Source organism: Hymenobacter cellulosilyticus, from assembly GCF_022919215.1.
Taxonomy (GTDB): domain Bacteria; phylum Bacteroidota; class Bacteroidia; order Cytophagales; family Hymenobacteraceae; genus Hymenobacter; species Hymenobacter cellulosilyticus.
In genome coordinates this window covers 2919382-3141925 of record NZ_CP095046.1, presented here as the reverse complement: position 1 = coordinate 3141925, position 222544 = coordinate 2919382, and the positions used below count along the sequence as shown (strand labels likewise).

The 222544-nt window shown below is 61.1% G+C and carries 238 protein-coding genes, 1 tRNA gene and 20 pseudogenes (2 of these 259 running past the window's edge); 123 read left to right on the top strand and 136 right to left on the bottom strand.

Annotated features, from left to right (window positions below):
• The 4 genes from MUN79_RS15510 to MUN79_RS15495 all read right to left on the bottom strand — a co-directional run.
• Nucleotides 1–1986: the 5' portion of a SusC/RagA family TonB-linked outer membrane protein gene (locus MUN79_RS15510; protein WP_244678343.1), read on the bottom strand. 30 nt of this gene lie to the left of the window's left edge; the window shows 1986 of its 2016 coding nt (coding positions 1–1986); it begins with the start codon at nt 1984–1986; its stop codon lies off the left edge, out of view.
• A gap of 29 nt (nt 1987–2015) precedes the next feature.
• The gene (locus MUN79_RS15505) at nt 2016–2549 is read right to left on the bottom strand and encodes a TonB-dependent receptor plug domain-containing protein (RefSeq protein WP_244673592.1); all 534 of its coding nucleotides are present in this window, start codon (nt 2547–2549) and stop codon (nt 2016–2018) included.
• A gap of 14 nt (nt 2550–2563) precedes the next feature.
• Nucleotides 2564–3076: a carboxypeptidase-like regulatory domain-containing protein gene (locus tag MUN79_RS15500; protein ID WP_244673591.1), complete on the bottom strand. Its 513-nt coding sequence runs from the start codon at nt 3074–3076 to the stop codon at nt 2564–2566.
• A gap of 595 nt (nt 3077–3671) precedes the next feature.
• Entirely contained in the window at nt 3672–3923 is a 252-nt protein-coding gene (locus tag MUN79_RS15495; protein WP_244673590.1) for a hypothetical protein, read from the bottom strand.
• Between the two features lie 260 nt (nt 3924–4183).
• Here MUN79_RS15495 and MUN79_RS15490 point away from each other — a divergent pair, with 260 nt between their 5' ends.
• The 4 genes from MUN79_RS15490 to MUN79_RS31850 all read left to right on the top strand — a co-directional run bounded on the left by MUN79_RS15490 (nt 4184) and on the right by MUN79_RS31850 (nt 6574).
• Nucleotides 4184–4420, top strand: coding sequence for a hypothetical protein (locus MUN79_RS15490; protein ID WP_244673589.1), 237 nt, complete (start codon nt 4184–4186; stop codon nt 4418–4420).
• A gap of 280 nt (nt 4421–4700) precedes the next feature.
• Entirely contained in the window at nt 4701–4868 is a 168-nt protein-coding gene (locus tag MUN79_RS32370; RefSeq protein WP_511177043.1) for a methyltransferase family protein, read from the top strand.
• 21 nt (nt 4869–4889) lie between these two features.
• Nucleotides 4890–6410 (top strand): SBBP repeat-containing protein, encoded by a 1521-nt coding sequence (locus MUN79_RS15485; RefSeq protein WP_244673588.1) that lies wholly within the window; start codon nt 4890–4892, stop codon nt 6408–6410.
• Between the two features lie 8 nt (nt 6411–6418).
• Nucleotides 6419–6574, top strand: coding sequence for a T9SS type A sorting domain-containing protein (locus tag MUN79_RS31850; RefSeq protein ID WP_511177042.1), 156 nt, complete (start codon nt 6419–6421; stop codon nt 6572–6574).
• Between the two features lie 1358 nt (nt 6575–7932).
• Here MUN79_RS31850 and MUN79_RS15480 read toward each other — a convergent pair.
• The 11 genes and pseudogenes from MUN79_RS15480 to MUN79_RS15435 all read right to left on the bottom strand — a co-directional run bounded on the left by MUN79_RS15480 (nt 7933) and on the right by MUN79_RS15435 (nt 15372).
• Complete coding sequence (locus tag MUN79_RS15480) at nt 7933–8208, bottom strand: hypothetical protein (protein ID WP_244673587.1); 276 nt, start codon at nt 8206–8208, stop codon at nt 7933–7935.
• A 613-nt stretch (nt 8209–8821) separates the two neighbouring features.
• Nucleotides 8822–8909, bottom strand: a tRNA-Ser gene (locus MUN79_RS15475).
• A gap of 65 nt (nt 8910–8974) precedes the next feature.
• Nucleotides 8975–9925 carry an asparaginase gene (locus MUN79_RS15470; RefSeq protein WP_244673586.1) on the bottom strand — a complete coding sequence of 317 codons (951 nt, stop codon included), beginning with the start codon at nt 9923–9925 and terminating at the stop codon, nt 8975–8977.
• Nucleotides 9922–10062 carry an asparaginase gene (locus tag MUN79_RS15465; protein WP_244673585.1) on the bottom strand — a complete coding sequence of 47 codons (141 nt, stop codon included), beginning with the start codon at nt 10060–10062 and terminating at the stop codon, nt 9922–9924. The genes MUN79_RS15470 and MUN79_RS15465 overlap by 4 nt, the downstream gene beginning before the upstream one ends.
• A gap of 75 nt (nt 10063–10137) precedes the next feature.
• Entirely contained in the window at nt 10138–10905 is a 768-nt protein-coding gene (locus MUN79_RS15460) for a TatD family hydrolase (RefSeq protein ID WP_244673584.1), read from the bottom strand.
• A 78-nt stretch (nt 10906–10983) separates the two neighbouring features.
• The gene (locus MUN79_RS15455) at nt 10984–11739 is read right to left on the bottom strand and encodes a glycosyltransferase family 2 protein (protein WP_262922870.1); all 756 of its coding nucleotides are present in this window, start codon (nt 11737–11739) and stop codon (nt 10984–10986) included.
• 17 nt (nt 11740–11756) lie between these two features.
• A pseudogene (locus tag MUN79_RS30110) lies at nt 11757–12083 on the bottom strand (glycosyltransferase); the annotation flags it as partial.
• A gap of 11 nt (nt 12084–12094) precedes the next feature.
• Entirely contained in the window at nt 12095–12733 is a 639-nt protein-coding gene (locus MUN79_RS15450; protein ID WP_244673583.1) for a polysaccharide deacetylase family protein, read from the bottom strand.
• Nucleotides 12734–12768: 35 nt separating this feature from the next.
• A complete protein-coding gene (locus MUN79_RS15445) occupies nt 12769–13911 on the bottom strand; it encodes a glycosyltransferase family 4 protein (RefSeq protein WP_244673582.1) in 1143 nt (380 codons plus the stop codon).
• A gap of 67 nt (nt 13912–13978) precedes the next feature.
• On the bottom strand, nt 13979–14425 hold the full coding sequence (locus MUN79_RS15440) for a polysaccharide biosynthesis C-terminal domain-containing protein (RefSeq protein ID WP_244673581.1): 447 nt from the start codon (nt 14423–14425) through the stop codon (nt 13979–13981).
• Nucleotides 14422–15372, bottom strand: a complete 951-nt coding sequence (locus tag MUN79_RS15435; protein WP_262923064.1) for an oligosaccharide flippase family protein — start codon at nt 15370–15372, stop codon at nt 14422–14424. Before MUN79_RS15435 ends, MUN79_RS15440 begins: the two co-directional genes overlap by 4 nt.
• Nucleotides 15373–15658: 286 nt before the next feature.
• On the opposite strand from MUN79_RS15435, the gene MUN79_RS15430 reads away from it, so the two are divergent.
• From MUN79_RS15430 to MUN79_RS15410, 5 genes are all read left to right on the top strand, one after another.
• Nucleotides 15659–15979 (top strand): Wzz/FepE/Etk N-terminal domain-containing protein, encoded by a 321-nt coding sequence (locus MUN79_RS15430; RefSeq protein ID WP_244673580.1) that lies wholly within the window; start codon nt 15659–15661, stop codon nt 15977–15979.
• 65 nt (nt 15980–16044) lie between these two features.
• Nucleotides 16045–16746: a GumC domain-containing protein gene (locus MUN79_RS15425; protein WP_244673579.1), complete on the top strand. Its 702-nt coding sequence runs from the start codon at nt 16045–16047 to the stop codon at nt 16744–16746.
• A 12-nt stretch (nt 16747–16758) separates the two neighbouring features.
• Entirely contained in the window at nt 16759–17007 is a 249-nt protein-coding gene (locus tag MUN79_RS15420) for a hypothetical protein (protein WP_244673578.1), read from the top strand.
• 2 nt (nt 17008–17009) lie between these two features.
• On the top strand, nt 17010–17738 hold the full coding sequence (locus MUN79_RS15415) for a hypothetical protein (RefSeq protein WP_244673577.1): 729 nt from the start codon (nt 17010–17012) through the stop codon (nt 17736–17738).
• Nucleotides 17675–18223 carry an O-antigen ligase family protein gene (locus MUN79_RS15410; protein WP_244673576.1) on the top strand — a complete coding sequence of 183 codons (549 nt, stop codon included), beginning with the start codon at nt 17675–17677 and terminating at the stop codon, nt 18221–18223. Before MUN79_RS15415 ends, MUN79_RS15410 begins: the two co-directional genes overlap by 64 nt.
• A gap of 203 nt (nt 18224–18426) precedes the next feature.
• On the opposite strand, the gene MUN79_RS15405 is transcribed toward MUN79_RS15410, so the two are convergent.
• From MUN79_RS15405 to MUN79_RS15390, 4 genes are all read right to left on the bottom strand, one after another.
• Complete coding sequence (locus MUN79_RS15405; protein ID WP_244673575.1) at nt 18427–19680, bottom strand: PP2C family protein-serine/threonine phosphatase; 1254 nt, start codon at nt 19678–19680, stop codon at nt 18427–18429.
• 65 nt (nt 19681–19745) lie between these two features.
• Entirely contained in the window at nt 19746–20930 is a 1185-nt protein-coding gene (locus MUN79_RS15400) for an ABC transporter permease (protein WP_244673574.1), read from the bottom strand.
• Nucleotides 20931–21095, bottom strand: coding sequence for a hypothetical protein (locus tag MUN79_RS15395; RefSeq protein WP_244673573.1), 165 nt, complete (start codon nt 21093–21095; stop codon nt 20931–20933).
• A gap of 209 nt (nt 21096–21304) precedes the next feature.
• Complete coding sequence (locus tag MUN79_RS15390) at nt 21305–21808, bottom strand: c-type cytochrome (RefSeq protein WP_244673572.1); 504 nt, start codon at nt 21806–21808, stop codon at nt 21305–21307.
• A gap of 397 nt (nt 21809–22205) precedes the next feature.
• Between MUN79_RS15390 and MUN79_RS15385 the strand changes: the two genes are divergently transcribed.
• Both MUN79_RS15385 and MUN79_RS15380 read left to right on the top strand, forming a co-directional pair.
• A complete protein-coding gene (locus tag MUN79_RS15385) occupies nt 22206–23168 on the top strand; it encodes a GlxA family transcriptional regulator (protein ID WP_244673571.1) in 963 nt (320 codons plus the stop codon).
• Between the two features lie 109 nt (nt 23169–23277).
• A complete protein-coding gene (locus MUN79_RS15380) occupies nt 23278–24303 on the top strand; it encodes a DJ-1/PfpI family protein (protein WP_244673570.1) in 1026 nt (341 codons plus the stop codon).
• On the opposite strand, the gene MUN79_RS15375 is transcribed toward MUN79_RS15380, so the two are convergent.
• The 5 genes from MUN79_RS15375 to MUN79_RS15355 form a co-directional block, all read right to left on the bottom strand.
• The gene (locus MUN79_RS15375; RefSeq protein ID WP_244673569.1) at nt 24288–26066 is read right to left on the bottom strand and encodes a tetratricopeptide repeat protein; all 1779 of its coding nucleotides are present in this window, start codon (nt 26064–26066) and stop codon (nt 24288–24290) included. The genes MUN79_RS15380 and MUN79_RS15375 overlap by 16 nt on opposite strands.
• Before the next feature lie 104 nt (nt 26067–26170).
• A complete protein-coding gene (locus MUN79_RS15370) occupies nt 26171–26404 on the bottom strand; it encodes a hypothetical protein (RefSeq protein WP_244673568.1) in 234 nt (77 codons plus the stop codon).
• Nucleotides 26401–27048, bottom strand: coding sequence for a glycosyltransferase (locus MUN79_RS15365; RefSeq protein ID WP_375378175.1), 648 nt, complete (start codon nt 27046–27048; stop codon nt 26401–26403). The genes MUN79_RS15370 and MUN79_RS15365 overlap by 4 nt, the downstream gene beginning before the upstream one ends.
• Nucleotides 27042–27329: a hypothetical protein gene (locus tag MUN79_RS15360; RefSeq protein WP_244673567.1), complete on the bottom strand. Its 288-nt coding sequence runs from the start codon at nt 27327–27329 to the stop codon at nt 27042–27044. Before MUN79_RS15360 ends, MUN79_RS15365 begins: the two co-directional genes overlap by 7 nt.
• Nucleotides 27326–28372 carry a lysylphosphatidylglycerol synthase transmembrane domain-containing protein gene (locus MUN79_RS15355; protein WP_244673566.1) on the bottom strand — a complete coding sequence of 349 codons (1047 nt, stop codon included), beginning with the start codon at nt 28370–28372 and terminating at the stop codon, nt 27326–27328. Before MUN79_RS15355 ends, MUN79_RS15360 begins: the two co-directional genes overlap by 4 nt.
• A 91-nt stretch (nt 28373–28463) precedes the next feature.
• Between MUN79_RS15355 and ruvC the strand changes: the two genes are divergently transcribed.
• Nucleotides 28464–29096 carry a crossover junction endodeoxyribonuclease RuvC gene (gene ruvC, locus MUN79_RS15350; RefSeq protein WP_244673565.1) on the top strand — a complete coding sequence of 211 codons (633 nt, stop codon included), beginning with the start codon at nt 28464–28466 and terminating at the stop codon, nt 29094–29096.
• Between the two features lie 250 nt (nt 29097–29346).
• On the opposite strand, the gene MUN79_RS15345 is transcribed toward ruvC, so the two are convergent.
• The 7 genes from MUN79_RS15345 to MUN79_RS31110 are packed head-to-tail and all read right to left on the bottom strand — an operon-like array spanning nt 29347 to nt 33528.
• Complete coding sequence (locus MUN79_RS15345; protein WP_244673564.1) at nt 29347–30417, bottom strand: tetratricopeptide repeat protein; 1071 nt, start codon at nt 30415–30417, stop codon at nt 29347–29349.
• Between the two features lie 58 nt (nt 30418–30475).
• Entirely contained in the window at nt 30476–30823 is a 348-nt protein-coding gene (locus MUN79_RS15340; RefSeq protein ID WP_244673563.1) for a hypothetical protein, read from the bottom strand.
• Nucleotides 30824–30848: 25 nt separating this feature from the next.
• Nucleotides 30849–31601 (bottom strand): class I SAM-dependent methyltransferase, encoded by a 753-nt coding sequence (locus MUN79_RS15335; protein WP_244673562.1) that lies wholly within the window; start codon nt 31599–31601, stop codon nt 30849–30851.
• On the bottom strand, nt 31598–32338 hold the full coding sequence (locus MUN79_RS15330) for a DUF2071 domain-containing protein (protein WP_244673561.1): 741 nt from the start codon (nt 32336–32338) through the stop codon (nt 31598–31600). Before MUN79_RS15330 ends, MUN79_RS15335 begins: the two co-directional genes overlap by 4 nt.
• 1 nt (nt 32339) lies before the next feature.
• Entirely contained in the window at nt 32340–32732 is a 393-nt protein-coding gene (locus MUN79_RS15325) for a DoxX-like family protein (RefSeq protein WP_244673560.1), read from the bottom strand.
• Nucleotides 32732–33103 (bottom strand): PhzF family protein, encoded by a 372-nt coding sequence (locus MUN79_RS31115; RefSeq protein WP_311136493.1) that lies wholly within the window; start codon nt 33101–33103, stop codon nt 32732–32734. The genes MUN79_RS15325 and MUN79_RS31115 overlap by 1 nt, the downstream gene beginning before the upstream one ends.
• Nucleotides 33079–33528, bottom strand: coding sequence for a PhzF family protein (locus tag MUN79_RS31110; RefSeq protein ID WP_311136492.1), 450 nt, complete (start codon nt 33526–33528; stop codon nt 33079–33081). The genes MUN79_RS31115 and MUN79_RS31110 overlap by 25 nt, the downstream gene beginning before the upstream one ends.
• Nucleotides 33529–33743: 215 nt before the next feature.
• Between MUN79_RS31110 and MUN79_RS15315 the strand changes: the two genes are divergently transcribed.
• From MUN79_RS15315 to MUN79_RS15305, 3 genes are read left to right on the top strand one after another with little or no spacing between them, the layout of a single operon-like run.
• Nucleotides 33744–34298, top strand: a complete 555-nt coding sequence (locus MUN79_RS15315) for an RNA polymerase sigma factor (RefSeq protein ID WP_244673559.1) — start codon at nt 33744–33746, stop codon at nt 34296–34298.
• Nucleotides 34291–35391, top strand: a complete 1101-nt coding sequence (locus MUN79_RS15310) for a hypothetical protein (protein ID WP_244673558.1) — start codon at nt 34291–34293, stop codon at nt 35389–35391. The genes MUN79_RS15315 and MUN79_RS15310 overlap by 8 nt, the downstream gene beginning before the upstream one ends.
• Nucleotides 35370–37019 (top strand): outer membrane beta-barrel protein, encoded by a 1650-nt coding sequence (locus MUN79_RS15305; RefSeq protein ID WP_244673557.1) that lies wholly within the window; start codon nt 35370–35372, stop codon nt 37017–37019. Before MUN79_RS15310 ends, MUN79_RS15305 begins: the two co-directional genes overlap by 22 nt.
• Nucleotides 37020–37130: 111 nt before the next feature.
• On the opposite strand, the gene MUN79_RS15300 is transcribed toward MUN79_RS15305, so the two are convergent.
• From MUN79_RS15300 to MUN79_RS15285, 4 genes are read right to left on the bottom strand one after another with little or no spacing between them, the layout of a single operon-like run.
• Nucleotides 37131–37736 carry an amidohydrolase family protein gene (locus MUN79_RS15300; RefSeq protein ID WP_244673556.1) on the bottom strand — a complete coding sequence of 202 codons (606 nt, stop codon included), beginning with the start codon at nt 37734–37736 and terminating at the stop codon, nt 37131–37133.
• Between the two features lie 4 nt (nt 37737–37740).
• Entirely contained in the window at nt 37741–38037 is a 297-nt protein-coding gene (locus MUN79_RS15295) for a hypothetical protein (RefSeq protein ID WP_244673555.1), read from the bottom strand.
• A 5-nt stretch (nt 38038–38042) separates the two neighbouring features.
• Nucleotides 38043–38393 carry a hypothetical protein gene (locus MUN79_RS15290; RefSeq protein WP_244673554.1) on the bottom strand — a complete coding sequence of 117 codons (351 nt, stop codon included), beginning with the start codon at nt 38391–38393 and terminating at the stop codon, nt 38043–38045.
• Nucleotides 38318–39685 carry an SPL family radical SAM protein gene (locus tag MUN79_RS15285; RefSeq protein WP_244673553.1) on the bottom strand — a complete coding sequence of 456 codons (1368 nt, stop codon included), beginning with the start codon at nt 39683–39685 and terminating at the stop codon, nt 38318–38320. The genes MUN79_RS15290 and MUN79_RS15285 overlap by 76 nt, the downstream gene beginning before the upstream one ends.
• A 423-nt stretch (nt 39686–40108) precedes the next feature.
• On the opposite strand from MUN79_RS15285, the gene pncA reads away from it, so the two are divergent.
• The 3 genes from pncA (at nt 40109) to MUN79_RS15270 (ending at nt 44249) form a co-directional block, all read left to right on the top strand.
• Nucleotides 40109–40726 carry a bifunctional nicotinamidase/pyrazinamidase gene (pncA, locus tag MUN79_RS15280; RefSeq protein ID WP_244673552.1) on the top strand — a complete coding sequence of 206 codons (618 nt, stop codon included), beginning with the start codon at nt 40109–40111 and terminating at the stop codon, nt 40724–40726.
• A gap of 4 nt (nt 40727–40730) precedes the next feature.
• Nucleotides 40731–41249, top strand: a complete 519-nt coding sequence (locus MUN79_RS15275; RefSeq protein WP_244673551.1) for a 2'-5' RNA ligase family protein — start codon at nt 40731–40733, stop codon at nt 41247–41249.
• Between the two features lie 363 nt (nt 41250–41612).
• On the top strand, nt 41613–44249 hold the full coding sequence (locus MUN79_RS15270) for a TonB-dependent receptor (RefSeq protein WP_244673550.1): 2637 nt from the start codon (nt 41613–41615) through the stop codon (nt 44247–44249).
• A gap of 220 nt (nt 44250–44469) precedes the next feature.
• On the opposite strand, the gene MUN79_RS15265 is transcribed toward MUN79_RS15270, so the two are convergent.
• Entirely contained in the window at nt 44470–45207 is a 738-nt protein-coding gene (locus tag MUN79_RS15265) for an SDR family oxidoreductase (RefSeq protein ID WP_244673549.1), read from the bottom strand.
• A 472-nt stretch (nt 45208–45679) separates the two neighbouring features.
• Here MUN79_RS15265 and MUN79_RS15260 point away from each other — a divergent pair.
• Nucleotides 45680–47202, top strand: a pseudogene (locus MUN79_RS15260) (malate:quinone oxidoreductase).
• A gap of 64 nt (nt 47203–47266) precedes the next feature.
• Here the strand turns inward: MUN79_RS15260 and MUN79_RS15255 are convergent.
• From MUN79_RS15255 to MUN79_RS15215, 10 genes are all read right to left on the bottom strand, one after another.
• The gene (locus tag MUN79_RS15255; RefSeq protein ID WP_244673548.1) at nt 47267–48076 is read right to left on the bottom strand and encodes a class I SAM-dependent methyltransferase; all 810 of its coding nucleotides are present in this window, start codon (nt 48074–48076) and stop codon (nt 47267–47269) included.
• 285 nt (nt 48077–48361) lie between these two features.
• Complete coding sequence (gene ctlX / locus MUN79_RS15250; RefSeq protein WP_244673547.1) at nt 48362–49528, bottom strand: citrulline utilization hydrolase CtlX; 1167 nt, start codon at nt 49526–49528, stop codon at nt 48362–48364.
• Between the two features lie 96 nt (nt 49529–49624).
• Entirely contained in the window at nt 49625–50500 is an 876-nt protein-coding gene (locus tag MUN79_RS15245; RefSeq protein ID WP_244673546.1) for an acetyltransferase domain-containing protein, read from the bottom strand.
• Between the two features lie 16 nt (nt 50501–50516).
• Nucleotides 50517–50816, bottom strand: coding sequence for a hypothetical protein (locus tag MUN79_RS15240; protein ID WP_244673545.1), 300 nt, complete (start codon nt 50814–50816; stop codon nt 50517–50519).
• A gap of 86 nt (nt 50817–50902) precedes the next feature.
• Nucleotides 50903–51574, bottom strand: coding sequence for a phosphatase PAP2 family protein (locus tag MUN79_RS15235; RefSeq protein WP_244673544.1), 672 nt, complete (start codon nt 51572–51574; stop codon nt 50903–50905).
• A complete protein-coding gene (locus tag MUN79_RS15230; protein WP_244673543.1) occupies nt 51553–51738 on the bottom strand; it encodes a hypothetical protein in 186 nt (61 codons plus the stop codon). The genes MUN79_RS15235 and MUN79_RS15230 overlap by 22 nt, the downstream gene beginning before the upstream one ends.
• A 128-nt stretch (nt 51739–51866) precedes the next feature.
• Nucleotides 51867–52001, bottom strand: a complete 135-nt coding sequence (locus tag MUN79_RS30105) for a hypothetical protein (RefSeq protein ID WP_262922869.1) — start codon at nt 51999–52001, stop codon at nt 51867–51869.
• Nucleotides 52002–52015: 14 nt separating this feature from the next.
• Complete coding sequence (locus MUN79_RS15225) at nt 52016–52282, bottom strand: hypothetical protein (RefSeq protein ID WP_244673542.1); 267 nt, start codon at nt 52280–52282, stop codon at nt 52016–52018.
• Between the two features lie 70 nt (nt 52283–52352).
• Nucleotides 52353–53012 carry an alpha/beta fold hydrolase gene (locus MUN79_RS15220; RefSeq protein WP_244673541.1) on the bottom strand — a complete coding sequence of 220 codons (660 nt, stop codon included), beginning with the start codon at nt 53010–53012 and terminating at the stop codon, nt 52353–52355.
• Between the two features lie 223 nt (nt 53013–53235).
• On the bottom strand, nt 53236–53799 hold the full coding sequence (locus MUN79_RS15215; protein ID WP_244673540.1) for a family 16 glycosylhydrolase: 564 nt from the start codon (nt 53797–53799) through the stop codon (nt 53236–53238).
• An 830-nt stretch (nt 53800–54629) separates the two neighbouring features.
• Between MUN79_RS15215 and MUN79_RS15210 the strand changes: the two genes are divergently transcribed.
• From MUN79_RS15210 to MUN79_RS15200, 3 genes and pseudogenes are all read left to right on the top strand, one after another.
• Nucleotides 54630–54944: a hypothetical protein gene (locus tag MUN79_RS15210; protein ID WP_244673539.1), complete on the top strand. Its 315-nt coding sequence runs from the start codon at nt 54630–54632 to the stop codon at nt 54942–54944.
• 155 nt (nt 54945–55099) lie between these two features.
• A pseudogene (locus MUN79_RS15205) lies at nt 55100–55330 on the top strand (mechanosensitive ion channel family protein); the annotation flags it as partial.
• A gap of 83 nt (nt 55331–55413) precedes the next feature.
• A complete protein-coding gene (locus MUN79_RS15200) occupies nt 55414–55722 on the top strand; it encodes a hypothetical protein (RefSeq protein ID WP_244678414.1) in 309 nt (102 codons plus the stop codon).
• A 46-nt stretch (nt 55723–55768) separates the two neighbouring features.
• Here the strand turns inward: MUN79_RS15200 and MUN79_RS15195 are convergent, their stop codons facing one another.
• Together MUN79_RS15195 and MUN79_RS15190 are read right to left on the bottom strand one after the other, a co-directional pair.
• Complete coding sequence (locus tag MUN79_RS15195) at nt 55769–56497, bottom strand: hypothetical protein (RefSeq protein WP_244673538.1); 729 nt, start codon at nt 56495–56497, stop codon at nt 55769–55771.
• 186 nt (nt 56498–56683) lie between these two features.
• The gene (locus MUN79_RS15190) at nt 56684–57289 is read right to left on the bottom strand and encodes a GrpB family protein (protein WP_244673537.1); all 606 of its coding nucleotides are present in this window, start codon (nt 57287–57289) and stop codon (nt 56684–56686) included.
• Between the two features lie 366 nt (nt 57290–57655).
• On the opposite strand from MUN79_RS15190, the gene MUN79_RS15185 reads away from it, so the two are divergent.
• The 3 genes from MUN79_RS15185 to MUN79_RS15175 all read left to right on the top strand — a co-directional run bounded on the left by MUN79_RS15185 (nt 57656) and on the right by MUN79_RS15175 (nt 61183).
• A complete protein-coding gene (locus MUN79_RS15185) occupies nt 57656–58540 on the top strand; it encodes an NmrA family NAD(P)-binding protein (RefSeq protein ID WP_311136491.1) in 885 nt (294 codons plus the stop codon).
• Between the two features lie 342 nt (nt 58541–58882).
• A complete protein-coding gene (locus tag MUN79_RS15180; RefSeq protein WP_244673536.1) occupies nt 58883–59890 on the top strand; it encodes a hypothetical protein in 1008 nt (335 codons plus the stop codon).
• A gap of 87 nt (nt 59891–59977) precedes the next feature.
• On the top strand, nt 59978–61183 hold the full coding sequence (locus MUN79_RS15175; RefSeq protein ID WP_244673535.1) for an acyltransferase family protein: 1206 nt from the start codon (nt 59978–59980) through the stop codon (nt 61181–61183).
• 110 nt (nt 61184–61293) lie between these two features.
• Here MUN79_RS15175 and MUN79_RS15170 read toward each other — a convergent pair whose 3' ends face one another.
• From MUN79_RS15170 to MUN79_RS15160, 3 genes are all read right to left on the bottom strand, one after another.
• Nucleotides 61294–61773, bottom strand: a complete 480-nt coding sequence (locus MUN79_RS15170) for a hypothetical protein (protein WP_244673534.1) — start codon at nt 61771–61773, stop codon at nt 61294–61296.
• Nucleotides 61774–61983: 210 nt separating this feature from the next.
• On the bottom strand, nt 61984–62532 hold the full coding sequence (locus MUN79_RS15165; RefSeq protein WP_244673533.1) for a hypothetical protein: 549 nt from the start codon (nt 62530–62532) through the stop codon (nt 61984–61986).
• Between the two features lie 107 nt (nt 62533–62639).
• Nucleotides 62640–63080 (bottom strand): hypothetical protein, encoded by a 441-nt coding sequence (locus MUN79_RS15160; RefSeq protein WP_244673532.1) that lies wholly within the window; start codon nt 63078–63080, stop codon nt 62640–62642.
• A 236-nt stretch (nt 63081–63316) separates the two neighbouring features.
• On the opposite strand from MUN79_RS15160, the gene MUN79_RS15155 reads away from it, so the two are divergent.
• Nucleotides 63317–63877, top strand: a complete 561-nt coding sequence (locus tag MUN79_RS15155; RefSeq protein ID WP_244673531.1) for a hypothetical protein — start codon at nt 63317–63319, stop codon at nt 63875–63877.
• A gap of 137 nt (nt 63878–64014) precedes the next feature.
• Nucleotides 64015–65009 (top strand): annotated as a pseudogene (locus tag MUN79_RS15150) (glycoside hydrolase family 43 protein).
• Between the two features lie 74 nt (nt 65010–65083).
• On the opposite strand, the gene MUN79_RS15145 reads toward MUN79_RS15150, so the two are convergent.
• The 5 genes from MUN79_RS15145 to MUN79_RS15125 form a co-directional block, all read right to left on the bottom strand.
• Nucleotides 65084–65707, bottom strand: a complete 624-nt coding sequence (locus MUN79_RS15145; protein ID WP_244673530.1) for a succinate dehydrogenase/fumarate reductase transmembrane subunit — start codon at nt 65705–65707, stop codon at nt 65084–65086.
• 116 nt (nt 65708–65823) lie between these two features.
• Nucleotides 65824–66060: an SRPBCC family protein gene (locus MUN79_RS15140; protein ID WP_244673529.1), complete on the bottom strand. Its 237-nt coding sequence runs from the start codon at nt 66058–66060 to the stop codon at nt 65824–65826.
• A 147-nt stretch (nt 66061–66207) separates the two neighbouring features.
• The gene (locus MUN79_RS15135; RefSeq protein WP_244673528.1) at nt 66208–66804 is read right to left on the bottom strand and encodes a hypothetical protein; all 597 of its coding nucleotides are present in this window, start codon (nt 66802–66804) and stop codon (nt 66208–66210) included.
• A 166-nt stretch (nt 66805–66970) separates the two neighbouring features.
• Complete coding sequence (locus MUN79_RS15130) at nt 66971–67297, bottom strand: GNAT family N-acetyltransferase (RefSeq protein WP_244673527.1); 327 nt, start codon at nt 67295–67297, stop codon at nt 66971–66973.
• A gap of 151 nt (nt 67298–67448) precedes the next feature.
• Complete coding sequence (locus MUN79_RS15125; protein ID WP_262922868.1) at nt 67449–68195, bottom strand: NADPH-dependent F420 reductase; 747 nt, start codon at nt 68193–68195, stop codon at nt 67449–67451.
• A 323-nt stretch (nt 68196–68518) separates the two neighbouring features.
• On the opposite strand from MUN79_RS15125, the gene MUN79_RS15120 reads away from it, so the two are divergent.
• The gene (locus MUN79_RS15120) at nt 68519–69289 is read left to right on the top strand and encodes a YgaP-like transmembrane domain (protein WP_244673525.1); all 771 of its coding nucleotides are present in this window, start codon (nt 68519–68521) and stop codon (nt 69287–69289) included.
• Nucleotides 69290–69335: 46 nt separating this feature from the next.
• Nucleotides 69336–70505 carry a zinc-dependent alcohol dehydrogenase gene (locus tag MUN79_RS15115; RefSeq protein ID WP_244673524.1) on the top strand — a complete coding sequence of 390 codons (1170 nt, stop codon included), beginning with the start codon at nt 69336–69338 and terminating at the stop codon, nt 70503–70505.
• Nucleotides 70506–70812: 307 nt separating this feature from the next.
• On the opposite strand, the gene MUN79_RS15110 is transcribed toward MUN79_RS15115, so the two are convergent.
• The 4 genes and pseudogenes from MUN79_RS15110 to hutU all read right to left on the bottom strand — a co-directional run bounded on the left by MUN79_RS15110 (nt 70813) and on the right by hutU (nt 75926).
• Nucleotides 70813–71541, bottom strand: a complete 729-nt coding sequence (locus MUN79_RS15110) for an NADPH-dependent F420 reductase (protein ID WP_244673523.1) — start codon at nt 71539–71541, stop codon at nt 70813–70815.
• A 210-nt stretch (nt 71542–71751) separates the two neighbouring features.
• On the bottom strand, nt 71752–72465 hold the full coding sequence (locus tag MUN79_RS15105; protein WP_244673522.1) for a hypothetical protein: 714 nt from the start codon (nt 72463–72465) through the stop codon (nt 71752–71754).
• A gap of 463 nt (nt 72466–72928) precedes the next feature.
• A complete protein-coding gene (locus MUN79_RS15100; protein ID WP_244673521.1) occupies nt 72929–73957 on the bottom strand; it encodes a hypothetical protein in 1029 nt (342 codons plus the stop codon).
• Between the two features lie 293 nt (nt 73958–74250).
• Nucleotides 74251–75926, bottom strand: a pseudogene (hutU, locus tag MUN79_RS15095) (urocanate hydratase).
• Nucleotides 75927–76402: 476 nt separating this feature from the next.
• On the opposite strand from hutU, the gene MUN79_RS15090 reads away from it, so the two are divergent.
• From MUN79_RS15090 to MUN79_RS15080, 4 genes are all read left to right on the top strand, one after another.
• Complete coding sequence (locus tag MUN79_RS15090) at nt 76403–76879, top strand: hypothetical protein (RefSeq protein WP_244673520.1); 477 nt, start codon at nt 76403–76405, stop codon at nt 76877–76879.
• Nucleotides 76880–77080: 201 nt separating this feature from the next.
• Nucleotides 77081–77365, top strand: coding sequence for an MBL fold metallo-hydrolase (locus MUN79_RS30100; RefSeq protein ID WP_262922867.1), 285 nt, complete (start codon nt 77081–77083; stop codon nt 77363–77365).
• Nucleotides 77366–77376: 11 nt separating this feature from the next.
• Nucleotides 77377–77907, top strand: coding sequence for an MBL fold metallo-hydrolase (locus tag MUN79_RS30095; RefSeq protein WP_262922866.1), 531 nt, complete (start codon nt 77377–77379; stop codon nt 77905–77907).
• Nucleotides 77908–77972: 65 nt separating this feature from the next.
• Nucleotides 77973–78167 carry a hypothetical protein gene (locus tag MUN79_RS15080; RefSeq protein WP_244673519.1) on the top strand — a complete coding sequence of 65 codons (195 nt, stop codon included), beginning with the start codon at nt 77973–77975 and terminating at the stop codon, nt 78165–78167.
• A 115-nt stretch (nt 78168–78282) separates the two neighbouring features.
• Here the strand turns inward: MUN79_RS15080 and MUN79_RS15075 are convergent, their stop codons facing one another.
• The 6 genes from MUN79_RS15075 to MUN79_RS15050 form a co-directional block, all read right to left on the bottom strand.
• The gene (locus tag MUN79_RS15075) at nt 78283–78879 is read right to left on the bottom strand and encodes a DUF4097 family beta strand repeat-containing protein (protein WP_244673518.1); all 597 of its coding nucleotides are present in this window, start codon (nt 78877–78879) and stop codon (nt 78283–78285) included.
• A complete protein-coding gene (locus tag MUN79_RS15070; protein WP_244673517.1) occupies nt 78876–79082 on the bottom strand; it encodes a hypothetical protein in 207 nt (68 codons plus the stop codon). Before MUN79_RS15070 ends, MUN79_RS15075 begins: the two co-directional genes overlap by 4 nt.
• A 160-nt stretch (nt 79083–79242) precedes the next feature.
• Complete coding sequence (locus MUN79_RS15065) at nt 79243–79383, bottom strand: hypothetical protein (protein WP_244673516.1); 141 nt, start codon at nt 79381–79383, stop codon at nt 79243–79245.
• A gap of 166 nt (nt 79384–79549) precedes the next feature.
• Nucleotides 79550–80050 carry a hypothetical protein gene (locus MUN79_RS15060; protein ID WP_244673515.1) on the bottom strand — a complete coding sequence of 167 codons (501 nt, stop codon included), beginning with the start codon at nt 80048–80050 and terminating at the stop codon, nt 79550–79552.
• 118 nt (nt 80051–80168) lie between these two features.
• Nucleotides 80169–80975 carry a DUF4097 family beta strand repeat-containing protein gene (locus tag MUN79_RS15055; protein WP_244673514.1) on the bottom strand — a complete coding sequence of 269 codons (807 nt, stop codon included), beginning with the start codon at nt 80973–80975 and terminating at the stop codon, nt 80169–80171.
• A 158-nt stretch (nt 80976–81133) separates the two neighbouring features.
• Nucleotides 81134–82045: an arginase family protein gene (locus MUN79_RS15050; RefSeq protein ID WP_244673513.1), complete on the bottom strand. Its 912-nt coding sequence runs from the start codon at nt 82043–82045 to the stop codon at nt 81134–81136.
• 191 nt (nt 82046–82236) lie between these two features.
• Here MUN79_RS15050 and MUN79_RS15045 point away from each other — a divergent pair, with 191 nt between their 5' ends.
• From MUN79_RS15045 to MUN79_RS14955, 20 genes and pseudogenes are all read left to right on the top strand, one after another.
• Nucleotides 82237–82635, top strand: a complete 399-nt coding sequence (locus MUN79_RS15045) for a hypothetical protein (protein ID WP_244673512.1) — start codon at nt 82237–82239, stop codon at nt 82633–82635.
• Between the two features lie 11 nt (nt 82636–82646).
• Nucleotides 82647–83348, top strand: coding sequence for a hypothetical protein (locus MUN79_RS15040; protein ID WP_244673511.1), 702 nt, complete (start codon nt 82647–82649; stop codon nt 83346–83348).
• On the top strand, nt 83315–84100 hold the full coding sequence (locus tag MUN79_RS15035; RefSeq protein ID WP_244673510.1) for a T9SS type B sorting domain-containing protein: 786 nt from the start codon (nt 83315–83317) through the stop codon (nt 84098–84100). Before MUN79_RS15040 ends, MUN79_RS15035 begins: the two co-directional genes overlap by 34 nt.
• Nucleotides 84101–84161: 61 nt before the next feature.
• Entirely contained in the window at nt 84162–84620 is a 459-nt protein-coding gene (locus tag MUN79_RS15030) for a copper resistance protein NlpE (RefSeq protein WP_244673509.1), read from the top strand.
• A 164-nt stretch (nt 84621–84784) separates the two neighbouring features.
• Nucleotides 84785–85518: pseudogene (locus MUN79_RS15025) on the top strand (YebC/PmpR family DNA-binding transcriptional regulator).
• Between the two features lie 129 nt (nt 85519–85647).
• Nucleotides 85648–86217 carry a DinB family protein gene (locus MUN79_RS15020; RefSeq protein WP_244673508.1) on the top strand — a complete coding sequence of 190 codons (570 nt, stop codon included), beginning with the start codon at nt 85648–85650 and terminating at the stop codon, nt 86215–86217.
• A 64-nt stretch (nt 86218–86281) separates the two neighbouring features.
• A complete protein-coding gene (locus MUN79_RS15015; RefSeq protein ID WP_244673507.1) occupies nt 86282–86821 on the top strand; it encodes a DUF998 domain-containing protein in 540 nt (179 codons plus the stop codon).
• A gap of 46 nt (nt 86822–86867) precedes the next feature.
• On the top strand, nt 86868–87845 hold the full coding sequence (locus MUN79_RS15010; RefSeq protein WP_244673506.1) for a serine hydrolase domain-containing protein: 978 nt from the start codon (nt 86868–86870) through the stop codon (nt 87843–87845).
• Nucleotides 87793–87933, top strand: coding sequence for a hypothetical protein (locus MUN79_RS15005; RefSeq protein ID WP_244673505.1), 141 nt, complete (start codon nt 87793–87795; stop codon nt 87931–87933). Before MUN79_RS15010 ends, MUN79_RS15005 begins: the two co-directional genes overlap by 53 nt.
• A 133-nt stretch (nt 87934–88066) precedes the next feature.
• Nucleotides 88067–88696 (top strand): pseudouridine synthase, encoded by a 630-nt coding sequence (locus MUN79_RS15000; RefSeq protein WP_244673504.1) that lies wholly within the window; start codon nt 88067–88069, stop codon nt 88694–88696.
• 122 nt (nt 88697–88818) lie between these two features.
• Nucleotides 88819–90327, top strand: coding sequence for a proline iminopeptidase-family hydrolase (locus MUN79_RS31105; RefSeq protein WP_311136490.1), 1509 nt, complete (start codon nt 88819–88821; stop codon nt 90325–90327).
• Nucleotides 90297–90653: an alpha/beta hydrolase family protein gene (locus MUN79_RS31100; RefSeq protein ID WP_311136489.1), complete on the top strand. Its 357-nt coding sequence runs from the start codon at nt 90297–90299 to the stop codon at nt 90651–90653. The genes MUN79_RS31105 and MUN79_RS31100 overlap by 31 nt, the downstream gene beginning before the upstream one ends.
• An 11-nt stretch (nt 90654–90664) precedes the next feature.
• A complete protein-coding gene (locus tag MUN79_RS14985) occupies nt 90665–91204 on the top strand; it encodes a hypothetical protein (RefSeq protein WP_244673503.1) in 540 nt (179 codons plus the stop codon).
• 443 nt (nt 91205–91647) lie between these two features.
• On the top strand, nt 91648–92055 hold the full coding sequence (locus MUN79_RS14980) for a DUF805 domain-containing protein (protein WP_244673502.1): 408 nt from the start codon (nt 91648–91650) through the stop codon (nt 92053–92055).
• 69 nt (nt 92056–92124) lie between these two features.
• Nucleotides 92125–92292, top strand: coding sequence for a hypothetical protein (locus tag MUN79_RS14975; RefSeq protein WP_244673501.1), 168 nt, complete (start codon nt 92125–92127; stop codon nt 92290–92292).
• Complete coding sequence (locus MUN79_RS14970; protein WP_244673500.1) at nt 92223–92471, top strand: hypothetical protein; 249 nt, start codon at nt 92223–92225, stop codon at nt 92469–92471. The genes MUN79_RS14975 and MUN79_RS14970 overlap by 70 nt, the downstream gene beginning before the upstream one ends.
• 340 nt (nt 92472–92811) lie before the next feature.
• Nucleotides 92812–93150 carry a S4 domain-containing protein gene (locus MUN79_RS31095; RefSeq protein WP_311136488.1) on the top strand — a complete coding sequence of 113 codons (339 nt, stop codon included), beginning with the start codon at nt 92812–92814 and terminating at the stop codon, nt 93148–93150.
• Nucleotides 93042–93824 (top strand): pseudouridine synthase, encoded by a 783-nt coding sequence (locus tag MUN79_RS31090; protein WP_311136784.1) that lies wholly within the window; start codon nt 93042–93044, stop codon nt 93822–93824. Before MUN79_RS31095 ends, MUN79_RS31090 begins: the two co-directional genes overlap by 109 nt.
• A gap of 390 nt (nt 93825–94214) precedes the next feature.
• Nucleotides 94215–94649 (top strand): inner membrane protein YiaA, encoded by a 435-nt coding sequence (gene yiaA / locus MUN79_RS14960; RefSeq protein ID WP_244673499.1) that lies wholly within the window; start codon nt 94215–94217, stop codon nt 94647–94649.
• A 116-nt stretch (nt 94650–94765) separates the two neighbouring features.
• The gene (locus tag MUN79_RS14955; protein ID WP_244673498.1) at nt 94766–95014 is read left to right on the top strand and encodes a Kazal-type serine protease inhibitor family protein; all 249 of its coding nucleotides are present in this window, start codon (nt 94766–94768) and stop codon (nt 95012–95014) included.
• Between the two features lie 92 nt (nt 95015–95106).
• Here the strand turns inward: MUN79_RS14955 and MUN79_RS14950 are convergent, their stop codons facing one another.
• Nucleotides 95107–96159, bottom strand: a complete 1053-nt coding sequence (locus MUN79_RS14950) for a TonB-dependent receptor domain-containing protein (RefSeq protein WP_375378257.1) — start codon at nt 96157–96159, stop codon at nt 95107–95109.
• Nucleotides 96069–97931, bottom strand: coding sequence for a carboxypeptidase-like regulatory domain-containing protein (locus tag MUN79_RS14945; protein ID WP_244673496.1), 1863 nt, complete (start codon nt 97929–97931; stop codon nt 96069–96071). The genes MUN79_RS14950 and MUN79_RS14945 overlap by 91 nt, the downstream gene beginning before the upstream one ends.
• A gap of 286 nt (nt 97932–98217) precedes the next feature.
• Between MUN79_RS14945 and bioB the strand changes: the two genes are divergently transcribed.
• From bioB to MUN79_RS14900, 9 genes are all read left to right on the top strand, one after another.
• On the top strand, nt 98218–99213 hold the full coding sequence (gene bioB, locus MUN79_RS14940; RefSeq protein WP_244673495.1) for a biotin synthase BioB: 996 nt from the start codon (nt 98218–98220) through the stop codon (nt 99211–99213).
• Nucleotides 99214–99441: 228 nt separating this feature from the next.
• The gene (locus MUN79_RS14935; protein ID WP_244673494.1) at nt 99442–99705 is read left to right on the top strand and encodes a hypothetical protein; all 264 of its coding nucleotides are present in this window, start codon (nt 99442–99444) and stop codon (nt 99703–99705) included.
• An 18-nt stretch (nt 99706–99723) separates the two neighbouring features.
• The gene (locus MUN79_RS14930; RefSeq protein WP_244673493.1) at nt 99724–100872 is read left to right on the top strand and encodes an aminotransferase class I/II-fold pyridoxal phosphate-dependent enzyme; all 1149 of its coding nucleotides are present in this window, start codon (nt 99724–99726) and stop codon (nt 100870–100872) included.
• Between the two features lie 61 nt (nt 100873–100933).
• A complete protein-coding gene (gene bioD / locus MUN79_RS14925) occupies nt 100934–101575 on the top strand; it encodes a dethiobiotin synthase (protein ID WP_244673492.1) in 642 nt (213 codons plus the stop codon).
• Between the two features lie 209 nt (nt 101576–101784).
• Nucleotides 101785–104514: an adenosylmethionine--8-amino-7-oxononanoate transaminase gene (bioA, locus tag MUN79_RS31085; RefSeq protein ID WP_311136487.1), complete on the top strand. Its 2730-nt coding sequence runs from the start codon at nt 101785–101787 to the stop codon at nt 104512–104514.
• A gap of 105 nt (nt 104515–104619) precedes the next feature.
• Nucleotides 104620–105825 carry a M28 family peptidase gene (locus MUN79_RS14910; RefSeq protein WP_311136486.1) on the top strand — a complete coding sequence of 402 codons (1206 nt, stop codon included), beginning with the start codon at nt 104620–104622 and terminating at the stop codon, nt 105823–105825.
• Nucleotides 105825–105983, top strand: a complete 159-nt coding sequence (locus MUN79_RS31080; protein ID WP_311136485.1) for a hypothetical protein — start codon at nt 105825–105827, stop codon at nt 105981–105983. The genes MUN79_RS14910 and MUN79_RS31080 overlap by 1 nt, the downstream gene beginning before the upstream one ends.
• Before the next feature lie 24 nt (nt 105984–106007).
• Nucleotides 106008–106628 carry a hypothetical protein gene (locus MUN79_RS14905; protein ID WP_244673491.1) on the top strand — a complete coding sequence of 207 codons (621 nt, stop codon included), beginning with the start codon at nt 106008–106010 and terminating at the stop codon, nt 106626–106628.
• 97 nt (nt 106629–106725) lie between these two features.
• Nucleotides 106726–107427, top strand: coding sequence for a carboxypeptidase-like regulatory domain-containing protein (locus MUN79_RS14900; protein WP_244673490.1), 702 nt, complete (start codon nt 106726–106728; stop codon nt 107425–107427).
• Between the two features lie 64 nt (nt 107428–107491).
• Here the strand turns inward: MUN79_RS14900 and MUN79_RS14895 are convergent.
• Nucleotides 107492–107964, bottom strand: a pseudogene (locus MUN79_RS14895) (DUF4269 domain-containing protein).
• 335 nt (nt 107965–108299) lie between these two features.
• Entirely contained in the window at nt 108300–108434 is a 135-nt protein-coding gene (locus tag MUN79_RS30090) for a hypothetical protein (RefSeq protein ID WP_262922865.1), read from the bottom strand.
• A gap of 117 nt (nt 108435–108551) precedes the next feature.
• Between MUN79_RS30090 and MUN79_RS14890 the strand changes: the two genes are divergently transcribed.
• Genes MUN79_RS14890 through MUN79_RS14880 form a run of 3 tightly spaced genes read left to right on the top strand, consistent with a single transcriptional unit; the run spans nt 108552 to nt 111078 of the window.
• Nucleotides 108552–109886 (top strand): aspartate kinase, encoded by a 1335-nt coding sequence (locus MUN79_RS14890; RefSeq protein WP_244673489.1) that lies wholly within the window; start codon nt 108552–108554, stop codon nt 109884–109886.
• Nucleotides 109887–109933: 47 nt separating this feature from the next.
• Nucleotides 109934–110764: a type III PLP-dependent enzyme domain-containing protein gene (locus MUN79_RS14885; RefSeq protein ID WP_244673488.1), complete on the top strand. Its 831-nt coding sequence runs from the start codon at nt 109934–109936 to the stop codon at nt 110762–110764.
• Nucleotides 110674–111078 carry a type III PLP-dependent enzyme domain-containing protein gene (locus tag MUN79_RS14880; protein ID WP_244673487.1) on the top strand — a complete coding sequence of 135 codons (405 nt, stop codon included), beginning with the start codon at nt 110674–110676 and terminating at the stop codon, nt 111076–111078. Before MUN79_RS14885 ends, MUN79_RS14880 begins: the two co-directional genes overlap by 91 nt.
• A gap of 143 nt (nt 111079–111221) precedes the next feature.
• Here MUN79_RS14880 and MUN79_RS14875 read toward each other — a convergent pair whose 3' ends face one another.
• The 3 genes from MUN79_RS14875 to MUN79_RS14865 are packed head-to-tail and all read right to left on the bottom strand — an operon-like array spanning nt 111222 to nt 112884.
• Nucleotides 111222–112340, bottom strand: a complete 1119-nt coding sequence (locus MUN79_RS14875) for a glycosyltransferase family protein (RefSeq protein ID WP_244673486.1) — start codon at nt 112338–112340, stop codon at nt 111222–111224.
• Entirely contained in the window at nt 112319–112684 is a 366-nt protein-coding gene (locus MUN79_RS14870; RefSeq protein ID WP_244673485.1) for an ArnT family glycosyltransferase, read from the bottom strand. The genes MUN79_RS14875 and MUN79_RS14870 overlap by 22 nt, the downstream gene beginning before the upstream one ends.
• On the bottom strand, nt 112681–112884 hold the full coding sequence (locus MUN79_RS14865; RefSeq protein ID WP_244673484.1) for a hypothetical protein: 204 nt from the start codon (nt 112882–112884) through the stop codon (nt 112681–112683). Before MUN79_RS14865 ends, MUN79_RS14870 begins: the two co-directional genes overlap by 4 nt.
• Before the next feature lie 123 nt (nt 112885–113007).
• Here MUN79_RS14865 and MUN79_RS31075 point away from each other — a divergent pair.
• The 6 genes and pseudogenes from MUN79_RS31075 to MUN79_RS14840 all read left to right on the top strand — a co-directional run.
• Nucleotides 113008–113571: pseudogene (locus tag MUN79_RS31075) on the top strand (NAD(P)H-binding protein); the annotation flags it as partial.
• A 170-nt stretch (nt 113572–113741) separates the two neighbouring features.
• Nucleotides 113742–114488 carry a DUF2867 domain-containing protein gene (locus MUN79_RS31070; RefSeq protein WP_311136783.1) on the top strand — a complete coding sequence of 249 codons (747 nt, stop codon included), beginning with the start codon at nt 113742–113744 and terminating at the stop codon, nt 114486–114488.
• Between the two features lie 280 nt (nt 114489–114768).
• A complete protein-coding gene (locus MUN79_RS14855; protein ID WP_244673483.1) occupies nt 114769–116247 on the top strand; it encodes a prolipoprotein diacylglyceryl transferase family protein in 1479 nt (492 codons plus the stop codon).
• A gap of 44 nt (nt 116248–116291) precedes the next feature.
• The gene (locus MUN79_RS14850; RefSeq protein WP_244673482.1) at nt 116292–116657 is read left to right on the top strand and encodes a hypothetical protein; all 366 of its coding nucleotides are present in this window, start codon (nt 116292–116294) and stop codon (nt 116655–116657) included.
• A gap of 612 nt (nt 116658–117269) precedes the next feature.
• Complete coding sequence (locus MUN79_RS14845; RefSeq protein WP_244673481.1) at nt 117270–117758, top strand: hypothetical protein; 489 nt, start codon at nt 117270–117272, stop codon at nt 117756–117758.
• Nucleotides 117759–117791: 33 nt separating this feature from the next.
• A complete protein-coding gene (locus tag MUN79_RS14840; protein WP_244673480.1) occupies nt 117792–119666 on the top strand; it encodes a prolipoprotein diacylglyceryl transferase family protein in 1875 nt (624 codons plus the stop codon).
• Here the strand turns inward: MUN79_RS14840 and MUN79_RS14835 are convergent.
• From MUN79_RS14835 to MUN79_RS14800, 7 genes and pseudogenes are all read right to left on the bottom strand, one after another.
• The gene (locus MUN79_RS14835) at nt 119663–119773 is read right to left on the bottom strand and encodes a DUF2905 family protein (RefSeq protein WP_244678338.1); all 111 of its coding nucleotides are present in this window, start codon (nt 119771–119773) and stop codon (nt 119663–119665) included. The two genes, MUN79_RS14840 and MUN79_RS14835, sit on opposite strands and share 4 nt — an antisense overlap.
• A gap of 251 nt (nt 119774–120024) precedes the next feature.
• The gene (locus MUN79_RS14830) at nt 120025–120654 is read right to left on the bottom strand and encodes a hypothetical protein (RefSeq protein ID WP_244673479.1); all 630 of its coding nucleotides are present in this window, start codon (nt 120652–120654) and stop codon (nt 120025–120027) included.
• A 76-nt stretch (nt 120655–120730) separates the two neighbouring features.
• Nucleotides 120731–121435 (bottom strand): glycoside hydrolase 5 family protein, encoded by a 705-nt coding sequence (locus MUN79_RS14825; RefSeq protein WP_244673478.1) that lies wholly within the window; start codon nt 121433–121435, stop codon nt 120731–120733.
• A gap of 56 nt (nt 121436–121491) precedes the next feature.
• Nucleotides 121492–121815, bottom strand: coding sequence for a hypothetical protein (locus MUN79_RS14820; RefSeq protein ID WP_244673477.1), 324 nt, complete (start codon nt 121813–121815; stop codon nt 121492–121494).
• A gap of 25 nt (nt 121816–121840) precedes the next feature.
• Nucleotides 121841–124365, bottom strand: a pseudogene (locus MUN79_RS14810) (type IA DNA topoisomerase).
• A gap of 215 nt (nt 124366–124580) precedes the next feature.
• Nucleotides 124581–124916: a hypothetical protein gene (locus tag MUN79_RS14805; protein WP_244673476.1), complete on the bottom strand. Its 336-nt coding sequence runs from the start codon at nt 124914–124916 to the stop codon at nt 124581–124583.
• 405 nt (nt 124917–125321) lie between these two features.
• On the bottom strand, nt 125322–126023 hold the full coding sequence (locus MUN79_RS14800; RefSeq protein WP_244673475.1) for a hypothetical protein: 702 nt from the start codon (nt 126021–126023) through the stop codon (nt 125322–125324).
• A gap of 159 nt (nt 126024–126182) precedes the next feature.
• On the opposite strand from MUN79_RS14800, the gene MUN79_RS14795 reads away from it, so the two are divergent.
• Entirely contained in the window at nt 126183–126614 is a 432-nt protein-coding gene (locus tag MUN79_RS14795) for an EamA family transporter (protein ID WP_244673474.1), read from the top strand.
• 246 nt (nt 126615–126860) lie between these two features.
• Here the strand turns inward: MUN79_RS14795 and MUN79_RS14790 are convergent, their stop codons facing one another.
• Complete coding sequence (locus MUN79_RS14790; RefSeq protein ID WP_244673473.1) at nt 126861–127703, bottom strand: NAD(P)/FAD-dependent oxidoreductase; 843 nt, start codon at nt 127701–127703, stop codon at nt 126861–126863.
• Between the two features lie 335 nt (nt 127704–128038).
• Between MUN79_RS14790 and MUN79_RS14785 the strand changes: the two are divergent.
• The 5 genes and pseudogenes from MUN79_RS14785 to MUN79_RS14770 form a co-directional block, all read left to right on the top strand.
• Nucleotides 128039–128560, top strand: a pseudogene (locus tag MUN79_RS14785) (DUF1206 domain-containing protein); the annotation flags it as partial.
• A 122-nt stretch (nt 128561–128682) separates the two neighbouring features.
• On the top strand, nt 128683–128877 hold the full coding sequence (locus MUN79_RS31845) for a DUF1206 domain-containing protein (protein ID WP_375378174.1): 195 nt from the start codon (nt 128683–128685) through the stop codon (nt 128875–128877).
• A 190-nt stretch (nt 128878–129067) separates the two neighbouring features.
• Nucleotides 129068–129358, top strand: a complete 291-nt coding sequence (locus MUN79_RS14780) for a hypothetical protein (RefSeq protein ID WP_244673471.1) — start codon at nt 129068–129070, stop codon at nt 129356–129358.
• A 178-nt stretch (nt 129359–129536) separates the two neighbouring features.
• The gene (locus MUN79_RS14775) at nt 129537–129974 is read left to right on the top strand and encodes a hypothetical protein (protein ID WP_244673470.1); all 438 of its coding nucleotides are present in this window, start codon (nt 129537–129539) and stop codon (nt 129972–129974) included.
• Complete coding sequence (locus MUN79_RS14770) at nt 129971–130195, top strand: hypothetical protein (protein WP_244673469.1); 225 nt, start codon at nt 129971–129973, stop codon at nt 130193–130195. The genes MUN79_RS14775 and MUN79_RS14770 overlap by 4 nt, the downstream gene beginning before the upstream one ends.
• A 164-nt stretch (nt 130196–130359) precedes the next feature.
• Here MUN79_RS14770 and MUN79_RS14765 read toward each other — a convergent pair whose 3' ends face one another.
• The 5 genes from MUN79_RS14765 to MUN79_RS14755 form a co-directional block, all read right to left on the bottom strand.
• Entirely contained in the window at nt 130360–131067 is a 708-nt protein-coding gene (locus tag MUN79_RS14765; RefSeq protein WP_244673468.1) for a carbonic anhydrase, read from the bottom strand.
• 56 nt (nt 131068–131123) lie between these two features.
• On the bottom strand, nt 131124–132146 hold the full coding sequence (locus MUN79_RS14760; protein ID WP_311136484.1) for a SulP family inorganic anion transporter: 1023 nt from the start codon (nt 132144–132146) through the stop codon (nt 131124–131126).
• Nucleotides 132147–132154: 8 nt separating this feature from the next.
• Nucleotides 132155–132526 carry a SulP family inorganic anion transporter gene (locus tag MUN79_RS31065; RefSeq protein WP_311136483.1) on the bottom strand — a complete coding sequence of 124 codons (372 nt, stop codon included), beginning with the start codon at nt 132524–132526 and terminating at the stop codon, nt 132155–132157.
• Nucleotides 132496–132741 (bottom strand): hypothetical protein, encoded by a 246-nt coding sequence (locus MUN79_RS31060; RefSeq protein ID WP_311136482.1) that lies wholly within the window; start codon nt 132739–132741, stop codon nt 132496–132498. The genes MUN79_RS31065 and MUN79_RS31060 overlap by 31 nt, the downstream gene beginning before the upstream one ends.
• A gap of 126 nt (nt 132742–132867) precedes the next feature.
• On the bottom strand, nt 132868–133698 hold the full coding sequence (locus MUN79_RS14755; RefSeq protein ID WP_244673467.1) for a sensor histidine kinase: 831 nt from the start codon (nt 133696–133698) through the stop codon (nt 132868–132870).
• 829 nt (nt 133699–134527) lie between these two features.
• Between MUN79_RS14755 and MUN79_RS14750 the strand changes: the two genes are divergently transcribed.
• Complete coding sequence (locus MUN79_RS14750; protein WP_244673466.1) at nt 134528–135196, top strand: sce7726 family protein; 669 nt, start codon at nt 134528–134530, stop codon at nt 135194–135196.
• On the opposite strand, the gene dinB is transcribed toward MUN79_RS14750, so the two are convergent.
• Both dinB and MUN79_RS14740 read right to left on the bottom strand, forming a co-directional pair.
• Nucleotides 135186–136265 carry a DNA polymerase IV gene (gene dinB, locus MUN79_RS14745; protein ID WP_262922864.1) on the bottom strand — a complete coding sequence of 360 codons (1080 nt, stop codon included), beginning with the start codon at nt 136263–136265 and terminating at the stop codon, nt 135186–135188. The genes MUN79_RS14750 and dinB overlap by 11 nt on opposite strands.
• Before the next feature lie 344 nt (nt 136266–136609).
• Nucleotides 136610–137287 carry a response regulator gene (locus tag MUN79_RS14740; protein ID WP_244673465.1) on the bottom strand — a complete coding sequence of 226 codons (678 nt, stop codon included), beginning with the start codon at nt 137285–137287 and terminating at the stop codon, nt 136610–136612.
• A 284-nt stretch (nt 137288–137571) separates the two neighbouring features.
• On the opposite strand from MUN79_RS14740, the gene MUN79_RS14735 reads away from it, so the two are divergent.
• Genes MUN79_RS14735 through MUN79_RS14680 form a run of 12 tightly spaced genes read left to right on the top strand, consistent with a single transcriptional unit; the run spans nt 137572 to nt 150165 of the window.
• On the top strand, nt 137572–138360 hold the full coding sequence (locus MUN79_RS14735) for a polysaccharide biosynthesis/export family protein (RefSeq protein ID WP_244673464.1): 789 nt from the start codon (nt 137572–137574) through the stop codon (nt 138358–138360).
• Between the two features lie 46 nt (nt 138361–138406).
• Nucleotides 138407–139135 carry a Wzz/FepE/Etk N-terminal domain-containing protein gene (locus tag MUN79_RS14730; RefSeq protein WP_244673463.1) on the top strand — a complete coding sequence of 243 codons (729 nt, stop codon included), beginning with the start codon at nt 138407–138409 and terminating at the stop codon, nt 139133–139135.
• Nucleotides 139051–140793 (top strand): GumC family protein, encoded by a 1743-nt coding sequence (locus MUN79_RS14725; RefSeq protein ID WP_244673462.1) that lies wholly within the window; start codon nt 139051–139053, stop codon nt 140791–140793. Before MUN79_RS14730 ends, MUN79_RS14725 begins: the two co-directional genes overlap by 85 nt.
• 41 nt (nt 140794–140834) lie before the next feature.
• Nucleotides 140835–141848 carry a lipopolysaccharide biosynthesis protein gene (locus MUN79_RS14720; protein WP_244673461.1) on the top strand — a complete coding sequence of 338 codons (1014 nt, stop codon included), beginning with the start codon at nt 140835–140837 and terminating at the stop codon, nt 141846–141848.
• Nucleotides 141848–142423, top strand: a complete 576-nt coding sequence (locus tag MUN79_RS14715) for a hypothetical protein (protein ID WP_244673460.1) — start codon at nt 141848–141850, stop codon at nt 142421–142423. The genes MUN79_RS14720 and MUN79_RS14715 overlap by 1 nt, the downstream gene beginning before the upstream one ends.
• Nucleotides 142420–143637 (top strand): glycosyltransferase family 4 protein, encoded by a 1218-nt coding sequence (locus MUN79_RS14710; protein WP_244673459.1) that lies wholly within the window; start codon nt 142420–142422, stop codon nt 143635–143637. The genes MUN79_RS14715 and MUN79_RS14710 overlap by 4 nt, the downstream gene beginning before the upstream one ends.
• Nucleotides 143634–144746: a glycosyltransferase family 4 protein gene (locus MUN79_RS14705; RefSeq protein ID WP_244673458.1), complete on the top strand. Its 1113-nt coding sequence runs from the start codon at nt 143634–143636 to the stop codon at nt 144744–144746. Before MUN79_RS14710 ends, MUN79_RS14705 begins: the two co-directional genes overlap by 4 nt.
• Before the next feature lie 23 nt (nt 144747–144769).
• Nucleotides 144770–146110, top strand: a complete 1341-nt coding sequence (locus MUN79_RS14700) for an O-antigen ligase family protein (protein ID WP_244673457.1) — start codon at nt 144770–144772, stop codon at nt 146108–146110.
• Entirely contained in the window at nt 146097–147149 is a 1053-nt protein-coding gene (locus MUN79_RS14695) for a nucleotide-diphospho-sugar transferase (RefSeq protein WP_244673456.1), read from the top strand. Before MUN79_RS14700 ends, MUN79_RS14695 begins: the two co-directional genes overlap by 14 nt.
• A gap of 32 nt (nt 147150–147181) precedes the next feature.
• On the top strand, nt 147182–148024 hold the full coding sequence (locus MUN79_RS14690; protein ID WP_244673455.1) for a glycosyltransferase family 2 protein: 843 nt from the start codon (nt 147182–147184) through the stop codon (nt 148022–148024).
• 48 nt (nt 148025–148072) lie between these two features.
• Complete coding sequence (locus tag MUN79_RS14685) at nt 148073–148948, top strand: alpha-1,2-fucosyltransferase (protein WP_244673454.1); 876 nt, start codon at nt 148073–148075, stop codon at nt 148946–148948.
• Between the two features lie 14 nt (nt 148949–148962).
• Nucleotides 148963–150165, top strand: a complete 1203-nt coding sequence (locus MUN79_RS14680) for a hypothetical protein (RefSeq protein ID WP_244673453.1) — start codon at nt 148963–148965, stop codon at nt 150163–150165.
• 433 nt (nt 150166–150598) lie between these two features.
• Here the strand turns inward: MUN79_RS14680 and MUN79_RS14675 are convergent, their stop codons facing one another.
• Entirely contained in the window at nt 150599–150760 is a 162-nt protein-coding gene (locus MUN79_RS14675) for a hypothetical protein (protein WP_244673452.1), read from the bottom strand.
• A 165-nt stretch (nt 150761–150925) separates the two neighbouring features.
• Between MUN79_RS14675 and MUN79_RS14670 the strand changes: the two genes are divergently transcribed.
• The 6 genes and pseudogenes from MUN79_RS14670 (at nt 150926) to MUN79_RS14645 (ending at nt 160151) form a co-directional block, all read left to right on the top strand.
• Nucleotides 150926–153877 carry an Ig-like domain-containing protein gene (locus MUN79_RS14670; protein ID WP_244673451.1) on the top strand — a complete coding sequence of 984 codons (2952 nt, stop codon included), beginning with the start codon at nt 150926–150928 and terminating at the stop codon, nt 153875–153877.
• A 291-nt stretch (nt 153878–154168) separates the two neighbouring features.
• Nucleotides 154169–155280: pseudogene (gene gmd, locus MUN79_RS14665) on the top strand (GDP-mannose 4,6-dehydratase).
• 132 nt (nt 155281–155412) lie between these two features.
• Entirely contained in the window at nt 155413–156372 is a 960-nt protein-coding gene (locus tag MUN79_RS14660) for a GDP-L-fucose synthase family protein (protein ID WP_244673450.1), read from the top strand.
• A 34-nt stretch (nt 156373–156406) separates the two neighbouring features.
• Nucleotides 156407–157651: a glycosyltransferase family 61 protein gene (locus MUN79_RS14655; RefSeq protein WP_244673449.1), complete on the top strand. Its 1245-nt coding sequence runs from the start codon at nt 156407–156409 to the stop codon at nt 157649–157651.
• Nucleotides 157652–158137: 486 nt separating this feature from the next.
• Entirely contained in the window at nt 158138–159097 is a 960-nt protein-coding gene (locus MUN79_RS14650; RefSeq protein ID WP_244673448.1) for a glycosyltransferase family 61 protein, read from the top strand.
• A gap of 37 nt (nt 159098–159134) precedes the next feature.
• Entirely contained in the window at nt 159135–160151 is a 1017-nt protein-coding gene (locus MUN79_RS14645) for a glycosyltransferase family 2 protein (protein WP_244673447.1), read from the top strand.
• Nucleotides 160152–160276: 125 nt separating this feature from the next.
• Here the strand turns inward: MUN79_RS14645 and MUN79_RS14640 are convergent, their stop codons facing one another.
• The 16 genes and pseudogenes from MUN79_RS14640 to MUN79_RS14570 form a co-directional block, all read right to left on the bottom strand.
• Nucleotides 160277–161632 (bottom strand): NAD(P)H-dependent oxidoreductase, encoded by a 1356-nt coding sequence (locus MUN79_RS14640; protein WP_244673446.1) that lies wholly within the window; start codon nt 161630–161632, stop codon nt 160277–160279.
• A gap of 97 nt (nt 161633–161729) precedes the next feature.
• Nucleotides 161730–162235 (bottom strand): annotated as a pseudogene (gene rfbC / locus MUN79_RS14635) (dTDP-4-dehydrorhamnose 3,5-epimerase).
• Between the two features lie 114 nt (nt 162236–162349).
• Nucleotides 162350–163425, bottom strand: a pseudogene (locus MUN79_RS14630) (NAD-dependent epimerase/dehydratase family protein).
• Nucleotides 163426–163540: 115 nt separating this feature from the next.
• Nucleotides 163541–164431, bottom strand: coding sequence for a glucose-1-phosphate cytidylyltransferase (gene rfbF / locus MUN79_RS14625; RefSeq protein WP_311136481.1), 891 nt, complete (start codon nt 164429–164431; stop codon nt 163541–163543).
• Between the two features lie 203 nt (nt 164432–164634).
• The gene (locus tag MUN79_RS14620; protein WP_244673445.1) at nt 164635–165414 is read right to left on the bottom strand and encodes a WecB/TagA/CpsF family glycosyltransferase; all 780 of its coding nucleotides are present in this window, start codon (nt 165412–165414) and stop codon (nt 164635–164637) included.
• 136 nt (nt 165415–165550) lie between these two features.
• Nucleotides 165551–165670 (bottom strand): sugar transferase, encoded by a 120-nt coding sequence (locus MUN79_RS30085; RefSeq protein WP_262922863.1) that lies wholly within the window; start codon nt 165668–165670, stop codon nt 165551–165553.
• Nucleotides 165643–166704: an exopolysaccharide biosynthesis polyprenyl glycosylphosphotransferase gene (locus MUN79_RS14615; RefSeq protein WP_262922862.1), complete on the bottom strand. Its 1062-nt coding sequence runs from the start codon at nt 166702–166704 to the stop codon at nt 165643–165645. The genes MUN79_RS30085 and MUN79_RS14615 overlap by 28 nt, the downstream gene beginning before the upstream one ends.
• Entirely contained in the window at nt 166704–166946 is a 243-nt protein-coding gene (locus MUN79_RS14610; RefSeq protein WP_244673444.1) for a hypothetical protein, read from the bottom strand. Before MUN79_RS14610 ends, MUN79_RS14615 begins: the two co-directional genes overlap by 1 nt.
• Before the next feature lie 306 nt (nt 166947–167252).
• The gene (preA, locus tag MUN79_RS14605; RefSeq protein WP_244673443.1) at nt 167253–168659 is read right to left on the bottom strand and encodes an NAD-dependent dihydropyrimidine dehydrogenase subunit PreA; all 1407 of its coding nucleotides are present in this window, start codon (nt 168657–168659) and stop codon (nt 167253–167255) included.
• Nucleotides 168660–168721: 62 nt separating this feature from the next.
• On the bottom strand, nt 168722–170053 hold the full coding sequence (locus MUN79_RS14600) for an FAD-dependent oxidoreductase (protein WP_244673442.1): 1332 nt from the start codon (nt 170051–170053) through the stop codon (nt 168722–168724).
• A gap of 157 nt (nt 170054–170210) precedes the next feature.
• Nucleotides 170211–171044, bottom strand: a complete 834-nt coding sequence (locus MUN79_RS14595; protein WP_244673441.1) for a nitrilase-related carbon-nitrogen hydrolase — start codon at nt 171042–171044, stop codon at nt 170211–170213.
• A gap of 254 nt (nt 171045–171298) precedes the next feature.
• A complete protein-coding gene (gene hydA / locus MUN79_RS14590; RefSeq protein WP_244673440.1) occupies nt 171299–172675 on the bottom strand; it encodes a dihydropyrimidinase in 1377 nt (458 codons plus the stop codon).
• A gap of 414 nt (nt 172676–173089) precedes the next feature.
• Nucleotides 173090–173266, bottom strand: coding sequence for a hypothetical protein (locus tag MUN79_RS14585; RefSeq protein WP_244673439.1), 177 nt, complete (start codon nt 173264–173266; stop codon nt 173090–173092).
• Nucleotides 173254–174444, bottom strand: a complete 1191-nt coding sequence (locus tag MUN79_RS14580; RefSeq protein ID WP_244673438.1) for an aminotransferase class III-fold pyridoxal phosphate-dependent enzyme — start codon at nt 174442–174444, stop codon at nt 173254–173256. Before MUN79_RS14580 ends, MUN79_RS14585 begins: the two co-directional genes overlap by 13 nt.
• A gap of 330 nt (nt 174445–174774) precedes the next feature.
• Nucleotides 174775–176231 (bottom strand): annotated as a pseudogene (locus MUN79_RS14575) (CoA-acylating methylmalonate-semialdehyde dehydrogenase).
• A gap of 309 nt (nt 176232–176540) precedes the next feature.
• The gene (locus tag MUN79_RS14570; RefSeq protein ID WP_244673437.1) at nt 176541–176780 is read right to left on the bottom strand and encodes a heavy metal-binding domain-containing protein; all 240 of its coding nucleotides are present in this window, start codon (nt 176778–176780) and stop codon (nt 176541–176543) included.
• A gap of 302 nt (nt 176781–177082) precedes the next feature.
• On the opposite strand from MUN79_RS14570, the gene MUN79_RS14565 reads away from it, so the two are divergent.
• The 6 genes and pseudogenes from MUN79_RS14565 to MUN79_RS14540 all read left to right on the top strand — a co-directional run bounded on the left by MUN79_RS14565 (nt 177083) and on the right by MUN79_RS14540 (nt 180848).
• The gene (locus MUN79_RS14565) at nt 177083–177718 is read left to right on the top strand and encodes a bifunctional 4-hydroxy-2-oxoglutarate aldolase/2-dehydro-3-deoxy-phosphogluconate aldolase (protein ID WP_244673436.1); all 636 of its coding nucleotides are present in this window, start codon (nt 177083–177085) and stop codon (nt 177716–177718) included.
• 31 nt (nt 177719–177749) lie between these two features.
• Nucleotides 177750–178184: a hypothetical protein gene (locus MUN79_RS32280; protein ID WP_244673435.1), complete on the top strand. Its 435-nt coding sequence runs from the start codon at nt 177750–177752 to the stop codon at nt 178182–178184.
• On the top strand, nt 178130–178894 hold the full coding sequence (dgoD, locus tag MUN79_RS14555) for a galactonate dehydratase (RefSeq protein ID WP_244673434.1): 765 nt from the start codon (nt 178130–178132) through the stop codon (nt 178892–178894). Before MUN79_RS32280 ends, dgoD begins: the two co-directional genes overlap by 55 nt.
• 47 nt (nt 178895–178941) lie before the next feature.
• Complete coding sequence (locus MUN79_RS14550; protein WP_244673433.1) at nt 178942–179196, top strand: hypothetical protein; 255 nt, start codon at nt 178942–178944, stop codon at nt 179194–179196.
• 8 nt (nt 179197–179204) lie between these two features.
• Nucleotides 179205–179950, top strand: a pseudogene (locus MUN79_RS14545) (2-dehydro-3-deoxygalactonokinase).
• Nucleotides 179951–179952: 2 nt separating this feature from the next.
• A pseudogene (locus tag MUN79_RS14540) lies at nt 179953–180848 on the top strand (SMP-30/gluconolactonase/LRE family protein).
• Between the two features lie 8 nt (nt 180849–180856).
• On the opposite strand, the gene MUN79_RS14530 reads toward MUN79_RS14540, so the two are convergent.
• Nucleotides 180857–181393, bottom strand: a complete 537-nt coding sequence (locus MUN79_RS14530) for a YfiT family bacillithiol transferase (RefSeq protein WP_244673430.1) — start codon at nt 181391–181393, stop codon at nt 180857–180859.
• 200 nt (nt 181394–181593) lie between these two features.
• Between MUN79_RS14530 and MUN79_RS14525 the strand changes: the two genes are divergently transcribed.
• From MUN79_RS14525 to MUN79_RS14510, 4 genes are all read left to right on the top strand, one after another.
• Complete coding sequence (locus MUN79_RS14525; RefSeq protein WP_244673429.1) at nt 181594–182415, top strand: SBBP repeat-containing protein; 822 nt, start codon at nt 181594–181596, stop codon at nt 182413–182415.
• A gap of 194 nt (nt 182416–182609) precedes the next feature.
• Complete coding sequence (locus MUN79_RS14520) at nt 182610–183050, top strand: SBBP repeat-containing protein (protein WP_244673428.1); 441 nt, start codon at nt 182610–182612, stop codon at nt 183048–183050.
• On the top strand, nt 183047–184180 hold the full coding sequence (locus MUN79_RS14515; protein WP_244673427.1) for a hypothetical protein: 1134 nt from the start codon (nt 183047–183049) through the stop codon (nt 184178–184180). Before MUN79_RS14520 ends, MUN79_RS14515 begins: the two co-directional genes overlap by 4 nt.
• A gap of 45 nt (nt 184181–184225) precedes the next feature.
• Nucleotides 184226–184354 carry a T9SS type B sorting domain-containing protein gene (locus MUN79_RS14510; protein WP_244673426.1) on the top strand — a complete coding sequence of 43 codons (129 nt, stop codon included), beginning with the start codon at nt 184226–184228 and terminating at the stop codon, nt 184352–184354.
• Between the two features lies 1 nt (nt 184355).
• Here the strand turns inward: MUN79_RS14510 and MUN79_RS14505 are convergent, their stop codons facing one another.
• The 3 genes from MUN79_RS14505 to MUN79_RS14495 are packed head-to-tail and all read right to left on the bottom strand — an operon-like array spanning nt 184356 to nt 186248.
• Nucleotides 184356–184910, bottom strand: coding sequence for a sensor histidine kinase (locus tag MUN79_RS14505; protein WP_244673425.1), 555 nt, complete (start codon nt 184908–184910; stop codon nt 184356–184358).
• Entirely contained in the window at nt 184871–185533 is a 663-nt protein-coding gene (locus MUN79_RS14500) for a PAS domain-containing protein (protein WP_244673424.1), read from the bottom strand. The genes MUN79_RS14505 and MUN79_RS14500 overlap by 40 nt, the downstream gene beginning before the upstream one ends.
• A complete protein-coding gene (locus MUN79_RS14495) occupies nt 185520–186248 on the bottom strand; it encodes an alpha/beta fold hydrolase (protein ID WP_311136480.1) in 729 nt (242 codons plus the stop codon). The genes MUN79_RS14500 and MUN79_RS14495 overlap by 14 nt, the downstream gene beginning before the upstream one ends.
• A gap of 476 nt (nt 186249–186724) precedes the next feature.
• Between MUN79_RS14495 and purU the strand changes: the two are divergent.
• The 3 genes and pseudogenes from purU (at nt 186725) to MUN79_RS14480 (ending at nt 189015) form a co-directional block, all read left to right on the top strand.
• A pseudogene (gene purU, locus MUN79_RS14490) lies at nt 186725–187602 on the top strand (formyltetrahydrofolate deformylase).
• Nucleotides 187603–187786: 184 nt separating this feature from the next.
• Nucleotides 187787–188254 (top strand): hypothetical protein, encoded by a 468-nt coding sequence (locus MUN79_RS14485; RefSeq protein ID WP_244673423.1) that lies wholly within the window; start codon nt 187787–187789, stop codon nt 188252–188254.
• Nucleotides 188254–189015 carry a T9SS type A sorting domain-containing protein gene (locus MUN79_RS14480; RefSeq protein ID WP_244673422.1) on the top strand — a complete coding sequence of 254 codons (762 nt, stop codon included), beginning with the start codon at nt 188254–188256 and terminating at the stop codon, nt 189013–189015. Before MUN79_RS14485 ends, MUN79_RS14480 begins: the two co-directional genes overlap by 1 nt.
• Nucleotides 189016–189183: 168 nt before the next feature.
• Here the strand turns inward: MUN79_RS14480 and MUN79_RS14475 are convergent, their stop codons facing one another.
• From MUN79_RS14475 to MUN79_RS14460, 4 genes are all read right to left on the bottom strand, one after another.
• Nucleotides 189184–189759 carry a class I SAM-dependent methyltransferase gene (locus MUN79_RS14475; RefSeq protein ID WP_244673421.1) on the bottom strand — a complete coding sequence of 192 codons (576 nt, stop codon included), beginning with the start codon at nt 189757–189759 and terminating at the stop codon, nt 189184–189186.
• Between the two features lie 169 nt (nt 189760–189928).
• A complete protein-coding gene (gene uvrA / locus MUN79_RS14470) occupies nt 189929–192466 on the bottom strand; it encodes an excinuclease ABC subunit UvrA (RefSeq protein ID WP_244673420.1) in 2538 nt (845 codons plus the stop codon).
• 797 nt (nt 192467–193263) lie between these two features.
• Entirely contained in the window at nt 193264–193725 is a 462-nt protein-coding gene (gene msrB / locus MUN79_RS14465; protein WP_244673419.1) for a peptide-methionine (R)-S-oxide reductase MsrB, read from the bottom strand.
• Between the two features lie 25 nt (nt 193726–193750).
• Nucleotides 193751–194083 (bottom strand): hypothetical protein, encoded by a 333-nt coding sequence (locus MUN79_RS14460; protein ID WP_244673418.1) that lies wholly within the window; start codon nt 194081–194083, stop codon nt 193751–193753.
• A 137-nt stretch (nt 194084–194220) separates the two neighbouring features.
• Here MUN79_RS14460 and MUN79_RS14455 point away from each other — a divergent pair, with 137 nt between their 5' ends.
• A complete protein-coding gene (locus MUN79_RS14455; protein WP_244673417.1) occupies nt 194221–195924 on the top strand; it encodes an acetate--CoA ligase in 1704 nt (567 codons plus the stop codon).
• Nucleotides 195925–195948: 24 nt separating this feature from the next.
• Here MUN79_RS14455 and MUN79_RS31050 read toward each other — a convergent pair whose 3' ends face one another.
• From MUN79_RS31050 to MUN79_RS14430, 8 genes are all read right to left on the bottom strand, one after another.
• Nucleotides 195949–196233 (bottom strand): hypothetical protein, encoded by a 285-nt coding sequence (locus MUN79_RS31050; RefSeq protein ID WP_311136477.1) that lies wholly within the window; start codon nt 196231–196233, stop codon nt 195949–195951.
• A 17-nt stretch (nt 196234–196250) separates the two neighbouring features.
• The gene (locus MUN79_RS31045) at nt 196251–196439 is read right to left on the bottom strand and encodes a hypothetical protein (protein WP_311136476.1); all 189 of its coding nucleotides are present in this window, start codon (nt 196437–196439) and stop codon (nt 196251–196253) included.
• A complete protein-coding gene (locus tag MUN79_RS31040) occupies nt 196414–197133 on the bottom strand; it encodes an MFS transporter (RefSeq protein ID WP_311136475.1) in 720 nt (239 codons plus the stop codon). Before MUN79_RS31040 ends, MUN79_RS31045 begins: the two co-directional genes overlap by 26 nt.
• Nucleotides 197134–197380: 247 nt before the next feature.
• The gene (locus tag MUN79_RS30080) at nt 197381–197515 is read right to left on the bottom strand and encodes a hypothetical protein (RefSeq protein WP_262922861.1); all 135 of its coding nucleotides are present in this window, start codon (nt 197513–197515) and stop codon (nt 197381–197383) included.
• A 113-nt stretch (nt 197516–197628) separates the two neighbouring features.
• On the bottom strand, nt 197629–197922 hold the full coding sequence (locus tag MUN79_RS14445) for a hypothetical protein (protein ID WP_244673416.1): 294 nt from the start codon (nt 197920–197922) through the stop codon (nt 197629–197631).
• Nucleotides 197923–198003: 81 nt separating this feature from the next.
• Nucleotides 198004–198471 carry a protein kinase domain-containing protein gene (locus MUN79_RS14440; RefSeq protein WP_244673415.1) on the bottom strand — a complete coding sequence of 156 codons (468 nt, stop codon included), beginning with the start codon at nt 198469–198471 and terminating at the stop codon, nt 198004–198006.
• The gene (locus tag MUN79_RS14435; protein WP_244673414.1) at nt 198471–198611 is read right to left on the bottom strand and encodes a hypothetical protein; all 141 of its coding nucleotides are present in this window, start codon (nt 198609–198611) and stop codon (nt 198471–198473) included. Before MUN79_RS14435 ends, MUN79_RS14440 begins: the two co-directional genes overlap by 1 nt.
• Before the next feature lie 50 nt (nt 198612–198661).
• Complete coding sequence (locus tag MUN79_RS14430; RefSeq protein ID WP_244673413.1) at nt 198662–199321, bottom strand: leucine-rich repeat domain-containing protein; 660 nt, start codon at nt 199319–199321, stop codon at nt 198662–198664.
• A 294-nt stretch (nt 199322–199615) separates the two neighbouring features.
• Here MUN79_RS14430 and MUN79_RS14425 point away from each other — a divergent pair, with 294 nt between their 5' ends.
• Complete coding sequence (locus tag MUN79_RS14425) at nt 199616–201703, top strand: M3 family metallopeptidase (protein ID WP_244673412.1); 2088 nt, start codon at nt 199616–199618, stop codon at nt 201701–201703.
• Between the two features lie 125 nt (nt 201704–201828).
• Here the strand turns inward: MUN79_RS14425 and MUN79_RS14420 are convergent, their stop codons facing one another.
• The 5 genes from MUN79_RS14420 to MUN79_RS14400 form a co-directional block, all read right to left on the bottom strand.
• Entirely contained in the window at nt 201829–202497 is a 669-nt protein-coding gene (locus MUN79_RS14420) for a response regulator transcription factor (protein ID WP_244673411.1), read from the bottom strand.
• 83 nt (nt 202498–202580) lie between these two features.
• Entirely contained in the window at nt 202581–203375 is a 795-nt protein-coding gene (locus MUN79_RS14415) for a sensor histidine kinase (protein WP_244673410.1), read from the bottom strand.
• The gene (locus MUN79_RS14410; protein ID WP_244673409.1) at nt 203354–204001 is read right to left on the bottom strand and encodes a hypothetical protein; all 648 of its coding nucleotides are present in this window, start codon (nt 203999–204001) and stop codon (nt 203354–203356) included. The genes MUN79_RS14415 and MUN79_RS14410 overlap by 22 nt, the downstream gene beginning before the upstream one ends.
• Nucleotides 204002–204058: 57 nt before the next feature.
• The gene (locus MUN79_RS14405; protein WP_244673408.1) at nt 204059–204370 is read right to left on the bottom strand and encodes a hypothetical protein; all 312 of its coding nucleotides are present in this window, start codon (nt 204368–204370) and stop codon (nt 204059–204061) included.
• A complete protein-coding gene (locus MUN79_RS14400) occupies nt 204367–204783 on the bottom strand; it encodes a hypothetical protein (protein WP_244673407.1) in 417 nt (138 codons plus the stop codon). Before MUN79_RS14400 ends, MUN79_RS14405 begins: the two co-directional genes overlap by 4 nt.
• A gap of 375 nt (nt 204784–205158) precedes the next feature.
• Here MUN79_RS14400 and MUN79_RS14395 point away from each other — a divergent pair, with 375 nt between their 5' ends.
• The 3 genes from MUN79_RS14395 (at nt 205159) to MUN79_RS14385 (ending at nt 209210) form a co-directional block, all read left to right on the top strand.
• A complete protein-coding gene (locus tag MUN79_RS14395; protein WP_244673406.1) occupies nt 205159–205614 on the top strand; it encodes a hypothetical protein in 456 nt (151 codons plus the stop codon).
• A 219-nt stretch (nt 205615–205833) separates the two neighbouring features.
• Entirely contained in the window at nt 205834–206802 is a 969-nt protein-coding gene (locus tag MUN79_RS14390) for a hypothetical protein (protein WP_244673405.1), read from the top strand.
• Nucleotides 206760–209210 (top strand): DEAD/DEAH box helicase, encoded by a 2451-nt coding sequence (locus tag MUN79_RS14385; protein ID WP_244673404.1) that lies wholly within the window; start codon nt 206760–206762, stop codon nt 209208–209210. The genes MUN79_RS14390 and MUN79_RS14385 overlap by 43 nt, the downstream gene beginning before the upstream one ends.
• Before the next feature lie 334 nt (nt 209211–209544).
• On the opposite strand, the gene MUN79_RS14380 is transcribed toward MUN79_RS14385, so the two are convergent.
• From MUN79_RS14380 to MUN79_RS31025, 5 genes and pseudogenes are all read right to left on the bottom strand, one after another.
• Nucleotides 209545–209931, bottom strand: a complete 387-nt coding sequence (locus tag MUN79_RS14380; RefSeq protein ID WP_244673403.1) for a DUF3037 domain-containing protein — start codon at nt 209929–209931, stop codon at nt 209545–209547.
• Nucleotides 209909–210709, bottom strand: coding sequence for a HipA family kinase (locus MUN79_RS14375; RefSeq protein WP_244673402.1), 801 nt, complete (start codon nt 210707–210709; stop codon nt 209909–209911). Before MUN79_RS14375 ends, MUN79_RS14380 begins: the two co-directional genes overlap by 23 nt.
• Nucleotides 210710–210804: 95 nt before the next feature.
• Nucleotides 210805–211212, bottom strand: a complete 408-nt coding sequence (locus tag MUN79_RS31035) for an aldo/keto reductase (RefSeq protein ID WP_311136474.1) — start codon at nt 211210–211212, stop codon at nt 210805–210807.
• An 83-nt stretch (nt 211213–211295) separates the two neighbouring features.
• Nucleotides 211296–211697: pseudogene (locus tag MUN79_RS31030) on the bottom strand (aldo/keto reductase); the annotation flags it as partial.
• Nucleotides 211697–211828, bottom strand: coding sequence for a hypothetical protein (locus tag MUN79_RS31025; protein WP_311136473.1), 132 nt, complete (start codon nt 211826–211828; stop codon nt 211697–211699). The pseudogene MUN79_RS31030 and the gene MUN79_RS31025, both read right to left, overlap by 1 nt.
• Nucleotides 211829–212050: 222 nt before the next feature.
• Here MUN79_RS31025 and MUN79_RS14365 point away from each other — a divergent pair, with 222 nt between their 5' ends.
• Nucleotides 212051–212545, top strand: coding sequence for a YciE/YciF ferroxidase family protein (locus MUN79_RS14365; RefSeq protein ID WP_244673401.1), 495 nt, complete (start codon nt 212051–212053; stop codon nt 212543–212545).
• 75 nt (nt 212546–212620) lie between these two features.
• On the opposite strand, the gene MUN79_RS14360 is transcribed toward MUN79_RS14365, so the two are convergent.
• The 5 genes and pseudogenes from MUN79_RS14360 to MUN79_RS14340 all read right to left on the bottom strand — a co-directional run bounded on the left by MUN79_RS14360 (nt 212621) and on the right by MUN79_RS14340 (nt 217203).
• Nucleotides 212621–213196 (bottom strand): TIGR04222 domain-containing membrane protein, encoded by a 576-nt coding sequence (locus tag MUN79_RS14360; protein ID WP_244678335.1) that lies wholly within the window; start codon nt 213194–213196, stop codon nt 212621–212623.
• 304 nt (nt 213197–213500) lie between these two features.
• Nucleotides 213501–214082 carry a glycine-rich domain-containing protein gene (locus MUN79_RS14355; RefSeq protein ID WP_244673400.1) on the bottom strand — a complete coding sequence of 194 codons (582 nt, stop codon included), beginning with the start codon at nt 214080–214082 and terminating at the stop codon, nt 213501–213503.
• 117 nt (nt 214083–214199) lie between these two features.
• Nucleotides 214200–215649, bottom strand: a pseudogene (locus MUN79_RS14350) (phytoene desaturase family protein).
• A gap of 87 nt (nt 215650–215736) precedes the next feature.
• Complete coding sequence (locus MUN79_RS14345) at nt 215737–216363, bottom strand: DUF6134 family protein (RefSeq protein WP_244673399.1); 627 nt, start codon at nt 216361–216363, stop codon at nt 215737–215739.
• Between the two features lie 33 nt (nt 216364–216396).
• On the bottom strand, nt 216397–217203 hold the full coding sequence (locus tag MUN79_RS14340; protein WP_244673398.1) for a DUF547 domain-containing protein: 807 nt from the start codon (nt 217201–217203) through the stop codon (nt 216397–216399).
• A gap of 108 nt (nt 217204–217311) precedes the next feature.
• Here MUN79_RS14340 and MUN79_RS14335 point away from each other — a divergent pair, with 108 nt between their 5' ends.
• From MUN79_RS14335 to arsS, 8 genes and pseudogenes are all read left to right on the top strand, one after another.
• The gene (locus MUN79_RS14335; RefSeq protein WP_244673397.1) at nt 217312–217992 is read left to right on the top strand and encodes a hypothetical protein; all 681 of its coding nucleotides are present in this window, start codon (nt 217312–217314) and stop codon (nt 217990–217992) included.
• The gene (locus MUN79_RS14330; RefSeq protein WP_244673396.1) at nt 217911–218396 is read left to right on the top strand and encodes an outer membrane protein assembly factor; all 486 of its coding nucleotides are present in this window, start codon (nt 217911–217913) and stop codon (nt 218394–218396) included. Before MUN79_RS14335 ends, MUN79_RS14330 begins: the two co-directional genes overlap by 82 nt.
• A 58-nt stretch (nt 218397–218454) precedes the next feature.
• Nucleotides 218455–219147 (top strand): TIGR04283 family arsenosugar biosynthesis glycosyltransferase, encoded by a 693-nt coding sequence (locus MUN79_RS14325; protein WP_244673395.1) that lies wholly within the window; start codon nt 218455–218457, stop codon nt 219145–219147.
• Nucleotides 219147–220148, top strand: coding sequence for an NAD-dependent epimerase/dehydratase family protein (locus MUN79_RS14320; RefSeq protein ID WP_244673394.1), 1002 nt, complete (start codon nt 219147–219149; stop codon nt 220146–220148). The genes MUN79_RS14325 and MUN79_RS14320 overlap by 1 nt, the downstream gene beginning before the upstream one ends.
• Nucleotides 220149–220169: 21 nt before the next feature.
• Nucleotides 220170–221018 carry an SDR family oxidoreductase gene (locus tag MUN79_RS14315; RefSeq protein ID WP_244673393.1) on the top strand — a complete coding sequence of 283 codons (849 nt, stop codon included), beginning with the start codon at nt 220170–220172 and terminating at the stop codon, nt 221016–221018.
• Nucleotides 221019–221274: 256 nt separating this feature from the next.
• Complete coding sequence (locus MUN79_RS14310; protein WP_244673392.1) at nt 221275–222126, top strand: methyltransferase domain-containing protein; 852 nt, start codon at nt 221275–221277, stop codon at nt 222124–222126.
• 11 nt (nt 222127–222137) lie between these two features.
• Nucleotides 222138–222320 carry a hypothetical protein gene (locus tag MUN79_RS14305; RefSeq protein WP_244673391.1) on the top strand — a complete coding sequence of 61 codons (183 nt, stop codon included), beginning with the start codon at nt 222138–222140 and terminating at the stop codon, nt 222318–222320.
• Nucleotides 222321–222341: 21 nt separating this feature from the next.
• Nucleotides 222342–222544 (top strand): annotated as a pseudogene (gene arsS, locus MUN79_RS14300) (arsenosugar biosynthesis radical SAM (seleno)protein ArsS); it runs 842 nt beyond the window's last position.

The following is a 222544-nucleotide window of genomic DNA, read 5'->3' as shown; positions in this document are numbered from 1 at the left end:
GTACTTGGTGAAGGTGACCAGGTTCTCCACCGTGCCGTAGAGGCGCAGGCTGGCGCCGGTCCGCACGCGGCTGCTCCAGGCTGCGGGCAGGGTGTAGCCCACGGTCAAATTTTTCAGGCGCAGGTAGGAGCCGTTCTCCAGGTACCAGTCGGAGGGCAGGCTGAAGTTCTTGTTGGCGTCGTTGAGCGAAAGGCGCGGGATGCTGGCGTCGGGGTTCTGGGGCGTCCAGGCGTCGAGCACGTGGCGGTCGAGGTTGTAGCCCTGCAGGCCGGCGTTGTAAGTAGCGAACTTGTAGCCGTTAAAGAGCTTGACCCCGCTCACCCCTTGCCAGAATACACTCAGGTCAAAGCCTTTCCACTGCCCGCCGAGGGTAAGCCCGTAGGTTTGCTTAGGCATAGCGTTGCCCATGAAAACACGGTCCTTGTCGTCGATGCGGCCGTCATTGTTGGAGTCCCGGAACTTCAGGTCGCCGGGTTTGGCGCTGGGCTGAATCAGCTTGCCCTCGCCGTTGGTGTAGGCGCTAACCTCCTGCTCGGAGCGAAACAGGCCGTCGGTTGGCACGAGGTAGTAGGCGTACAAGGGCTGGCCGACGGCCGAGCGGAAGGGGTACATCTGGGTGCGCACGTTGTCGGTGTGCTGGATAAAGTCGCTGCCGTAGCCGTTGAGGTCTTCCACGCGGTTTTTCAGCGTGGCCACGTTGCCATTCACCTGGAACGCTACGGGGCCGGCCTGGCCGGCGTAGCCCACGCTCAGCTCGAAGCCCTTGTTGAGTACGGTGCCCACGTTGGCCGTGGGACCTTCGGCTACCCCGCTGCTCGGATTCGGCGCGATAGGCAGAATCAGCCCGCGGGTAAACTTCTGGAAGTAGTCGGCCGTCAGCGTCAGGCGGTTATCCAGCAGGCCCACGTCCAAACCGGCATCATAGGTTTCGGACCGTTCCCACTGCAGGTCGGGGTTCGACTGCTTGTTGACGAAATAGCCGTTGCTGTAGCCCGGGGTGCTGCCCAGGTAGGCCTGGCTGGTCACCAGCGGCACGTTGTAGGCGTAGTAGTTCACCGACTGGATGTTGCCGATTTGTCCCCAGGAGGCCCGCAGCTTCAGCGTCTGCACGGCGGGTAGTCGGAAGAAGGGCTCGGAGGAGATTTTCCAGGCCCCCGACACAGCCGGGAAGTAGTCGGAATTATATTTCAGCAGGCGCGAGGACTGGTCGCGGCGCAAACTACCGGTCAGAAAGTACCGGTCGTCGAAGCTGTAGGTCAGGCGGCCAATGGCAGAGGTCAGGGCTTCCTCATACACGTCGCTGGTGGGCCGCTCCACCACTTCCTTGGCGTTGCCGATATACTGATACCAGCGGTCTTCGCGGTCGAAGTTCTGGCCCTTGAGCCAGTAGTATTCGTAGTTGGTGCGCTGGGCCGAGTACACGGCTGTCAAATCGAAAAGGTGCTTGCCCAGGGCTTTCTGGTAGCTAGCCTGATTGTCCCAGATCCACTTGTCGCGCCGCGACTCGCTCTGGGTCAGGTAGTTCATCGTGTTGCTGCGGCCGGGCTCGGGTATGCGCGGGTCAAAGCGCTTATTGGACTCCCGCAGCACATCCAGGCTGAAGCTGCTGCGCAGCTTCAGGTCGGTGAGTGGGCGGTACTCCACGTACCCGATGCCGTTTAGGTTGAATACGGGGTTGTTGATCGTGGGCCGCTCCAGCAAGGCCACCGGGTTATATACGTCGCCGTAGGCCCCGGCGTACTTGAACTCGGGCGCGGGCGCCAGCGGGGTTACGCCGCCGTAGGAGCCGTCGGCGTAGCGGGCCGCGGCGGCAGCGGGCATGAAGATGGCGTTGAGGATGCTGCCGGAGTAGGCGTTGCTGGTGTTCGTGCCCCGGGCTTTGGTCTGGTTCACGTACACGTTCTGCCCAATGCTCACCTTGTCGCCCAGGCCGTAGTCCGACTTCAGGCGCAGAGAGTAGCGCTTGAGGTTGGTACTGATGAGCAGCCCTTCCCGATCATGGTAGCCAAAGGAGGTCAGGAACCGGCCCCGGTCGTTGCCCCGCTCACGGTGGCATTCAGGTTGTATATGCTGCCCGTACGGAATATCTCGTTTATCCAGTTGGTACGCGTTACCTGGCCCCAGGGGTTTTGCACCGGGTCATGGGCAGCCGGACGGCCCACGCCGGCGTTGTCGGCGGCTTGGTTGTAAGCGGCGGCCTGCTCGGCTGCGTTCAAAGCCTGGGGCGTGCGGTAGGCGGTTTGCCAGCCATGGTAGGTGTCGATGGTTACGCGGGGAGCCCCATTCTTGCCGCTTTTCGTGGTCACCACGATGACACCCGAGGAAGCCTGAGCCCCGTAGATGGCGGCTGAGGCGGCATCCTTGAGCACCGTAATGCTGGCAATGTCGTTGGGGTTGAGCGGTCCGCCATAATAAGGCATGCCGTCGACCACGTACAGGGGGGCTTCGCTGTTGAGCGTGCCGGCCCCGCGGATAATGACCCGGGCCGAAGCCGATGGGTCGCCCCCGTTCTGCACCACCGTTACCCCGGCCAGATTACCCTGCAGCATATCCTGCACGGTGGTTAGGGGCCGATTGGCAATTTTCTCGGGTTGGGCAGGGAGGCCACCGCCGTCGTAATATTTTCGCGCTTAGCGGTACCGTAGCCAATGACGACCACTTCCTCCAGGCCAGTAGCCGACTCCAGGAGCGTTAGCTCAAAGCTGGTCTGATCGGCTACTCGCAGTTCCTGCGTCTGGTAGCCAATAAAAGATATTACCAGCACTGCCTGCGCCGGGTCGGCCAGGGTCAGTTGGAAGCGGCCTTCGTTATCCGTGGCCGTGCCGGTAGAAGTGCCTTTTACCAGCACAGTTACTCCCGGCAGGGGTTGGCCATTCTTGTCGGCTACGCGGCCGCTTATAACCTGCTCGGCGGCGCCGGCTAGCTGGGCTACCCCGTTGGGGTCAAAGCTTCGGCTGGTTGGGCCAGGGCCTCCGCGCTCAGCGCGGATAAGGTTACGGCCAGTACTGCTGCGTGGGTGTAATGAGTTTTCAATACGGGGGCAGGCATAGAGAGTAGAGTGAGCAGAAAAAGGCAACTTCCCAACCGGATTCTAGCGGCATGGCAAGGCCCAGACCAGGCCTTGGGCAGGACAGATTAGTGCGGAATACAGGAAGACAGTGGGTGGGAATAGCGTACTCTTCTCAGAAAATCCGTAGGCGTATCAGGGCCTTATGACCCAGGCAAAAGGGCTGCTGATGGTTTCCGAGAAAAAGTACTTTGGCGCAGCACAAAGGAATACACTACGTGTTGAGCCAGTGTTTTCTATAAATTATGTAATTATTACACGATGCGCTTCAGCCCCTGCACCGCGTATGCAGCTGTTGCTCTAGCCGCAGACCTCCTGCTTGTAGTAGCGGAATGTGCCATGCCCCTACTCTGTAGGTGTGGGGGCCAACAAGGCCGCGTTAGCCGCCATTACCAGCCATAAGGAAGGAGTAAACGCAACAACCCTGGCGTTGCAGCACCAGGGTTGGGTAGCGGAACGCCCAGCGGCTCACCTTCCGCAGGCTTTCGTTCCGCAAGCAAAGGTCTGCTGTTAGTATGTTCAGTAGTTGACCCGGCTGTTATGCTTTGGTGCAGGACTCCTAGGACGGTTTGAATTGGCTTGCTCTCGATCGTAAATGAGTTTGTTAATGCTTCAAATCCTCGAGCCCGATATAAGCGACGTAGGCCTCCAGGTTCTGTGGACTCGTAAAGGCGCGGGTGCTCAGTTTCTTCTGGTCGAAGTCACAGTACACCTCGGCGAAGAAGGCACCCATATGGTAGAGGTAGATCCGGTCTTGCTCGACCCAGCGTGCTGCTAAGTAGGTGCCCTCTGCCCAAAGGGCCTGCAGCTGTTCGTCGATGGATAGGGTGCTGAAGACGCACTCGTAAAGAGGCATAAGGCAAGGAATATGCAGGGAAACTGATAAAACCGCAGCCCACCGAAGGAGGCCACTGAAAAAAACTGCCAGAGCAGATCCAGGACTATATAAGGAGCCTGGATGATGCGAAAATGAGCATAGAGATAGTGGTATGTCTCTATGCCGTCAGTTGCCTTATCCAGTGGCTGGCTCATGTAGCAAGAACCAGCAACGGTCTACATGGCTAGCCAACTTGCAACAGAGCACCTGATTCTCTTACTGAACCGTGCGTACTCGTAGTGGCAACGCAGTTCCCCCTGCGGTATACGTTCTCTGGCCTTAGCTGCCCGTACGCCCAGTTGCACCACATCGGCTCCTGGCAACAGCCCGACCCCGAAGGCGAGCTGATCGATGCCATTTCGGTGCTTTCCTTAGCTAGTATGAATGACGTGGAGGACTTCCTCGTCAGCGAGAACTACCGAACTATCGCAGCCGACGAAGCCGCGTCCATCGACATCGGCCGCTCCGAATACTAGACTGGTCTCAATTACGGCGTGATTAACCGCTTGCTGCCCGAGCTCGCGACGGTGTATTAGGACGGCTGCTCTGGTTTTAGAAGCGAGTCAATCCCCTTCATCTTAAGTTTTTATTCTGCTTAGCCTGTGGGCGGGGCACGTTCGGTACCTGCGCCCCTCCTACCAAGCCCCGGAGCAACAGCAGGCCGCGCTGGCCTTGCCTGCAGAAGCCACGGCCGCCACTGCAGTTGCTACAGAAGCCACCGGCCCCCAGCCGTGGCCTACGGAGCTGGCCCAACAGATGCAGGCCGTACGGGATGCCGTACAGCAAGCCGGCCAACCGCTAACAGCGATTCAATTAGCTACCCGCTTCAAACGAGTGAAAGCCGACAGATTGGAACCTCTTCTGGCAACCCTGGCTGCTCTATCTTTAGTGCGCAAGACGCCGGAAGGCGCTTATGCTTCATAACTTCTTCAATTCCATTCACTCATGCGTATTTCTACTCTCTGCGCCGTGCGTTATGCCGTCGTGGTGCTACTCAGCTTCTTAACTGGCCTTAGCGCCGTGGCCCAGACCGCGCCTGTGTGGCAAAGTGTCATCTCATTAGGTGGGCAACATAGCATATCCGGTTTTACCATAGATGGTGCTGGTAACTACTATTTAACCGGTTATTTTTCGCGTCCCGTCACTATCGCAGGCAGACAGCTCACCACTGCAGGAGGGTTCGACGGATACGTAGCTAAGCTCTCCCCATCCGGCACGTTGCTTTGGCTGCACCAGTTGGGTTCCACCGACCATGATCACGTGCATAGTGTAGCTGTTGATAAAGTCGGAAACGTTTACGTTACGGGCAGTGCTACCGGCACTTTGGCACTAGGCAATAACTTGACGTTTACAGGCCCAGCGGGTACAGAGGGGACAATGTTTCTAATTCGCTACTCGCCTCAAGGCATTGCAGAATGGGTACAGCAGAGTAATACCATTGCCTTTTCCACAGGCACTAGCATGGGCTTTGATGCGGCGGGCAATCTGTACCTGACTGGTTTATATGAGCGCGCACTTACCATCGGCTCCACAACCATTACATCTTCCAACAGCCTCCGTACTACCAGAACCGGTTATTTGAGTCGGTTTGCAGCGGCTACAGGCAGCCTGCAGTCTTTAAAAACAGTATTCCATTCTGATGCCACTCGCGCTGTATTCAATGGGCCGAAATTGATAGTACTACCTACGGGAAGCACATACATCTTAACTAGTATTTTGAGTAATGCCACATTTGGAAGCTCGACAACCGTTACCCACCCAAACCCAGACTCCAAATTGAATGGCATAGCCGCTAAATATGACGCACAGGGCACGCTTGAATGGGTACAACATTTTAAAGGAGGAGATAACCGCATTGATGCTGGCGTAGCTGATGCAGCTGGTAACCTCTTTGTGGTAGGTGATTTCTACGGCACTACCGCATTTGGGTCATCCATCTTAACTACCAGCGGCTATATCAACAGCTATGACACCTACTTGACCAAGATCTCATCTCAAGGGGTAATGCAGTGGATTCAGCGGAGTGTAGGGGACGGAGATGAGCACTGGAATGATGTAAAGCTTGATGCCTCCGGATCTCCTTACGTTTCGGGTTCATTTCAATTAACAACAGCTTTTGGTTCTTTGTCTCTCACCGCCTTCGGCTCTGGCTTCCATGACATAGTGGTAGCTGCCTATACTCCTCAGGGACAGATCAAATGGGTAAAACAGGCGGGCAGCACAGGCTTTGCTTTTGACTATGCTCAATTTCTAGCCTTCACCTCGCAATACGACCTATCTGTTCTCGGCAATGTTGGCGGAAACAGCACCTTTGGTCCGCTTTCGCTCAGTGCGGGTACAACAGAGAACACCTTTTTGGCACACTTAAACACCTCAGTACTGGCAACCCAAACGCCCCGCCCTTCAGCATTAAGCATGTACCCAAACCCAGCTACTGATTGGGTGCAGCTATCGGCCTGCCTGTAGGCACCCGCGTGCAGATCATTGATACAATGGGTCGCCTGATGCATGAGACAGTAGTTACACCTGCCGCACAAGTATCGGTGCGGGGCATAGCACCCGGCTTGTATTCGCTACGCAGCACTGATGCACAAGGACAGATCTTTACTGGTAAGCTTGTCGTTCAATAATACAGGCCTTCACTGCACCGTATCAGTACTATGTCTGGTCGATTGTTTTATGACAGTACTTTTCGTCAGAAGTGGCGATAAGTATTGCTTAATCCCGGCCACCTGTCGCTTACTCAACCACCAAGGGTATATCTGAACGGTATACCCTTGGTGGTTTTTAGGCCAGTCGGTACCGGTAGCGCTTGCTTTGCATCTAAGGGAAACTTGCTGCCAGCCACTACCGAAATGCACGCGCCTTACCATGAAAACGGATTTGCCGGGTTTTATCAGTCAGGTCTTAGAACCTAAAAAGGCTGTTCGCCCCGACGGACTAACTCCGTAAAATTTACGGAGCTAGACCCGTTTCTATTCCAATTGATCTGAAGCACCCTGTGACTTTTATAAAAGCAGTCTAGATGTCAACACCACTTTCCTTACTCCGCCGGCAAAAGCCCTGATAATCAAAGACCAATTTTGGGCAAGCTACCGGCCGATATGGTAAACCTGTAGAATCTACAGGAATGAAATAGGAATACCACCTCACGTTTACCCGGCCCGGAAAGCCTACCGCCAACCGCCGGCCGCTATTTACTGGAACTTCAGTAAAAGACCTCCCTAGCCGTAGGGAGGGTAGTGTAGTTCTTATTAGGTGGCTCAATTGTAACCGATAGCCCTACTCTTTTTTTCACGCGGGCAAAATTCAGGGAAAAGGGGGTAAAGGGCGTCCACAGTTTTGGGTACCCTTGTTTCCACTCCAAAAGCAGCTTAAAAGCAGTTCAAGAAACTCATCTCCATTTTGAGTTTCCTGAACTTTGAAAGGTGAACTAGTTTTTTGAACTCAAACCGATCCGTAGGGCCACTTTGCCTTGCCAGTAGACGTGTATGGGCAGCAGTTCAGGAAAAGGAGCGTTAAAACGTAAAGGTGACTATTTATCGCTGTTACGGCCTTCCCTTTCAAGGTTTGCTTTCTGCAGCCTGTAGTAAGGCGATGGCGTGTAATACCACTAAGACCCCGAGCGTACAGAAGCTTGGGCTCGTCTCATTCCAAAACATGGAGTAGCCTGGCCCAAAGGAACTGAATGTGTTTGGAAAGGGCGGAATACCGAATACTTTCATTTGTAAACCAATTGGAACCATTACCATAGCGTAGGGTATCAATAGGACCCACCAGCTGGATTGCCCTTGCCGCACGTCGCGTGATATGCTCAAAAAGAGCTTAATAGCACCCAAGCCCCAGATAATTTGCGGCGTCCAGACCAAGATATGAATGAGCCAGGTCCACGCTTGTTCGTGGGACGACTGAAGCAGGATAACCCCAGACAAGGTGAGCAAAAGAGTCATACTGCTAGTTCACTAAAAGGGTCCGAAAGGTAAACAAGCTAATCACCCTCCAGGATTAAAATACCCTGTGGCTGATCGGCGGGAATAGCCGCTTGGATGTGTCGCAGTTGCTGGGTAGGAAATCCGCTACTGTCTGCCATGACAATAAGCCGTTCCCATTGGGTGGGATAGAGTCGGGTGCTCCCGTACGGGTCCACAGGGAACCCAACCTGTTGGCCAAAATCATAGAGCAAGTTTTCTAAGGGAGTATCAATTTCTATACTGCCGAGCTTGCTGGCGGTCTGATAGTTTTTCCAGTAAACATCGAGAGCCATGGCAACAGGTGGGATTGAAAGAGAATTATTGATGTAAAGTTAAACGGTCGTTTAGGTTACTAGCCGTTCATCACACCGTATCGACCGTAAATTACGGGCGTTACGGGCTCGCACGGTGCGTTACCCGGTAGGGGGTGCAATTTTTTCTTGCCGGTTGCCAGCTACACCGCAGATCAGAGCTGAACGTACACACGTGCATAATTCAACCCCAAAAGTCAAGGCCCGGCCGGAGCCCGGGGCATTTCATCAGGGCCCGGCAATATAAGTTCTGCAGCTGTGGCTAATACCCATTGAAGATATCAACGATATCAATGCTCTGGTAAGGAGCCTGGAATTTAGGGTACATAATCATCCTAGCTAAGCCCCTCCCCTTTTGCCGGTTTTGCGGCCTATTATTTACAAAAAGAAAGGCCGCCACATCTTTCGACGCAACGGCCTTGCCCACGGATAGGAGCTGGCAACTACTTACCAACGGGCAAGGCAAAGATAATCTATTGGCTCAAAATTGAGCCGATTAGTACATACGGTGCTATACCCATGTTTAGGTGTGTACCCCTACGTGTACCCTTGAAAAGCAAAAACCCCGTCTGCAACTTGCAAACAGGGTTTTATGCAGAGAGGATGGGATTCGAACCCACGATGACCTTTTGAGCCATACACACTTTCCAGGCGTGCTCCTTCGACCACTCGGACACCTCTCTGGGTCAGTAATCGGGTGCAAAGTAACGGTCCTTTTTCCGGATACACAAGCCCTGAGACTCGGGAGTTAGCCTAAAGATATTTCACCGCGCAGGTTCTGGGCCAATAAATGGGCCGTTTCGCGGGGGCCGTGGCCCAGGCCGAGCACAAACATGAGCTTGGTAATGGCCGCCTCGGACGTGATATCCTCGCCGCCAATGACGCCCAGCTCAGTTAGTTGGGAGCTGGTTTCGTACTGCCCTTGAATCACGCGGCCCTCCTCGCACTGGCTTACGTTCAGAATTTGTACGCCCCGCTCGTGGGCGTCGCCGAGGCACCGTAAAAACCAGGGAGCCGTGGGTGCATTGCCCGAGCCATAGGTTTCGAGCACGCAGCCGCGCAGGTCATCCACCTCCAGCATGGCACGCACCACCCGCTCGGTAATGCCCGGAAACAGCTTCAGAATCCCGACCCGCTCGTCGAGGTGCTGGTGCACACGCAGGGGTGCCGAGGGCAGTTGGCGCACCTGCTTGTCGTCGAACTCGACCTCGATACCAGCCCGGGCCAGGGGCGGGTAGTTTTCGCTGCGGAAGGCGTTGAACTGCTCGCTTTCCACCTTTTTGGCCCGGTTGCCCCGAATCAGCAGGTCGTTGAAGAACACGCAGACTTCGGGCACGCGCACGGTGCCGGCCGTGGGATGCCGGGCTACGGCAATATCGAGGGCCGTAATCAGGTTGCGGCGGGCATCGGTGCGGATGCGGCCCACGGGCACCTGGGAGCCGGTAAATACCACGGTTTTGCCCAGGTTTTCCAGCAAATAGCTCTGGGCCGCTGCCGAGTAAGCCATGGTATCGGTGCCGTGCAAGACTACGAAGCCGTCGTACTGCGCGTAGTTGTCCTGGATAATGGCGGCCAGCCCCAGCCAGTCGGCAGTCGTTACGTTGGAAGAGTCAATGGGCTGGGGCAGACTAAGTACCGAGAGGTGCATGTTGAGCTGCCGGAGCTCAGGCATCTTCTTGCGAATCTGCTCAAACTTCATCGGCACCAGTTCCCCCGCTTATTATACTCCATGCCCACCGTGCCGCCGGTGTAAATAACCAGCACGGACGTGGCGGGCCGGGTGCCGTGGCCGACGGGCGTAATGTCAACAAGCGGAAGCGTGATGGGCAGGGTCATGGGTGAGTGGTGAAGGGGTTAAAGGCACTGCTTATCCGTCCCGTGAGCAGCACAAAGCAAGGACGGACGATTTGATTACAGCTTGAAAAGCTCTCGGGCATTGCGGGTGGTAGCTTCGGCAATTTCCTCGGGGTCTTTACGCAGAAGCTCGGCCACGCGGCGGGCAATCAGGGGCAGGTAAGAGGGCTCATTGCGCTTGCCGCGGTGGGGCACCGGGGCCAGGTAGGGGCAGTCGGTTTCGAGCAGCAGGTGTTCCAGGGCAATGTCTGGCAGGAACTTGTCGGCTCCGCCGTTCTTGAAGGTAGCTACGCCACCGATGCCGAGCTTAAAGCCCAGGCGGAGCACCCGTGCGGCCTCTTCCGGGGTGCCCGAGAAGCAGTGAAACACGCCCGTAAGCGTCCCGTCCTGGGCAGCTTCGATAATGTCGGCCGTTTCCTGAAAGGCGTCGCGGGTGTGAAGCACCAGAGGCAAACTGTGCTTTTTGGCCAGGGCTACCTGCACGCGCAAGGCCTCCTGCTGCTGAGCCAGGGTGGTTTTGTCCCAGTACAAATCAATGCCACACTCCCCTACGGCCGCAAACGGGCGCTTGTCCAGCCATTCCTCCACCAAGTACAGTTCCCGCTCGAAGTCTTTACCTACCGAGCACGGATGCAGGCCCATCATCGAGAAGCACTGCTGCGGGAAGCGGACTTCGGTTTCGAGCATGCCGTCGATGCTGGTGTGGTCGATGTTGGGCATGACGATGGTCGTGACGCCGGCCTCGTAGGCACGGTGCAGGGCCTCGTCGCGGTCGGTTTTGAACTGCTCGGAGTAAATATGGGCGTGCGAATCGGTGAGCTGCATGTAGTTGTTAGTTGCTGGTTGTCAGTTGTTGGTCCCAGGACGACGTTGGATTGCCCAGGACTTTCGGAGCTATTATTCTTACTTATACACCCGCCCTTTCCAATCGAAGGACAGCGGCAACAGGCGAAATACGCTCAGGCTTACGGTTAGGGCAAGGGTATAGACCTCGAAGGCGGGCAGCAGGTGCCAGGGCATGCGCAAGCCGGCGCGGTGGTAGCAGGCAGCCGCTAGCAGTCCTTGCAGCAGTACTTTGGCTCCCAGCACACCCAGGGCCGCAACCGGTCCGGCCACCCAGGCCAGCACCAGCAGCAACGGGTAAAAGCCGGCGTAGAACAGCAGCCCGCCCTGTAGCCACCACGGCAGGGCTTCTACGCCCCGCATCCAGCGCCGCCGCTGGTGCAGCAGCCGCCCGGGCGTGCTGATGGGCAACGAAACGGCCAGCACTTCGGGCCGGAACACGTTGCGAAACGTGAATCCCTGCTTTAGCACCGCTTGAAACAAGGCGTAGTCTTCCGTCACGGAAAATGGCAACTGCTCGTAGCCCCCGGTGGCCTCATAGGCGGCCCGCGTCACCAGCATGTTATTGCCCATGGCCGTGACGGGCCGCCCGAAGTCGGACACCACTTGCACCAGGCCCAAGGACTGCAGCCAGTCGAGGCCCTGGAGCCGGTCGAACAGGCGCGGGCCCTGCACCACGGTCAGGCCCGTGACTGTGCCGACTTCAGGCGTGGCAAACGGCAGCAAACCCTGAATCCAGCCGGTAGGCACGGCAATATCGGCGTCGGTGATAAAGAAAAACTTGGAGGTGGCAGCCCGGGCCAGGTGGGCCAGCACGTTGGCCTTGCCCGGGCCAGGCCCAGCGGCTCGGTGATGGTAGTGCAACGGAACTGGCCGCCGTAGCCCTGCATGGCGGCTTCGGCTACGGCCCGGGTCTGGTCGGTGGAGGCATCGTCGCCGAGCAGCACTTCCACAAGCTCCGCCGGGTAGCTCAGGCTGCGAATAGCGCGCAGGCAGCGGCCAATAGCAGCTTCCTCGTTGCGGGCCGCAATGAGGATACTGACCCGGGGCCAGGGCTGGGGCAGCGGAGCCGGAGCCGGCCGGGGCCGCACCCAGAACAGCAGCGCCGAAGCGGCCAGAACTAGAAACCAGAGCGCAAAGTAAGCCGTGAGAAAAACCATTGAAACGAAGCCTAAAGCAGCTCGAAGCGGTAGCCCTGCTCGGCAAAGTGGGCTAGGTAGCGCGGCAGCACGTAGCGCAGGTTGCGGCTGGCCTTGATACTGTCGTGAAATACTACCACCGAGCCCGGCCGCGTCAGGCGCAGGGCGTCGCGCAGGCACTTTTCGGAGGCGTAGTTTTTGTCGTAGTCGCAGGTGAGCAAGTCCCACATAACGATGCGGTACCGGGGCTCCAGGTGGCGGTTCAGGGCGGGCGTAATACGGCCGTAGGGCGGGCGAAAATACTGAACTACATCGGCGGGCTGCACCGCGTCGAGGGCGTGTTGGCAGCGGGCAATGTCGTCGTAATATGTGGCCGCCGGCGTACTCCAGCCGCTGAGGTGGTGGAAGGTATGGTTGCCGAGTCGGTGCCCGGCGGCCAGGGCGGCCAGGGCAATATCCGGGTGACGCTGCAGGTTGTCGCCCACGCAGAAAAACAGGGCTTTGGCGTTGAACTGGGCCAGCTGCTCCAGCACCCAGGGCGTTTCCTCCGGAATGGGACCGTCGTCGAAGGTCAGGTAGAGTGTGGGATGCTCCGGCTCGGCGTGCGGGCCGCGCCAGATGGTGTTGGGCAGCCAGCGGTGCATTACTTCGGGCAGACGGTGAAGATGCATGCTGTAAGGGTGGAAAGGTGGAGTTGAGCCGGCCGCTACCGGTGCAGAGAACCGGCGGCTACCTCAACAATATTTTGCCATAATTGCTCTGCGCTGCGCACCCAGGAAAAACGGTGCACGTTGGCCAGGCCCTTCTGCACCAGCTCGGCGCGCAGGCCGGCATCGGCATCCAGGCGGGTCAGGCCCTCGGCAATGGAAGGCACCGAGAACGGGTCAATAAGCAAGGCGGCGTCGCCGGCCACTTCGGGCATCGAGCTGCAGTTGGAGGTCAGCACGGGCGAGGCGCAAGCCTGGGCTTCAATGATGGGAATCCCGAAGCCCTCGAAATATGGCACGTACACCGTGGCCAGGGCCGCTGCATAAAGCTGCACCAGCTCTACATCCGTCACGCGGCCAGTGAGGTGCACGGCCCCGCGGTGCTTCATCTGCTGGTACACGTCGAACATGGGCCCGGCTTTCCAGGCCGTGCGGCCCACAATGAGCAGCTTGGCCGCCGAGCCGGTTCGGGTTTTGAACTCGTCGAAGGCGCGGAGCAGATTGACCAGGTTTTTGCGCGGCTGCAGGGCGCCCACAAACAGAAAGTAGGGCTTGCCGGCGCTGAACCGGTCCCGGACGTCCTGCTGCTCCTCGGCCGGCAGGGGCCGGAAGTGGGCGTCGGCGGCATTGTACACCACCCGGATTTTGTCGGCGCTGGTGCCGTAGGTTTGGACCAGATCCTGGCGGGTAGCCTCCGACACGGCCACGATGCGCGCCGAGGCCCGCACGAATTTCGGGATGAAATAGTGGTAGTACTTGCGCTGCAGCCAGTCCACATCCTGGGGAAAATGCTCGAAGGCCAGATCGTGAATCACCGTCAGGCGGGGCACTCGGGTGCGCAGCGTGGTGAAGCCGTCGGGGCTCAGAAACACGGCCGGCCGGTGCTTGCGCAGCCAGGCTGCCACGGCGCCCTCAAACCAGGCCACGAACAAAAACGGGTGACGGGCCGGGGGCAGTAGCACGTGGGGCACCACGTTGTCGGCAAACAGGTAGCGCGCGTCGTAAGCCCTATCGAAGAGGAAATGGAAGGTATGCTCGGGGTGCTGCCGCACCAGGCGACTAAGCGTTTCGAAGGTGAAACGGCCTATGCCTTCGAGCTTGTCGCCGGGCAGCAGGAAGCGGACGTTAACGGCAATATTCAACGAGAAGGAAGGTTCAGAGGCGCTAAGATGCCCGTTTTTTGCCAAAGATACCCGGCCAGACCGGGCTTTAGCGGCGCAGGGCTTTGAGCTCGGCCACGCGCACCACGCCCGTAGCAAACAGAATAGCCACGAAGGCCAGCCCCGCTCCTACCGCTTCCAGCAGCCACTGGTTCAGCAGCTGCTGCAAGCCCCAGAACACGGCGCAGAGCAGCCCAAACGCCAGCAGCAGCCGGCCGATGGTGCCCCAGGGAATAGCTACGCCCGCCCGCCGGCTTACCAGCCACAGGTAGCCGCCCGAGACGAACACGACACACAGCAAGGTGTTCAGGGCAGCGGCGGCGGCCCCGTAGCGCGGCAGCAGAAATACGTTCAGCAGCACGTTGAGCCCAATGCTGCCGGCCACAAGCCAGCTCACCGGCTTTTCGTGGTTGGTGCTGGTAAGCAACGTGCTATAAATGGCAAAGAAGGCGTGCACCAACACGTTGACAAACAGTATTTTAAGACTGAGCGTCATCTGCCCCAGCTCGGGGCCGTACTGTGGGTAAACTGCCAGAACAGCACCTCCCCGCGAAACAGCACGAAGGCGCACACAAACAGCAGCGGCACCGTGACCACGCGCTGCCCAAACCACAGCAACTCCTGCTGTTCCTTGGGCTTGCCGGTGGCGTAGGCAAACTTGGCAAAAAACAGGGGCAGCACCGTCCAGAGGTACATCATAATGGCATCAACCCAGCGGTAGGCCGCCGCGTAGTAGCCCGCCTCGGCCGGGGACGCCAGGCGCTCCAGCATCAGCATATCGACCCGCTCGTTGAGGCCGTACACCAGCGTAATCAGGGCCAAGGGCAGGCTGGCCCGCAGCAAACTACGGGCATGGTCCCACTTGAGCTTAAAGCGCACCTTCCCGTAGAGGCGGGTAACCAGGCCGTAGAGCACCACAAACGTGAAAAGCACCGCCACGGCCCGGGCGCCCACGTAGCGGTCCAGCGAGATGCCCACCGGAATCAGAGCCAGCACGAAAACCAGCAGCAGGGCTTTTTCCAGCACCGAGAGTACCGCATCGGTATTAAAGCGCTGGTGGGCCTGCAGGGTGCCGCGCAAAAACTGCGTGTACTGCGTTACTAATAACGAGGCGCCCGTAAGGGCCAGCAGCGTGAGCGTGTGGCCGTGGTAGCCCAGCAGCCAGCCGCTGCCCACCATCAGCAGCAGAAACAGCACCGACAGCCAGCCTTTCAGGGGCAGCAGGGTGGGAAAATACTCGGTCAGAAACTCCGGGGCGGCTGCTACCCGCTTGGTAGTGAGCTGGGTAGTACCCAAATCTGATACCGAGGCCACAATCAGCGTCCAGTTGAACAGGGCCGTGAACGTGCCGAAAGCGGCGTGACCCAGCCGGTCCTGCACCAAGTTTTCAACAACTACCCAGCCGGGCTTGACCAGCAGGTTCAGCAGGACAACGAAACTGATATTTCCGAAAAACTTTTTGATACCGACGGGCCTAGATGAAGGCCAAAATTAAGTAAAAACCGTAGCCCGCAACCATGCAGCCCGGTCAGGAGCATCCAGCGCCGGGGTTTTGCGGATTCGACCGGCCCAAGGCCCCGCCCGCCGAATGGGCAATAGCGCTGGGCTAGTTTTCGTTGGCTCAACTGCGGCCGGGCCTACTCAATACGCAGAATTTGGAGTAGCTTTGCCGCAATGCAGTCTGCCGAAAACCGGCGGTTACCGCGTCAATCGTCCTTTTACCTTTTGCATGTCATCCCGCTCTTATTCGTTACTGGGCTTGTGGCCCGTTATCAACCGGTGGAAGTTTTTAGTAGCTGCCGCCGTGGCGCTGGCGCTTATTATCAGCATCGTGGTCAGCATCTCGCTGCCGAATATCTACAAGTCCACGGCGGTGTTCTACCCGACCAACCCCAACACCACCGACCCCGACCGGATTGTGTCGGACGGCGGTAAGCTGGAGCTCGGGGCCGGGCCGAAGACCTGGACCGCGTCATCACCATTGGCGAGTCGCAGACCCTGGCCGAGCTCATTATCAAGAAATTCAAGCTACACGAGCACTACAAAGTAGGGGCCGCCGGCGACGATCTGGCCGATCAGTCGGCTCTGGATGAGTTCAATAGCAACTTTACCATCGTGCACAACGACCGAGACGCTATTGAGGTAAATTTCCTGGACCGCGACAAGGTGCTGGCCGCCAAGGTGACTAATGCCATTGTGCAGGCCATTGACTCGATTAACCAGCAGCTGACCTTCGAAAACCGCGGCAAAATTATTGACCTCTACAAGGGCCGCAAGGAGTTTCTGGAGCGCGAATACATTGCCGCCCACGACTCGCTGTTGGCCGGTCGCCGCCGTTACGGCATCTATGGCATGGAAAACGAGTCACGCTACCTGGGCCGGGCCATCATTGAAACCGAAACCAAGCTGCGCCAGGCCGAAGGGGAAGGCAACAGCAGCAAGGCGGCCGGCTACCGCAAAGCCTTGCGGGGCCTCACCCAGGCCGATGGTGGCAACTACCTGAACCTGGAAAACTACGTGAAAGGTACCGACCGGATGGCTACCGTATACGCCCGCTTCTCCGACATCCAGAGCCGCCTGATTGGGGCCCGCAACGCTTACGAAACCGCCAAGCTGGCTATCAGCGGCAAGATTTCGTCGATTTACGTGGTGCAGAAGGCATTCCCCGCTACCAAGAAAACCAAGCCCGTGCGCTGGATGATTGTGGTTTCGTCGGTGGTCGTGACCCTGGCGCTGTCCATTATTTTCATTACCCTGCTTGAGCTCTACCGCGGCAACCTGAGCGTGGGCCGCCCCGGTACGGAGCCGCAGTATTAACCGTTTCTGCTAATGGCCGCTGCTGCTTCCCTTCTGGCGCGCCTGCGTCCCCAAGATCCGGCCCAACGCCTCTTCATCGGCTTTATTCTGGTGCTGCTGCTTAGTGGGGCAGCGGCCTTGCTAAGCCAGACGCCGCTGTGGCTGGCCCTGCCCTTTGCCGGGGTGGGCGTAGCAGTACTGCTCGTGGACTGGCGCTGGGTGTACTACCTGCTGCTGCTCACGCTGGCCTTTTCGCGGGAAATTCCGCTGCCCGGGGCCTGAGCATGGACGTGCCTTCCGAACCGCTCATGCTGGTTTTGCTGGGCTGCTTCGGGGTGAGCGTGCTGCTGGGCCACACCCGCCTATCGGCCCGCATCTGGACTCACCCGCTGGTAATCATCATGGGCCTGGCCCTGCTTTGGTCCACGGTGTCGATGCTGTTTTCGGTGGACACCATGAAGTCGGTGAAGTACCTGCTGGCCAAGACCTGGTACATCGTGCCCTTCGTGTTCGTGACGGCCTCTATCGTGCAGCGCCCCGCCGACGTGTGGCGGCTGGCCGCATTTTACGTGGTGGGTGCTACCATTACGGTGGTCTACACCACGCTGCGCCACTCCACCAAGGGCCTGAGCTTCGACTCCATCAACTGGGCCATTCAGCCCTTCTACATCAACCACGTTATCTACGCCGTAGTGCAGGCCCTGCTGGTGCCCTACGCCTTTTATGCGGCCAAAGACAGCCAGGGCCTCAAGCGGCTGCTGTGGCGCATTGCCCTGGTGGTGCTCGTGTTCGGGGTGCTGTTTTCCTACACCCGGGCCTCCATCATTTCTTTGCCCATTGCCGGGTTGTTCTACCTGGCCCTGCGCCTGCGGCTGACCCGCCTGATTCTGGGGCCGGGGCTATTGCCGCCACGTTTGGGGCCGTATATTTCATGCACCAGAACAACTACATGCTGTACGCCCCGGACTTTGAGAAGACGGTCTTCAACGGCCACAACTTCGAGAAGCACCTAGAGGCAACCTACAAGCTGGAGGACGTTTCGGGCATGGAGCGGGTGTACCGCTGGGTGGCAGCGGCCCGCATGATCAGCGAGAAGCCCATTACCGGCAGCGGCCCCAGCACCTTTTACCCCGAGTACAAGCGCTTCACGGTCAAGAGCTTCCGTACCTACGTGAGCGACAACCCGGAGAAGTCGACCACCCACAACTACTTTCTGCTGCAGCTGGCCGAACAGGGCTTTCCGGGCTTCCTGCTGTTTGTCATCCTCTTCGGTACGGCCCTGGTCATGGTCGAAAACCTTTACCACCGCAGCCACTCGGCCCAGAACCGGCGCGTGGTGCTGGCCGCCGGCCTGTCGTTGGTGGTCATCATCTTCCACCTGCTGCTCAATGAGTTGGTGGAGGTCGACAAAGTAGGCTCCTTCTTCTACATTGCCATGGCCCTGCTTATGCGCGCCGAAGGCTGGATTGCCGAGGAAGCGGTGGCGGTCAATGAGTGAATGTGCTGATGTACCAAGACTTATGTCATTGCGAGCAGAGCGAAGCAATCCGTCCTCTCAAATGTGCTGAGTGTTCTGTTCTGAAGTGAAAAGCCCTGACGTTATGCTAACGTCAGGGCTTTCTGCTAAAGGGGCATTTGTCACTAGCAGAGGACGGATTGCTTCGTCCTTCGTCCTCGCAATGACACCATTTCACCATCTCACTACTTAAACCGGCAGCTGAGGATGGTGACGTCGTCGGCGAAGTGGCTTTTGGTGGTGCTGAACTCTTCGATTTCGCGCAGCATCTCCTTGTGCAGGGCCGTGAGGGGCAGGTAGCGGTTGCGCTGAATAAGCTTGATCAGGCCTTCTTCGCCGTACTCGGCTCCGCTTTCGTCGAATACCTCGGTGAGGCCGTCGGTGTAGCTGAGCAGCAGGGAATGCGGCGGAATCTCGGTTTCGCCCACCGTAAGCATGGGTAGCTTTTCCATGATGCCCAGCATTACGGTGCCCGTCTTCAGGTACTGAACCGGCCCGACATCGGGCAGCAGAATCGGGTCGTTGTGGCCCGCGTTGACGTACTGCAGGTGGCGGGTAGCACGGTTGTAGATGCCGAAGAACACGGTAATGAACTTCTCCCCGCCCGAATTGCGAAACAGCAGGTGATTGAGCTCGTGCACGATGGTGGCCAGGTCCACGTTCTGCCGCAGCAGGGTGCGCAGGCCGGCCTGGAAGTTCGACATCAGCAGGGAGGCCGGTACGCCCTTACCCGATACGTCGGCCACGCAGAACAGAAACCGGTCCTTGTCGATGCTGACCACGTCGTAGTAGTCGCCGCCGATGGCGGTGTGGGGCACGTAGCTGGCGTGCACGGCCACCTGGGCATCGTTGGGCAGCTTGCTGGGAAACAGCAGGTTCTGCACTTCCTGGGCAATTTCGATTTCCTTGCGCATGGCCGCAGCCGAAATCCGCTGGCGGTTGAGGCGGCGGTTTTCGATGGCCCCGATTAGGATGTTGCTCAGGGTTTCCAGAAACTTGATGGCCTCCTCGTCGGTGTAGTCTTCCTGCACGTTGCCAATCATCACGTAGGCCAGCACCGCGTCCTGCTGGGTTACGGGAATCACGGTTTCGAGCTTCTGCCACTCGGCGTCCAGCTTCAGCGACGAGATAGAGCAGGCGCCCGCCACGCAGCTGTCAATGATTTCGTTGGGCAGCTCGATCTTGCGGAAATCAGCCAGCTGAAAGCCAAACGACACGGTGCACTGCCAGCGGCCTTCTTCCTTCACGTAGAGCACGATACGCCGGATATTCAATTGCCCGAGCAGGGTAAACTGGAATATTTTGTAGAGCGTTTCCTCGCTCGTATCCTGGTTGATGGCCTGGGTGATTTCCAGCAGCGCACTGAGCTCCTGCTTTTTCAGCAGCAGCACCTTGCGCAGACTCAGGACATCGGGGTGAACGTGGCTCGTATCAGGCATTTGATTGTTCGTTAATTGGAGCTTAGGGCCCGGGCGTTACCAGATCCGAATCTGAGCCTCAGGCACTAGGCACCAATGGGAGTTTTGGGGTCGTAGGCATCTCGCAGGCCGTTGCCCAGCAGGTTGAAGCTCAGCACCAGCAAGCTGATGGCCAGGCCCGGCAGCAGCGTCAGCCACAAGCCGGCCTGGGTACCGAGCAGCTGGAAGCCTTCATTGACCATCAGGCCCCAGGAGGGAGCTGGCGGCTGCACGCCCAGGCCCAGAAAGCTCAGGCCGGCTTCCAGCAATATTGCTGCCGCAAAGTTACTGGTTGCAATTACAATAAGAGGTCCAGTCATGTTGGGCAGCAGGTGGCGGGCGATGAGCCGGCCCTGGGGCAGGCCCAACACCCGCCCGGCCTCCACAAATGTCTTCTCCCGCAAGCTCAGCATCTGGCCCCGTACCACCCGGGCTACATCCACCCACATGGTCAGGCCCACGGCCACGAAGGAAGTCCAGACGCCCTTGCTGTCGAGGGCCAGGGAAATGGCAATGACCAGCATGATGCCTGGAATGCTCCACACCACCGTCATCACGCCCATGAGCAGACTATCGACCCAGCCGCCCACGTAGCCGCCCACCGCCCCGATGAGCATGCCCAAAGCCAGGGAAATGAGCACCGCCACCAGGCCAATGCCCAGCGAAATGCGGGTACCCAGCAGCAGGCGGCTCAGCTCGTCGCGGCCAGCCTTGTCGGTGCCCAGCCAGTAAGTGCGCCGGATAATGCGCTCCTGCTCCACGATGCGGCGCAGCTCCTGGGCTGAGCCGGCCTGGCCAGCCACCTGGGCCAGAGAGTAGCGCTGGGGCGCGTCGGCCAGGGAACTGTGGTTCTGGTAGGGTTGGATCAGCACCGAGTCGCCCTGGATCCGGTAGCCGCCGATGGGCGACTCCCGGAAGCGCACGTCGCGGCCCTGCCACCAGGTGCGCCCGATGTTGTCGGGCGTGTTGGCGGCCTCCGCTAGAGGCAGACGCAAAATGGTAGCCGTGAAGCCCGGGGGCTCTTTTTGCAGCTGCACCAGGCCGTTGTTGGCGTCGGGCGAGTTGTCGGGCAATACCCAGTAGCCCAGCAAGGCCACCAGGGTACAGAGCACGATAAAGCCCAGACCCAGCATGGCGGGCCGGTTCTGGAGCAGCCGCTGCCGCACGTAGTAGCTGGGCGGGCGGGCCGGCGGCGCGGTAGTGGGCGCAAAAGGCGCGGTAGGCGTGGCCACCTAGCGGGTGTTGTGGGCCAGCAGGCCAGGCTTGGTCGCCAGGAAGTAACAGTCGCGCACCAGGGCCCCGAAGGAGGTGACTTCGTAGGCCAGCTCAGTGTCCGGGTCGGGGTAGAAGCACTTGATGTAGTCCTGCTCCAGCAGGCCGCGCAGGTGGCGCTCCAACTCGGGGCGGGCAACTGGGTTTTCTCGCTCAGGGTCCGGAAAGGGGTGACGAAGTACAGCTCGTCGATGATGTCGTATTCAGGGTCGGTCACGGGGGCTCGGGCAGGTGAAGTAAGCAAATGTAGCTCCGGGCGACGGGAAAGGGAAATACGGGGTGGTTTTGGACGGGCTTCTCCCCTGTTTGCTGCTCTACCGCTATCTATTTAGACTTAGCGCGGGTATGGAAGCGGGCCCGTCGTGTTGTTGTATGCAGTGAGGGTCGACTCTACCTCAATATAGGCCATGATACTCTTGATTTCGGCTTCGGAAAGCTGAAAGCTGGGCATCTGCTGCTTCTGGTACTGGTTGAAAATCTTCACTGCGTACTCATCGCCGCTGGCTACCATCTTGCTCGAATTCCGCACCCAAGGTACCAGCCAGGCAATGGAGCGGCGCGTGTGCACATCTTTCAGCGCGGGCCCTACCACCACCTCGTTGATGGCGTGGCACTGGGCGCAGTTGTTCTCAAAAATGGCTTTGCCCTGAATACTGGCTACCATTGTCACCGAATCAATGGCTGCGGGGGCGGCGGCCAGCTGCGCCGAATCCAGGGGCTGGGCCTGGGTGCTGTCAGGGGCCAAGGCGGCCAGCTGTGGCGCACTCGGCGGCAAAATGGAAATAAGGCCTGCCGCACTTAGCAGCATACTGCCCATAGCTACTACAATAGCCAGCATACAAGCCGGCAACATCCAGGCAAAATCGTACTTCCGCATTGGGGTAAAGGCCTTTAACAGCCCGTTGATTCAGTAGATTAAGTACGCTCAGGAATAGCGCAGAAACAACCGATTATACCCTGTTTTGGGGACTATTTCTGTCGTAGCTTGGCCGGTTTTAGCTCGGCCCCAAACGGGTTTCTCTCCGGCCTGGGCGGGCCGGCGGCGGTGAGGCATACAGACATGACACAGCTAGCGCAAAACCCAAACCCTGCTGCCAACGGAGGGCACCCAGGCGGCCCGCTACTACACAGGCTGGCGTGGTGCAAAAGGCCATTCCGCCACTTGGCACTTGCCGGACGGCGGGATTTTGCCGGCGCTTCAGATACCTTTAGCAGGAGCTTCTTTTCTCCTGTTCATGATGACGCGCATCTTTTTCTGCTTTCCGGCCCAGGTCCACCTGCTCGACATCAACGGGCCGGCCCATATTTTCTACGAGGCCCGGGAGCTGGGGGCCGACCTGGAGCTGCACTTCCTGAGTCTGGACGGAGCCCCGCAGGCCACTTCCAGCGCCGGGCTGGCTTTTACCCGGCTGGAGTCGTTCGGCAACTTTACGCTGGGCCCCCAGGACTACGTGTTTCTGCCCGGGCTCGACCGGCAGCTGCTCTTTGATGCGGCCTTCAACCAATCCTTAGCGCCCTTTCACGCGTGGCTGCGCGTGCAGCACGGGCGCGGGGCCCAGCTCTGTGCCGTGTGCACGGGGGCCTACCTGCTGGCCGGAGCGGGCCTCTTGAACGGCCGGCAATGCACTACCCACTGGAAATACCTAGCCGACTTCCGCCACCGGTTTCCGGCCGCACTATTGCTCCAGGACCGGCTGTTTGTAAAAGACCAAAACGTGTACTCCACAGCCGGGGTGTCGTCGGGTATCGACCTGGCCCTCTATATCTTGGAAGAAGCGTACGGCCCGCTACTGACAGCCCAGGTGGCCAAGGAGGTAGTGGTGTACATGCGGCGCACCGAAAAGGACCCGCAGCTGAGCGTGTTTTTGCAGCACCGCAACCACCTCGACGACCGGATTCACCGGGTGCAGGACCACCTGGCCCGGGACCTGAGCCAGGGCAGGAACCTGGAAAAGCTGGCGGCCGCCGTGAGCATGAGTCCGCGCAACCTGACCCGCTTATTCAAGAAAACCACGGGCCTGACCATCGGCCATTACCAGGACAAGCTGCGCCTGGAGCGGGCCGTGGCCCTACTGCGGGAGGGACTCAAGGTAGAGGCTGTGGCCCAGAGCTGCGGGTTTGCCGGGGCCAATCAGTTCCGGGAGCTGCTCAAAAAGCAGGCGGGCGTGCTACCCAGCCAGGTCGGTAGCGGCGGCTAGGCGCCGGAAGTTGTCCTTTTTCCGGGGGTAGTTGTCCTTGCCCTGCCCCGGGGTCCGGGACTAGGTTTGCAGCTCGGTTCCTTCTGCTCCCTGCTTACTCCCGGAAACCATGAAAAAGCCCTTCCGCCTCCCGTTTTTTCTCACCGCGCTTCTGCTGGTTAGCCAAGTCGTTTGCCAGGCCCGGCCGCAGCATGGTTACTCAGCCGATGACCCAGACTTTCCGAGCCCAGACGGCTCTTGTGCGGTCGGCCACCGGCCGCTGGCGGCTGGAAGAGAAGTTAAAACCATTGCCTTTTACCTGCAGGACGGGGTAGAAGTGCTCGACTTTGCCGGGCCGCTGGAAGTCTTCACCTCGGCCGGCTACCAGGTATTTACCGTGACCAAGGCGGCCGGGCCCATTACCTCCCAGGGTGTGCTGCGCATTCAGCCCGACTACACCCTGCAGAATGCCCCGAAGGCTGATATCGTGGCCTTCTTTGGCGGCAACTCCAACGCCGTTTTCAAGGACCCGGAGGTGCAGGCCTGGCTGCGGGCCCAGCAAGACGTGGCCTACTATTTCTCGGTCTGCACCGGCGCCCTGATGCTGGCCGAAGCCGGGATTCTGGATAACCAAGTGGCTACCACCTTTCACAGCACCCTCGACAAGCTGCAGCGCGACTACCCGGCCGTGGACGTACGCCGGCAGGTGCGCTTCGTCGATAATGGTCGGGTCATCACTACCGCCGGTATATCGGCAGGCATCGACGGGGCCTTGCACCTAGTGGCCAAGCTGCAGGGGCTAAACGCGGCCAAGCGCACGGCCTACTACATGGAATACGACAACTGGAAGCCCGGCGACGGGCTGCTGCTGGCTCCCGATAATCCTTACACCAAACTGCCCGCCGCCAAGGACCTGGCGCCTTATACCGGTACCTACCAGTATCCGGATGGGCAGCAATTGGTCATCAAGCCCAGCCCCCACCCGGGCGAGTTGCTGGCAGTGGTCGGCCAAAACAGCTACCCGCTGTACTACGAGCGGGAAAACGAGTTTTCCAACGTGGCTGGCAAGCCGGTAGTTTTCCAGCGCGGCACAGGCCGTAAAGTCACGGGCTACTCGTTGGAGCAAACGGGTCCGGTGTATCAGAAGCAGCGGTAGCGGCCTGGCCTATCGTGGGCATTGCTGCCCGGTATCGGCAGCCCCACTCCTCTCCTACCGCACCCGCGCAACGGCCTGCTGCCTGGCCAGGAAAGCCTGAGCGGCTTGCACCTCGGGCGGGTGGAGCCGGTGGGCCGGGCAAACGTGAGCAGGTGCCGGTAGTAGTGCCCGGCTTTGCGCAGGTCCCCGCTCTGCTCGGCGGCTAGGCCCGCGCCATACACGCTGTTGAGCCGGTTGGGGTGCTTGCGCAGGCTGGCTTCGTAGGCCGTCAGGGCCGCGGCCGGCTGGTGCACAGCTAGCAGCATATCGGCCAGCAGCTCCCGGGCCGGCAGGATTTCGCCGGGCGTTACGGGGTGCTTCTCGGTGTGGTCTTCCTCGTCGGCGGCCCGGGTCATCAGTACCAGAGCCTCCTGCTGCCGGCCCTCCAGGAGGCGCAGCCAAGCCGTGCCCATCGTTAGTTGGTTGGCTACCTGCCGGGCCTTGTACTCGTCTTTTTCCGCCAGAAGCTGCTCGTGCAGGCGGGTCAGGGCCTGGAGCTCGGTGTGGGCCGCCGGCCGGGCCTGGGTGTGAATTGCGCCCAGCAACCGGGTGAAATGCAGCATGGCCCGCTGCCAGGGATACTGCGCCCAGGGAAACCTGCCCTCGTGGCTTTCGAGCCGGGCGGCGGCGGGCCACTGCTTGTTTTCGAGTACATAGCGCGCCGGCACGGCGGCATAGGCGTAGGCCACCTTGAAATTAACCGGCGACACCTCCCGAATGCCCTTCACGTACTCCCACTGCTGCCGGGCCCGGGCGTTGTCGCCGGTTTGCAGGTAGGCGTAGGTCAGGTAATCCAGCCCGTGCAGCTCCTCGTCCCAGTGCCCCTTGAGGCCGGCCTGCTCAGCGTAGCACTGGGCCGCCGCCACCGACGTCAGATTGGCGCTGATGCCTTCCTGCCACAGTCCCAGACGAGTAAAGATGTGGGAAGGCATGTGCAGGGCATGGGCCGAGGAAGGCGCCAGGGCCGCGTAGCGCCGGGCGGCCGGCAGGGCCCGGGCCGCCAACGTGGGCGTGTCGTAGGCGTGAATAAGGTAGTGCACCACCCCGGGATGGGTAGGGTCGGCGGCGTAGAGCGTGGAGAGAATGGCGCCGGCCTTTTTCTGCCGGGCGTAGGTGGTGTCGGCCGGGGAAGCCGCGGCCGTCAGGGCCAGGGCATAAAAGACGGTGGCTTCCCGGTCGGCGGGGTAAGCCGCCGCCAGCTTTTCCATGGCCTGCTCGAAGCGGCGGCAGCGGGTCGGATGGTCGACGGTAACCCAATCCTGGTAGTAAGCCCCTACGGCAGCCAGGTAGGCGGCCTCGCGCGCGGGGCCAGCCGGTAGGGCCCGGGCCAGGTGCAGAGCCGCGGCTCCCTTGCGCAGCTCGGGTTCGGAAGGAGGCGTCCAGAGGGGGTGAAAGTTGCTCATGGCCACGCCCCAATAGGCCATGCGGCAGTCGGGCTGCCGGTATAGGATGCCGGCAAAAACCTTCTCGGCCTCGTCGTACTCAAAGGAGTGGAGCAGCTTCAGGCCCAGGTCAAAATCGGCCTGATTGGCCGCGCTGCAGGCCACCGGAAACTGCACCGCACCCAGTTGCGGATTGGCCGGCCCGCAGCTCAGGCGGCGCCCCGCCTTCAGGTTCAGCTCGATGAGCTCCTTGCGGGAAGGGGTAGCTTTTTTCTCGGTGCAGGCCCAATTCAGCCCTAGCACGAGCAAGTACAGCACGGGGCGGAATATCAGTAGTTTCATGATCGGAACCCAGTAAACGGTGAAAAGATCATCCGCCCGGCGCGGCCGGGGGCCCTCTGCCCTACCGCTGCCCCGCCGGGACTACTACTGAAAATACGAAAATCTCAGGTCGTAACCGCGCGCTCCTTCCACACATAGCTCCCGCGCAGGCCAAGCAGCCCGGTAGCCAGGGCGTAGGGCGCATAGAGTAGCTGCAGGACCAGCAGCCACCGCCGCCACCGGAGCCGGCCCAGAAACCGCAGCACAGGGGACAAAAACCAGCAGTCAGCGCCCAGCTTCAGAACCCAGGCAGCCAGCGTCCAGGGCCAGAGAACGGGCTGAATTATGGTCAAAATCAAATCCGCGAATAACGCCACGTTGGCCCCAGTACCAGCAAAGCCAGCTGCTGGGAGGCCGGGTGCTGGTAGTGCCGCCACTTGCTGGCCCAGCGCACCCGCTGCCGGAGCAAAGCAGCCAGCGTGGCCGGAGCAGCCGTGGAAACCAAAGCGGCGGGGTGCTTCAGGAAGCGGATGCTGCCGGGAAAGGCCGCGTGGAGCTTGTGCAGCAGGAATTCGTCGTCGCCGCTGGCCAGGTGCTCGTTGCCGGCAAAGCCCTGCACGGCAGCAAAGGCCTCGCGGCGGTAAGCCAGATTGGCTCCATTGCACATCGTCGGGTTTTGGCTCCCGATGCCGGCAGCCCCCACGCCTACCAGCCCCGCGAATTCGAGGCCCATAAGCTGCTGCCAGGCGGTGGCAGGCCCCGTGAGCAGCACCGGGCCGCTGATGAAGCGGGCTTCCGCATCGGTGGTAACCACGGCGGCGTAGCTGCTCAGCCAGTCGGGGCCGAAGCGGCAGTCGGCATCGGTGCAGACTATCCAGGGGGCACGGGCGTGGTGCAGGGCGGCTTGCAGGGCAGCTTTTTTGCCGGTGCCGGCCGTGGGCAATTCGCGGAGCTGCACCAGGCGCAGCAGGAATGGGCTGTGCCGGGCCGCTTCGGCTACCACTTGAGCAGTGGCATCGGTGGAATGGTCGTCGGCAATGAGTACCTCGAAGCGGCCGGGGCTAGGCGCTGCTGGGCTAAGTCGCGCAGCAGATTGGGCAGGTTTTCGGCCTCGTTGCGGGCGGCAACCAGGACAGAAAACAGCGGCTCGGCCGCCAGGGCCTGTGGTTCAGTTGGCTCTACGACAGGCAGCGCCTCCCAGGCCCGGCGTAGGCGCAGCATCAGGGCCGTGTACACGGCGGGCAGCACCAGCAAAGCCCCGCCGACCCAAGCGGCGCTGCTCATGGCTGCGGTTTTTGAGAAGCCAGGTCTTTCCGGCGAAACACCTTCAGGCGCAGCACAAACAGTAGGCCGGCCGCACTGGGCAGGGCAATGTTGATCACCCACAAACTCAGACTGGCACTAAGCACGGGCAGGGCCGGCTCGTGCAGCATACCAAACAAGTGCGTAGCCGACAATTCTCGCACGCCCACGTCGGCCAGGGCATTGAGCGAGGGCACCAAGGACTTGAGCAGAAACGTGCCGGCAATGGCAGCCAGCCCCGGCCCCACCGGCGGCGAAGCCCCGTAGGCCCAGAGCAAGAGCCCGAACTGCAAACAAAACACGGCGTAACGCAGCATCGACAAACCCAGAATAACGTGCAGGGCGTGGGCCGGATACGTGGGCATTACGGCCAGAAACCGCCGAAACCGCCGCAAGGGCTTCACAACTGTTAGGGCCGTGAGCAGCAGGCGGGAACGGTACAGGGGCAGAATGACGCCGGCGTTTAGCAGGATGGTCGCCACTACCAGCCCCAGGCCGGCCGAGGGGTAGCCCTTCAGGTAAAACGTGAGCAAAAAGTAGAGCAAGCCCGCCGTGCCGGCCACCACCGTGGCTACCAGCTGGCAGTAGCGCCCCAGAAAAACCGCCCCCAACGCATCCAGCCGGCGACTTTTCAGCTCGATAATGCGGCCGGCGTAGTCGCCTACGCGGTTGGGCGTCACGAAGCCCAGGGTAAGACCCACCAGCACCGCCCGAAAGCAGCGCCCGAACGAGACAGGCTCCAGGTGCCGGGCCAAGCGCCACCATTTCCAGGCTTCCAGGCCCCAGTTGACGGGCACCAGAGCCAGGGCTGCCAGCACCGGCCCTCGGCCCGAGCCGCTGAGGGTAGAGTCGAGCAGACGCTGCCAGGCCTCGGCCGTCGCCCCGTCGCCCTTTACCGAGTGGTACAGCAAACCCAGGGTGAGGACCGTAACGAGCACCTTGCCCCCAATAACCAGCAGCCGGCGCCGGGAAGGTGCCGGTGGTTCCGGGTTTTGGACGTAGTTTTGTAAGTTGGGCGGGGGCAAAACGGCGGGGTGGTGATTAGCTTCGGCAAGTTACCGACGAAAAAATCAACGGTACTCCTCCGGTCTTTCCGCCTTCGTCCCACGCCAGCCTATGTTACTGTCCTCCGCCGCTTCCCAGGAACTGCTTCCCAAAATCATCATGGGCGTCGACCCCGGCACCCAGATTATGGGCTACGCCGTGATTGAGGTGCAGGGTTCCCGCGTTACGGTGCTGCGCTACGACGTGATTGACATGAAGAAAATCGGCAACAACCACGCCCTCAAGCTCAAGAAGATCTTCGAGCGGATGCTGGAGCTGATTGACGAGTTTTTGCCCGACGAGCTGGCCATTGAAGCGCCCTTCTTTGGTGTCAACGTGCAGAGTATGCTCAAGCTCGGGCGGGCCCAGGGCGTGGCCATTGCCGCCTGCCTCTCCCGCCAGATTCCCTACGTGGAGTACGCTCCCACCAAGGTCAAGCAGGCCGTAACGGGCTCGGGCTCGGCTAGCAAGGAACAGGTAGCCAAGATGCTGCGCCAGACCCTGAAGTTACCCCCCATCGAGGAAGCGCCGAAGTTTCTGGACGCCACCGACGCGCTAGCCGTGGCCCTGTGCCACCACTACCAGAAAGGCAACAACGTGAAGGCCGGCACCAAGAGCTGGGACAAGTTCCTGACCGACAACCCCGAGCGAATGGCCAGCGCCTCCAGCACCAAGAAAGCCCCGGCCAAGGCCAAGGCGAAGTAGGTGAAATTGTGAAGTGGTAAACCCCTTGTCATTGCGAGGCCGAAGGCCGTGGCAACGCGTCCGCTGAAATGTAGGGAGTGTTCTAAAGTAAAAAGCCCTTTATCGAACCACCGATAAAGGGCTTTCTGGTAAAAGAATACTTGGTCACTAGTAGAGGACGGATTGACGCCGCTTGATGCGCGGAATGTCCTGCGTCCTCGCAATGACAGAAAACTTAGCTCACCATTTCACAAGTTCACCATCTCACTCCTTACTCCGGCCACTTGTAGGCTTCCGACCATTCCTGCAGCTCTTTTACTTCGCTCGGGTGCTGCTCCAGCCACTGCTGGGCCTCGGGCTGTCCGGGGCGGGCGGCCTGAATCAGGTAGGCCAGCGTGGGCAGGTAGCCGGCTTTTTTCAGGGTAATAAAGTAGGGAACGTAGTAGCTCCAGGCAAAGCCCGGGTGGTTTTCGGGCTTCTGCTCCTCCAGGCTCTGGCACAGCGAAGTCAGCTTCTCGGCCAGCCGCACCGTGGCAGATTTGTCCTTGTTCTTCTCGTCGTAGTCGAGGGCGGAGGCCATGGTCAGCAGCAAATCGGCCTGCCCGAAGTTGTCAGGCTGGTTTTTCTTGCCGTTCATTTGCTTGAGCATGTTCGGAGTCACGTTCAGGGTTACGGCGTTTTCCCCGGTTTTGTGCACGCCCTTGCCCATAAGCTTATCGAGCACCTCCAGGCCGCCGATGGCCCGCTTGCTGTGCGGTTCTAGCTGCAGAAAGCGCACGGAGGCAAAGATGGCCGGCACCCGGTTGCTCTGGGCCGTGAGCAAGGCCAGAATGCGGTGGGCACTGGCGTGCCGGGGGTTCTTGCGCACGGCCATCTGCATGCTTTCGGTGGCCTCCTCGTAGCGCTGGGTACTGGCCTGGGTTACGCCCAGGTTGAAGTAAAGCAGGCCGTTGTCGGGAAACTTCTTGATGCCCCGCTGATAGATTCGAATGGCTTCCTGGGGCTGTTTGAGGTCGTCGAGGGCCGTGCCGTAGATGACGTACACGTTGGCATCGGCATTGGCATTGTCCTGCAGCAGCTTTTTGCAGATTTCTACCACTTCCTCGTGGCGGTCCAAGTGGCCGTAGGTCATGGCCAGCTCATACTGGGCCGTGAAGTTGTCTGGGGCCAGCTTCAGGGCCTGCTTGTAGCGCAGTACCGCCTCGTCGTACTTGCCTTCGTCGTAGAGGGCTACACCCTGCTTAATCAGCGCCTTGACCTCATCGGGCGCCTGGGCCTGGGCCGTGGCAACAAGGCCGGCGAAAAGAACGGTAAAAGCAAGCTTACAACTGAAGTAACGCATAGCGCAGCAATGGATTAGAGTAAAAAAGCAACAGGTAGCTTAAAGCTAAAAATTACCGTCAGAACACTAGTAAAAAAACACCCGTCAGGTAACTCCAGAGCACGATAAAAGCTGCGTGCACCGTCGTCTCAAACCGTTTGCCCCGCCACAGCTCAGCCGAGTAACCCACCAGTTGCACCAACAGGCGCACCAGCCAGAACAGGCCCAGCCCAAGGCACACCACCCTACCCAAATGGGTGTGTACCAGCTCAGCGGCGCTGCTCAGGCATAGCAGGCCCATCAACAGCACGGTCAGGGCAATGAACAGGGTATGCACATACACCATCTGCCGGTTGATCAGGCTCAGGGGTTGCAATTCGCCGGCCCAGTTGAAGTAGCGCGGAAAGCCGGCGTGCAGCAACGCCAACCCTACCAATAGGCATCCAACAATCCTAAGATGAGTTTCCATGAACCTGAAGCGTAAACGCCGAGACAAAAGGAGTTATTTTTTGTTCCTGCACCACTTCCAGGCCCGCTGCCCGAAATACCTGCAGCCAGGTAGCGCGCGAATAGAAATGGAAAAACCCAATGGTGTAGGCCAGAAAATTGGCCGGGTCGCGCAGGTGCTCGACGACTATAATGCGGCCCTGGGGCAGCAGCGTGCGGCGTATTTCCTTAAAGAAAGCGACCCGCTCCCGCTGCTGCCTGATTTCGTGAGCCGAGAGCAATACCAGGGCGTAGTCGGTGCTGGCACCGGGCAGCGGCAGAGCCTGGGGCTGCACGGTAATGGTGCCCGGAAACGGCGGATACGCCGCCCGGGCCCGTTTGATGGAGACTTCCCGGTGCAAGTCCGGGTCGTAAAAGTCGAACACATGCAGCTCAGCTTGAGCAAACCGCTGCCGCAGCAGCGTGCTCGTCTCGTCAAAACCAGCGTGGATATTCGCCATTCGCCCCTGGGTGCCTGGGTCAATGGTCAGCCAGCCAAACCGGTAGAGGTCCGACACGTCGTACACGTAGTACGACACCAGCAGCGACACTATTACCGGTAAGATGCCCGGCACCAGCAGTGCCAGCAAGTAGAGCTGCCAAGTCGCGGGGCTGAAATACGTAGCGGCAGCCAGAGCCAGCAAGCCGCTACCAGCACCCACGTAGAAGTGCCAGTTGAAGCGTACCACGTTCCAGACTCCTTCCAGCGGCCTTCTCATGCGGGCCAAGGCTCGGTCCGCCCCTTTTTCCAGTGATAGGGAATGTCGGTCATGGTAAAGGCACTGGCCAGCTGGCAGCCGCTCAAGCCCAGCTCTTGGATAAAGCCAACCTCGGCGGCCAGCACCCGCACGGGCTGCGGGTGCCAGGCTTCGCGCACGCCTTCCACAATGACAACCTGCCGCTGGGTCTGGTCATAGGAGAACGTGAAGGGGAGCGGCCCCGCAAAGCGCCGCGCCTGCTGCCAGCTTGGGAACGGGGAGTCGGCGGGCAGAGCGGGCTCGTCATCGGCCAACACCTCGACAGCAATGGACAGGTCCGCCTTGGTGGAGTTAAAGCGTAACTGACCTTCGGCGGCCGTCTGCTGGATATCGATAGTACTATAGCCGTAGCCGGTAAACAGGTTGCCCAGCCACTGCATCTTCACCTTGTCGGTTTGGGACTTGAGGATGTACAACCCACGCAGGCGCTTGCCGGTCCGGGTGGTATAGCGCACGAATACCCGGTAGCCGATTAGAAAGAAGCTGTGCCCGAGCCAAGCCGGCAGGCCCGCGGGCCGCAGCTCCCGGGTCTGAACCAGGGCCACGGCCACAAAGCCCCAAGTGCCGTCGAGCGTGTCCAGGGTGAGGCATTCGGGAATCAGGCGCTGCAGCTCGGCGGCAGGCACGGCGTAGGTAAGCACCGTGGTGCGGGTCAGGCGGGCTTCCACGCCGAAGGGATGATGCGCAAGCCAGGCCATATCAGCGGGTTTGGACAGAAGCTGCCGGCAGTCGGAAACCATAGTAGTACAGCAGCAGCGCAAATAGGCCGGCAAAGATGATATTGAGCTGCTGCCAGAGCAGCAAGTCCCGGGCGAGCAGGAACTCTAGCACGTTCATACCCAGCACCAGCGCAATCTGCAGACCCACACTGAGCCGCTCCCGGTACCGGCTCAGCACCCAAATGGCCATACCGATTTCGGCCACACCGATAAGTACTGTGAGGGGCGCGGCAAACCGCGGCCCGAGGATGCGGGCCACAATGGCTTCGTGCCGGGGCACCAGGTGCAGCACTTTGCACAGCAGGCCGTTAGCCAGCCATACGGCCGCAATGCCATAGCGCAGCCCCGTCCGAATCACCTCCCCGCCCGGCATTACACGCCCAACTCGATTTCGCCTTTCAGATACGTCACCGCGTAGCCGCTCATCAGGGCCCGGTCGCCGCGCAGCTCGCACCACAGGTCGCCGCCCCGGGCCGACACCTGCCGGGCACGCAGCTCGGTTTTGCCCAGGCGCTGGGCCCAGAACGGAATCAGGGAAGCGTGGGCCGAGCCGGTCACCGGGTCTTCGGGCACACCCACGCGGGGCGCAAAGAAGCGCGAGACGAAGTCGATGCCGTTGGTGCCGGGCGCGGTGGCAATGACGCCCACGTACTCCAAAGCAGCTATTTTGGCCATATCCGGGTGCAGGGCCAGCACTTCAGCCTCGGAGTTAAACAGGGCTACCAGGTCGCGGGAGGCCAGCACTTCCAGGGCGTGGCCCGCAAGGCGTCGAGCAGGCCGGTGGGGTGGGCTTCGAGCACCTGTGGGGGCCGGGAAGGAAAGTCGAGGGTGAAGCGGCCATCGGCGGCGTGGCGCACCCGCAGCGGGCCGCTCTTGGAGTGGAAGGTTATTTCCTCGCCCTGGAAGTTGAGGTGGCGAAACAGCACGTGGGCCGAAGCCAGCGTGGCGTGGCCGCAGAGGTCAATTTCGGCCGTGGGCGTAAACCAGCGAATTTCGTAGTCGGAACCCTGCAGGGGCACGAAATAGGCGGTTTCGGCCAGGTTGTTTTCGGCGGCAATGGCCTGCATGGTTTCGGCGGGCAGCCACTCGGTGAGCGGGCACACGGCGGCGGGGTTGCCGGCAAAGACTTGGTCGGTAAAGGCGTCGATCTGGTAGAGCGGAAGCAGCATGGGAAGGAAGTGTGGATAGGGGCTAAAGGTACAGGAAGAACCCGAAGGCGCGGTAGCGGAAGTACGGCGGAAATTGTGGTTTTTTGGGTTATATGGCCAGGTCCAAACCCGGACAAAATAAATTCATTGCCTGCGCAACCCTTCCCGCAGGGGCCCGGTCATGGGGCAGAACGCTAGCTGATTCTATACCTACCCGCTTATTTTCTGCCCTGCCTATGGCTGAATCAATTGATGCCCTCGTAGATGGCTGCCGCCGGGGCCGGCCCGCAGCCCAACGACGCCTCTACGAGCGGCTGGGCTATCAGCTCATGGGCGTGTGCCTGCGTTACTGCCCTTCCCGGGCCGATGCCGAAGATGCGCTGCAGCTCACCTTCGTCAAGATCTTCACCCGGCTCGACCAGTTTCGCAACCAGGGTCCGTTCGAGGCCTGGGCCCGGCGCATTGCCGTGACCACCTCGCTGAACCTGTGGCAGCAACAGCAGCAGCGTGGCCTGCCCCTCGACCCCGAGGAAGCCACCAACGTGCACCATCCCGACGGCACCCCCTTCGACCAGCTCTCGGCCGATGATCTGGTGCGCCAGATGAATACTCTGCCGCCGGGGTACCGCACGGTTTTAAACCTCTATGCCATCGAAGGCTACACGCACGCCGAAATCGGTGAGCTGCTCGGCATTTCGGAAGGCACCAGCAAGTCGCAGCTCTCCCGGGCCCGCCGCCTGCTGGAAGAACGCCTGCACCAGCAGGCCCAGACTCCCTCGCATCATGACTGAACACGACTCGGAACAATTTTATAACGACCTGCGCCAGAAGCTGCAGGGCTACGGCAGCGCCCCGCCCGAAACGGTGTGGCGTGGCATCCGGGAGCAGGTACCAGCCCGCAAGCGCCGGTTCCGGCCGGTGCTGTGGCTGCTGCTGGTCGGGGCGCTCCTGGTGGGCGTTACGGTGGGCACTCAGCAATGGGGCCCCGCCGTTTTCGGTCCTGGCAGCTCTGGCCCGCCCGCCGTGGCCAGTCGCGGTGAGCAACCCGGCAGCGGAGCCCGAACATCCAGGGGCCTTGCCACCGAGCAGCCCAACGACGTATCAGTAACGACTGAACCGCTGGCCGATGCCACGGCCCAAGCCGGTACTGGCGAAGGCAGCACCACTAGGGCTTCAGAGACTGGGAACCCAGCCGCCGCAGCTGCTGGCGCTATTAATAGCCCAAGAAACGGCTCGGCTTCGTCTACCCGGCAGCAGTTGCTGTTGGCCAGCGTCGACACCCGTGGCAAGCGGGCAGCTCGCCGTGGCGGCTCAGGCAGCGCGGAAGAAGCCACGGCCACATCCCAGCCCGGCGAAGAGGCTTCTGCTACGGTAGCCGCTGCAACTTCTGGCTCAAAAGCAGCTTCGGCCGCACGCAACCGCCGCTTCCGGCGCAGCACCCGGCGCTCGGCCCCAATGCTGGCAGCCGCTGGAGCCAGCACTGGGGCTGCCCGTAAGGCTGCTCTGTCGGCCAGCCGCCGCGCTGCTGCAGAGCTGGCCCGCACGGCAGTTTCCGACCCAAGCCGCACGGTGGCTTCTCGCACGGCCAGCCGCCGCTCGGGAGTGAGCCGCTCAGCTTCAAGCAATGCCTCTTTGCTGGATGCAGAATCAGCGGGCAGCCGCAGCCTGGCTACCCGGGAGAGTGTGGCCAGCATCCGGCGTAACCGGGCTCGGCAAGCCAAAATCAGCAATGAGCCGCTGAACCTGCTGGTGGTGCGGACGGAAGTAGCCAAAACGCCCGAGCCGGAGGTAGAGGCCGTGCGGCGCGCCCCCGGCGCCGGCCCACGCGCCAGGAAATCCGGCTGCGCAACTGGAGCGCCCAGGTGCTGCTGGGCTCGGGCCTGAGCTACCGGTTTCTGGGCGGCTCGCCCACCCAAGTGGAACGCCTGGAGCGCCCCACCCTGGGCTACAGCGGGCAGGTGTCGGCTACCTACGCTTTGTCGCGGCAGCTGGCCGTGAGTGCGGGCCTGGGCTACTCCGAATACGCCACTTCCCTGAACTATCAGCTCCGCAAATCGGCTTCCGACTCCCTGGGCCAGCAGAACACGCTGACCCGCAAGAAATTCCGGGATACCTACGGCTTTCTGACCATTCCGGTGCAGGCCCAGCTGACTCTTGCCGGCAATGCCCGCTGGCGCTACGGGGTGCAGGCCGGGGGCACGGGAGCCTTCCTGACCGGCGCCAAAACTACGGAAGGCTCGGCCTGCAAATGCCAACAGGTGCAGTGGAACGGCTCCCAGCAGGCAATGCCCTTCACCCGTACCAACCTGCTGCTCACCGGCGGCGCTTTTGCCAGCTACCAGTTTGCCCTGGGCCAATGGCTTACTATCCGGCCCCAGGGCCAGATTTTCCTGAACTCCCTGTCAACCGGCGCCAGCGGCCGGGCCCCGCGCCGCCCTGGAACCTGGGTCTGCAGGCCGGCTACAGCTGGGACCTGGACCCTCGCAAGCACTAAGCCTGCGCCCCTCTTCTCTTCTACTCTCTTGATTCTGTCAATGATGAAACGACTTTTGCTTTCTGCCCTCGCGGCTTTTTCCCTGCTGCTTCCCTCCTGCCAGCTCGACTCCGGCATGGTTATCTGTGAGGACGGCACTACGCCCGGACCCGTCACGGTTCCGCCCACGCTGAATGCCCTGACGGCCCAGCTCGGGGCTCCGGTCCAGAAAATAACCTACGACCCGACCCGCACCAACGTCTTTACCAGTCCCAATGGCACCGTCGTTACCATTCCGCCCAACGCCTTCCTGCGCAGAGGGCAAACGGGGACCGGACCGGTCGAGCTAAGCTTCCGGGAGGTGTTCAGCCGGGCCGATATGGTGCTCAGCAACATGCCGACTATTTCGGGTGGGCGGCTGCTCGAATCGGCGGGAGAAGTGTACCTGCGGGCCGATAAGGACTCGACCATCACCATGGCCCCGGGCACGAAGCTGACAGTACAAACCCAGACGCCGCCCAACGTGGCCTCCCGCGACTCTATGCGCCTGTTTGTGGGCGGCTGGGGCGGGGGCGCCGGCTCTGCCTGCTTCGAATGGAGCCTGAACCGGGACCCTACCTCGGCGCTGCAGCCCAGTGCCGGCGGCGCTTCCAATACCATCACGGTGAGCAGCTCCCTGTATAACTCCGGCCTCAACTGGCTTAACTGTGACAAATTCTACAGCAGCCCCAACCCGCGCACCACCATCCAGGTGACGGTGCCCGGCTCTAACATAGATCCAACCAGCAACACGATGGTGTTTGCCGTGTTCCGCACCTTCAACGGGGCTATCCGCATCTGCAACTTCAAGGCACCCAACATCTTCGAGATGCCCGGCATCCCGACCGAAACGCCTCTGAGCGTGGTGGTTATCCGCACGGTTGAGAGCAAGCTCTACTACGGCCGGCAGAATACCACTGCCCAGGCCGGCGTGGCCGTGACGCCCACTCTGCAGGAAACTACGCCCGCCGCTTTGGTCGATGCACTAAACCAGCTTTAATCATTATCCCGCATTCTGCTACTATTCTATTCGTATCCATTCATTATTTCCTGATTTTCCTGCTTACCGGCGACAACAAAAAGGGCGGCTTTTGGCCGCCCTTTTTGTGTTTTATTCCGCCGCTGCGCTACACACAACGCCGCCGATGATGACCTCACGAACCGGATTTTCGCCCAGCCAGTAGGGTATTTCCTGGTAATCGGGCAGGTCGAGCACCAGGATGTCGGCCTGCTTGCCGACTTGCAGGCTCCCCACATCCGCGGCCCGGTTCAGGGCCCAGGCAGCGTTGAGGGTCACGGCGGCCAGGGCTTCTTTCGGGGTGAAGCCCATTTTCAGGCAAGCCAGGGACAAGGCCAGCCAGAGGTTTTTGCTGGGGCAGGAGCCCGGGTTGAAGTCGGTGCTGATGGCTACGGGCACGCCCTGCTCAATGATCTGCCGGCCCGGCGCGTACTTTTCCTGCCGCAAAAACAGCGGCACCAGCGGCAGCACCACCACCACGGTTTGCTCCCTGGCGGCAATGGCAGCACCATCGGCGGCGTTGAGGTAGTCGCAATGGTCTACGCTTACGGCGCCCAGCTCAGCGGCCATAGCCGAGCCGCCCAGGTCGTGGAGCTGCTCGGCGTGAATCTTCAGTCCGAAGCCCAGCTCTTTGGCCTGCTCCAGGTAGCGGCGCGAATCGGCCACGCTGAAGGCTCCTTCCTCGCAGAAAATATCCACGAACTCAGCCTGCCCCGCAGCGCGGGCAGCACTTCGGCAACCAGAAAATCGAGGTAGGCGGCGGGGCGGCCCTTGTACTCGGGCGGCACCACGTGGGCCCCAGAAAGGTCGTCACTACCCGCACAGGCTGCTCTTCTCCCACCTGCCGGGCCACGCGCACCAGGCGCAGTTCGGTTTCTTTATCGAGGCCGTAGCCGCTCTTGGCTTCGAGAGTGGTGATGCCGTAGCGCCGAAAATCCCGCAGGTGACCGTGCGCATTGCCCAGCAGCTCGGCTTCCGAAGCGGCGCGGGTGGCGCGCACGGTGCTCAGAATTCCGCCCCCGAGGCCAGGATATCCAGGTAAGACTCACCCTGCAGCTTACGCTGAAACTCCTGGGCCCGGTTGCCGGCAAACACCAGGTGGGTATGGCACTCGACCAGGCCCGGCATTACCACTCCGCCCCGGGCATCGAGCACCTGGGTCTGGGCCGTTACCTGCGTCTCATCCAGCTCGGCCATGGGCCCCAGGGCCACGATCAGGCCGTTTTCGCAGGCAATAAAGGCGTTTTCCAGAATCAGCCAGCTGGCTAAGTCGGGGCCGACTAAGGGGCGGTAGGTGGGGCCGCCGGTGAGGGTGAGCAGTTGGCCACAGTTGCGGATGAGCAGCGAGTAAGGCACGAGGGTGGGCAGCGGCCCGGTATGCCCACGAGCCGCGGCCCTAAGCTAAGGACATTAAAAAAGGATATACCAGCGCTGGTATATCCTTTTACTATAGCACCGCCAAGCAGGCTGTTGGTCAATTTCTTACGTCCAGTACTGAATTGGGGCCGAGGGAAAACGACGCTGCCACTCGGTGAAGAAGAACTGCTTGAGCGTGCGCATGTCGTCGGGCTGGTACACGTACTTGGTGCCCCAAACTTGTTGCGCTTCACGGCCCGCCCCTCCTCTTCCAGGTCCAGACTGGTGTTGGGATACCACTGCAGCAGCACGTCCTTGGAGCCGGGCGTAAAGCGGTGGCTGATCATCTCCACCGTCAGGTCGCAGTCGAAATCGAGGGTACCGGCCAGCCGGTCGAGCAGGGCCGTGTAATGCTCCCGCCACTCCGGAATGGGCATAATGGGCGCCAGTACGACGCCTACGGGGTAGCCGCCACCGCCCAGTTCCCGGGGCAAGGCCAATTTGCGCAACGCCTGCAAACGCGCTTCCACCGAAGCCGTGCCGCCTTCGAGCCGCCGCGCAATCGGCTCGGCATTCAGGCTGAAGCGGGCCCGGGTGTGGCCGTTGTGGGGCAAGTCCAGCAGAGAATCAACCTGGTCGTACTTGCTCACGAATCGCAGCTGGGCACCTTCACGGGTGCCGTAGTAGCGGATGCACTCGGCCAGACTGCCGGTAAGGTGCTCAATGCCCAACACATCGGTGTAGCAGCTCACTTCGAAGCTGGTGCGCCGGCCGGCCTGTTCGTAGGCGGCCGTAGCTTCGAGCAGCTTGGGCAGATTGGCATAGGCCCGCACCACCGGCGGACCCTGCAAACTGCCGGCCAGGTAGCAGTACTGGCAGTGGGCGGGGCAGCCTTCGGCCAGGTTCATCTGCCAGTCGGCCGAAGGCGGGGTGGGCTGCAGCTTCAGGGCGCTGGGCGGGGCGCACACCACGGCCAGGGTGTTCTTGGCGTTGCGGTAGGTTTCGCGCACGTCGGCCCCGGGCAGGCCAGTAAGCCGGTTGCTTTTGAGCAACTCGATTTCCAGGTTGTGGGCCTGGGCCCGCTCGTACATCTGCTGGCCAAAAGGCTCCTGCAGGGCATCGGGCGTGAAGAGCACGCGCTTGGGCAGCCACAGGCGGGCCGAGTGCGTGCGGGGCTGCAGCACCGGGGCGGGCTGGTCGGTAAGCAGGGTATCGGAGAGCTGGATAATGGAGCCGGTTTCGAGCATCAAATCAGGTAGCTGGTGGTGCAGGTAAAACAGCAGCCAGAGCATTTTAAGTCCATTTCGGTAGCTTCAAAATCAATATTTACCTATTGACTTTCAGTAGCTTATAACATAATTCAACTTTTCAGAAGAAAGTCGGGTCCAGCCCCCACCCGCTTGTTCTTACCATAGCAGGACACGCGTTAGTTAGCCGCGCTTGCTTCGGTTTATCTGCCGCAGCACCCTCAACGCCAGCCTCTTTGCTGCCCGCTTTCCTGAAGCCTATTTAACGCTGATTTTAACCCGCGCCGCCCTAAGGGGCACGTTACAGCTACCGTACGTACCTTGCCACCCAAAACCCGCCGGACCAGAACTACTCCGGGCAGTTTGGTAACAGGAAGCGGGCTGCCAGCGTTTAGGGCCGGAAGAACTCAGCCCCATTATCCCGCTGCCCGCACCTGCTGAGCCGCGGTCCTCTCGACCACCCTTCGTATGAAAGCACTGCTGCTGATTGATATTCAACCCGATTTTTTGCCCGGTGGCTCCCTGGCCGTACCCGAGGGCGACGCGGTAATTCCTCTGGCCAATGCCCTGCAGCCCCATTTTGAGCTGGTAGTAGCCACCCAGGACTGGCACCCGGCCTCCCACAAAAGCTTTGCCGCCAACCACGCCGGCCGGCAGCCTTTCGAACAGATTGACCTGCACGGCCTGCCCCAGGTGCTCTGGCCGGTGCACTGCGTGCAGGGCACGGCCGGCGCGGCCCTGGCTCCGGCCGTGGACACGAACCAGGTGGAGGCCATCTTCCGCAAGGGCACCGACCCGGAAATTGACAGCTACAGCGGCTTCTTCGACAACGGCCACCGCAAGGCTACCGGCTTGGCTGACTACCTGCGCGGCAAAGGCATCCGGCAGGTGTACGTGGCCGGCCTGGCCGCCGACTACTGCGTGTATTTCACCGCCAAGGACGCGCTGCAGGAGGGCTTCGAAACCTTTCTCATTGAGGATGCTACCCGTCCGATTTCCGCCGAGGGCTTTGCCCGGGCCAAGGCCGAACTGCTGCAGCTAGGCGGCCACATCATTCAGAGCCAGGACGTGCTCGGCTCCCGCTAACTGTATGGACTCCCCCACTTTGCCGCCCCTGATTCTGACCCTGGCCCTGGACGAGGAATCAGCTGAGTTTTTCAACGCGCTGCGCCGCCAGCACTTCCCGCCCGAGCGCAACTACCTCGACGCCCACCTGACCCTGTTTCACCACCTGCCGGGCACGGAGCAGGCGGCCCTTACCAGGCTGCTCAGCGACTACGCCCGGCGCCTGGCTCCCCTGCCGTTGGAGGTGTCGGGCCTGCAGTTTCTGGGCCAGGGCGTGGCCTACCGGGTCGGAAGTGCGGCGCTGCAGGAACTGCACCGCGAGTTGCAGCAGGCGTGGTGGCCCTGGCTGACGCCCCAGGACCAGCAGAAGCGCCGGCCCCACGTTACCATTCAAAACAAGGTGCGGCCCGAGGTAGCTCGCAGCCTGCACCAGCAGCTGAGCAGCTCGTTCCAGCCTTTCTCGGCTACGGGCATCGGGCTGCAGCTGTGGATTTACCGCAACGGACCCTGGGAAGCGCTGCAGTATTTCCCGTTCGGGGCGTAGGCCAAAGCTAACCGGTCAAATATTCATTTTATTCTATTTAAAGATTTGTCACGGCTGCCCACCTCACCGGCAGGGTGAAAACCCCGTTCATTGCCCGGCGTCCGGGTTTCGCCGAATATTACCCGGCCGCAATGCTGTGCTGCGTAGATTTGGCAATCTGAAAATCTCTAGTAGATTTGATATTTCCCGCCCCCGAACGACCACGCCCTGTGCATGCAACAGTTTTATTGCCTTTTTACTGCGGCGCTGCTTATCGGCGCGGCACCGGCTGCAGCGGCGCCATTATCTGAGCCCTTTCCTACAAGCCTCTCTTTAAGAAGTCCAATTACCAACCCGGCGCCCGATGACGTCATAGGCGGTACCGTGCGCGGAGAAGAAGGCGAAGTGCTGCCCGGCGCTACCATTTTCATCAAAGGCTCGTTTATCGGCACCAGCACCAACCAGCTCGGGCAGTTTCACATGCAGCTGCTCCAGCTCAATAAGGGCTCGGTGACGCTGGTTGTGTCGTTTGTGGGCTATGAATCGAAGGAAATTACCCTGACTGAGGCCGACCACGAGCTTATCATTGATTTGGTGCCAAGTCCAGCAGCGGTGAGTGCCACGGTAGTATCGGCCTCGCGGGTAGAGGAAAACATCCTGCGCACCTCCGTCACCATTGACAAGGTCAGCAGCGCCCAAATTGAGCGAATCAGCACGCCGGAGGTGTTATCGGCGCTGGGCCAGCTGCCGGGGGTGGACGTGAATTCGGCCTCAATGCTGTTTACCAGCGTGAGCACGCGCGGCTTCAACACGGCCAAGAGTGAGCGGGTGATTCAGCTGGTCGATTATATGGACACGGCCCTGCCGAGCTTGAACCTGAGTCCGGGCAACCTGGTGGGCATTCCCGAGCTGGACATGGAAAGCATCGAGCTCATCCACGGCCCGGCCTCGGCTTTGTACGGGGCCAACGCCCTGAGCGGGGTCATCTTGTTCAACTCCAAGGACCCGTTTGTGTACGAGGGCTTGAGCGTGCGTTTGCGCGGGGGCCAGCGCAGTATGCTCGACGGACAGCTGCGCTACGCCAAAAAGCTGAGTCAGAAGCTGGCGGTGAAATTCAATGCCAGCGGCTTTCAGGCCAACGACTGGATTGCCACCAACCGCGAAGCGGCCAGCTTTTCGCTGAATCCGGCGGGCTCCCCGTTGGGCTACGACGCGGTGAGCAGCTACGGGGAGCTCAGCTTTCAGTACACCAACAACCCCCAGCGGCAGATGCCCGGCGGTACTCACCCCGATTTGTACGGCAAGACGGTCTACATGCCTGGCTTCACGGAGGCTGAGCTGATTGGCCCCGACCAGAAAACCAAGTCCTACCGCCTGCAAGGGGCCGTGTCGTACCTACTCAAAGCCAACCTGCAGCTCACCCTGGAAGCCAAGTACGCCACTGGTACCTCGACCTACCAGAACATCAGCCGCTTCCGTATCAAAGACCTGGGCACCAAGCAGTACCGGGCTGAGCTCAAGAGCTCCAAGGGCTTTATTCGCGCCTACTCCACCGAGGACTTCACCGGCAGCAGCTACGAGCTGACCCAGCTCAGCGCCCTGCTGCTGCACTCTACGGCCCAGCCAAACTCGCCGTATGGGCCCTTGAGCTACGCCCAGGTGTACTTTTCAACCTATAACACGGCCTATAAGCAGGCTATCCAGCAGGCGGGTACCACCCCGGCGCAGGCCCAGTCCCTGGCGCTGCAGGCCGCTACGGCCACCCAGCTCAAGGCTACCGACCCGCGCTTTGGTGAGCTGCGCAGCCAGCTTATTGCCGACGACGTGCCCGGCCGTGGCGCTCAGCAGAACTTCAACTCGTTCCTGAACGACATCAGCACCCAGCGCAGCTTCCGGGCGTCGGATTTCGGCACCGACCTGATTGTGGGCGGCGCGTATCGGGAATACCGTTTGGGCTCGGGCAGCAAGCTGTTTTCGGATACCGACGGGCAGCGCATCCGCAACTACGAGTTTGGGGCCTACTCCCAGCTTACCCAAACCCTGATGCACGACCAGCTCAAGCTGGCCCTGGCCGGCCGCGTCGACTACTTCAAGAACTTCTCGCCGGCTTTGTCGCCCCGGGCTTCGGCCGTGTACTCCTTCGGGCCCGACAAGCGCCATAACTTCCGCGCCAGCTACTCGGCCGCCTACCGCAGCCCCTCGCAGCTGGAGCAGTACGGGCAGTCCGACGTAACGACGTTTATCGTGCTGGGCAACATTGGGCAGGGCTTCCAGGGCTACGGCTTCACCGACGCGGCCGGTAACCCCTACGGTACGCCCGGCATTCCGCTGTCGGCCTTCGCCATCACACTCCCTAAGCTGCGGCTGGAACACGCCCAAACCGCCGAGGTAGGCTACAAAGGCATGATTCTGCCCAAGCTCTACGCCGACGTGAGTTACTTCCGCAGCATCTACAACGACTTCGTGGGGGCCCGCACCTTTGCCGGCAACGTGGACGGCTCCCGCCCCACCCAGCAGCAAATCGACGAAGGACTGCCTACTCTTTCCGACCGGACCAAGCCCACGCGCTTCATCTTTACCTGGTACAATCACGACCAACAGGTGCGCACCCAAGGCACCACGCTAGGCCTGGCCTACCAGTTGCACAAAGCCGTGAGCCTGACCGGCAATTACTCGCTCAACGTGCTGGACCGCCGCAACCTGCCCGCCGATTTTCAAACGTTTTTCAACACGCCCAAACACAAGTTTAACCTGGGCGCCAACGGGACCGTGGCGCAAAACCTGAGCTACTCGGTGAACTACCGCTGGGCCCAGGGCCACCGCCAGGAAATGCCCTTCGTCTCGGGCACCATTGGCAGCTACCGCACCACCGACATTTACCTGGGCTACACCGTGCCCACGCTGGGTGCTACCTTCCAGGCCGGCGCCTCAAACCTGTTCAATACCAACAACATCCAGATTATCGGCGGCCCGCAGATTGGGCGCCTGGCTTTCCTGGGCGTGCTGGTAAATGTCAAGTAGAGCCTTGCTAAACTGACGTAGGGCACCGCGCGGTTGATAGGCATTGCCGGTGCTTGGCTCGTCTACTTCTGCCTCACTGCCACTCGGCGCCAACGCAAAAAGTCCTTTACCTCCCTGAGGGTAAAGGACTTTTTGCACGTACCGGGACTTAGCTCGGCGCAGCTTTTTTGTTCAGAATACCAGACAGAGCAAGAAAATCCTGAAGCTCCCGATGAGAAGCTTACCGGTTGTTAATCAGCTGGAAACGGGCGTCTATTTCCTGGCGGGAAGCCTGACGGATTTCCTCGGAAGTACCGTAGCCCACTTCCTCTTCCCCGTTGGCCAAGCGTTCCATAATGGAGTCGGCAAAGGCGTCGACGGGTACGCCAAAAGTGTGCAGACCGGCTCCGCCTAGGTCGGTATTCACGGCCGGCGGCACAATTTCGAGCACCTTGATGGGCGTGGCGGCCAACTGGTGACGCAACGACAAGGTAAAGGAGTGTAGTGCCGCCTTGGTGGCGCTGTAGATGGGCGCAAACGCGGCCGGTGCAAACGACAACCCCGACGTCACGTTGATAATAACCGGGTTGGGTTGCTGCTGCAGATGCGGAATAAAGAGCATAGCCAGGTGAATGGGCGCCTCCACGTTGATGACGATTTCCTGGCGCAGCGTGTCCCAGTCCTGATTGTCGGTGGTCAGCTGCAGGCGGTTCTGGATGCCGGCGTTGTTGACCAGCACGTTGACCTGGGCAAACTCGGCCTGCACCCAGCGTAGCAGTTCCTGCCGGTCGGTGGCCGAGGCCACGTCGCAGACGCGCGTGTGCAGGCCGGGCAGCTGGGCCTGGGCTTCGCGGAGCTTGTCCTCGCGGCGGCCTACGGCAATAACCTGACTGCCGGCCTGTACAAAACGCTGGGCCAGAGCCAGGCCAATGCCGGAAGCTCCGCCGGTAATCAAAACGGTGTTATTAGCTAAGTTCATTGCGAATTAGATAAGTCGGTATGCGTGGAGAAAAGCATGGAAAGAATACTACCCACCGCCAGGCCGATTTGTTGGCCGCCGGGCCGTTTTTTCTTGCCTAATTGAATGGTATAAATCCCAAGCTTCGGCCAGCGCCGCTATTACCAGCTACTCGCCGGTTGAAGCGTGGGATTTCCAGCCCAGCAGTGTCGGTCGGGTGGGGCGCGACAACAAAGGCCGGGTCTACGAACTAGCCCCCAATGAATACCTGGCCAAGGGCTGGTTTGTCAACGTGCTGGTAGCCTAGCGCTTAACCAAAACCCGGGACGCAGCCCCTACGCCCCCGGGCCGGCCAGCCGCTAGGAAGCTCGACCTTATCGGCCGTGGCGGCCAGCAAACGCACTTTTTTACGGATCTGTCCCCAACAAAAGAGCCTTTTTTTGCTTTTCGACGTAGGCAATACCTTTGCCGACTTCTTCGCTACGTCACCCCTATGAATACTACCGATAACTCTCTGGAAAGCGCGGTTGATGTCGTGCTCATTGGCGCCGGCATTATGAGTGCCACGCTGGGCATGATGCTCAAGGAGTTGCAACCAGATCTGACCATCACGGTGCTCGAGCGCCTGGATGTGGCCGCGGCCGAAAGCTCCGACGCCTGGAACAACGCTGGCACCGGCCACTCGGCCTTTTGCGAGCTAAACTACACCCCGAGCGGGCCGACGGCTCCATCGACATCAGCAAGGCTATCGGCATTGCCGAGTCGTTTGAAGTCTCCAAGCAGTTCTGGTCGTTTCTGGCCGAGAAATATGCCGTCAAGGAACTGCAGCGCTTTATCAACCACATTCCGCACATGAGCTTCGTGTGGGGCAACGACAACGTGGAATACCTGCGCAAGCGCCACGCGGCCCTCACCCAGTCGCCCTTGTTTAAGGGCATGGAGTTCTCCCAGGACCGCCAGCAAATCGAGCAGTGGATTCCCTTGGTAATGGAAGGCCGCGACGACAGCCAGCCCGTGGCCGCCACCAACATGGAGTTGGGCACCGATGTGAACTTCGGCTCCCTGACCCGCGGCATGTTTTACCTCTTGCAGGAAAAGCCCGGCGTTACGTTCCACTTCAACCACGAAGTAAGTAAGCTCAAGCGCCGCGACGACGGCAGCTGGAGCGTGAAGGCCACCGACCGCCTCACGGGCCAAATCCGGAAAGTGCGGGCCAAATTCGTGTTTATCGGGGCCGGTGGCGGCTCTTTGACCCTGTTGGAGAAATCCGATATTCCCGAGGGCCACGGCTTCGGCGGCTTCCCCGTAAGCGGGCAGTGGCTGAAGTGCGTTAACCCCGAAGTTATTGAGCGGCACGAGGCCAAGGTGTACGGTAAGGCCGCCGTAGGCTCCCCGCCCATGTCGGTGCCCCACCTCGACTCGCGCATGATTAACGGCAAGCGGGAGTTGCTGTTTGGCCCCTACGCGGGCTTCAGCACCAAGTTCCTTAAGAAGGGCTCCTTCCTGGACTTGCCCGCCTCCATCCGGGCCGGCAACCTGCGCCCCATGATTATTGCGGGCCTTAAGAACATTCCCCTTACCCGCTACCTCATCAACCAGGTGCGGCAGTCGCCAGAAGACCGCCTGGCGGCCCTGAAGGAGTATCTGCCCAACGCCCGGGCCGAGGACTGGCAGCTCGAAATTGCCGGTCAGCGCGTGCAGGTGATTAAGAAAGACGCCAAGGAAGGCGGTGTGCTGGAATTCGGCACCGAGGTGGTTAGCGCCGCCGACGGCTCCATTGCGGCCCTGCTGGGTGCTTCACCGGGCGCGTCCACGGCCGTCAGCATTATGGTCAGCCTGATTCAGAAGTGCTTTAAAGAGCAGGGCGCTTCGCCGGAGTGGCAGGGCAAGTTCAAGGAAATGATTCCCTCTTTCGGCCAGAAGCTCAACGACAACCCCGAGCTGCTGGAGCAAATCCGCAACCACACCAGCTCGGTGCTGGGCTTGATTGCCCCAGCCGACATAGTTGGTAAGTAACGCCGCTTTAACTCAAAAAAGGCCGCCTGATTTGCGTCAGGTGGCCTTTTTTATGATCTGTACCTCAGGCCAGCGGCTTGGTTGCCACTACCGAATACACCAGCGGGGCGTGGTCACTGAGCGGGCCGATGCGGAACGTGCCGTCGGGCTGGGCCACGGTATGGGCAAAGCAGTTGTAGGGCGAGTAGTCGTACTCTTGAAAGCTGCTCAACGCCAGGCCCTGCCCGAGCAAACTGCCGACGACCTCACTCAGGCTGTGGTTCCAGGTCACAGACTGGTGCTCGATGCCCGCGGCGCGGTCGGCATAGGTACCTACTTCGGTTTCCTCGATGGGGCCGGTATTGAAATAGCTGTACTGCAGACGGGTAAAGTCGTTGTCGAACATCCAGACCACGGGGTGAAACTCGACCAGCACCAGCCGCCCGCCGGGCCGCAGGTAGCGGCTGACCAGCGCGGCCCAGCGTGTGAGGTCGGGCAGCCAGCCCAGCACGCCGTACGTGGTAAAGACCACATCAAACTGCTTTTCGGGCAGGTGCTGGGGCAAGTCGTAGATGTCGCAGCAGATAAATTCGGCTGCCACTCCAATGTCAGTGCTCAGCCGGCGGGCCGCGGCAATGGCCTCGTCGGATAAGTCGACGCCGGTAACCTGGGCCCCGAGCCGGGCCAGTGAGAGGCTGTCTTGTCCGAAATGGCACTGCAGGTGCAGCACGCGCAATCCGGCCACGTCGCCCAGCAAGTCCAGCTCGATACGGTTGAGCGAGGTTTTACCAGCTTTAAAGGCTTCCACGTTGTAAAAGTCGGACTCCAGGTGCGGACCGGTGCGGGCATTCCACAGGGCCCGGTTCAGGTCGAGGTAGGCGGCGGGCGTAGTCATAAAAGGGCTAAAGAAAGCCGGGAAGGTGAGCCGACCGGCGAATATATCAATCCGGGAGAAACGCCAGGGCAGGAACCAAGCTCCTCCTTAGCCGTAAGTAGGCCCTAGCCTATATCCTTTGTATGTATCATACTTTACCAGCCCGCGAGTATCAGAGCCTGAGCTACCGGGACGACGTCTGCTTTATTATTAACCGGATTTTGCGGCCCCTCGAACCAACAGAAATTCAGGAGGCCTACTCCCTGATGCTGGAGGCCGCCAACCAGTACGGCTGCCAGCATTGGCTTATTGACCTGCGCCGCGACGCGACCTACCGCCCCGAACTGCTGACCACGTTTTTTCCCCGGCCCGGCGACCGGACGGGCGCTTTAACGTACTTGGCCTATTTGGTAGCCCCCACCCTGCTCCACGACATGGAGGAGCAAGGCGCCATTCCAACCGCCGACTTCTACGACGGGCAGGTGTATCGGGCCCAGGTTTTCGTGGATGAGCAAGCAGCCCAGGACTGGCTGGCTTCGCACTAAGCGGGCTGGGGAAGCGGCGGCAGAAAGATTTCGGCCAACATGCAGCGGGCGCTGCCGCCCCAATGGTTTCGATGGTGGGAATAGGCAAAGGCAGCAGCTCGCAATACTGGCTGAGCCGGCCACGCTGCTCCACCGTCAGCGCGTCGTAGGCACTCTGCGACATCACCAGCAGCTCCGGGCCCGTGGCGGGTTGTACTGTGAGCATGTTGCCGGCAAACTGGGTCACCTGCCCGAGCGAAATAGCTACTATCTCGTGTCCCGTACTCGTCAAGGACTCGACTACCCGGGTTTGATCTGCGGCGTCGGTGATGCTTTCCAGGCAGATTACGGCAAACCCGGCGCCCACGCACAGCATCACGTTGGTATGGTAAATAGACTGGTCCTGAGCATCGTAGGCGTGAAAGGGCACGGGCTTATAGCTTAGGCGGGCGGCCACTTCCTCAAAAAGCGCCGCATCGGTGCGGGCCGACAAGCAGGCGTAAGCCCGGCGGTGCACATGGTCGAAGATAATGCTGCCGGTGCCTTCCAGAAACCGTCCCCGCTGCTCGTGGGCCGACAAATCCACGACTTCGGTGAGCACAAACTGCTGGCCCAGGCGCTCCAGAATGTCGGGCCGCCGCTCAGAGCGGCGGTTGGGGGCGCACATGGGGTAGAGTAGCACGCGGCCGTCGGGGTGGAAAGTGCCCCAGTTGTTGGGAAACACGGCATCGGGCTTGGCCGGCGCGGGCGTATCTTCTTCTACCAGCACCCGCACGCCCCGCTCCCGCAGCGTGGCTACGGCGTTGTCGAACTCGGCGTAGGCCTGCTGCTGCACCTGCTTGGCGCTAAGGCCTGTTAGGGCGTGCTGAAAGTGGTTGGACTGGGCCGTTTCGGCGTTGAAAGCAAAGCTGGCGGGCCGCACGAGCAGAACAGTAGAAGCGGATTGCATAGGAGGCAGGAACGTGGGAGGGTGAGGTCGGGCAGCTAAGGTAAGCGGGCTGGGCGGTACTTCTGCCCAGGTGGTAAATGGCCAAAACAGGGTTTTCTACAAATACGAAAGCCACCAGTAGGAATGGCGCTGCTTGTAGCCCTGATACCAGCGGCAGGGCACGTAGAGCAGCACTACCACGCTCAGCCACACTACATAGGCCCGCAGCAGGCTGGGCTGGTAGGCGGCGGGCCAGTCTTTGCGGTCCATGAACCCGAAATTGAAGGGCTGCCCGAAGGCCAGCATCGTCCAGACCAGAGCCCCGGCACTGATGAGCAGCAAGTGCAGCAGGTAGTAGAAAAACGGCACCCGCCCGTAGATGCGCAGTATTTCGGCCCAGCGGCCCGCCACCGTTTCGGCCCCGCTCAGCAGCAGCAGCGCCACGCCCAGGGTAAGGCACAAAAACAGCAGGGACGGCGGGTACTTGGTTATATTCAGAAAGGACAGCACCGTGTAAAAACCGCCTCGGGTTTGCACGCTCCAGAGGTTGGGCTCCCCGTACCAGTTAGTGAAGCGCAGCCCGACAAAGAGCAACAGCAGTGCCCCGCCTGCCAGGCGCAGGCGCCGGTTGCGCTCCGGCAGCGGCAGCCCAAACCACGGCCCCATCCAGTAGCCCGCCACCAGCACGGCCGCCCAGGGCCCAATGGAGTACGCCACCAGAAACGCGGGAGCCCCACCGACGGATGGAAGCAGAAACGGGCCGTTGTGCAGCAGGGCCGCTACCAGGTTCTCGGCCGTGACCGGGGCAATAGTGGGCAGCAGATTATGCAGGACCAGAAAGCCCAGGGACCCGGCGCCCAGCACCCAGCGCGGCAGCCACAGCAGCCCGGCCAGCAGCACCATGCCCCAGCCCGTAGCCCAGATTACCTGCAGCAGAACCATCTGGAAGCTCCACTGCAGCAGGAAGTTGATGACCAGGATTTCCAGCGCCACCAGCCACAGGCCCGGGTTAGCAGAAACCGGCTGACGGCCGGGCGGCTGGGCTTTTTTTGCTGGGCGAGAAAGATGCTGACCCCGGCCAAGAACACAAACGTGGGGCGCAGAAATGGGTAACCCAGCGGGTAAGGAACAACAGCGCCGAAGCCTGGCTAACGTCTTCGGGCCGCACCGGCGTCGGGCTCCAGAACTCGCGCACGTGGTCCAGGGCCATGATAACCATGACCAGCCCGCGTACCAGGTCGATGGACTGAACCCGGGCCGGGCGGGCCACGGTGGCAGAAACGGGGGGCAGGGCAGAAACCTCGGACATGGCGCAAGCGGTAAAGGGACGCTTAAGGTGTCGAAAAGAGCCCGATAAATTGGCACTTCCCTCCTGCTTCGCCTTCGGCAGCCGCGCTACAGCTGCTTGGTGATGCGCAGGCCGCCGTAGGAATACCCGTTTACGTTCACGCCCTGCAGCGGAGCCACCGACAAGCCCTTGGCCCGGCTGGTCTTGTGCAACTGGGGCACCAGCACGCCTACCGTGGCACCCACGGCATACCCCACCAGGTTGTCAGAGAGGAAGTGCTTGCCCGCCTCCAGACGATAATATCCCACCACGGCCGGAATTACGGCGGCGGCGCCCCACACGTAGGGCTGAGCGGGCGAGTCGGGGTTGAAATCGTGGAATACCTTGGCCGCGAAGAAGGTAGCCGTGGCGGCGTGGGCAGTATGGCCGGCAAAAAAGGAGTTGGTAGAAATCTTGCTGCTCCGCTCCCGGGCGGTGCCTTGCGTGCCGTACAAAAAGGGCCGGTAGCGGTACACATTTCCCACCGTGGAGGTGAAGATAGCTGAGGTAGTCAGCATGGTTTCCAGGTAGAGCACGGCTACCTGCCCGTAGTGGCCCCGGATATCGGGGTTGAGCGCCAGCAGGCCCGGCGCCGCTACCAGCGAACCGTAGCAGAAAAAGTCACTGATGGTCTGGGCCCGCTCGCTATACTTGCCGGCCACAAACCGGTCGAACTTGGGCACGTCGTCTTTGCTGAGCGCGGCCAGCTCTGCTTCGTTCAGACCTTCTTTTTGCTGCACCCGGTACAGGCCAAACCCGCTGACGGCCCCAAGCCCCCAATCACGGGCGCATCGACGGCAAAGCGGGTATGGTAGGGCGAGGAGGAATTGTGCTGGGCGGTGGCGGCGGGTGTGGCAGCCAGGCTCAGGGTCCCGGCAAGCAAAACAGAGGAAAAGAGCTTCATACTGGTAATTTGGGGAGAGAATGAGGCTGAAACGGGGACGGGCCGGGCAAGGTTAGCAGCTCGACCGTAGTCACCTCAATTTCTGCACTTTTCGGAGCATCCCCTCCTACCTAGCCCTTCCTTATTACTTAGCCTACCTGGCAGGCGCGCAGCCAGGCCCGGGCCGCGGCCTCGTTGTCGAAGAGCTCAATCTGAAACCGGCCGTTGACGCGCTGGCGCAGGGCCGCCGCCGACTCCTGCGAAAACGCGTCGGGATTGTCCAAGTGCGCCCAATACTTCAGGCCACTCTGCACCGCGTACGGAATCCACTCGCGCTCCAGCCAGTCCAGTGAGGCATTCCAGCCCCTACCAGGTGCCGGTTGTCGTTGAGCACGGCCACGCAGCGTTTTTGCTGCATCTGGTCGAGGTAGGCCCGGGCGCCTTTCAGGACGTTGCCGCTGGTGGGAAAGCCGACCCAGTCGGCATAAATCCAGGGACCTTCGGGCTGGTAGTGTATTTCCAGAAACAGCTTACCAACGGAGGAGTACAGTTCTTCAAGTAGCATGCGCACTAAATAATGTCCGGGCCGGACTGGGTAGCTAACCAGCAACTTTTGAGCTTTGTTTGTCCGTCAGTCAGCGCCGCAGAAATTCAGCCTCAATGGCATTTATCTCCTGCTTTTGCGCTTCGGTAGCCCCGTCCCACATATCGTTGTGAATGGTGGCAGGCAGGGCCACAATCGTAATGCCAAACGTGCGCTGCTCGGCCGCCGTGGTAAGTACGCCCGGGTCGGCCACCTGGTCGCTGGAGCGGATGGACAGGATTCTGGGCCGGCGGGTGCGGGGCAGCGGCATACGGCGGTTGTCGAGCGAAATGACGCGGGCTACCAGCTGCGGGTGCTCGTGGGCAAAGAGCATGACCATGTCGCCGCCGTTGGAATGGCCCAGGAGCAGCAACTGGCCAGTATTCAGGCGGGGCAAGCGTTGCTGCAGCATTTGGCACACAAAGAGCAGGTTTTGCACGCCCCGCTCCCAGTTGGGCCGCCGCGTTTCGCGCAGGTTGCCAGTAGTGGCAATAGGCTCGTCGCCCGGCAACTCATGCTGCACGCTGGCCACTACGTAGCCCATAGCTACCAGCTGCCGGGCCAGAAACGTATACGCCGTGCTTTGACCGCCGTAGCCATGGCTCAGCAACGCTAGCCGGGGTCGGGCCACGGCCACAGTGGGCTGGTAGAGTACTACCGGCACCGGGCGCCGGCGCACGGAATCATACAGCGCCAGCGTTTCGGTATGCATCTTAATGGCGGCGGCTGGCGGTGCGACGCGCAACCCGACAGCAGCCACCCCAGAGTCAGGGCCAGTATCCAGCTACTTCTGCGCATTTATCAGGATGACGTAAGCTGCCGGGCAGCGTGAGACCGGGTCGCCCACGGAATGAGCAGGTACGTCAGCCACAGCCGAAAGGCTAGTTGTGAAACGCTCAAGCTAATTACTGGCTTGTCAGTATGCTAATATCCTGCTAGGGCAATTCCTTCATGGCGGTGAAGGGCATGGTGGGAGTAAACAGGCGCCTGACCCGCTCGAAAAAGCTGACTGGCTTGGCGCGGGCGTCGTACTCGACGCTGGGGTACTCGTTGGAGTTGTTCTTGGGCTTGTACACCCGAATATAATCCACGTCGAGGTGGGACCCTTCGGTGTACCAGGGCCACATCTGAAGGGAGACAATCAGGGCCGTGGGGCACCGGTTGTACTGGCGCATGATGGTGGAATCGTTGAACGTGACGATTTTGGTGTCGTCGAGGAAGAACGATATTTCCGTGGGCGTCCACACGCCGGTGTACACATGAAAGTCGTCGGCCAGGTCGGCGTAACCTTCCGTTTTCACCCAGACAAATTCGCCGCGGTGGGGCACGAATTTATCGGCCTCATCATCATAGCCCACGCCGAATACCCGGCTGGTATTGTACTTGTAGTCCCGGCCTTCGTAGATATTGACCTGCAGGCCCGTGGGCCAGCTGCCGGCGTGTGGCGGCTCGCCCCACAGCCAAAAGGCGGGGAAGGTCGGCTTTTTAGCCACCCGCATCCGCACCTGGAAGACGCCGTACAGAAAGCCCGGGAGTAGCCGCCGGGGTTATTCTCGGGCGTGCAGGGAGGGTCGAAAACCGGCCCGGCCACCCCGCGCTTGGTCATGAGCAGGGCCGAGCGAAACTTGGCTATGCGAGGCTTGCGGGTCGGGTCGGCGGGGTCGGGGTAGATTTCCCGCTTCTGGTAGTCGGAGTCGGCGGGCATAATCAGCTCAGACCGCAGCCGCAGGTAGGACGTGACTCCTTCGCGCCGCAGCTCCATATTTGCCCAGTTATTGGTCGTCGGGTCCACGTAATATTCACCCCCACCGGCGGAGCCCGTAGCCTGGTCGCTGGTAAACTGCCACCGCTCGGATAGCTCCGACGGATGAGCCAGGCTGTCGAAGGTTTCCTCCAATACCAGGTTATAATCTTTCAGCAGGTCGGCCTTAGGCTTCAGCTTGGATTGCGCAAAGGCCACCAGCTTGAGGCTCAGCAATAGAATCAGCAGAACACTTTTCTTCATACTAGCAAATACCGCCCGGCCGGCCTGGCTACCCGGAGCGGGCAGCCTGCGGGAGCGGCAGGAAAAAAATCTTAACTGGCCGGCGGCTTTTTCGTGCTCCGAAAACAGCCGGGCTTCACGCTGGCACCAAGCCAGACTTTGTTACAAGATTAAGTATCTGGGCGTAGTTCATCACTATGCTACTGCCCGCATTTGTCTGCTAACGGCAAAATACCGGGTGTGGTATGTCGGCGGCGGCTGGTTGGTATGGCAGCGGCTAACCTTTCCGGGGCGGCGCGGGTACACGTGCCTACTGCCTGCCGTGCTCTGGCGGGTCCTGTTTGTATGAAAGAAACTGTTGCCCACCTGCTCTCCCATTTCCCCGACATTTTCGCCACCCTGGGCATTCTGCTCGGTGGCCTGCTGCTCGGGCTGGTACTCAAATACGCTGTTTTCAGCGTGCTGCGGGCATTTGGGCGGCGCGAGGATTCCGTTTTGGCCCGCTCGGTGGCTCAGCACCTGAACCTGGCCAGCGCCTGGTTTTTCCCGGTCCTGACTATTTCCCTGCTCCTGCCCTGGTGCCGCTGCCGCCCAAGCCTTTCGAGGTGCTGCGCCGCCTGGTGGAAGTGGCCCTGGTCCTCTCCTTTGCCTGGGGCCTGATCAAAACCGTGGACGTGCTTCAGGACCTGGTGCAGCAGCGCTACCGCCTGGAGGGCGCCGACAACCTGCGGGTGCGTAAGCTTTTCACCCAGCTGCAGTTCGTCAAGAAGCTGGCCGTGTCGCTGATTGCCTTCGTGGCCGTGGGGCTGGTACTGATGAGCTTTGAAACGGTGCGCCGCCTGGGCACTGGCTTGCTTACCTCGGCCGGTATTGCCAGCGTAATTGTGGGCTTTGCCGCTCAGCGCTCCATCAGCAACCTGCTGGCCGGCTTCCAGATTGCCTTCACCCAGCCCATCCGCATCGACGACGTGCTGGTGGTGGAAGGCGAATGGGGCCGGGTCGAGGAAATCACCTTTACCTACGTGGTGCTCAGCATCTGGGACGAGCGCCGCCTGGTGCTGCCGCTCAACTATTTCATTGAAAAGCCCTTTCAGAACTGGACCCGCACCAGTGCCCGCCTTACCGGGCCGTGCACCTGCAAACCGACTATACCGTGCCCGTGGAAGCCGTCCGCACCGAGCTGCGCCGCATCCTGGAGGCCCACCCACTCTGGGACCAACGCGTGTGCGTGCTGCACGTCACCGATGCCAAGGAGCGCACCCTGGAACTGCGGGCCTTGGTCAGTGCCGCCAATGCCGGCAACGTGTGGGAATTGCGCTGCGCCGTGCGTGAGCAGCTTATTACGTTTCTGCAGCGCGAATTTCCCGGCAGCCTGCCCAACACCCGGGTGCTGCTACCAGGCCCGGCTCCCACCGCTTTTACCCACCAAGCCGGCTGAGCTGCCACTACCCGGCGTTGCGGCAAAACCGGGACGTATGCCTCTTCTACTCCGGCAAGCGCAATGCTTCTTTTTTCATCCAGCCCCGGGTAGTTACCTTTTCCCAGTTGGTAAAGGTAACGTAGACGGCCTCGCCCTGCTCCTGCCCCAAGTTCACTTTGTCGCCCTGCTCGCAGTAGGCCCGGCGGGGCGTCAGCAGGTCGGGCGTATTGTAGAAATAGGCGCGCCCCGCCTGCACTACGGCTTTGCGGGTACCGCTGCCACTAGTAGCGCGGGTAGGTTCGGGGCCTAGCGCCACGTCTGTTTCCGAAGAGGTGGCGGGAACTGAAGCAGCCGGCCGCGCCGGAGCGGGCCGGGAGGCCGGGCTGGCCGTCAGCCGACTTACTTCCTCCACTTTCAGCCAGCCCGTGACGGTAGCACCAGTCTGACTTACAAACTGAGTGCGGATAAATCCGTTGCCGTCCTCCTCGCCGTAAAGCACGTCGCCGCGGCGCAGGTATTGTCCCGTGGGCTTGGTTTTCCCGGGCGAATCATAGAAATACGCCGCTTCAGACCGCACCCGGTAGCGGCGGCCGGCAGTGGTAGCAGAAACGGTTGGCGGTGGAGCCGGCGCAGCTTCGGTAGCGGCGGCTTCATTGGTTGCAGCGGCCGGTGTGGGCTGGTCAACGCGCAATTCGGAGTTTTCACGCCGGGCTGCCTCGTCGGAGCAAGCCGTAAGACTAGCCGCCAGCAAGGCCAGCACGGGCACGACTGCCGCGACTCGGCGCAGTAGCATGGGGCAGCCTGCTCGTAAGCCGGTTATAGTCTGCGCAGGTTGATTGTTCGCCATATCCGTAGGGGGCCGGGCCCGTTACTGCTTTTGGCAGAATACGTAACCGGGCCTGTCCGAGGCCGTCCGTAGCGGCAGATCAAGCTTAAGCCAACCGGACAGCAGCTATAAAACGAGGCCCAGCGGCACCAGCTACTGCGGCGCCGGCAAACGCCAGCCCGTTTTTTCCGCCCATAGCTCCGCTGCCTGATAGAGCAGATGAAAAACGGGTTCCTTGAGAAACAGGTAACCATCAATGCTGGTCGGAAACAGGTGCGCCGCCCGCTGCTTGAGCAGGGCATACTCCTGGCGGGCTGGGTCTTGGGCGCGCAGGTAGTCGCGGCAAAGCAAGGCAAAGCGCGCGTTAAAGCGAGCTGCTTCCCGAATGTGCAGGTGCATACGCCGCTCTCCCTCCGGCTCCCGCATGTAGAGCTTGCGTAGCTCCGGCGAGGCGGCGGGCAGCGCGTGAAAGATGTCGTACTGCCAACTCTCGCCCTGCCGAAAACCCGCCTGCCGTAGCACTCCGGTAAGGTTGCCGGCCGCCTCTTCCAGACTAGCGACGGTCAGTTGCACGTCGATGACGTCTTTGGCACATAAACCGGGCACGGCCGTGGAGCCGATATGGTCAAGACGTACTATGGTCGGCCCGGCGGCCTGCTGCAGGCGGGCCGCTAGCTGCTGGTACTCCCCGGCCCAGTCCGGGCGGTAGGCCTCTAGTACCACGGGGCGGGAAGGAGGAAAGAAAGTGGGGAAAGTCATGGGGCAGACGCAGTAGACGGAACGCGAAAATAGAACTTCTGGTCCAGCACGGCCTGCTCGCCGCACCTTCTGCTCCTTCTTCTGCCCGACCTTGCCCCGGGGAGCTACGTATGGCAAACACCAGCAGAAAAACTTTCCGCCCTGTAAGAACGCCGCCCGGCGTGGCACCGGACCTCGGCCAACCTTTTACCGGGACCAGCACGACGGCCTGATTCGTTACCAGCTGGCCGGCGAAACGATATTCGAGCTGGCGCCAACTAACTCCGGCAGAGTTTTCTTGTTGCTTACGGCATTCACCCCTGAACCAATGACCCCAACATCCACCGTTCCCCCTCCGACTCTTCTACCAATGCAGCGGCTCCCATCGTGCTGGCTGGCGCTACCGGGGCCCTGGGCCTACTGATTGCCCATGCCCTGCGCCAACGTGGAGCTACCGTGCGGGCCCTAGTGCGCCCTCTGGCCACCACCGGCGCCGAGGCCACTTCCCTGCGCCTGCAGGGCGCCGAAGTAGTGGCCGTGGAGTATGACGATGCGGCGGCCCTCGCCCGGGTCTGTGCCGGCGCCGCCTGCGTGGTATCGGCCTTATCGGGGCTGCGGCCGGTAATCGTGGAAGCCCAGACCCAGCTGCTGGAAGCAGCCGTGGCAGCCGGCGTGCCCCGCTTTATTCCCTCCGACTACTCCGCCGACTTCACCCGCCTGCCCGAAGGCTCCAACCGCAACTTCGACCTGCGCCGGGAGTTTGCCCGCCGCCTGGCCAAAGCGCCTATTCAAGCCACGTCGGTGCTCAACGGCATGTTTATGGACCTGCTCAAGGGTCAGGCCCCGGTGATTCTGACCGGTCCGCGCCGGGTGCTGTACTGGGGCAGCGCTGATCAGCCCCTGGACTTTACCACGATGGTCAACACGGCCGAGTACACCGCCGCGGCCGCCCTGGACCCTACCACGCCCCGCTACTTGCGCGTGGCTGGCGAAGTGGCTACTATCCGCGGCCTGCAGGCTGCGGCCCAGGCGGCCACGGGTCAGGAGTTTAAGCTGCTGCGGGCCGGTAGCTTGGGCGTATTGGCCGGGCTCATTAAGGTAACCAAGACAGTAGCGCCGGCCAAAAACGAGGTGTTCCCGCCCTGGCAGGGCATGCAGTATCTGCACAACATGCTCAGCGGCCAGGCCAAGCTGCCTGAGCCCCTTGACAACGACCGGTACCCGGAAATCCGCTGGACCAAGGTGCGGGAAATGCTGACTGGTAAGGTTTAACAACCGGCTGCTGATGGGCCGGCTTGAGTGTGGGCCTGCTCCGCCGCCAGCGTCATATGCGCAGATGAGCGCCTACAAAAAAAGGCCGCGTCGCCCCGAAAGTATCCGGGTGGTGCGGCCTTTTGGAGTTTCTCTTATCAGCGAAATAAGGCACGACACTCAGCCTGCCAAATACCTGATTTTCTTTTTCTTGCACAGCGAAAAGAATTTAATCAGCACTTAATACTGCTGCGTTCCTCGGGCTCCCACACTAAAAAATGGCACTAAGTAAACTAATTACATGGTACCTTGAACGGCCCAAATAGCGCCCATTTATACTGCACAAGCCCTTAAAAGAAGCTGATGAACACCTTCGTTCTTATATCCTACGGAAGAGAGTCCGAATACAGACGAGCCATCCTGACTGTCCTGAGCTTTTGGAGCCTGTATAGCGACAATGCGTCAGCCACTAAAACGATTATCTTCACCGACAACCCCGAATACTTCCTGCCTTATCTGGAAGGATTGGACGTGGAATACGCCCTGCTGACGGCCGAAAAAATCCGGGAGATGAAGGGTCAGCACAACTTTATTCATCGGCTGAAAATTGCCGTTATCGAGCAAGTCTTTACCAAATATCCGGCGGCCGACCTGGTGTATACCGATTCGGATACCTTCTTCATTGCGGACCCGGCCCAGTTGATTGAGCGGATAAAGCCTGGTGTGAGCTTTATGCACAAGGCCGAGTATACCCTGGAAGAGCGCCAGGAGTTCTCCAAGGAAGCCCGGGACTTGGTCGGGTTGATTGCTGATAAGCCGTTTGCTACCACCGTGGGCGAGGAGCGCTACGATGCGTCTTACCGCTCCTGGAATGCCGGGGCACTGGCCTTCTCCCCGGAAGTGCATCCGTACCTAGCCGACGTGTATATGCTCACGGATGAGTTCTACACCGTTTCCAAATCACTCCTGAGCGAGCAGCTGGCCTTTTCCTTTATCCTGCAGAAAAGAACCCAGATGCACCCCTGCGACTCCTATATTTTCCACTACTGGCAGCCGGAAAAAAAGCCGGTAGTAGACAGTTTGTTGGCCCCGCTGTTCACTGTTGAGTTTGGTAACTTATCGTTACCCGAAAAATACAAAGTCATACGTGACTTCACCAGCAACCTGCCCGCCCGCATTGATCAGCTGCTCCACGAGCAGCGCCAAACCAACAAGGATATCGTGCTCCGGGAAGACGCTATTGCCGCTCTCTCCAAAAAGGAATTTGGCAGGTTTTCTAAGAATGCCGTTTCCTACCTTCTGAAAAAGCCCACGGACACAAAATTCCTGAAGGACATCCTGTACTACACCAAGCAGCTATACTTCAAATAGGTCTTTTGCCCGTAGCTATTAGAAACTTCAAAAGGGGAGCGGCTAGGTTAAATAGCCACCTCCCTTACGTATCCCTGTTGAACAGTAATGGAAGTAGTAGAACCGGTTAGCAAGAAAGTAACTCAAGGACACTTAGCGTATCTGGACGGGTTGCGCGGCCTAACAGCCTTGTATGTGGTGCTACACCACGCCCTGACCCAAATCAACGGGACATTTACGGCAGCTACCGTTCCGGCTGGCTCAATTGCCTCAATTCCAGTAAAGGCCTTTACCTTTCTGTTTGGCCACGGGCGGTTGGCAGTCGATATGTTTATCGTTATTTCCGGCTTCTGCCTGATGCTGCCTATTGTCCGCAACAAAGGCCATATGAAGGTAGGTCCCAGAGAGTTCTTCGCCAAAAGAGCCAAACGGATTCTGCCACCTTACTACCTGGCCTTGGCTTTTTCGATGCTCTTAATCTATACAGTAATCGGGGAGCAGACCGGCACGCACTGGGACATTGCCATTCCCGTAACCAGCACCGATATAGTTACTCATCTGCTCTTGCTACAAGACTTGTTCTACAGCACGTGCTATAAAATCAACCATGTTTTCTGGTCCATATCGGTTGAGTGGCGAATTTACTTTGCCTTTCCGCTGCTGGTGTACATATGGCGGCGGCTAGGCGCCTTGCGCACTACCGCCCTTACAGTGGGCAGCGGCCTGCTGCTTTATGGTCTTACTGTTTTGCTGGCGGGCTTCGACCAGACTGGCCTAAATCCGGTTTCCATCAGCGCCGACTATTTGGGACTGTTTGCTATTGGAATGTTAGCCGCAGAGCTGTCCTTTACTCAGCAGGAAAGTATGATAAGCTGGCGGAATAGAATTCCACTCAACCTAATTCTACTTGTCACGCCAGTGGCTACACTTGTTCTGCAAAGGCTTAATACCAATGGCAACAACCACGCCTTCGTAGTGCTGTCAGATCTGCTGATGGGGCTGTTTTCGGCTGGCCTCCTCCTAGCCGTATCTACTGGCCGGATGGCCACCACTCACCGCTACTTATCCTGGCGGCCGCTGGTACTTATTGGCACTTTTGCTTACAGCCTGTATCTGGTGCATGCGCCGCTGCTGCAGGTGTTTTCCAAATATGTGGCCATTCCGCTGAACTTGGCTCCCCTGCCCTCTATTCTGCTATTCGTGTTTGTGGCTACTCCGCTGATAACCGCCTGCTGCTATTTATTTTACTTAGTAGCCGAGCGGCCATTTATTACCAAAAGCCCAAGTGCTGCAAGCCGCGTTGCGGCCAGCTAACTCACCCCGCGTGGATTAAGAGGCAAGGTTAGCGGTGCCTGTAAAAGCAAAACCGGGCCAGCTGATAAGAAACTAGCTGGCCCGGTTTTGCTTTTAGATCATCCACGTAACTACGGCTTTGCCAGCGGCAAGGTATAGGTAATGCCCTTCGAGTCGGCGGTTTGCAGGTCGAGCTTACCGGGCCGGGACTTGGCGTCCTTGGCAGATAGCAAGGGTGTAAGGGTACCATCGGGCGCCACAGTGGCAATGTTCTGGTAGGCAATAAATACGCGCAGCTGGTCGCCGGTCTGGTAGTGGCTTTGGAAAGGGCGCAGGTCCAGCTGAGGCTTCTCAGCAAGCTGGATGGGCAGCACCGGCCGGCCGTGGCGCACCAGGGTTATTTCAGCGTGCCGGAACCGGTAGCTTTGCTCGGGGCATCCCGCTGCCGGCGCGACCCGCAGCGTAGCAGTAGTGACCAGGGCAGCGGCCGTAGCGGGCAGGGCCTGACTGTTGCGCAACAGCTGAATTTCAGGCCGGGCGCAGTCGGTTTGGGCCATGGCCTTGCTCGCGGCAGCAAGGAGAATAAGTGAGGGAAAGATCAGGTTACGCATGAACAGAAATAAGAATTGCGGTATACTTGGTAAAGCCTTTTTGGTTAACGCCTAGCCGCGGAACAATAGTATAAGATGGGACGCTGCGGGCAACGGGATAACCTTCTTACCGGCGAATGGCGGCCGTGTCTATCCGAACCGACTGCAGGGTTGTGTAGGCTTGCTCTGCCAGGCGGGCGCAGTCTGTTTGCTTGCATTCAAAGAGCAGCTCTACTTCCCACGAGCGGTGCCGGCCCTGGACCACAGTAGCTGCCCGCACCTGAGCATAAGGCTCCGGAATCCTGGGGCAGGGCCGATGAACTCCACAATGGAGAAGGGCCGACCATTAATCACCTTCACCTTTTTGGATTTCCAGACGGTGGGCGGCGCCCCAACGCTCTGGTTGGCTTCGTTCGTGTGCTGGATGTAGCGGGCTAGACTCGTCAGGCTTTCCGGCGTTCCGAAGCTCGTTTTGGTGGAAATAGTCAGTCGGTCCAGGGTGTCTTTGCAAAACGTACCCTCACGGTAAAAGCCGCTTTCCTGCCGCAGGCAGCCCGATGAGCTTCCCATCCGGTACTTGCAACGGTCGCCATTGGGCGTGTCGGCCGCATCGAGCCAGGTCAGCAGCGTATCGTATTGGGCCGGCACGGCTAGGGTCAGGGAGCCTGTGGGCGAAGCAAGTTCGGGTTTAGGCTGCCAAACGATAGTATGCTGCACAAACCCCGCGGGAACCGCCGGGGCCTGCTCCCGCTCCGGAGCCGAACAGGCGCCTAGCAGCATTACCGAAAGTAGAATTAATATCCGCATAAGGCTTCGGGGAGGAAATCAGCAGGCATAAGACAGCCGGAAGTGGTTTGGAGCCCCAATGAGTGACCTGGGAGCCGCACTTACCCGGCTTCCGGGCCGGTATTAGCAGAGGATGCCGGTGCCGGTTCCCGCTCAAGGGCCAGCCGCAAACTGAACAGGGCCAGCAAAAGCGTGAGGGGGGTAAAAACCAGTCTTTCCAGGTCAGTGTGCGCCAGCAGGTTGCCCACGGTATTGAGCAGAAAAAGGCCTGTCATAAGCCACAGAGCACCTTTAAGCAGCAGCCGGCTGACGCGCACCCGCAGCCGTCCTGCCGCAATGCCCGCTACGACCAGCATCAGCAGGTTCAACCCTATGGATACGGTTTCAAACTGCAGCATCTCCTGAAAGCTCTTCAGCCGCCCGCCCCACACGATGTCGAACGGAATGACGCCGGTCAGGACCAGGAGGTGAAACAGCACAACCAGGGTCAGAATGAGCAGTATCCCGTGGGCCGCAACCCGGGCAGATAGAACAGTTTTCATCACGAACGGTGGTCAAGCACTTGCGGCTCGAAGTAACGCATAGTTTTCGAAGCGGACCAGCCGGACTGGCCTTGGTGGGCAGGGAGAAAATCAACGCACTATTTACTTTGAAATACAAAGTTCTTTTGTTTACTTCGCTTCATCCTCGCTTCTCTCCCTGACTTGCCTGGTATAAAGGTCGGACTGCAGGAGCTCGTCGCGCTTCATTTATTTGTTCAACCATAACTTTTCCTGTCATGACTCTGCCTTTTCAACATCTCGTCCGCCCGGCGCTGATAACCACCTGCCTGCTTTCGGTGCCCCTGGTGGCCATGCAGTTTACCGCGGAAGTAAACTGGACTCTGTCGGACTTCGTTGTGGCCGGCGGCCTGATCTTCGGCACGGGCCTGGCCTACCAACTGCTGGCGAGTCGGGCGGGCAGCCTGACCTACCGCCTCGCCGTGGGTGTAGCACTGGCCGCGGGCTTTCTTTCCCTATGGGCCAATCTGGCCGTTGGCATCATTGGGAGCGGGCCGAATCCGGCGAACCTGATGTTTGGTGCGGTATACCTGACAGCTTTTGTAGGCGCATTTCTGGCCCGGCTGCGGCCACAGGCCCTGGCCCGTACGATGCTGGCGGCGGCTCTAACGCAATTCCTGGCTCCGCTGGCGGCGCTGCTGTTCTGGCAGCCTGAGTTCACCCCCGATGTAACCCGGGGATTTGTCGGGAATCTGCTTTTCGTGGGAATGTGGCTGGCTTCGGCCTTCCTGTTTCGCAAGGCCGCCGGCCCGCGGCCCGACTCGGGCCGGGTGGCTTAAGCAGCTACTCTGGCTGATGGCGCGGCAAAGGCGGGCAGGCCCCCGCGGCTGGCTGTAGCTATGCTATACGCTACCGGCCGCGGGGCCTTGCTGCGCAGAAGCTAATACCAGTAAAAATTTACTTGTATTATGCGGGCATGAAAAAGCTTTTGTTGCTGAGTGTTCTGGCCACTTTGTTTCTGACGCGGACGGCCTTTTCCCAAACCCCGGCCCGGCCGAAAGTAGCCGCCGCGGCGGCCGGCAACCCGGTTTTCCCCGGCTGGTACGCCGACCCGGAGGCCGTTATTTTCGGCAAGCAGTACTGGGTGTACCCCACCTACTCTGCCCCGTTTGACAAGCAGGTGTTTATGGACGCCTTTTCCTCGCCCGACCTGGTGCACTGGACCAAGCACCCGCGCATTATCGACACCGTTAGCATTCGGTGGGCGCGGCGGGCCATGTGGGCCCCGGCCGTGGTGCAGAAGGGCAAGCAATATTTCCTGTTTTTCGGGGCCAACGATGTGCACGAGGGCGAAGTAGGCGGCATCGGGGTGGCCGTGGCCGACCGGCCCGAGGGTCCTTTCAAAGATTACCTGGGCAAGCCGCTGATTGGCAACATTCACAACGGAGCCCAGCCTATCGACCAGTTCGTGTTTCAGGACCAGGACGGGCAGTACTACCTGATTTACGGAGGCTGGTCGCACTGCAATATTGCCCGGCTCAAGCCTGATTTCACCGGCTTCCTGCCCTTCCCCGACGGGCAGACTTTCAAGGAAATTACCCCCAGAACTATGTGGAGGGCCCTATCATGTTCCGGCGCGGGGGCAAGTACTACTTCATGTGGAGTGAGGGCGGCTGGGCCGGGCCCGACTACTCGGTGGCCTACGCCGTGGCCGATTCGCCCCTCGGGCCCTTCCAACGGGTGGGCAAAATCCTGCAGCAGGACCCGGCCGTGGCTACCGGGGCCGGCCACCACTCCGTCATTCAGGTGCCGGGCAAGGATGAGTGGTACATCGTGTATCACCGCCGGCCCCTGGGCGAAACCGACATGAACCACCGCGTCACCTGCATCGACCGAATGTATTTTGACGCCCAGGGCCGCATTCAGCCGGTGAAGATTACCCAGGAAGGCGTGGCCCCGCGGAAGCTGTAGCGCTCTACTCTGCTGAGCTCCGACTTGCAAGCGTAGCACGAGCTTTAGTTGAGAGTGAAGCTAACAGGCCCTGCTTAGCCCAGGCCTAGTGATTTCAGATACACCGCCGGGATGGGCAGCCCGCGCCAGCCGTTGGTGAGTCCATAAAGGATAAGCAATGCTACCAGCCCACCCAGGCCTGCCAGAATCAGCGCCTGCCAGCGGGCAGCCTGCGGGCCGAACACCGCGGCTCCTTTGCGGTAGTGCACGGCCGCCAGGTGTAGAAACACCGCACATACGGCCAAGGTGTAGTACGGCACGAAAAACAGACTAAATGGAAAGGTGTTGATGCCCGCCGCCCCGAAGTACAGGTTGGTATCCAGGTCCATATAAAGCCGGCCGGTAAGTACTGCACCCGTGTGCACCAGCAGAAAGAAAGCCAGGTACAGTCCCGAATAAATCTGTAGCCGCTCGGCCCGGCTATGCGCCACGCGCCGCAACTTGACCGCCAGCCGGATTCCAGTTATTCCCTGCCCCGCCACGGCCAGCAGCAGCACCGCTTCTACCACCGGCTGTCGGTACACTACCCGCAGTGCCTGCATCAGTTCCAAGTGCGCCGAGGCGCCGCCCAGGGCCGCTACGTGGTTGACGAGGTGAACCAGAATAAAGCTGGTCAGGAGCAGACCCGACCAGTAATGAACCGTCACGACTCGTTGCATGAAATGGTCAGCTTAGTGGACGGGCGCAATATTAGGCAATAAATATATTGACCTTGGCTACCAGCCCAGCTTAATCTAGACTATGCCGCAGGGCAGCACGCCCGCTCCGGGCACGTTCACCTTGGGACGGCCCGTTTGCGTAAGCGCAGCCTATACGACCAGCTGAAGTACAGCCCGGTCGGGACCTGCTTTTCTCCGTCCGCCGCAAACTCGAAGGCAAAGCTAACCACCGGCTCAAACCGCTTCAGCTGGGGAAAATACCAGGCCCACATGCTGTTTTCGTTGGTTAATGCTTCCCAGACCTGTTCAATCGGGGCCGGGTAGCGCTGCTGCATAACGAATGGCGAGTCCACCTGGCTTTGCTAAGTTGCAATTGCTGCAGTCAAGAAAAACCTGCTGGGCCACCGGAAGTTTTTCGTCCTGGTTTCCTGCTACTTACAGGAGTGGCTTATAGCCCGCACCGGCGAGGCAAATGATGCCCCGCCAGCAAGGACTACCCGTTAGCAGGGCTGGAAAAACTCGACTTCCTGCAGGCGGCCATTTTTGAATATCAAATTAAGAGAAGCATCTACTGGGGTTCCGTTGTGATAAAAGGGTATACCCATTTCCTCACCCGGCCGGCCGGTGGCAGGCGTCTCGGCCTCCTTGGCCGAAACGGGATAGTAGCGGCGGACATCTTCCAGAGTGGTATTCTGGTTGAGCACGAGCTTGCCTACCTTACCCTGAAACTTGCCCGTCGTCACATCGAAGCTGCTGAGTACGGCCTGGGTACCGGCCACTTCGTAGCAGGTTTTGCCATAATACCAGACGTCGGCGTTGGCATTGTTCACCGTTTCCAGCTCGCCGCCGCACTCCACGGCGCCTTTAGCAATGCTGTCGGGGCGGCCCAGTTGACTGATCAGCAGCTGGGTCGTCAGGTGCTCATGCGGCTTGCCGTTGACGGTTACCATGTTCGCCTCGATATGCTCCGGATTTTTTGGCTCGGCAGCGGTAGTCTGGCTGGGCGGGGTAGCCGCAGGAATAGCTTTTTCAGCAGAAGGGGCACTTTGGCAGGAAGCCAGGCAGAGCAGGACCGCCGGCAGAGAAAAGGATTTCATGGAGCTTGACAGCTAGGGTAAGGAATACAGAAAAAGGATACTATCTAGTGCGCCGCGGCGGCAAAGGGTACTTGCGCTTCTCATTCAGCAAGGCCGTAACGGCCCGCCCCGGCCCGCTTATGCCGGCTTTCGGAGGCAACCCAGCTTATCGGTTTTTGGCCGAGGGCTATTGCGCAGCTGGCTGAAACCAGCGCTGGTAACCAGGAGCCACCAGCCGCTGCCACTCGGGGTGGCGCTTCAGGTAGCTGGTCACAAAGGGGCACAGCGGAATCAGCAGTTGCCCCCGCCGCTCGACTTCGGCCAGCACTTTCTCCACTAGGGCCGAGCCTACCCCCTGCCCTTCCAGCTGGGCCGGCACTTCGGTGTGAAACAGGGCCAGGGCTTCTTCCCGGTCGCCGTACTCCATAAAGGCGGTGGAATAATTTACGGTCAGCTCGAAGCGGTGGCTGCCGCTGTTGTCGACAAGCGGCAGATCTTGAAATTCGGGTTTCATAGAAGGCAACGGATAAGTAACGGGCTAAAAGTAGTAGAGGAAGGGTTAAGATGCTGCGCCGAAATAAAAAGCGCCGCCTCGATACCTCGGGGCAGCGCTTCTATGGGTGCCGAAAACGCAGGGCTTTCCTGGCCGGAAAGCCCGCCAGCTGCTACTTCAGCTTGATGCCCTGGGCCGCCATGGCCTGCTCTTGCTGGGCATGGTTGGCCTTGAACTCCTCGTGCTGGGCCTCCGTGCGCTCGGTGCCGAGGCTCTGCAGGTTCTCGCGCAGCTTATCGGCCGGCAGGTCGGCGCCGTACGCGGGCGTGCCCGGCTGCTGCCGCCACGACTCGTGCAGGGTACCAGCATCCACCGCGTCAAAGCCTAATTCTTCCACCAGGGCCATTACCTTTTGTTTGGCCGCGGCATCGTCGGAGGCTACGGGCAAGGCAATGCGGCCGGGCGTGCCCGCGGGCTGCCCTTTCTGCTCGATGTGGTGGGCGTAGATGTTGTTGAACACCTTTACCACGGAGCGGCCCAGGTGCTGCTGCACCCATTCACTCTCGGTCAGGCTGCCGGTTTCCAACTCCGGAATCTGCCCGTCGCGCAGCATGGGGTAGTAGTTGCTGGTATCGATGACGGGCACTTCGGCTGGCACACCTGCTAGTAGGCCCTGGGGCAAGTCTGGAATGTTCTTGAGCGGAATGGTCACTACGATGAGGTCGGTGCCGCGCTGAACGGCTTCCTCGGCCGTAACGGCCGTAGCGCCAGTTTTCTGGGCCAGGTCCTGCAGGGTCTCGGGGCCACGGGAATTGGCAACGTAAACGGTATGGCCCAGGCCGGTAAGCCGCACGGTGAGGGCACTGCCGATGTGGCCGGCGCCGATAATTCCAATGTTCATAGTCGGGGTAGTTTGCATGGTTAAGCGTTGGCACTGCGCCGCCGCAGGTGGTTAAACAGCGCAGGTCGGCATTTTGCTTTTTCGGGCGGGGCACTTTAGAACGAACCGCGCCGCGCAGATTTTCTCGGGATGCGCAGTAACGGCCAGCCAGGCTCAAACTACCTGCCCGCACCATACTAGGCCCAGTAACCGCTCGGATGACACTAGACGGCGGGCCGGTTAGCACGCGTCTCTACTGTTGGGTTTTGGCAGCCGACCGATAAAAAACCTGCCTTACTGTTGAGAACCAGCTCAAAACAGCTTCGTAAGCCCCAGGATATATATCAAAAATCTAATAGCTTATGGCTGCAAAAAAACGTTCTTCTCGCGCCTACGCAGAATCTGCCGGCTACCGGCCCCGAACGCCCGCTACGGGCACTTCCCACGTGAATGTGGGCCCTACGGAGCGCGTGCTTTCCGCCCTGGCCGGGGCGGTCCTGGCTTATGCGGGCACTCGAAGTAAATCAAAGGCAAGTGGCGTGGGGCTGGCCGCACTGGGCACCAGCCTGGCCCTGCGGGGCGCTACGGGGTATTGCCCGCTCAACAGCGTGTTCGGGCGCGACTCGGCGACCAAGCAGCCCGCGCCTATCGAAATCAAGGAAACCTTCACTGTTTACCATGACATAGACCAGGTGTATGGCTACTGGCGGCGGTTCGAGAACCTGCCGACCTTCATGGAGCACATCGAAAGCATCGAGGAGCTGGATGAACGCCATTCGCACTGGGTGGCGCGTATTCCCGGCGGCCTGGGCACGGTAGCCTGGGATTCGGAAATAATCCGGGACGAGCCCAACCGCCTGATTGCCTACCAGTCGCTGCCCGGCTCCCAGGTCGACCAGTCGGGGGAAGTGCGGTTTCGGCAGGCCGAGGGCAACAAGGGCACCGAGCTGCAGGTGGTGATGCACTACCGGGCCCCGCTCGGCACCCTGGGCCAGGGCGTAGCCAAGCTCCTGAACCCGGCCCTGGCCGAGTTCATTCGCAGCGACATCCGCCGCTTCAAGATGATGCTGGAAACCGGCGAAGTACCCACCATCGAAGGCCAGTCCTCGGGCCGCGGGCACGATAAAGGCTAGGCCGCCCCGCCCTATTGTATTGTTATCCAACTAACTCCTTCTGACTATGAAAGCACTCTGCTGGGTAGGCACCAATAAATTAAGCGTGGAGCGAATTCCCGACCCGGAAATTCTGAACCCGCACGACGCCATTATTCGGGTGGGCCTGTCGTCGGTCTGCGGCTCCGATTTGCACCTGCTCGACGGCTACGTGCCCACCATGCGCGAGGGCGACGTCATCGGCCACGAGTTTATGGGCGAAGTGGTGGCAGTAGGCCCCGCCCTGAAAAAGATGAAACGCGGCGACCGGGTGGTAGTAGCGTCGGTGGTGGCCTGCGGCGGCTGCTGGTTCTGCGACACGGGCCAGTACTCGCTCTGCGACAACGGCAACGCCCACGCCGCCGTGGCCGAAAAAGCCCTGGGCTACCCGGGAGCCGGTATTTTTGGCTACTCCCACGCCTTTGGCGGCTACTCCGGCTCCCACGCCCAGTACATCCGGGTGCCCTTCGCCGAAAACGGCTGCTTTATCATTCCCGACGGTGTGCGCGACGAAAGCGCCCTGTTCTGTTCCGATGCCTTTCCCACGGGCTTCATGGCGGCCGATATGTGCGGCATCGAGCCCGGCGACATTGTGGCCGTGTGGGGCGCCGGCGGCGTGGGCCAGATGGCCATGCACTCGGCCTACCTGCTCGGCGCTTCCCGCGTTATTGCCATCGACCGGTTTCCCGAACGTCTCGCCATGGCCCGCACCTACGCCCGGGCCGAAACGCTCAACTACGAGGAGGTTGACATTCTGGAAGCGCTGAAGGAAATGACCGGGGGCCGCGGCCCCGACCGCTGCATCGACGCCGTAGGCATGGAAGCCCACTCCCCCGGCGCCGAGCACTATTATGATCTGGTGAAGCAGCAGCTTAAAATCGAAACCGACCGGCCCGCGGTGCTGCGCCAGGCCATCATGGCCTGCCGGAAAGGCGGCACGCTCAGCATCGTGGGAGTGTACGGCGGCCTGATCGACAAATTCCCGATGGGCGCGGCCATGAACAAAGGCCTGACCTTCCGCATGGGCCAGATGCACGCCCAGAAATACATTCCGCGCCTGCTCGACTACGTGCAGGCCGGCGCCGTCGACCCCGCCTACCTGCTCACCCACCGCTGGCCGCTGGAGCGCGGCCCCGAGGGTTACGACATGTTCAAGCACAAAACAGACAACTGCGTACGGGTGGCGTTTCAGCCCTGAACATCGTTTGCTCCAATAAAAAAGGGAAGCTAATCAGCTTCCCTTTTTTGTGAATGCCTCATTGCAGCCGTTTATATAAAGCAGCGGAAGCACGGATGTAGAATTGAAGCTGGGTAGAAGGTTTTTTGCAGGCAATTATTTGTCATCCTGAGCAGTGCGAAGGACCTTATCACGTCTGCACGAGTCGTTCCCATGTGATAAGGTTCTTCGCTCTGCTCAGGATGACACTTCCTATAATAGCTTCACTGACGGTAGAACGTCAGGCTGGCTTTAAGCCGTTTTTAGACCGGTAGTATTCGGCCTCCGGCTACTTCAGCTTGATGCCCTGGGCTTCCATGTGCTTTTCAGCCGCGTTATGGTTGGCCAGGAACTCGGCGTGCTGGGCTTCCGTGCGCTCGGTGCCGAGGCTAGCCAGGTGATGCTCCACCTGGTCGGCGGGCAAATCGTTGCAGTAGATAGGGCCGCCGGGCTGCTGCCGCCACGACTCGCGCATCGTGCCGCCGTCCAGGGCGTCGAAGCCCAGCTCTTCCACCAGGGCCATTACTTTCTGCTTGGCCGCGGCATCGTCGGAGGCCACGGGCAGGGCAATGCGGCCGGGCGTGCCGGCGGGCTTACCGTTGTTTTCGAGGTGGGCGGCGAAGATGTTGTTGAACACCTTCACCAGGGGGCGGCCCAGGTGCTGCTGCACCCAACCGCTTTCGGTCAGGTCGCCGGTTTCCAGCTCGGGGATGTGGCCGTCGCGCAGCATGGGGTAATAGTTGCTCGTGTCAATAACGGGCACTTCGGCCGGTACGTTTGCCAGCAGGTCCTTGGGCAGCTTGGGAATGTTTTCCAGCGGAATAGTCACCACAATCAGGTCGGTGCCGCGCTGGGCCGCTTCCTGGGCCGTAACGGCCGTAGCGCCGGTTTTCTGGGCCAGGTCCGTCAGGGTCTCGGTGCCGCGGGAGTTGGCGATATATACCGTATGACCGAGGCTGGTGAGCCGCACGGCCAGAGCGCTGCCGATTTGGCCGGCGCCGATGATTCCAATGTTCATAGTTGAGAACGGTTGTGTGGGTTAAGCGGTGGCACTGCACCGCCGCGGTTGGTTAAACAGCGGCGGCGGGATTTTGCTTTTTTCAGGTGAAGAGCGATAACCCAACTAACACTTACTCACCAACAAAAACGCCCGGCTTCCACTGGGGAAACCGGGCGCCGGATAGCTGCAATTCGGATAGTGAGGATAAAGGAGGCGACGCGGAGCGGGCTAGTTCAACGAGGGCGACACTGGCTTCACCGCCGGCGCTTTGGCGGCGGGCTGGTGCTGGTTGAAATACTTCTTATCGAAGTAGGTAGCGGCCTGCCCGGGGTGCTCGTCGAAGACCAGGCCCAGCTGCCGGGCGTTGCGGGAGAGCTGCCGGGTAAGCAGGTCACGCTCGGCGCGGGTACCCACGCGGGCGTCGGCCTGGGCCTTCTTCTGCCCCGTCTGCAATTTGAGGGCAGCCAGCAGCGCGTCGCGGTGCTGGGTGTAGGTGGTCTTGAAGTCGGCCTCGAACTTGCTGCCCAGCTCGGCCAGGGCCTTATCGAAGCGCTCCAGCAGGCCGGGCCAGGCGGGGTGGTCGGCCTGGTGATACTCGTTGGAGCCATTGGGGTAGAAACGCAGACGCTGGGCCTTGTCCTGCAGCTTGTAATCGACGTAGTCGCGGCCGGGGCCTGCCAGCCAGTCGACCAGCTGCTGTCGGGCCGTGCCCAGGGTTAGGGTGCTGCCCTTGCCGCTGCTGCGGGCCGTGCCCGCCTGACTGCGCTGCCCGAAATATGCCTCGTAGCGGGCCTCGGTGGCCGTAATCAAGGTCGTAAAACGGCCCTGGTCGTTACCCTGGCGCAGCCGCTCCAGGTGGTCGCGCGTGCCCGCCTCCAGCTCCTCAAAGCTGATGGCATCATCGGCGAACCAGTCGCCAAAAATCTTGTCAAATGATAACATAAAACGGTAATGAAGTGAAGGTTAAACTCTTCCCTAGCTACCGATAATATTCTGGGAATCCTATCTAAAAACTCCGGTCTTCCAGCCAGAAGTCTGTTTTATGTCCCGAAGTTTTCTGGCCCCTCGTTCAGAGCTCTGGAAGGCCCTCCTATTTTTTCCGGAGCCTCATCCAGAGTTCTGGATGGCACCCTGGAGTTTTCCGGTCGACCATCCAGAACTCTGGACGGCCGACCAAAGTTTTTGGGAGGCATTTACAGAGTTCTGGAGAGGCATCCGAAGTTTTTCGAAGGGCCTTCCAGAGTTCTGGGCAGGCTAGGGGCTTTTTTGGGTGCGGGTTGGTGGTTCTGGACTTTGCTGGTGGGAAAGTGGGCTGATTATTTATAGAACGAACAACGCCGCCAGGGTTTCCTCGGGCGGCGTTGAGACACCTTAATTAGTGTCAGGGCGGGGAGTCAACCCTCTATCAGTCACTCTTTTTAAGCGACTGATACACATACTTGTAGTGAAACGTCTTGCTTTCATTAGTCCGATACTCTATTTCCCGTCGTTCTGTCACAAACCCTTCTTTATTCCGACGGTACAGCGTAGTGCTCAAATGCTCCCCGTCGTTATTTTTATTCTTCTCAAACTCATAATAATCCGAACGGCTTATTGCATTATCAACCCCATACTGATATATCATTTTACCGTATACCGAGTAGATGCCTAATCCAAATTCAGACATATCCTCTTTCCGAACAAAAGATACTTTTTGTTTTATCCTTCCTTTCAAATCGTAAGAATATTCATCAAACCATGACGTATCACCAAGCCCTGCAATCACAAGAGCTTTTTTTAGCTCCTTACTTGATGTATATTCCAATTCCAATCTACGCTTATCCTCATCATTGTAATTAACTAGAATAAGTAGCCCCTGGTCATTATAGCCGTAGCTATGATGACTAGAGACTTGCTCACGTTCGTCATAGTAAAGCTCTTTCTGCATTTTACCCACTAGGCTGTAACCGGTAAGTTCTGCTAACCGTTTTTTCCCTTTTATCTCCAACTCAGCTATCTTAGGATGTTTTAATAAATCTGCACGATTTGTAATTTTTTCCAAAAAGCGAAAGGGGTTCGTATTGATTTCGCTATCTAGTTGAGCATAATCATTTTCTCGCCTATAATGCTTAATAGTCGTTCCTAACCAATTATACTCATAATAAGTAACCTTCAGCCCTGCATTGGAATGTAGATCGTACCTTCTTATCAGATAGCCCTCTTCGTCATAAACGTTTGCAGTTATCATGGTGATGTAATGACCATTCCAAAATTCACCAACATATTGCTTATAATATTTAAAAATCAGTCGTCGATTTTGGTCGTATTCAATCACATTTAGCAATACTCCATCACCAAACTGCACTACTTGCCTCAAAGTATCTGGAATAGCACGATTGTCATAGGTTATATCGTTACCTAAGTCACTGTGAAACAATTCTTCATCTGAATCCACATGTGGCTCCCGTACAGTTCCGCAACTAGCATTGAAACCCAATAGGAGGATTAGCAAGTTAAAGAACAAGCGCTGGCTGAAATTCATTTTGATTTATTAATCAGCAATTAGAAAATATCATAACCTACATAAAATCAAGCCGACCTACTCATAGCCCATAAAGGCTGTTTATTTAAGAACGATTTCAGAATAGCAAATTACTTTTTTTGAAATATATTTTGGCTTACCCGCAGAAATAAAAAGCGCCGCCCCGGATACTTGGGGCGGCGCCAGAAGTTACTTGTAGCTGCTTACTACTCCCGCCCCGGAATCTTCACCCCGCGTTCCTCAGCCACTTGCTGGGCCAACTCGTAGCCCGCGTCGGCATGGCGGAAGACGCCCATGCCGGGGTCGGTGGTGAGCACGCGGCGCAGGCGCTCGGCTTTTTCGGGGGTGCCGGTGGCTACTATCACCATGCCGGAATGGGTTGAGTTGCCGATGCCCACGCCGCCGCCGTTGTGCAGGCTCACCCAGTCGGCGCCGGAAGCGCAGTTGGCCAGGGCGTTGAGCAGGGCCAGTCGGCCACGGCGTCGGAGCCGTCCTTCATGCCTTCGGTTTCGCGGTTGGGCGAGGCCACCGAGCCGCAGTCGAGGTGGTCGCGGCCGATGACGATGGGGGCCGAGACTTCGCCGCGGGCCACCAGGTCATTGATAACCAGACCAAACTTTTCCCGCTCGCCGTAGCCCAGCCAGCACACCCGGGCCGGCAACCCGATGAAGGGCACCTTGGCCTGGGCCTTTTCGATCCAGCGGGCCAGCATCTTATTGTCGGGGAAGGTTTCGAGCAGGGCGCGGTCGATGCGCAGAATGTCGGCAGGGTCGCCGCTAAGGGCCGCCCAGCGGAAGGGGCCTTTGCCCTCGCAGAACAGCGGGCGGATGTAGCCGGGCACGAAGCCGGGGTACAGGAATTGCCCGTTCTCGTCGCGCACCTGCAAGCCGCCTTTCTCGGCCTGCCCACGCAGGTTATTGCCGTAGTCGAGGGCCACGGCGCCGGCGGCCTGCATGTCGATGATGGCCTGGCAGTGCTTTACGATGGTGGCCAGGGCCTGGCGCTTGAACTCCTCGGGGTTGTCTTTACGCAGCTGCAATACCTGGTCGATGTCGCCTTCGGGAATGTAGTCCATCAGGTCGTGGGCCGAGGTCTGGTCGGTTACGATATCGACCTTATAGCCGCGCTGTAGCAGCTCGGGCAGCACGGTGGCCGCGTTGCCGGTGAGGCCAATGCTCCAGCCTTTGCGCTCCTGCTTGTACTGCTCGCACAACTGCAGGGCGTGGTCTAGGTCGCGGGCCTGTTCGTCGAGGTAGCCTTCCTGCACCTTCTGCTTCACGCGGGCATCGATGGGCTCAATGACCAGGCATACCCCGTCGTTCATGGTCACGGCCAGGGGCTGGGCCCCGCTCATGCCGCCCAGGCCGGCCGTAACGGTGACGGTACCAGCCAGGCTGCCCGAGAAGTGCTTGTCAGCCACGGCGGCGAAGGTTTCGTAGGTACCCTGCAGAATGCCCTGGGTGGCAATGTAAATCCAGGAGCCAGCCGTCATCTGCCCGTACATCATCAAACCGAGCTTATCGAGCTCGTCGAAGTACTCCTGGGTGCTCCAGGCGGGCACAATGTTGGAGTTGGCAATGAGCACACGCGGGGCGTGGGCCCAGGTGCGCAGTACGCCCACGGCCTTGCCGCTCTGCACCAGCATGGTTTCGTCGGGCTCCAGGTTTTTGAGGGTCTTGACGATGGTCTGGTACTCCTTCCAGTTGCGGGCCGCGCGGCCGGCGCCGCCGTACACAATCAGCTCATCGTAGACCAAACTCACGGCCGGGTCGAGGTTGTTTTCGAGCATGCGCAGAGCGGCTTCAGCTTCCCAGGTTTTGCAGCGCAGCGTGGTGCCGTGCTGGGCCTTTACCGTTTCCTCGGGCTTGTACTCGTAGTACATCGGGCGGGTGGCCTTGGCTGGAGCTGGTTGCTGCTGGCTGTGGTCCGACTGGCTGGTGGCTTCCAGGTTGAGTTCGGGCGTATCGGTAGCGGCGGGGTGCTGAGACATGGGTGGAAAGTAGATTTAGCGTAATGGGTGGAGCGGCGAATATAGGATTTTCGGCGCGGGGCCCCGCAGTATTTCCGCCGCAAGCAGCCAGTACGCCGGGCGGGTATTCCGGCGGTGATTTGGGTCGGGGTCGAGGACGCAGGATAGGGCCTTAGCGAACTGGAAAACCTGCTGGCCACCGCAGAAGTAAGCTCAGCATTGAAATAGTCTTATCAGGCAACCTTACAGATGAGCTTAATCATATATTATCAAAAAAATTTTATAAAAATGGGTTACCGAATGGCAAACCCCAGTATAAAGCTTCCGAAACCCTCCTTGCGAGGTACCAACCCTTCACCAGTACACCTTACCAAACACTTTATTCTATCATGAAAAAGACCTTGTTTTTCGCTCTGGCTGCGGCCTCGCTAACTTTCGCTTCGTGCGGTGGCAATCAGGAAGGTGGAGCCGGCGGCTCGACCAGCGGCACCGGCACTGAAGGCACGGGTGCTTCCTCGGACGCCGCAGGCTCTGAGGCCGGCGCTAACGACATGAGCTCCGACACCTCGATGAGCGGCGGTGCCGGTGGCACCACGGCTGGCACGGGCACCGGCACGATGTCGGGCAGCAGCACCGAAGGCAGCACGGGCGGCACCACCGATGGTGGTACCACGGCTGGCAGCACCGGCACGACGGCCGGCGGCAGCACCGCTGGCGGCAGCACTTCGGGTAGCGGCATGGGCGGCTCCACGGCTGGCGGTGGCTCTACGGCAGGTGGCGGTACTACGGCTGGTGGCAGCACCGGCGGAGGCTCTACGGCCGGCGGCACGGGCTCGACCGGCGGTGGCACCACGGGCGGCCTGTAAGCCGACACCACTCCAATCTGAAGAAAGCCCCTCGTTTCCCGAGGGGCTTTTTTTATGCCCCCGCCCAGCGCCTTAGCCGGGTAAATGCATCCTCCAGCACTGGGGTAAGCGGGTGGTGTGTCATTTAAAATATCTGGCAACTCTATCCTCCGGCCGGAATTATGCGTAATCCTCTTTCCGTCCAATCAATATGCTGATCCAATGAAACAAGTTGCTCCTGGGGTTCACCAGCTTACTATTCAACGCTTTGTCAACTTATACTTCGTCGAAACCGGCCGTTCCGGCGAATGGGTGCTGGTTGATACGGGTCTGCCGGGCGCGGCCAAGGACATTATTGCGGCGGCCGACAAGCTTTTTTACCCCGGCACTCACCCGGAGGCTATCCTGCTGACCCACGGCCACATGGACCACGCCGGCAATGCCCGCGAACTGGCCGAGCACTGGAAGGTACCGGTGCTGGCTCACCCCTGGAACTGCCTTTCCTGACAGGTAAAGCCGTGTATCCGCCCGCCGACCCCACCGTGGAGCGGGGCGGTTCGCTAGCCTTTGTGTCGCGGTTTTTTCCGCCCCAATCGTTCCAGCTCACGGGCGTAGTGCAGGCCCTGCCCACTACCGACAGTGACCCGCCCTTCCTGCCCGACTGGCAGGTGGTGCACGTACCAGGCCACGCGCCCGGGCAGATTGCGCTGTTCCGCGAAAAAGACCGAACTCTACTTGGGGCCGACGCTTTTGCCACAGCCAACCACGAATCGGTGCCTTCTTTGCTCATGCAGGTGCCCTGCATCAGCGTGGCCGGCGCGCCGTTCAACTACAACTGGACGCAGGTGCGCGAATCGGTGGAGAAGCTGGCGGCCCTGCGGCCCGAGAATATCGGCTGCGGCCACGGCCCGGTTATGAAGGGTGTGGAAGCCACCGAAGGCCTTAGTGCTCTGGCCCGCGAATTCCCGATGCCGACCCGGGGCCGCTACGTGCAGCAACCCGCCCGCCTCGATGATAATGGGGTGGAGTTTATGCCCCGGCCGCCGTAGATACGCTGCCCGCCAAGCTGGCCGTCATCAGCGCCGGACTGGGCCTGGCTATAACGGCCGCAGCCTTGCTGGCCGGCAAAAACAAGAAGAACAAGAAAGCCAAAGCCGGCCGCCGGAAGAAAACCACCTCCTACGGTTATGCCAGCAGCTTCGACACGGCCGATTCTTACAGCACCGGCTACGGTGAGCGGCCCGACGGTACCATCGTGGGCCCGGGCCCGAGCCGCCCGGAGTGGCGCCAGGGCGGCGTCGGCGACTAGGCTACACTCTTTCTGCGCCAACTACCCTTACCCCAACCTTTCTGAGCTTTGAAAATGCTCAAGGCCGTGCCAGCAGATGCTGACGCGGCCTTGTTGTTATGAGCGAATTTAAAATTTACAGTTGGGTGAGCTTGATGCTGCCCTTAGTGGTCACGGCCCGGAGCGGGGCGCCGCCCTGCCCGAGCGTGGCCGTTACTACTTTTTGCAGGGTAGCCGAGCTGGTAACGGGCAGCTTGCCGGCGCTGATGCTGCCGACGGTGGTAGCGGCAAACAGCCGGGCCGAGTAGTTTTTGGGCAAGTCCCAGGTGATGCTGCCGTTCTGAGTTTCTACGTCCAGGCCCTCTCCTACCCATTTGGTGCCGGCCAGCTTGATTTTCACCCCGCCGTTGACGGTGCGCCCCTTCACGCTGCCGCCTACGTTGACCAGGGAGATACCGCCATTAGCCGCTTCAAACGTGACCGGGCCCAGCAGGTCGCTCAGGTTGATGCCGCCGTTGAGGGTGCGCAAGGTCAGGGGCATGTTGCGGGGCACGAATACCTCGTAGCTCACGGCCCAACCCAGTTCCCCGGGCTCCGAGCTTTCGGCCCGCAGGGTGTAGTCTTTGGCCATAATGGTTACGCTGCGGCCAAGCTTGCGGGCTTCCTCGTCGTTTTTGCCCCAGGCCAGGATCTTGGCCCGCACCCGGATGTCTTTGCCGTCCCAGCCCTTCACGGTGATGCCGCCGTTGGAGCGGCCGTCGATGGTGATGCCTTCGGCGGGAGCGGCAGGGTTTTGTCGCGGGTTTCGCAGAAGCGCTTACTGCTGCTGCTGGTAAAGGTGCCGTCGCCGCAGGTGGTGGTAAACACGGGCGCGGTTTGGGCGTGCGCGGCGCCGGTAGCCAGGCTCAGGAGCAAGGCGAGAAACGGGATTTTCATGCGGGGCAAAAGCGGGAAAAGGCAGCGGCCAGCAAGGGCCGGTTTGCCCACAAGCCGAATTGCACCGGAATAGTTGCCTGCCGAGCTGATTTGGCGTTCCTACAAACAAAAAGCGGCGTCAGCCGAAGCCAGCGCCGCTTTTGTGGTGAGTGCGCAGGTACTATTCCTGGTTGACCTTTATGCCACCGTTGACGGTAACGGCCCGCACGGGGGCTCCGCCCTGCCCAAGGTTGGCCGCAACCTCCTTGTGCATGAAGCCTGACTTGGTGACCGTCAGATTATCGGCTTTGATGGAGCCCATGGTGGTGCTGGTAAACAGCTTGGCCGAGTAGTTTTTGGGCAGGTCCCAGGTGATGCCGCCGTTCGTTGTTTCTACATCCAGGCCCTGCCCGTTCCACTTGGTGCCCGCCAGCTTGATGTGCAGCCCCCGTTGACGGTGCTGCCCTTTACCTGCCCGGCCACGTTGCTCAGGTTAACGCCCCATTGACGGCATTGAACTTGATGGTCGACTCCAGGTCCCGGAGGCTGATGCCGCCGTTGACGGTGCGCAGGGCCAGGGCCGTTTTGCGGGGCACAAACACCTCGTAGCTCACGGCCCAGCCCTGCTCGTTCTGGCTGGGGCCGTCGGCGCGTAGCGAGTTGCCGCCCGATTTGACGGTGACTTGCTTGGCCAGCTGCCCGGCGGCTTCGTCGGTGGCGGCCCAGGTGCTCACCTTGGCCCGCACCAGCACCTGGTTGCCGTCATAGCCCTTCACCGAAATGCCGCCGTTGGCTTCCCCGTCGATGGTCAGGGTTTGGCTGCCGGGGCTGGGCAGCGTCAGGTCGCGGGTTTCGCAGTAGCGCTTGGTGCTGGTGTTGCTGCGGTAGGTGCTGCCCTCGTTGCAGGTCGAGGTGAAGGCTGGAGTCGTTTGGGCAAAGGCCGACACGGAAGTCAAAGCCAGCAGCAGGGCAGCGGATAAAGTTTTCATAGCTCAGAAAAGTGAAGGGTGAACAAAGGGGTGCGCCACCAGGCCGGTAGCGTAAATTGGTAGAAGGAAAGAACAAGCAAACCGTTGCCTGAAGGCTTCCAGAAAATGCGGGAGCAGCTTATTCGGCGCGGCGCATGGAGATGCTGCCGTTTGTCGTCACGGCCTTAACCGGAGCGCCGCCTTTGCCCAGACTCACGGCCATGTCGCGCCCGATTTTGCCCGACACGGAGGTGCCGAAGTCTGTGTCTACTCGACCGTTCACGGTGCTGCTGATCAGCTGGGCCGAGTAGTCGGCGGGCAGTTTCCACCGGATGGAGCCATTCTGGGTGGTCAGGTCCAGACCTTTGCCGTCCCACTTCTTGCCGGCCAGCGTGATGTTCAAAGAGCCGTTCTGGGTGCGGCCCCGCACGTCGCCCCCCGAACCGGCCACGGTTACCGAGCCGTTGTGGGCCTCAAAAGTCACCGGGCCGCGCAGGTCTTTGAGGCTGATGCTGCCGTTGTAGGTTTTCAGGTCGAGGGCCAGCTTTTCGGGCACGAATATCTCGTAGCTCACCGCCCAGTTGTCTTCGCCTTCCGAGCTGGGCCCGGTGGCCTGCAGCTTGTTGCCGGCCGCGGCCACTTGCACGCCCACCGACTTGGCTTTGGCCGCCGCCACATCGGTGCCCCAGGTCGTGACGCGGGCCCGCACCCGCACGTCTTTGCCGGCCCAGCTTTTCACCGTGATGCTGCCATTGCGCTGCCCGTCGACCAGCAACGGGCCCGACTTAGGCGCAGCCACGACCAAGTCACGGGTTTCGCAGTAGCGCTCCTGCCCGCTGCGGTAGTACTTACTCTCGTCGCAGCTGGAAGTAAACGTGGGCGCAGTTTGGGCCAGCGCTGGCATAGACACGGCGCTGAGCCAGAGCACAGTAAGCAGGTTTTTCATACGAGTAGAAGCTGGGGTGAAAGAAGTTGGATGTCTAAAGGACGGCGGTTGAGCGGCAACCGCTGCGCAACCAACGAAATATTTCGTAGTTAAACACGAATTATTTCGTACTTCTTCCCAACAGAATACCTAACCAGCTATCAGTCAACAAATAACATTTACAACTTCTCTTTCGCTACCCCGGTTAAAAACGCAGTAATGATGGTAGCGGCCAAGCGGGCCGTCTGGTTGTCCCGGTCGAATACCGGGTTGAGCTCCACTACCTCGAACAGGCGTACCTTGGGCTGGCAGCCAGCCAGAAAAGCGGCTTCCACAGCCTGCCGGGGCGTAAACCCATCGGCACTGGGTGCTGATACGGCCGGGGCAAAGGCTTCGGCGCACCCATCAATGTCGAAGCTGACGAAAGCGGGTCCCTGGGCCGTGGCCCGGTGCAGGGCCCGTTCCATAAACAGCGGCATGCCATCCTGCTGCACGTGGGCAAGGGGCACGATGGTGGCCTGCTGCTGGTGCAGAAAGTCGATATCCTCTTTGGTATTGAGATTGGAATGCAGCCCCAGCTCGGTGAAGCGCGAGCCCGTCAGCACGTTTTCCCGCAGCAGCTTGCCAAAGGGCGTACCGCTGCTGATGAGTTCGGGCTTGTCTTTCACGTCGGCGTGAGCGTCGAGGTTGATGCCGCCCACAGGCTGCCCACCGCCGGCGTCGAAAAGGCCGCGCACGGTGCTGTAGGTACCGTCGTGGGAGCCGCCCAGCACCACTACCCGCGGGTACTGCGCCAGCAGCTCGCCCAAACGCTGCCGGATGGTGGCGTGGTTGACGGCGTGGCTGGGGTCGTGCAAGCTTAGGTTGCCGGCATCAGCAATGCGCAGGCCGGAGAGGTCCACGTTGTGCTCCAGGTTGTAGGTTTTGTGGTAGCGGCGCAGCTCCCGGCGGATGGCGTCGGGGGCATGAACGGCCCCGGCCCGGCCGCCTTCCAGCACAGTACCAAAGTCTAGGGGCAGACCTACGAGACAGACGTCGGCGGCGGGCAGCTTGGCAGCCGGCTGGATTAATTCGCGAATGAAAGTGTACATATTTTAGGTATACTTGTGAACTAAGGTATAGAGTTATTCCAGAAGGTACCGTTTGCCAGCGCCGGCCGGAGCCCGCAGTTCGGTGGGTCCGCGTCGGAACAAAAAGTCTGTTTATTAATCAGATTACCATTATCCAGGGCGGGTATGAGAAAACATCTACTTCTGCTGGGCGCTGTGCTTAGCCTTGCGTCGTGCTTTACCCTGCAGGCCCAGAGCCCCGGGATATCTGGGTGTTCGGCCGAAGAGCTTCCCTACGCTTCGACCCGGCTCTGGATCGGCCCATCGCACAAAACCAGATTTCTCCGTCGTTTCGGAATTTCGAGGGCTGCTCGTCGGTGGTCGATGAGCAGGGCACGCTTCAATTTTACACCAATGGCGAAACCGTAGACAACCGGCTCGGCAAGATCATGCCCAATGGCACGGCGCTGGGAGGCAGCACGTCGGCCAGCCAGGGCGCGCTGGCAGTACGCGCCGTCAACAACGCGAAGCTGTACTACCTTTTCACACAGGGCGACAAGGAAAGCAATCTGCAGGCCGGCCTGCGCTACTCGCTGATTGATATGCGGCTCGACAACGGCCTGGGGCCGTAACCCAGCGCGGGGTGCGGGTGCCCATTCCCGGCGGCAAGCTGGTGACCGAGCACCTGGCGGCCGTGCCCCAGGCCAACGGCTACGACTACTGGATTGTCGTGCACGGCTTCGAGACCAACGAGTTTTATGCCTTTGCCCTTACCCAGAACGGCCTGTCGGCTACGCCGGTAATCAGCACTGTAGGCTCGGTATTTACGGGCGCTACTACGGCCCAAACCGGCCTCATCCGCTTCTCGCCCAATGGGCGGCAGCTGGCCGTAACCAAGATGCTGGGCGGCCTGGAGCTCTTCGATTTCGACCCGGCCACCGGCGTCGTCAGCAACGGGGCCAGCCTGCTGGCTCCGGCGCGTATCACCGACATTCTCACGGCCCGCACGGTCGGGGTCGAGTTTTCGGCCGATGGCAGCGTGCTCTATACGCACGAGGGGCCCAATATTCTGCGCTTCGACTTGCAGGCGGGCTCCCCGGAGAAAATTATAGCTTCCCGCTACTCGATGGGCCGCAGCCCGCGCCCGGTAGGGGATTTTCTGCGCGGCCCCGACAACCGAATCTACATAGCGGTGTACGACGATTCGGGTCTGAGCGTCATTGAGCGAGCCAACAGCCTGGTGGCCTCTTCCTTCGTTTTTCGGGGCAGCGCGTTAATTCCTACCTCAATCCCGATAGTCAATCCGACCCCGTGTCGCAGTGGTCTTTGCCCAACTACCGGGTAAATCCGGTGCTAAGCCAGGCGCCCATTGAAGAAGGCTTTGGTATTGAGGGCGAGCCCGGCTGCGCGGGCCAGGTGGGCACCTTTCGGGCCTACGCGCGCGGCGGCCGTACGCTGCGGCAGGTAACCTGGGCGTTTGTGTCCGATGCCACTCAGTATATAGGCCTGCAAATCGCGCCGGTTTTTGCGCAGGCGGGCATCCGCGAAATGCGGGTCAAGGCCGACTTTACGGATGGCACCAGCCTGACCATTTCCCGCACCGTGACCGTGCCGGCCAGCCCGATTCTGAAGCTGCGGGCGGCTATGCCCGCCTCCGAAGCGGTGTGCGGCGAGGGCGAAATCGTGCTGACGGCCACGGCCAATATGGAAGGCACGCTACGCTGGGACGACTCGCCAACCACCGACTCGGTGCGGCGCGTCAGCCAGGGCGGGGTGTACCGGGTGCGCTTCGAGTCACTGGCCGGCTGTACCACCCGCGACTCTATCACCATTACGCTACCGGACAAGAACTGTGCGCTGCCCAACATTATCACCCCCAATGGCGACGGCCTGAACCAGCGGTTTGTGCTGCAGAACTACGATGCCCAGAACTGGGATATTGTTATTTACAACCGTTGGGGCCGGCTGGTTTTTCAACAGGCGGGCTACCGTAACGGCTGGCAGGCCGACAACCAGCCGGCGGGCGTGTACTACTATCAGTTGCGCCACAAAGCAACTCAGCAGGTACTAAAAGGCTGGCTGGAAGTGGTGCGCTGAGGCAGCTACCGGCTTTTTTCGGGTGCCGGCGGCTATCAGTAGCCGGGCGTTTTCTCGTAGCTTGCCGTATGAATTATCGTCTTCTGCTTTTTGCCTTACTCGTGCTGCTCGGCGGCGGGGTAGCGCCGCCGCCCAGGCCCCATCGAAGGGCAAGGCGCCCGTGCTCAACCCCTCGTTTTTCACGTCCTACACCTACCTCTCCTACTCCATCGTGGACACGGAAACCAGCGCCAAGCCCATGGAGGCCAAGGGCGTGGGCGGCACCCTGACCCTGCACCCCGACGGTACTTACCAGAAACGCCTGCAACTCTCGGGCAACGGCGGGGTGATGAACTTCAGCCAGGATGGCCGCTTTACTTTCTCCGGCGACCAAATCACCTTTAGCTACACCGACAGCAAAGGCCAGGCCCGCGTCGACCAGGGCGCTTTCCGCTACCAGCCCAAGGCCCGCACCCTCACGCTCACGCTCATCGGCTACCCTGCCGGCAACAAGGGCATCTACACGCTACGGGCGGATTAGCGGGTGAGCTGTGAAGCGGTGAACTTGTGACTTACTGTTATTGCTTGGCGACCTGCTTTCCGCAATTGCGCCCGGCCGCCCTTTCTGCTAACTTGCGGCCCCTTTCTGAGCCTTGGCTCACCCAACAACAACTCACCACATCACCATTTCACAATTTTATATAGATGGGAAGAGCATTTGAATTCCGCAAAGGCCGGAAGATGAAGCGCTGGGACAAGATGTCCAAGGACTTTACCCGCATCGGCCGGGAAATCGTGATGGCCGTGAAGGAATCGGGCCCTAACCCGGATACCAACTCCCGCCTGCGCACGGCCATGCAGAACGCCAAGGGCGTAAACATGCCCAAGGACCGCGTGGAAGCCGCCATCAAGCGCGCCAGCAGCAAGGAGGAAAAAGATTACCAGGAAGTGGTATATGAGGGCTACGCCCCCACGGCGTGGCCGTCGTGATTGAAACCGCCACCGACAACCCCACCCGCACCGTAGCCAACGTGCGCATGTACTTCAACCGCGGCAACGGCGCCCTGGGCACGGCCGGCTCCTCCGACTACACCTTCACCCGCAAGGGCGTGTTCCGCCTGGCCGCAGAAGGCCTCGACCTCGACGAGCTGGAGCTGGAGCTGATTGACGCCGGTGCTGAAGACGTGTACGCCGACCAGGAAGAAGACGAGCACGGCGCGGTGAAAGACTTCATCGTGGTGGAAACCGCCTTTACCGACTTTGGGCAGATGCAGAAAGCCCTGGAAGAAAAGGGCCTGAACGTAGTATCGGCCAACCTGCAGCGCATCCCCAACACGACCGTGACCCTGGAAGGCGAGCAGCTGGAAGAGGTAATGAGCCTGATTGAGAAGTTTGAAGAGGACGACGACGTGCAGGCCGTGTACCACACGCTGGGCTAAGCCTTTCGCACCGAAAGAACCTTCGGAAACGCGGGCCGCTCCGGTTGGGGCGGCCCGCGCTTGGTTTTGGCCGGCGCCCGAGGCTACTTGAAGCAGCTTCTGCAACTACAGTTCTATTTCTGTTGAATTATGACCCTACCCGCCCTTATTGCCGAAATCAGCACCAGTCTTACGGGTACTTTTGCCCGCATCGACACCTGGTTTGACAAGGATGCGCGGCTACGCGCCTACCGCCCGGCCGCCGGGGGCTGGACCATCGACGAGGTGTTGGAACACATCGGGCTGACCAATCATTTCCTGCTGATTCTCATTGCCAAGGGCACCACCAAGGCCCTGCAGAAAGCTGCCCTGACTGAATTACCGACTACGCTGACCCACGACGATTTTCAGCTCGATAAGCTCACCGAAATCGGCCAGCACCAGTCCTTTGCCTGGGTTCGGCCCGAACACATGGAGCCCACGGGAAGCAAGCCCCTGGCCGAGGTGCGCATGCAGCTCCGGGAGCAGGTGCAGCAGTGCCTGGGCTACCTCGAGCAGCTCAAAAACGGGGAAGGCCTGCTCTACAAGACCACCATGTCGGTGAATAGCCTGGGCAAAATCAACGTGTACGAGTACCTATATTTCCTGGCCCAACACGGGCGCCGCCACCTGACGCAGTTGGACAAGAACGAGTTGGAGTTTGCCACCCGGCCCCGTTAGCTGCAGGCGGCCACCGCCGCTCCTCCCGACCCATGAAAGCCCTTCTTACAACTAGCCGGCCCTGATGCTGCCCGTGTTACTGACTGCGCTGGTCTTCTACCTGGTATGCGGCATCGGGTACTTCGGCTTCCGGCGGCCCTGCTATTCCCACCTGCGCCACACCATCAGTGAGCTGGGCGAAGATGGGGCGCCACACCGCCGGGCGGTAAGCTGGGGACTGTTTTTTCCGGTTGGGGCGGGTCTGCTGCTGGGTGCTTTTATGGCCGATACTTCCGCGTTGCGCGGCCTACTGCTGTGCCTGGGTACTGGCTATGTGATAGCGGCCGTGTTTCCCTGCGACGTTGGTTCGCCTTCCAGCGGCTCGGCCAAGCAGGCCGTGCACAACCTGGGCGGGGCGGTGGAGTATATCGGCGGCATTTTCTTTCTGTATCAGGCCCAAAAGGCACTGCTCTTTCAGGCCGTAGTGCCGGCCAACGTGCAGCTCGGGCTGCTTACCGGCTGCCTGCTGGCCCTTTCGGTGCCGGGCTTTCCCGGGCGCGGCTTGGTGCAGCGCGTAGCCGAAGTGCTGCTGTTTGGGCAGGCGCTTTGGCTCAGCATCAATTAATATTGTCTCTTCCTATCCGTATTACCCCTGGCCCCTGCGGCTGCCTATGAAAAACCTCCTCACGCTGGCTTTATTCCTCTGCTCCTTTATTGCCACGGCCCAGCAAGCTGAGCTGCAAGCCCTGCTCAAGCGCGAAAACGTCACCGGCCTGCAGCTGGTTTACACCAAAAAGGGCGAAACCAAGCAGTACAGTCTGGGGCTGCGCCAAGCCGGCCCCACCCCGGCCCCGATGACGGCCACGACCACTATGCAGGCCGCTTCCCTGGGCAAGGTGGTGCTGGCCTACACTGCCCTGCGCCTTCACGACCAGGGCCGCCTCGACCTCGACAAGCCTTTGCTGACTTACGCCCCCTACCCTCGTCTGCAAAACGAGTCACGGGCTGCTAAAATTACGGCCCGCATGGTGCTGGGTCACACCACCGGCCTGCCCAACTGGGCCGACTACCCCCTGGCCGAGAGCTGGAAAATTTCCAAGCTGACCCTGAAATTTGCGCCCGACAGCTGCTGGAGCTACTCGGGTGAAGGCTACGTGTGGCTGCAGCGCACCCTGGAGCAACTCACCGGCAAAACCCTCGACCAGCTGGCCCAGCAGGAGGTATTTGGGCCGCTCAAGATGAAAAACAGCTCCTTTACCTGGCAAGCCCGCTTCGACCAGAACGCCGCTTTCGGCCACGACAAAGCCGGTAAGCCCACCGATATAAAGCGCTTCACGGAGCCCAACGGTGGCTTCAGCCTGCTTTCCACCGCCGCCGACTACAGCCGTTTTTTGCAGGCCGTTATGCTGGGCAAAGGCCTGAAACCCGCCACGGCCAAGCTGCTGACTACCGCCGCCAACGAGGCCAGCCGCTGCACCACGCCCCCACCGCTACCGACGCTAACATCCGCTGGGCCTGGGGCCTGGGGTTGGTCTCCACCAGCCACGGCCCGGCCCAGTGGCACTGGGCGACAATGGCGACTTTCGCGGCTTTTTCATGACGTTTCCCGCCACGAAGGAAAGCCTGGTTTTCTTTACCAACAGCGCTAACGGCCTGAAAATAGTGGACGAGGTGCTGCGCCTGTTTGTGGGCCCGGGCCAGTACCAGGTTATGCAGTGGCTGGCCGAGGAAAAGTAGGACGCCTTATACGTACCCGCTACCCGAACTTTGTAGGACTCCACCCCAACTAAGTATACAAGTATTTTTCTCGTCAGGCTCCCCTCTCTTTTGGAGAGGGGCCGGGGTGAGGCGCCGCCAGAACAAACCAAATATGACCGAACCAGAACCTGCCGAAGAAGGAATTACCCACCGCCACTTTATCGTGCACAAGCCCTTTGGCTATATGAGCCAGTTTGTGTGCGAGCTGAAAAAGAAAAAGCTCCTGGGCCTGCTCCACGACTTTCCCGCCGGCACCATGTCCATCGGCCGCCTCGACGAAGCCAGTGAAGGGTTGCTGCTGCTCACTACTGACGGCAAAACCAGTGAGCGGGTCCGCGCCAAGTCCGTAGAGAAAGAGTACTACGCCCAGGTCGACGGGCTGATTTCCGACGAGGCCGTAGCCCAGATGCAGTTGGGCGTCGAAATCGGGCTGCACGGCGACAAGTACCAGACCCTGCCCTGCCGGGCTTTCCGTCTCGAAGCCGAGCCAAACATCGGACCCCGGGGCCGCAAAATCCGCGACGAGCGGCACGGGCCTACCAGCTGGGTTTCCATCATCGTTACGGAGGGCAAATTCCGGCAGGTGCGCAAAATGACGGCCGCCGTGGGTTTCCCCACCCTGCGCCTGGTGCGGGTGCGCATCGGCGACATTCACCTCGGCGACCTGCCCGCGGGCGGCGTGCAGGAAGTAGCCGACGTTTTTCCGCTCACGGCCCCGGCTCCGGTAATAGTGCCGCTCTAGCGGCCGGGACTTTGGCCCGGGAAGGATTTATCGGTAGGTTTAGCCCGCCGCGCTTTTGCCGGGCCGGGTTCATCTCGCCCTACCGCAGCGTTGCCCGGGGACTGTTTCGAACTCTTTACAGCATGAAGACCATTGGCCTTATCGGCGGTATGTCGTGGGAAAGCTCGGCGGTGTACTACCAGATTGTCAATCAGCGGGTGCAGGCCCACCTGGGCGGCGTGCACTCGGCCCAAACGCTGCTGTACTCGGTTGACTTCGGCGAAATAGCCCGGCTGCAGCACGCCGGCAACTGGGCGCAGCTTGCCGAGCTCCTGGTAGACGCCGCCCACCGGCTGGAGCGGGGCGGGGCCGACTTCCTGGTCTTGTGCACCAACACCATGCACAAGCTGGCCGACCACCTGGAGCAGCACAGCCCGCTGCCCTTGCTGCACATTGCCGACGCCACCGCTGCGGCCATCCGCCAACGAGGCCAGCGCAAGGCTGGTCTGCTGGGCACCCGCTTTACCATGGAACAGGATTTTTTGCGCGGCCGCCTGGCCCAGCACCAGCTCGACGTGCTCATTCCTGATGAGCAGGACCGCAGCATCATCCACAACGTCATCTACGAGGAGCTGGTCAAGGGCATCATCCGGGAAGAGTCGCGCCGGGAATACGTGCGCATTATCGGCCAGCTGACGGCGGCCGGGGCCGAAGGCATTATTCTGGGCTGCACCGAAATTGGCCTGCTCGTCACCCCGAGCACACCGACGCCGTGCTGTTTGACACCGCTCTGCTGCACGCCGAGCAGGCCGCCGCCCTGGCCCTGGCCGATGCCGACGCCTACGCCCGGCACTGGGCTTCCGTCCAGGCTTCTTAACGCATTCTATCCTCGCCCACTTCTCACCCCCACTACCATGCCCCAGCTTTTCCGCTTCTTCAGTACTGGTTTATTGCTTCTGAGCCTAGGCCTGGCCGCCTGCAACCAGCAGCCCCGCAACGACTCGGCCGCCGCTGCCGCTTCGCCGGCTACCTATTTCCAGAGCCAGGAAGAAGGCGTGCAGGATGGGGGCGTGAAAGTTATTCCCATTAGCACGCCTAAGGGCACCTTCAACGTCTGGACCAAGCGCTTCGGCAACAACCCCACGATGAAAGTGCTCTTGCTCAACGGCGGGCCCGGCGCCACGCACGAGTACTTCGAGTGCATGGAGAATTTCCTGCCCAAGGAAGGCATCGAGTTTATCTACTACGACCAGCTCGGCTGCGGCAACTCCGACAACCCCAAGGACACCAGCATGTGGAGCCTACCGCGCTACGTGGAGGAAGTCGAGCAGGTGCGTAAGACCCTGAACCTTAGCAAGGACAACTTCTACCTGCTGGGCCACAGCTGGGGCGGCATCCTGGCCGCCGAGTACGCCTTCAAGTACCAGCAAAACCTCAAGGGCCTCATCATTTCCAACATGATGATGAGCTGCCCCGACTACGGCCGCTACGCCGACGAGGTGCTGGCCAAGCAGATGAAGCCCGAAGTGCTGGCCGAAATCCGCCAGATCGAGGCCAAGAAAGACTTCAGCAATCCGCGCTACATGCAGTTGCTCGAGCCCAACTTCTACGCCCAGCACCTGTGCCGCATCGTGCCCAACCCGAGCCCGTGACCCGGGCCATGAGCAAGATGAACTCCTCGCTCTACGTGACCATGCAGGGCCCCAGCGAATTCGGGATTTCGGGCAAGCTTACCACCTGGGACCGGGTAGCCGACCTGCCCAAGCTCGCAGTGCCCGTGCTCAGCATCGGCGGCAACCACGACACCATGGACCCCGAGCACATGCGCATGGTGGCCCGGAAAGTGCAGCACGGCACCGCCCTTATTTGCCCTGAGGGCAGCCACATGAGCATGTACGACGACCAGCAAACCTACATGAGCGGCCTGACAAAGTGGATACTAGGCGTGGATAAGGGCGAGAAGAAGGTGGCTCTATAGCTCTATGAGATATGCGTAGTTTTCTGTCTCTTCTAGTGCTGCTAAGCACCTTCCATCACTTAGTTATTGCTCAAGCAACACCTGCTCGGGGTGATACAATTGCCACGCACTATTTCCTGCCTCAAGCCGACTGCGCCAGCTTTCCGGCAGCGGCCAAATTGCGCAGGTATCAGGAGACATTACTGAAAGATAGAAGGCGCTTCACACCCAAAAAAACGCAGATAGTCAAAACTGAAAAAGCACTAGCGCAAGCTGACCTTGGCCGCATCAACAGCCGACCAGCAAACAGTTATTACGCTGAGTATCCTGTTATTATTAAGGAGCAGCTACCAAAGTACAAACGGCAATACTATGGCTTCTATAACACGGAAAGCCAACCTTGCTTGTTTATCAACTTCTTCATTGAAGATCGGGAAGAATCCCCTAATCGAGTGCCAAGCTGGCTTACTGACTTCAGATGGACTTATGATGGTGGCTCTGCTTACTGGTCGGTGTATTACAACTTAAAAACGCAGAAATTCTACGATTTTAACCATAACGTCGAAGGATAAATACCCCACACCCTGAGCCGACTCGCTACGAATCCCCGTTCCATTTCTGTTGCCCAGCCTGCGAAGCGGTAAGCTGCATCTGCCGCAGTAGCTTGCCTCTTCCCACCATTTTCCTCCCAGCCTCATGCCCACCCGCTTCCCGACCTCAGTTGCTTTGGCTTGGCTGACGGCACTGAGTACCAATTCTTCAACGGGCAGAAAGTGCTGATTGAGAAGCGCACCTTCACCTACTAAACTGCCCGGATGCCACTAGAGCTAACTCCCGACGTGGAAATCCGGGCTTTTCCACCGGCTTTGTCTACAGCCTACAACCAAGCCGCCCGCAGCCTAAACCATATATTTGTTTACCGCCCCTTCCAGTGGCCTGAATAAGCGCACTTGGTGCGCTGCATACTTAAGAACATCTTCAACAGTCTACGGGCTGCTATACAATTCTTCTACGCATGTCAGCCCCAGCCGAACACTCGACCCAGCCCCTGTATTCGGCTCGCGCCATTCGCGTTTTTTCCGCCCTCTTTACGGCCATGGCCGGCGGCTTTATGGTGGCCCAGAACCTGAAGGATGTAGGCCGCCCCGATGCGGCCCGCAAGGCTTTGTGGGCTAGTATTGCCTACAACGTGCTCATGGTAGCCATATTTTCGTTCCTTCCCAAGCAGTTTGATGGCTCCGGTAGCACCGGAATCGTGCTGGGCCTGGCCGGGGCTACGGGCCTGATAGCGTACGCCGATACAATCATTCCGAATCGAAAAGAGCACCCAGCCAAGGATATCAACAAGCCCTTACTGATCTGCCTCGTCATTTTCATTCCTCTGGTGGGCCTGCTGCTGTACGCTGCCATCGGCGGCAACTAAAGGCCACTTGCTGCGGCCTTTGTTGACGCTCGCAACGGCAGCTTACCCTCTTTTCTTACCCCAACCACAATGCCCATCCCCTACCGCACCCTCTACTTCCTCGATAACGCCACGACCAGCATCCTGGAAGTAAAGCGCCTCGATTTGCCCGCCGACCAGGCCCCGACGTGCTCTACCACTGGCTGCTTTTCGACAAAGCCGCCCGCACCATCACCAAGCTCGAATTCCTGTCGATGAACTCCTTGCCCCAGGCCGAGGAGCGGGAGTTCGAGCAAGGCAGCCTGCGCTTCGACCAGCACACGGGCGTTTATACCAGCGCCACCACCCGCGGTACCCAGCAGCTGGCCGCCAGCCGCCACTCCGAGTTGCCCCAGGCCCTGGCTGCCGCCGTCGATACCTATTTGCAAGAGCTGTAATACCCGTTGCAACCAACCGAAAACACCCTGCGAGCAAGGCAAAACACCTTGCAACCGATTTAAAACACCCTGCAACCTGTCCAAAACACCCCGCGACTAACCCGCAACACGCTACAAGTATTCGCAAACACCCTGCAACTAAAGCATAACACCCCGCGAGCATTCGCAAACACTCCGTGACTAAACCAAAACACCCGCGACTGAAGGCAAAACACTCCGCAACTGAAGCAAAACACCCTGCACCATTCCCGCCCCACGCCACCTGCCAGCCCACTTCTGCGTAACTTGCAGGCCCGCTTGCCGCCCCGGCCGGCGTTTCACCCTTTGCTGCCAGTACCGTATGCCCAGTTCCGACACCACCCGCCTCAACAAATACATCAGTGAAAGCGGGGTCTGCTCCCGCCGCGAGGCCGACAAGTTTATCGAGCAGGGTACCGTCTTCGTCAACGGCAAGCGCGCCACCATCGGCGCCCAGGTCAGCAGCAAGGACAAGGTCGTCGTCAACGGCAACCTCATCGAGCCCCGCGCCCCGAAGACGCCATCTACATTGCCTTCAACAAGCCCCCGGGCATCACCAGCACCACCGAAACCAGCGTCAAGGACAACATCATCCGCTACATCAAGCACAGTGAGCGGATCTTCCCCATCGGCCGCCTCGACAAAGACTCCCAGGGCCTGATCCTGCTGACCAGCAACGGCGACATCGTCAACAAGATCCTGCGCGCCGGCAACCGTCACGAGAAGGAGTACATCGTGATGGTCGACAAGCCCATCCGCGACGAGTTCATCGAGGGCATGCGCAACGGGGTGCCCATCATGGGCATCATGACCCAGAAGTGCGAGGTGCAGAAGGAAACCAACTACATCTTCCGCATCACCCTTATCCAGGGCATGAACCGCCAGATTCGCCGCATGTGCGAGCATTTCGGCTACGAAGTCGTGCAGCTTGAGCGCATCCGGGTAATGAACATCACCCTCAAGGGCCTCGGCGTGGGCGACTGGCGCGAGCTCACCGACAAAGAGCTGGCCGGCATTATGGAGATGACCGAGAAGTCGTCGGGCACCAAGGAAGCCTCCCTGCCCAAGAAGCGCGTGGGCTCCCCCGCCACCAAGTGGAGTACCCGCCCGCCCGCTTCAGCGAAGACTTCGACGGCGAGGCCAAACCCGCTAAGCCCGCCCGCAAGCCCGCCGGCGGTTCCCGCTCCGGCCGCCCCGCCCCCACTGGCGCCAAACCCGTGCGCAAGACGGCCAACGGCAAGCCCGCTGCCGCCTTTGGTGAGGATAAGCCTTTCAAGAAAGCCGTTCGCGCTACGGGCCCTGGTTCCAAGCAAAAACCCGCCGCCAAAACCCTGAACCGGGCACCGAAAGGTAACGCGGGCAGCCGGGGCAGCAGCCGGACCACCGGCCGCGGCGGTAAGCGGTAGGCCTATTCAGTCTTTTGCCCGCCAACCGGACCCGCAACAGCATCTTACCAAAGCAAGTTTTCTAGTATTCAAAAGTCCGTTGGAGCGTTAGCCCCAACGGACTTTCTTTTTTCGGTAAGCCGTTCAAAACGCGTTAGGACAAGAATTCCTCCGCTTTCGGAAGCAAAACTAGGCTGCTCCGGCGCAAGTTTGTAAAGTCTGATTTTACTTAAAATACTACCCCGTGCCTTATTGATGCTACAAACTTATGAGTAGGTTTGAACGGCCGCTCTAGCAAGTCAAGCCGCCTTATTCTTCTATTCATTCTACACTTTTTGCAATGACCCAGAAACCTTCCAATGCCTTTATCGGTGCCTCCTGGATAGCCTTGCTGGCGGGCATGGTGGCCTACAACGTGGGCCTGTGGAACGCGACGATGCCGCTCAACGAAAAGGGCTACTACTTCACCATCCTGCTCTACGGCCTGTTTGCGGCCGTATCCCTGCAAAAGACCGTGCGCGACCAGCTGGAGGGCATTCCGGCTACCTCCATCTACTACGGGTTGTGCTGGTTTGCCACCCTCTCGGCCGTGCTGCTGCTCACCGTGGGCTTGTGGAACGCCCGGCTCACGCTCAGCGAAAAAGGCTTTTACGCCATGGCCTTTATGCTGAGTTTGTTTGCCTCCATTGCCGTGCAGAAAAACACCCGCGACAGTCGGCTGGGCAGCCACGATGCTCCCGCCACGCCTGAGCCGTCTACGCCCACGCTGGGGTAGCGGCCCCGGGGTATGTCACAATGGGAGCAACTATGACCTAGGATTCTATATTCAATTTGCCTTTTATTGCCGTATCAATTCACCTTATCCACTCATCTTATTCACTTTCATCTATTATGAAAAAATTAGCCGTTTTCGCCCTGCTGCTATTCGCTGGCACCTCCTGCTCCAAGGAAACTGCTGCTCCGGCTCCCGTAACCGCCCACTCCAGCGCCAACGCCAAAGGCGACGACTACCAGTGCCTGGATGTGTACGACCCGGTATGTGCCAACGGGGTAACCTATTCCAATGCCTGTTACGCCGCTAAAGCCGGTGTCACAACTTACACCCGGGGCGCCTGCGGTGGAGACGGCGCCGCCTACTAAGCCTTGTCTTTCACCACAAGATTTCACTCCATAAAAAAAGGCCCCGCCGATACCGGCGGGGCCTTTTTTTATTCGTCAGAGAAGCCTCAGGCTTACTTCACGTTCACCAGCACGCCCAGGAAAACCAGGCGCCCAATCTGCGGGCCGCCGATAATCTGGGTGTTATTGGCATCGAACAGGTTCGAGACGCCGGCTTGCAGGGTTGTAGCCAGCTTGGGCACGGTGTAGCCCAGGTAGGCATCCGTGGAGCTGTAGTCGCGGATGGTGCCCGAGGCGAAGGGCATCTCCTGCCGGTGGCCCTGGGCCCAGCGGTAATTCACCGAGTAGCTTAGGCTCTTGAGCACGGTGCCACCCACGTTGAGGTTGTACTTGTGCTTGGGCGTGTTGAAGTAAGTGCGGAAGCCGCTGGGCAGGTTGCTGCGGTCCAGCACGTTGAGCGAGTAATTACCTCCCACGTTGAAGGCCTTGTGGGCGTAATACGTGAGGCCCAGCGTGGCGCCTTGGGTCCGCACTTCCTGGTTGCTGTTGTAGGAAGCGTAGATAATCCGGGCCGGGGAGGCGTTGCCGTCGGTGAAGTTGGAAGGAATAGCGGCATTTACCTGGGCAGCCGTGGGGCGGGTGCCATCCACGTTGCCCACGAAGGCCGTGCCCCCGATGAAGTCGTTGTAGCGCGAGCGGAAGTAGCTGGCGTCCACGTACACATTGGGAACAATAGCGCCTTTGTAGCCTACTTCCACGGTGTTTACGCGCTCCAGCTTCAGCTTCTCCACGGTCAGCTCGTAGCCGGCCAACGAGGTGCCGGGTGTGTAGGATTTGCCCTCGGCGTTGGTGAAGCTATAGCCCTGGAAGCCGTGCAGGTTGCCCAGCAGAATAAAGGTATTCACGTCGGAGCGCAGGTACTGGTCGGTCTGGGACGGGCTGCGAAACGCCTGGCCGTAGGAAGCCCGGAAGTTGTGCTGCTTGTCTTTCCCGAAGGAGTACACGGCCGAAGCCCGGGGCGAGAATGAGGGGTCGAAGTTCTGGAAGAAGTCGATGCGACCGGCCACGGCCAGCTTCAGGTGGTCGTCCAGCAGGCTTTGGGTGAGTTGGGTGTAGGCGCCGTACTCATAGTTGCGGATGCGCTGCCCGTCGGTATCGGCAAACAGCTTGCCGCCCGAGCCCAGGCGGTATTCGCGGTACGCGCCCCCAGAATCAGGTCGGTGCCGGCATCGGAGAGCTTGAAGCTACGCTGGGCGCTGATGTCGTTCAGGAACGAGTTGAAGTTCTGCTGGGCGCCGCGGCCGGGCTGGTCGTCGTTGGAAATCTTGTCGCGCAGGGTGGCAAAGCGCGGGTCCGAGGCCTTGAGCTGGGTGGCGTCGGCGGCGGCTTTGGCCGCTACCTGGGCGGCTTCCACGCTCATGTTGGCCGAGCGGGCCTGGGTGTAGGCCTGGTTGAAGGTGTAGAAATACTGCTGAGTGTACTTCGTGCTGCCGCCCTCCGCCGTTGGCGAGTTCTGGAGCTGGGCGCTGAGCTGGGTCAGCTCGTAGCTGTTGCCGGTGAAGTCCTCGGTGGAGTAGGCGCGGATAAAGCCCTTGGAGCTCTTGAGCTCGGCCCGGTACTGGTTGGTGCCCAGGCCCTTGATGCGGAAGCGGCTCTGGTTCTGGTACGTAGACGTACCCACGCCGCGCTTGGCTTCCAGGGTCAGCTTCAAATCGTCCTTAATCAGGTACGACACGGCTCCTTGCAGGCGGTAGGACTTGGTTTTCTGGTCGGGACCAATCAGCTCGGCCTCCGTGAAGCCGGGCATGTACACCGTCTTGCCGTAAAGCTCTGGGTTTACTTTGTAGGCCGGCGTGGTGCCGGTGGCGGGCCGGTTCTGGTAAGGCGAGAAAACGTTGCTGATTTCCCCGTAGCTGCTCACTGCGTCGTAGCCCAGCGGGGAGCCCGCCGCGTTGGTCGAGAAGCTAGCCGCCTCCCGGTTGTCGGCAATCCAGTCGTTGGCCTGGAAGGCACTGGCGTTAAGCTTGATGGCAAATTTCTCACCCAGTTTTTTGGCGTAGCGCACCTGTCCGTCGAGCAAGCTTCGTTCCCCGCCGCGCAAACGCACGCTCAGCCCGTCGTACACAAACGGGTCCTTGGAGTTGAACAAAATGACCCCGCTCAGGGCGTTGGCCCCGTACAAAGCCGAGGCCGGGCCGTGGATGAGCTCAATGCTTTCCATGTCCAGCTCGGGAATGCCCACCAGGTTGCCCGGGCTCAGGTTCAAGCTCGGCAGGGCCGTGTCCATGTAGTCCACCAGCTGAATCACCCGCTCGCTCTTGGCCGTGTTGAAGCCGCGCGTGCTCACGCTGGTAAACAGCATCGAGGCCGAGTTCACGTCCACCCCCGGCAGCTGACCCAGCGCTGATAACACCTCCGGCGTGCTGATCCGCTCGATTTGCCGCGCCGACACCTTGTCGATAGTGACGGGGGCCCGCAGGATGTTTTCTTCTACCCGCGAGGCCGATACTACGGTTTCGTTCAGCAGGGTGGCGCTGGGGGCCAGTACCACGCTCAGCAGATTGTCGCGGTTGGTGAGTTTTACTAGCTGGGTTTCGAAGCCCACGTAGGCCACCAGCAGTTCCACCGGGCCGTTGTCGAAGGAGGCATTGAGGTTGAACTTGCCGAGCTGGTCGGTGCTGGTGCCGATGAAGGTGCCCTTGATGAAGATGGTAGCCCCGGGCAGCGGGTCGCCGGTATTGGTGAGCACTACGCCGCCCACGGTAGCTTCGGCCGGGTCGGGTGCATTGTGTACGGTTTTACGCACGACCGGCTTGCGCTTGGCAGCCGCCTTAGTGGTAGAAGGGCGCTGCGGGGTGCCGCTCCCGGTGGGAGCAGCTGCCACAGGTGCGGCAGGCAGCAGGGCTGCCGCTAGTAGTACGGGATAAATTTGTTGCATTCGGTGAGGAGAACTGTAGGTCAGAAAGTCCAAACCTACTGCCGTGCTTACTCAGCCTCCGCGCCGACTGGGCGAAGGGCTTGGTTTTGCTGGCTGAATGAAAGCCGCCGCTGGCCGAACGGAAATTGTGGGCCGGAAAAACGGCCGTATTTGGCAGCTCGCACCCCGCAGCGGCGCAGATAATCGGCTTCTCGCGTAACTTGCGGCCCCAAGCTCAACTTTCAACGGGGCCAGCTACTCGCTCTTCGAGTCCGGCCCTTCTCCCTTTCCAACTGAACTCCCCACCATGCTCCGTACCGACTGGACCCTCGACGAAGTAAAAGCCCTTTATTATCAGCCTGTCCTGGAGCTCGTCGCCCAGGCCGCGGCCGTACATAAGCAGCATCAGGCCACCGGCGAAGTGCAGGTGTGCACCTTGCTCAGCGTCAAAACTGGCGGCTGCCCCGAAGACTGCGCCTACTGCCCCCAGGCCGCCCGCTACCACACCGGCGTGCAGGCCCACAAGCTGCTGCCCGATACCGAAGTTATTGCCGCCGCCCAGCGCGCGAAGGATTCAGGCTCGACCCGTTTCTGCATGGGTGCCGCCTGGCGCGAAATCCGCGACAACCGCGACTTCGACCGGGTGCTGGGCATGGTAGAGCAGGTAAACGAGCTGGGCCTGGAGGTGTGCTGCACCCTGGGCATGCTCAACGAGTACCAGGCCGAGCGCCTCAAGCAGGCCGGCCTCTACGCCTACAACCACAACCTGGACACCAGTGCCGAGCACTACTCCGAAATCATCACCACCCGCACCTACGACGACCGGCTCAACACCCTGGAACACGTGCGCAAAGCGGGTATTTCGGTGTGCTCGGGCGGCATTATCGGCCTGGGTGAAACTGACGAGGACCGTGTGGCCATGCTCCACACCCTGGCTACCCTGCCCGCCCACCCCGAGAGCGTGCCGGTGAATGCCCTGGTACCCGTGGAAGGCACGCCCCTGGCCGAGCAGCCCCGCGTGAGCGTGTGGGAAATGCTGCGCATGATTGCCACGGCCCGTATCCTGATGCCCGGCACCATGGTGCGCCTCTCGGCCGGCCGGCAGGAAATGCCCGTAAGTGAGCAGGCCCTGTGCTTCTTAGCCGGTGCCAACTCCATCTTCTCCGGCGAAAAGCTGCTGACCACGCCCAACCCCGACTTCGACGCCGACCGCCAGATGTTCGACTTGCTGGGCCTCAAGCCCCGCAAAGCCTTCAAAGACGTGCCCGAAGGCGCCACCGTGCTGGGCAAGCAGCTGGTGTAATCATCGGACTGTCATGTCGACCATTCTGCGCGTCAAGCAGAGAGGAGACATCTCGCGTGCAGATGTTGCAATCTTAATTGAATAGCACTGCACGCGAGATGCCTCCCGCTGGTCGACATGACGGCCTGTTTTAACACAACGAAGCGACAGAGATTCTTCGGCTGTACCGGCTCCGGCCGTTTCTGCGTGGCGCACTATAGCCTTTTATTACTTCAGCACCTTTCCCTGATGAATATTCAATTTGACCTGAACCTGGACCATAAATACGCCGAATCCCTGCGGGAGCAGCACGATTCACTGCAGGCCCAAGACATTATCGGTGAGTTGGAAGACAAGATTGGCTCGGCCATCAACCTGGTCGTGCAGCGCCACGGCGTGCTGCCCGCCGTCGGCGACCGGGTCGAGGTTGATTTCGAGTGGGTGGTCATCACGGCCCGCACCTTTGGGCAGGATGGCACCGTGTGGCTGTCGGCCGACCGATTTGCCGTCTAACTTCCACATCCCGCGCTGATGCCTGCTCCCGCTTCGCCCCTGCTCACGCGCCTAGCCCAGCAGCTGGAACAGCGTGCGGCCGATGGCACCCGGCGGCAGCTCACGGTAACCACCCCGGGCCGCGTCGACTTTAGCTCCAACGACTACCTAGGCCTGGCCCGCTCGGGTGCCCTGCACACGGCTTTGCAACAGGCGGTGCAGGAACCCGAATGGCTGGCAGGCAGCACCGGCAGCCGCCTGCTTACCGGCAACTCGGCCGCCGCCGGAGCCCTGGAAACCCGGCTGGCCACGTTTCACCGGGCTGAGTCAGCCTTGCTGTTCAACTCGGGCTACACGGCCAACCTGGGTTTCTTCGGGGCCGTGCCCCGGCGCGGCGACACGATTCTCTACGATTCGGCCAGTCACGCCTCGGTCAAGGACGGTATCCGCAGCAGCTTTGCCACGGCCTACAGCTTCCGCCACAACGACCTCTCGGACCTTGAAAAGCGCCTGCAACGCGCTACCGGGGAAGTTTTCGTGGCCGTGGAAGCCCTATATTCCATGGACGGCGACCAGGCCCCGCTGCAAGAGCTGGCGGCTTTCTGCACCGCCCGCGGTTTGCATCTAGTCGTGGATGAGGCGCATACCAACGGTATTTACGGGCCCAACGGGGAAGGGCTGGTCGTGGAGCTCGGGCTGGAAGAACAGGTATTGGCCCGCATCGTCACCTTTGGCAAAGCCCTGGGCAGCCAGGGGGCGGCCGTGGTGGGCCCGGCCGTGCTGCGGGAGTTCTTGCTCAATACCAGCCGGCCCTTCATGTTTACCACGGCCCTGGCCCCGTTGTCCATTCTGACCCTGACGGCAGCCTACGACCTGCTTCCCCGCCTGCACGCCGAGCGGCAACAGCTATTTCACTTGTCGGGCCAGCTCAGCGCCCGGCTAGCCGCCGTACCCGGCCTACGCGTGGGCCCTGGGAGCCACGTCATTCACCCCCTGTTTCTGGCCGAACCGGGGCCGCAGCGGGTGCGGGCCGTGGCCTCAGCTGTGCAGCAGGCCGGCTTCGATTTGCGGCCCATTGTGGCGCCCACCGTGCCTAGCGGCACCGAGCGGCTCCGCCTGATTCTACACAGCTACAACACGGAGGCGGAGCTTGATGCCCTGGCCCAGGGCCTGAGTCAAGTCGGCTAACGCCAACAAGAATAGTGGCCGAGCCCAAACAACGGCCCGGTCAACCGGTATTTCCTGTCGTATGAATTCTCCTCTTACCTCTCCCCAGCGGCTGTTTGTCACCGGCATCGGCACCGACGTGGGCAAAACCCTGGCCGCTGCAATCCTGACCGAAGCCCTGCAGGCCGACTACTGGAAGCCCGTGCAGGCCGGCTTCGAACCAACTACCGATACGGCCACGGTCCGCAGCCTGGTTAGCAATGCCCGCTCCTGCTTCCACCCCGAAGCCTACCGTCTGCAGCTGCCCGCCTCGCCCCACATGGCCGCCGCCGCCGAGCAAATCACCATCCAGGCCGAAGCCTTTCAGCTGCCCGCCACCGACAATCACCTGGTTGTGGAAGGCGCCGGCGGTTTGCTCGTTCCCCTGGCCCCCGGCCTGCTCCTGGCCGACCTGATTCAGCCCCTGGGCCTGGAGGTCGTTGTGGTGTCGCGCAACTACCTGGGCAGCATCAACCACACCCTGCTCACCCTCGAAGCCCTGGAGCGGCGCGGGCTGCGAGTCCGCGGCCTGATCTTCAATGGGGAACCCAACCCCGCCACCGAAGACTTCATCACCCAGCACACCGGCGTCCCCATCATGCCTCGCATACGCCTTGAAATCAAAATAACCCCCGCCGTAGTAAGCCGCTACGCCGCGGAGTTCCGCACCTGGTTCGGCCGGTAAGCCACCCGTCATTTAACCCTCGTGTCATTGCGAGCAGCGCGAAGCAATCCGTCCTCTGAAATGTACTAAGCTGCCTGAAGTGACAAGCTCTTTACTCCAACTTAAAATAAAGGGCTTGCTGGTAAAAGGTCGTGACTACCTGCGCAGAGGACGGATTGCTTCGGCCTCTGGCCTCGCCGTGACAACCAATAAGCCCATCACCCCACCCCATGAACCTCTCCCTCGCCGAGCGTGACCACGCTGTCCTCTGGCACCCCTACACCCAGATGCAGACCGCGCCCCTGCCCATTCCCATCGTGCGGGGCGAAGCCAGCTGGCTGGTGGCCGAAGACGGCACCCGCTACCTCGACGGTATTTCGTCGTGGTGGGTCAACCTGCACGGGCACGCCCATCCCCACATTGCGGCCCGCGTCAGTCAGCAGCTCAGCACCCTGGAGCACGTGCTGTTTGCCGGCTTCACCCACCCCGCCGCCGTCGAGCTGGCCGAAGAGCTTCTTTCCCTGCTGCCCGCCAACCAGGCCCGGGTGTTTTACTCCGACAACGGCTCCACGGCCGTGGAAGTGGCCTTGAAAATGGTGCTGCAGTACTTTCACAACCAGGGCCAGCCCGAGCGCCGCACCTTCCTCTGCTTCCGCGACTCCTACCACGGCGACACCTTCGGGGCCATGGCCGTCAGCAGCCGCGGCGCCTTTACCCAGCCTTTCTGGCCCCTGCTCTTCAACGTGGAATTCCTGGATGTACCGGTGCCCGGCAGCGAAGCTCAGACCCTGGCCCAGCTCGATGCCCTGTTGCTGCGCCCCGACGTGGCCGGCTTCATCTTCGAGCCCCTCGTGCTGGGCACGGCCGGCATGGTGATGTACGAGCCCGAAATCCTGAGCGAACTGCTGCGCCGCTGCCATCAGCACGGCGTGCTCGGCATTGCCGATGAGGTCATGACCGGCTTCGGCCGCACCGGGCCGCTGTTTGCCTCGGAGCTGCTCACCGAGCAGCCCGACATCATGTGCTTTTCTAAGGGCCTCACTGGGGGCACCCTGGCCATGGGCCTGACCACCTGCGCGGCCCCCATCTATGATGCATTTTTGAGCCAGGACAAGATGCGCGCCCTGTTTCACGGCCATTCCTACACTGCCAACCCCGTAGCCTGCGCCGCCGCCCTGGCCAGCCTGGAGCTTACCCGGGCCGAGCTCTGCACTCAACAGCGGCAGCGCATCGAGGCTGCCCACGCCGCCTTCCGCCTCGAAATCCAGGGCCAGCCCGGCATTCGGGCCGTCCGCCACCGCGGCACCATCCTGGCCGTCGAGTACGACCCTGGCGAAGGCACCAGCTACTTCAGCCGCCTGCGCGACGCCTTCTACCAGCTCGCCCTCGACCACCACGTCGTGCTCCGCCCCTTGGGCAACGTGGTTTACCTGCTGCCTCCCTACTGCACTACCGACGAGGAATTGAGCCTGCTCTACACCGTACTGCGCCGCATGCGCGAGCTGGTCCTCGACTTCACCCCCGCCCCAACCTGCCCGAAATCCTGCATGACTAATTTCCCTGCGGACTCCCTGATTATCATCCGCGGCCGGGGCCGGGTCTCGGCCCTGGGTCTGGAGCCAGCCCCAGCCGTGGCTAACTCTTCGTTCACAGCCCACGCCAGTGGCCCGCCCGTGGCTGCCCTACCCGCGGCGGCCGAAGCTGCCCTATCGGCCCTGCGCCGCAGCCACTCGGCCTACCGCCCCCTCGACCGCACCGTCCTGCTGGCTCTGCTAACCGCCCGCCAGGCCACTACCGAAGCTAATTGGTACCCGCAAGCCGACAGATTGCGTCCACAAGACGACAGACAGCAGCCACACCCCGACAACCTTCACCCGCAAGGTGACAGACAGCGGCCGCAAGCCGACAGCCTTCACCCGCAGCCCGCCACTTTGCTCCCGCACACGGACAGCCAGCACCCGCAGGCCGACAGTTATGTTCCGCAAGGCGACAGCCTTCAGCCGCACACTGACAGCCTTCTGCCGCAAGCCGCCACCCCTTCGCTCGCCGTCAGCATTGGCTCCTCCCGCGGGGCCACCGGCCGGCTGGAGCAGTTCCACCACGAATTCCTGACTGAGGGCACCGTTCCCGTCGCCGCCTCCCCGCTTACCACTTTGGGCAACGTTGCCAGCTGGGTAGCCTACGACGCGGGCACCACCGGCGGGGCCGCCCTAAGCCACTCCAGCACCTGTAGCAGCGCCTTCCAGGCCCTGGGCAACGCCCTGGCCTGGTTGCGCGCCGGCATGGCCCAGCGCTTCCTGGCCGGTGGAACCGAAGCCCCTCTCACCGCCTTCACCCTGGCCCAGATGCAGGCCCTGGGCATCTATTCCCTCTTTTCCGCTTCCGAGTTTCCCTGCCGCCCCGGTGCCGGCAAGCCGTCTACGTTCGTCTTGGGCGAAGGCGCCGCCATCTTTGCCCTCGAAAAAGTCAGCCGCGTCGCCCTTGCCGCCGAGCAGGCCCGGCACCCCACTACTCCTCTGCTATGCCTTGAAGCCGTAGGCTTTGGCTTCGAAGCCATTGGCAGCAAAACCGGCTTATCCCCTGACGGCCAACACTTCCAAACCGCCATGCGCGAAGCCCTGCGCCAGGCCGGCACCGCTCCAGCCTCCGTCGATGCGGTGGTGCTGCACAGCCCCGGCACCCCGGCTGGCGACGCGGCCGAGCGCCGGGCCCTGCAAGCTGTATTCGGGGAAAACCAGCCTGATTTGGTGTCCAACAAGTGGCGTATAGGACACACCCTGGGAGCCTCCGCGGCTCTTAGCCTGGACTTTGCCTGCCAGATCCTGACCTCTCAGCACTGGCCAGCCCCACCCTTCCCCACCGACCTCACACCGGTCCCTACCCGCCCCATCCGGCGGGTACTCATCAATGCGGCGGGCTTTGGAGGCAACGCGGCCAGCGCCCTGGTGTCTGTGGTGTAAGTTTGCGGCTCCTGGCCATTATTAAGCAGCGGGGCCGTACTTTTCGTACTGTATTTCCACCGCGACTATTTCGCGCTGCTCTGCTTTTCCTTGCCCTTCCGCTCCATGAACCTACGTTTCGCGCTCCTGCTTTCGGCCAGCCTCGCTCCGGCCTTCGTTTTTGCCCAAACCACCGCTCCCGTCCCAGCTCCCGACCCCGCCATCAAGCAGATGGTGGAAGCCATTTCGGCCAAAAACCTGGAAGAGGACATCCGCAAAATGGTGTCCTTTGGCACCCGCCACACCCTGAGCGACACCAAAAGCAAGAAGCGCGGCATCGGGGCGGCCCGCAACTGGGTCGAAAGTGAGTTTCGCAAGTACAGCAAGGCCAGCGGTGGCCGCCTCAAAGTGGAGCAGGATACCTTCCTGGTCAAGCCCGACGGCCGCCGCATCGATAAGCCCGTCATCATGGCCAACGTCATGGCCACCCTGCCCGGCACCGACCCCACCGATACCCGGGTGTTCATCGTCAGCGGCCACCTCGACTCCCGCGTGACGGACGTAATGAACGCCACCGCCGACGCGCCAGGGGCCAACGACGACGCCTCGGGCGTGGCCTTGGTTATGGAAATGGCCCGCATCATGTCGCAGAAGCAGTACCCATGCACGCTCATTTTCGTGGCTGTGCAGGGTGAAGAGCAGGGCCTCTACGGCTCGACCCACCTAGCCAAACGGGCCAAAAAAGAAGGCTGGAACCTGGTGGGCATGCTCAACAATGACATCGTGGGCAACTCCAAAGGCTACGACCCGGAGATTTCCGACAACAAGCACATCCGCATCTTCAGCGAAGGGGTGCCGGCCACCGAAACCGCCGACGAAGCCAAGCTGCGCCGCACCCTGAGCAGCGAAAACGACGCGCCTAGCCGGCAGCTGGCCCGCTACAGCAAAACCACCTGTGAGCAGTACGTCAACGACTTTGGCGTGCTGCTGGAGTACCGCCCCGACCGGTTTCTGCGCGGCGGCGACCATACGCCCTTCAACCAGCAGGGCTTTGCCGCCGTGCGCTACACCGAGGTCAACGAGAACTTCAACCACCAGCACCAGGATTTGCGCACCGAAAACAACATTCAGTACGGTGACCTGCCCGAGTTTGTGGACTACGAGTACCTGCGCAAAAACACCGGCGTAAACCTGGCGACCATGGCCAGTCTGGCCCTGGCTCCCAGTGCCCCGAAAATGTGGGCGTGCTCACGGCCAAGCTCACCAACCGCACCGAGCTCAAATGGGACGCGCCTAAAGTGGGTGAGAAGCCCGCCAGCTACGTGGTTTTGATGCGCGAAACCTCCTCCCCGGTGTGGCAGCAGCGCTTCCCCGTCACGACCACCACCGCCGATTTGCCCCACAGCAAGGACAACTTCATCTTCGGCGTAGCCTCCGTAGATGCCGAAGGCCACGAGAGCCTGCCGGTCATTCCCAAGCCCGTACGGTAACCAGTTACCCTTCGTCTGTTCTTGATGAAAAAGCTGCTATACAGTGTTGTACTGGCCGGCGTAGTTGCCTGCAACGGGCCAGCATCGGCCCCGGAAACGGCGCAGGCGTTGCCGCCCAGCCCCGCGGCGGCCAGTACGACTCCGGCAACCGAGCCGGCGCCTGCCCAAACCGTGCGGCGGTTTGTGACCTGGTATATTCAGAAGGCCGACAGCCTGCCCGGCAACTTCGTGTTGAATTCAGAGGCCTCGGACTCGACCAAGTTCTACGCCGTCGACTTTCCTGGTACAGAGGAATGGCTGCGGGCCGTGCAGCAAAGTGGCACGGTTTCGCCGGCCTACCTGGCTCAGTGGCGAGCCTACTTCCGCCGCTACGACGACACGCTGCGCCTGCACCCGCAAAACGACGGTCCGCCCGCCGGCTTCGACTACGACTTTCTGCTCCTGACCCAGGAAGCCGAGGAAACCGCCACCGATTTACAGGCCGGCAAGTTTATCGTTACCCAGCAGCAAGGCGCGCACGCCCACGTACAGGTCCGCGGCCCCCAGCACGAAACTTACCAGGCCGGCCTAGACTTCGACCTTTCGCAGCAAGCCGATGGCCGCTGGTTAATTGATAAAATCAGCGTGCCTGACAACCCTCAGTAGATTTTGTGGGTCTACTACGTGGTTGCCGGCGTGGCTTGAGTGCCGCGGCCGGCTGCTGGGGTGTATGTCCAATCATTTACTTATCCTGCTTATGCCGATGAATACGTTACCAACCCGAGTGTTGGGCGGCGTGGTGCTGCTGCTAACGACCCTGGCCTGCTCGAAGAACAAGGAGGTCTACACCGTGGTAGAGGGCACTATAACCAACAAGTACACCGCCCAGCCGGTGGCGGGAATACGGCTGGAGGTGGACCGAACCCAGGGCTGCTGGCTATGCATGGGGTCCCGCATAGACTCGGTTACCAACGCTATTACCGACGCCAGCGGCAACTACAAAGTGGCCTTCAACGCCCTAACCACCGGCAGCTACTCGCTGCGCCCGGCTTCCACTCCGGACTATATGGTAAGCAGCTTCGAGCTTGGCGAGGACGTGAAAGCCGGCCAACACAACCAGATTGATTACAAGGCTACACCCTACAAAACGGTAACCATTCGAGCCAATACCACCAAGAAAGGCAAGTCAGATATTTATTTCACTTTCATCAGCGGCAACCAGACGGGTGAAACAGGCATCTTCAACGGTGACATTTTCACCGATATGGATAAGAAAAACCAAGCTATTTCCTTCACTAAAACCATCAAGGTGCTACCCGACCGAGTGTACCAGTTTACCAAAGTCACCTCCAACCGGGTCTGCCAGCCTGACGGCTACACCTGTACTTTTCAGGATCAGGAATCCGAAGTCCGGACCCGGGACATTCGCTTTACCAACGATACGGCCACGGTGAGCTTCCAGTAAGTACGTCTGGTATAGCAACGGCTGGCCCGAACGCAGTGCGTTCGGGCTTCTTTGTGCGTTTTTCTTACGTATTCGGTGGCAGCCGGTAGGTGGCCAGCCGCTCCCACAGAACCTCGGCGGGCCAGCTTTCTACCTCCAGCAGCGCCTCGTATGGGTTACCGGTCAACTCCAAGAGCTGCGCAAAGGCCGGCTCGGTTTTCAGGCCTTGCTGCTTAAGACCGCGCACCGCTACCCGCCACGCCTCGCCGCCAGCCTGCAGAATAGCGTGTTCCACCAGCATATGCCGCACGGCGTTTTGCTGGGCGGTGGGCAAATTCTGCCCAAACACTTCCACGGCCACCCCGGCCGCGCGAAAGCCGCAGACAATGGAGACCCGGCCCCCACCGAAAACTCGGCCAGGCGAAACTCCGGCAGGTGGCCGTAGTGCTGCGCCAGCAGGCTTTTGAACGGCAGCCACGCCCCTGGCTTCACCTCGCAGATGATATCCAGGTCGCTGTCGGCCAGGTCTATATCCAGCGGCACGGTCCCGGCCAGCATCGGGTCAAAGCCTTGCAGTACGCTCCACACGGCTAGGTCGTGCAATATGGTGTAGGCGCGTTGCTGCCGGGCGTTACCGGCCAGCAGGTATTGCGGATTTTTCCAGTCGGGCATCGAAAAGCGGAAAGCGGAGGTGGCAACCGGCCCGGCTGTTTTGATGAAGCCAGGCCTAGGGCGGGCAAAGCTAACTTTGCGTCTTGGAATCTGCTTCTGTTGCCAGGATAAGAAAATTTAGGGCCGGGATGTAGATTATTTCCAAATCCTGCCCGTACTTGCAGCCGTTAATACCTGCCAGCGGTACTCCGCTGCTCCCCTTTTCTGCACATGAACACGTTTTACTTTGGCTTTTCTTCGGCATTTTCGGTGGCTTCGGCTGGCCGTACCGCCGTGGCCAAGCCAATGGAAGCCAAAAACGTGATGCTGAAGAAATGCTTCAAACGGCCCTCGACCTGACCGTCGCACTTCTTCATGCTACCCTCCCCATAAGCATCAAGCGCCGGTCTTCCCCAGACCGGCGCTTTTTGTTTGTGCTTCTCCTACCAGCCTCTCCGCCCCGTTCATTTTTTGGTTAACCCCGTTTTTCACTGATGAAAGTTTTAAAGTTTGGCGGCACCTCCGTCGGTTCAGCTGAGCGCATGCGCGCTTTGCCCGCACTTATCCAGGGCTCGGAGCCCCGCATCATTGTGCTCTCGGCCATGTCGGGCACGACCAATGCCTTGGTCAACATTGCCAAGCTGCTGTATGAGGGCGAAACCACGGCGGCCACCTACCAGACCGAGATTCTGCGCCAGCACTACCTGATTGTGGCCCGGGAGCTGCTCCCCGACGCGGAAGTTGCCAATGAGGCTATCAGCCACCTCGATACGGCCTTCAAAACCATCTTCAACCTGACGCGCTACCCACTGTCGGCTTCCGGGGAGCGGGTCATTCTGGCCCAGGGTGAGCTGCTGAGTACCCTGCTGTTTCACCGCTACTACACCCGCGTGCTGGGCGAGGAAGCCGTGCTGCTGCCGGCCCTGGACTTCATGCGCCTCGACAAAAACGACGAGCCCGACGGCGACTTTATCGAGGAGCACCTGGCCCAGGTATTGGCCCCGCACGCCGGTCAGCAGCTGTTTATCACCCAGGGCTACATCTGCCGCAATGCCAACGGCGACATCGACAACCTCAAGCGCGGGGGCTCCGACTACTCCGCCTCGCTGATTGGAGCCGCGGCCCACGCCGAGGAAATCCAGATCTGGACCGACATCGACGGGCTGCACAACAACGACCCGCGCGTAGTGGAAGGCACCTACCCGATTCGGGAGCTGTCGTTTGACGAGGCGGCCGAGCTGGCGTATTTCGGGGCCAAGATTCTGCACCCCAGCTCGATTCTGCCCGCGGCCAAGCACGGCATTCCGGTGCGGTTGCTCAACACGATGCAGCCCGAAGCGCCCGGCACCCTGATTTCGACCCGCACCGGCAACGAGGCCATCAAGGCCGTAGCCGCCAAGGACGGCCTGGTGGCCATCAAGATCAAGTCGAGCCGGATGCTGCTGGCCCACGGCTTTTTGCGCAGCGTGTTCGAGGTATTTGAGCGCTACCGCACGCCCATCGACATGATTACGACCTCGGAAGTAGCCGTGTCGCTGACCATTGACGACGCGACGCACCTGGCGGAAATCCTGGAAGATCTGCGCAGCTTTGGCACCGTGGAAGTAGATGAGCAGCAAACCATTGTGTGCCTGGTGGGCAACCTGATTCAGGAAAACAATGGCTCGGCCTGGCTGGTTTTCAACGCCCTGAAGGACATTCCGCTGCGCATGATTTCCTACGGCGGCTCGCCCAACAACATCAGCATTCTGATTCATACCAGCAACAAAAAGCGGGCTTTGCAGGCGCTCAACGAAGGCCTGTTTCAGCAGCGGGCGGTAGTGCAATAAGGTTTTCCACCCGGGTTTTGCGGGGTAGTTCTTTTAATAGTTAGTACATGAGTTTTGCTCTTCCGGCAGACGCCGCCACGCGGCCCACGCCCTTTTACCTCTACGACCTAGCCTTGCTGGATCAGACCCTTACGGCAGTACAGCAGGCCGCCCGCTCCCGCGGCATTCACGTGCACTACGCCCTGAAGGCCAACGCCAATGCCCCCATTCTGGAGCGAATCCGCCAGCACGGCCTGGGTGCCGACTGCGTAAGCGGCCCCGAGGTGCACCGCGCTCTGGACACCGGCTTTGCGCCCCAGGACGTAGTTTTTGCCGGCGTAGGCAAGTCGGATGCGGAAATAAACCTGGCCCTGGCCGCCGACATCTGGTGCTTCAATGCTGAGTCGGTGGAGGAACTGGCCGTGCTCAACGAGCTGGCCGGAGCCCAGGGCCGCCGGGCCCGGGTGGCCTTGCGCATCAACCCCAACGTGGATGCCCACACCCACCACTACATTACCACGGGTCTGGAAGCCAACAAGTTCGGCATAAGTCTGAATGACCTGGGTGGCGTTATCGACCAGCTCAGCGCCCTGCCGAATCTGGAACTGGTGGGCTTGCACGCCCACATTGGCTCCCAGATTACCAACCTGAGCGTGTTCGGGGAACTGAGCCGCAAAATGAACGAGCTGCAAACCTGGCTCGAAGGCCGGGGCCATACTCTCCCCACCTCAACGTGGGGGGCGGTTTGGGCATTGACTACCACAACCCCGACTCCCAGGCAGTTCCCGACTTCGAGGCCTACTTTCACATGTTCGAGCAGCACCTGGTGCGGCGGCCGGGCCAGCAGGTGCACGTGGAGCTGGGCCGCTCCATCGTGGCCCAGAGTGGGACGCTGGTGAGCCGGGTGCTGTACGTAAAGCGCAGCCAGCAAACCAACTTCGCCATTCTCGACGCGGGCATGACCGAGCTGATCCGGCCGGCTTTGTACGGCAGCTACCACCAGATTCAGAACGTGAGCAGCCAGGGCTCCAAGCAGCTCTACGACGTGGTAGGCCCCATCTGCGAGTCGTCCGACACCTTCGGCCGGGAAGTGGCCATGCCCGAAACCCGCCGCGGCGACCTGGTCGTGATTCGCTCGGCTGGGGCGTACGGCGAGGTTATGGCTTCAAACTACAACCTGCGCGAAAAGGCCGAGGCCGTGTACGTGGGGTAATTTTCGTTTTATCAAGATAAGCAGCTGTCATGCTGAGTTTGCCGAAGCATATCTACCGCAGTAGTAATTGATTTTACTTCGACAGTAGAGATGCTTCGGCAAGCTCAGCATGACGTTTTGTCAGGGAGCCCGGTGACCTACTCCTATTTCCAGCCGCTGTAGTAGACGGTCCAGGGACCGAGGTGCTCGTGCTGGGGAAAGTAGGGCAGCATCCAGCTCCAGAAGTCTTCCAGCTCGCCTTTCACTACCAGGACCGGGTGCTGGGTGAGCAGGCTTTTGAGGTAGGGCTGCTGAGCCGGGTCGTTCATGTCGACCAGCAGCTTCTGCCAGCTTGTATCGGTTTCAAACTGCGTTTCGCGCTTGATGTCGTCGTTGTCGTGCTGCAAGGTGATGAGCGTTTTATTAAGCTCAAACGACAGGGAAGGCAGCATTTCGTCGTAGACCAGCACCTGGCCCTGGTCGAGGTGATGCTCCTGCAGCCACTGAGCCACCGGGCTCGTACTGCTGGCCGCCAGCTGGTTTTGGTGGAGCAGGGGCTTGGCGGTGAGCAGCAGCGTGAGGGTGAAAATAACGGTGAGAGCCAGCAGCCGGGGCGCCACCCGCACCTGGGTCCAGAGCATTTGCTGCAGCACCAGCGCCACGATGCCGGCAGCGGGCCATAAGGAGGTCAGCGGTTTGATTTCCAGCGTTATGCCTAGTGCCACGGATAAGGCCGGCAGCATACAGAGCCCGGCCATCAGCAAGGCCAGCACCCCGCTCATCACCACGTACCAGCGGTATAGGACGGCGTCGGTCAGCTGACCCAGGTAGTAGACCGTGAGCAGGGCCAGGCCGGGAAAAATAGGCAGCAGGTAAAGCAGCAGCTTGGACTTGGCCAACGAGAAAAACACCAGCGGCACCAGCACCCAGAAAATGAGCACGTTGCGCCACTGCCGGGGCACGGCGGTCCAGCGCGTGCGCCCGGCCTGCACCAGCAGGGCCACTATCCAGGGCAGGCTGCCCACGGGCACCAGCACCAGGTAAAACCACCACGGCTTGGCCCGCTTGAAGGCGTCGGCGTTGGCAAACCGCTCGGCCGTCTGCTTCCACAGGAAATAGTCGAGAAAAGCCTTGTTTTCGGCCACCAGATACAGATACCAGCTCAGCCCGATGCCCAGCAGCAGCGCCAGCCCCAGGACGTGGTGCACCGTAAAAGGCCGCCGGGGCTGAGCCTGCCGGAAATAATGACCGGCCACGACCATCAGCGGCAGCACTGCGCCCACGGGCCCTTTGGTAAGAAAGGCCAAGCCCAGGCCCACCCAAAACAGGTAAAACCACCGCCAGCCGCCCCGTGCAGGTAGCGCAATATGCCATAGGCCGCCAGCAATTCCCAGAGCATCAGGTAGGCATCGGTGGTGACGTTGAGGGCCGAAATCAGCACCACGGGAAAGGTGCCGTAGAGAATGGCCGCGGCCAGGGCGTGGCGGGCATCTCCCCGAAACAGCAGCTTGCCCAGCCCAAACACCAGCACCACCTGGGCCAGCACGGCCAGCACCGCCGGCACCCGCACCCCCAGGGCTGTGGGCCCAAAGGCGGCAATGCCGGCCGCCGTCAGCCAGTACGTCACGGGGGCTTGTGAAAGTGCTGAATCCCGAGCAGACGCGGGTGCAGCCAGTCGCCGGAGGCCAGCATTTCCCGGCTGATTTCGGCGTAGCGGGCCTCACTGCTTTCTACCACGCCCCAGCTGCCTAGGCCTACCAGCAGGCCCGCGCCCAGCGCCAGAACAAATAACCAAAGCCAGACACGGGAAGAAAGCAAAGCGGGCATAACGGGGGAGCAGAGAAAAGCAGGAAATGCAAAGGTAGCCGGAAAGCCCGGGCCGCTAGCTCTAACCAAAGCCCGCCGCCGGGGTTGTAGTTGAGTACTCCGTCCTCCATCTAGCCCCGCCCTATGAAAATCCTGCTCACTGGTGCCAACGGCTACATTGGCCGCCGGCTGTTGCCCCTGCTGGTGGAAGCCGGCCATGAGGTGGTGTGCCTGGTGCGCGACCCACGTCGCTTCGAGCTGCCTGAGTGGCTACTGGCCAAGGTAACGGTGGCCGCCTGCGACCTGCTGCAGCCCGAGAGCCTGCACAGTCTGCCCCGCGACATTGAGGCGGCTTATTACCTGGTGCACTCCATGAGCGGGCACGACCAAGACTTTTTCCGCGCCGAGCAGCTTTCTGCCCGCCACTTCACCGATTACCTCGCCCAAACCACCGCCCGGCAGGTAATTTACCTCAGCGGCATTGCCAACGACCGGAACCTGTCGGCCCACCTCCGCTCCCGCAAGGCAGTGGAAAAGGTGCTGCGCACGGCCCGGCAAGCCACCGTCACGGTGCTGCGGGCCAGCATTATCATTGGCTCGGGCTCGGCTTCGTTTGAGATAATCCGGGACTTGGTGGAAAAGCTGCCCGTGATGGTGACGCCCCGCTGGCTTAACTCCCGCTGCCAGCCCATCGGCATCCGCGACGTGATGCACTACCTCCTCGCCGTGCTCGACCACCCCGACTGCCTGGGCGAAACCTTCGATATCGGCGGGCCCGACGTGCTGACCTACAAGCAGATGCTACTGGGCCTAGCCGCTGAACGGGGCTACCAGCGCTACATTGTCACGGTACCGGTGCTCACGCCGCGGCTTTCGTCGTGGTGGCTGTATCTGGTGACGCGCACCACGTTTTCCCTGGCCCAGAGCCTGGTGGAAAGCCTGCGCAACGACACGATTGTCTCGCTCAAGCGCAGCATTACCCAGGTGCTGCCCCACCAGTGCATGAGCTACCGGGCCGCCCTGGCCCTGGCCTTCAGCCGCATCGAGCAGAACGAGGTAATCAGCAGCTGGAGCGACGCGGTGAGCAGCGGGGTTATCGAGAAAAACTACATGGACTTTGTCCAGATTCCGCAGCACGGCATGCTCACCGACCGGCAGGCCCTGCGTTTTACCCGGCCCCGGAGGAGGTTTTGCAAAACATTTGGAGCATCGGCGGGGAACGAGGCTGGTACAAAGTCGACTGGCTCTGGCGGGTGCGGGGCTTTATGGACAAGGCCGTGGGCGGCGTGGGCTTGCGCCGGGGCCGCCGTTCCCCGTCTAGCCTGCACCCCGGCGACCCGCTCGACTTCTGGCGGGTACTGGTGGCCGACCGCGCCGGGCGTCGCCTACTGCTCTATGCCGAAATGAAGCTACCCGGCGAGGCCTGGCTGCAATTCCGCATCCTCGACAATGCCGACGGCTCCCACACCCTGGAGCAGCTGGCCGCTTTCCGCCCCCAGGGCCTGGCCGGGCGCCTGTACTGGTATTCGCTGGTCCCGTTTCACTTCGTGATTTTCAAAGGCATGGTGGAGAACATCGTGCAGTATGGCAAGGCCCCGGCTACAGCTGCGGAACAGTCGGCCTAAACCTGGAAGGCCCGTTGAAGCAGCGGTTGGCTAATGAGCTGAGCTTACACGTTAGCAAGCTTATATCGGCAATTTAAATATCCTATAATTCCAGGGTAAACTACTGATAATAAAATCATTGAATCAGGCATAACTATAAGGCAAAGTCTACTATTTTTTGTTTTAGGCAAGGAATGAGCGGCGGGGTTTCAGTAAGTTCGGACTCAAGCAAGTAGCTTGATTGGCTGAGTTGCCGGCACGACGCTACGGGCAACGGCCGTCCACCGTCTTTCCCTCCCCGATGCCAAACTTTCTACTGCTGCCGCTGCTCTCCTGGATGGTACCGGCCCATGCAAGCTACGATTCCTACACGTTATTTTACGTGCTGGCTTTCACCGTAAACCTGGTGTGGCTGGTGTGGGAAGGCCACCGCCGCGGCTACCCCATGCGGGCCTGGCTGGTGCTGCTTGCCTGCACCACCCTAACCTTTATTCTGGGCACCAAAATGCTGGCCTTTTCCGGCCCGGAGTGGCGGCAGTTTCTAGGCACCGGGCAGTGGCCGGCCTCGGAGGCCCGCACCGTGCTGGGTGGAGCGGTGGCCTGCACACTCACGCTGCTGGCCCTGCGGCGGCCGTTCGGCTTCAGCTGGCACGTATTCGATGCCTTCGTCTTGCCCATGTGCGCGGGTCTGATGGTGCAAAGCGTGGGCTGCCTGATTACGGGTTGCTGCTTTGGCCACCCTACCGCCAGCAGTTGGGGCGTTACCTACCGCCCCGATACCCTGCCCTACCTGGTGCAGGCCGACCGGGGCCTGATTCCGATAGGCGCGGCCCACTCCCTACCGGTGCATCCCACCCAGCTTTATACGCTGCTGGTATGCGCGGCGGTGGGCGCCATTTTGCTGCTGACCCGGCACCGCAACTGGCCCGGCGGCAGCCGCCGGCTGCTGCACCTGGGGCTTCTGCTGATTGGGCGCTTCCTCATTGAGTTCTGGCGCGACCCGGCCGGCGAACAGGTCGGTTCCGCTATGCGCTGGCACGGCGGCCTGGCCCTCAAGCAGGTGCAGTGGACACTGCTGGTGCTTACTCCGCTGGCGTTGGGCTGGTGGGCGTGGCTGCTGTACCGGGCCCGGAACGTAGAGCCGCAACCCGAGCGGGTCCCGGGCCAACGCTCAGTCCGCAATTTGCTGGCCGTAGCCCTGATGCTGGCCCTCACTGCCTGGCTGGGCCCCCGCGCCCTGACGTTACCCGAAGTGCTGGTAATAAAAACCCTGCTGCTAGCGGTGCTGGCCCTGGAAGCCGGCCGGTTTCTGCTTGATTCCCTGGCTGGTATTCGCCCGGCGCGACTGGTGCTGCCGCTGGGGCTGGTGGGCGTGGTGCTGGTGCTCAGCAGCCAGGCGCCGGCCGACTCGGCGGGCACTGCTCGGCCGTCTTACACCTCCCTGGGCTTGGGCGTAAGTGCGGGCTCCTTCGAGCGGCTGCAAAACACCGATGGGGGCTGCGGGGGCAGCACTCCCCTGCTCGAGTATCGGCACCGTTACCGGCTGGCTAGTCTGGATGTGTCGCGCACCCTGCTGCCAGGCGCTGGCCCCGACGGGCGGGTGCACAAAGCGGAAATAACAACGGGCATGCGGCTGCACGTGGGCACTGACCGCCAAACGCCGCAGTTCAGTGACCCGCTGCTAGGGTCCGGCATGCGGAAAAGCACCTTGTTGCTCAGCATCAACCCCTATGCCCAAATTGACCGGCCCTGGTTTGGCCTGGGGCAGGCCTGCTGGTAGGCACCCTGGGGTATCATAGGCTAACCTTTGGAGACTCTATCAGCATGCTCGATGTGCAGTCGTCGTTGCGAATTGGCCCACGCAAAACGCTGTATGCCCAAGCCGACTACAACTACCTGGGCTACGGCACCGGCAACCCCCAGCAGCGGCTGGGCCTGGGTACGGGCTTTGGCGGCAGCCGCTGGGAATTACGGGTCGGCGCAGCCAGGTCAAAAAGCTATGAGTTGCCGGCGGGCGTAAATCTCTGGTCGGGCTTTGTGGAGGCCCAGGCCCTGCTGACGCCCCGGTGGCAGGCTGGCACCTTCCTGACGCTGGGCCAACCGGGTCAGCAGCAGATCGGGCTCCGGATAAGCCACCGAATTCCGGGCCGAAATAGCGGCGGCGCTTGTGGCTGTGCCCGTTGCAGGTAAGTGAAGGACTGCTGATGGCTGCGAGAATCCTGGCCTAAGCCGTCTGAGTTTTCCTTACCCCGGAAGTATTATTCAGGATTTGTGCCTGGTCTGTTTTCAGCGTACTTACCCTGCTTTTAAAGTCAACTGAAGTAATATTAAAGCCCTATAAAACAGATAGTAAACTAACAATACTGTCATTTTATAAAGTCCGGCGTTTCAAAAAGTTCGTCGCGCCAAGGGATGCAGGACCAGCTATGTTAGCATCAGTAAGCACTGGCGCTTACTATTCCTTATTCAACCCGATGCGCTACTACCACCAATTTTGCCTGTGCCTGTTTATGGCTCTGCCTTTTACGGCCCCGCGCAGGCGGCCCCGCCCGACTCCGTTAGCACAACGACTGTGCGGCGGGCCACTACTACTTTCATCTTAGGCGGTATGGTCGGTAGCTCCCGGCAGTACTACAGTTTCTCCTCGTATGCCAATCCGGCAGGATATGAGCAGGGGCAATATCAGCAACGCTACCGCCTGGCTTCTATCGGGGTGGCCCGCACCTGGCCGATTATGAAGAAAAGTTTGCTCACCCTGGAGCTGCAGGCAGCCGTGGGCAACACCCGCTTTTCGGGGCTACCGTGGAGCCCGGCGCCACGGCTCGGCTTTACGCCCTTAGTCCCTACCTGGAAATCAGCCAGCCCCGCTACATTCGCTTCGGCCTGGGTGCCGACCTGGGCGACCTGGGTTATGATTTTGTGTACCGCCCAATGGAGCTGGGCAAATACCGGCCAAAGGTACTGCTGGAATTAGGCATCCTACCCGCACTTTATCTGCATATGAGCTACGGCCACAACATGCTCGGCCTGGGTAATGGCACCGGCATCGTGGGCGTGGGCTCAGGCTTCGGCAGTAAGCGGCAGCGTCTGATGCTGGGGTCAGCGCTGGTTAATAGTGAAGTTAACGCGGGCATCCTGACCCGCACTACCTCTTCCTTTATTCCGGTGGTGCAGGCCCAGCTCTGGGTAAGTCCCAACTGGCTGCTGGAGCCCCACTTTGCCAGCAACTTCGACAACGTGCACCAGTTTCGGCTCCAGGCCCGCTATCAGCTCCCTGAACGGGCCCGCTAATTCTTACTTGCCTGTTTCCTCTGCCCTATTGCTATGAACCCTGCTGTACTCGCGACTATTCTGCTGCCCTCCCCCCTGGCGCACGATTATTATTCCGTATTCTATCTGCTCGGCTTTGGGGTGGCCGGGGCGCTGCTGCTCTGGGAAGGCCAGCGCCGCCAGTATCCGCTGCGGCCCTGGCTGCTGGTGGTAGCCGGCTCTTCGCTGCTGTTGATTCTGGGCACCAAGCTCGTCACCCTCTCCGGGGCCGACTGGCAGCAGCTGTGGCAGCACGGACTTAGTCAGAGCCAGGGGCAGCGTTCGGTGCTGGGTGGCCTGCTCGGGGCCACTCTCGGGCTGGCCGGGCTGCGGCGCTGGCTTGGTTTTGGCCGCGGTGTATTCGATGCCTTTGCTCTTCCCTTTATAATCGGGCTGGCCGTGCAAGGCCTGGGGTGCCTGCTTACTGGCTGCTGCTTTGGTACGGCGGCCCCCGACCATCTGCCGTGGGCCGTTCAGTACGCTCCGGGCACGTTGCCTTTTGTGTCCCAGGTAGAACAAGACCTGCTTTCCGTCGGCGCCGCGCACTCCGCCGCGGTGCACCCGAGTCAGCTCTACCAAATACTGCTCTGTCTGGGCATTGCTGCGGTACTCTTCCGCACGCGTCGCCAGTCGTGGCCGGCCGGAACCCGTTTTCTACTTATGCTGGGGCTGTATGCCGCGGGCCGGTTTGGCCTGGAATTCTGGCGCGCCCCGCTCGGCGACGTTATCGGAGCCGGCAGCTGGCACGGGGTGAAGCCGGTGCAACTGGCGCTGCTACTCGTAGCTGCGGGTCTGCTTGGATTCTGGGCCTGGGTGGTACGCCGCCCCCGGGCTGGGGTAGCAGCGGAGCCAGTTTCGGCCAGCCGACCGGCCCGCACCCTGGCCGGGGCAGTGGCTCTGCTGGCCCTCACGGCCGGACTGGGCGAACAGTGGCTGTCCTTGCCCGAGCAGTTGGTTGTACAGGCGCTCCTACTACCGGTAGTAGCCCTGGAAGCCTGTTTTTTGCTTTTCTCCGCCAACGGTGGTTGGGGCCAGCTTGTGGTGCGGGGTGGGCTGGCCGCGCTGTTCATGCTGCTCACCAGCCAGGTCCCAGCCCCTCCTGATTCAACGGTTGCGGCCCCGCGCCGCGCCTATACCTCCATTAGCCTGGGCGGCTCGGCAGGCAGCTCCACCCAGTACTACGAAACACCTTACTACGGCTGCTCCGGCACTCCTTACCCGGTAAGCAAGTACCGGCAACGCTATACTCTTGGTTCCCTGGGCGTGGCTCACACCCTGCCCGTGGGCCGGGCCGGCACGCTCACCCTAGGCCTGAGTGCCAGCATCGGCCGCAGTCAGTTTCGCTCTTTGCAGGACACCATCGTTCTTTATAACAGCCAGGGCAACTTCAATACCCAGCCCTTCGAACAGGGCCAGGCCCGCCTGTACGCCGTCAGCCCTTATGTGGAGCTGGTTACATCACCCTATATGCGCATAGGCTTAGGAATGCACCTGGGTAATGTTGCCTATGACTTTGCGTACAGACCAGGAGAACTAAGTCAGGCCCGCCCGCAGTTTCTATTCGAGATTGGAAAGCCCTCCGTGCTATATTTTCACACCAGTATGAACTATGGCCTGCTGGGCCTGGGCGACGGCACCAACACAATGGGCGTTGGCTCGGGCTTTGGGCAAGAAAACTTCCGGCTGACGGGCGGTTTGGCCCTGAGCAATAGCAAGTGGCAAGGAGTTAAAGGGGCCGATACCAGAAACGATGCTATCCTCGGCTTCTTTCAGTCGTCGGTGCTGCTGAACCAGCAGTGGGAGCTGGAGCCTCTATTTGTTACTAACCTGACCGACGTATACCGGTTTTCCCTGCAAACCCGCTACCGCCTGCCCTCCCGGACACGCTAAGTGCCCAGCCGCCGCACCAGCCACATAATCAGGCTAAAGAGCAGGCTCACCAGCAGCATCGACACCAGCGGGGAATACAGCCGGAAGCCGGGCCGCTCGATGCGGATGTCGCCGGGCAGGCGCCCAAACCAGCTGAATAAGCTGCCGCCACCCAGCCACAGAACTCCCCGATAAGCGCCAGACCCAACCCCAGCAGGACGAATAACTTACCCAGTTGCGGCGACATAAAAAGGCGAGGTGAAGTAAGGTATGGTGAACAAAACAAGCGCGAAACCCAGAGCTATACGCAAGCTGTAGGCAGGGTGTGTGGAAGAACTTCGGGCCCGTGTCGGCAAAATATCTGCCGCCCGAAGTATCCTTAGGCCGGCGTAATGGCCAGGGCAATATCGGTAACCACGGGCGGCAGCTCCACCAGCAGGTTTCCCGCGGCATCGGCAGCAGCCAAAACCTGCCCCGCTACTTGGCCGGCTACGGTGTCCCAGAGAGTAATGACGTACGGCCCCGCTGACAAACTCGGCACCACCAGCTGCACGGGCAACGCCCCGGCAGTTTTGCGTACCAGCCGCTGCTTGTCGCGCTGGTCCTGACGCAGCAGCCATACTACCGCTTGGTTGTCATCCCCGCAGGCAAAGCCAGCAAAAGCGGGCGTCGAGAGGTGAATCTCGGCGTTTAGGTTGCGCCGCCTAAACCGGTCCCAGTCGATAAGGGCGGTGAAACGGGCCAGGCTACGCTGGGCAGCCCGCATGCCGTGCGTCAGCACGTGGGGGTGGCGGTTGGGCCAGCGCAGGCCGCCGCCCGCCCCGCCCGAGGCCAGATGGGCCCACTGCATGTGGCGGAAATACTCATCGTCGAACGGCTCGGGCAAGGTGCGCTTCCGGTCTTTAAAGGCGTGAATCGGCCCGTGCTCGGAGTCGAAGAAAGGCCGCGCCGGACTCAGGTGAGCCAGGGCTTCGCGCACCAGCTGGCCGGTGCAGATGGCCGAAGCCACCGTATCCGCGGGTTGTCGATAGTGGCCTTATCGTAGAAGTGGGTGGAGGCGAAATCCAGGGCCGGGTGCCGGAATATCACCTCCGACACGGCCGGGTGCTGACCAAGCACGGGCCCAAACAACGACACGGTCTGGGGTGACTACGCCCGTGCAGCCGCAATTCCTCCTGCCGCAGGTGGCTGCTGATGTCGCTGATAAACTCGTGGAATACGGCCGTGTCGTTGCCGGCGTGGGCCGGGTGGATTTCATTCCACAGGTCCCAGGCAAACAGGGTCCCGCTCCCGCCCCACCGCTCGGTAGCAAAGCTCAGCCGGTTTTTGATTGCCTGCCGCATCCTGGGGCACAGCAGCCACTGGGAGCGGCGCTGGCACGGTCCGCCCAAGGCTTGATTGTAGGGATGCCGGGCCCAGCGCCGCCACATCCAGAAGGTGTCGTAGGGCGTGAGCAGCAGGCGCAGCCCATGCCTTTGGCAGAGGGCAAACAGGTCGTCCCAGAGCCGCACCATGTTGGGCTGAAAGTGGCCCACCGGCCGTTCCAGGTAGCGGTTTTCCGTTTGGCAGTACTCCAGCATAAAGCGCAGGCAGGTGACGCCGTGGGCCGCCAGCCAGGCCAGGTGCCGGTCGACAGCCGCTATATCCCGGCGCCGAAACAGGCTGGCAAAGTCCGGCCAGGTTACGGCGTCGTTTTGCCCAATGGGCGTCCAGTCCTGGCCCTGCTCGGTCTGGAAATAGGGCACTCCGGGAGCCACCTGAATCCAGGGCAAGAGCTGAGAATCAGACATACTAAGTAGCGTTGCGCCCGAACGTATTGCTGAGCCAGCTGTTCATCCATTGGGGCCTAGCTCCAGTAAGAAATACCAACCACCACGGCCAGCACCAAGGCCGTGTACAAGCCCAGCGCCAGCCATTCCTCCCGGTTTTTAAAGTCGTAGGGAAACCGCTTCCGGGCTGACTGTTGCAATTGCACCGAGAGGTAAAACCCTGCCGCGCTCAGCAGCAGGCCTACCCACTGCGGCCCAGCCCGCCGAAACAGCAGCAGCATCCCGAAAATGGGCAGCAGCCCCACGGCATAGCCCAGGAAGCGCGCCTTAAATAAGGCTCCGGCCGGGGGCGGCGGAGGTGGGAGCGGCTGAGGCTGAAGTTTCGGCGGGCGTTTGGACATCTAATCTATAAGCTGAATGACTGGTTTACCCCTTATCAAACACGGGCTCAATCCGGCCTTCCCCGTTCACTTGCAGGGCGGCCTCGTAGCGGTTGCCGGTCTTAGTCGACACAAAGCCGCGGATAACGCTGGTTTTGCCTTTGCGCAGCAGCTGGTTCATCTGGGTTTCGGTCAGGGTTTTGCCGCCCCACTCGAAGGGGGCCCGGAACTGGCAATCCTCGCGGAAGCGGGAGCAGCCCCAGGCCGCCTTGCCGCGCAGCATGGTGCCGAGCTTGCACACCGGGCAGGGAATGATGCCGGGGTCGACGGGCGTGGTGGGCTTGCTTTCGGCGGCCCGCACCAGTTCCAGCGCGTGCTCGGGCGTAAGGCGCACGGCGGCGTCAAACTTATTGCCCATTTCGTCCACGTAGCCCTTGATAACCGGGGTGCGGCCTTTGGTGAGCAGGGCCGAAACCTGCTTGTCGGTCAGGTTTTTGCCCTCGTACTGCGCAGGTAGGCGGAACTGGCAGTTGTCCCGGAAGCGGGAGCAGCCAAAAGCCGTTTTGCCCTTTAGGATATGCCCCGACTTACAAGCCGGGCACGAACCCAGGCTACCGGGTACGGCCGGGGTAGCCGCCGCGGGCTTGATGGGCAGCACGGCCGCCGGCGTAGCCGCCGAAATACCCGCGCCGGGCACTGTGATGGAGCGGCGGGACCCATCCTGCTTTACTTCCTGCACCATCTCGCGCACCAGCATCTTGAGCTCGTCCAGGAACAGGCCTGAGTCGAGGTTGCCCGACTCAATCTGGCGCAGCTTCCGCTCCCACTGCCCCGTCAGCTCGGCCGACTTCAGCGTGGGGTTCCGAATCAGGCCGATAAGCTCGACGCCGGTGGGCGTGGGCACGATTTTCTTTTTGTCGCGGCGGATGTAGCCGCGCTTAAACAGGGTTTCGATGATGGCGGCGCGGGTGGAAGGCCGGCCGATGCCGTTTTCCTTCATGGCCTGGCGCAGTTCCTCGTCGTCCACGTTGCGGCCGGCCGTTTCCATGCCGCGCAGCAGCATAGCCTCGGTGTAGTCGCGCGGGGCTGAGTTTGCTTCTGGTCGAGGCGGGGCTTGTGAGGGCCACTCTCGCCTTTCTCAAACGAGGGCAGCACGGTGCTTACCACGTCGTCGTCGCCTTCGCCGGGCTTGGCGGTGCTGGGGGCCTGCTGCTGGGTCGGGTCCCCGTAGACGATGCGCCAGCCGGGGTTTAGGATCTGCCGGCCCCGCACGCGGAACGGGTGCGCCGCGGCTTCGGCCGTTACGGTCGTGTTCGAAACTTCGCAGTCGGGGTAAAACGCGGCCAGAAAGCGGCGCACGATGATGTCGTAGACGCTGTGCTCGTGCCCGCCCAAACCGCCGGCGCTGGCCCCGGTGGGAATAATGGCGTGGTGGTCGGTGACTTTGTTGTTGTTGAAAACCTTAGTGCTCTTGCGGATCTTGGTGGCCAGCAGGGGCTGCGTAAGGCTATGATACGCGCCCAACCCCTGCATGATGCCGGCAATTTTGGGGTACTGGTCGTCGGGCAGGAAGGTGGTATCCACGCGGGGGTAGCTCACTACTTTCTTCTCGTAGAGGGCCTGCACAGTCTTGAGCGTGTCGTCGGCGGAGAGACCCAGCTGGTTGTTGCACTGCACCTGCAGGGAAGTCAGGTCAAACAGGGAGGGCGGCGACTCCAGAGCCTTTTTGATTTCCACGCCCGTCACGGTCAGGGGCACGTCTTTCACGGCGGCCATAGCGGCATCAGCTTCTTCCTGGCTTACGAAATAGCCGCGAGCTTTCAGGCGGGCCTTTTCGTCGGGCTCGTCGTCGTCCTTGCCCTTCTTGACCAGGGCCACGTGGCTGAACATGGTGCCGCGGTACTCGGTGCGCAGCACCCAGTAGGGCTCGGGCCGGAAGTTCTGAATTTCGTGGTAGCGGTCCACGAGCAAGGCCAGCGTGGGCGTTTGCACCCGCCCGATGCTGAGCACCTGCTTTTGCCCGGCGGCGTACTTAAGCGTGAACAACCGTGTGGCGTTCAAACCCAGCAGCCAGTCGCCGGCGGCCCGGCTTTTGCCGGCCTGGTAGAGGTTATCGAACTCCGAGCCGTCGCGCAGGTTGGCAAAGCCCTGGCGGATGGCGTCTTCGGTGAGCGACGAAATCCAGAGGCGCTTGAAGGGCTTGCGGTACTTGGCTTCCATCAGCACCCAGCGCTGAATCACCTCCCCTTCCTGGCCCGCGTCGCCGCAGTTGATGACTTCCTCGGCCCCGGCCAGCAGGTTTTTAATCACGTTGAATTGCCGCACCACCCCGTCGTCGCGGCGCATGAGCTTGATGCCGAAGTTGTCGGGCACCATGGGCAGGTCGTGAATGCTCCAGCGCTTCCACTCGGGGCGGTAGTCTTCGGGCTCGCGCAGCTGGCAGAAGTGCCCAAACGTCCAGGTGACCTGGTAGCCGTTGCCCTCGAAGTAACCATCCATCTTGCGGCTGGCACCCAGGACCTGGGCAATTTCACGGGCTACGCTGGGCTTTTCGGCAATACAAACTTTCAAAATCGCAGATTCTCGCTGGGTGGAAACACAGAGTACGCCGACGAAAAGCCGGCAGGGAATCAACAAAGATACGGCGCAAAAAGGTCGTTTCCCGCAGGCATCCACGCATGGGGCCGGACGCAAAACGGCCCGGCCCCACCCCTACAGGGGCGGCGCCGGGCCGGCAAAGTTTCTGCTTCAGCTACTTGCCCGCGGCGGGCATTTCCTCGGGCGGGTCAGCAGGCCGGCCAGCAGACCGACAGCCCCAGCACAAGGAAGCCGTTGCGGGCGGCCTTGTTGCGGGCAAACCCAAACAGCCAGGGCGCCCCGGCCGCCAGCACGCCGTTGGCCACGTCGAGGGCGAGGTGGGCTTTGAAGGGCATCTTCTTGAGCCCGCCCCACTCGGCGCGGGTAAACAGGCTGGAAAGGGCCACGTTGCCGGCTAGGACTTGCGTGAGCAGAGCGGCCTTTTTGTGGTGCTCAAACCCGGCCAGCTTGGGCATGCTCAAGGCCAGGGGAATATAACTGAAGTCGGTGAAGCCGTGCTGCTTCCGGGAGATGGGCTGGTTCATAGCGGGTTGTCTAAGGATACAAGTGTCTGGTAGAAAGTACCCGGGTTGGGCCCGCAAGGTTATGGTGGCGCTTGCCAGCCGGGCCCGTAACCGTGAGTGCCTGCCTGCTTCTGGCCCTCAATGTCATGCAGCCAAATTGAGTCCAGTACGCGCGTGCCAGGGCCGGGTGGTAATAATAAAAGCCTTCGGTACGGGCGTACCAAGGCCATCCCGCCCCCAAATACCCCTCAGTACGCCCGTACCGAAGGCTTTTCGGCTTTGGGAAGGCCTTGGTACGCCCGTACTGAGCCCTCCCAAACGACACAAGTGGGCGTGGTACGCGCGTACCATGCCTGATTTGGCACTAAAAAGCCCCTGGTACGGGCGTACCAAGGGCTTTTTGCTAGTCTGACTCCGGCTCTCTACTTAGGCCTGAGGCTGCAGGGCTGCCGGAGCCTTCTTGCCCGATTTCGATATCAGGGCCCGGCTCAGATCAAAGTACCCGGCCACGCGCGTGGGGTACTCGTAGTGGGTGAGCAGCAGCGTGGCGTAGGCCCGGAACAGCTGCCGGCAGGTGGCCTCGCGGCCGTCGTGCAGGTCGGTGCGGTGGGTGGAGGACGTGGCGTGGGCCGCGTCGGCCAGTTCCAGGGCCGTTTTCAGGTTGCGGTACACCTCCTGCCCCTCAGCGCGCACGGCGGCCGGGAAGGCGGCGGGCCGGGAGGCCAGCGCAATGAGGAAGGCCCCGAAGGCATCGAGCACCCGGGCCTGAATGCTGTTGGTCAGCGCGGCCCGGCCCTTGGGGAAGATGGCGGCTATATCGGCCGAAAACTCATCGTAGGTGGGCGTCACGTGCCGGCGCTCCACGCGCTTGACATAGGCCCGAAAGTCGAGCAGGGCCTGGGCCACCGTGACGGTGGCGCCCTGGGCCTCGCCGGAGAGCTGGCCGGTGTGGGCTGCGGAGTAGGCCGTCAGGGCTGCGTCGAGGTCCTTGATCAGCTCTTCATAGCGGGCCGCTTCGGTACTCTGGCGCAGGGCCTGAAGCGTAAAGCCGGCCATATCACCAAACTGGGCGCGGTTCAGGCGCAGGTTAAGAAAGAAATTGTCGAACCGGGATTCATACTTTGCCATGGGCGCATAAAGGGAAAAGATGGATAGATAATGCCAGCTCCGAACCCCGGAGCTGAGCCGGAATATAGAAGAATTGGCATCAACAATTACTATCCGTCGGGACCCTAACCCTCGTAGTATCAAGCAATAAGTGTATTTCTTCTTTTCTGTTCAGCGTATATGTGGATTGTGTTTTCGTTGCTGGCCGCCATGTCGGCCGCCGTGGTGGTGACTTTGTCGAAGATTGGCGTTAAAAACGTGGAGCCCAGCGTGGCCTTCGCCGTGCAGTCGGTGCTGATCATCATTGTGGCCTGGGGCGTGGTGGCCTGGAAGGGCCTGCTGCCTACCGTAGCCCAGATTGAGGGCCGCACCTGGGGCTTTCTGGTGGCGGCCGGCATTATTACCTGCCTCTCGTCCCTGTTCTCGTTTCAAGCCCTGAAGCTGGGCCAGGCTTCCCAAACGTCTTCTTTCGACAAGGTTTCCCTGGTGTTTGCCATCATTCTGGCGGTGGTGTTTCTCAAGGAGAAGGTAACCTGGCAGCTGGTCGTAGGCGCCGTGCTCATGGCTGGCGGGGCCATTCTCATTGCCTTCTCCAAGCCCGAAGCCAGCTAAGGCGCAGCTGCAAAAGTATCGGTCATCCTGAGCTTGCGAAGGGCCTTATCCCTCGGCACGACCATCGTGGTTAAGACTCGTTCGAACGTGATAAGGTCCTTCGCTACGCTCAGGATGACAGACAAGAAGGAAAGCATTGGCTAAACGCTTAGCCTACCAGCCGCTCCTATGACATTAGTACATAAAATGAGTTACTTGGCCTACTTTAGCGGGCCGCCTATTGTATCCACGCCCATCCCAGCCGGGCTAGAATTGCTCCCCGATCAGCTCGTGGTTTAGCATGGCGCCCGCCTTGGTGCCGGCTGCTACGGCCGCCGCTACGGCGCGCATGGGCGTGGTGGCATCCCCGGCCGCGAAGATGCCAGGCACGGAAGTGCGCTGCATCTCATCTACCCGCAGCAGGCCGGTTTCGGTTACGGCACAGCCCAGGCTCAAGGGCAGGGTACAGTGTAGCTCGAAGGGCACGCGGGCAAACAGGGCGGTAAGCGGCACCGGTGCTTTACCGGCCAGCACCAGTTGCCGCAGGTAGCCCGCCTCGTGCTCCAGGCTCAGGATTTCCCCTTCTTCAATCCGTACCCCGCGCTGCTGCAGGTGCTGGATGTGCTCAGGGCTTAGGGTGGCGGGGCCGTTGGTAAACAAGGTCAGGTTGGGGCTCCAGTGGTGAATGAGACGGGCAAACTCGAATCCCAGGTCGCCGTTGCCGAGTACGCCCAGGGGCTCGTCGCGCACTTCGTAGCCGTGGCAGTACGGGCAGTGCAGCACCGAAATGCCCCAGGCCTCGGCAAAGCCCGGCGTGGCCGGCAGCAGATCTTTCACGCCGGTGGCAAAGATTAGCTTATCGGCCTGCAGGGTGGCGCCGGCGGCGGTAGTTACCACAAAGCCTGGCCCTTCCCGGACCGCCACCACGGCCTCACCGGCTAATAGTTCTACCGTAGGATACGCCAAAACCTGGGCCCGGGCCTTGGCCCGGATGGTGTCGGGCGTTTCCCCATCCTGGGTAAGGAAGTTGTGGGCGTGCGGAGTCTGCCGGTTGCAGGGCAAGCCGCTGTCGAGCACGACAACCCGGCGCCGGGCCCGCCCCAGCGCCATAGCCGCCGCCAACCCCGCGTAGCTGCCCCAATGATAATGACCTCTGTGTGCCGATGCTGTTCCATAGTGCCTGCTGTTGAAAGGGCCTCCTACCCCGCAGCTACTTCCTGCAGAGCCGGCTGGCCCGGGTGAAAAACAAACGAAGATACGTAATTGCAACAATGTTGCAATTGCATTACCGCGCTTACGGTCTGCAGCCCTTGGTTGCCGCTGCCTCTGGCGTCCTCATCCGTTTATCTGCTTAGCTTGCGCATGAGTCGAAAAACCCGGTTCCGCAGCTCGACATAACCAGAGCCGGGGCTGCCCGCGTAGAAACCATTCTAGTGTTGCGCTCCATGACTTCCGTTGCCTCCGTTGCTGCCCCCATTCTGCCTGCTACCTCGGCCGGTATCCGAGCCCTGGCCCGCCTGGGCTTTCTGTCTATCGGGGTGGTGTATATCGTACTGGGGGTGCTGACCAGCATGGCCGCCATCGGGGTGCGCGGCATGGCCCCCGCCGACCAACAGCAGGTATTCCAGACCATTCAGCGGTTGCCGCTGGGCCAGGTGCTGCTGTGGCTGGTGGCGGCTGGGCTGGCGGGCTACGTGATATGGCGCTTCACCCAGGCCCTGCGCGACACCGAGCATAAGGGCACGGGTACGGCGGGCCTGGCAGTGCGGGGGTTCTACATCTTCAGCGGCTTGCTGTATGCCGTGCTGGCCTACTACGCCGGCAAAATGGCCTGGTACGGTCACCGGGTGCGGGAAGCTGACAGCACCAAGCCCATGCTGCGCGAGGCCCTGCAGCACGGCTACGGGCAGTGGCTGCTGGGTCTGGTGGGCCTTACCGTTCTCGTTGCCGGCCTGATACAGATCTACCGGGCCTGGTCGGGCAAGTTCGACACCGACGTGAATGGCCGGGAGCTAACCGACGCCCAGTGCCGGCTGGTATACCGCACCGGCCAGATTGGCTACAGCGCCCGGGGGTGGTTATTGCTATTATGGGCTACTATTGCCTGGTGGCCGCCCAGCACGCCAACGCCAACGAAATCCGGGATACAGCCGGCACCTTCAACGCACTGCAGGCCATGGGTCCCGGGGTGTTGGGCGTGGTGGCGCTGGGGTTGCTAGCGTACGGGGCGTATATGCTGGTACAGGCCCGCTTCCCCATTCTGCGGGGCCTGGGTGCCCGCTAAGCCTGCCCTGCCGTAGCACCAGCGGGACATACCAGACGCACTATTTACCGCCGTTTGGTGTCTGCTGTATGCCGGCCGGTAGCTGCTTGCCCGGGGCTGGCTTCTGTCCGCTATTCCCTTTGCTCTGCTAGTGTCTGCAATGCCTTCTCTCCGGCCTGCCCGCCTCCGCACCTTCTTGCCGGGGCTGTTGATGTTTGCCCTTTTTGGGCTGTCCGACAGCCTCTTGGCCCAGACCCCACCAGCCCCGCCGGTTCTGACCTTGCAGGCCCCCGGCGCTACATTCGCCAGCTCCGAATACTACATTGCCCGGGTGGTAGATGAGCGCCCCAGTCGCACTACCGTGGCCGGAATGCTGATACCCGGTGCTAAGCCCGACCAACCCGCGGTGTTGCGGCAGCTAGACTTGCAAGGCGGGACGCTGGCGGCGCTACGGCAGTTTGTAACTCAAAGCCTGCCCCACGGGGAAGTCGGCGGCCCCTGACGCTGCGGGTGCGGGAATGCCGGCTTACGGAAACCCCGATGCCTGGCCAGCCGAAGTACGCGGATGGCAACCTGGCCCTGCACCTGGTACTGGACTGGCAGCGCGAGGGGAAACTGTCTCCCTAACCGAGTACCGGGGCACGGCCCGCTACCGCCGGGCACTCTGGCAAACGGCAGCCGTGGAGCCCGCCCTGCGGCAGGGCCTCACCGAAGGGCTGCGCTACCTGCATTCCTGGGTAGTAGCCCAGGCTCCCACGAATCTGAAGCTGGCCACGAGTCTGCGCCTGCGCTTTACCGATTACCGGGACCAGACCGAGCCTGACACGGTGTTCTACGACCCAGCCCGGCCGCTTACCTGGGCCGACTTTACTGCCGCTCCCCGGCCCGGCCCCCACGCGGCGGCCGTGTTTCCGAGCTTCGCCTATGCCGGGCAGCCCCGGGTGGTAAACGGCGTGCTCCAGCTCAATCTGCGCCTGAAAGTGTTTGTGGTACGCAGCTCGTCCTGGGTATCGGCGGCGGCGCGCGGGCCTACGACCTCAACCACGAGCAGCGCCATTTCGACCTGGTTAAGCTGGTGGCCGAGCGGTTTAAGCGCCGGCTCACCCCCACCCGCATGACGCTCAAAGACTACGACAGTATCCTGCAGTACGAGTACCTAATGGCCTTTCAGGAAATGAACCGAATCCAGGAACAGTACGACGGGGAAACTCAGCACGGGCTCAACGAAGCCGAGCAGGAACGCTGGAACCAGCGGATTGAGGCTGAGCTCAACCAGTACGGGCTGGCCCGCCGCCGTGAGGCGCTGGCCCCACTCACGCCCCGAATACCCGAGCCATAAGGGGCGAAAGTTGAAGCTTATAACCCAAAAAAAGGCCGCAGCCAAGGGCTGCGGCCTTTTCAACCACACATAGACTATATATCGGGCAGCTAGGCGGCCTGCTGGCATTTACCAGCTGCCCGTAATTTTCCAGCCAAAGCTGGTTTTGCTTTGCAGTTGTCCGGTTAGGAAACTTTGCCCTGCTGCGCTTGCTCAGCTACTTCTTCGGCGTGCTTGATGTCCTCAATGCCGTAGATGTGCTGGAACTCGTTGAGAGCATCAGTCTCCACGTTCAAGTCGTGCAGGATACCGTCCTGAATGTCGTACACCAGACCGTGCAGACGGGGCGGGTTGGGGCCCTGCAAGGCATTCTGGATGATGTTGGTCTTGGTCAGGTTGCGCACCTGCTCAATAACGTTCAGCTCCACCAGGCGCCGGAGCTGCTTTTCCTGGTCGGTAATGCTCGTGAACTCAGTCTCGTGCAGGCGCACCACATCTTTGATGTTCGTCAGCCAATTGTCGATCAGGCCATACTGCTTGTTGGAAGCTGCCGCGGCCACGCCGCCGCAGCCGTAGTGGCCCACTACCATGATGTCTTTTACACCCAGTACTTCCACAGCGTACTGCAGTACGGCCAGCAGGTTCATGTCGGTGTTTACGACCAGGTTAGCAATGTTGCGGTGCACAAACATTTCGCCGGGGCCGGTGCCGGTAATGGCGCTGGCCGGCACGCGCGAGTCGGAGCAGCCGATAAACAAGTAGCGGGGCTGCTGGCCTTTAGACAGCTTATCGAAAAAGTCGGGGTCATTCGACTTCTTCTCTTCAACCCACTTACGGTTGTTTTGCAGTATTTCTTGCAGCGACGACGAGGCGTCAGACTGGTTGTCTCTCATGGGAACAGGAATTTTGCAGAAAGTTGGAAACGGGTGGTAATACGAGGGTGAGCCGCTTAGTGGCCCAATACTTCGACCTGAGGAATACCGCGCAACTCTAACTTAATGTTGCGCTCAGCAGCCGTGACGCGGAAGTTTTCAATGGCCTCCAGCACGTCGTAGTCGATAACCTCGGACTCAGAGCCGTCGAGGATGACGTGGGAGCCGGGAGCCAGCTTTTCAAAGGTAGTAACGATGCTGGCCTTGTTCAGGAACGAGACATGCTCGCTGAGCTTGAGGTGCACCACGCCCGGGTCCCGGGTCGGCTCATTGTGGTAGTAGTAAGCCGATTCCAGGTTAGCCTTCAGAATAAAGAAGATGCCAACGGCTAGGCCCACGCACACGCCCTTGAGCAGGTCGGTAAACAGGATGGCTACGATGGTCACAATGAAGGGCAGAAACTGACCCCAGCCCAGACGCCACTGCGTGCGGTAGAGAGCCGGCTTGGTGAGCTTGAAACCAACGGTGAGCAGCACGGCGGCTAGGGCCGACAGCGGAATCAGGTTCAGCACCGACGACAAAAACAACAGGCTACCCAGCAGCAGCAGGCCGTGAATAAACGACGACATCTTGGTTTGGGCACCAGCATGAATGTTGGCCGAGCTACGCACGATTACGGCCGTCAGGGGCAGGCCGCCAATCAAACCGCTGACCAGGTTACCAACACCCTGGGCCTTGAGCTCCCGGTTCTGGGAAGTATGGCGCTTGTGCGGGTCGAGCTTATCCACGGCTTCTACACTGAGCAGGGTTTCGAGGGAGGCCACAATGGCAATGGTGAAGGCCACCACGTAAGTCGAGCCGCGGGTCAGGGCCGACCAGTCGGGCAGGCGCAGTTCCTTGGTCAGGTCGGCAAACGAGGAAATGTTGGGCAGCTTCACAAGGTGCTCGGGGCGTACCTGCAGGTCGGGAGCCACGTTGCTCAGCAGCAGGTTCAGCAGAATAGACAGCACCACGACAATCAGGGCGCCGGGCACCAGCTTCAGGGCCGCAATGCTCTTAACGGGCTTACTATCCCAGAGCAACAGCACGATAATCGACACGACTCCAATCAGGGCTGAGCCCAGCTGATAGCGTTGCTGGCCTGCAGAATGGCGCTGAACGTGTTCTGGCCGTTGAACTGCAGGAAGTCCATGTCCTCGAAGTAGTCGGTATCGGCACCGAGGAAGTGAGGAATTTGCTTCAGAATCAGAATCAAGCCAATGGCGGCCAGCATTCCGCGGATAACCGAGGAAGGAAAATACATACCGATAATACCGGCTTTTAGAAAGCCCAGCACCAGCTGCAGAATGCCCGCTACTACGGTAGCCGCCAGCATAGCCTCAAACGAGCCCAGGGTGTGAATGGCGGCCAGCACAATGGCCGTGAGGCCGGCGGCGGGCCCGCTCACGCTCAGGGGCGAGTCGCTAAGCCAGGACACCACGACCCGCCCACGATGCCCGTAATAACACCCGCCAGCAACGGAGCGCCGGAGGCCAGCGAGATACCCAGGCACAAGGGCAGAGCCACCAGAAAAACGACCAGGCCGGACGGGGCATCCTTGCCGAGCGTGCTGAAATAATTGCCCGACGGCGGCATCGGGCCGGAAGAAGTTGTGGGATTAGCCTTGGGGCCGGAGCTGTTTGGATCATAGTACATGGTATCAGTAGAAGACCGACTACCCTATCAGGCAGAACTTGGCTACGATACCCTGCAATACTAGCTCCGAGTAGTTAAGACGGGGTTAAAAGAGAATTAAAAGGGCATTAAAAGCCTTTTTTACTCCTAGGATCGAACCAGCGGCAGCCGCAACGTGACCTGCGTCCCGGTGCCCAGTTCACTGTCGACCCGGATACTGCCGCTGTGCAGGGCCATAATCTTGGCCGTGAGCGGCAGCCCGATACCGTGGCCCGGCACGGTACGAATGGCCTCGGCCCGGAAGAAGGGAACGAACACCTGCTGCCGGTCGGCTTCGGTCATGCCCACGCCCCGGTCGCGCACCTGCAGCTGTACCTCCCGCCCCAAGCAGGTGATAATGGCCATGATGGGCTCCTGGCTGTCTTTGGAAAATTTGCAGGCGTTTTCCAGCACGTTCAGCACCGCCGAGAGCAGCAACGGCTCATTGCCAAGCACTTCGAAGGCAGAACCCGGCATGGTAGGCTCCCCAAACTCCAGGTCGATGCGGCAGGTGGGCTGGCGGCGCAGAACTTCCTCGTGTGCCTGCAGCAGCAGCTCATCCAGGCGCACCGGAGCCATGGGCACCTGGGATGGGTCGTCGGAGGCGCGGGCAATCTGCAGCAGCCCGTTGGTAAGGGCCGTGAGCATGCGAGCCGCGTCGAGGGTGCTTTGCAGCACGCGCCGGTATTCGGTAGGGCTGCGCTCCTGCAGCAGGGCCACTTCCAGCTCACCGGTCAGGACTGTGAGCGGGGTGCGCAGTTCGTGGGAAGCATCCCGCACGAAGGTGCGCTGCCCGGCAAAAGCCGTTTCGAGCCGGTCAAGCAGACTATTAAAGCGCTGGGCCAGGTGCGACACCTCATCCTGCCCGTCGGCCTGGGAAAGGCGACGGTGCAGGTCGGAAGCCGTAATGGTATCAACTTCCTGCACGATGCGCTGCATGGGCCGCAGGGCCTGACGGGCAAAAAACCAGCCCCCACGCCCACAATGCCGAAGCTGATGAGCAGACCGCCGGCCAGAATGGTGCGCAAGGTGCGCTGCTCTACCTGGCTGTCGGTATCCACCGACGAGGCCATAACCACGAAGTCGCCGCGGTGCGGGTCGCGGTAGAGCAGGCCCACGGTTTGGGCATTGCCGGGCCGCATTTCCACCACGCTGCCCGTTTGCCGCACGCTGTTGAGCAGACTCTGGGGCACGGGCTGCACCGTTTGCTGGCCTTCCCGAAACACCACGCGGTTCTGCGAATCGTAGACCTGGACTTCCTCGGCGGGCAGGGTGCGGTAAAACTGCCGGAGGTAGCGGCGGTAGGTGGCGCGGCTGGCTTCGTCGCCGCGGTTGGCCCCATCCAGATACACGTGGGCTACCACCCGGGCCCGGGCAAAGAGGTTTTCCGTGAAGTAGTTGCGCCGCGACTGGTAGGTAAAAAAATAGATTACCAGGGAAAACAACAGCAGCGTAACGGCCAGAATGGCGGCAAACTGCAAAGCCAGACGCGTACGGATGGTCACGGAGCGGAGCGTTGAGAGTGAGACAGAAGGACGTGGGGCCGCCAAGGTTGAGCTGAGGGTAAATTAGAAAAGGAGAATGAGGCGGCAAAGCTAACCTTAGTTGCCCCGCCACCGGGTAACGGCCCTCAAACGCTACGCCTTAAACCACGGGCCCCGGAATTGTTCACCAGCCGGCCCTTCTATTCTTGACGGACTATATAGAAGCAAAAACAAGCGCCGCGGTTTACTTTTGAAGTGCCCGCTCCGGCGGCCCTCTTCTTGCCATGAACGACCCGGAAATCCGCACCCTACTGTACCCGCTGCTCCAGGACGGCATTTACGTGGATGAGCTACCCACCGGCACCACCCGCGCCGACGTGGTGCACATCACGCCCCACTTCATGCACGGCTATGAGGTAAAGGGCGACGGCGACACCCTGCAGCGGGTCGAAAACCAGCTGCGCTGCTACGCCGAGGTCTACGATTTCGTCACGTTTGTCGTCACCGAGAAGCACGTGAGCAAGCTGCTGCCCCTGCTGCCCGAGTGGGTGGGCGTGCTGGTGGCCTCTGCCACCGACCTGCGCCAGCACCGGCCGGCCCTGTATAATGCTACCGTGGAGCCGGCTCCGCTGGCGGCCTTGCTGCTGCTGGAGGAAGTAAAGCAGTTTTTGCTGTCCCGCGGCCTGCACGGCGTCAGTCAGATGCGTAAAGCCGAGGTGCAGCACCTGCTGCGCACCACCCGCGCTATTCCCCTCTCCCACCTGGCCCAGCACGTGCGGGAGCGGCTGATTCTGCGCATGCCCCAGCGCCTGCTCGACCGGGCCGAGCGGAAGCGGGAGCGGCAGCGCCTGGCCCCGCTCCGGCGCAAGCTGAAGCAAAAACGGGCCGCCACGGCCGGCAAGCGCCGCCGTAAAAAAGCCGCCAAGCCGCGCAGCACGCTGTTTAAAAAATAAGGGTGAGCTGCTGGCCGGCCACTGCCTCCACCGTGTTCAGGTTCGACACCGACACGCCTAGCAGCCGCACACCCTTGGTCAGGGGCAAGAGTGGGGTGAGCAGCTCCCGGCACACCTGGGCCAGCAGTTCCTTGCTGCTCACGGGCAGCAGCGTGGTGCGGCTGCGGGTGATTTGCTGAAAGTCGTCGTACTTAACTTTTACCGTTACGGTGCGGCCCCACACGTCGGTGCGCTGGCAGTACTCCCACACCGATTCCAGCTCGGGCTGCAGGCCGGCCACCAGCTCTTCGAAGGTGGTCAGGTCTCGCTCGAAGGTGTTTTCGGAGCCGATGGACTTGCGCAGCCGGTCGGCCTCCACGGGGCGGTGGTCCTGGGCCCGGGCAATGGCATAGTAGTAGCGGCCGGCCTTGCCGAAGTGCTGCTGCAGAAACAGCTCGGTCTGCTGCCGTAAATCGAGGCCGGTGAAGATGCCCAGCTGGTTCATCTTGGCGGCCGTTACGTGGCCGATGCCGTGAAACTGCCCCACTTCCAAGGTCTCAACGAAAGCCAGACCCTCGTGGGGCTTGATGACGAACTGCCCGTTGGGCTTGCGGTAGTCGGAGGCCAGCTTGGCCAGAAACTTATTGTAGGAAATGCCCGCCGAGGCCGTCAGCCCGGTTTCGGTCAGAATTCGGGCCCGGATTTCCTCGGCTATGCGGGTGGCCGAGGGCATGTTCTTCAGGTTGTGGGTCACATCGAGGTAGGCCTCGTCCAACGACAAGGGCTCAATCAGGGGCGTGTAGTCGGCAAAGATTTCCCGAATCTGGCGCGACACGGCCTTGTAGACCTCAAAGCGCGGCTTGACGAAAATCAGGCTGGGGCACTTGCGCTGGGCCGTGACCGAGGCCATGGCCGAGCGGACGCCAAACTGCCGGGCCTCGTAGCTGGCCGCCGCCACCACGCCCCGCTGCCGGGAGCCACCCACCGCTACGGGCTGCCCGCGCAGCTCGGGGTTGTCGCGCTGCTCCACCGAGGCATAGAAGGCATCCATGTCGAGGTGAATGATTTTCCGGGTTTCTGCTGCCTGCACGCTGCTCTTGCTCCTTTTTCTCCCCGCAAGTTACGCGCTGCCGGCGCAGAAATGTATGCCACGGTCAGAACCTGCTACGGAGTTTGCCGCTTAGCCTTTTAAAGCCTCATCAACATTTCGGTTGTCATCCTGAGTGCAGCGAAGGATCTTCCTCTCTTAGCCCACTTCAGATTGTCTCAACGCATAAAAGCCCTTACCACCGCCGCGGTAAAGGGCTTTTTACATTTAACTAAGCTTTGTCAGAACATGGAGGCAGGTCCTTCGCTGCACTCAGGATGACAAAGTATAACAAAGTCAGCATACGAGATTCCTCACTGCGTTCAGAATGACGTTCTATCTAACGCCTACTCCTCGCGCAGCACGTAGCCCATGCCCACCAGAGTATGAATCAGCTTGGGCGTAAAATCCTTGTCTACTTTTTTGCGCAGGAAGTTGATGTACACGTCGATGACGTTGGAGCCGGTGTCGAAGCTGGTTTCCCAGACCTGCTCCAGAATATCGACCCGCGACACGACCCGGCCCTGATTGCGCAGCAGGTATTCGAGCAGGGCAAACTCGCGGGCGGTGAGCTGAATGGGCTGGCCGGCGCGCTGCACCAGCTTGCGGGAAGGATCCAGGGTGAGGTCGGCCAGGCGCAGCAGCGCCTCACTGGTTGGGCCTTCGTGGCGCCGCCGCACCAGAGCCCGAATGCGGGCCAGTAGCTCCTGAAAGGCAAAGGGCTTGACCAGATAATCGTCGGCGCCGGCGTCGAGGCCCCGGATTTTGTCGTCGGTTTCGCCCAGGGCCGTGAGCATCAGAATGGGCACCGAGGAGTTTTGGGTGCGCACCTGCCGGCACACTTCCAGCCCGCTAAGGCCGGGCAGCAGGTTGTCCAGAATCAGCAGATCGTAGGGGTTGCTCAGGGCCAGCCGCAGCCCCGTCACGCCGTCGGTGGCAATATCCACGGCGTGGGTTTGTTCGGTAAGCCCCTTGTGGAGGAACGAAGCCACCTTGGGCTCGTCTTCGACCAGCAGAATTTTCATACGCGTTTGTTTCAGCTACTACAGTTGAGCAAGGTAAGATGTTCGACCCGGACCCCGTGCAGGTTCAGGTTTGAAGACAAAAAATGCATCCTAATGCAATACAATTATTTATGAGAATTATTTAAATTAACCTTGACTTTATGAAATCAATCCAATATGTTTATGGAAATCTTCAATAGCAAGATTTACTGGAAATCCCTCGTTCAGTTCCCTTTTTAGCCGCTCTTCCCCCGGATAGACTGCTTTGAGGAGCTGCTTCTTCTGCCTCTTTAGCCCCGTTAATCATGCGCCCTTCTACCCTGAGTACTCTGATTCGTGTCGTGTTGTGTTCTGCAGTGTGGTGGCTTAGTGGATGTGTGGCGCAGCAGCGGCTGCCGTATTTGCAGAGTAAGGAATACACGACCAAAAACGCGGTAAACGTGCCCAATGAGCGGCTCACCTACCGCATTCAGCCCAGCGACGTGCTCAGCATTCGGGTGCAGAGCGTGCAGCCGGCCCTAAACGACATCTTCAACATTACCGACAGCCGGGCCATGTTTTCCGGCGACCCGAGCAACCTGTTTCTCTCCGGCTACTCCGTCGATGAAGCCGGCAACATCAACCTGCCCACGGTGGGCAAGGTGAAAGTGGCGGGCCTTACCCTCGACGGGGCCCAGGCGCTGGTGCAGAAAGAGGTGGGCAAATATGTGCGCGACGCCAACGTGCTGGTGAAGCTGCTCAGCTTCAAGGTCACGGTGCTGGGCGAGGTGCGCAGCCCGGGCCGCTACTTTATTTACAACACCCAGGCCACGCTGCTCGAAGGCCTGGGCCTGGCCGGCGACCTGACCGAGTTTGGCAACCGCCAGAACGTGAAGCTGATCCGGCAGACCAACAGCGGCTCGGAAGTAGTGCTGCTGGACCTGACCGACCCAAACCTGCTCAAGTCGAAATACTACTACCTGCTGCCCAACGACGCAATCTACGTGGAGCCGCTACCGGCCCGCGCCAGCCGCGGCAACGCCAACAACCTGGGGCTAGTCTTCGCCGGTGTTTCCTCCCTGGTTCTGATTCTTAGCTACTTAAAGGTGTTCTAAACCGACCTTCTGACCTCTTCTTCCGACCTTTTTTACCCACACGAGCATGGATACACGCCCTACTACAACCGACGAAATTGATTTGCACGCCCTGCTCTTTAAGCTGCGCAACCGGTGGCCGCTGTTTCTGGCCTCGCTGCTGCTGGCGGGCTTTATCGGCTACGTGTATCTGCAGCTGAAGGCCCCGGTATACGATTTCCGGGCTACGATGCTGCTGGGCAACCAGAGCTCGGGCTCCAAGCGGGCCCAGGAACTGCTCCAGATTCTGGAAGTGCAGAACAAGGGTGTGAAAATGGAGGATGAAATCGGCTTGCTCAAGTCCGTGGACGTGGTGCAGCGCGCCGTGGCCCGCCTGCCCTACTCCGTGTCGTACTTTGCCGCCCCAGATTCCTGGCTCAACTCCATGCGCGACCTGCAGGTGCGGGAGCGGCCGGCCGGCTCGGTGCCGTTCCGGGTGGTGCCCGACCTGCAGGCGCCCCAGCTTTCGGGCGTGCGCATCTACGTGGAGCCCGCCGGCGAAGGGCGGTTCCGGGTGCACGCCGAGGCTGAGAAAGGCATGCTCTACAGCCTGCCTACGAGTGAGCTGGTGCGCGAGGTGCTAGATGTAAATCTGGACCAGACCGTAGCGGCCGGCGACACGCTGCGCCACCCCCTGCTTACGGTCGTCATCAGCCCGAGGCGGGCTTTCCGATGGGCGAAGCCGATGAGTATTACTACTTTACCCTCAACACCCTGGCCGGCACCACGGCTGACTTTCAGGGCCAACTCACGGTGAAGCCCATCGACCATGAGTCGCGCATTGTGGAGCTGACCACCAAGGGCTCGGTGCCAGCCAAACAGGTGCAGTTTCTGGATACGCTGATGGCCGTGTTTGTGGAAGACGACCTGCGCGAAAAGAACCTGACCGGCGCTAAAACGGTGGCCTTCCTCGACAACGAAATCAGCAAGCTCTCCGACTCCTTGCGCCGCTCGGCCGCGGCCCTGAGCTCGTTCCGCTCGTCGCGGGGCGTGGTGGACGTGGGGGCACAGTCGGGGGAAGGAATCCGGCAGCTTAGCGAGCTGGAAGCCATGCAGGCCAAGGTAGCCACCAACCGGAAGTACTACGCCAACATGCTCGGCTACCTGCGGGCCAACCAGAACGCCAGCCAGATGGCCACGCCCAGCAGCGTAGGCATTGAGGACCCGGTAGTGAACAACCTGATTCTGCAGCTGACCGACCTGAACAGCCAGCGGGCCGCCCTGGGCGTGAATGCCAGCACCAACAACCCGCTGGTGACGGTGCTTGATGAGCGGATTCACACGGCCAAGCAGTCCTTGATTCAGACCCTGGTCAACATGAACCGCGCCACCGACATTGCCCTGCGCGACCTGAACGACCAACTGGCCCGGGTGCGCGGCACCATCAGTGCCATGCCCGAAAACGAGCGGCAGCTGGCCCGCCTCAAGGGAGAGTCGGACTTTAACGACAAGAAATACAACTTCCTGGTGGAGAAACGCTCCGAGGCCGCCATTGCCCTGGCCACCAACGCCACCGACAAAAAGGTTATCGACAAAACCGAGCTGGTGGGCAGCGGGCCCTCGGCACCCAAGCCGGGCCTGGTGGGCCTCATCAGCCTGGTGGCCGGCCTGCTGATTCCGACTGGCATCGTGCTGCTGATGGATAAGTCGAACCGCCGCATTCAGAGCAAGGAGGACTTGTCGCGCATCACCAACATTCCGCTGCTGGGGGTGGTGGCCCACGGCTCCAGCGCCGACAAGGAAAACATGCTCAAGGAAGTAAAAGGCCCTATTGCCGAGTCGTTCCGCTCGATTCGGGTGAATCTGCAGTATCTCTCGGCCGGCCTCGACAAGAAGCTGATTGGGGTGACTTCCTCGGTGCCGGGCGAAGGAAAAACCTTCTGCACGGTGAACCTGGCGGCGGAAATGGCCCAAAGTGGCCGCAAAGTACTGGTACTCGAGTGCGACCTGCGCCGCCCCACCGTAGCCGGCTACTTTGGCTTGGAAACCAACGCCGAGCACGGGCTGTCGAGCTACCTGATGGGCCTGAGCACCCTCGACGACTGCCGCCTGAAAACCAGCGTGCCCAATCTGGACGTGATTTGCTGCGGCCCGATTCCGCCCAACCCCACCGAGCTGCTGGAAAGTGCCCGCATGGACCAGCTGCTGCAGCAGCTGCGCCAGCAGTACGACTACGTGCTGCTCGACACCCCGCCGGTGGGCTACGTGGCCGAGTTCTTCGTGCTGGTGCGCCACCTCGACGCCAACATCTACGTGGTGCGACAGAACTACACCGACCGGGGCCTGGTCAGCCAGATCAACGAACTCTACGACGAGAAAAAGGTGAAGCAGCTCTACATGATTATCAACGATATGCACTTCACCAAGACCTACGAATACCGCTACAAGAAAAACGCCTACGCCTACCATCAATAGTAGCCCCGGCAGCGCTTCTCTCCCTCTTTTTTCGGTATCCAATGTCTACCTCGACGGTCAATCAGCCGCGCCGCAGTCTTACCATGACCACGGTGCAGGGCGTAAAATGGAGTACGGCGGCTACTATCCTCACGGCCCTGATGCAGGTGGGCTACACCGCCATTATGGCCCGCCTGCTCACCCCCGCTGCGTTTGGGGTGGTGGCCCTGGCCAACGTGGTGCTGCGCTTCGGCGGCTATTTCGCCCAAATGGGCATGGAACAAGCCATTATCCAGAAGCAGGAGCTGACCAAGGAAGACATCCGGGCGGCCTTCACGGCCTCGGTGGTGCTGGGCGTCGTGTTTGGCGGCCTGCTGATTCTGCTGGCGCCGGCGTCTGTCTACGTCTTCCACGAGCCCGAAGTGGTGCCCGTGGCCCAGGCCTTGGCGTTGAGCCTGGTCCTGACGGGCTTGTCGGCCACGGCCCTGAGCCTGCTGCGCCGCGGCATGCAGTTCCGGACTTTGGCGCTGGTAGAAGTCAGCTCCTATATAGTATCCTACGGCGGCGTGGGCGTGAGCATGGCGCTGAACGGCTACGGGGTGTGGAGCCTGGTAGCGGCCAGCGTGGCCCAGGGGCTGCTGGTAGGCCTGCTGGCGTATATGGTGACCCGCCACTCGGTAGTGCCGCTGCTGAGCTGGGAGCATTACCAGCCGCTGTGGAATTACGGCAGCCGCATTTCCCTGATCAGCTTCCTGGAATTCATCGGCAGTTCCCTCGATACGCTCATCATCGGGCGGGTGCTGGGCACGGCCCTGCTGGGCGTCTACAACCGCGCCTGGATGCTAGTATCCCTGCCCATGTACATGCTCACGACCAGCGTATCGAAGGTGATTTTTCCCGCCTTCAGCCAGGTGCAGGCCGACCCGGTTCGGCTGCGCAAAGTGTATTTGTCGAGCGTGACGCTGGTGGCCGCCTTCATTTTGCCCACCGCGGCCGGCATGATGGTGGCCGCCCCGAGCTGGTCTACAGCCTGCTGGGTCCGAAGTGGGGCGAGTCGATTCCCCTGCTGCGGGTGATGAGCTTTACCTCGGGCCTGATGCTGCTGACCATGTTTGGCGGCATTGTGAGCGACGCCCGGGCCCGGCTGCGCGAAAAAACCATCATCATCCTGCAGTACCTGCTGATTCTGCCCGGGCTGTTCTGGCTGCTGCACGGCTGGGGCCTGATGGGTTATGCCCTGGCCCTGAACCTGGGCGCCTTGCTGTATGCGGGCCTGTTTATGCGCCTGCTGCATAACGACCTAACGATCAGCTACAGCCAGTTGCTGAGCATCTACGTGCCGGGCCTGTTCAACGCGGCCGTCATTGCCTGCGTGTTTATCGGGGTGCGGCTGCTGCTGAGCTCCTGGCAGCTGCCGCCGGTCGGGACCCTGCTTATTTTGATGCTGGTGGGCGGGCTGGTGCTGAGCAGCCTGATTCTGCTGGTGCCGCTGCCCGGTTTGCGCCGCGAGCTGTGCGCCTTCCTCGACCGGCTGGAGCCCCAAACCCACTCCGGCGTGCTGGGCCGGCTGCTGGCCCGCTACGTGCGCTTTCTTAACCCCGCCGGGTTTGGTCCGGCTGCTTATCCGACGGCTAACCCGGTGCTGCCATGAAGATTCTGTTTGCTTCTTACTGGGGCGAAACAGCACCGTGCGGCGTGCGGGTGCACTATATGTCCCTGGCAGCCGAGCTACGCCGGCAGGGACACACTGTGGATATCCTTACGCCCAACACTCTGCGCGGGCCGCGCCGCCGCCTGCTCAGCGGCCTGCAGCGGCTGGTAGCCCAGGTGGCCGGGCCCGAGGTGGCACTGGACCTGTGGTATTTTGCCATGCTCTACACCGCCGCGCCCCGTGGGGCCGACTACGACCTGGTAAATGCCCACGATGTAGGCAGCGGAGCCGCCGTGCGCCGGGCCTTGCAAGGCCGGATTCCGGTGGTCGTGACCGGGCACGCCAGTGAGCATCCGGCCGAGGAAATCATCCGCCGCAACCAGCTCGCCGGGTTTCGGGCCGGGCTTATCCGCCGCCTCTACGCCTGGCTGCTGCCCCAGACCCAGTACTTCATTGGCGTTTCCGATTATCTGCTGAACTGCTTCCGGCCTTTCCTGCCCGACGATTGTGTAACCCGGCGCATTCACGGCGGCAGCCCGCTGCCGGCAAATGCCGACTCGGCCCTGCCCGCGCCAGTCATTCCCGAAGTTGCGGGCCGGCCGGTTATTCTCAACGTGGGGTTTCTGGATGCCAACAAAAACCAGCGCTACCTCGTGGAAGTGGCCCGGGAGCTGCGCCGCCTCCGCCCCGACTTTGTGGTGGCCCTGGTAGGCAAAGGCCCCGAGGAAGCCGCCCTGCGCCAGCTCATTGCCGACTACGACCTGACCGACCATGTATTGCTGCTGGGCTACCGAACGGATGTATTGTCTCTGCTGCAACAGGCGACGCTGTACGTGCACACGGCCCGGCTCGAATCGTTGGGTTTGGCGCTGGTAGAAGCCGTGCTGGCCGGCGTGCCTGTGCTGGCTCCCGCTACCGGCGGCATTCCCGAAGTGCTGGAAGCCACGCCCGAGGCCCTGTTTGCTCCCACTACCGAGCCAGCGCTGCTGGCCCGGCGCCTCCACCTGCTGCTCGCCGATGAGGCGGCCCGTCTTGTGCTGCATTCTCGTCAATACGCCCACGCTACCGCCTGCTTTACCCTGCCGCACATGGCCGCGCAGACGGTCGGCTTTTACCAGGAAACCCTGGCTCATTTCCGCGCCCTCTCTCCTTCCCACCAGGCTGAGCCCGCTTCTGTCCTGTCGTCCACACACGCTGCATCCTCCCTTGCATGAACATTCTCTACGACCACCAGGCCTTTACCGTGCAAGACGTCGGTGGCGTCTCGCGCTACTACCGGGCCCTGCTCGACCACGCGGCCCCGGACATCCACTCCCACGTGCCCGTTGTGCTATCCAACAACGTGTACCTGAAAGACCGGCAGCATTCCCGGCACTCCAGCTTCTTCCCGAACCTAAGCTTTCGGGGCCGTTTCTCCCTGATGCTGAGCCTGAATCGCTCTGCTTCCCGCCGGGCCCTGCGCCAGGGCAAGTTCGATGTGTTTCACCCCACGCTGACTGATGACCCTTATTTCCTGCCTGAAATTCAAGACAAGCCCCTGGTTATTACCATTCACGACATGATACCGGTGCTGTTTGGGGAGCAATATCCGCTGACGGACTTGCCCCTGATGAGCCGCATTGCGCAGCGGGCTAATCAGATTATTGCCGTTTCGGAACATACCCGCGCCGATATTCTGCGCCTGTTGCCCGTAAGCCCCGACCGGGTGACAGTGGTGCCGCATGGCTACACGCCCGCCATAGCTGGGCCCGCTACGCTGCCCGAGGGCTACCTGCTGTACGTGGGTACCCGCCAGGGCTACAAGAACTTCGACTGCTTGCTTCAGGCTCTGGCCCAACTGGTGCGCCAGCCCGGGCAGCGCAGCCTGCGCCTAGTGTGCGCCGGCGGCGGCTGGGCCACAGAAGCCGAGCAGGACCGCCTGCAGGTGCTGGGCCTGACGGCTAATGTGCAGTTTGCCGGGCTGGTCTCGGAAGCCGAGCTGGCCAGTTTGTACCGGGGCGCGGCGGCTTTTGTGTTTCCCTCGTGCTACGAAGGATTCGGCTTCCCGATTCTGGAAGCTTTTGCCCAGCACTGCCCCGTGGTGCTCAGCAATGCCTCCTGCTTTCCGGAAACGGCCCAAGACGCGGCCCTCTACTTCGATCCGCAGCAGCCCGCCGACCTAGCCCAGCAGCTGCTGCTCTTGCTCCGCGAGCCGCACCTGCGGCGGCAGCTGACCCAGCTGGGCTCCCTGCGCCTGCGCGACTTTACCTGGGGCCAAACCGCCGCCCTTACCCACGAGGTGTACCGCGCCGCCCAGGAGCAGCCGCAGCCCGTCCTGATCTGACCTTTTGCCTTGCCGCCTCTCCTATGAAACTTAGTCTGCGCTTCCGCTACCTGCTTGTTCTGCTGGTCGTTCTGTTTACCGACGCGGCGCTTTCCAGCTTCGTATGGGAGGCCGAGGATGACCCAATGCTGCGGGTGTACAATTACGCCCTGCTGGGTCTGGCGTCGTGGCTGATTGTGCGCTCCTGGCGCTGGTTTTCGAGCGGCATGTGGCGTTGGCTGCTGCTGGTGCTGGTGAGTCTGGCGGCGCTGGCCCTGGAGTCGTATGCGGGCTGGGGCACCTGGGTAGTGTATCCGCACGTGTTCAGCAAGCTCACGCCGTATCTGGTGCTGTTTGGCGTGTATGCCTACTACCGCCGCCACGGCGTTCCGCCCCTGGGCTTCGTCATGGTGGCCCTGCCGGTGCTGGTGTCCTTAAACATTCTGGTCTTTCACCCCGAGGCCTTTACCATTGCCGGCTTTCTGAGTCACAACCGGGGCGTCAACACGACTTCGGCTTTTCTGCTGGTGCTGCCGGCCGTGTATTTCCTGAACCGCTACCTGGTCGGCAAGTCGCTGTTTTTCCTGCTTTACTTCTTTGTGGATGTGGGCATTATCATCTTCCTGCAGCACCGCACCGTGTGGCTGAGCACCGGCCTGGCTTTGTTTCTCAACCTGATCCTGGTGGCCCGGGCCAGCACTACCCGCCTGGGCTTGTTGCGCTTTTTGCCGGTGGTGCTCATTCCGCTGTTCTTTGGCCTGCTCGGGGGCCTGACGGTGGTGCTGAACAACCCCGACGTGCTCAAAAAGCTCAACAGCAACATCGAGGACATTTCCAACAGCGACAGTCAGGGCACGGGCAGCTGGCGCCTGCAGCAGTTTCAGGCCTACGAGCAGTTTCTGTGGGAATATCCCGTGGCCGGCATGCGCCTGAAAGGCTTTGAGCTGCCCATGCAGTTTTTCCACCAGGAATCTGGGGAGCCGGTGTGGCCCGACTACACGGGCCACCACTTCCACAGCTTCTACGTCGACCGGATGTTCTATTTCGGCCTGATTGGCGTGCTGCTGGCTATTCTGCCGGTGCTGCTGCTGGTCGTGCGGAGTTTGTCGCCGCCCCGGCCGCTGCCCCTGGAAACCATTGCGCTGGTGGCCTACGCCGGCAGCGGCCTGCTCTACGGCGTGTCCTACGACTGGCCCCTGTACTTTTTCGGTCTGCTAGGCCTAGCCTTTGCCGCCGCCGAGCTGGCCGTTCTGGAGCCGGCTCCATCTGCTCCGGTGCCGGAAACGGCGCAACTACCGGACCTTCTTTCCCACCCGGAGGCGGCCATTCTTCCCCAATTTTCGCCCGCTCCGTCGCCAACCGCTCCCGCCCATGCTTCCCTCTGATAGTGCTACCGGCCTGTCTACACCGGTGCTGTTCATTATTTTCAACCGCCCCGAGTCGACCCGGCAGGTGCTGCAGGCCATTCGGGCAGCCCGCCCGGCCCGGCTCTACGTGGCCGCCGATGGTCCGCGCCCCGGCCGGCCGACGGAAGCCGCGCTGTGCGCCCAGGTGCGGGCCCTGGTTACCGACCATATTGACTGGCCCTGTGAGGTGCACACCCGGTTTCGGGAAACCAACCTGGGCTGCGGCCTCAACCCGGCCGCGGCCATCGACTGGTTTTTTGAGCACGAGCCCGAGGGCATAATCCTGGAAGATGACTGCCTACCCAGTCCGCACTTTTTCCGGTTTTGCCACGAGCTGCTGGCCCGCTACCGCCACGACGCCCGCGTGATGCACATCGGGGGCTGCAACTTCTCCCGCGAAGCCCTGCGCCCCCAAGCGCCTGCCGCCGACTCCTATTACTTCTCGGGGCAGGTGCAAAGCTGGGGCTGGGCTTCCTGGCGCCGGGCCTGGCAGCACTTCGATTTTAAGCTCCAGCTGCTGCCCGAGCTGCGCCGCCGCCGCCTGCTCGGCAGCCTCTACCCCAGCCTGCTGGAGCGCCAGTACTGGCTGCCACGCTTCCAGGCCATCTATAAGGCCCGGCAGGCGCCCAGCATCTGGGACTATCAGTGGCATTTTGCGGTGGCCGCCAACTCGGGCCTGACTATTCTGCCAGCAGTAAACCTGGTCTGCAACATTGGCTTTGGGCAGGATGCCACCCACACCACGGCCGCCGATGAGCAGTTTGCCCGCCCGGCGGCCGAACAGTTTGCCTTTCCGCTCCGGCACCCGCCCGCGGTGCTGCGCGACGCGCGCCGCGACCAACAGTACTTCCGCGAATTCCTGAGCGGCCGGGTAGCGGCCAAAACCCGCCGCCTGCTGCAACGTGTGCCCCAGTGGTTTCGGGAGCAGGGCTCCGTGCCCCTCGACCCACCCTACTCCCCGGAGCCCGAAGAAGCCCCCACGCACGCTGACCCGGCGGCTCCTTTCACCTATTCCTGACCTCGCCCAGCCGCCCTTTTACTCCTTTCATTATGCTGTTCATCGTAATTCCCGTTTTCAACCGCTGGGCCTTTACCCAGGCCTGCCTGCTTTCCCTGCGCCAGCAAACTCAGCCCAGCTTCCGCGTTATTGTGGTCGACGATGGCTCGACGGACGGCACTGGGGAGCGGCTGCGCCAGGAGTTTCCGGAAGTGGAAGTCGTGGACGGCACAGGGCAGCTGTTCTGGACGGCGGGCGTGAATGCCGGCATCCGGCGGGCTCTGGCGCAGGGAGCCGACCGAATTCTGACCCTCAACAACGATGTGGTGGCCGCCCCCGATTTCGTGGAGCGCATGCTGCTCTGGTCGCGGCGCCAGCCCCGGGCGCTGCTGGGCCCGCTCGAGCTGGATGCCCACACCAAGGAGCCGGTCTACGGCGGGGAGGTCTTCAGCTGGCTGACCCACTCCCGCCGCGACCTGCTACAAACCCTGCCCACCGACCAGCGCCACGGCCTGCACCCCGTAACCTACCTGCCCGGCCGCGGCCTGCTGATACCAGTAGCCGTGTTCGAAACCATCGGCCTGTTCGACGAGAAGCGCCTGCCCCACTACCTGGCCGACTTCGACTTTACCAGCGTCGCGCGCCGGCACGGCTTCCCGGTCTTCGTCAACTACGACGCCCACCTGCTGACCTACCCCGAGGAAAGCGGGCAGGAGCAGACGCGCCGCCACCGCAGCCTGCAGGGCTACTACCAGCATCTGTTCGGTATCCGGGGCGGCGGCAACCTGCGCAACTTCACGCACTTCGCGCTCAAAAACTGCCCCACGCCGCTCGTACCACTGTTCTTGCTTAACGGCTACGCCCGCCGCCTTACCGGCTATTTCCTGCACGGCTAAGCCGTCGCCCCTCTAATTCGTCTTTTTCCCTCCCTTTTTCTGCGCCCCGTGGTTATTCTCGTTAAACGTACCGGGCAGCTGGGCAACCGGCTGTTTCTGTTTGCCCACTTTCTGGCCAACGCGGCCGAGTACGGCTACGAGCTGGCCAACCCCAGCTTCGGCGGGTACGCGCCCTTCTTTGAAGCCACGGCCACCGGCAACTTTGGCGGCCTGCCGGTGCGCCTGCACGCCTTCCGCCAGCCCCGCCTCGACCGAATGCTCGACCTGGTGCAGCACCCGCGGGCCTTCGGGCTGCTGCGGCAGGCCAGCCGCCTGCTGCCCCGCCGCCCGGCCCTGCTCACCGACCTGCCCGACCAGGATTACGACCTCAACCAGCCCGCCTATCTGGCCGCGGCCCGTGGTGGGCTGGTGCTGGCGCACGGCTGGCAGTTTCGGGATAAGCGCAACTTCTCCCGCCACGGCGCGCTGCTGCGGCAGCTTTTTGCCCCCATTGAGCCCCATCGCCGGGCCGTAGCTGCGCTGCTGGCTGGCCTGCGCGCGTCGGCCGACGTGGTGGTGGGCGTCCACATCCGGCGCGGCGACTATGCTACCTATAATAACGGGGCCTATTTCTACGATAATGCTACCTATGCCCGGGCCATGCGGGCGGTGCAGGAGCAATTGCCAGCCGGGCAGCGGGTAGCATTTCTGCTGTGCTCGAATGAAGAACTAAACCTCGCTGATTTTGCGGGCCTGCGGGTGCATCTGGCTACCAATCATTTTGTGGAAGACCTTTACGCCCTGGCCGCTTGCAACTACGTGCTGGGTCCGCCCAGCTCATACTCCATGTGGGCTTCGTTTTACGGTCAGGTGCCGCTGCTGCACCTGGCGCAGGCCAATCAGCCCGTAGCGTTATCTGACTTTCAGGTTTTTCTGGACCAGTAATGCTAACCTCCACCATGCTGTCCTATATATCCTTGCGCCTGGCTTGGCTGTGCAGCGGCACTTGTCTGCTGGTGCCAGGCTCCCAGCTGACGGCTCCGGCCCAGGCCGGCAGCATCGTTATTCGCAAGGGTGGCGTGTATACCGGCGACTACCGCAGCACCGACTCTACCGTACCCTGCATCCGTATTGTCACCACCGAGCCCGTCACGCTACGGGGCTGCCGGCTTAGTGGGGCCGGTAATCTGATTGAGGCCCTCAACGGTGGAGCTGATCTGACCGTGGAAAACTGTACCGGCGTGGGCCTGCGCCCCAGCCGCGACCAAACGCGCCGGGGCCGTTTCCTGGAAATCAACTCGGCCCGCAACCTGCGCCTGCTCAATAACTCCTTCACCCAGACGACCGGCATTGCCGTGTACCAGTGGAGCGGCGACGGCTCGGCGTCCCAGACCCTGAAAATCCTGCGCAACTCGGCTAAAAATATCGACGGGCGCTACCGCGACGGAGGCAGCACCACCGTGTCGTGCATTTCCCTGAACCAGGTGCATGGCTTGGCCAATGTGGAAATAGCCTGGAATCAGATTGTCAACGAGCCCGACCAGTCCCTGGTAGAAGACAATATTAACCTCTATAACTCTTCGGGCACGGCCAGCAGCCCCATTCGGGTGCACAATAACTACGTGCAGGGAGCCTATCCGTATCCGGCCACCGCGGCCAAGTTTACCGGCACGGGCATGATTACCGATGGCGACAACGCCTCGGCCCTGACCATGACCGCCTATGTGGATGCCACGCAGAACCAGTTTGTGTCGACGTGCAACTCGGCCATGAACATCGCCGGCGGCCACCACGTGCGCTATACCCAGAACCGCATGGTCACCAGCGGCCTGCTGCCCAACGGCACCAAGCTCAACGCGACCTACTGCGGCATCGCCGTCTTCAACTTCTACCAGCAGGCCCAGTTCGGCAACCACCTGGTCGACAACAACACCATGGGCATGGTCAAGTGGGGCGCCAACAACCCCTACCCCAACCGCAACGACAACGGTGACTACGGCTTTCCCATCCACACCAACACCCAGCACCTGCCCAACCCCATCACCCTGCAGACCGAGCAGGACGAGTGGACCCGCTGGAATAACAAACTAAAAATCAACGGCGTGCAGGTAGGCCCCACAGCTGCCCTTTCGCTCTCAACTGCCCGCTCCGACAACCGGTAAAACCCATAAAGCGCCCGGCGCCCGAAGAATTTTTTATTTCCTGCTAACCAAAGCACCCATCATGGGTGCTTTTTTTTGGCTTTAGTATGACCAAACCACCTTTACAGTAGACGAACGTTCTATATACATAAAACGACATACGATAAAACAAGTCTATTATAGATTTAATGCAATACATAATATTTTGTCATGCGTCTTGCATAACAAATCAATTTTATACATTTGCATTGAACCTCGATATCAGTTTTAGGACTTTACCAAGTCAATCACTGATTAACTTTTTCATAAGTGCTCTAATTAGACGTGCACACTACGATTCTAATTGCACCCAAAAAAGAGTTGTAAAGCGGGACGCCAGTTTTGTGCCGCTGGATGATGTTGGTCTTGAGTAGCTGCGAAAGCACTCATTTTGGTGATTAAAGGCTTTTAATACTTATTTTTTGGGAACGGCGATACGCGTGGTCAGCCCCAAAAAGAACGTATCGAAAGCAGGCACGGATTGCATAACAGATGCCGTTGCTAAAAGAACCGCCAGGGCAGCCCCCACAGACCAATTGTAAAAAAACAAGTACGGCAATTGAAACGATTTGTTCATATGCCGGGTTTTTCACAACATCCCTCTATAGGGTTTACTTTTCTAAAAACTCACAGAATGCAAAACACCTCTGGACTCCAGTTCCGTTCTAACCGGAACGCCTCCTCTGGTACACACTTTCTGCCCCTGTTGGCGCTCGTGCTGTTGGTTTCATCTTTTTTCCCCGTGTCACTCCGGGCTCAGGGCCAAGCGCCCAATGTGACGTACTCCGGTCCCATCACTATCACTCAGGGTGGTACTTACACGGGCAATTTCAAGAGTACCAATTCCCGGGTACCCTGTATCCTCATTCAAACTACCCAGCCAGTAATCATTGAGAACTGCATTCTGGCGGGTGCCGGCGACCTGATTCTGGCCAATGCCGGCGGCTACAACCTGACCGTGCGCAACAACCGCGGCTACGGCTTGCAGCAAAGCCTCGACAACGAGCGTCACGGCCGCTTCCTGGAAGTAAACGGGGCCCGCTCGGTAACCATCGAGAACAATTACTTTGAACACACGACCGGTATCGCCATCTACCAGTGGAGCGGCGACGGCTCGGCCTCGCAGACGCTGAAAGTGCGGCGCAACGTGGCTAAGAATATGGATGGCCGCTACCGCAACGGCGGCGGCACGTTCTGCAACTTCCTGGGTCTTAATCAGGTGAAAGCCCTCAGCAATGTAGAGGTGGCCTGGAACCAGATCATCAATGAGCCGAATAACTCGCTGGTGGAAGACAACATCAACTTCTACAACTCGGGCGGCACGGCTGGCAGCCCCATGAGCGTGCACGACAACTACGTGCAGGGGGCTTACCCCTTCCCCGCCACCGATACCAAGTTTACCGGCACGGGCATGATCGTCGACGGCGACGGCACCTCGCAGCAGGGCTACCTCGACGCCACGCAGAACCAGTTTGTGTCGACGTGTAACTCGGCCATGAACATCGCCGGCGGCCACCACGTGCGCTACACCCAGAACCGCATGGTCACCAGCGGCCTGCTGCCCAACGGCACCAAGCTCAACGCGACCTACTGCGGCATCGCCGTCTTCAACTTCTACCAGCAGGCCCAGTTCGGCAACCACCTGGTCGACAACAACACCATGGGCATGGTCAAGTGGGGCGCCAATAACCCCTTCCCCAACCGCAACGACAACGGCGACTACGGCTTTCCCATCCACACCAACACCCAGCACCTGCCCAACCCCATCACCCTGCAGACCGAGCAGGACGAGTGGACCCGCTGGAATAACAAACTAAAAGCCAACGGCATTACCATTGGCACCGGCACGAATACCAACGGCGGCAGCGGCAGTGGCACTCCAGCCAATGCAGCGCCCACGGTTAGCCTGACTTCGCCCGCTACCTCGAGCGTAGCTACTGGCACGGTCCTGAACCTGACGGCCACGGCCGCCGACGCGGATGGCTCGGTGGCCAAGGTGGAATTCTTCAACGGCGCCACTAAGCTCGGCGAAGACACCTCGGCTCCCTACGAGTTGAGCTACACGGCCGCTACCGTTGGCACCCTGACGCTCTCGGCCCGTGCTACGGATAACGCCGGCGCTACTGCCAACTCCGGCACAGCGACGGTTACCGTTACCTCCTCTACGGTCATCATCACCCCGCCCACGGCCGGCAGCTTCTACCGGGCCATCAACATCAACGGCCCGGCCATTACGCTCGACGGCAACGCCTGGCAGGCCAGCAACGGGGCCAGTGGTGTGCAGATCATCGGTACGCCCTTCGCCAACCAAAACGTGACGCTCAACCCGGCTACCGACGCCACCCGCGCCAGCATGATTCGCTCCTCGGTGTACGGCAACACGACCGGCGCGGCCATTACGGTGCCCAACGGCGCCTACCAGGTGTACTTCTACGTGTGGGAAGACAACAATGCCGAGACCTTCAACCTCTTGGTAGAAGGCCAGACGGTCCGCTCGGGCTACAACAGCGGCTCGGCTGGCAAGTGGGAAAAAGTAGGCCCGTTTACCGCTAACGTCACCGACGGCACCCTGAACATGTCGACGTCGGGCGGCACGGCCAACCTCTCCGGCGTAGAAATCTGGGCTGGCTCGGCAACGGCTCCAACCAACGCAGCGCCCACGGTTAGCCTGACTTCGCCCGGCACTTCGAGCGTACCCGTAGGCACGGTCCTGAACCTGACGGCCACGGCCGCCGACGCGGATGGCTCGGTGGCCAAAGTAGAATTCTTCAACGGCGCCACTAAGCTCGGCGAAGACACCTCGGCTCCGTACCAACTCAGCTACACCGCCGCTTCGGCCGGCACCCTGACGCTCTCGGCCCGCGCTACGGATAACGCCGGTGCTGCCGCCAGCTCGGCTTCCGTAACCGTTACGGTAACCACCGCAACTACACCGACCGCAGCCTCTTTCTACCGGGCTATCAACATCAACGGTCCGGCCATTACGCTTGACGGCAACGCCTGGCAGGCCAGCAACGGGGCCAGTGGCGTGCAGGTTATTGGTACGCCCTTCGCCAACCAAGGCGTGACGCTCAACCCGGCTACCGATGCCACCCGCGCCAGCATGATTCGCTCCTCAGTGTATGGCAACACGACGGGGGTTAACATCAGCAGCGTACCCAACGGCACGTACCAGGTATACCTCTACGTGTGGGAAGACAACAATGCCGAGACCTTCAACATCCTGTTAGAAGGTCAGACGGTCCGCTCGGGCTACAACAGCGGCTCGGCTGGCAAGTGGGAAAAAGTAGGCCCGTTTACGGCTAACGTCACCGACGGCACCCTGAACATGTCGACGTCGGGCGGCACGGCCAACCTCTCCGGCGTGGAAGTCTGGAAGGCGGCCACCGGCACGGCCACTTCCACCCAGGCCCGCACGGGCGTTGGCTCTTCGACGGCCAAGGTGGGCAGCGTTTCGGCTTACCCCTCGCCCATGACCAATGAGTTGAGCATCGAGCTGAATCAGGCCCAGACCGAGACCATGCGCGTGGCCATTCTCAACCAGAGCGGCGCGGTAATGCAGAACTCGGAGGTAGCGTTTGAGAAGGGCCTGTCGAAAGACAAGCTCAACGTAAGCAACCTGCCCGCCGGAAACTATTTCCTGCGCTTCACCAGCGGCTCCCTGACTGGCAAGAGCATTCAAATCAGCAAATAGCTCGGCACTAGCTTCCCTTCTTTTTTGGCAAAAGCCTGGTCCTCGTCAGAGGGTCAGGCTTTTAGCTTTTACTACAGTCCCGACGGCACTTGATACAGACGGTGGGTGCAGCAGAACAGCAGAGCACACATTTTTAACTTTACTTATAATTAAAATAAATATTTTTATCACAAGTCTTGCGAATCACATTTTAAATACAATAATTTGATACTATAGTTCTATAAAGCACGCGTTGGGCGGCTGCGGACTGTTCTGCTCCTTTTGATCCACTTTGTCTTTTTCTACATCTGTATGAAGCGCGCACTGATTACCGGGATTACCGGCCAGGATGGTTCGTATCTGGCCGAACTGCTACTGAGCAAGGGTTACGAAGTTCACGGCATCAAACGCCGGTCCTCCCTGTTTAACACCGACCGGATTGACCACCTCTACCAGGACCCGCACGAAGCCAACATCCGCTTCAAGCTGCACTACGGCGACCTGGCCGACTCCACCAACCTGATTCGCATTGTGCAGGAGGTGCAGCCCGACGAGATTTACAACCTGGGCGCCATGTCGCACGTGAAAGTGTCGTTCGACACGCCCGAGTACACCGCCGACGTCGACGGGCTGGGCACGCTGCGGCTGCTCGAAGCCGTGCGCATTCTGGGTTTAGCCCATAAAACCCGGATTTATCAGGCTTCCACCTCCGAGCTGTACGGCCTGGTGCAACAGGTGCCACAGTCGGAAGCCACGCCCTTCTACCCCGCTCGCCCTACGCCGTGGCCAAATTGTACGGCTACTGGATTACGGTAAACTACCGGGAAGCCTACGGCATGTATGCCTGCAACGGCATTCTGTTCAACCACGAGTCGCCGATGCGGGGTGAAACCTTTGTAACCCGCAAAATCACCCGCGGCGTGGCCCGCATTGCCATGGGCCTGCAGCAGAAAATATACCTGGGCAACCTGGATGCCCGCCGCGACTGGGGCCACGCCCGCGACTACGTGGAAGCCATGTGGCGTATGCTGCAGCAGGACGAGGCCCGCGACTACGTTATTGCCACCGGCGTGACGACCACCGTGCGCGACTTTATTCTCTTGGCCTTTGCCGAGCTGGGCATTGAGCTCAACTTCGTGGGCGAAGGCGTGAGCGAAGTAGGCTACGTGGTATCCTGCTCCAACCCCGACTATCAGGTGCTCGAGGGCCAGGTGGTGGTTGCCGTCGACCCGGCCTACTTCCGCCCCACCGAAGTCGAGCTGCTGATTGGGGACCCGACGCGCGCCAAAACCGAGCTGGGCTGGGAGCCGCAGTACGACCTGCAGGCCCTGGTAGCCGACATGGTGCAGGCCGACGTGAAGCTGTTCCGCCGCGACACGGTATTGCTCGAAGCCGGCCACCAGGTAATGTACCACGATGAATAAGGTGAGATGGTGAACTGGTGAACTGGTGAGTCGCCGTTGGACTTGCACTATCTGTGCGGCCGGACTATAAAACCCACCAAATCACCATCCTGCTACCTCACAATTTCACTATCTCAGCATTTCACTTCCCTAATGGACAAACACGCGAAAATCTACGTAGCGGGGCACCGGGGCATGGTGGGAGCGGCCATTATGCGCCGCCTGCACCGCGCCGGCTACGACAACCTGGTGGTACGCACCTCGGGCGAGCTGGACCTGCGCGACCAGGCTGCCGTGGCCGACTTCTTTGCCCAGGAAAAACCCGAATACGTCTTTCTGGCTGCCGCCAAAGTGGGCGGTATTCACGCCAACAACACCTACCGCGCCGATTTTCTCTACGACAACCTGATGATACAGGCCAACGTGCTGGGCCAAAGCCACGAGCAGGGCGTCCGGAAGCTGCTGTTTCTGGGTTCCTCCTGTATTTACCCCAAAATGGCCCCTCAGCCCATCAAGGAGGAATACCTGCTGACTGGCGCCCTGGAGCCAACCAACGAGCCCTACGCCATTGCTAAAATTGCGGGCCTCAAGCTCTGCGAGGCCTATCGGGCGCAGTACGGCAGCAACTTCATTTCGGTGATGCCGACCAACCTCTACGGCCCCGGCGACAACTACGACCTGGCCAACTCCCACGTGCTGCCGGCCATGCTGCGCAAGTTTGGCGAAGCCGTGGAGCGCGGTCTGCCCCGCGTCACCATCTGGGGCACGGGCACGCCGCGGCGCGAGTTTCTGCACGTCGACGACCTGGCCGATGCCTGCCTGCACCTGATGCTGCACTACCAGGAAGCCGCGCCCGTGAACGTGGGTACCGGCCGCGACATCTCCATTCAGGAGCTGGCCGAGCTTATTTCCGAGCTGACGGGCTACGTCGGCGAAATTATCTATGACTTCTCGCGCCCCGATGGCACGCCCCGCAAGCTCCTCGATGTCAGCCGCCTTCATTCCCTGGGCTGGCAGCATCAGATTGGGCTTACCGAAGGCCTGCAATCTGTAATTGCCGCGGCCGACTGGCGGCAGGCAGTTCGTTTCACTCCACTCCAGGCTTTGGCCTAACCACACGTTACCAACCACACATTCCCCATGTTTTATGCACGATATGCTACTCCGGGCCCGCAGGCGTGCCGGTCGGCTGCTGCGCGAAATCGTTCCCTACAACAGCCGCTTCCGGCCAACCGGTATTCATCCGACCAGTAAGGAATTAGCCCACCAGATAGGAAGCGGCGTTTTTTACCAGGAAATATATCCGGCTTATACTTCTACGCTGGACATTCCGCCGGCCCTCTACGAGGCCGGTCCCAGCTACAACAAGTTTCCGCACCGGGAGGAGGTACCGCCGGCTTTCACGCTGGAAGTGCTCAACGGCCGCCTCTACGCCGACAACTTCAACAGCGAGGCCGTGATATCAGCCGATAATAAGCTGATTGGGGATGTGTCGTTTCAGTATGCCCGCGGCAAGTGGCAGCTGACTCAGCCCGCCGACAACAACATCTTCCAGCAGCGCTTTTTTCTGCCGCCCATCCACGTCAAAGGCACCGTGTGCAGCCTGCTCTCGGGCGGCGGGGCCGCGCTGGGCAACTACTACCACTGGCTGGTTGACTCGCTGCCGCGGCTACACTTGATACGGGAAGCCGGCCTGCTCGACTCCATCGATTACTTTCTGGTGTACAACCGCAATCTGCGCTTTATGCTGGAAACGCTGGCGCCACTGGGTATCGGGCCCGAGCGGATTATTGACGTAACCACCCACCGCCACCTGCAGGCCGACCGGCTGCTGCTGAGCTCACCGGTGCGCGGCAAGGGCGTGCACACACCCGACTGGGCCTTCCAGTTTCTGCGCGACACCTACCTGCCGGCCACCTGCACCCGCGAATTCAACCCCTACATCTACATCAGTCGCCGCGACGCCCCGGGCCGCCGGGTGCAGCCGGCCGCCGAGGTAGAGGCCATGCTGGCCCAGGAGTTTGGCTTTGCTACCTACGTTTTATCGGAGCTTTCCTTTGCTGAGAAAGTGGCCCTTTTCAGTCAGGCCAAAGCGGTAATCTCGCCCATCGGGGCTGGTCTGTCCAATATCATCTTCTCGCCCCGGGCTGCTCCCCTGCTGGAGCTGCTGCCCAGCAGCTTTGCCCTGGGCGACTATTGCGAAGTGTGCGCCCGCCTGGGCAAGCACTACGACTGGCTGGTGTGCGAGAGTCCAGAACAAGCTGACAACCACAACGATGCCAGCCGCGAAGACCTGACAGTAGATCTGACCACGCTCCGGGAGCGGGTGAGCCTACTGCTGAGCCACGTTAAAAGCTCTTCGCAGCAGCGGGAGCTTGAGTTGGAAGCCTAACCGGGCCTTGCGGTGCTACGCCGCTTATTCGGGGCCCGCTCCGGATAAGCGGCGTACGAAGTCCAACGGCCTTTGCCACACCCTACGCCACACTTTCACCAACAATTGCTACCAACCCAAACGGGGTATGGTCGTGCAGTTACACCCTGCCTGATGTCTTTGTTTTCAGCCAGGCGCCCCCGGTTGAATTCTCGCTGATGAGCCGCTCTTCTTCCAACCTTGCTCTGTTATGCATGACCTTTTTGCCCGAGCTCAGCGACGAGCCGGCGTAGTACTGCGCGAAACTATTCCCCACAACCGTCACCTGCGGCCGGCAGGAATCTATGCTTCCAGCCGGGAACTGTCCGCCCGCCCCGCAGCGGGGCCACGTACACCGAAGTATACCCCGTCTACGAATCGTATCTGGAAGTACCAGAAGCCTATCGAATCCTGAAGCCGGCGCACTGCGAGGCAATTCCTACCCGCGAACTAGTTGACCCCGCCTTCGTGCTAACCCTGGAGGAAGGACGCATCAACACCGACCACATCAACAGCCTGGCCGTCATTACCCGGGACAACTACCTGGTGGGCGACGCCTCGCTGCAGTTTTCGCGGATTTCCTTTGCCCTGGAAGCTTCTACCGCCAACCCAATTTTCCACCAGCGCTACTTCTCGACGCCCCGCTACATTCAAGGAACGGTGTGCAGCTTGCTGGCCGGCGGTGGCGCGGCCATTGGCAACTACTACCACTGGCTGCTCGACTCCGTGCCGCGCCTGCACCTGATACAGGAAGCCGGCCTCTGGGACTCCATCGACTACTTTCTCATTTATGACCGGGGGCACCGCTTCGCGGTGGAAACGCTGCTTGAGCTGGGCATCCGCGACGAGCAAATAATCGACATGCAGGGCAATGCCCATTTGCAGGCCCAACGACTGGTCGTGACGTCGGCCGTGCGGGGGCGGAGCCAGCATGCCCCGCTCTGGGCCGGACGGTTTATGCACCAAGCCTTTCTGCCCGCTTCGGAAGCCTACTCCTTTAGCCCGCTGGTGTACGTGAGCCGCCGCGACGCGGACTTCCGCCACGTGCGCAACGAGACGGAAGTGGAGAAGATGCTCAACACCTTCGGCTTCCGCAGCTACGAGCTCAGCCCGCTGAGCGTGCGGGAAAAAATAGCCCTCTTTGCCGGAGCCCGGGCCGTCGTGGGCCCCGTAAGCGCCGGTTTAGCCAACATCCTGTTCTGCCCGCCGGGCACTCCGCTGATTGAATTTTTGCCCCGCAATTTTGTGGTGCCCGACTACCTGGATCTGACTTCCCGCCTCGACATGCCGCATTACCCGCTGATCAGCCGCCCCGAAGCGGCCTCCGGGCAAAAGGCCTTTGCTAACCGGCGCGCCGACCTGACGGTGGATATTCAGGCCCTGCAGCACACGCTGCGCCGGGCCCTGCCCCGGCTGGTCCTTGCCTGAGCCCACCATTTTCCGTTTCACTTCTCCCCTTCCGCCTATGCCTTCCGTTCTGCTTTCGCTCGTCACCTGGAACAGTGCCGACTCGGTGGAGGCCTGCCTGCGCTCGGCCCTGGCCCAGACCTACTCCGACTTTGAGCTCTGGGTGGTCGATAATGCCTCCCGCGACGATACCTGCACCCGGGTTGAAGCCCTGGCCGCTACCGATGCCCGGCTGAAGCTGCACCGCCTGCCACAAAATACCGGCTTCTGCGGCGGCCACAACTACGCCCTGGACCGCACCCAGTCGGACTACGTGCTGCTGGTGAACCCCGACGTGGAAATGCAGCCCGACTACCTGGCCCAGGCCGTAGCAGCCATGCAGCGCGACGAGCAAATCGGGACGGTGTGCGGGCTGCTGGTGCAAAGCCTGGAAGCGGACCCCTACATCGACAGCGCCGGCATGAATGCCCTGCCCGACGGCCGCTTTGGCCTGCGTTTGCACCGGCAGCGCGTCAGTGAAGCGGACCTTACGCCGGGCTACGTAGACGGGGCCGACGGGGCCTTACCGCTATTTCGTCGCCGCTTTATTGATGACTTGCGGGTGGAAGACCACTTCTTCGACCCCCGCTTTTTTGCTCACAAGGAAGACTGGGACGTGGCCTGGCGCGGGCGGCTCTACGGCTGGCGCACCTGGTTTGAGCCGTCCTGCCGCGCGTTGCACCCCCGACAGTTTTTGCCCGCCAACTTACGCCTGCGCAACCGCCTGGCCAGCGCCATCAAAACCGACGCGGTGAAAAACCAGTGGCTGCTGCTGATTAAAAACACGACTCCGGCCCAAGCTCCACGGCTGCTGCTGCAGGCCATTCCGCGGCAGCTGGCCATTATGGCCTACTCGGTACTATTTGAGCGCAGCTCCCTGCCGGCATACCGGTATGTGTGGCAGCACTGGCGGGAGGCGGTGGAAAGCCGGAAGCTTATCCAGGCCCGGGCCCGCCGCGGCTGGGCGGCTCCGGCCCCGCAAGCCGTGGAGCGGCCCGCTCGCCCCGCTGGTGTCGGTGCTCCGGCGTTTCACTAATCGAGGCTCTGCCAACCCTTACCTTATAACTTAAGCTTCGTCAACTCCACCTAAATAACCGGGCCGCTCCTCGTATAGAAGAGCGGCCCGGTTGTTTGTTTCATAGCTTGTTATTGGCGGAAGTTCTAACCGAGGTTAGCTGCTACTTCGGCCGTGGGCACGGCAGTTGTCCTGTCGGAGTTGGAGCGGCCGAAATACGCGGCCTGCTCCTGGCGCAGCTGGTCTATCAAGCGGCCTTCGGGCAGAATCACGTCGTCGTAGGTTAGTGCCTGGTCTTTGGCTATGTCGTGGCGCAGGATGCAGCCTTCCGCCACCCCGATAGGCAACAGCCGCTCTTGGTCGGCTACCGGCGCGTTTTCGGCCAGGCCGTAGGTGTGGTAGTGCCCGATGCCGTCCAGAGTCTGCCCGGCAAAAAGCGGAATCTTGGCCGCTGTTATAACCTCCACGCGCATGGGGCCGGCCGGGGCCAGGGCCGCGTCCTTGAACAGCACGGCGCGGGCCACGGTGGTCGGGGTTTCGAAGTGGCACAGGTGGTAGGGCGTGTAGAAGCAGTACAGCGGCCCGGGGCCGAGCTTATAGAGCTTGAGGTAGTGCTGCTGCACCGGGTCGTCGATGGTGCCCAGCACGAAAACGCCCGGGCCGGGCTCGGCACCCACCACGTAATCCACAATGCCGGGGCCGCCGCTGAGCAGCTCTTCCTGCGGATACCATTCGGCGGCCTTGCTGATGGGCGTGCCGGGCGCCACGGTGGGGCCCAGCATGCCGCGCCGGGCCACCTGCATGCCCAGGGCGTTGGCAATGACGGCCTGCTCGAAGCTGATTTTGCTGCCATCGGCGAAGCTGGTCACCATGCTTGGGTTCTGCCCCCACTGCCGGGCAAAGCCCTCCTGAGTGGTCGGGTTGCGGTAGGGGTCGTGCAAGCCTTTGATGTTGCCGCACAGCACGGGCTTCACCCCGATGCCCTGCACGAAGCGGGCCAGGTTAAGCGTCACGCCCGGCTGGTCGCCGTCGGCCACGGTGTAGATAACCCCGGCCCGGTCGGCGTACACCTTCAGAATCGGGCCCACGGTGCCGTCCAGCTCCGCATTGAGCAGCACAATGTGCTTGCCGTGCCGGATGGCTTCGAGCACCACCCGCGCCCCGTGCTCCACGGCCCCGGTTACCTCAATGATGGCGTCGATGCCCTCGGCCCGGCTTAGCAGCAGGGCGTCGTCGGTAATGGCGGGCAGGCCCTGGGCAATGCAGGCTTCGAGCTGAGCCACGGAAGCCACTTCCCGCGGGGCCAGCGTACCGGCTTCCTCGTAGCACGCCCGGGCTTTGTCGAGGGTGCGGTTAGCAATGGCGACGAGTTCCATACCGGCCACGTAGCGGCAAATCTGCCGGGCCACGCCCTTGGCCATGAAGCCGGCTCCGACCATACCCACGCGGATGGGCTGGCCCAGGCGCTGCCGCTCAGCCAGCGCTTTATCTACTAGTATCATGTAATTCAGAAATGGAAGGTGAGCAATGCAGCCTGGAAAAATCGGCGGACCGAGCTGACGGGAAAATGCCGCAACTCGGTCCGGACAGACAGGTTTTTTATTTGGCTTCTACTTGAATTTCAGGCACCAGGAGCTGAAAATCCGGGTGGTGGCTGTCCTTCTCCGACACCAGCTTGGGCTCGAAGGGCCACTGAATATTGATGGCCGGGTCGTTCCAGCGCAGACCCCGCTCGGCGCCGGGCGCGTATTTAGCCGACACCTGGTAACTCACGTCGGTATTGTCAGCGAGAGTAAGGAAACCGTGGGCAAAGCGGCCCGGCACAAACAGCATCCGGAAGCTGGCGGCCGTTAGCTCCACGCCCAGCCACTGCCCGTAGGTGGGCGACTCTTCCCGCAAATCCACGATGACGTCGTAGATGGCGCCCTGGGTGCAGCGTACCAGCTTGGTTTCCTCGTGGGGCGGCAGCTGGAAATGCATTCCGCGCAGGGTGCCTTTTTTGGGGTTCGACGACAGGTTGGCTTGTACCGGGGCATCAGAATACCGTGGGCGGCAAACTCGTCTTCGCACCAGGAACGGGCAAAAAAGCCCCGCTCGTCGGACATGCGGTCTACGTCAATGATGTAAGCGCCAGCAAGTTCGGTCTCCGTAAAAATCATAGTGAAAGAGGTGTAGCGGTGGTGGAAAAGGAAACAGGCAGGGAAAAAAGCGTCGCGGCACTACGACAGGGCCAGCTCGGCAGGCTCCGGCACATGGACCGCCGCAGCCACTTTTTCGGGAGCCCAGGTGAGGGCTTCGTTTAGCTGCCCGCTGTCCCGCAGGGCCGTCAGCACCCGCAGGCGCATCAGCTGCGACGAGCGGAACTCGGGGTCGCGGAAGCCCATCCGGATCAAGCCGTCACGCAGTTCGGTGATGGTATCGGCCAGGGTGCGCTGGGGCTGGTGATGCGGAGCCAGCTGCCGAAAGAGGCTGAAATCGACGCGGTAGGAGCGTTTGTCGGGCGGGGCGCTGGGGTTGAGTTCCACACTGGTACCCGGAATGATGTCGGCAATAGCCGCGGCCAGGTCGCGCACCTGGTAGTTCCACTCCTCCGAGCCGGCATTGATGGCCAGGAAGTTACCGCCGCAATCGGCGGACCGGCCAATGGCCCACTCGATAGCGCGGGCCATGTCCTGCACATGAATCAGGGGGCGCCAGGGCGAGCCGTCGCTCAGGATGCTGATGCGGCCCGTAGCCACAGCCCCGGCCACGAAGTCATTCACTACCAGATCCAGCCGCAGCCGGTCGCTCCAGCCGCAAGCCGTGGCAAAGCGCAGGCAGGTCACGCGGAAATTCTCTGTGGCCAGCGGGGCCAGTTCCTGCTCACTCAGCACTTTGGAGCGTGCGTAGGCCGTCAGCGGGTTCAGTTCCGACTGCTCGGTTTTGGCTCCCTCTCCCCGGCCCCGTACATGCTGCAGGAGCTGGCAAACACGAAGGAGGTAACGCCCGCCGCCTTGGCCCGGCGCGCTAGCCCGATGCCGGCGCGGTAATTTATTTCCAGAGTCACATCCTCGTAGGTCTGGCCCATGGGGTCGTTGGAAATAGCGGCCAGGTGTACCACGGCATCTACTTCCTGCAGCAGGGAGTCGGGCAGGTGGCGCACGTCGCCGAACAGCTGCCGGTCGAGGCGCGACTCAGGCAGGCGCTCGGCGCCAGTCAGGCATTGGGCGAAGTAGCCCATATCATAGCCGATAAGCTCGGCCTTGGGAAAGGTGCGCCGCAGGTGACGTACCACGCCGGGCCCCACGTAGCCCATGTTACCAGTTATCAGAATGCGTTGCATAAAAGCAGGGAGTGAAAGAAGAAATACAAGGCAAGAGGGGTCCGGCCGCGCCAGGGCGGAAAAGCACACTTGCCAGAAAAAGAATCAGTTATACGTTGGGCAGCAGCGTGGGAGCCGCTACGCGCTGCCCGGCCGGGGCAGCCACTGCCGACGTCATAATGTCGGTCAGCACGGGGTCCGGGGCGGGCACGTCCGCGGTGTTCCCCCAGATTTTCCACTGGGCCTTGCCAGTGCTCCACATTTCCTCCAGCATGTTCCGGTCGCGCAGCGTGTCCATGGGCTGCCAGAAGCCGGTGTGGCGGTAGGCGGCCAGGGCTCCATTAGCGGCCAGGCGCTCCAGAGGGCCTTTTTCCCACACCGTGTCGTCATTGTCGATGTAGTCGAACACGGCGGGCTCGAGCACGAAAAAGCCTCCGTTAATCCAGGGCGTTTCGCCGCCTTCGGGCTTCTCCATGAAGTTGGAAATGCGGCTAGACTCGTCGCCAAGGGAGAAAACCCCGAAGCGGCCCGGCTGCCGCACGGCCGTGAGCGTGGCCAGGGCGCCTTCCTGCCGGTGGTGACGAATGGCGGCCTGAATATCCACGTTCCCGACCCCGTCGCCGTAAGTCAGGCAGAAGGTTTCGTTGTCGAGATGCTCCCGCACCCGGCGCAAACGGCCGCCGGTCATGGTTTCCTGCCCAGTATCCACCAGCGTTACCGTCCAGGGCTCGGCATTGCTGCGGTGAATCTGCATCTCATTGCGGTCCATCCGAAAAGTCACATCGGAATTATGTAGGAAATAATCCGAGAAATACTGTTTTATCATATGGCCTTTGTAGCCGCAGCACACAACGAAATCCCGGATACCGTGGTGGGAATAGATTTTCATAATGTGCCACAGGATAGGCTTGCCGCCGATTTCCACCATGGGTTTGGGCCGGACGCCACTTTCTTCGCTGATTCGGGTGCCATAGCCGCCCGCAAGAATTACTGCTTTCATGCTGTGTGGATACTGGTTAGAAAAGAGACGGGGGAGAGAAGACGATGTCGGGAGTAAGTCTGTGCTTACTGGTTATGTCTTACTTGCAGAAATATACTAAACTATTATAATATTGCTTATAATTTTTATGAATATTTTTTATAATAGATCAATTGCCAATAAATATTATCCAGTATAACCCAATCAAGCAGTAGTGCCCTGCTTTACTTGCCCGCGACGGATACGGGTGGTCGGTCGGCCGCATACGTTAGCAGGCGGCGGCCCAGCAGGTAGAGAAAGGTCGTATTGGTTTGCAGGTAGCGCTTCCAGAGGCGCTTGGGCTCCAGATACAGGCGGTAAGCCCATTCCAGCCACAGACGGCGGGCCCAGGCGGGCAGGCGCCGCTCCAGGCCGGCATACACCGGAAAGGCCTGGCCCACTCCCAGCATGCAGCTGCGAATACGGCCGCGGTGGGCCGCCATCCAGCGTTCCTGCCGCGGACAGCCCAGGGCCACAAACAGCAAATCGGGGTCGGCCGCGTTGATGGTGGCTACCTCGGCAGCATCCTCCTCGGGCGTAAGCGGCCGAAACGGTGGGGAATGGGTGCCCGCAATCTTCAGGTCGGGCAGCTCACGCCGGGCCCGGGCCACCATGGCGGCCAGCACTTCTTCGGTAGTGCCGTAGAAGTACACCGACTGCCCGCGCCGGGCGGCCTCGGCCAGCAAAACCGGGAGCAAATCCATCCCGGCAATGCGAGGTTGGGCCTGCTGATGAAACCAGCCCACGGCGGCCGCCACTGGGCTGCCATCAGGCGTCACAATATCGGCCTCATCCAGAATGCGGCGAAAATCGGGGTGCTGATGGGCTTCCACCACCATGTGCACGTTGGCACAGCACACGTAAGCCGACGAGCGGGCCGCTCCTAACGCCAGAATAGCCGTTACGAACTCAGCCGGGGTTCCGGTAGAAATCCACGAATCCAGCACTAGGCGTTTGGGTAGCATTGGTCAAATAGTGAAGCGTGAAGTGGTAGAATGGTAGAGTGCTGAAGTGGTCAAATAGTGAGTCTAGACTCTAAATTGAGCTGAGCTGCGCCAGAAGAACGAAAACTCATCACCTCACGATTTCACCATCTCACCGTTAGTAGGCGTTTTTCTCGCCGCGAATCATGTTCCAGACCGTTTTGCCGATGATTTTCATGTCGAGGCCAAACGTCCAGGTTTCCATGTACTTCAGGTCGTACTCCACCCGCTTGCGCATGGCCTGGGGGCGCGGGTTTCGCCGCGGTAGCCGTTTACCTGGGCATACCCGGTGATGCCGGGGGTCACGGCGTGGCGCATTTGGTAAGTGCGGATGTGCTTGGAATACTCTTCCAGCTGCGACACCATGTTGGGCCGCGGTCCCACCACCGACATATGCCCGAGCAGTACGTTGAAAAACTGGGGCAGCTCATCCAGATTGTACTTGCGCAGGTAGCGCCCCACGCGGGTTACTCGCGGGTCGGCAAAAGTAGCCTGCAGCTCAGTCTGACGATGGTCGGCCGTCATGGTGCGCAGCTTGTAGCAGGGAAACAGGTGGTTGCGCTTGCCCGGCCGCATCTGCTTGAAGAACACGGGCCCGGGCGAGTCGAGCTTGATCAGCAAAGCCAGCACGGGTAGAATAAAGGGAAATATCAGTCCGATAATGGCCAGGGAAAAGACAATATCAAACATGCGCTTCAGTACTTGATTGGTCCGCATGCCCAAAGGCTGGTGCCGGATGGTAAGAATAGGCATATGGTCGTAGAAGTACACATTCACTTCCCGGCGCACGGTGCCGCGGAAATCGGGCACGATGCGGAACGAGAGAAAATGGTCGTCGGCAAACTGAGAAAGCTCTTCGATGAGCTCGTGCCGGTCGAGCGGCAGGGTAAAGTAGATTTCGTCGATGGTGGTGCGCAGGCAGTAGCTTTTCAGCTCCGACAACGGCCCCCGCACGTAGGGACGCAGCCCCTCCGCCACGGGCTCATCGGCAAAAAAGCCCTGGAACTGGTTGCCAATGGGGTCGTGGGAAGCCAGAAAGCGGTAGAGCTCCTGCCCGCTTTCCCCGGCTCCTACGATGATAAAGCGCGAATGAGGCCGGGCAATGTGCCGATGATAGGCGCGGTAGCAGAACGTGGTCAGAAACCGCGCTCCTACCACCCCAGCCACCGAGAAGCTGTACACGCCAAAAATGAAGCGCAGTGACAGCCAATCTAGCTCCAGCGTCAGCACCACGGCCAGCACCAGGCAGGCGTGGAGCAGGAAGGTACGCATCAGATACAGCAGCTTCTCGGGTAGGTAATAAGCTTATCGACCCGGTAGATGTTGGCAAACTGCCCGGAAAGCAACCACCAGAGCAGGCCAAAAATCACGAAGCAGAAAGGAGCATAGCCCGTAAACTGCCAGGTTCCCCAGACCATGCGACCGGCCAGGCGGAAGGCTCCATATATCAGGAGAACATCCATCACGGGCAGTACTAGGCGCGAGGCGTCGGAGTAGTGTCTGTACCGTTCCATAGACTACTGTAGGTGAGAGAGCTGAAGAAAAGTGAGACTTAACAGTAGGTGGGATGTAGAAGGATAACTGGAACAAGTAACGTATATTTTAGAATTTAAGCAATAATAAATATGACTTTTGTTCTAATAAAGTTTCTAATACTTCATTGTATGGTATTTAGTCAATAAAAAATTTACTTGCAATTCACTCTACCCTTACTGTTGCTGCGCCTAAAACACAGCAGCGCGGCCCGAAACCAGGGAAAACCCTCGGTATCGAGCCGCGCTGTTGGCCTGCCACCGGGCAGGACTTTGCTAAACTGTATGTTACTCGGAGCTGGCAGCCGTTGCTTGCAGAGCCGCCGCGTCGGCGCGGGCGTACTGCCGGGCTTTGCCGGGCAAGGTTTTGTGCTGCTCCTTGCCCAGGGCGGCAGCGGGCTCAGGAACCCAGTGGTGGCGGCCACCGGCGCGCTCATCGTTAAACTCCGTGGGAATGGTACCGGCCGTGGTGCGCTCCTTCCAGGTGAGGTGCTCGGTGCCATCGTCGCGGCGCTCCATCGTGATGCACTGCTCCACGGGGCACACCAAGGAGCACAGGTTGCAGCCCACGCAGTTTTCGTCGATGATTTCGGGCACGCGGGTGCCTTCCTGCAGCTGGATGGCCTGGTGGGCTCCGTCTTCGCAGGCCGTATAGCAGAGCTGGCAGCCGATGCACTTGTCCTCGTTGATGTGGGCCGTGACTTTGTACTTCAGGTTTAGATCTTCCCAGTGCTTGACGTTGGGCAGGGCCTTGCCCACCATGTCGTATATCGTGTGGAAGCCCTTGTCGGTCATATACTGCTCCAGGCCGCTGGTCATTTCGCGAATGATGCCGAAGCCGAAATGCATGGCCGCCGTGCATACCTGCACACTGCTGGCGCCCAGCAAGATGTGCTCCACCGCGTCGCGCCAGTTTTCGATGCCCCCGATGCCCGAAATAGGCAGTTGCACCTCGGGGTGCTGGGCGCAGTTTTTCACCATGTTCAGGGCAATGGGCTTCACGGCCGGGCCGCAGTAGCCCCCATTCGAGCCTTTGCCATCCACTATCGGGTAGGGCGCAAACAGGTCCAGGTCGACGCCTACAATGCTTTGGATGGTGTTGATGAGCGAAATGGCGTCGGCGCCCCCGCGGCGGGCAGCCATGGCCGGCTCGGTAATGTCGCTGATGTTCGGCGTGAGCTTCACAATCACCGGAATCTTGGCCACTTCCATCACCCACTCCACAATGGTCTGGAGCACTTCAGGCTCCTGCCCTACCGCCGAGCCCATGCCCCGCTCGCACATGCCGTGGGGGCAGCCGAAGTTGAGCTCAATACCGTCGGAGCCGGCGTTCTGCACGTCGCGCACGATGTCGTGCCACTCCTGCCGGCTCTGCACCATCAGGGAGGCAATGACGGCGTGGTGGGGGAAGCGCTTTTTCACTTCCTCAATCTCGCGCAGGTTGTCGCTCAATGGCCGGTCCGAAATCAGCTCAATGTTGTTGAAACCGACCAGGCGCTTGTCGCGGTAATTGACGCCCCCGTAGCGGCTCGACACGTTGACGACGGGCACGCCCAGGGTTTTCCACACGGCCCCGCCCCAACCCGCGTCGAAGGCTTTCATTACCTGGTAGCCCGAGTTGGTGGGCGGCGCCGAAGCCAGCCAGAACGGGTTGGGCGACTTAATACCGGCAAAATTTATGGACAGATCTGGCATGGATTTGCTGTTGGTTAGTAATTGCTGGTTGTTCGTAATGTGCAGGCTAACAAGGCCAACAGCTAGAAACCACCGCTTAAAAAGGCGTGAATGCCGCGGGCCGTGGCTTTGGCTTCAGCCGCAGCGTTGACTACTTCAGCCCCACCGTTGCGGGCGTCGCCGGAGGTGAAATACTTGGGGTTGGTGGTCTGGCCGGTGCGCTCATCGGCCACGATGCGCCCTTTATTATCGACCTGCAGGCCGGGAATGAGGCTCAGCAGCTGGGTCTGCTTGGCTTGGCCGGTGGCCTTGATGACCATGTCGCAGGGCTCGACAAACTCGCTGCCGGGCACTACTTGCACTTGCCCGTGCAGCGTGGCTGTGCGAATAAACCGGACGCCTTCGACCTTGCCGTTGCCCACGATTTCGACCGGAGCCACGTTGAATAGCCCCTTCACGCCCACGCCCTTGGCCAGGTCGTACTCAAACTCGTAGGCGCCCATTTCCTCCTTGCCGCGGCGGTAGGCCAGAATTACGTCTTCCGCTCCCATCCGGGCCGACTCCGAAGCGGCGTCCATGGCCGTGTTGCCGCCGCCGAGCACAATAACCTTGCGGCCCACAGCCGTGCGGTGGTGCTGCACACGCAGCTGCTCGATGAACTCCACGGCCCCCACGCAGTTGTTGCGCTCCTCGCCGGGCAGCAGCAGCGGATTGGTAGCACCCAGGCCAATACCGAGGAAAATAGCGTCGTAAGACTCTTCCAGGGCTTCCAGCTCCCGGCGGGAGGCAATGGGCTGGTTGTACTGCACCCGGAAGCCAAACTGGTTTTCCAGATACGTCATTTCCGCCAGCACTTCCTCGTTGGTGATTTTGTAAGGCGCCACGCCGTACACGGTCAGGCCCGAAGGCTGGGACTTGGCTTCAAACACGTCGACTTCATAGCCCAGGCTGCGCAGCTCGCAAGCCGCCGAAATACCAGCCGGCCCCGCTCCTATTATGGCCACCTTGCGGCCGTTGGCCGGGCCGGGTCCGAAGAGCGGTTTATTCTGCTCAATAGCCTCGCGGGTAGCGAAGCTCTGCAGCCGCCCGATTTCGATGGGCTTCACGTCCTGCAGATTGTACACGCAGGCGCCTTCGCAGAGTACTTCGGTGGGGCACACTTTGCCGCAGGCGTTGCCGAAGTAGTTAGCCTCGTAAATGGTACGGGCGGCGCCAGTGGTATTGCCCGTGTTGATTTGGCGGATAAACTGAGGAATGTCGATGCCGGAGGGGCAGGCTTTGATGCAAGGGGCGTCGAAGCAGAACAGGCAGCGCGAGCTTTCGAACAGGGCCTCAGACTTGTTCATCCGGGGCTTGATCTGGGCGAAATTGGCGTGAAATTCCGGCTCGGAAGTAGGGGTTTTGTACTCGGCCATGGTACTGGAGGGAGAGGGTAATGGTGGGGCAATAGCAGCAGGAAAAATGTCGGGTAATAAGTAGACCGGAGGCTACCTACTGGGCACTACAAGCGTAAGCAAGGATTGGCCTTTGACCACCAATCCTTGCTTTTCAAGCACTTATCATATCGGCGGCTTACAGCTCGACCAGCTTCTCGTAGGTTTCGGGGCGCCGGTCGCGGAAGAACTGCCAGGTGGCGCGCACCTCGTCAATTTCGTCGAGGTCGAACTCGGAAATCAGTAGCTCGTCGTTGTCTTCCGAGGCCTGGGCGAAAATCTGCCCGCGCGGGTCCACGAAGTAGGAGGCGCCGTAGAATTTGCCCAGGTTCCAGGGCTTCTCGGTCCCGACGCGGTTGATGCAGCCCATGAAGTAGCCGTTGGCCGCCGCGTGGGCCGGCTGCTCCAGCTTCCAGAGGTACTGCGAGAGGCCCGCTACTGTGGCCGAGGGATTGTACACGATTTCGGCTCCGTTGAGGCCCAGCACCCGGGCCCCGTCGGGGAAGTGCCGGTCGTAGCAGATGTAGACGCCCACTTTGGCGTACTTGGTCTGGAACACGGGGTACCCCAGGTTGCCGGGCTTAAAGAAGAACTTTTCCCAGAACCCGGAGGTGTGGGGAATGTGGTTCTTGCGGTATTTACCCAGGTAAGTGCCGTCGGCGTCAATAACGGCGGCCGTGTTATAGAGGAAACCTGCAGCTTCCCGCTCGTAAATCGGCACAATCATCACCATGTTGTACTTCTTGGCGTACTCGGCCATGCGGTCCGTGGTGGGGCCGGGAACCGACTCGGCCGAGGCGTACCAGGCTTTGTCCTGGCCGGGGCAGAAATAAGGCGTGTTGAAGATTTCCTGCAGACACAGAATCTGCACGCCCTGCCGGCCGGCTTCTTCAATTAGCGGAATATGCTTCTGCACCATGGCTTCCATAATTTCGGCCATGGTGCCTTCGCCCTCACTGATGGGCAGACTCATCTGAATCAACCCGGATTTAACAATTCTTGGCATTGGGAAAGAGAGGAGAAAAGGGTGTGGGAGTATGTTGATTTTCGAGTGTTGAAGGCGGCTAGGCGCGTGTCATTGCGAGGCGCAGCCGTGGCAATCCGTCCTCTGAAATGTGCCGAGCTTTCTTTCTTGATAAGCTCAGGCGCGGGGCCTTCGGGGTAAAGGTCAGGTCGTACTGCGCAGAGGACGGATTGCTTCGGCTAGCGCCTCGCAATGACACGGGTTTAAAAAGCTGTTTTGCCGCGTTTGATAAACTGCCCGTAGCCGCGGCCGACTTTGGTTTCGCCTTCGTGCACGGCCACTTGCCCGCGAAGGATTACGGTGTCGATTTTGCCGGTCAGCTCCCAGCCTTCGTAGGCCGAGTAGTCGCAGTTCATGTGGTGGGTGGCGGCCGAAATCGTGTGCTTCTTCGCCGGGTCGAACAGCACCAGGTCGGCGTCGGCGCCGATGCTGATGGTGCCTTTGCGCGGAAACATGCCGAAGATTTTGGCCGCGTTGGTGCTGGTTACTTCCACAAACTTCTGCAGGCTGATTTTGCCGGTCGTTACGCCTTCCGAAAACAGCAGCTCCATGCGGTGCTCAATGGCGGGGTGGCCGTTGGGAATCTTGCTGAAGTCGTCCTTGCCCATCATTTTCTGCTCCCACATAAAGGGGCAGTGGTCGGTGCCGACTACCTGCACCAGGCCCTGGTTGATGCCGGCCCAGAGCGTGGCCTGGTCCTTTTTCTCCCGCAGCGGCGGCGACATCACCACCTTGGCCCCATTTACCTCGTCTTCGTACAGCGAGGCGTCGAGCACTAGGTACTGAATGCAGGTTTCCACGAACACGCGCTGGTTGCGCTCCGTGGCCCGCCGTACTTGGTTCAAAGCGCCCTCGCAGGTCAGGTGCACGATGTAGGCATTCACGCCAGTGTAGTTGGCAATGTCGGCGAAGCGGCCCGAGGCTTCAGCCTCCGTTACTTCGGGCTGCGACAAATAATGGTAGAGCGGCGTGAGCTTGCCCGCGGCCCGGTGCTGGGCAATGAGCGTGTCAATCATGTCGCCGTTGGTGGCGTGGGCCGTTACCAGGCCGCCGTGCTTTTTTACTTCCTGCATCAGCCCCACCATCTGGGCATCGTCAATCATGAGGGCACCCTTGTAGGCCATGAAGGTTTTAAACGAGGTGATACCCTCGGCTATCATGTCCTTGATTTCTTCCTTGGTGCCGGGGTTGAAATCCGTCACGGCCATGTGAAACGAGTAGTCGCCGACGGCCGTGCCGGTAGCCCGCCCCTGCCACTCGGTCAGGGCTTCGCGCAGGCTGTGGCCCTGCTTTTGGAGCACGAAGTCGATGACGGTGGTGGTGCCGCCGTGCAGGGCGGCGCGGGTGCCGGTTTCGTGGGTGTCGGAGCTAAAGGTGCCCATAAACGGCATGTCCAGATGCACGTGCGGGTCGATGCCGCCGGGCACGATGATTTTGCCCGTGGCGTCAATGGTGTGGTCGGCTTGCACCGGCAGGTTGAGGCCGATGGCCACTATTGTCTCCCCTTCCACCAGCACGTCACACACGGAATCGGAATCGGCCGTTACGACGCGGCCATTTTTAAGTAGCAAAGACGCCATGCAGATGGGAAAAGTGAAAGAAGTTTAGTTGGAAAAAATAGACTTTTATCGACCTAAAAACAAGCCCCAGACCCGGCTTATTTTTCAGAAAGGAAAACAGTGTCCCAAAGCCGGTTAACCCGGTGGGCAAGCAACCCAGAAAATGGAAGTACACCTCGAAACCAGCCTTGCCCTCAGCGCAGTCAGCGGCTCAGTTTCGTCCTGTTTTTATGTGGGCGTAGCTTCAACAATCATTCACCCCAAGAAGCGGAAGGCATTTCACCTCTCAAGTTATTGACTCTACGACTTCATGTCGACCAGAGGGAAACATCTCGCGTGCTATGCTAATCAGATTACTCTGCCAACGTCAGCACGCGGGATTCCTCGCTGGGCTCGGAATGACGTTCAGTTTTTGTTTTGTTCTCGCCAGGAAGCCTACCCCTTTACGAACTCGTCGGCGACGCTGATGGCCTGGGAAATAATGTCGAGGCCTTCTTCGAGTTCATCTTTGGTGATGCTCAGCGGCGGGGCCACGAAAATGTAGTTCCAGCGCACGAAGGTGTACATGCCCAGCTCCTTGATTTTGGCCGCCACCTGGTTCATGATTTCCATCTGCGCCGGAGTGGCGTTCCAGGGGCCATGGGCTCCTTGGTAGCTCGGTTTTTCACCAGCTCGATACAGCCAAACAAGCCCGTATTGCGCCAGTCGCCGATGCTGGGGTGCTGCGCTATCAGTTGGGCCATCTGCTCGTCGAGGTAGTGGCCCAGGGTCACGGTATTTTCGAGCAGGTTGTCTTCCTCGTAGATGTTCAGCACGGCCACGGCAGCGGCGCACGACACCGGGTGGGCCGAGTAGGTAAGACCCAGCGGCAAGGGCTTGTCGTCGAAAGATTTGGCAATGGCCTCATCCACCATTACCGCGCCCAGGGGCAGGTAGCCGGCGGTAATGCCCTTGGCCATGCACATCAGATCCACTTTCACGCCGTGGTGGTCGGAGCCAAACCACTTGCCGGTGCGGCCAAAGCCGCTCATCACCTCATCGGCCACCAGCAGAATACCGTACTTGTCGCAGATGGCGCGCACCCGCTGCCAGTACGTCGGCGGATATTTGATACAGCCCGAAGTGCCCGACTCGCCTTCCAGAATAATAGCGGCCACGCTGCCCGGATTCTCATACTGAATGATGCGCTCCATAGCCGCGGCGGCCCGCTCGGCGCACCCTTCCGGCGTGCTGCTGTACCAGGGGCAGCGGTAGAAGTACGGATTCTCTACATGCACCACCCCGGGCATAGCCTGGCTATCCACGGCAAACTTGCGCGGGTCGCCGCCGGCACTGATGGCCCCGTAGGAAGCGCCGTGAAACGACTGGTACAGGGTCACTATTTTGTGGCGGCCGGTATAGACGCGGGCCAGCTTGATGGCGTTTTCAATGGCCTCGGCCCCGCCCAGCGTGAAAAAGGCCTTGGTCAGGTTCGGGGCCGTAATTTCTGCCAGCTTCTTGCCCAGGTCGCCGCGGGCCTTGGTAATCATGCCCGGATACACGTAGCTGAGCTCCCGCATCTGGGCCGCTACGGCTTCGGTAACGCGCTGGTCGCCGTGGCCGATGTTGACGTTCATCAGCTGGGATGAGAAGTCGATGTAGCGCTTGCCGTCCCGGTCCCAGAGATACACGCCCTCGGCCCGCTCGGCATTTATCGGGTTCAGGCCGGCCTGCTTCGACCAGGAAAAAAGCGTGTGCTCCAGGTTGTCCTGCAGAATCTGGTCTTTGTCGGTGTCGGTGTAGGTTTCCACAGAATGGCTAACTTTTTTATTAGGAGGAAGTCAGCGCGAAACAGCGCTGCGCTTTTGCAGCCCTCGCCTGACAAAAAACAACGCTATTGCAATTGACTCAACACCAAGGAAAGCGGGCAGTACGTAATGGCGACTTTCGGAAGGGCATGGCGGACAGAAAGTATCAGCAAGACAGGGCTCACACTGAATACCGCCAAAATACTGGTAGCAACAAAGCGCAACAATGGCTGCTACTACTGTTATCCAACCGAACCCCGCCATTTGCCTTCGTATCGAAATCCCTGTTTTCAAATCAGTTGCCAGCTTTGTCACTGTCCTAGCTCATCCAGTTCACCCGCGACTCGGGATTCCACTTGGTCGTGGTCTTCTTGAGCTGGGTCCAGAACTCGATGGAGCTTTTGCCGGTGATGTCGCAGGCCCCGAACTTGGACTCGTTCCAGCCCCGAAGGAGAACGGCTCGCGCGGCACGGGCACGCCGATGTTGACGCCAATCATGCCCGCGTTGGCGTGGTCCATGACGTAGCGGGCCGAGCTGCCGCTGCTGGTAAATACGGCCGCGGCGTTGCCGTAAGGGTTGGCGTTTTCAATAGCCAGGGCCTCGTCCAGGGTATTGGTGCGCAGGATGGCCAGCACCGGACCGAATACTTCTTCCTGGGCAATGCGCATGTCGGGCGTCACGTAATCCACGACTGTGGGGCCCACGTAGTAGCCGTCTTCGTGGCCGGGCACCACGGCGTTACGGCCGTCGAGCAGCACTTTAGCGCCGGCAGCTTCGGCTTCGGTGATGTGCTGCTCAATACGCGCCTTGGCTTCCTTGCTGATAACCGAGCCCAGGTTCTGACCGGGCACGATCTTGCGGGCTTCCTCTACCAGCTTGCCCACGATATGGTCGACCGGGCCAACGCCCACCATGGTAGAGCCGGCCATGCAGCGCTGCCCCGCGCAGCCCGACATGGAGGCGGCCACGTTGGAGGCTGTCATGTCGGGGTGGGCATCGGGCAAGACCATCAAGTGGTTTTTGGCCCCGCCCAGCGCTACGCAGCGCTTCAGATTCGAGGTGGCGCGGATATACACGACCTTGGCAATCTTAGTGGAGCCCACAAACGACACGGCCTGAATGCCCGGATGGTCGCAGATGGCTTCCACAATTTCCCGGTCGCCGTGCACGATGTTGAGCACGCCGTCGGGCAGGCCGGCCTCTTTGAGCAGCTCGGCAATGCGCCCGGCGCTGAGCGGCACTACTTCCGAGGGCTTCAGAATCATGCAGTTGCCGAGCACCAGCGCGTTGGGAATGGTCCAGTGCGGCACCATGTTGGGGAAGTTGAAGGGGCAATGCTGGCTACTACTCCTAGGGGCTTGCGCTCCACGCGGGCCTCCACCCCCTTGCTGACTTCCAGAAACTCGCCCTGAATCAGCTGGGGCATGGAGCAGGCAAACTCGGTCAGCTCAATGGCCTTCTCCACTTCGGCCCGGGCCTCGTCGTAGGTCTTGCCGTTTTCTTCCCGCACAAGGTTGGCCAGGGCCTGCATGTCGCGCTCCAGCAGGGTTTTATAGCGGTAAAAAATCTGCACCCGCTCCTTGATGGGCGTGGCCGACCAGGCGGGGAAGGCGGCCTGGGCAGCTTCCACAGCCTGGCTCAGGGCATCCATTCCACTCAGGGGTACGGTGGAAATCACGGCCCCGCTGAGCGGACTGAACACTTCCAGGGTACGCGCCGTGCTATCGGCCACAAACTGCCCCGCCACGTAATTCCGGACCGCGGGATACTTCAACGTTTCTACCTCCATGTTAAGAAATTGTTAAGCGAATGCAAGTAATGAGTTTACTGCACTTATGCAAATACTTAGCTTGTGCTCAAACAAGGTTTTGCCCGCTTGAAAAGCACTTTTACTCAATATTCGCGCTTTCCTATTCCTGTAAATAATGCAACTAGCCGCATTCCTGCAAACGTTTGCGGGTGGTTTGCCCGTCGACAGCGCCTTTCGATAAACTTTTCGGGAGGAAAAAATAAAGCCCCGGCGGCCAAACTCAGCCACCATGTGCGGGTGATTTCGTTCGGGCGCCGGGGCCTGGCAAACTGGGAAAAGAAGGTGGGGTTAGCTTTTCTTCTCCAGGTCCATTTCACACACCGGGCACTTGCCAGGTTTGTCGCTCTGGCTGCCTTCGCAACCCATGGGGCACTCGTAGAGAGCGGCTTTAACCGGGGTAGCAGCGGCTTCGGTGCCGGCCGCAGCCGGCGCGGGCTGTTTCGTGTCGGCCGACTCAGTTGGTTGCTGGTTGCAGCTGCTCAGCAGCGCGCTGCCCGCAAGCAGGACACCGAACAGGAATGAATTCATCTTCATAAGGGAAAGTAAAGCAAGAGGCAAAGAAGGCTGGCCAGCAGGCCGGCGCAGTAAAATTACAAAGGAAGCCGGACCTATTCTGTCTGCCCCGTGAAGCAATCTAGGGCAAGCCGCCTGTGGGGCAGCCGGCCGCTTGGCAACGAGCAAACGACTGGAATTCATGCCGCCCTCATACAAGCAGCCTACTATTGACTTCCTGCTGGTAAAGCGGCGTACCCGACCGGGGCAGCTTCAACGCGGCCGGGTGTTGTTGCGTTAAGCAAACCAGACTTTTATCGTTCATTCCTTGTACCGCTATGGCAACTTCCGTTTTATCCCACTTGCTCCAGCACCAGCTGGTTTCGATTATCCGCGGGGCCAACCCTGACGACTTGGTGAGCATCGTGCGGGCCCTGCACGCGGGCGGTATCCGGTCGGTGGAAATTACCATCAACTCGCCCAAGGCGCTGGAGGGCATTGAGAAGCTGGCCACGGAGCTGGGCGAGGAAATGATGGTGGGTGCGGGCACCGTGCTGGACCCCGAAACGGCCCGAATGGCCCTGAATGCCGGCGCCCGGTTTATCATCTCGCCGACGCTGAACGTGAAAACCATCAAGATGACCAAGCGCTACGGGGCCGTGAGTATTCCCGGGGCCTTTACTCCCACCGAAATCCTAACGGCCTACGAGCACGGGGCCGACCTTATCAAGGTGTTTCCGGCTTCCTTGGGCGCGGCCTACTTCAAGGACCTCAAGGGGCCGCTGCCGTTTATTCCGCTCATGCCCACCGGCGGCGTGAAGCTCGACAACATCCGCGAGTTTCAGCAGGCCGGGGCAGCAGCCTATGGGCTGGGCAGCTCCCTGGTCGATACCAGCCAGCCCGTGACGGACGAGTACCTGCAGGACCTTACCCGCAAGGCTCAGCAGTTTGTGCATGCCATTTCGAACAAGTAGCCCGGCTCTATATTTCTCAATCCTCTTCCTTATGAAAATCACTGGGTTTAAGCTGTATCAGGTGCCGCCGCGCTGGCTGTTTCTCAAGATTGAAACCGACGAAGGCCTGGTGGGCTGGGGCGAGCCGGTAATTGAAGGCAAGGCCGCCACCGTGGCCACGGCCGTGCAGGAGCTCATGAGCCAGCTGATCGGCAAAAATCCGCTGCCCATTGAAGACCACTGGAACGTGATGTACCGGGGCGGCTTCTATCGGGGCGGCCCGATTCTGATGAGCGCCATTGCCGGCATCGACCAAGCGTTGTGGGACATAAAGGGCAAGTTTTTCAACGCGCCGGTGTACCAGCTGCTCGGCGGTTTGGCCCGGGACACGATGCGGGTGTACTCCTGGATTGGCGGCGACCGGCCCACGACGTGGGGCTGGCCGCCCAGAGCATGGTGGACAAGGGCTTTACGGCCGTCAAGATGAACGCCACCGACGAGATGGGCTACCTCGACTCCTACGCCAAGATTGACGCCGCCGTGGCCCGTATTGCCGCCGTGCGCGCCGTCGACCCGTATCTAGGCATCGGAGTGGATTTTCACGGGCGGGTGCACAAGCCCATGGCTAAGATTCTGGCCAAGGAGCTGGAGCCCTTTCGGCCTATGTTTATTGAGGAGCCGGTGCTGGCCGAAAACAACGAGGCCCTGCGCGAAATTGCCCGCCACACGTCCATTCCCATTGCTACCGGGGAAAGAATGTTTTCCCGCTGGGACTTCAAACAGCTGCTCATCGACGGCTACGCCGACATCATTCAGCCCGACCTCTCCCACGCCGGCGGCATTACTGAGTGCAAGAAAATCATCAGCATGGCCGAGGCCTTCGACGTGGCCGCGGCCCCGCACTGCCCGCTCGGGCCCATTGCCCTGGCCGCTTGCCTGCAGGTGGATGCTACCTGCCACAACGCCTTCATCCAGGAGCAGAGCCTGGGTATTCACTACAACATTGGCAACGACCTGCTCGACTACCTCGTGGATCCGACCGTGTTTGAGTACCACAACGGCTACGCCAACATCCCGACCGGACCGGGACTAGGCCTGGAAATCAACGAGGAATACGTGAAGCAGCGCGCCCAGATCGGGCACGACTGGAAGAACCCCGTGTGGCGCAATACCGACGGCAGCGTGGCCGAATGGTAGCCAGTTTGCGTAGAGACCAGGACACGAACTGGGTTTAAACCTACGCTATGGAGGAACTAACGCACTTTCTGAGCTGTGACTGGGGCACCTCGTCGTTTCGCCTGAAGCTGGTGGAGCTGCCCAACCTGCGGGTGGTTGGCACGGCGAAGTCGGACGAAGGCAACGCGGCCACGTTTGCCAAGTGGCAGGAAACCAAGCAGCCGGAAGAGCAGCGCCTGGGCTTTTACCTGAACATCCTGCGCGGGCACGTGGGCGCCATCGAAAAGGAGTTTGGCCGGCCAATTCCGGGGTGCCAGTCGTAATTTCGGGCATGGCGTCTTCCACCGTGGGCATGCTGGAGCTGCCGTATAAGGAGCTGCCCTTTGCCGTGGACGGCTCCGATCTGGCGACTAAAATTCTGCCCGCTTCCGCCGATTTTGACCATCCGGTGCTGCTGATTTCCGGGGTCCGGACCGAGGACGACGTAATGCGGGCGAGGAAGTGCAGCTCGTAGGCAGCGGCTTTGCCAGCACCGCCCAGGACCAGCTGTTCCTGCATCCCGGCACCCACGCCAAGCACGTAACCATCCGCGGAGGGCAGGCCACGGCGCTGAAAACCTACATGACCGGGGAGTTTTTCTCCCTGCTTTCCAAGAACAGCATTCTGGCCGCGGCGGTGGAAAAAGCCGACGACTTTCAGCGCCCCGAGCACCAGCAGGCCTTTGAGCGGGGCGTGCAGGCCAGCCAGACCGGCAACCTATTGCACCACGCCTTTCTGGTGCGCACCAACCAGCTGTTCGACCAGCTCAGCAAAACGGCCAACTTCTACTTTCTCAGCGGTCTGCTCATCGGCTACGAGCTCAGCGACTTTCCCGCCGACTTCCGCGGGCCGGTGGTGCTGGCTGGGGAAGAAGCACTGGTGCAGCACTACGAGGCGGCACTGCGGCTGCTGGGCATCACTAGCCGGGTAGCGTCCCTCACCATCAAAGGTGCCGAGGAAGTAACCCTGCAAGGCCAGGCCGCCGTGCTGGAACGCCAGCGGGAAGCCGGGGCATTCACGCCAACGCAACCCAACTGATTATGCACCAGCCTCCGACCTCTGCTCCTTCCGTGCGCGTGGCGCTGCCGGCTCAGGCCCAGCTGGGTGAGGGCGCGCTCTGGAACCCCCTCGACCAACGCCTGTACTGGGTCGACATTGAGGGGCAGCTGCTGCACATATTTGACCCGGCCACGGGCCACGACCGGCAGCTTCCCACCGGCTCCCTGGTGAGCACCGTGGTGCCGGCCGGCCCCGATTCGGTGCTGGTGGCTTTGCAAAGTGGCCTGCACGAGCTCAACACCGATACGGGCGCGCTCCGGTGCCTGGTAAACCCGCTGGACAAGCCCAGCCTACGCTTCAACGACGGGAAGTGCGACCCGGCGGGCCGGTTCTGGGTGGGCACCCTGGATATGGAAGGTGCCAAGCATCAGGCTACGCTCTACCGCCTCGACCCGGATAAGCGCCTGCACACAATGCTCACCGGGGTTTCCATTTCCAACGGCCTGATCTGGACCCAGGACCAGCGCACGATGTACTACGTCGACACGCCCACCCAGTCCGTACAGGCTTTCGACTACGACCACGCCACTGGGGCTATTACCAACGGTCGGGTAGTCATCCGCATTCCCGAAGCCGATGGCGCACCCGACGGTATGACCATCGACGCCGATGGCCACCTCTGGATTGCCCTGTGGGGCGGGGCCAGGTAGCGTGCTACGACCCGGCCACGGGCGAAAAGCTAAGCTCGGTAGCGGTGCCTGCGCCGCACACCTCGTCCTGTGCCTTTGGCGGACCCGAACTCAAAACGCTCTTCATCACCAGCGCCCGTCAGGATCTGACGCCCGAGCAGCTGGCCAAGTACCCGCTCAGCGGCAACCTCTTCGCCACGGAGCCTGGGGTAGCTGGCGTGCCCACTCACTCGTTTCGGGCCGGGTAAGGCCGGGTTTAATCTTCCCGGCTCAGCAGTTCGATATGAGCCAGGTGGTGGCGGCCGTGCCAGCTATACTGGGCCAGGGCCTGATCCAGCGTGTAGGTGCGCTGGTAAGTGGGGTGGTAAAACGTGCGCTGCCACTGCTCGTCGGTCAGGTGCCAGAGCAAGGTGACCCAGCGCGAATGAACTGCCTCCAGCAAGGCTAATGACACCGTGACGGGAGAAGCGGCCACGTCGGGCAACTCAATCCAGGCATTTGGGTCGAAAGGCCGGATGGTAGGATTATCCTCGGTCAGGGCCAGGCGGAACCGGATGTCGAAATTCTGGTGCACGTCGGCCACGTGGTGCAGCACCTGCCGGCCCGTCCAGCCGCCGGGGCGGTACGAATTTTCCAGCCGCACGCCGCCGGCTTTGCGGGCCGCCGCCGTGAGCTGGGCCGGCAGAGCTGCCAGCTGGTTGATGTATTCGGTCCGCTCGGCGGGCGTCAGCGGGCCTTCTGGCATAGTGGGCCGGCCAATGGGGTATTGCAGGTCGAGTTGGTTGGTTTCCATGAGCCAAACATAAGCAGTAGCGCCAACTGGTGGCTACTGTCGCGCTTTACAAACCATTCTATATATCGAATTGGGTATAAATGACCGGGGCCGATGTCGTAGCTTTGCCCAACCTTCTTTGTTATGCGGCTCTTGCTGCCCGAATTTGCCAGAAAGCCGCCTAGTGCATGGGTCCTGTTATCCAATTTACGAGTATTCGCTTGTCTTCTTTACTACCTTCCTGCCGGATACTCCTGGCCCTGTTTCTCGCATTTGGCAGCCTGCTGATGGTACCGGCTGGGGCCCGGGCCCAGGCTCCTGCTTTCGAAATGGCCGTGCCCGTGGGCACGGGCCCCAACGCCTTTTCCTTTATCTACGATATGGTTGTGGACGCGGCCGGCAACAGCTATATCGTTGGTGAGTATTCTGGCACGGCCCTATATGGCTCGGCCACGATTACATCGGCCAAAACCGACATTTTGGTAGTCAAGGTTAATCCGGCCGGCGGCGTGGTCTGGGTTGCCCAGGCCGGGGGAAATTATATTGATTTTGGGTATGCCATTGCGCGGGATGCGGCCGGCAACCTCTACATCACTGGTACATTTCTGAGTCCAACAATTTCGTTTGGGGCCATTTCGCTCGTTAATTCCGTCAATGGCCTTGATTCCAACAGCGCCGAAGTATTTGTAGCGAAGCTGGACCCGAATGGCAACTGGCTCTGGGCAACCAAGGGCGGCGGCGTGGGCCAGGATGATAGCTGGGACATTGCGGCTGATGCGGCGGGCAACGCTTACATTACCGGAGACTATGCCTCCGCGGCGGCCTTTGGCAACGTTTTGCTTCCGGCCGTTATGGCCAACAATAAACCAGCCTCGGAAGTATTCGTAGCCAAAATCAATTCCCAGGGAGCTTGGCAGTGGGCTAAGTCAGGGGTAGCGGGGGCGGCTACATGGGCAGCGGCATTACCCTCGATGCCGGGGGAAATCTACTGCTGGCCGGCCAGGCGTATATTAGCCCCACTACTACCGGCCCCTTCAATCTAACGAAACCCGGCGGCTTTGTCGCCAAACTTACTGACCAAGGCACCTTACGCTGGTCTACTGGCATTACCGGAAATATTGGCGGGTCGGGATACGGAAACTCTGGCCATGGAAGCCTAAAAATAGCTGCTGATGCGGCGGGCAACCCATATATTTCCGGGGGCTTTTTTGGCTCCATCACGCTGGGCTCAACCAAGTTGACTGCTTCCGCCAATGATGCTTTCATAGCGAAGCTCGACCCGGCCGGCACCTACCAATGGGGCGTACAGGCCGGGGGAACTGGCAATGACTTCGCGAATAATCTAGCCTTGGACGCCAGCGGCAACTGCTTCGTAACGGGCTCTTTTGAACGCACGGCCCAGTTTGGCCCTCTACCCTCGCTTACCAGCATAGGTGACCACGACGGGTTTACGGCCATGCTCACCTCCGGCGGCGTCTGGCGCTGGGCAACGCCGGCTGCGGGCCGCCGCACCGACAATGGTATCTGCATTGCCGTAGGCCCGGGGCACACCACTTATATCGGTGGAGAGGTCTTTGAATATCCCGTCAAGCTCGGCACTAGCCCGGGCCTGAGCATCAACGGCCCCGTCATAGGAATTCCGAGCTTCGTGGCCCGGATGGGGCCTACAACAGCTTGACCATCAGCGGCGACTCGGTCGTGTGCGGCGGCGGGCAGGTGCAGCTTACGGCCACCACTACCGGCACCGCAACGGGCTACCGCTGGAGCACCGGGGCCACCACGGCGAGCATCAGCGTGAGCCAGGCCGGCATTTACTCAGTCACAGCCACTTTTGCCGGGGGCTACACGCTCACCGAAACCTACCGGGTGCGCAGCATCGTGCCTGGCGTGCAGCTTAGCGGTGGCACCGAACCGCTGTGCCCCGGCACCTCGGCAGAGCTGGTGGCCACGGCCACGGGAGCCCGCAGCCTGCGCTGGAACACGGGCGCTACCACTCCTACTATCCGCGTTACGCAGCCCGGCACGTATTCTGTCACGGCTCAGTACTCGGCGGGCTGCACCGTTTCGGCCCAGGTGGTAGTCGTCGGCAATATGCTTAGCATCAGCGGGCGGCAGCAGCTGTGCCCCGGCCAGAGCACGACGCTCACGGCAACTGCCAGCGGCGCGGCCGTAACGGGCTACCGCTGGAGCAGCGGCGAAACCACCCCGACACTGCTCGTAAGTCAGGCGGGCACGTATTCCGTCACGGCTACCTTTGCCAACGGCTGCACGCTGACCAGCCAGCACACCGTAGGCCCGCCCACGGCTAAGGTAGCCTCCGTAAGTGGCGACACGCTGCTGTGTCCCGGTACGGTTCTTCGCCTTACAGCCCTGAACCCCGACGCGCTGACTTACCAGTGGAACACCGGCGCTACCACGCCCGATATCGTCGTCAGCGGACCGGGCTACTACAAGGTGCTACTCACTTACACCGGCGGCTGCACCAGCCGCGACTCTCTGCTGGTGCAAACAGCCCCGCTGGCTCCCAGTTTCACGCTCGGGGCCGACACGACACTATGTCTGGAGAAAACGCTGGTGCTGCGGGCTCCGGACGTTAGTGGGCCGGGCGTGGAGCGGCGCTGGTCGGATGGCTCTACTGGCGCCACGTTGCAAGTCAGTCGGCCCGGGGTGTATTCCCTGCAAATCACCACGCCCTGCTCCTCCCGCACAGCCAGCCGCAGCGTAAGCTACGAGTCGTGCTTTTTCGCGCCCAACATTATTACCCCAACGGCGACCATCGTAACGATACTTTCGTCATCAACGAGCTGAGCCGGGGCCCTGGAGCCTGGAAATTTACTCGCGCTGGGCCAGAAGGTGTACCAGAGCAGTAACTACCAGAACGACTGGGGCCTGGGGGCTGCTCCGGGCGTTTATTACTATCTGCTGCGCCCGGCCGGCAGCCAGGAAGCCGCTACCAAAGGCTGGCTGGAAGTAGTGCAGTAAGCTAGCCGGCGGCGGGCAGCGGGAAAAATATCCGGAATGTAGTGCCTTCATCCAGCACGCTGTCGACTTCCAGGCGGCCGTTGGCCTGGCGCACCAGCCGGTTGACCAGATACAGGCCTACGCCCGAGCCCGGCACCTCGGGGTGGAAACGGCGAAACAGCTGAAAAAGCTCCTGCCCGTGGCGCTGCAGGTCGATGCCCAGGCCATTGTCGCGCACACTGAGCACCAGGTCGTTGGTGGTTTGGGCCGTGCTGATCCACACGTGCGGGCGACGGCCGGGGTAAGCATACTTCACTGCGTTGCTCAACAAATTATACAGCAGGCTGTGCAGGGCCGGCCGCGTCATGTGCAGGCGCGGGGCGGCGCTGAAATCGAGAGAGAAGTCGACGGCCGCCTGCATGGGCTGCAGGTTGCGAATGATTTCCTCGGTGATGGGCTGCAGCTCAATACTTTCCCCGGGCACCTGGTCGAGCTGGCGCTGTAGCTGCACCACTTCGGTCATGCCGTCGATGGTGCTCAGAATCTGGCGCAGGGCATCGTCGAACATGGCCAGCATGTGGGCCGCCTCGGGTCGTGGAAAGAGGCAGTGCGCTTCAGCTCCTCAAACAGGCCCTGCATGTTGCTGGCCGGCTGCTTCAGGTCGTGCGAGGCCGTGTACACGAAGTTGTCCAGCTCCCCGTTGATGCGGGTAAGCTGCTCGTTTTGAACCTTTAGCAAAGTCCGCTGACTTTCGGCTTCGGCCCGGGCCCGCAGTAGTTCCTGCTCGTACTTGCGCCGCTCGGTGATGTCGAACAGCGTGGCGCGGATAACCAGGGGCTGCCCGTTGGCGTCGCGCAGCAGCACAGCGCTGAGCAGAACTGGCAGCGTCCGGCCATCGGGCAGGCGCAGCTGGTAGCTGATTTCGCGCACCTGCCCCTGCAGCAGTAGCAGCGGAGCACAAAACGATTCGTAGTGCAGGCGGCCGCCCACGGTAAGCAGCTCCTGCAGGCAGCGGCGGGCCACCAGGTCCTCGCGAGCATAGCCCAGCCAAGTCAGCAGCGTCTGGTTGATTTTAACCAGGGTACCATCGGGCAGGCAGGAGCAGTAGCCGCAGGGAGCCTGCTCGTAGAGGTCCTCTACGCTTTCCTCGGTGAGCCGCAGGTCGAGTTCCGGCAGCGGCTCTTCCTCAGCGGGGCTCATCCGGCAAAAGGGCTTTCAGGCCTAAGAAATGAAGCATGGCCTCGGTGGTAGCTTCCGGCGCGCTCAGGTGCGGACAGTGACCCGAGGTATCGAGAATGACCAGCTCGGCCGCGGGCATATGCCGCTGCAGGTAATGGCCCACGGCCAGCGGAGCCAGGGCATCGTAGGCGCACTGCAGAATAAGCGCCGGTGTGGTTACCAGGGGCACATCAACCCGGTTGTCGGACAGAAACGTAACGCGGGCAAAGTGGCGGGCAATGGTCGGGTCGGTGCGGCAAAAGCTGTTGTTGAGCTCAGCAGCAAGCTCGGGCCGCTCCGGGTGGCCCATAATGACGGGCGTAATGGCTCCCGACCACCCCAGGTAGTTGCTGTCCATGGCCTGCAGCAGCTCGTCAATGTCGTCGGCCTCGAAGCCGCCGTTGTATCCGGCGTCATTCAGGTAGCGGGGTGAAGGGGCTACCAGGACCAGGCGGGCAATACGGGCGGGCTCCCGGATGGCAGCCAGCACCCCAATCATGGCACTCACCGAATGGCCCACAAATACCACGTCCTGCAGCTCTAGCACGGCCAGCACTTCGAGGATGTCGGCGGCGTGGGCGGCCAGCGTGTCGTAGCGCGCCGGCTCGTAGGCCGCCAGCTCCGACTGTCCCGCTCCCACCAGGTCGAGTAGCACCACGCGGTAGTGCTCCTCGAAGGCCGGGCCACCAGGCGCCACATGTGCTGGTCGCAGCCGAAGCCGTGCACAAACACCATGGCCTGCGCACCAGATCCGGAAACGGTGACATTGTTACGCCTCAAAACGTCCATAGATGACAACTCAGATGAAAGAAAAAGCCGGCGCGACCCGCACTGCCCAGGACTATACTCCACTTTGAAGGTAGCAGTTGCAACCTAAGCCGCCAACTATGAAACTCCGCCGTCCATCCCGTGGCCGGACCAATTGGGTAACCGGTGCAAAGCAAGCCGGGCGAATACGCCAGCAGCCCAGGGGTTTACCGGCCTCCTCAATTCAGATGGAAGCCGGCGCAGGACCGGACATTCTTGTGACACTTCCTAGGCCCCACGCTTATCCCACCTGCTGGCAGGCTCCGCATAACAGTCGCCCGGCAGGGCCCGCGGAGCGGAGCGGCGGCAACTTTGGCCACGGCCCCTGCGGCAAAACCCGGGCGGGCGGTTACATTTACGCCGTTTGTGTTTGGCTTAAGTTCCTGTTCCGTGTCGACAACTGCTGCTCCCGCGTCCCATATTCTGCTGATTCGCTGCTCCGATGAGCCGGGTCTGGTCTACAAAATCACCGGGGTGCTGTTTGCCCACGGCCTCAATATTCTGCGCAACGGGGAGTTTGTGGAGCGCGCCGACAACACGTTTTTCATGCGCACCGAGTTTGCCGGACCTTTCGAGGCCGAAACCCTGGTGCACGAACTGCGCCAGGCCCTGCCCGCCGCGGCCGACATCCGCCTGTCCGACAACCGGGCCAAAAACATTGTGCTGATGGCCACCAAGGAGCACCACTGCCTGAGCGAGCTGCTGGTGCGCCATGCCTTCGGGGAGCTTAATGCCCGGGTGCTGGCCGTGGTCAGCAACTATCCCCGGCTGGGCGACATCACCCGGCAGTTTGGGTTGCCCTTCCACTACATCACCCACGAGGGCAAAACCCGCGAAGCCCACGAGCAGGAAGTGCTGGCGGTATTGGCCGGCTACCGGCCCGAGTTTGTGGTGCTGGCCAAGTACATGCGCATTTTGTCCTCGGAATTTGTGGCGCACTACGCCAACCGGCTCATCAACATTCACCACTCCTTTCTGCCCGCCTTCGTGGGCGCCAGCCCGTATGCCCAGGCCTACGCCCGGGCGTGAAAATCATTGGCGCTACGGCCCACTTCGTGAATGAGCAGCTCGACCAGGGCCCCATTATTGCCCAGAGCGTCATCCCGATTGACCACACCCAGAGTGCCAGCGAAATGGCCCAGGCCGGCCGCGACGTGGAGAAAATCGTGCTGGCCCGCTCCCTGCAGCTGGTATTTGCCGAACAGGTCTTCGTGCACCACAACAAGACGATTATCTTTGATTAAGGCGCTTGGAATCAGTAAATAACCCGCCCTTACATACCGAACAAGCAGGCACAGCCGGGCAACTTTTTTAGAGGTAGAAATAAAGCGAATACTCCGCGCAACGCCGGGACCGGCAGAACGGTCATGGCGTCGTAGGCCGGCACTGGGTTGGCTTTTATTTGCTTTCAGCTTATCCTTTCTCCTTATGAAGTATTTGCTACCCGCAGCCCTGCTAGGCGCTCTGCTGACCGGCTTGACTGCCTCGGCCCAGACCGGGCCCATTACGCTCACGCAAGCCAACTTCCCGGCCAGTCCCACGGCCGTAGACCGGTATCTGCCCATGCACGGCGGCCAGCACCCCGACTTCGTGCTGCCCCAGCCGGGACCCAACCAGGTGTGGGACTACCGCACGCTCACGGCCGATTCATCGGCGCTGGAGCAGACCTATTTTGCCCCCCCTGCTACGGGACCTTTTGCCAATGATACGCGCGGTTATACGCTGTCCGCCCACAGGCCCCGGGACTACGCCTTCTCCTCCCCGGGCTCTGGCGCAACTTTACCGGGCAGCAATATGAAATTTCTACTCCCAGCGGCCTACAAAACTCATGGCAGCCCTTACCCCGGCAGCAGTGGCCCATTCCAGCCTATAGCGGAAGTGCAGGGGGCTTTCTAGTGCTACCGGAACAGGTTGACCGGCGCGATAATCGTACCTACCCGCCCCTACCGCTCACCGCTACTACCTCCAAGCGAACCATCTATTACGACCGGCACTGGGTGGAAATAACAGTGCAGGACTTAGGCCTGAACGCGAAGGGCATCCGGCTACCCCACTACAGTGCTACCCAGGACGACGTGGTGGGCTACGGCACGCTGAGGCTTCCCAAGTCTGCCGGTGGCAGCGTCGCGGTTCCGGTTCTGATGGTGCGCACTCATATCCACGAAATTGACAGCGCCTACATCAATAGGCAGCCAGCCCCGGCGGTGGTGCTGCATGCCCTGCAAATGAAGCAAGCCATACAGCACCGGGATATATACCAGACGGCCTTCTACCGCGAGAATTCGTCTCAGCCGGCCCTGCTGCTCTACCACACCGACGCCACCTACAGCACGCTGCGCAACTGGTTCAGCATCTGGTTTACCGGCGAAGAAAGCTTGGGAACCATCACCGGGGTGCGCCAAGCCCAGACCAGTGCCGGCGCACTGCAGGTGTACCCAAACCCCGTAACGGATGGCCGCCTGAACCTGGAGCTGCCCGGGGAGCGGCAGGCCGTGCAGCTCGTCGTGCGGGACCTGCTGGGCCGGCAGGTGGCTACCGGAACAGCCTTTACCGGCCAGCCGACTACGGCGTTGCGGGGTTTGCGCGCGGGCCTGTACGTAGTGGAAGCTACGACAGCAGCCGGGCAGCGCAGCACCGGTCGGGTGCGGGTTGACTAAATCTTGCGGCTACATTTTGGGGATTGAACTGGTACCGGCGGGGGTTGCTTTCCTTGTGAGCAACGCCCGCCGGGACCTTTGCGTGGTACCCAGCCTCCGCCTTTACCGGCCCCTAATGGAGGTCAACATCGTGAAAGACCCGGAGTACCGCGTGGCGACGGACGCAGGCTAGCTGTCGGCGGGTTTGGGCTCGTAGGTCAAAACGTAAGCCGGGGGCAGGTTCAGCAGGACGTGCTCCTGCCCTACCGGCCGGAAAAACCGCTCGAACAGCCGCGTATTGCGCAGTGAATACTGAAACAGAATCAGCCGGCCCTCGGGGCGGAGCAGTTGGCTGGTGTGCTCCAGAATGCGCCAGCCCAGGCGGCGCGGCAACGACGAGAAAGGCAGGCCGCTAACCACGTAATCAACTTTGTCGACGCCCAGGGGCCGCAGATATTGGGCCGTTTGGTCGGCCGAGCCGTGGATGACGTGCACGTTGGGGTGGCCGGCGTAGCGCTCCTGCAGCAGCTGGCAAAACCGGCGGCTCACCTCTATCAGCACCAGCACGGTTTCGGGCCGGCGGCGGGCCATCAGGATATCCGTAAAAACGCCCGTGCCAGGACCATACTCCACGATGCAGGCAGCAGTGGCAAAGTCTATGGGCTCCGTGACTTTGTCGGTCAGCTCACGGGAACTGGGCACCATCGAGCCCACGGTGGCGGGGTTACGCAGAAACTCTTCCAGAAAGGCCATTCCTATCAGCATATATAATGTATGGGCAGACATTCCTCATTACGGCTTTTCTGCGCCGAAGGTCCACTATATTCCGGGCCGCCGGGCCGAAAAAGCGGCTGTGCCTGAAATCCAGCGTATTTTCAGTTCCGAAGCCGATTCCACAGTGTGCTGGCCGAACTCAGTAGATGTAGCCTCTACTCTACCCCACCAAAAACCGCCGCAGATAGGGCGCCGTGCGGCTGCCTTTGACCTTGGCAACCTCCGCGGGCGGACCGGCCACCACTACTTGCCCGCCTTCGTCGCCGGCCCCGGGGCCTACGTCCATCACCCAGTCGGAGCCGGCTACCACGCGCATGTCGTGCTCCACGACGATGACCGTGTTGCCGGCTTCCACCAGGCCGTCGAGCTGGGTGAGCAGCTTTTCCACGTCGGAGGGGTGCAGGCCAGTGGTGGGCTCGTCGAGGATGTAGAGCGAGTTGCCGCGCTGGGCCCGCTGCAGCTCGGTAGCCAGCTTGATGCGCTGGGCCTCGCCCCCGCTCAGCTCCGTGGCGGGCTGCCCCAGGCGCAGGTAGCCCAAGCCCACTTCCCGCAGCACCGTCAGGGCCCGGTGAATGGTGGGCTCGTCGGCGAAAAAGGCCCAGGCGTCGTCTACGGTCAGACCCAGCACCTCGGCAATGTTCTTGTCGCGGTAGGTTATTTCCAGGGTTTTGGCGTTGTAGCGGGCCCCGTGGCACACCGGGCAGGGCGCGTACACGCTGGGCAAAAACAGCAGCTCGACCATCACGAATCCTTCGCCCTGGCAGTTTTCGCAGCGGCCCTTGGCCACGTTGAAGGAAAACCGGCCGGCGTCGTAGCGCCGCTTCTTGGCCGCCGGCGTGGCGGCAAACAGCTTGCGGACGTGGTCAAACAGGCCGGTATAAGTAGCCATGTTGGAGCGGGGCGTGCGGCCAATGGGTTTCTGATCCACGCGCACCAGCCGCTTGATCTGCTCCAGGCCACTCACGATTCGGCCGCCGGTAGCCACGGGAACAGTTTGCTCCAGCGGGTCGGTTTCCTCTTCCTCGGCTTCCACCGTTTGGCCCAGGCTTTCGGCTACTAGCTCCACCAGCACCTGGCTTACCAGACTCGATTTACCCGAGCCCGACACGCCCGTAACGGTGGTAAACACGCCCAGCGGAAACTCCACGGCGAGGTTACTCAGGTTGTTGCGCGTGACGCCCTGCAGCTTGAGCCAGCCGCTGGGGGTGCGCGGGGTGCGGGCTTCGGCAGCGGCTTCGTTGAATAGAAACCGCTTGGTCTGGGACGCTTCCACGTCGGCCAAACCAGCCGGGGCACCACTGTACAGTATTTCCCCACCCTGCTCCCCGGCGGCGGGCCCTACGTCCACGAGCCAGTCGGCCTGCCGCACCACGTCCAGGTTGTGCTCCACCACAAACAGGGAGTTGCCGGCTTTTTTCAGGCTGCGCAGGGCTTGGAGCAGGGCCTCCGTGTCGGAAGGGTGCAGGCCGGCCGAGGGCTCATCAAGCACATACACCACCCCAAACAGATTGGAATACAGCTGGGTAGCCAAACGTAAGCGCTGCAGCTCGCCCGGCGACAATGTGGGTGTGCTGCGCTCCAGGGCCAAGTAGCCCAACCCCAGATCCAGCAGCACGGTGAGGCGGGCGCAGAGGTCCTCGGCGATGCGCTGGGCTACAATGGTTTGCTCGGGGTGGGCCGCGTCGTGCTTTTTGCGGCCCGCCGCGGTGCCGTCGGCGTAAGGTTTGAGCAAGCCGGCCACCCGCTTGAGCGGCAGGCGGGCCATGTCGGCAATGTCGAGACCGGCAAACTTGACAGCCAACGACTCGGGCCGCAGGCGCTTGCCCTGGCAGGTGGGGCACTCGGTGCTGAGCATGTACTGCAAGGCCCGCTTCTTCATCAAGGGGCTTTGGGTCGTGGCAAACGTGTGGAGCACGTGGCGCTTTACGCCGGTGAAGGTGCCCATGTAGTTTGGTGGCTCCTTGCGCTTAAGGGCGCGTTGCGTTTCGGCTGGTGAGTAGCCGGGGTACACGGGCACCACGGGCTGCTCTTCGGTAAACAGAATCCAGTTCCGGTCTTTCTGCGGCAGGTCTTGCCAGGGCGTGTCCACGTCGTAGCCCAAAGTGACAAGGATGTCGCGCTGGTTTTGGCCGCCCCAGGCCTGGGGCCAGGCCGCAATGGCCCTTTCGCGAATCGTCAGCGTGGGGTCGGGCACCATGGTTTGCTCCGTGACTTCGTAGATGCGGCCCAGGCCGTGGCACTGCGGGCAGGCCCCTTCGGGCGTATTGGGCGAAAAACCTTCGGCGTAGACGATGCTCTGGCCCGCGGGGTAGTCGCCGGCCCGGGAGTAGAGCATGCGCAGCAGGTTCGACAGGGTCGTGACCGAGCCCACCGACGAGCGGGTGGTGGGGGTGCCGCGCTGCTGCTGCAGGGCTACGGCCGGTGGCAGCCCGTCGATGCTATCCACCTCGGGCACGGCCATCTGGTGAAACAGCCGCCGGGCGTAGGGCGACACCGATTCCAGGTAGCGGCGCTGGGCCTCGGCGTAGAGTGTGCCAAACGCTAGGCTCGACTTGCCCGAGCCCGAGACGCCGGTGAAGACAACTAGAGCGTCGCGGGGAATGTCGACGTCAACGTTTTTGAGGTTGTGTTCCCGGGCTCCGCGCACGCGCACAAAGCCGGTAAAGTTAGGTGAAGAAGCAGGGTTAGGTGTCGCCATGAGCCGCGGGCAGGTCCGAAAAGGTGTTGGTGGCTATACTACGCAAACCGCGGACGGGTTAACCACGGCGGCTTTCGGGCGGCTCCTCCTGGTCTGGCACTAGGCCGGGTGCATATTGCACGGCTTGTCCATACCCAAATCTTCTGAAAAGCTAGGAGTTCAAGAAACTCATGGTAAAATCGGAGTTTGCCCGTTTAAAGTAAGAAGCCGTTACAGCCGCATGAGCAACTTGCCTGGGACGGAGTTCCGGTCCGTTTACTTAAAGTCGGCAGTGACTCTGTGGAAGACTACCAATAACTGTGGGGCAAAGGCACTACCTAGCGCATTGCTTCATGCATTTGCCAACTTGTAGAAAAAAATCTTAGATACATAAACGGTATTATAAATGTTGAAAATAACATACCTGCGAACGTAATATCATTGATCACTGAAAGGCTCATAGAGGATAAAAGCAGTATAATTACTACATACACTATTGCTGAAATCAGCAATGAGAAGGCTCTCTTCTTTGTAAGAAAATCACTCTTTTTGAGTAATTCTAAAGAAATGAATAGAGTAAGCCACATTGCCGGAAAGTAGTAAACAACGGACAATAAAAAGCAGCCTACTGTATCTGTAATGTTAATAGATAAACAATGCCCTCCCATCACGCATCCGAATACAAGTAACAAGTATAAAAAAGTTAAAGCTGCCCGCTTAGAATAATACAGTACTCTATTTAAAATCAGCCACATGTTACTTGCTATTTATCGTACAATAAAACGGTCGTTCAATTTTCCGGGCGGATGCCAATACTATTAAGAAGGGATTTCGTCTTCTCCCACCCGCACCAAGCTTTCCGAATTGATGCAGTAGCGCAGCCCGGCCGGGGCGGGTCCGTCGGGGAAGACGTGGCCCAGGTGGCCACCGCACACGTTGCAGCGCACTTCCACCCGCTGCATGTTATGGCTTTCATCGAAGTGGTACTGGATGGCACCACGGGCCGCGGGCTGGGTGAAGCTGGGCCAGCCCGAAATGGCGTGGTACTTCGTGGTAGAGTCGAACAGCGGCGTGCCGCAGCCGGCGCACTGGTACTCGCCCGGCTCGTAGCTGCGGCAGTAGGCGTTGCGGTAGGGAGGCTCGGTGGCGTGCTGCCGCAGCACCCGAAACCGGGCCGGCGGCAGCTCCGCGGCCCATTCGGCCTCCGTCTTTTCTACCCGCCGGGGCGGCTCGGGGTTGCCGTACTTGGCAAAGGTCAGAACGTCAATCCAGCGCAGCATACGTCCGGCAAACAGCCCGGGCCGGCTAGGGGTTCATCAGCAGAAACAGCAGGTTGTGGTACACCACGCCCACTTCCCCGTCGTGACCACCGTAGAGGCCGGCGTCTTCCAGCAGCTCTTCCACTTCCTGGTAATCCTGCACGAAATCCAGTTCCACCTCGTCGGAGGAGTCGTCGACGAAGCTGTAGGTGACGTAGCGCCGGCGGGGTTCCAAGGTCACAAACAGCCGCTGGCGGTGAGTCTGGGCAATGAGCAGGGCGTCGTGGGGCTCCAGGTCGCCGTCGGCGTTCTGGGTGTACACGGTGGTTTTTTCGGCGTCGGCCGCGTGGTGAAAAAAGGTAGCAGGGTCCAAGCTCATGGGGCGAATATACGACAGCCGAAGGGTGGCTTAGGCCGCACCTGGGTATTTCGTTCTTGCGCTTGTCGTGGCAGTTGCGCAAGTTGGCTGACCGATACCCCACCAGCCTCCTTTTCCTCGCCCTTACCTACCACCCCATGCAAGACTATTTCCAGGAATTCCAGCGCCTGACCGAGGCCGGTGACTACGCCGCGCTGGCGCAGTTGCCGGTGCCCAAGCCCGAATACTTCAACTGGACCTCCGACATTTTCGAGGGGCTGCATACGGCCCGGCAGCCGGAAAAAGAGGCTCTGGTGCTCATCGGCGACGACGGGACGGAGCAGCGCTTCACCTACGCCGAGCTAAGCCGCGCGGCCAACCAGCTGCTGGGTTTCTGGCGCGGGCAGAAAGTGGAAGCCGGGCAGGCTGTGCTGCTGATGGTGCCCGTGGTGCCCGAGCTCTGGCTGACCTACCTGGCTGGCATCAAGGGCGGGCAGGTGCTGATTCCGACGGCTACTATTATGGCCGTGCCCGATCTGGCCTACCGCTTCAGCCGCCTGCTGCCCGCCGTGGTCATTGCCGACTATGAAAACGCCGAGAAGATTGACCAGGCCGAAGCCCTGCACGGCCAGCCCATACCGCTGAAAATGCTGGTGGGTGCCGATACCCGGCCCGGCTGGGTGAGCTTCCCGGTTCCGGCCGCGGCTCTGGAAACCGTCGAGCCGGCCCCAACCCGTGCCGACGACCCGCTGTTCTTGTTTTTCACCTCAGGTACCACGGGTCAGCCCAAAATTGTGACCCACACCCACTTTTCCTACCCGGTGGGCCACCTGAGCACCGCCGCCTGGATTGGGGTGCGGGCCTCGGATATACACTGCAATATTTCCCAGGCCGGCTGGGCCAAGTTTGCCTGGAGCAGCTTTTTCGCGCCCCTGAGCGTGGGTGCAACCTTGCTGGTGTACCGGCAAACCGGCAAGTTTGCGGCCCCGCCCCTGCTGCGCACCTTAGAGCAGCAAGGCGTTACCACGTTTTGCGCCCCGCCTACCGTACTGCGCCTGCTCATTCTGGAAGACCTGACCCAGTACCGGTTTAGCTTCCGAGAGTGCGTCAGCGCCGGCGAGCCGCTGAATCCGGAGGTTATCGAGGCCTGGCAGCGCGGCACCGGGGTTCTGATTCGGGATGGGTACGGGCAAACGGAAAGCACGGCTATGGTGTACAATTTGCCCGGCAGCCGGGTGCAGCTGGGCTCCATGGGTCAACCGTCCTTTCTGTACGACGTGGTTATTGCTGACGACGAAGGCCGCGTGTTGCTCGACACCGAGGAAGGCCACATTGCCGTGCGCATGGACTCGGGGCGGCCCAACGGCATTTTCAAGGAGTACTTCGGGGAGCCGGAGCGCGGGGCCAGCGTGTTTCGTCACGGCCTCTACTACACCGGCGACAAAGCCTACCGCAGCCCCGACGGCTACCTCTGGTTTGTGGGTCGCGACGATGACGTAATTAAGTCCTCGGACTACCGCGTGGGCCCTTTCGAAGTGGAAAGCGCCCTGGTGGAGCACCCGGCCGTGGTCGAAGCCGCCGTGGTGGGCTCCCCGCACCCCATCAAGGGCCACGAAATCAAAGCCTACGTGCTGCTCCACCCCGATTCGACGGCCGGTGAAGCCCTGGCCACGGAGCTGTTTGCTTTCTGCCGCGCTCAGCTGGCCCCTTACAAAATGCCCCGGATTCTGGAGTTCGTAACGGAATTGCCGAAGACCATCAGCGGGAAAATCCGCCGGGTGGAGCTGCGCGCCCAGGAAGCCCAACGCCACCAGAGCGGAGCCCGGGGTGAACAGGAGTACTTTTACTCAAAGCCGCAGTAAGTTAGTAGCATCCGGTAGCGCGAACTATACAGTTCGTGTTACCGCTTTGCGCGTGGCCCACAAACCCAGCAGCGGCCCCGGAGCCAGCAGCAGAAACAGATACTGCGCCTCAACCACACCTTGCAGCGCCCCAAACAGCTGCAGGCTCACAACGGTCAGCGCAAAGCCCAGGCAGGTAACTAGGGTCAGGGCCGTGCCCTTGATGGCCGCGGGTGCCTCCTGAGCCACCAGGGCCGAAAACTGGGGCGAATCGGCTACCACAGCCAGGCCCCAGACCAGCATGACGGCTACAAACAGCGGCAGTGGCAAGAGCAGCAGGGCCGGACTCAGCAGACAGCACGCCCCGGAAACCCACAGCGCCAGCCGGGCCGGCCGCCACGAGCCCCGCGCTGGGCCAGGTAGCCGCTGCCCACGCAGGCCAGGGCCCCGGCGCCAATGATGCCAAAGGCCAGCCCGGCCGGCAGCGGCCCCGCCGCCGGGTGCAGCCGCTCATACCCAGCCAGCAAAAATGGCACGAAGGCCCAGAAAGTGTACAGCTCCCACATGTGCCCGAAATACCCGAAGGCCGCGGCCCGGAACGGCGCGTGCCGCCAGATGCCGCGCACCGCACTCAGCTGCAGCCGGCTGCCGGGTCGCCGAAACGGACCGTTGGGTACCAGCAGCCACAGCAGTACGCCCCCACCGGCCGCCAAAGCCGACGTGGCCAGGACCACCGCCGCCCACGGCAGCCCGGCCCCGAGCCAGCGCAGGCCGTGGGCAAAGCCGTGCCCAGCACCAGGGCGCCCACCAAAAAGCCCAGCGCCTTACCCAAGCCCCGGCGTAATAGTCGGCCGCTATTTTCATACCCACGGGGTAAATTCCGGCCAGACACAGCCCCGTACCAAACCGCAGCCCCAGCAGCCCCGCCGCCGACAGCCCCGGCAGCAGCAAGCCCAGATTGGCCGCGCTGCCGGCCAGGGCACTGAGCAAAAATAGGCGGGCCGGCGGCACCCGGTCGGCTAGGGAAAGCAGGGCAAATACCAGCGTGCCTACAATAAAGCCCAGCTGCACTGCCGACACCACCCCGCCCAGACTAGCCCCACTCAGGCGCGGGTTCCGCAGCAACTCGGGCAGCACGCTGTTGCCGGCAAACCAGAGTGAGGTTCCGGCAAACTGGGCTAATACAATAACGGGCAGAATCCAGGGACGAGGGGCGGGATAAGGCAACAACAGGCAGGGCGGGAATGGGCAGAAAAGCGGGCAGCTTCTCCAGGGCGGGATGGGAGTTCAAACCTACGCAAAAGCCTTCTTCCACCGCCGACTGCTCTACGGCTTCACTCCTGCTCTGCCAGCCCAAGCAAAGCTTGGCGCACTAGGCGGCGGGGCCTATCTAAGCACGTGCTAAGTCCGATTTCACTAAACGCAGAAAGCCCTTCACCAGTGCTGGCAAAGGGCTTGGTAGCGTTGAGAAGGCCGCTTACTTGCCGTCCATCAGGTTGTAGATAATCCAAAGCAGGGAAAGGACGGCCATGGCGTACCAGCCCCATTTGCTGTAGTTGTCGTCGGGGGAACCGTCCCGCTGGGGACGCATTTTCAAGCCGGGAATCTTCATACGAATCAGCCGCTGGTTTGCTGTGCGGACGTATTCTATACGCAAACCAGCCCGTTGATTGTTCCCACGGTGCAGCTCTCTGCTGGGCTTTCCTACCGGCCGGAAGCCGGGTGCTAGGCGGTTACCTCCTCGGCCATGAGTTCGGCCAGATCCAGCTCCTCTACCGGGGGCACGGCGGCAAAGCGGCTTTCGTGGAAGTTAGCTTCCGGAAAGCCCGGGGCCACGCCCGCGTTGTTGATTTCCTCCAGCGTGATGCCAAACCCGCGGTGCGTATCAAACAGGCTGCGCACGGTGTAGATAGGCCCGCGCTTGGGCGTCTGGATGGCCGGGTTCTGGACCAGCAGCAAAGTAAAGTCGTCGTTGGTGCAGACCACCGGCTGGCCTACGTGAAACAGGGGAGCATTCATAGTTACAAAGATAAGGCAAGTAGGCCGTTGCAAGTCAAGGCCCGGCCGCGGCATTTTTTATGGTACCGCCCGGCCGCTCGGCTACACCTTTGCCAGCTCCCGCTCTATTTCGGCCAGCAACGGCCGCGCCTCACCCAGCGGACTTACGCACCGTTGCTGCAGCTCCCGCAGCTTCCGGATGGCCTCGGCATCTGCCTCCGCCGCTTCGCAATGAGCCAGCAGTTCTTCCAGCAGGCAGCCGAAAGCCCGCACTTCCAGGCGCTGCAGCCCGGCACCCACAGCCGTTGCCGGGTCGAAGAAGCTGGCCGCCCCAAAATCGCTGAGCCGGGCCGCACCCGTTGGAGAAGTCAGGATGTTGTGGGCGTATAAGTCGCCGTGCAGAATGCCGCGCTGGTGTAGGTGAGCCACCGCCGAAGCCACGCCGCGCGCAATGCGCAGGGTGGTTTCCAGACTGAAGCGGGTGCCCGGCGCGTACACGTCGCGGGTGCAGGTTTCGAAGCTGGGCGGCCCGGCCAGAATCCGGAACTCGGGCGGAATTAATTCCAGCACTAGTCCTTCGGCCCCAGCGGGTGGGCCGATATTTTGCCCTCCACCGTCGTTAGGTTGGGGTGGGCCCCGGCGCTGATGCAGGCCACCATTTCGCTGTGGGGCAGCCCGTCGCTGGTCACGGCCCCTTTAAACACCTTCACGGCTACTTCCTGGACCGGCGCCTGCTTGCGCTGCCAGCGGGCCTGGGAAATTACCCCGACGCGCCCTCACCCAGCAGCCGACCCACTTCTAGCTCGGTCCAGGCTATTTCCCGAATAGGATGCTGCATTTCTGCCTGGGCCTGCGCGCCCTCGCCGAACGGGTTGCCGGCATAGGCTAGCCAGGTCAGGCGGGGCATTGTCAGCAGCCAAGCCGGCAACTCAGGCAGGTAATTGGCGGCCAGGCGCAGCAGCTCCAGGCGGTGGCAGTTGCGCAACGTTTCGGGTAAAGCCGTGAGCTGGTTGCCAGCCAGCATCAGCTTTTGCAGCTGCGGGCAGTTGCCAATTTCGGCCGGCAGCTCTCGCAGCTGGTTGTCGGTCAAGATCAGCCAGCGCAGCTTGGGTGGCAGAGCCGCGCCGGGCAGGGTATGAATCTGGTTAGCCTTGAAGCCTACCATGCTTAGCTGCTTACACTCCCCGAGCACGGCCGGCACCTCGGTAAACAGGTTGTCGGAGCAAAACAGGATGCGCAGTTTGCCGAGCCGGCCCAAATCGGCAGGCAAGGCGGAAAGCCGGTTGCCCGACAGATTCAGGATTTCCAGCGTGTCGGCCAGGTCAAAGATTTCGCGGGGAAATTCGGTGAGGCCGCAGGAAAGGTCGAGGCGAGTGGTGCCGGCCAGAGCCCCGCTGCGCAGCTGTTCAAGGGTGTGCATGCGGGCAAAGGTCGGCAAGCCGTGCCGGACTGGCACGATTTACACGTGCGCCGGGTTGTTTTGCCCGACACGCTACCCCGCCCGCCACGCAACCCCAGCGGCTTTTCCGTGTTATCTTCCGACTTCCTTTCACCTTCCGACCGGCTTTTTGCTTATGTCCAAATTGTCCCCATCCAGCAAGTTTCTGCTGGCCAATACCTTTCTCACTTTAAGCCTGGCTTCCTTCGTGTCTCCTACTTCCAGCGTTGCCCAAACCCGGCGGCCAGCTCGGCGGCCGTAGCCAACCCGCTGCTCATGGCCTGGGAAGGCCCTTACGGCGGCGTGCCGCCCTTCGATAAGGTGCAGGTAGCCCAGTTCAAGCCCGCCATTGAAGCCGGCATGGCCCAGAACCTGGCCGAAATCCAGGCCATTGCCTCCAACAAGCAGGCCCCGACCTTCGACAACACCATTGCTGCTCTGGAGCGGGCCGGGCAGCGCCTCGACGAAATTCAGACCATTTACGGCATCTGGTCGGGCTCCCTGAGCACGCCCGACATCCAGGCTATTCAGCGCGAAATGGCCCCGCGCATGGCTGCTTTCGGCGACCAGATCAACCAGAACGAAGCCCTGTTCAAGCGCATCGAGGCCGTGTACAACTCGCCCGACAAGAAGAAGCTCACCCCCGAGCAGCAGCGCCTGACCTGGATTTACTACAACAACTTCGTGCGCTCGGGCGCCAAGCTCGACGCCAAGGCCAAAACCCGCTTGTCGGCCATCAACCAGCAGCTGGCGGGCCTGTTCACGCGCTTTAGCCAGAACGTGCTGGCCGACGAGCAGGACTCGGTGCTGGTGCTCAAGACGCCGGCCGACCTGGCTGGGCTTTCCACTTCGCTGCAGGCGGATGCCGCCGCGGCTGCCACTAGCCGCAAGATTTCGGGTGCGGCCGGGGTCATTACCAACACTCGTTCCAGCGTGGAGCCCTTCCTGACTTACTCCGACCAGCGCAAGCTGCGCGAGAAGGCCTGGCGCATGTTCTACAACCGCGGCGACAACGGCGGGGCCCACGACAACAACGCCATTATCAGCGAGATTCTGCAGCTGCGGGCCGAGCGGGCCAAGCTGCTGGGCTATGCCACCCACGCCCATTGGCGCCTCGACAACACCATGGCTAAAACGCCCGAAGCCGCCATGCAGCTTATGGAGCAGGTTTGGACGCCGGCCGTAGCCCGCGCCAAGGAGGAAGTGGCCGACATGCAGGCCCTGGCCAAGAAAGAGGGAGCCGGCGCCGACTTCAAAATCGAGCCCTGGGATTACCGCTACTATGCCGAGAAAGTGCGCAAGCAGCGCTACGACCTCGACCAGAACGAAGTGAAACAGTACCTGCAGCTGGACAAAATGCGGGAAGGCATGTTCTGGGTGGCTGGCGAGCTGTTCAACTTCTCGTTCTCGCCCGTGACCAACGTGCCCGTGTACCACCCCGACGTGAAAGTCTGGGAGGTAAAAGACAAGACCAGCGGCAAGCACATCGGCCTGTGGTACTTCGACCCCTACGCCCGGCCCGGCAAACGCTCGGGAGCCTGGATGAACGCCTACCGCAACCAGCAGCGCCTCGACGGCAACGTGACAACCATCGTGTCGAACAACTCCAACTTCGTGAAAGGCAAGGACGGGGAGCCCACGCTCATTTCCTGGACCGACGCCACCACCCTGTTCCACGAGTTTGGCCACGCCCTGCACGGCCTATCCTCAAATGTAACCTACCCTACCCTCTCGGGCACCAGCGTGGTGCGCGACTACGTCGAATTCCCCTCCCAGCTGCTCGAAAACTGGCTGCCCACGCCCCAGGTGCTCAACCGCTTTGCCCTGCACTACCAGACCGGCAAGCCGATTCCGCAAGCATTAGTCGACCGGATTGAGAAGGCCTCTACCTTCAACCAGGGCTTCGAAACCACCGAGTTTCTGGCCAGCGCCCTGATTGACATGAAGCTGCATTTGGCCGGCTCCCAGAAGATTGACGCCGACAGGTTTGAGCGCGAAACCCTGACCCAGATGGGCATGCCCCGCGAAATCGTGATGCGCCACCGCACCCCGCAGTTCTCGCACGTCTTCTCTTCGGATGGCTACTCGGCCGGTTACTACAGCTACCTGTGGTCGGTGGTACTGGCCTCGGATGCCTACTCGGCCTTCACCGAAGCCGGCGGCCCCTACGACAAAGCCGTGGGCAAGCGCCTGACCGACAACGTCTTCTCCGTGGGCAATACCATCGACCCGGCCGACGGGTACCGCAAGTTCCGGGGCCGCGACCCGAAAATCGACGCCCTGATGAAGGAGCGCGGCTTCCCGGTGAAAAATACTACCGCTAAGCCCGCTCCAGCCAAAAAAGCCCCGGCCAAGAAAAGCTAAGCTTGGTCCGTAAGACCGGCTTTAGGGCCTAACCAAACGTCATTTCGAACGCAGAGAGGAGTCCTGCGCTCGGAATGACGTTCTGCTTTATAGCCGGTTAGGACAATTCTATTCTGAAGCTCTTTCTACTCCGGCAGCAAACCGTGCTGGGCGGCATACACGACCAGGCCCGCGGAGTTGGGCGCGCCGGTTTTTTCCAGCAAATTCTGGCGGTGTCCTTCCACCGTCCGCCGGCTCAAAAACAGCTCATCGGCAATTTCGGAGGCTTTACGGCCCTGACAGATGCGGTGCAGCACCTCCAGCTCCCGCGGGGTAAGCTGCACGAGGTGGGGCAGCGTGGTGGGTTGCTGCCGGGTGGGGTGCTGCACGGCCCGCATCAGAGCCCGCGAAATGCTCGGGGTGAAGTGGTGCCCCGTGAGCAGTACCGCCTCCAGGGCCTGGCTTAGCTGCTCCTGGTCCGAGTCTTTGGGCAGGTAACTGCGCACCCCCAGCTTCATCATCTGGGTGATAAACTTATCGGCCGAAAACATCGACAGCACAATGATTTTTAGGTCCGGAAACTCGGCCAGCAGCAAACGGGTAGCCTCGGCTCCATCTACTTCCGGCATCTGCAGATCCAGCAGGAGCACGTCGGGCAGACGCTGCCGGCAATGAGCCAGCAGCTCGGCAAACGTGGCGGCTTCTACCACCGTTTCCACGTATGGCAACGACTGCAGAATGTAGCGCAGCCCCTGGCGAAACAGGGCGTGGTCGTCGAGCAAAGCAATGTGAACGGAACGCGAAACAGTAGCCATAACTAGTAGATAATGGGATAATGTAGCGGGGCTTCCTTTCGGGAAAAGCGAAGCTACCGCAATAGTAGCACAACAATTCGGCACTAGCTATTCCGGCCGGGCGTCGAGCTCAATAACCATGCGGGCGCCCTGCCCGGCGGCGGATTGCTGCCAAAGGCGGCCCTGCAGCATCTGCACCCGCACCTCGATGCTGCGCAGCCCCGCCCGCGGCCCAGCTCCTCGCCAAAGCCACAGCCGTTGTCTTCCACCACCAGCGTCAGGCGCGGGCCCTGCTGATGCAGCTGCACCAGCAGGCGGGTGGCGCCGCGGGCGTGCTTCAAGGCGTTGTGCACCAGCTCTTGGGTAATGCGGTACAAGGCCAGCTCCTGAGCCAGGGCCAGGGGCCGGTGGTAGTCTACCTCGAGCAGGATGGGCAGCTGCCCGGTTTCGTTGCTTACGTCTACCAAGTGTTGCAGAGCTTCGGCCAGGCCAAACCGGGCCAGCACAGCCGGATACAGGCTGTGGGAAATGCTGCGCACGTCGTGCACGGCCGTGCCCATAATCTCGCGAACGAGCTTGAGCAGGCCTTGGGCATCCTCAGCATCAGGCGGCAGACTTTCCAGACGGTTGAGCAGCAGCTTGGCCGTGGAAATGGTGGACCCGATGCCGTCGTGCAGGTCCCGCCCGATTCGCTCCCGCTCTCCTTCCTGAGCCTCAATAATAGCGGTAAGCAGCTGCTGCTGGTGTTCGGCCTCGGCCAGGCGTAGGCGCAGCTGCTGGTGTAGCAGGCGCTTCTGGTAGGTTACCAGAAACACGACCAGGCTGCCGCCAGCCAGCAGCATGAAGGCAATGCCGCCGAAGAGCAGCTGGGCAAAGGCTACTTCCGGGGGCGCAGCCATAGCGCGTAACCAAAGCAGCTGTGCAGCACCAGATACAGCAGCGAGTGAACGGCCCAGATGTTATGATTCAGCTGCTGCGAGTACTGCAGCAGGTAGTTGCTGAACAAGGCAATTTGCAGGTAGCCCAGAAAGTAAATAAACAGCCCGGTTGACACCCAGAACATTGGCTCCCGGGTGGGGTGCGGCACCTGCAACTCGTTGAGCAGCTTGCGGAAATACAAACCCACGAAGCCCAGTACCAGCACCGCCTGCAGCACCTGCTGCCCGGGCCGGAACCGGGTCAGATTCTCGGCCCAGAGCGTGTCGGCCAGGGCGTAGAGGGTAAAGCCGCCCACCACCCAGGGCAGTAGGCGGGTAAAAGGCCGCGACTGTAGCGTGTGCAGATACACCAGACCCAGCAGGCAGGTTTCGCCCACCATGTAGATAGGCATCAGAAACAGGTTGTTGCGGTGCAAGGTCAGCAGCACCACGCCCAGGATTTCGATGGGCAACACAAACCACAGCAGCCCGGCCAGGTAGCGCAGGTTGAGGGGCAGCTGACGGAAGCGTACGAAACCAATGATGCCCGCCACTAGGACGGGCACCAGGGTGAGCCGCATTAGGAGTTGCTGCAGCGTAAAATGCATAGGCGAAAGATGCGCGGCTAATAATCAGACGGAAAGAACGGCCTTCGGGCAGCCAAATCAGGTGCCGGGCGGGCAGGGCGTCGACAAGTCGAAGAAGGGCGTGCTGGCAACAATGGCCGCTGTTTGCTGGGCCTGGGCGACCTGCTCGGTGCTATTGGGCGGCGACAAGCGCAGCACCAGCCCGAAGGTTTGCTGCAGCGGCGAGTCGCCGGCGGCTACAGCTGGGTAGTACTGGTGCAGGCAGAGGTCAACTCGAATTTCCAGGCCGCTTACGTCCTGCGCCTCAAAAAGCGGCTGCATGAAGTCGGCGGCCTTGAAGCTGTAGCCTTCTAGAGTACCGTAGCTGGTGATAAACATTTCGGGCTTCAACTCAGACGGTGGCACGTCCTTCCAGGCCGTAGTCCAGGCGCTAACCAGGGCGTAGGGGCCTGGTCGGTGCCGGTAAAAGACTTGGCGGGAGCCCCCATTATGGGCGTCGTCCACCAGGAGTAAGCCTGGTAATAGCCCGAAAGGCGCACGTGGTTTACGTCGGTGGCATACAGCCCAATGGAAAACCGGTCGTTAACAACCAGAAACCGGGCCTCGATGTAGTGGACGCGCACGGTAGAAAGTAGCGAAATAATGGCCTCGAGCGGAAAGCTGACGGCCGTGAGCTGGGTGCTGTCTACCTCAAAGATCTTGTACGCTTCAGAAGTAGGCCGCTCAATGGTTTGAACCCAGTTCAGAGTAGCATCCCGGTAATCTGCCGGAGTTATATTAGGTGGTAAAATCTTGTTGGCCATGGGCTGAAACGAGAGAATAAGACAGGAAGTAGCAAGAAGATCTTGATAGTCCCAAAGTACCGCATTCGGGCAAGCGCGGCAGTGGGTAGAAACACGGGAGTTGCAAAATCAGGTATTTATACCTGGTTGCCGGGGGACAACCGGAAACAAGTCCGAGGCAACGGCCTAAGTCCAGGCAGGTAAAAATACCTAGGTTAGACAATCGGGTATTTTTTTCGCTCAAACACTTACTGGACAACACTTTACTTTGCCATACTCCTACCCCATTCCGGCTAAGCGGTACCCTTAGCCGGGCCTTGCCCCCGGCCACCGGGGCGCACACCTGCTTCAACGTGGCCCTTCGTTCTTATCCTCCCACTATTTTTAGGCAACCTTATGTCAGGTCCAACCAAATCCGAAGGCGTCTTTGAGCTGCGGTTCAAGACTGAGAAAAGCTTTCAACACTTTGGTCAGCAGTACCTGCGCTGCTACGGCAATCTTGGTCTGCAAGGAAAGCTAAGCGCCCCGGACGACGCCGGCCAGCTTACCTACACCATTGGCTTTCAGATGGACTGCGGTTGCCAGAGCGTGCTGGGCAAGTTCAGAAAAGCCTATGACAAAACCTTCCCTACGCCTGGCGCGGCACCGGCTCCAGGGCCCGACCGTGACTGGACCGGCCAGGTGCTGTTCTGCAAGGTGGTACCACCTGCCGCTGCTGCCCCACACCGCGGCTTTACCCACCGGATTGCCAAAGCAGCCAACAGCACCACCACGACTCTGGTGGCCGACCTGGCCAGGCAACCCTGGCTGAATGGGTACGCCCTAGGCAATGGTACCTGGATAGCGGCTTAATTCCCGGCCCATGACCCGTGCCGTGGCGCAGATAACGGTAGAAATGGCCTAGCCGCGGCCGGGCCCAGCCTAGCACTACGTAGTTTACTAAAGCTCCTGGCCCATGCCGGGGCTTTTTTGCGTCTCGGCTTCGGGCAGGCCCGGCGCGGGCCGTATCTTCGGGCGTTGCGAAGTCTGGACCAGCCGGCCACCTGTTTTCTTCGCGCCCCGCCCTGTTGTATGCCTCCTTCCCCGGAAATACCTGCTGAACTGGAGCCGGGCCGACACCATTACTGGTTTGCGGCCCAGCTGCCGGCCCTTACCAGTGCCGACGTGGAGCGGCTCGCCCCTACCCTACCGCCGGCCGACTACCGCACCCTCACCGCCATTCAGCCCCAGAAACTGACCCTAAACGCGGGCACCTTTACCAGCCCAAGCAGCTTTGGCGGCCCGCCGTTTCCGCCGGTTACGGTGGAGCAGCAGCCTCAGGGCTTGCTGCTAACCTGCAGCTGCTCAGCTCCGGCCGGCACGTTGTGCGAGCATCAGGCTCTGGTACTGCTCAGCATTCTGCAGCGCAAGGAATTGCGGGTGTTTTTCGACGCGGCCCAGCGCCAGGAGCTGCTGCGCGCCGCCGCCCGCGACTACGGCCTAGAGCACGCCACCGACCTCGACGCCCACTTTGAGCTGACCTACAACCGGCCCCAGGTACTGGTCGCGCCGCGGCAGGCGGGCCTGTTTGCCGTTACGGCCGCTACCACCCAGGAGCTGGTAAGTCAGCTCCTGCCGGAGGGGCGCGGGGCGGTGGCCGCGGCGGGCAGCCGGCGCATCGTGGTGCTGAGCCGGCACAAGTACTACGGCCACCTCACGGTGCAGCTGGCCGAGGCGGTGCTCACGACGGCGGGCAAAGTCAAAAACCCGGTGACGGTGCTCAACCCGCTCGACCGGCTGGGTACGAGCGACAACCTGGCCGAGCTGCGGTTCTACTCCGGCCTGGCCCGCTTTCAGCACAACTACGACGAGAAACGCTCGACGGCGACGCTGCAGGCACTGCGGGCCATTGTAGACAACCCCGAGAACCTGCCTGTTTTTGCCCACAACCCGACTGTGTCGGATAAGCTTACCGGGCCGGCTCTCACGCCGCTGCAGCTGCGGGCCGCCCCACCGATTTGCATTTGCACGTCAGTCAGCAAAACGAGTTTTACGAGGTAACGGGCCGGCTGCTGCTCCACGACCAGCCCGTGGATTTGACTACCGCCCCTATCCGCTTCGAGTATTTCGTGGCCGTAAACAAGGCGCTGTACCTGCTGGAAGACCTGGCCGTGTGGCGGGTAATCGAGTTTTTTAAGCGGCGCAACAACACCCTGCTGATTCACCAGAGCAAGTTCCGCGAGTTTCAGCAGCAGGTGCTGGCCAACCTGGAGGACAAGCTCCATGTGAGCTACTCCTTTGTGCGGCCCGCCACGCCCGAACAGCGGGCCAGCAGCGGCTTCGACCAGGCCCCGGAAAAGCTGCTTTACCTCTCCGACAACGGCCTGGGCGTGGAAGTGCTGCCCGTGATGCGCTACGGCACCCGGGAAGTGCCCATCCTCTCGAAGCGCCAGATTCTGGCTACCGACGAGCTGGGCCGCACCTTCGCTCTGCAGCGCGACACGGCCGCCGAGGCCGGCTTCATCACGGCTTTGCTGCGCCAGTACCCCACGTGGCAGGAGCAGCTGCACCAGGCGGCTTTCGACGCACCCCGGGCGTTGTTTCTGGACGAGGAGTGGGTTTTGACGGCCTTTGAAGACTGGCAGCAAGCTGGCATCAGCATTCTGGGTTTCAACCAGCTCAAGGACAACACGCTCAACCCCTACCGGGCCCGGATTTCGGTGCGCGTCACGGGCGAAACCAACTGGTTCGACACCCAACTCAACGTGCGCTTCGGCCAGCAGAAAGCCTCGTTGCGGCAGGTGCAGCAGGCCATCCGCAACCGCAGCCACTACGTGCGCCTTGACGACGGCACCCGCGGAATTCTGCCCCAGGAGTGGGTCGAGAGGTTTGCCGAATACTTTGCCGCCGGCGAGGTGGTGGAAGACCGAATCCGCACGCCCAGCAGCAACTTCCGCCTGATTCAGGAGCTCTACGACCCGGCCGCCCTCGACGAGGCTGCCCGGGCCCGCCTGACCACCTACCAGGCCGCCGTGGCCGACTTCACCGGCATTGCCCCAGTAGAGCCCCCGGCGGGTTTGCAGGCTACGCTGCGCGAGTACCAACGGCAGGGCCTCAACTGGCTTAACTTCCTGGACACCTTCAATTTTGGCGGCTGTCTGGCCGATGACATGGGCCTGGGCAAAACCCTGCAGGTGCTGGCCTTCATCCTGCTGCAGCGCCAGCACGGTTCGCGCCCGGCCAGTTTGGTAGTGGTGCCCACGTCCCTGGTGTTCAACTGGCAGGCCGAGGTCGAGAAGTTTGCTCCCACGCTGCGCGTACACGTGCTGCAGGGCAGTCTGCGCCGGGCCGAAGCTGCCCTTTTCGACGCCTGCGACATTGTGCTGACGACCTACAACACGCTGGTGGCCGACATCAAGCAGCTGCGCGAGTACTCATTCAACTACGTGTTTTTGGACGAGGCCCAGGCCATCAAAAACCCGGAGTCGCAGCGCTATAAAGCCGCGCGGCTGCTGCAGGCCCGCAACCGGGTGGTACTCACCGGCACGCCGCTGGAAAATAATACGCTGGATATTTACGGGCTCTTGTCGTTTGCCTGCCCGGGGTTGCTGGGCTCCCTCAAGCACTTCAAGGATTTGTATGCCGGGCCCATCGACAAGTTCAAGGACGAGCGACGGGCCCGGGAACTGCAGCAGCGCATCAGCCCGTTTGTGCTGCGCCGCACCAAGGGCCAGGTGGCCCGGGAGCTGCCCGACAAAACCGAAATGGTGCTCTACTGCGAAATGGGCGCCGAGCAGCGCCGGGTGTACGAGGCCTGCAAAAAAGAGTACCACGACCTGCTGCTGGGCATTCACGAGGACGCGCCCCAGAAGGAAAGCATCCACATTCTACAGGGCCTGACCAAGCTGCGCCAGATCTGCAACTCCCCCGCCCTGCTGCCCGACGAGGCCGACTACGGCCGGGCCTCCAGCAAGCTCGAAGCCCTGGTAGAAGAAGTCCGGACCAAGGCCCCGCAGCACAAAATCCTGATCTTCTCTCAGTTCGTGACCATGCTGAACTTGATTCGGGACGAACTGCGGACGTTGGACATTCCCTTTACCTACCTCACCGGCCAAACCAAAAACCGGGCGGCCACCGTGGCCCGCTTCCAGATGGACGACTCGGTGCGCGTGTTCCTGATCAGCCTGAAAGCTGGCGGCACGGGCCTCAACCTCACCGAGGCCGATTACGTGTACCTGGTGGACCCGTGGTGGAATCCGGCGGTGGAAAATCAGGCCATTGACCGCAGCCACCGCATCGGGCAGGACAAGAAAGTGGTGGCCGTGCGACTAATCTGCCCCGACACCATTGAGGAGAAAATCATGAAGCTGCAGGAAGCCAAGCGCGAACTAGCCCACGACTTGATTCACACTGATGCCACGCTCATCAAGAACCTGAGTCGGGACGAGCTGCGGGAGCTGTTTCGATAGGGGTCCTGCTCCTCTTCAACCAGGAGTAATGGATACCAAGAGGCTGTCATCGGGATGCTCACCCGTCGCAACAGTAGCACCCAGCCATGCGGTTTTACACCGGGATATTGCGGTGTAAGACCGCGAAGTCGCGATGTAACTCCGGGATACTGCGGTCTTGCACTGGTATAGTGCGGTGTAGAACCGGGATACCGCGGTCTTACACTTCGACCTCGCGGTTCTACATCGGGATAGTGCGGTATAGAACCGCAAGGTCGCGGTGTAGAACCGCGGTAGTAGTCAGCCTGAAGAGTTCGGGGCGCTTCGGACCCAGAACCGGTTGACAGTTGCCCATTTACCCCACCAATTGCTGATACAGCTGCTCCAGGGTAGCGGTGGCGTCTTCGCAGAGGCCGGGGTGAGTGGGTGAGGTTTGCACGATGGTACTGCGCGTGGCCGTAAGCCAGCGGAACCGCTCGGCCAGGGCCAGGCGGCCGATGGTGCCACCCTCGGGCTTGCCCCGGCAGATTTTCTCGAAGGCCTGCAGGCGCTGGCGCAGCTCTTCGAAGTCTAGCTCGGCGCTGGTAAAGGCGTGCAGGCGGGCTTCGGGCAGGTGGCAGCGGGTTTGCAGAAAGCCCTGGGCTCGGCAGTAGAGAATCACGCCGACGTTCAGAAACTCTTCGCGCTCCACGCGGGGCACCACGCGCAGCACAGCATACTCAAATAAGTGCTTTTCGGGCATCTTCGGCTTCCTGAACAAAGGTTTCGGATGCGGCCAGGCGGTAGGCCAGAAAACCGACGTAATTTTCGCGCTGCTCGGCGGCCGTAGCGTCGCCGGCGGCAGCTTCTTCCAGCCAGGCGTCGGGCACCAGGGCCAGAATTTCGCGCAGTACTTCCGGCGTAAGTCGGGGCCGGAACTCGGCATCTACCTGGGCCAGCTCCTTGGCCTGGGGCAGCAGCACGTGGTCCTTGACCTGCGGAAACGGCCGGGGCCGGGGCGTGGCCCAGCCCGGGCCGGCGTGGTGCACGTAGAGGGCCGCGCCGTGGTCAATGAGCCACAGCTCCTTGTGCCACATCAACAGGTTGGTGTTGCGGGCGGTGCGGTCCACGTTCAGGGTCAGGGCATCGAGCCACACGATTTGCGAAGCCAGGCGCGGCTCAATGGTTGTAACCAGCGAATCGTAGGTAATGGCGCCGCTGAGGTAGTGCAGCCCCAGATTCTGGCCGGTGCTGGCTTGCAGCAGGTCCTGGATTTCCTCGTCGGGCTCGGAGCGGCCAAAGGCTACGTCGAGCTCACAGAACACCAGCTCAGGCACCCGCAACCCCAGCACCCGGGCAATTTCGCCCACTACCAGCTCGGCAATCAGGGCCTTGATGCCCTGCCCCGCGCCCCGAAACTTGACCACGTACATGAAGTTGTCGTCGGCCTCGACCAGGGCCGGCAACGAGCCTCCTTCGCGCAGCGGCGTGACGTAGCGCGTCACGTCCACGGTTCGGAGCGGGGAAATAGGTTGGGGCATAGCGGGTAGTTGGGTCAAACAAAGAAAAGGGAAATGCGGCAGTTTACGGGCAAGCCTCGCCCAGCGCCACTGCCAGGCGCAAGGCCGCCAGCTCCTTAGATTCCGGTGTGGCCCAGCATCGGGAAGCGGCGCTGGTGCCAGTAGGGGTAAATTGGCTCGGTGGCGCTGACCGCGTCGAGGCGGGCTACCTGCTCGGGTGTGAGGTTCCAGCCGGCCGCGGCCAGGTTTTGGCGCAGCTGCTCCTCGTTGCGGGCCCCGATGACGAGGTTGACCACCGTGGGGCGCTGCAACAGCCAGTTCAGGGCCACCTGGGGCACCGTTTTCCCGGTTTCGGCCGCTACCTCGTCGAGCACGTCAATAATGGCAAACAGCCGCTCGTCGGGCACCTGCGGCCCCTGCCCGCCGCCCTGGGCCAGGCGGCTGCTTTCGGGAATGGGCTGGCCCCGGCGAATTTTGCCGCTGAGCAAGCCGGCCGACAACGGACTCCAGACGATGGTGCCCACGCCTTGATCCTGGGCCAGGGCAGCAGCTCCCACTCAAACTCGCGGTGAGCCAAAGAATAATACGCCTGGTGCCCCACGTAGCGGGCCCAGCCGTGGCGCTCCGACACCGACAACGACTTCATCAGGTGCCAGCCCGAGAAGTTAGAGCAGGCAATGTAGCGCACCTTGCCGCTCTGAATCAGCGTGTCGAGGGTGCGCAGGGTTTCGTCGACGGGCGTGTGGGCGTCGAAGCCGTGCATGTGGTAGATGTCGATGTAGTCGGTGCCGAGGCGGCGCAGGCTGTCCTCGCAGGCCTGCAGCAGGTGGTGGCGGGAGGAACCGTAGTCGTTGGCACCGGGGCCGGTCGGGAAAGTGGCTTTGGTGGAAATCAGCACCTCGTGGCGGCGGCCTTCCAGGGTTTTGCCCAGAATTTCCTCGGCGGCCCCGTCGGAGTAGCCATTGGCCGTGTCGAACAAATTGACGCCGGCTTCCAGGCAGATATCAATCAGGTGGCGGGCCTCCTCGACCTGGGTGCTGCCCCAGGCCTTGAAAAACTCGTTGCCGCCCCGAAGGTGGCAGTACCAAAACTCAGCACGGGAATGCGCAGGCCCGAGGCGCCCAGTTGACGGTATTCCATAGGTAACTTGAGATTAAGCAAAAAGTGAGGGGCAGCTCTACTGCCCGGGATGGTGCCGCCCAACGGCGGGCACGATGCCCGGTAATACCATTGGAGGCGGCCGAAGGTTTGAGAAGCTCCACCAGAAGGTCATTTTAGCAAAAGCTCGTCCGGAACGCTCTGGAAGCCGATTCGTAGGAGAAAGAGGACTCACCCAATTCACCTTTCTAACCCTTCAGCCTTATGTTCGATAAACTGGAAACCCTGGACGACCTGTTTGAAATGCAGCTCAAGGACCTATACAGCGCCGAAAAGCAGCTTGTGAAAGCCCTGCCTCAGATGGCCGAAACCGCCAAGGACGGCCGCCTGCGCCGCGGCTTCGAAAAGCACCTGCGCGAAACCGAAGCCCAGGTGGAGCGCCTTGAAAAAATTGCCAAAGCCCAGGACTTCGACCTCGGCGGCCACACCTGCAAGGCCATGGAAGGCCTGATTGCTGAAGGCCAGGAAACCATGTCGGAAAATGCCACCGACGAGGTGATGGACGCGGCCCTGATTGCGGCCGCCCAACGCATCGAGCACTACGAAATATCGGGCTACGGCACGGCCGCCCACTTTGCCCAGCGCCTGGGCTACACCGACGCCGCCGCCCTGCTGCAGCAAACCCTGGACGAGGAGCAGCTGACCGACACCAAGCTTAACGACCTGGCCAAAAACTACCTCAACGCCAAGGCCGAGTAAGTCTTTTCGGCTCTAGCCGTTACAAAGCAGCCCTTCCGGACGACGGAAGGGCTGCTTTGTGCTTTACGGCCAATGCTAGTCGCCGCCGCAGCCCCCGCACCCGCCACAGCCACTGCTGCCGCAGCCGGAGTCGCCGCCCGAGTCGCCACTGCTGCCGGAATCACCGCCGAAACCGGAGTCACGACGGCCGGGCGGCACCAGCAGAACAGCTACGTGGTTCAGGCCCAGAATATTGAGGCCCTGCACGCCAAACATGCCTACCGTCAGGGCCACGTATTCCGTTGAGACAGACTCCGAGTACCGCTCCTGGTGCACTACCGCCGCGGCCTCGCGCAGCACCCGGGCCCCGCGGCCGGTAGTCCAGGGCCGTTGGTGGTAGGCATAGAAGGCCAACACAACCAGCGCCAGCAGCGTGGCGACCAGAAACCCAACGGGCCGTTCCCGCGACAGGCCCACCACTACCTTGGCAAACCCCAACAAGCTTAGCACTACCAGGGTAATTGTCACCGGCTGATTGAGGCGGCGGCGCTCGGACTCCGGCAGCAGCCAGCCCTTGGCTTCGAGGCCGGCATCCAGGGTCTGTATTGCTTCAAGAGTAGGCTGCACAACCCAGCGCCGTACGGCGTCCAGCGTGGAGCCCTCGGGCAGCACCCGGTTCCAGACGGCCAACTCGTAGGCATCCGTGGGGGCGAGGCGTTGATAGAGCGTCGTACTCTCTGGTGGGGCAGCAGCTCAATCTTGCCCGCGTGCGCCAGGGCCGCCAGGGCGCTATCGGGCAGGCGCTGTCCGTGTTCAGCTAGGCGCACCAGCTCGTAGGTAGTAGGCAGTGGTTCGGCCGCCGACAAATCCTCCGGGCCCCGGCCCCGGTGCCGCCACCACAAAGTCAGGGGTAGCAGCGTCAGGCACAGCAGCCAGTAAAAGGCCAGAAACTCCTGCCCGTACCAGTTAAGCGGGTTCAGGGGCAGGCGGGCGGTGCAGCCCACCAGTACCAGGGCCACCAAAGCCAAAATCCAGGCTTGCGTAGAACTAGGGCCAGACCACCGCGGCCGGGGCAGCAGCCAGTGCCGCCGCAGGTTGACGCGCCGAAAATGCGGGGCCTCTCCGAACCGCACGGCCGCCGCGGGCCAGATATCGGCGGGCGGCACGGTACCGAAAGCGGCGTGGTAGGCCTGCAGGGTTTTGGCGTACCAGTCCCGAAACTTCTGCCCTTCGGCCGCGCCACCCTTAGTGGGCCGTGGTGGAGCGCAAAGCCCAGAATTTCCCCGCAAAGCTCCTCCCAGTATGAGCGGGTGTAGATCAAATGCTGGTGCCAGGCCTGGTCTACCTCGTCGGAGGGCGTAACCGGGTGTCCGCAGGTGGCAGCCAGAAACACGAACTTCTTGTATTCGAGCACCACGCGCCGGGCAAAGTCCGGGGTCCAGCCATTGTCGCGGGCCAGGCGGTGCGAGAAGGACAGCGGGGCCGCGCCATCCAGGTCCAGGGCTTCAAGCCGGGACCATAATTCCGAGTGATTCGCGCGGGGCGGGTCGAGTAGCATAGCAGCAGGGGCTAAACGCGAGTCAGGAAGAATGCCCCAAGGTAAGACTCCTCCCCGACTTTGCCGCAGCCCGCCAGCTGGTTTCGAACCTGCTTTTTCCCGCCTCCAACGACCTGCTTACCCGCGGTGCAGCGGCGGGGGCTGGAGCCCGAAAATGTCGCGCAGGGCCCGGCTGGCGGCGTGGTAGCCGCACATGCCGTGCACGCCCCCGCCGGGCGGCGTGGCCGAGGAACACAGATACAGCCCGCGCCGGGAGGTGCGGTAGGGCGAAGCGCGCAAGGCGGGCCGGGTAAAGAGCTGGCTGATATCGAGCCGGCCGCCGTTGATGTCGCCGCCCACGTAGTTGGGGTTGTAGGCTTCCAGCTGGGCCGTATCGAAGGTGTGGCGGCCGATGATTCGGTCCCGGAAGCCGGGCGCAAACCGCTCGACCTGCCGCTCAATGGCTTGAGTCATGTCCTGGCGGGAGCCGTGGGGCACGTGGCAGTAGGCCCAGGCCGTGTGCTTTCCGGCCGGGGCGCGGGTGGTATCAAACAGGCTTTGCTGGGCCAGCAGCACGAAGGGCCGCTCGGGGTGTTGCCCGCGGTTGGCTGCTTTTTCCCCGGCCGCAATTTCCTCCAGCGTGTTGCCCAAATGCACCGTGGCCGTCTGCCCGCACTCGGCGGCGGTAAAGGGAATGGGCCCATCCAGCGCCCAGTCGACTTTGAAAACACCCATGCCGTAGCGGTAGCGCCGCATCTGCCACTGGTACACGGCCGACAAGCTGTGCCCGGCAATGCGCAGCAGCTGGGCGGGCGTCACGTCGAAGAGCACGGCCCGGGCTTCGGGCAGTTGGCTTAGGGAAGTGACCATGGTATCGGTCTGGACCTGCCCGCCCAGGGCCCGGAAATGGGCCACCAGCGCGTCGGCAATGCTTTGGGACCCGCCTTTGGGCAAGGGCCAGCCCTGGCGGTGAGCCGCAATTAGCAGCACCAAGCCAATGGCCGAAGTCGTCAGGTTTTCCAGGGGCTGAATGGCGTGGGCGGCCATGCCGGCAAACAGCCCCCGGGCCTCGGGCGTCTGAAAACGCTTGGTCAGCAGCGTAGCCGGCTGCAGGGCCGACAGCCCGAACTGGGCCATGTCGAGCGGGTGCCGGGGCAGCTGCAGAGGGCCAGCACGTCGGCCGCAATGCCGGGCCACTGCGCTACCAGCGGGGCCATAAGCTGGCGGTAGGCCCGCTCATCGGCGCCCAGGCGGCGGGCCGTGTCTTCCAGGGAATTGACCACCGTAGCAGCCCGGCCGGAATCGAAGGGATGGGCGGCGGCCACGGGCGGGGTGATATACTCCAGGCCGTATTGGGCCAGCGGCAGGGTTTGCAGATACGGCGAGGCCGCCGCCAGCGGGTGAATGGCCGAGCAGATGTCGTGCTTAAAGCCCGGCAAAGTCAGCTCAGCCGTGCGCAGGCCCCGCCCAGCTGACTTTTGCCTTCCAGCAGCAGCACCCGCAGGCCGGATTGCTGCAGCACAATGGCCGCGGCCAGCCCATTGGGGCCCGAACCCACTACCACGGCATCATATTCAGGCTGGCTCATAGAAAGTCGTTTGGAGGCTAAAACTACGCAAACCTGACCCCGCACCGTTGCTTTCCGCTCATATTTCCCATTTTCGAAAGCCTGCCCTCAGGGCAGCAGCCGGATAACGAAGTTCTTAAGCGGGTTCTTCTTGATAATACTGACCATCTGCCCGTTAGCGTACTGGTATTCATCTTCGCGCCCGTCGCGTACGGCTTTGAGTTGGCCAGACTTAGGCCGGCTCAAGCTGAAATAATCCCCGAAATATTCGGCGTAGGCCCGGCTCACGCCTACCGGCTCAGCGAAGAACAGGTCGGTAACGGTGGTCGTAATCGGCTGCCGCTCGGTGGCCCGGTAGTGGTGCTTGTACTGGTCGGCCACGATGTCGTAATGGTCAACTTTCCACTCGGCCCGGCTGCCAAAGTCGCCCTGGTTGGTGTGGGCTTCCACCGTGGAAAGCAACAGCTGGCCGTTGCGGCTGCGGTTGACGACCTTGTAGTAAATCTTGAGGTGGTAGAGCAGAAAATCCACCTGCACGTCGCTCACCAGCGTGGAAATAACCTCGGCTGGAGCAGCTCCCGGCTGCCGGGTGGCCGTCATGGTACCCACGCGCAGGCCGGCTACCTCAATGGCGTAGCGCCGGGTTTCGACTGGGCCGGGTTGCTGGGCCGGCGCTGGCGTCGGCAGCAAGCTCAGTGCCAGCACCGCAGCTGCCAGCCGGCCGCTCAGCGCCACAGCCCCGCTCCTTTCCCGTCCGGCACGGCCGTCTTACTGCGCATTGAGCTGCCAGTTGTAGTCCAGGAAGCTGATGGTCGCGTTTTTATCCAGCTTGGTGGCAGCGTACTTATTCACCCAGCTGGTCACCGACTGCCCGTTTTCCGACCAGTCGCCCTTGTACCAGTCGAAGTACTTGGAGAGCTGGGCCGAGGATTTGCCGGGCTTGTTTTTGGCCGGGTTGTTCAGAAAGTCGCGGCCCTGGTCGTCGAGCTGGCTGTCCAGCTTGGCGGCGGTATAGGCCTCGGTACGCAGGCGGGGGCAGGAAATGGAGGCGCACACGAGGGCAAAGTGAATGCGCGGGTCGTTGTACTTCTTGCGCAGAATGCCGTGCTCAATGTTGTCGAGGCTCATCTTCTCGCCGCCGATGCTGAAGAACTTCGAGGCCCAGGGCGTAGTCACGAACGGAATCTGAATCTTGGTGCCAATATCCTTGATGCTTTCCAGCGGGTAATGGTCCAGAATCAGGCGGATGGTGAAGGCGTTGTAGGCGTTAATCCAGTAGGCCATCTGCTCCTGCTTGCTCCAGCCAGCCGCCGGCGGATTCTTGCTCAGCAAGGCCAGGTATTGGTTGAACGCACCCTGATCAGCTTTCCAGGCTTTGTAGTTGACCAGCCCTTTCTCGTTGACGTACTTTTTCAGCTGCTTGTCGAAGGCGCTATGGTCGACGCCGGCCGCGGCGGGTGTGCTGCGGCGTGGTGCAACCGGGGCGGCGGCCGAAGCCGGTGAGCCGGCAAGAGTTGTCAGCGCAGCCAGGGCGGCGGTGGTCAGCAGGCGGGGAAACCGTTGGAAGAAGCTCATGAGTAGGTGCATTAGCCGGCATATACGGGACCGGGCCGGCGGAAAGATTGGCGGAAGGCAAACTCTATGCCCGCCCCACCTCGTAGGACTGGCAAATTACTTGTTCTGATGCTTCTCACCGCCCTGCTAGGTTTCACTGCGCTGGCACCGCCCGACAGCCTGCCGCGGCGGCGAGTGGCCCTGATTCCGCTGCCGCTGGTGTATTATACCCCCGAAACCCGCCTGGCCTACGGGGCCGCCCTGACGGCCACGCTGCGGTTTCGGCGGGACTCGGCCTTTGCCGAAGCCCGGCCCTCGCAGCTCACCTTGGGCGTGGCCTACACCCAGAACCGGCAACTGCTGCTGTACCTGCCATTTCAGCTGTTTTATGCCCGCAACACCTACTATGCCTACGGCGAGGCGGGCTACTACCGCTACAACTACTATTTCTACGGCGTGGGCCAGCGGGAAGTGCCCCGGGAGCTTTACGGCGTGAATTTCCCCCGGGTGCGCCTCAACGCCTTCCGGCGGGTGCTGCCCGAGTTGCGGCAAGGCAAGCTCTACGCCGGCCTGCGCTACCAGTATGAGGACTACGACGTGACCAGTACGGAAGCCGGCGGACTGCTGGCCGGCGGCACCGTGCCCGGGGGCCGCGGCAGCCGCCTGCGCGGGGCGGCCTGGGCTTGTTCTTCGACTCCCGCGACAAAGTCTTCTTCCCCAGCAAGGGCGTGGTGGCCGACCTTACCTACCTGCACCGCAACCGAGCCGCCAACACCAACGGGCCGACCACCCGCTTCAGCCGCTACGTAGCCGATGTGTCGTCCTACCACCGGCTGCACCCGCGCGCCATTCTGGCCCTGAACTACTTCGCCAGCTTTACGGCCGGTACGGCCCCGTTCAATGCCTTGTCGTTGCTGGGCGGCACCCGGCGGTTGCGCGGCTACTATGAGGGCCGCTACCGCGACCAGCACGCGGGCCTTGTGCAGGCCGAGCTGCGCCTGGCGGTGTACCGGCAGCTGGGCGTGGTGGCCTTTGGCGGCGTGGGGGCCCTGGGCGACGATGACGCGCTGTTGCGGCTCAACCAGCCGAAAGCGGCGTACGGGGGCGGCCTGCGGTTTGTGCTCAACCGCCGCGACCAGCTCAATCTGCGCCTCGATTACGCGCTGGGCCGGGAGTCGAGCGGGTTTTACCTGACCATTGGCGAAGCTTTTTAGCCGGAATTCTTCGTAAACTAACTGAACCCATCGGTACTGCGCCCCTACCCCCCGCCCCATGCTTCTGAGCATTATCATTCCCACCTACAACGAAGCGGCTACCATTACGAGCCTGATCGGGCAGCTGCGCCAGCATGCTCCGGCCGGCGCGGTAGAAGTGCTGGTAGTGGATGCCGCCAGCCCCGACGGCACGGCCGAGCTGGCCCGGCAGGCCGGAGCGACGGTGCTTACCGCTCCTCAGCCGGGCCGGGCCGCCCAGATGAACCACGGGGCCCAGCACGCCACCGGCGACATTCTCTACTTCGTGCACGCCGACGTGGGCATTCACCCCGAGTACGTGGCTACCATCCGGCAGGCCGTGGCCGAGGGCTACGAGGCGGGCTGCTACCGGTTCCGGTTCGACTCCCGCCACCCGCTGCTGCGCCTCAACAGCTACGGTACCCGCTTCCAGGGCATCATGAGCCGCGGCGGCGACCAGACCCTGTTCATTACCCGCGACTTATTCCGGCGGCTGCACGGCTTCGATGAGCACTACTGCATCATGGAAGACTTCGACATTATCCGGCGCATCCGGCGGCAGGCCCGCTTCCTGATTGTGCCCAAAGACGTGGTGGTGTCGGCCCGCAAGTACGAAACCAACAGCTGGCTGCGGGTGCAGATTGCCAACCTGACGGCCTTTTCGCTGTTTTTTCTCAACGTGGCTCCCGCCCGCATTGCCCGCACCTACAAGGCCATGCTCAACTACCGCTGATGCTGCCCAAAGTCCTGGTAACCGGCGCCGGCGGCTTTCTGGGCCGCCACCTCGTAGAGCAGCTTCGGCAGCGGGGCTACCCGGTGCGGGCCTTGGTGCGCCCCGGCGTGGCGGCAACCTCTGCTTTGGCGGCGCTTTCGTCTCGGCCCATCGAGGTCTGGGAAGGCGACGTCGCCCAACTGCCTACGCTTAAGGGCGCCGCAGACGGCTGCGGGGCTATTATTCATGCCGCCGCCCTGGCGCAGGTCAACCCGGCCCGGAACCCGGCTGTGTGGGTTGCCAACCTGACCGGCACCGAAAACGTGCTGCAGCTGGCCCGGCAGGCGGGCATCAGCCGCTTCGTGTACGTGGGCACGGCCAACGTTTTCGGCTTCGGCACCAAAGAGCAGCCCGGCGACGAAACCCGGCCCTACGCCGGCCGCTCCTACGGCCTCGACTACATGGACAGCAAGCGGGCCGCCACCGACGTAGTACTGCAAGCCGCCGCCCGGGAGCAGCTACCGGCCGTGCTGGTGCACCCTACGTTTATGCTCGGCCCCGGCGACGCCAAGCCCACTTCCAACGCCCTGCTGCTGGAGCTCTACCGGGGCAAGCTGCCGGGCTACCCGCCGGGCGGCAAAAACTACGTGCACGTGCGGGACGTGGCCGTGGCGACAGTCAATGCTCTGACTCAGGGCTGGGTGGGCGAATCCTACATCCTGGGCAACCAGAACCTGAGCTACCACGAAGCGTTTGCGTTGATGGCCCGAGTGCTGGGCGTGGCGGCTCCGCGCTGGCCTATTCCGGCCGGCCTGGCCTCGCTCTATGGTCATTTCTGCGACCTGCAGGCCCGGCTCACTGGCCGGCCAGCCCAGCTCAACTCAGCCATGGCGGCCGTGGCCAACGACGGGCACTACTTCCGCGTGGACAAGGCCCGCACCGAGCTAAACTTGCCCCAAACCGACCTGGAAACGGCTATTGCCGAAGCATTTCACTGGTTTAAAGCCCACGATTATGCCTGATACCCAACCAGCCGCTTCGGTTTGCCGCCCGGCTGCCTGGCCGCCCCGGCCGGTAGCAAGGGCGTGTTTGCGGGCAAAGTGGCTGTTGTGACCGGCTCGGAATCAGGAATTGGACGTGAAACGGCCCGCCTGCTATGCCAACAAGGGGCTGCCGTGGTGCTCAACGGCCGCAACGCTGAGCGGCTGGAAGCTACCCGCCAGGAGTTCGAAGCCGCCGGCTTTGCCGTAGCCAGCTGCCTGGCCGACGTAACCGACTACGCCGCCTGCGAAACGCTAATTGATACCGCCATCCGGACCTTTGGGCAGCTCGATATTCTGATTACCAACGCCAGCATTTCCCAGCGGGCCTACTTCGCCGACATGCAGCCCGAAGTATTCCGCCAGGTGCTCGACAGCAACGTGTACGGCACCGTGTACCCGCTCAAGGCGGCCTTGCCCTACCTCACCCAAACCAAAGGCAGCGTTACGTTTATTTCCTCTATTTCGGCCCTGAACGGCATGCCCAGCGGCTCGGCCTACTGCGCCGGCAAAGCGGCGGTGTCGAACCTGGCCCACACGCTGCGGCTGGAGCTGGCCGCTACTGGCATTCACTTCGGCGTGGTTCATATCGGCTTCACCCAGAACGACCCCGAAAAGCGCGTCCTCGATGCGGCTGGTCAGCCCGTACCCATTGCCCACCGCCCGCCCCGCTGGCAGAAAACCCAGGCCGAAGTGGCCGGCATTATCCTGAGCCACATCCGGCGGCGGCGGCAGCGTACCGTTATTTCGGCCCTGGGGCGGCTTATCGTGCTGGTACACACCTGGCTGCCCCGCCTCGGCGACTGGATAGTGCTGCGAACCACCCGCCGGCTGCGGCATTTCTACGAGTAAAAGCCTGTTTGCCGCTTCAGCCCCGGGCTGGGCAACGGCGCAGATGAAGGCAGGCCGTACCTCGGAAGGAATTTCGGATAACAGAACCCCGCCGGATGTGTTAACTTGCTTAGCGGGCATTCGCCACCAAAACTGCCTGCTTTTGCCCTATTCAGGCTTCAACCCCGATCCGGAAGCCTACCGGACTTCGTATCTGCGGCAAGCAGAAAGCGGCCGGCGGCATTTTTCTCTACTACTTTATAAAGCAACCCACCCCATGGAGCAACATATTCAGGCCCAGGTGCAGGACTATTATGGCACCGAGCTGCAATCCAGCAACGACCTGAAAACCAACGCCTGCTGCACCGACGATATTCCGGCAGCCCACAAGCGGATTCTGGCCCAGTTGGAGTCGGAAGTGCTGGAGAAGTACTACGGCTGCGGCGTGTGCATTCCCTCGGCCGTGGAAGGCCTTACCGTGCTCGACCTGGGCTCGGGCTCGGGCCGCGACGCCTACTTGCTGTCCAAGCTGGTGGGTGAGCAGGGCCGCGTGATTGGGGTGGATATGACGGAGGAACAATTGGCCGTGGCCCGCCGCCACGTGGCCACGCACACCGAGCGGTTTGGCTACCAGCAGCCCAACGTGGAGTTCCGCCACGGCTTTATCGAAGACCTGCACTCAGCTGGCCTTGCAAACAACAGCGTGGATTTGGTAGTAAGCAACTGCGTGCTCAACTTGAGCACCGACAAGGCCGCCACGTACCGCGAGATTTTCCGAGTGCTCAAGCCCGGCGGCGAGCTGTTTATTGCCGACGTATTCTCGGACCGGCGCGTGCCCGAAGCCCTGCGCCAGGACCCGGTACTCTACGGCGAGTGCCTCAGCGGCGCCCTCTACATCGAGGATTTCCGCCGCCTGCTGCGCGAGCTGGGCATCCGCGACTACCGCCTCACGGCCCAGCGCCGCCTTACCATCGGCAACGCCGAGATTGAGCGCAAAGTGGGCAACATCAAGTTCTACTCCCTTACCGTGCGGGCCTTTAAGCTCGATCTGGAAGACCAGTGCGAAGACTACGGGCAGGTGGCTACCTACCTGGGCACTTCCCCGACGAGCCCCACAGTTTTACCCTAGACGACCACCACGTGTTCGAAACCGGCCGGCCGGTGCTCGTGTGCGGCAACACCGCCGACATGCTCAGCCTGACCCGCTACGGGGCTCATTTCCGGGTAGATGGCACCAAAAACCAGCATTTCGGCTTATTCCCCTGCGGCCCTGCCCCGGCTAGTACCGCCGCGGCCAGCGAAACCACCGGCAGTTGCTGCTAATCCTTTCGTCCCGAGCTCATGATTAAGTCCTTAAGGTCCACCGGCCACCAGCTGGCCGATTCGTCGTTTCAACTCACCGTGCTGCGCCGGGAAGTGGCCGATACGCTGCACCTGCCCCTGTTTCACGAAAAGCTGGGCGGGCGGGTTTGTTTCCGCTTACGCCCGTGGCGCCGGCCGTGCTGCAAATCAACGTGGGCAAGATGTGCAACCAGGTCTGCAAGCAC

Excerpts from the sequence above, each read along its gene's own strand:
- MUN79_RS15505 (WP_244673592.1), bottom strand. The coding sequence starts at position 2,549 with ATGCTGCAGGGTAATCTGGCCGGGGTAACGGTGGTGCAGAACGGGGGC.
- MUN79_RS15495 (WP_244673590.1), bottom strand. The coding sequence starts at position 3,923 with ATGCCTCTTTACGAGTGCGTCTTCAGCACCCTATCCATCGACGAACAG.
- MUN79_RS32370 (WP_511177043.1), top strand. The coding sequence starts at position 4,701 with ATGCAGGCCGTACGGGATGCCGTACAGCAAGCCGGCCAACCGCTAACA.
- MUN79_RS15485 (WP_244673588.1), top strand. The coding sequence starts at position 4,890 with ATGCGTATTTCTACTCTCTGCGCCGTGCGTTATGCCGTCGTGGTGCTA.
- MUN79_RS15480 (WP_244673587.1), bottom strand. The coding sequence starts at position 8,208 with ATGGCTCTCGATGTTTACTGGAAAAACTATCAGACCGCCAGCAAGCTC.
- MUN79_RS15470 (WP_244673586.1), bottom strand. The coding sequence starts at position 9,925 with ATGAAGTTTGAGCAGATTCGCAAGAAGATGCCTGAGCTCCGGCAGCTC.
- MUN79_RS15465 (WP_244673585.1), bottom strand. The coding sequence starts at position 10,062 with ATGACCCTGCCCATCACGCTTCCGCTTGTTGACATTACGCCCGTCGGC.
- MUN79_RS15460 (WP_244673584.1), bottom strand. The coding sequence starts at position 10,905 with ATGCAGCTCACCGATTCGCACGCCCATATTTACTCCGAGCAGTTCAAA.
- MUN79_RS15450 (WP_244673583.1), bottom strand. The coding sequence starts at position 12,733 with ATGCATCTTCACCGTCTGCCCGAAGTAATGCACCGCTGGCTGCCCAAC.
- MUN79_RS15440 (WP_244673581.1), bottom strand. The coding sequence starts at position 14,425 with ATGACGCTCAGTCTTAAAATACTGTTTGTCAACGTGTTGGTGCACGCC.
- MUN79_RS15430 (WP_244673580.1), top strand. The coding sequence starts at position 15,659 with ATGTCATCCCGCTCTTATTCGTTACTGGGCTTGTGGCCCGTTATCAAC.
- MUN79_RS15420 (WP_244673578.1), top strand. The coding sequence starts at position 16,759 with ATGGCCGCTGCTGCTTCCCTTCTGGCGCGCCTGCGTCCCCAAGATCCG.
- MUN79_RS15415 (WP_244673577.1), top strand. The coding sequence starts at position 17,010 with ATGGACGTGCCTTCCGAACCGCTCATGCTGGTTTTGCTGGGCTGCTTC.
- MUN79_RS15410 (WP_244673576.1), top strand. The coding sequence starts at position 17,675 with ATGCTGTACGCCCCGGACTTTGAGAAGACGGTCTTCAACGGCCACAAC.
- MUN79_RS15405 (WP_244673575.1), bottom strand. The coding sequence starts at position 19,680 with ATGCCTGATACGAGCCACGTTCACCCCGATGTCCTGAGTCTGCGCAAG.
- MUN79_RS15390 (WP_244673572.1), bottom strand. The coding sequence starts at position 21,808 with ATGCTGGCTATTGTAGTAGCTATGGGCAGTATGCTGCTAAGTGCGGCA.
- MUN79_RS15385 (WP_244673571.1), top strand. The coding sequence starts at position 22,206 with ATGATGACGCGCATCTTTTTCTGCTTTCCGGCCCAGGTCCACCTGCTC.
- MUN79_RS15380 (WP_244673570.1), top strand. The coding sequence starts at position 23,278 with ATGAAAAAGCCCTTCCGCCTCCCGTTTTTTCTCACCGCGCTTCTGCTG.
- MUN79_RS15375 (WP_244673569.1), bottom strand. The coding sequence starts at position 26,066 with ATGAAACTACTGATATTCCGCCCCGTGCTGTACTTGCTCGTGCTAGGG.
- MUN79_RS15360 (WP_244673567.1), bottom strand. The coding sequence starts at position 27,329 with ATGAGCAGCGCCGCTTGGGTCGGCGGGGCTTTGCTGGTGCTGCCCGCC.
- ruvC (WP_244673565.1), top strand. The coding sequence starts at position 28,464 with ATGTTACTGTCCTCCGCCGCTTCCCAGGAACTGCTTCCCAAAATCATC.
- MUN79_RS15345 (WP_244673564.1), bottom strand. The coding sequence starts at position 30,417 with ATGCGTTACTTCAGTTGTAAGCTTGCTTTTACCGTTCTTTTCGCCGGC.
- MUN79_RS15335 (WP_244673562.1), bottom strand. The coding sequence starts at position 31,601 with ATGAGAAGGCCGCTGGAAGGAGTCTGGAACGTGGTACGCTTCAACTGG.
- MUN79_RS15330 (WP_244673561.1), bottom strand. The coding sequence starts at position 32,338 with ATGGCCTGGCTTGCGCATCATCCCTTCGGCGTGGAAGCCCGCCTGACC.
- MUN79_RS15325 (WP_244673560.1), bottom strand. The coding sequence starts at position 32,732 with ATGCCGGGCGGGGAGGTGATTCGGACGGGGCTGCGCTATGGCATTGCG.
- MUN79_RS31110 (WP_311136492.1), bottom strand. The coding sequence starts at position 33,528 with ATGCTGCTTCCGCTCTACCAGATCGACGCCTTTACCGACCAAGTCTTT.
- MUN79_RS15315 (WP_244673559.1), top strand. The coding sequence starts at position 33,744 with ATGGCTGAATCAATTGATGCCCTCGTAGATGGCTGCCGCCGGGGCCGG.
- MUN79_RS15310 (WP_244673558.1), top strand. The coding sequence starts at position 34,291 with ATGACTGAACACGACTCGGAACAATTTTATAACGACCTGCGCCAGAAG.
- MUN79_RS15285 (WP_244673553.1), bottom strand. The coding sequence starts at position 39,685 with ATGCTCTGGCTGCTGTTTTACCTGCACCACCAGCTACCTGATTTGATG.
- pncA (WP_244673552.1), top strand. The coding sequence starts at position 40,109 with ATGAAAGCACTGCTGCTGATTGATATTCAACCCGATTTTTTGCCCGGT.
- MUN79_RS15275 (WP_244673551.1), top strand. The coding sequence starts at position 40,731 with ATGGACTCCCCCACTTTGCCGCCCCTGATTCTGACCCTGGCCCTGGAC.
- MUN79_RS15265 (WP_244673549.1), bottom strand. The coding sequence starts at position 45,207 with ATGAACTTAGCTAATAACACCGTTTTGATTACCGGCGGAGCTTCCGGC.
- MUN79_RS15255 (WP_244673548.1), bottom strand. The coding sequence starts at position 48,076 with ATGACTACGCCCGCCGCCTACCTCGACCTGAACCGGGCCCTGTGGAAT.
- ctlX (WP_244673547.1), bottom strand. The coding sequence starts at position 49,528 with ATGCAATCCGCTTCTACTGTTCTGCTCGTGCGGCCCGCCAGCTTTGCT.
- MUN79_RS15240 (WP_244673545.1), bottom strand. The coding sequence starts at position 50,816 with ATGTCCGAGGTTTCTGCCCTGCCCCCCGTTTCTGCCACCGTGGCCCGC.
- MUN79_RS15230 (WP_244673543.1), bottom strand. The coding sequence starts at position 51,738 with ATGAAGCTCTTTTCCTCTGTTTTGCTTGCCGGGACCCTGAGCCTGGCT.
- MUN79_RS15225 (WP_244673542.1), bottom strand. The coding sequence starts at position 52,282 with ATGCTACTTGAAGAACTGTACTCCTCCGTTGGTAAGCTGTTTCTGGAA.
- MUN79_RS15220 (WP_244673541.1), bottom strand. The coding sequence starts at position 53,012 with ATGCATACCGAAACGCTGGCGCTGTATGATTCCGTGCGCCGGCGCCCG.
- MUN79_RS15215 (WP_244673540.1), bottom strand. The coding sequence starts at position 53,799 with ATGCGGGTGGCTAAAAAGCCGACCTTCCCCGCCTTTTGGCTGTGGGGC.
- MUN79_RS15210 (WP_244673539.1), top strand. The coding sequence starts at position 54,630 with ATGAAAGAAACTGTTGCCCACCTGCTCTCCCATTTCCCCGACATTTTC.
- MUN79_RS15195 (WP_244673538.1), bottom strand. The coding sequence starts at position 56,497 with ATGCTACTGCGCCGAGTCGCGGCAGTCGTGCCCGTGCTGGCCTTGCTG.
- MUN79_RS15190 (WP_244673537.1), bottom strand. The coding sequence starts at position 57,289 with ATGACTTTCCCCACTTTCTTTCCTCCTTCCCGCCCCGTGGTACTAGAG.
- MUN79_RS15180 (WP_244673536.1), top strand. The coding sequence starts at position 58,883 with ATGAACACCTTCGTTCTTATATCCTACGGAAGAGAGTCCGAATACAGA.
- MUN79_RS15175 (WP_244673535.1), top strand. The coding sequence starts at position 59,978 with ATGGAAGTAGTAGAACCGGTTAGCAAGAAAGTAACTCAAGGACACTTA.
- MUN79_RS15170 (WP_244673534.1), bottom strand. The coding sequence starts at position 61,773 with ATGCGTAACCTGATCTTTCCCTCACTTATTCTCCTTGCTGCCGCGAGC.
- MUN79_RS15165 (WP_244673533.1), bottom strand. The coding sequence starts at position 62,532 with ATGCTGCTAGGCGCCTGTTCGGCTCCGGAGCGGGAGCAGGCCCCGGCG.
- MUN79_RS15160 (WP_244673532.1), bottom strand. The coding sequence starts at position 63,080 with ATGAAAACTGTTCTATCTGCCCGGGTTGCGGCCCACGGGATACTGCTC.
- MUN79_RS15155 (WP_244673531.1), top strand. The coding sequence starts at position 63,317 with ATGACTCTGCCTTTTCAACATCTCGTCCGCCCGGCGCTGATAACCACC.
- MUN79_RS15145 (WP_244673530.1), bottom strand. The coding sequence starts at position 65,707 with ATGCAACGAGTCGTGACGGTTCATTACTGGTCGGGTCTGCTCCTGACC.
- MUN79_RS15135 (WP_244673528.1), bottom strand. The coding sequence starts at position 66,804 with ATGAAATCCTTTTCTCTGCCGGCGGTCCTGCTCTGCCTGGCTTCCTGC.
- MUN79_RS15130 (WP_244673527.1), bottom strand. The coding sequence starts at position 67,297 with ATGAAACCCGAATTTCAAGATCTGCCGCTTGTCGACAACAGCGGCAGC.
- MUN79_RS15125 (WP_262922868.1), bottom strand. The coding sequence starts at position 68,195 with ATGCAAACTACCCCGACTATGAACATTGGAATTATCGGCGCCGGCCAC.
- MUN79_RS15120 (WP_244673525.1), top strand. The coding sequence starts at position 68,519 with ATGGCTGCAAAAAAACGTTCTTCTCGCGCCTACGCAGAATCTGCCGGC.
- MUN79_RS15115 (WP_244673524.1), top strand. The coding sequence starts at position 69,336 with ATGAAAGCACTCTGCTGGGTAGGCACCAATAAATTAAGCGTGGAGCGA.
- MUN79_RS15110 (WP_244673523.1), bottom strand. The coding sequence starts at position 71,541 with ATGAACATTGGAATCATCGGCGCCGGCCAAATCGGCAGCGCTCTGGCC.
- MUN79_RS15105 (WP_244673522.1), bottom strand. The coding sequence starts at position 72,465 with ATGTTATCATTTGACAAGATTTTTGGCGACTGGTTCGCCGATGATGCC.
- MUN79_RS15090 (WP_244673520.1), top strand. The coding sequence starts at position 76,403 with ATGAAAAAGACCTTGTTTTTCGCTCTGGCTGCGGCCTCGCTAACTTTC.
- MUN79_RS30100 (WP_262922867.1), top strand. The coding sequence starts at position 77,081 with ATGAAACAAGTTGCTCCTGGGGTTCACCAGCTTACTATTCAACGCTTT.
- MUN79_RS15070 (WP_244673517.1), bottom strand. The coding sequence starts at position 79,082 with ATGAAAATCCCGTTTCTCGCCTTGCTCCTGAGCCTGGCTACCGGCGCC.
- MUN79_RS15065 (WP_244673516.1), bottom strand. The coding sequence starts at position 79,383 with ATGGGCTCCATCAAAGCCGATAATCTGACGGTCACCAAGTCAGGCTTC.
- MUN79_RS15060 (WP_244673515.1), bottom strand. The coding sequence starts at position 80,050 with ATGAAAACTTTATCCGCTGCCCTGCTGCTGGCTTTGACTTCCGTGTCG.
- MUN79_RS15055 (WP_244673514.1), bottom strand. The coding sequence starts at position 80,975 with ATGAAAAACCTGCTTACTGTGCTCTGGCTCAGCGCCGTGTCTATGCCA.
- MUN79_RS15050 (WP_244673513.1), bottom strand. The coding sequence starts at position 82,045 with ATGTACACTTTCATTCGCGAATTAATCCAGCCGGCTGCCAAGCTGCCC.
- MUN79_RS15020 (WP_244673508.1), top strand. The coding sequence starts at position 85,648 with ATGACCCTACCCGCCCTTATTGCCGAAATCAGCACCAGTCTTACGGGT.
- MUN79_RS15015 (WP_244673507.1), top strand. The coding sequence starts at position 86,282 with ATGCTGCCCGTGTTACTGACTGCGCTGGTCTTCTACCTGGTATGCGGC.
- MUN79_RS15010 (WP_244673506.1), top strand. The coding sequence starts at position 86,868 with ATGAAAAACCTCCTCACGCTGGCTTTATTCCTCTGCTCCTTTATTGCC.
- MUN79_RS15005 (WP_244673505.1), top strand. The coding sequence starts at position 87,793 with ATGACGTTTCCCGCCACGAAGGAAAGCCTGGTTTTCTTTACCAACAGC.
- MUN79_RS15000 (WP_244673504.1), top strand. The coding sequence starts at position 88,067 with ATGACCGAACCAGAACCTGCCGAAGAAGGAATTACCCACCGCCACTTT.
- MUN79_RS31105 (WP_311136490.1), top strand. The coding sequence starts at position 88,819 with ATGAAGACCATTGGCCTTATCGGCGGTATGTCGTGGGAAAGCTCGGCG.
- MUN79_RS14985 (WP_244673503.1), top strand. The coding sequence starts at position 90,665 with ATGCGTAGTTTTCTGTCTCTTCTAGTGCTGCTAAGCACCTTCCATCAC.
- MUN79_RS14980 (WP_244673502.1), top strand. The coding sequence starts at position 91,648 with ATGTCAGCCCCAGCCGAACACTCGACCCAGCCCCTGTATTCGGCTCGC.
- MUN79_RS14975 (WP_244673501.1), top strand. The coding sequence starts at position 92,125 with ATGCCCATCCCCTACCGCACCCTCTACTTCCTCGATAACGCCACGACC.
- MUN79_RS31095 (WP_311136488.1), top strand. The coding sequence starts at position 92,812 with ATGCCCAGTTCCGACACCACCCGCCTCAACAAATACATCAGTGAAAGC.
- yiaA (WP_244673499.1), top strand. The coding sequence starts at position 94,215 with ATGACCCAGAAACCTTCCAATGCCTTTATCGGTGCCTCCTGGATAGCC.
- MUN79_RS14955 (WP_244673498.1), top strand. The coding sequence starts at position 94,766 with ATGAAAAAATTAGCCGTTTTCGCCCTGCTGCTATTCGCTGGCACCTCC.
- MUN79_RS14945 (WP_244673496.1), bottom strand. The coding sequence starts at position 97,931 with ATGCAACAAATTTATCCCGTACTACTAGCGGCAGCCCTGCTGCCTGCC.
- bioB (WP_244673495.1), top strand. The coding sequence starts at position 98,218 with ATGCTCCGTACCGACTGGACCCTCGACGAAGTAAAAGCCCTTTATTAT.
- MUN79_RS14935 (WP_244673494.1), top strand. The coding sequence starts at position 99,442 with ATGAATATTCAATTTGACCTGAACCTGGACCATAAATACGCCGAATCC.
- MUN79_RS14930 (WP_244673493.1), top strand. The coding sequence starts at position 99,724 with ATGCCTGCTCCCGCTTCGCCCCTGCTCACGCGCCTAGCCCAGCAGCTG.
- bioD (WP_244673492.1), top strand. The coding sequence starts at position 100,934 with ATGAATTCTCCTCTTACCTCTCCCCAGCGGCTGTTTGTCACCGGCATC.
- bioA (WP_311136487.1), top strand. The coding sequence starts at position 101,785 with ATGAACCTCTCCCTCGCCGAGCGTGACCACGCTGTCCTCTGGCACCCC.
- MUN79_RS14910 (WP_311136486.1), top strand. The coding sequence starts at position 104,620 with ATGAACCTACGTTTCGCGCTCCTGCTTTCGGCCAGCCTCGCTCCGGCC.
- MUN79_RS31080 (WP_311136485.1), top strand. The coding sequence starts at position 105,825 with ATGCGCGAAACCTCCTCCCCGGTGTGGCAGCAGCGCTTCCCCGTCACG.
- MUN79_RS14905 (WP_244673491.1), top strand. The coding sequence starts at position 106,008 with ATGAAAAAGCTGCTATACAGTGTTGTACTGGCCGGCGTAGTTGCCTGC.
- MUN79_RS14900 (WP_244673490.1), top strand. The coding sequence starts at position 106,726 with ATGAATACGTTACCAACCCGAGTGTTGGGCGGCGTGGTGCTGCTGCTA.
- MUN79_RS30090 (WP_262922865.1), bottom strand. The coding sequence starts at position 108,434 with ATGAAGAAGTGCGACGGTCAGGTCGAGGGCCGTTTGAAGCATTTCTTC.
- MUN79_RS14890 (WP_244673489.1), top strand. The coding sequence starts at position 108,552 with ATGAAAGTTTTAAAGTTTGGCGGCACCTCCGTCGGTTCAGCTGAGCGC.
- MUN79_RS14885 (WP_244673488.1), top strand. The coding sequence starts at position 109,934 with ATGAGTTTTGCTCTTCCGGCAGACGCCGCCACGCGGCCCACGCCCTTT.
- MUN79_RS14880 (WP_244673487.1), top strand. The coding sequence starts at position 110,674 with ATGTTCGAGCAGCACCTGGTGCGGCGGCCGGGCCAGCAGGTGCACGTG.
- MUN79_RS14865 (WP_244673484.1), bottom strand. The coding sequence starts at position 112,884 with ATGCCCGCTTTGCTTTCTTCCCGTGTCTGGCTTTGGTTATTTGTTCTG.
- MUN79_RS14855 (WP_244673483.1), top strand. The coding sequence starts at position 114,769 with ATGCCAAACTTTCTACTGCTGCCGCTGCTCTCCTGGATGGTACCGGCC.
- MUN79_RS14850 (WP_244673482.1), top strand. The coding sequence starts at position 116,292 with ATGCTCGATGTGCAGTCGTCGTTGCGAATTGGCCCACGCAAAACGCTG.
- MUN79_RS14840 (WP_244673480.1), top strand. The coding sequence starts at position 117,792 with ATGAACCCTGCTGTACTCGCGACTATTCTGCTGCCCTCCCCCCTGGCG.
- MUN79_RS14825 (WP_244673478.1), bottom strand. The coding sequence starts at position 121,435 with ATGTCTGATTCTCAGCTCTTGCCCTGGATTCAGGTGGCTCCCGGAGTG.
- MUN79_RS14820 (WP_244673477.1), bottom strand. The coding sequence starts at position 121,815 with ATGTCCAAACGCCCGCCGAAACTTCAGCCTCAGCCGCTCCCACCTCCG.
- MUN79_RS14805 (WP_244673476.1), bottom strand. The coding sequence starts at position 124,916 with ATGAACCAGCCCATCTCCCGGAAGCAGCACGGCTTCACCGACTTCAGT.
- MUN79_RS14800 (WP_244673475.1), bottom strand. The coding sequence starts at position 126,023 with ATGGCAAAGTATGAATCCCGGTTCGACAATTTCTTTCTTAACCTGCGC.
- MUN79_RS14795 (WP_244673474.1), top strand. The coding sequence starts at position 126,183 with ATGTGGATTGTGTTTTCGTTGCTGGCCGCCATGTCGGCCGCCGTGGTG.
- MUN79_RS14790 (WP_244673473.1), bottom strand. The coding sequence starts at position 127,703 with ATGGCGCTGGGGCGGGCCCGGCGCCGGGTTGTCGTGCTCGACAGCGGC.
- MUN79_RS31845 (WP_375378174.1), top strand. The coding sequence starts at position 128,683 with ATGGGCTACTATTGCCTGGTGGCCGCCCAGCACGCCAACGCCAACGAA.
- MUN79_RS14780 (WP_244673471.1), top strand. The coding sequence starts at position 129,068 with ATGTTTGCCCTTTTTGGGCTGTCCGACAGCCTCTTGGCCCAGACCCCA.
- MUN79_RS14770 (WP_244673469.1), top strand. The coding sequence starts at position 129,971 with ATGACGCTCAAAGACTACGACAGTATCCTGCAGTACGAGTACCTAATG.
- MUN79_RS14765 (WP_244673468.1), bottom strand. The coding sequence starts at position 131,067 with ATGAGAGACAACCAGTCTGACGCCTCGTCGTCGCTGCAAGAAATACTG.
- MUN79_RS31060 (WP_311136482.1), bottom strand. The coding sequence starts at position 132,741 with ATGTACTATGATCCAAACAGCTCCGGCCCCAAGGCTAATCCCACAACT.
- MUN79_RS14755 (WP_244673467.1), bottom strand. The coding sequence starts at position 133,698 with ATGCAGCGCATCGTGCAGGAAGTTGATACCATTACGGCTTCCGACCTG.
- MUN79_RS14750 (WP_244673466.1), top strand. The coding sequence starts at position 134,528 with ATGAACGACCCGGAAATCCGCACCCTACTGTACCCGCTGCTCCAGGAC.
- MUN79_RS14740 (WP_244673465.1), bottom strand. The coding sequence starts at position 137,287 with ATGAAAATTCTGCTGGTCGAAGACGAGCCCAAGGTGGCTTCGTTCCTC.
- MUN79_RS14735 (WP_244673464.1), top strand. The coding sequence starts at position 137,572 with ATGCGCCCTTCTACCCTGAGTACTCTGATTCGTGTCGTGTTGTGTTCT.
- MUN79_RS14730 (WP_244673463.1), top strand. The coding sequence starts at position 138,407 with ATGGATACACGCCCTACTACAACCGACGAAATTGATTTGCACGCCCTG.
- MUN79_RS14725 (WP_244673462.1), top strand. The coding sequence starts at position 139,051 with ATGGGCGAAGCCGATGAGTATTACTACTTTACCCTCAACACCCTGGCC.
- MUN79_RS14720 (WP_244673461.1), top strand. The coding sequence starts at position 140,835 with ATGTCTACCTCGACGGTCAATCAGCCGCGCCGCAGTCTTACCATGACC.
- MUN79_RS14715 (WP_244673460.1), top strand. The coding sequence starts at position 141,848 with ATGAGCTTTACCTCGGGCCTGATGCTGCTGACCATGTTTGGCGGCATT.
- MUN79_RS14710 (WP_244673459.1), top strand. The coding sequence starts at position 142,420 with ATGAAGATTCTGTTTGCTTCTTACTGGGGCGAAACAGCACCGTGCGGC.
- MUN79_RS14705 (WP_244673458.1), top strand. The coding sequence starts at position 143,634 with ATGAACATTCTCTACGACCACCAGGCCTTTACCGTGCAAGACGTCGGT.
- MUN79_RS14700 (WP_244673457.1), top strand. The coding sequence starts at position 144,770 with ATGAAACTTAGTCTGCGCTTCCGCTACCTGCTTGTTCTGCTGGTCGTT.
- MUN79_RS14695 (WP_244673456.1), top strand. The coding sequence starts at position 146,097 with ATGCTTCCCTCTGATAGTGCTACCGGCCTGTCTACACCGGTGCTGTTC.
- MUN79_RS14690 (WP_244673455.1), top strand. The coding sequence starts at position 147,182 with ATGCTGTTCATCGTAATTCCCGTTTTCAACCGCTGGGCCTTTACCCAG.
- MUN79_RS14680 (WP_244673453.1), top strand. The coding sequence starts at position 148,963 with ATGCTGTCCTATATATCCTTGCGCCTGGCTTGGCTGTGCAGCGGCACT.
- MUN79_RS14675 (WP_244673452.1), bottom strand. The coding sequence starts at position 150,760 with ATGAACAAATCGTTTCAATTGCCGTACTTGTTTTTTTACAATTGGTCT.
- MUN79_RS14660 (WP_244673450.1), top strand. The coding sequence starts at position 155,413 with ATGGACAAACACGCGAAAATCTACGTAGCGGGGCACCGGGGCATGGTG.
- MUN79_RS14655 (WP_244673449.1), top strand. The coding sequence starts at position 156,407 with ATGCACGATATGCTACTCCGGGCCCGCAGGCGTGCCGGTCGGCTGCTG.
- MUN79_RS14645 (WP_244673447.1), top strand. The coding sequence starts at position 159,135 with ATGCCTTCCGTTCTGCTTTCGCTCGTCACCTGGAACAGTGCCGACTCG.
- MUN79_RS14640 (WP_244673446.1), bottom strand. The coding sequence starts at position 161,632 with ATGATACTAGTAGATAAAGCGCTGGCTGAGCGGCAGCGCCTGGGCCAG.
- rfbF (WP_311136481.1), bottom strand. The coding sequence starts at position 164,431 with ATGAAAGCAGTAATTCTTGCGGGCGGCTATGGCACCCGAATCAGCGAA.
- MUN79_RS14620 (WP_244673445.1), bottom strand. The coding sequence starts at position 165,414 with ATGCTACCCAAACGCCTAGTGCTGGATTCGTGGATTTCTACCGGAACC.
- MUN79_RS30085 (WP_262922863.1), bottom strand. The coding sequence starts at position 165,670 with ATGCGCAAGCGGGTGGAGTACGACCTGAAGTACATGGAAACCTGGACG.
- MUN79_RS14615 (WP_262922862.1), bottom strand. The coding sequence starts at position 166,704 with ATGCGTACCTTCCTGCTCCACGCCTGCCTGGTGCTGGCCGTGGTGCTG.
- MUN79_RS14610 (WP_244673444.1), bottom strand. The coding sequence starts at position 166,946 with ATGGAACGGTACAGACACTACTCCGACGCCTCGCGCCTAGTACTGCCC.
- preA (WP_244673443.1), bottom strand. The coding sequence starts at position 168,659 with ATGCCAGATCTGTCCATAAATTTTGCCGGTATTAAGTCGCCCAACCCG.
- MUN79_RS14600 (WP_244673442.1), bottom strand. The coding sequence starts at position 170,053 with ATGGCCGAGTACAAAACCCCTACTTCCGAGCCGGAATTTCACGCCAAT.
- MUN79_RS14595 (WP_244673441.1), bottom strand. The coding sequence starts at position 171,044 with ATGAGTCTGCCCATCAGTGAGGGCGAAGGCACCATGGCCGAAATTATG.
- hydA (WP_244673440.1), bottom strand. The coding sequence starts at position 172,675 with ATGGCGTCTTTGCTACTTAAAAATGGCCGCGTCGTAACGGCCGATTCC.
- MUN79_RS14585 (WP_244673439.1), bottom strand. The coding sequence starts at position 173,266 with ATGGAAATCATGAACCAGGTGGCGGCCAAAATCAAGGAGCTGGGCATG.
- MUN79_RS14570 (WP_244673437.1), bottom strand. The coding sequence starts at position 176,780 with ATGAATTCATTCCTGTTCGGTGTCCTGCTTGCGGGCAGCGCGCTGCTG.
- MUN79_RS14565 (WP_244673436.1), top strand. The coding sequence starts at position 177,083 with ATGGCAACTTCCGTTTTATCCCACTTGCTCCAGCACCAGCTGGTTTCG.
- MUN79_RS32280 (WP_244673435.1), top strand. The coding sequence starts at position 177,750 with ATGAAAATCACTGGGTTTAAGCTGTATCAGGTGCCGCCGCGCTGGCTG.
- MUN79_RS14550 (WP_244673433.1), top strand. The coding sequence starts at position 178,942 with ATGGAGGAACTAACGCACTTTCTGAGCTGTGACTGGGGCACCTCGTCG.
- MUN79_RS14530 (WP_244673430.1), bottom strand. The coding sequence starts at position 181,393 with ATGGAAACCAACCAACTCGACCTGCAATACCCCATTGGCCGGCCCACT.
- MUN79_RS14505 (WP_244673425.1), bottom strand. The coding sequence starts at position 184,910 with ATGCTGGCCATGTTCGACGATGCCCTGCGCCAGATTCTGAGCACCATC.
- MUN79_RS14500 (WP_244673424.1), bottom strand. The coding sequence starts at position 185,533 with ATGAGCCCCGCTGAGGAAGAGCCGCTGCCGGAACTCGACCTGCGGCTC.
- MUN79_RS14485 (WP_244673423.1), top strand. The coding sequence starts at position 187,787 with ATGAAGTATTTGCTACCCGCAGCCCTGCTAGGCGCTCTGCTGACCGGC.
- MUN79_RS14475 (WP_244673421.1), bottom strand. The coding sequence starts at position 189,759 with ATGCTGATAGGAATGGCCTTTCTGGAAGAGTTTCTGCGTAACCCCGCC.
- uvrA (WP_244673420.1), bottom strand. The coding sequence starts at position 192,466 with ATGGCGACACCTAACCCTGCTTCTTCACCTAACTTTACCGGCTTTGTG.
- msrB (WP_244673419.1), bottom strand. The coding sequence starts at position 193,725 with ATGCTGCGCTGGATTGACGTTCTGACCTTTGCCAAGTACGGCAACCCC.
- MUN79_RS14460 (WP_244673418.1), bottom strand. The coding sequence starts at position 194,083 with ATGAGCTTGGACCCTGCTACCTTTTTTCACCACGCGGCCGACGCCGAA.
- MUN79_RS14455 (WP_244673417.1), top strand. The coding sequence starts at position 194,221 with ATGCAAGACTATTTCCAGGAATTCCAGCGCCTGACCGAGGCCGGTGAC.
- MUN79_RS30080 (WP_262922861.1), bottom strand. The coding sequence starts at position 197,515 with ATGAAGATTCCCGGCTTGAAAATGCGTCCCCAGCGGGACGGTTCCCCC.
- MUN79_RS14445 (WP_244673416.1), bottom strand. The coding sequence starts at position 197,922 with ATGAATGCTCCCCTGTTTCACGTAGGCCAGCCGGTGGTCTGCACCAAC.
- MUN79_RS14430 (WP_244673413.1), bottom strand. The coding sequence starts at position 199,321 with ATGCACACCCTTGAACAGCTGCGCAGCGGGGCTCTGGCCGGCACCACT.
- MUN79_RS14425 (WP_244673412.1), top strand. The coding sequence starts at position 199,616 with ATGGCCTGGGAAGGCCCTTACGGCGGCGTGCCGCCCTTCGATAAGGTG.
- MUN79_RS14420 (WP_244673411.1), bottom strand. The coding sequence starts at position 202,497 with ATGGCTACTGTTTCGCGTTCCGTTCACATTGCTTTGCTCGACGACCAC.
- MUN79_RS14415 (WP_244673410.1), bottom strand. The coding sequence starts at position 203,375 with ATGGCTGCGCCCCCGGAAGTAGCCTTTGCCCAGCTGCTCTTCGGCGGC.
- MUN79_RS14410 (WP_244673409.1), bottom strand. The coding sequence starts at position 204,001 with ATGCATTTTACGCTGCAGCAACTCCTAATGCGGCTCACCCTGGTGCCC.
- MUN79_RS14400 (WP_244673407.1), bottom strand. The coding sequence starts at position 204,783 with ATGGCCAACAAGATTTTACCACCTAATATAACTCCGGCAGATTACCGG.
- MUN79_RS14395 (WP_244673406.1), top strand. The coding sequence starts at position 205,159 with ATGTCAGGTCCAACCAAATCCGAAGGCGTCTTTGAGCTGCGGTTCAAG.
- MUN79_RS14390 (WP_244673405.1), top strand. The coding sequence starts at position 205,834 with ATGCCTCCTTCCCCGGAAATACCTGCTGAACTGGAGCCGGGCCGACAC.
- MUN79_RS14380 (WP_244673403.1), bottom strand. The coding sequence starts at position 209,931 with ATGCCCGAAAAGCACTTATTTGAGTATGCTGTGCTGCGCGTGGTGCCC.
- MUN79_RS14375 (WP_244673402.1), bottom strand. The coding sequence starts at position 210,709 with ATGCCCCAACCTATTTCCCCGCTCCGAACCGTGGACGTGACGCGCTAC.
- MUN79_RS31025 (WP_311136473.1), bottom strand. The coding sequence starts at position 211,828 with ATGGAATACCGTCAACTGGGCGCCTCGGGCCTGCGCATTCCCGTGCTG.
- MUN79_RS14365 (WP_244673401.1), top strand. The coding sequence starts at position 212,051 with ATGTTCGATAAACTGGAAACCCTGGACGACCTGTTTGAAATGCAGCTC.
- MUN79_RS14355 (WP_244673400.1), bottom strand. The coding sequence starts at position 214,082 with ATGCTACTCGACCCGCCCCGCGCGAATCACTCGGAATTATGGTCCCGG.
- MUN79_RS14340 (WP_244673398.1), bottom strand. The coding sequence starts at position 217,203 with ATGAGCTTCTTCCAACGGTTTCCCCGCCTGCTGACCACCGCCGCCCTG.
- MUN79_RS14335 (WP_244673397.1), top strand. The coding sequence starts at position 217,312 with ATGCTTCTCACCGCCCTGCTAGGTTTCACTGCGCTGGCACCGCCCGAC.
- MUN79_RS14325 (WP_244673395.1), top strand. The coding sequence starts at position 218,455 with ATGCTTCTGAGCATTATCATTCCCACCTACAACGAAGCGGCTACCATT.
- MUN79_RS14320 (WP_244673394.1), top strand. The coding sequence starts at position 219,147 with ATGCTGCCCAAAGTCCTGGTAACCGGCGCCGGCGGCTTTCTGGGCCGC.
- MUN79_RS14310 (WP_244673392.1), top strand. The coding sequence starts at position 221,275 with ATGGAGCAACATATTCAGGCCCAGGTGCAGGACTATTATGGCACCGAG.